This window comes from Streptomyces sp. NPDC085481, from assembly GCF_044541845.1.
Taxonomy (GTDB): domain Bacteria; phylum Actinomycetota; class Actinomycetes; order Streptomycetales; family Streptomycetaceae; genus Streptomyces.
The window spans coordinates 616,164-845,450 of record NZ_JBITTJ010000001.1 but is presented as its reverse complement, the minus strand read 5'-3'; the positions used below and the strand labels follow the sequence as shown (position 1 = coordinate 845,450).

The following is a 229,287-nucleotide window of genomic DNA, read 5'->3' as shown; positions in this document are numbered from 1 at the left end:
GACCGCGTTCGCCGGGGGAGGGCTGACGCTCGCGTTCGTGCTCGTGTGCCGCCCGGATCCGAGCGTGCTGCGGGCGGCGGCCTGCGGGCTCGTCACGTTGCTGGCCATCGCGACCGGCCGGCGCCGGTCACTCATCCCGGCGCTGGCGGCCGCGGTCCTGATCCTGGTGCTCTACGACCCGTGGCTGGCGCGGAGTTACGGCTTCCTGCTCTCGGTCCTGGCCACCGGGGCGCTGCTCACGGTCGCCCCGCGCTGGAGCGAGGCCCTGCGGCGGCGCCGGGTGCCGGGCAGGATCGCCGAGGCGCTGGGCGCCACGCTGGCGGCGCAGGTGGTGTGCGCGCCTGTCGTGGCGGTGTTCGCGGCCAGGGTGAGCCTGGTGGCGGTCCCCGCCAACCTGCTCGCGGAGGCGGCGGTGGCGCCCGCCACGGTGCTCGGGTTCGCCGCGCTGGGGCTCGCGCCCGTGTGGCCGTGGGCCGCCGAGGCCGTGGCCGGGGTCGCGGGCTGGCCCGTCGGCTGGATCGCCGGGGTGGCCAGGGCAGGGGCGGGGCTGCCGGGGGCGGAGACGGGCTGGCCGGACGGCTGGTGGGGCGGGCTGCTGCTCGCGCTGCTGACCGGTCTGGTGCTTCTCGCGGCGTGGCGTCTGCCGTACCGGCGGTGGGTCGGGGCGGGCTGCGCCGTTCTGCTGTTCCTGGCGGTGGTGCGGCCTCCGCCGGTGGCCAGGCTGGCCACCGGATGGCCGCCGCCGGGCTGGGTGTTCGCGATGTGCCAGGTCGGCCAGGGGGACGCGACCGTGCTCGCCGCCGGCGGGGACACCGCCGTCGTGGTCGACGCCGGGCCCGAACCGGCACCGGTCGACCGGTGCCTGCGGGAGCTCGGGGTCCGCCGGATCCCGCTCCTCGTGCTCACCCACTTCCACGCGGACCATGTGGCAGGGCTGGCCGGGGTGCTGCGCGGGCGGGCGGTGGGCGCGATCCAGACGACCGGCCTTGAAGAGCCCCGGGGGCAGGCGGAGTTCGTGCGGCGGACGGCCGCGGCGGCGGGGGTGCCCCTGGTGCGGGCCGGGGCCGGCGAGCGGCGCAGGCTCGGCCTGCTGGAGTGGCGGGTGCTGTGGCCGCGGGCCGATCCAGGTGCGGCGGGTGCGGGGGAGAGTGGGGAATCGGCGGAGTCGGGGCCGAACGACGCCAGCGTCACGCTGTTCGTCCGCACCGCGGGCGGGGTGACCCTGCTGCTGCTCGGGGACCTGGAACCCCCGGCCCAGCAGGCCCTGTTGCGGGCCCACCCCGCGCTGCCGCCGGTGGACGTGCTCAAGGTGGCCCACCACGGCTCGGCCTACCAGGACCCCGGCCTGATACGGGCGGCCCGGCCGCGGCTCGCGCTGGTGTCGGCCGGGCGGGACAACCCGTACGGGCACCCCTCGCCGCTGACCGTCGGGGCGCTGCGCGACGGCGGGGCGCGGGTGCTGAGCACCGACCGGGACGGAGCGATCGTCGTGACCGGCGCCGGAGGGGAGCTCGCGGCGCACACCAAGCCGTCGTGACCGGTGCAGGCCCTGCTCTGGAAACGCTTGTAAAGGAGTGCTTGTAAAGGAGTCTTTCTAAAGATATGTTTACATCATGTCCGAGCAGTCTCGCAGCATTCGTCTCACCGACCCCCGCGCCCTGCGGGCCTACGCTCATCCGACGCGGATGACGCTCGTGGGTCTGCTGCGCAGCAGCGGGCCCTTCACCGCCACCCGGGCGGCCGAGCTGACCGGCGAGTCCGTCGCCAGCTGCTCGTACCACCTGCGGATACTCGCCAAGTACGGGCTGGTGGAGCAGGCCCCCGGCGGCAAGGGGCGGGAAAAGCCCTGGCGGGCGACGGCCCAGTTCACCGAGTGGCCGGACCACAGCGAGGACGCCGCGGTCGCCCAGGCGGCGGACGCGCTCAGCGCGGCGGCGATCGAGTTGTACTTCCAGCGGGTCCTACGGGCCGTCGGGAGCCGGCACACCCTGCCGCGGGAGTGGCGGGAGGCCGAGCAGTTCGGCGACTCGCTGCTCCATCTGACCCCCGAGGAGCTGACCGGCCTCGGGCGGCGGATCGAGGAACTGCTGCGGCCCTATGAGGACCGTGAGGCCGATCCGGCCCTGCGGCCCGAGGGCGCCCGGCCCGTGGGCATCCTGCGCATCGCCTTCGTGGACCGCGAGGTCCCCGGCAACGAGGAGGACTGACCGATGGCGGTCGCCGAACGCATACCCGAGCTGCTGCGCGAGCGGTCCTTCCGGCGCTACTGGACCGGGCAGACCGTCTCCCTCGTCGGCGACCAGATCTCCCTGATGGCGCTCCCGCTCGCCGCCGTGCTCGTCCTGGGGGCCGACGCCGCCGAGATGGGCTGGCTCAAGACGGCCGAGCTGCTGCCCGCGCTGCTGCTCAACCTGCCGCTCGGCGCCTGGTCAGACCGGCAGGCCCGGCGGCGGCGCGCCATGATCGCGGCCGACCTCGCCCGGGCGGCGCTGCTCCTGACCCTGCCCGTCGCGTACCTGCTCGACATGCTGACGCTCGGGCAGCTGTACGCGGTGGCCTTCGGGGTCGGAGCGCTCAGCGTGCTGTTCGAGGCCTGCAACACCACGCTGTTCGTGGCCCTGGTCCCCACCGAGCGCTATGTGCAGGCGAACTCGCTGGTCAACGGGAGCCGTTCGATGGCCTGGCTGGCCGGTCCCGGGATCGGCGGCGTGCTGGTGCAGCTGCTCACGGCGCCCTTCGCGCTGCTCGCGGACGCGCTCACGTATCTGGTCTCGGCCGGATACCTGGCCCGTATCAGTCCCGTCGAGCCCGCTCCCGCCCCGGTCGAGAAGGGGCACTTCACCGAGGGGCTGCGCTGGGTGGTGCGGGACGCCTCGATGCGCGCGCTGTTCGCCGCGTCGGGCACGGTCCAGTTCTTCAACTACATGTTCCACACCCTCTTCGTGCTCTACGCCACGACCGAACTCGGCCTGAGCGCTGGCGTGCTGGGCGCGGTGCTCGCGGCGGGGGCCGTGGGCGGACTGATCGGTGCCGCGTGCAGCGGGGCGGTGGTCCGGCGGATCGGCATCGGGCCGTCCCTCGTGGCCGGCTTCATCGGCTTCACCCTGCCGCTGATCCTGATACCCCTCGCCGACGGGCCGCTGCCGATGGTCGTCGGGCTGCTGTTCACCGCCGAATTCCTGTCCTGCACCGGGGTGATGGTGGCGGACGTCGCCGCGGGATCGTTCCAGATGGCGCTGATTCCGGACGCCATCCGGGCCCGCGTGACGGGTGCGTACCGGACGCTCAACCACGGCTTCCGCCCGCTCGGCGCACTCGCCGGCGGACTGCTGGGCACGGCACTCGGGCTGCGGCCCACGCTCTGGCTCGCGACCGCCGGGGCCGTCCTCGCCGTGCTGTGGGTGCTGCCCTCGCCGCTGCCCCGCCTTCGCGAGCTGCCGGAGCAGCAGCCCGCCCCGTCCCACGCGTGAGCGGGGGCCGGAACGAGGCCTAAGGGGCCTCCAGCCAGCCCTCGTACGCGGCGGCCAGCTCGTCCAGGGCCGCCGGGTCGAGCCGGCCCTCCGGGTCCTCGACCACCACGAGCCACTGGGCGTCCTCGGCGTCGTCCTCACCGGCCAGCGCGTCCCGGAACAGCTGCGGCTCCTCGGTGACCGCGAACTGCTGGGGAAGGGCTTCGGCGACCTCCTCGGCCGCGTCGCGGTCGGGGAGTACCAGTACGTGTCTCACATCGCTCACGTGCACATTCTCGACGATGGTCCGGCTGTCGGTGCCCCGTGGGATGCTGGATCGCGATGGCCACCAGAAAGTCTTCCCCCGACGACCTCCTCGCCCCCGTCACGCTCGCCGTGGGCCAGGAGGACCTGCTGCTCGACCGCGCGGTCCGGGAGGTGGTCGCGGCGGCCCGCGCCGCCGACGCCGACACCGACGTCCGCGACCTCGCCCCCGAGCAGCTCCAGCCCGGCGCCCTCGCGGAGCTGACCAGCCCCTCGCTCTTTTCCGAGCGGAAGGTCCTGGTGATGCGGAACGCGCAGGACCTGCCGGCGGACACGATCAAGGAGATAAGGGCGTACCTCGACGCGCCAGCCGATGAGATCACCCTCGTGGTGCTGCACGCGGGCGGCGCCAAGGGCAAGGGACTCCTCGACGCGGCACGCAAGGCGGGAGCGCGGGAGGTGGCCTGCCCGAAGACGACGAAGCCGGCGGAGCGGCTGACCTTCGTGCGACAGGAGTTCCGGACGCTCGGGCGCTCGGCCACGCCCGAGGCGTGCCAGGCGCTGGTCGACGCCATCGGCAGTGACCTGCGCGAGCTGGCCTCCGCGGTGGCACAGCTGACCTCGGACGTCGACGGGACCATCGACGAGGCGGTCGTCGGGCGCTACTACAAGGGCCGCGCCGAGGCCTCCTCCTTCACCGTCGCCGACCGTGCCGTCGAGGGGCGCGCGGCGGAGGCCCTGGAGGCCCTGCGCTGGTCCCTGTCGACGGGCGTCGCACCCGTCCTGATCACCAGCGCGCTCGCCCAGGGCGTCCGCGCGATCGGCAAGCTCTCCTCCGCCCGCGGCGGCCGGCCCGCCGACCTCGCGCGCGAGCTGGGCATGCCGCCGTGGAAGATCGACCGCGTCCGCCAGCAGATGCGCGGCTGGACCCCCGACGGCGTCTCCCTCGCCCTGCAGGCGATCGCGGAGGCCGACGCGGGCGTGAAGGGCGGCGGCGACGACCCGGAGTACGCCCTGGAGAAGGCCGTCGTGGCCATCGCCCGCGCCGCCCGCCTGCGCCGCGCCTGAGACCGGGGCCTCAGGACGCCGCGCGGTCAGACGTCGTGGGGCCCTCGGCCGCCGCGCCGGCCACTGCGGCCCGTGAGTCCCGCGAGTCCCGTGCGTCGCGCCACACGGGTGAGGAGGCGCGGCCGTCGTGGCCGGGGCGGAAGCGGGGCGCGCTTCCTCCAGGGGCCGTCTGGTGACAGGAGGGGGGCCTTGCGCTCGGCCTGGGCCTGGACCTCCACGTACGACTCGTGCGCCGTGATCCGGAACGCCTCGTCGTGCGCGGCCATCGCCGCCGTGATCGCGGCGCCCGCCGTGCCCCGGCGGCGCACCACGACGGCCAGGCGGGTCAGCAGGCCCAGCACTCCGGCGAGCGCCGCGGCGGTCACGAGGAGCGGCAGGAAGTCGGTCACGCGCCGAGCCTACGCAGAGGACGACGTACGACGAAGGCCCCGTCGCCTCCTGGGGAAGGAGGCGACGGGGCCTTCGTCGTACAAGCTGGTGGTCTCGTACCCGCGTGGCGAACGCGTCTCGCGTACGAGGCCGGGGTGGCCGGGCGGGAGCGGAAGAGAGGGCCCGCTGGGTCCCGTGCGGCCGTTCACATCAGAGCTCAGCCCTGGAGGGAGGCAACCTTGGTGGCCAGCGCCGACTTCTTGTTGGCGGCGGCGTTCTTGTGGATGACACCCTTCGAGACAGCCTTGTCGAGCTGACGCGAGGCGGCACGAGCGGCCACAGTGGCCTTCTCGAGGTCGCCGGCGGCGACAGCCTCGCGGGCCTTGCGGATCGCGGTCTTGAGCGACGACTTGACGGCCTTGTTACGCAGGCGCGCCTTCTCGTTGGTCTTGTTCCGCTTGATCTGGGACTTGATGTTCGCCACGAAAAGAGCCTTTACAGGTTCGATGTTCCTTCAGGATGTGCCGCGCAGGCTGAGAGGGCGCACGAGACACAGCTGTCCACGATATCAGCCGCTCTCCACACCGCCCAAACCGAGCACCGGACCGCAGTCATGGGACGATGGAGCCTACGTATCCGTTCTGAACATCGCCCGAGACGAGAACCCTGCGTGCCCGCGACTCCTACCAACGTGCCCGAGCCGAGCCGAACCGACCCGGCTCTGATCCGCAACTTCTGCATCATCGCGCACATCGACCACGGCAAGTCCACGCTTGCCGACCGGATGCTTCAGCTGACCGGTGTGGTCGACCAGCGGCAGATGCGCGCCCAGTATCTCGACCGGATGGACATCGAGCGTGAGCGCGGCATCACGATCAAGTCCCAGGCGGTCCGTCTGCCGTGGGCGCCGACCGAGGGGCCGGCTCAGGGCGACACGCACATCCTGAACATGATCGACACCCCCGGACACGTCGACTTCACCTATGAGGTCTCGCGTTCGCTGGCGGCCTGTGAGGGCACGATCCTGCTGGTCGACGCGGCCCAGGGCATCGAGGCGCAGACCCTCGCCAACCTCTACCTGGCGATGGAGAACGACCTCACCATCGTTCCCGTGCTGAACAAGATCGACCTGCCGGCCGCCCAGCCGGAGAAGTTCTCCGAGGAGCTGGCCAACCTCATCGGCTGCCAGCCGGAGGACGTCCTCAAGGTCTCCGCGAAGACCGGCATGGGCGTCGAGGCGCTCCTCGACCGCGTGGTCCGTGACGTTCCGGCCCCGGTCGGGGTCGCCGACGCCCCCGCCCGCGCGATGATCTTCGACTCCGTGTACGACTCGTACCGGGGTGTCGTCACGTACGTACGTGTCGTCGACGGTCAGCTCAACAAGCGCGAGCGCATCAAGATGATGTCGACCGGCGCCACCCACGAGCTCCTGGAGATCGGTGTCTCCTCCCCGGAGATGACGCCGTCCGACGGTCTCGGCGTCGGCGAGGTGGGCTACCTCATCACCGGTGTGAAGGACGTCCGCCAGTCCAAGGTCGGTGACACGATCACCTCCCTGAACAAGGGCGCCACCGAGGCCCTCGGCGGCTACAAGGACCCGAAGCCGATGGTGTTCTCGGGCCTCTACCCGCTGGACGGCTCGGAGTACCCGGACCTCCGCGAGGCCCTCGACAAGCTCCAGCTCAACGACGCCGCGCTGGTCTACGAGCCGGAGACCTCCGCCGCGCTCGGCTTCGGCTTCCGCGTCGGCTTCCTGGGGCTGCTCCACCTCGACGTCATCCGTGAGCGGCTGGAGCGCGAGTTCGGTCTCGACCTGATCGCCACCGCCCCGAACGTGGTCTACCGCGTGGTCATGGAGGACGGCAGCGAGCACACGGTCACCAACCCGAGCGAGTTCCCCGAGGGCAAGATCAGCGACGTGTACGAGCCCGTCGTACGCGCCACGATCCTCGCCCCCAGCGAGTTCATCGGCGCGATCATGGAGCTGTGCCAGACCCGCCGCGGCACGCTGATCGGCATGGACTACCTCTCCGAGGACCGGGTCGAGATCCGCTACACCCTGCCCCTGGCCGAGATCGTCTTCGACTTCTTCGACCAGCTGAAGTCCAAGACGCGCGGTTACGCCTCGCTCGACTACGAGCCCACCGGCGAGCAGGCCTCCAGCCTGGTCAAGGTCGACATCCTGCTGCACGGCGACAAGGTCGACGCGTTCTCCGCCGTCACCCACAAGGACGCCGCCTACGCCTATGGCGTGCGGCTCGTCGCCAAGCTGCGCGAGCTCATCCCGCGGCAGGCCTTCGAGGTGCCGATCCAGGCTGCGATCGGCTCCCGGGTCATCGCCCGCGAGACGATCCGCGCCATCCGCAAGGACGTCCTCGCCAAGTGCTACGGCGGTGACATCTCCCGTAAGCGGAAGCTGCTGGAGAAGCAGAAGGAAGGCAAGAAGCGGATGAAGATGGTCGGCTCCGTGGAGGTCCCGCAGGAGGCCTTCATCGCTGTCCTGTCGAGCGACGAATCCGCAGGCAAGAAGAAGTAGCCCGGAGCGCGCACGCGTGGCAGGCCCCCGTACCGTCGGTGCGGGGGCCTGTTCGTTATGAAGCGGGAACCAAGCCTCGGGCCGCAGCCTCTTACGCGTCGCTCTTCGGCCATCTACTCTGATCCCGCTCGAAGGTTACTCGCCAGTTAGTTACGCAAACTCCTGATCGCACCGCCAGAAGGCACCGCCGCCGCCCGGAGGACGTCGTGAGCGACACACAGACCCTGATCGAGAATCGGCCGCCGTCCGTAGCGACTCTCTTCCTTGAGCGCGTCGAGCGGACCCCGGACGCGGAGGCCTACCGATACCCGGTCGTCGCCGCCTCCGGCCAGGGCCCCGACGACTGGAAGTCGCTCAGCTGGGCGCAGGCCGCCGAGCGGGTCTACGGGATCGCCGCCGGCCTCATCGACCTGGGCGTCCAGCCGGAGGAGCGGGTCGCCCTCGCCTCCTCGACCCGGGTCGAGTGGATCCTCGCCGACCTCGGCGTGATGTGCGCCGGTGCCGCCGTCACCACGATCTACCCGCAGACCAACGCCGAGGAGTCGGCGTTCATCCTCTCCGACTCCGACTCCCGCGTGCTGATCGCCGAGAACGCCGACCAGCTCGCCAAGGCCGTCGAACGCCGGGCCGACCTGCCCCAGCTCCACCACGTCGTCGTGATCGACCCCGAGGGCGCGGACACGGACGACGAGTGGGTGCTCACCCTCGCCGACCTGGAGGCGCGCGGAAGGGCGTACCTGGAGAAGCACCCGGAGGCCGTCAAGGAGCGGGTCGCCGCGATCGCCCCCGAGCAGCTGGCCACCCTCATCTACACCTCGGGCACCACCGGCCGCCCCAAGGGCGTCCGCCTCCCGCACGACAACTGGTCGTACATGGCGAAGGCCATCGCCGCCACCGGGCTCGTCACCAAGGACGACGTCCAGTACCTGTGGCTGCCGCTCGCCCACGTCTTCGGCAAGGTGCTCACCTCCGGTCAGATCGAGGTCGGGCACGTCACCGCCGTCGACGGCCGCATCGACAAGATCATCGTGAACCTGCCGATCGTCCAGCCCACCTACATGGCGGCCGTCCCGCGCATCTTCGAGAAGGTCTACAACGGCGTCGCCGCCAAGGCCCGCGAGGGCGGCGGTGCCAAGTACAAGATCTTCCAGTGGGCGGCCGGCATCGCCCGCGAGTACGCCAAGGTCACCCAGGACAACTTCCGCCGCACCGGCACCGCCTCCGCGCCCTTCGGCCTCGCCGCCAAGCACAAGGTCGCCGACGCGCTCGTCTACAAGAAGCTCCGGGACGCCTTCGGCGGCCGGCTGCGCGCCGCCGTCTCCGGCTCGGTCGCCCTCGCCCCCGACATCGGCTACTTCTTCTCCGGCGCCGGCATCCACATCCTGGAGGGCTACGGCCTGACGGAGTCCTCCGCCGCCTCCTTCGTCAACCCGGGCGAGGCCTACCGCACCGGCACCGTCGGCAAGCCGCTGCCCGGCACCGAGGTCCGCATCGCCGACGACGGCGAGGTCCTGCTGCGCAGCCCCGGCATCATGGAGGGCTACCACGGCCTGCCGGAGAAGACCGCCGAGGTCCTGGAGCCGGACGGCTGGTTCCACACCGGCGACATCGGCGAGCTGTCCGCCGACGGCTATCTGCGGATCACCGACCGCAAGAAGGACCTGTTCAAGACCTCGGGCGGCAAGTACGTCGCCCCGTCGGAGGTCGAGGGCCGGTTCAAGGCCGTCTGCCCGTTCGTCTCCAACATCGTGGTCCTCGGCGCCGACCGGAACTACTGCACCGCGCTCATCGCCCTCGACGAGCCCGCGATCCTCGGCTGGGCCGCCGAGCAGGGGCTCGGCGGGAAGTCCTACGCGGAGGTCGTGGCCTCCCCGCAGGCCGAGAAGCTCGTCGAGGGCTACGTCGCCCGCCTCAACGAGGGCCTGCAGCGCTGGCAGACGATCAAGAAGTTCCGGCTGCTGCCGCGCGACCTCGACGTCGAGCACGGCGAGCTCACGCCCAGCCTGAAGATGAAGCGGCCGGTCGTGGAGCGGACCTACCAGCACCTCATCGAGGAGATGTACCAGGGCGCGCGGGAGGCCTGACCCGCTGGCCGGCCGCGGGCCGAGAGGTTATCCACAGGCTCGGCGGTTACCTCGGGCGGTACGGGACAATGGCTTCATGCCTTCCGTACTGCCCGATGGTGAGCCCATGCCCGAGGACGGGTCATTGCCCGCCCACGCCCTGCAAGGGGCCGGCGAGCGGCCCCTCGGGTTCTATCTGCACGTGCCGTACTGCGCCACCCGGTGCGGCTACTGCGACTTCAACACCTACACCGCGAGCGAGCTGCGCGGTGCCGGCGGCGTGCTCGCCTCCCGGGACAACTACGCGGGTCAGGTCGTCGAGGAGATACGGCTCGCCCGCAAGGTCCTCGGCGACGACCCGCGGCCGGTGCGGACCGTCTTCGTCGGCGGCGGCACCCCCACGCTGCTCGACGCGGGCGATCTCGTACGGATGCTGGGCGCGATCCGCGACGAGTTCGGGCTCGCCGACGACGCCGAGGTGACGACCGAGGCGAACCCGGAGTCGGTGAACCCCGCGTATCTGGCCGAGCTGCGCGAGGGCGGCTTCAACCGGATCTCCTTCGGCATGCAGAGCGCCCGGCAGCACGTCCTGAAGATCCTCGACCGCACGCACACCCCCGGCCGGCCCGAGGCGTGCGTCGGCGAGGCGCGGGCGGCCGGCTTCGAGCACGTCAACCTCGACCTGATCTACGGCACGCCGGGAGAGTCCGACGACGACTGGCAGGCCTCCCTCGACGCGGCGATCGGCGCCGGACCCGACCATGTCAGCGCCTATGCGCTCATCGTGGAGGAGGGCACCCAGCTGGCCCGGCGCATCCGGCGCGGCGAGATACCCATGACCGACGACGACGTCCACGCCGACCGGTACCTGATGGCAGAGGAGGCGCTGTCCGGGGCGGGCTTCCACTGGTACGAGGTGTCCAACTGGGCCACCTCCGATGCCGGCCGCTGCCTGCACAACGAGCTGTACTGGCGCGGCGCCGACTGGTGGGGCGCCGGTCCGGGCGCCCACAGCCATGTGGGCGGTGTGCGGTGGTGGAACGTCAAGCATCCGGGTGCGTATGCGGCGGCCCTGGGCGAGGGGCGGTCGCCCGGGGCGGGCCGGGAGGTGCTGTCCGAGGAGGACCGGCGGGTGGAGCGGGTGCTGCTCGAGCTGCGGCTGCGCGAGGGGGTCGAGCTGGGATTGCTGAAGCCGGCGGGTCTGGGCGCGGCCGAGCGGGCCCTGGGCGACGGGCTGCTGGACCCGGTCCCGTACGCCGAGGGGCGAGCCGTGCTGACGCTGCGCGGGCGCTTGCTCGCGGACGCGGTGGTGCGGGACCTGGTCGACTAGGCGCCGCGGGTCCTGGGGCACAAAGGGACGGCGGAGCGCGCGGCGGAGCGCCGGCGGCCGCTACGGCGCCGTCACGAAGTCGATCAGTTCCTCGACTCGGCCCAGGAGCTCCGGCTCCAGGTCCTTGTACGAGGTCACTCTCGCCAGGATGTGCTGCCAGGCCGCGCCGGTGTTCTCGGGCCAGCCCAGGGCTCGGCAGACGCCGGTCTTCCACTCCTGGCCCCGGGGGACGGTGGGCCAGGCTCGGATGCCCAGGGAGGAGGGCTTCACGGCCTGCCAGATGTCGATGTACGGGTGGCCGACGACCAGGACGTCGGGGGAGGTGACCTGGGCGGCGATGCGGGACTCCTTGGAGCCGGCCACCAGGTGGTCGACCAGGACGCCGAGGCGGGCGTCCGGGGCCGGGGCGAAGCCGGCGACGATGGCCGGGAGGTCGTCGACGCCCTCCAGGTACTCCACGACGACGCCCTCGATCCGCAGGTCGTCGCCCCAGACCCGCTCCACCAGCTCGGCGTCGTGCCGCCCCTCGACGTAGATCCGGCCCGCCCGGGCGACCCGCGCCCGCGCGGCCGGGACCGCGATCGAGCCGGAGGCCGTGCGGCTGGGCCGGGAGGGCGCGGGGCCCGAGGGCCGGACCAGGGTGACGACCCGGCCCTCCAGGAGGAAGCCGCGCGGTTCCAGCGGGAAGACCCGGTGCTTGCCGAAGCGGTCCTCCAGGGTGACCGTGCCCGCCTCGCAGCGGATCACCGCCCCGCAGAAGCCCGTCGCGACCTCCTCGACGACGAGATCGCGGTCCGCCGGGACCTCGGGCACGGGCGCCGAGCGCTTCCAGGGCGGGGTGAGGTCCGGGTCGTAGCTGCGCATGGGACCGATTCTGTCGCAGACGGCGTCCTGGCGGCATGTCAGGTCCCCACTGGCGGGGGAGCGTTCGGGGGTCGGCCGGACACGGCCTAGGAGACCTCGAAGCGCCGAGCCAGTTCCTCGCGCTGGGTGCGCACGAACGTGGCGTCCACCACCGCGCCGTGGCCCGGCACGTACACCGCGTCCTCGCCGCCCAGGGCCAGGAGGCGGTCCAGGGCGTCCGGCCAGCGGGCGACGATCGCGTCCGGGCCCGCCTGGGGCTCGCCCGACTCCTCGACCAGGTCGCCGCAGAAGACGATCTCGCGTTCGCCCGGGACGAGCAGCACCAGGTCGTGGCCCGTGTGCCCCGGGCCGACGTTGGCCAGCAGGACCTGGCGGCCCCCCAGGTCCAGGGTCCACTCGCCCGAGACCGTGTGGCGCGGGGCCACCAGCACCTCGGCCGCCTCCGCCGCGGCCCGCCCGTCCACCCCGTGCCGTACCGCGTCGGCCCGCAGCGCCTCGCGCTCCCGCAGCAGCAGCGCGTCCACGCCCACCGCCCCGAAGACCTCGGCGCCCGCGAAGACGGCCGTGCCCAGCACATGGTCGAAATGCGGGTGGCTCAGTGCGACATGCGTCACTCTCCGGGACCCTGTCAGGGCCGCCACCTGGGCGCGCAGCTCGGCGCCCTGTGCGAGCGTGGCGCCCGTGTCGTACAGGAGCACGGCGTCCCGGCCGATCACCAGGCCCACCGTGGCGTCCCAGCCCGGCAGCCGGCGCCTGCCGACACCCTCCCCGAGCCGCTCCCAGCCCTGCTCTTCCCAATCGACGTCCATACGGCGACGCTATCGGGCACGACCCGGCCGACCCCGCCTCCTTGCCAGGAGCGATGTCCGCCGCCGTACACTGGCCGGGGGATTCCTGGCACTCGGACAGGGCGAGTGCCAAAAGCGGAGCAACCGGAACCGGATCGACAGCTGGAGGTGCGCGATGCTCAGCGAACGCAGGCTCGAGGTGCTGCGCGCCATCGTCCAGGATTACGTCGGGACGGAGGAGCCGGTCGGCTCCAAGGCGCTGACCGAGCGCCACAAGCTCGGCGTGTCGCCCGCCACCGTGCGCAACGACATGGCGGTCCTGGAGGAGGAGGGGTTCATCGCCCAGCCTCACACCAGCGCCGGGCGCATCCCCACCGACAAGGGCTACCGCCTGTTCGTGGACCGGCTGGCCGGCGTCAAGCCGCTGTCGACCCCCGAGCGGCGCGCGATCCACAACTTCCTCGACGGGGCCGTCGACCTCGACGACGTCGTCGGCCGCACGGTCCGGCTGCTCGCGCAGCTGACCCGGCAGGTCGCGATCGTGCAGTACCCCTCGCTGACCCGTTCGACGGTCCGGCACGTGGAGCTGCTGTCGCTGGCTCCCGCCCGGCTGATGCTGGTGCTGATCACCGACACCGGCCGGGTCGAGCAGCGGGTGATCGACTGCCCGGCGCCGTTCGGCGAGACCTCCCTGGCCGATCTGCGGGCCCGGCTCAACAGCCGGGTCGTCGGCCGCCGTTTCGCGGACGTGCCGCAGTTGGTGCAGGATCTGCCGGAGTCCTTCGAGGAGATCGAGGACCGCGGCACCGTCTCGACGGTGCTCGCGACCCTCCTCGAGACCCTGGTGGAGGAGCAGGAGGAGCGGCTCATGATCGGCGGCACCGCCAATCTGACCCGCTTCGGTCACGACTTCCCCCTGACGATCAGGCCCGTCCTGGAAGCCCTTGAGGAGCAGGTCGTGCTCCTCAAGCTGCTCGGCGAGGCCAAGGAATCGGGCATGACCGTACGGATCGGGCACGAGAACCCCCATGAGGGCCTCACGTCCACGTCCGTCGTCTCGGTCGGCTACGGTTCCGGCGGCGAGGCAGTCGCCAAACTCGGCGTGGTCGGACCGACCCGCATGGACTACCCCGGAACGATGGGAGCGGTACGCGCAGTGGCACGTTACGTCGGACAGATCCTGGCGGAGTCGTAAGTGGCCACCGACTACTACGCCGTACTCGGCGTACGCCGCGACGCGTCGCAGGACGAGATCAAGAAGGCCTTCCGCCGGCTCGCCCGCGAGCTTCACCCGGACGTGAATCCGGATCCGAAGACCCAGGAGCGGTTCAAGGAGATCAACGCCGCTTACGAGGTGCTCTCGGACCCGCAGAAGAAGCAGGTCTACGACCTCGGCGGCGACCCGCTCTCCGCCTCGGGCGGCGGCGGTGCCGGCGGCTTCGGCGCGGGCGGCTTCGGGAACTTCTCGGACATCATGGACGCGTTCTTCGGTACGGCGTCCCAGCGCGGCCCGCGCTCGCGCACCCGGCGCGGCCAGGACGCGATGATCCGGTTGGAGATCGACCTCAACGAGGCGGCCTTCGGCACCACCAAGGACATCCAGGTCGACACGGCCGTGGTCTGCACCACCTGCTCGGGTGAGGGCGCCGCGCCCGGTACCTCCGCCCAGACCTGTGACATGTGCCGCGGCCGCGGCGAGGTGTCCCAGGTGACCCGGTCCTTCCTGGGCCAGGTCATGACGTCGCGCCCGTGCCCCCAGTGCCAGGGCTTCGGCACCGTCGTCCTGACCCCGTGCCCCGAGTGCGCGGGCGACGGCCGGGTCCGTTCCCGTCGCACGCTCACGGTCAAGATCCCGGCCGGTGTCGACAACGGCACCCGGATCCAGCTGGCCGGCGAGGGCGAGGTCGGTCCCGGCGGCGGCCCCGCCGGTGACCTGTACGTGGAGATCCACGAGATCCCGCACGAGACCTTCCAGCGGCGCGGCGACGACCTGCACTGCACGGTGACCATCCCGATGACGGCGGGCGCGCTCGGCACGAAGGTGCCGCTGCAGACACTCGACGGGATCGAGGAGGTCGACATCCGCCCGGGCACCCAGTCCGGTCAGTCGATCCCGCTGCACGGCCGTGGCGTCACGCACCTCCGTGGCAACGGCCGCGGCGACCTGATCGTCCACGTCGAGGTGACGACCCCGTCGAAGCTGGACCCGGAGCAGGAACGGCTGCTGCGCGAGCTGGCCAAGCTGCGCGGCGAGGAGCGCCCGCAGGGGCAGTTCCAGCCGGGACAGCAGGGCCTGTTCTCGCGTCTGAAGGACGCGTTCAACGGGCGCTGAGCCCCGGCCCCTCAGCGGCGTCGAGCCACCCTTTCGACGGGCGCTGAGCCCATCCCGTACCGGCCGAGGGCGGTCCCGCAGCACGCGGGGCCGCCCTCTTCCGTGCGGATTCGGTGGGGCTCCGTGCGGATTCGGTGCGGCCGTGCGGTCATGGCACGATGCCTGCATGTCCACCGCACTGAACGATCTCTCTCGGCATCCGATCGTGCAGGCCCCCATGGCGGGTGGCGCCTCCTGTCCCGAGCTCGTCGGTGCCGTCTGCGAGGCGGGGGCCCTCGGGTTCCTGGCCGGCGGGTACAAGACCGCGGGCGGGCTCTACCAGGAGATCAAACAGGTCCGCGGACTCACCGGACAGCCCTTCGGGGTCAACCTCTTCATGCCGCAGAGCGGCCAGCCCACCGACTCCGCCGCCGTCGAGGTCTACCGTCACCAGCTGGCCGGCGAGGCCACCTGGTACGAGACGCAGCTCGGCGACCCCGACCAGGGCCGCGACGACGGGTACGAGGCCAAGCTGGCCATCCTCCTCGACGACCCGGTGCCGGTGGTCTCCTTCACCTTCGGCTGCCCCGACCGCGACACGCTGAACGCCTTCGCCCGGGCCGGTACGTTCACGATCGTCACGGTCACGTCCGTCGAGGAGGCCCGCGCCGCCGAGCGCGCCGGGGCGTCCGCCCTGTGCGTCCAGGGCACCGAGGCCGGCGGACACCAGGGCACCCACCGCGACGACCCGGCCGACGGGCCCTCCGCCGGAAGCGGCAGCGGGCTGCTCTCCCTGCTCACCGAGGTGAGCGAGAGCGTCCTGGTGCCGATCGTCGCCACCGGCGGCATCATGCGCGGCCGGCAGATCGCCGCCGTCCTCGCCGCGGGCGCCGACGCCGCCCAGCTCGGCACGGCCTTCCTCGTCTGCCCCGAGTCCGGCGCGCACCCGCTGCACAAGCGGGCCCTGACCGACCCCCTCTTCACCCGCACCGAGCTCACCCGGGCCTTCTCCGGGCGCCCGGCCCGCGGCCTGGTCAACCGGTTCATGCGCGAGCACGGGCCGTACGCCCCCGCCGCCTACCCCGAGATCCACCACCTCACCACCCCGCTGCGCAAGGCCGCCGCGACCGCCGGGGACCCGCAGGGCATGGCCCTGTGGGCCGGGCAGGGCCACCGGCTCGCCCGCGAACTCCCGGCCGGCCGGCTCGTCGAGGTCCTTGCCGCCGAACTCGACACCGCACTCGCGAGCATCAGGAGCGCCCCGTGACCGCACCCGTCTTCGTCGTCGACACCGTCCCCGCCACCACCGGCGGGTTCCTCCTCGACGGGCCCGAGGGCCGCCACGCCGTCTCCGTGAAGCGGCTGCGTGCCGGGGAGGACCTGGTGCTCACCGACGGGCAGGGCACCTGGGCCGAGTGCGTCGTGGCCGCCGCCGAGGGCAAGGACCAGCTGACCGTCGAGGTCACCGCCGTCCACGAGGAACCCGCGCCCGCGCCCCGCATCACCGTGGTCCAGGCCCTGCCCAAGGGCGACCGCGGCGAACTGGCCGTCGAGATCATGACGGAGACCGGCGTGGACGCGATCGTGCCGTGGGCCGCGTCCCGCTGCATCACGCAGTGGAAGGGCGAGCGCGGCCTCAAGGCCCTCGCCAAGTGGCGGGCGACCGCCCGCGAGGCCGGCAAGCAGTCCCGCCGCACCCGGTTCCCCGAGGTCTCCGACGCGATGACGACCAAGCAGGTCGCCGCGCTCCTCGCGGGCGCCGACCTGGCGGCCGTGCTGCACGAGGACCGCGACCACCCGAGCGGGGCGCTCGCCACCGCCGAGCTCCCCGAGAAGGGCGAGATCGTGCTGGTCGTGGGGCCCGAAGGGGGCGTGTCCCCGGAGGAGTTGGCGCTCTTCGAGGAGGCCGGAGCGAAGCCGTACCGCCTCGGGCACAGCGTGCTGCGCACCTCCACGGCGGGGACGGCGGCCGCGGCCCTCGTCCTCGGGCGTACGGGGCGCTGGTCGTAGGCGGCTCCCGGGCGCTGCGGGCGTGACTCCCCGGCGCGGGCCGTGGGCACCGGTCGAAGGCGCCGTTCGCGGCCGCCGGCCGCGGGCGGCTTGTCGGTGCGCCCCGATAGCATGCGCGTAGACGGATGATCGACTAGGGCGAGGAGGCCCGGGCCATGGCCGGAGAGCCGCAGAGCGACTGCCTGTTCTGCAAGATCGCGGAGGGGGAGGTCCCGGCGACGATCGTGCGCGAGACGGAGACGACCCTCGCGTTCCGCGACATCAACCCCCAGGCGCCCACGCACATCCTGGTCATCCCGCGCCTCCACTACCCGGACGCGGCCTCGCTCGCCGCCGCCGCGCCGACCGTCGCCGCGGACCTGCTGCGCGAGGCCGGCGAGGTCGCCGCGCAGGAGAAGGTCGACGGCAGCGGCTTCCGCATCGTCTTCAACACCGGTGCGGGCGCGGGCCAGACCGTCTTCCACGCCCACGCGCACGTCCTCGGCGGGCGCGGCCTCAACTGGCCCCCCGGATAGGGCCGGATCCCCCCGTGTCCGTACGCGAACTCGTCGTCCTCGGCACCGCAAGCCAGGTGCCGACCCGGCACCGCAACCACAACGGCTATCTGCTGCGCTGGGACGGGCAGGGCATCCTGTTCGACCCCGGCGAGGGCACCCAGCGGCAGATGCTCAGGGCCGGGGTCGCGGCGCACGACCTGAACCGGATCTGCGTCACGCACTTCCACGGCGACCACTCGCTGGGCCTGGCCGGGGTGATCCAGCGGATCAACCTCGACCAGGTCCCGCACCAGGTCACCGCGCACTACCCGGCGAGCGGGCAGAAGTTCTTCGAGCGGCTGCGGTACGCGACGGCCTACCGCGAGACCGTGCGCCTGACCGAGGCGCCGGTCGCCGACGACGGGCCGCTCGCGGTCACCGACGCGTTCACGCTCGACGCCCGCCTACTCTCCCACCCCGTCGAGTCCTACGGCTACCGGCTCACCGAGCCGGACGGCCGCCGCATCCTGCCCGGACGGCTCGCCGCGCACGGCATCAAGGGCCCCGACGTGGGCCGGATCCAGCGCGAGGGCGTGCTGGACGGCGTGACCCTCGACGAGGTGAGCGAGGTCCGGCGCGGGCAGCGTTTCGCCTTCGTGATGGACACCCGGCTGTGCGACGGGGTGTACGCGCTCGCCGAGGGCGCCGACATGCTCGTCATCGAGTCGACCTTCCTCGACGAGGACGTCCGGCTCGCCACCGATCACGGCCACCTGACGGCCGGCCAGGCGGCGGCGGTCGCGCGGGAGGCGGGCGTGCGGCACCTCGTGCTGACCCACTTCTCGCAGCGGTACGCCGATCCGGGAGAGTTCGAGCGGCAGGCGCGGGGGGCCGGGTTCGAGGGGGAGCTGAGCATTGCCCAGGACCTGATGAGGGTCCCCGTACCGAAGAGATAGCCCGAGACAGCCCTATGCCACTGCCCAAGGCCGAACTGCACCTCCACATCGAAGGCACGCTCGAACCCGAGCTGGCCTTCGCGCTCGCCGCGCGCAACGGCGTCACGCTGCCGTACGCGGACACGGAGGCCCTCCGCGAGGCGTACCGCTTCAGTGACCTGCAGTCCTTCCTCGACCTGTACTACGGCCTGATGGCCGTGCTGCGCACCGCCGAGGACTTCACCGAGCTGGCCGACGGCTATCTGGAGCGGGCCGCCGCCCAGGGGGTGCGGCACGCCGAGATCTTCTTCGACCCGCAGGCGCACATGGCGCGGGGCGTCGCGATCGGGACGGTGATCGAGGGCCTGGCGGCCGCCCTGGACCGGGCCGAGGAGCGGTACGGGGTCTCCACCCGGCTCATCATGTGCTTCCTGCGCGACGAGTCGGCCGAGTCCGCGCTCGCGACGCTCGACGCGGCGAAGCCGTATCTGGACCGGATCACCGGTGTCGGCCTCGACTCCGCGGAGGTCGGGCACCCGCCGGCGAAGTTCCGTGCCGTGTACGAGGAGGCCGCCCGGCTCGGCCTGCGCCGCGTCGCCCACGCGGGGGAGGAGGGCCCCGCCTCGTACATCCGCGAGGCCCTCGACGTCCTCGGCGTCGAGCGCATCGACCACGGCCTGCGCTGCCTGGAGGACCCGGACCTGGTGTCCCGACTGGTCCGGGACCGGGTCCCGCTCACCCTGTGCCCGCTCTCCAACGTCCGGCTGCGGGCGATCGACGTGCTCGAGGACCATCCGCTGCGGACGATGCTCGGCGTCGGGCTGATGGCGACGGTCAACTCCGATGATCCGGCGTACTTCGGCGGATACGTGGGGGACAACTTCGGGGCGGTGCGGGATGCGCTGGGGCTGGGGCCGGACGAACTGCGGACCCTTGCCCGGAACTCGTTCCTGGCGTCCTTCCTGGAGGACGACGAGGCGCGGCGGGAGCGGTATCTGGCGGAGGTGGAGGCGTACGAGTTCGGGGCGGGCGGGGCGTAGCGACCGCGGGGGCACCGGGGGCTCGTCCCCGGTGCCCATCGGCCAGGGGCTCGCCCCGGGCCCCCGTCAGCCCCGGTCCGACGGCCTGGCCAGCCCGAACGCCGCCTTCGCCGTCCGCCGCCCCGTCGGCACCGGGATCGGTGTGATCTCCTGCTCGGGCGCGCCCAGCTGAGGGAGCAGGGCCGTCGACGGCGCCGAGGTCGCGGCCAGGACGGCCGCCGGCGCGCCGCCGCGGCGGCGGATGGAGCCGGGGACCAGGGGGCGGCCCGCGGCATGGCGGGCCACCGCGGTCATCGGGACGGCCACGAGCAGGAGCAGGGCGCACAGCACCAGGCCCATGCCCCGGTAGCCCGTCGCCTCCGACAGGACGCTGCCCGTCACCGGGCCGCAGGCCACGCCCAGCGAGGACGCCGAGCCGACCAGGACCGCCCAGCGGCCTCGGGGGTCGAGGGAGGCGGCGAGGCCCAGGAGGTACGAGAGGACGACCGGGTACAGGGCGTTCCAGAGGATCTCGCCGGCCGCGAACGAGGCCGGGCCGCTCGCCGCCGAGCTGAGCAGCACACAGGCGGCGATGAGCGCCGTGCCGGCGCCGATCGGCACCGCCCGGCCCAGGCGTGAGCCCAGTGCCCCGGCCGCCGTGACGCCGGCCAGGCCCGCGCCCAGCGCCACCGCGAAGACCATGCCGAGGGTGACTTCGGAGAGGCCGGCCTGCGTCAGACCGATGCGGCCGCTCACGCCCCACAGCGCGTTCTGCGCCATCGACCAGCACAGGATGGACGCTGCCAGGACCGTTCCCGCCCGGCGGTACGGGACGGGGCCCGTCGGTCCCGTCTCGCGTACCGTCCGCGTGCCCTCCGGCAGCCACACCGTCACCGGGGCCACCAGCACCGCCGCACCCGCGATCGCCGCGAACGGCAGCGCATGGCCCCCGCCCAGGTGCGGCAGCGTCAGATACAGCGCGCCCGCCGCCGCCGAGACCGACAGCAGGCCGAGCGTCGAGGCCCGGTGCGGGTCGGGGCGGCCCGCGATGCCCGCCGCGGCCACCGCCGTCGCCGTACCGGAGCCGAAGCCGCCCAGGACCGCGCCCGCGACGACCAGGGGGACGAGGTGCGTCGAGGCGGCCGTTCCGTAGCCGACGGCCATGGCCGCGAGGCCCAGCCTCGCCGCTCGGCGCGGGCCGATCCGGTCCACCTGCGCGGCGAGGGTGAAGCCCGCGCCCGCCGAGCCGAGCAGCAGGATCGAGCCGACCAGTCCGGCTTGTGCGGGACTCAGGCCGAGGCCGGCGGAGAGTCTGCCGACGACCGTCGGCAGCAGGTACGGGGCGAGATAACCGGCCGTGAACAGGGAGACGAGGGCTCCCAGGGCACGCGGGCGCGACGGCATGGGCGTTCCAGGAACTGAACAGGGAAATGAGATGGCGCCCGGTGAGCCACGGGGTCGCGGCACCATGTGTATCAAGCATCCGAGTGGGCGCAGAAGGTGGTATCCCCCGATTCAGTCTGTGATCTGGGTCACTATGGGTTTGGGGGTTGGGGAGGGTGGGTACGAGAGGCCGGTCGCGTTGCGTCGGCCCCTGTCTCCTCGTCCTCTTCGGGCACACTGTCCGGACCAGCACCACGGGTGCCGATCCGCCGCACCACGACCGGGGAGCCTGCCGTGACCGAACGCGACAACGACATCGACCCGCTGGTGTGCCTGCGCGAGCCCACCGACCCCGAGTGCGACGTCTTCCTCACCGGCACGGTCTTCCTCGACATCATCTTCACCGGCCTCGACTGCGCCCCCGTCCGCGGCACCGAGTCCTGGGCCCGTGGCATGGGCTCCAGCCCCGGCGGCGTCGCCAACATGGCCACCGCGCTCGCCCGGCTCGGGCTTCGCACCTCGCTGGCCGCCGCGTTCGGCGACGACCACTACGGCGAGTACTGCTGGGACGCCCTGGAGCAGGGCGAGGGGATCGACCTCTCGCTGTCCCGGACCGTCCCCGGCTGGCACTCGCCCGTCACCGTCTCCATGGCGTACGAGGGCGAGCGCACCATGGTGTCCCACGGCCACGCCGCCCCGCCGCCCGAGCGCGCCCTGCCCGCCTTCCCGCCGCACGCCCGCGCCGCCGTCGCCTCCCTGGTGCCCGGCCGCGGCGAGGAGTGGGTGGCCACGGCCGCCCGCGGCGGCGCCAAGGTCTTCGCCGACGTCGGCTGGGACGACACCGGCCGCTGGGACCTGGCCGCTCTCGCCGACCTCGAGCACTGCGAGGCCTTCCTGCCCAACGCGCAGGAGGCGATGCGCTACACCCGCACCGACTGTCCGCGGGCCGCCGCCCGCGCCCTGGCCGACAAGGTGCGCTACGCGGTCGTCACCCTCGGTTCCGAGGGTGCGTACGCCGTGGACGGAGCCACCGGCGAGACCGCCGAGGTGCCCGCCATCCAGGTCTCCGCGCTCGACCCGACCGGCGCCGGGGACGTCTTCGTCGCCGGTTTCGTCACCGGCACCCTGGCCGGCTGGCCGCTCGCCGACCGGCTCGCCTTCGCCGGTCTCACGGCCGCGCTGTCCGTGCAGGAGTTCGGCGGTTCGCTCTCCGCGCCGACCTGGGGAGAGATCGCCGCCTGGTGGCAGCAGGTCCAGGGCCACGCGGGCCAGGATCCGGAGGCCCTGCGCAGCCGGTACGCCTTCCTGGAGCGGCTCCTCCCCGCCCCGGCTCGGCCCTGGCCGCTGCGGCGGGCGGTCCCCACCATCGGCTTCCGGGCGGCCGCCTCGTAGGGCGGCCCGGCGCCCACCCCCGTAAACCCCTTCGGCGTTGTCCGTACCGAGTCGTAGGCTTGGTACCCGAGAGGTTGTCGAGCAGCGAGAACCCTGCAACGGGAGGTATGTGCAGGCCACAGTGCCGGCCCATGACTCAGACACCCACAGCCCACAACGGAGCGCCCCTCGACGGGACGCCGGGACAGGCCAGCGCGCACTTCACCGTCCCCGCCAAGCACCCCATGGTGACCGTCCTCGGTTCCGGTGACGCGCTGCTGCGCGTGATCGAGAAGTCCTTCCCGCATGCGGACATCCATGTCCGGGGCAACCAGGTCACCGCGGTCGGCGATGCTGCGGAAGTCGCGCTGATCCAGCGCCTGTTCGACGAGATGATGCTGGTGCTCCGCACCGGTCAGCCGATGACGGAGGACGCAGTGGAACGCTCGATCGCCATGCTCAGGGCGAGCGAGAACGGTCAGGGGGAGGGCGGTCACGAGACCCCGGCAGAGGTGCTCACCCAGAACATCCTCTCCAGCCGCGGTCGCACGATCCGCCCCAAGACCCTCAATCAGAAGCGCTATGTCGACGCCATCGACAAGCACACGATCGTCTTCGGCATCGGCCCCGCCGGCACCGGAAAGACGTATCTGGCCATGGCCAAGGCGGTCCAGGCCCTGCAGTCCAAGCAGGTCACCCGGATCATCCTGACCCGGCCGGCCGTCGAGGCGGGCGAGCGGCTCGGCTTCCTGCCCGGCACGCTGTACGAGAAGATCGACCCGTATCTGCGGCCGCTCTACGACGCGCTGCACGACATGCTCGACCCCGACTCGATCCCCAAGCTGATGGCGAACGGGACGATCGAGGTCGCGCCGCTGGCGTACATGCGAGGCCGGACGCTCAACGACGCGTTCATCATCCTCGACGAGGCGCAGAACACGAACCCCGAGCAGATGAAGATGTTCCTCACCCGCCTCGGCTTCGACTCCAAGATCGTCATCACCGGTGACATCACCCAGGTCGACCTGCCCGGCGGTACGAAGAGCGGTCTGCGACAGGTCAGGGACATCCTGGACGGAGTCCCGGACGTGCACTTCTCGACGCTCACGTCGCAGGATGTCGTACGGCACAAGCTCGTCGGCCGTATCGTCGACGCGTACGAGCTGTACGACAACCGCAACGAGGGTCGCGGCGACAGCCGCAACGGCCGCAACGGGAAGTAGAAGCAACCGCACATGTCGATCGACGTCAACAACGAGTCCGGAACCGAGGTCGACGAGCAGGCGATCCTCGACATCGCCCGCTACGCGCTGGGTCGCATGCGGATCCACCCGCTCTCCGAGCTTTCGGTGATCGTCGTGGACGCCGGGGCGATGGAGCAGCTCCACATCCAGTGGATGGACCTGCCGGGCCCGACGGACGTCATGTCCTTCCCGATGGACGAGCTGCGCCCGCCCTCGAAGGACGACGAGGAGCCCCCGCAGGGGCTCCTCGGTGACATCGTGCTCTGCCCCGAGGTCGCCACCCAGCAGGGCAAGGACGCCCCGACGCAGCACTCCATGGACGAGGAGCTCCAGCTCCTCACCGTCCACGGAGTGCTGCACCTGCTGGGCTACGACCACGAGGAGCCGGACGAGAAGGCCGAGATGTTCGGCCTCCAGGCCGCCATCGTGGACGGCTGGCGTGCGGAGCAGGGCCTGACCGGCCCGTCCCCGGCGCCGACCGTCTCCTGACCCGGGCCGGTCGGTCCCGTCATGAACGCACAACTCATCCTGGGCGCGGTCGCGCTGGTCGTCGTCGCATGGCTGGCCGCCTGCGCCGAGGCCGGTATCGCCCGCGTCTCCAGCTTCCGCGCCGCCGAGGCCGTACGGTCGGGGCGGCGCGGTGCCGAGAAGCTGGCACAGGTCGCCTCCGACCCCACCCGCTATCTCAACGTGGCGCTGCTCGTCCGGGTCTCCTGCGAGATGGCGGCCGGCGTCGTCGTCACGTACGCCTGCCTGGAGGAGTTCGAGGAGACCTGGCAGGCGCTGCTCGTCGCCATCGCCGTGATGGTGCTCGTGTCGTACGTCGCCGTCGGCGTCTCCCCTCGCACCATCGGCCGCCAGCACCCGCTGAACACGGCGACCGCCGCCGCGTACGTGCTGCTGCCGCTGGCCCGGATCATGGGCCCGATCCCGCAGCTGCTCATCCTCATCGGCAACGCGCTCACGCCCGGCAAGGGCTTCCGCAAGGGCCCGTTCGCCTCCGAGGCCGAGCTGCGGGCGATGGTCGACCTCGCCGAGCAGGAGTCCCTGATCGAGGACGAGGAGCGCCGCATGGTGCACTCGGTCTTCGAGCTCGGCGACACCCTGGTGCGCGAGCTGATGGTGCCGCGCACCGACCTCGTCTGCATCGAGCGCTACAAGACCGTCCGCCAGGCACTCACGCTCGCGCTGCGCTCCGGTTTCTCGCGCATCCCGGTGACCGGGGAGAACGAGGACGACGTCGTCGGCATCGTGTATCTGAAGGACCTGGTCCGCAAGACGCACATCAACCGGGAGGCCGAGGCGGACCTGGTGTCCACGGCCATGCGCCCGGCCGCCTTCGTCCCCGACACCAAGAACGCCGGCGACCTGCTGCGCGAGATGCAGCAGGAGCGCAACCACGTCGCCGTCGTCATCGACGAGTACGGCGGCACGGCCGGGATCGTCACCATCGAGGACATCCTGGAGGAGATCGTCGGCGAGATCACCGACGAGTACGACCGGGAGCTGCCGCCCGTCGAGGAGCTCGGCGAGGACCGCTACCGGGTCACCGCCCGCCTCGACATCGGCGACCTCGGCGAGCTCTACGGTTTCGGTCCGGACGAGTACGACGACGAGGACGTGGAGACGGTCGGCGGACTGCTCGCCAAGGCCCTCGGCCGGGTGCCGATCGCCGGCGCCAACGCCGTCGTGCGGCTGCCCGACGGGCGCACCCTGCGGCTCACCGCGGAGTCACCGGCCGGCCGCCGGAACAAGATCGTGACCGTGCTCGTCGAACCGGTCGTGACGGCCGGAGCGGAGGGGGACCGCGAGTGATGACGCCCGACCGGCTGCGTGCCTTCTGCCTGGACTTCAACGACGCGACGGAGGAGTTCCCGTTCACCCCGGAGACCTCGGTCTTCAAGGTCGCCGGGAAGATGTTCGCGCTGGCGGCGCTCGACTCCGAGCCGCTGCGGATCAACCTCAAGTGCGATCCGGACGACGCCGTACGGCTCCGCGAGGAGTACCCGGCGATCGCGCCCGGCTACCACATGAACAAGCGGCACTGGAACACCGTGACCGTGGGCGAGCTCCCGGACCGGATGGTCCGGGAGCTGATCGAGGACTCGTACGACCTGGTGGTCGCCGGCCTGCCGAAGGCGGTACGGCTCCGCCTCGACCGCCCGTAACGCTCAGGCACGCTTGCGCAGTCCGAAGGCGACCAGGACCGCCGTCGCGAGCACGATCGCCGTGTCCAGGACGAGGACCGTGCGGACGCCGCCGTACAGGCTGTCACCCGTGGTGGCGAGCACACCGAGCAGCGGGATGCCGATCGTGAGGCCGACCTGCTGGGTCGTGGTCACCAGACCGGTCGCCAGGCCCTGCTCCTCGTCCGGGACGCCCGAGGTGACGGTCACGCCGTACGAGATGATCGCGCCGAGGTGGCACATGGAGGCCAGCGAGACGGCGACCGTCGCCAGGATCGCGCCCGACCCCTCACCGATGCCCAGGAGCGCGCCGGTGAGCAGGCCCTGGCCGGCCAGCGAGAGGACCAGGGTGCGGCGGGCGCCGAACCGGCCGATCACCTTCGGGGCGAGGGAGCCGGCGAAGACCGACATCACACCCTGCGCACCGAAGACCAGACCCGTGGCGAAGCTGGAAAGGCCCAGCGTCTCCTGCAGGTACAGGGTCAGCGCGAAGATGACCGTCGACATCATCGCGAAGGTGACGATCCCGCCCAGGTTGCCGAAGGCGACCGTCCGTCGCTTCAGCATCGGCAGCGACACCAGCGGGGACGCGCTGCGGGACTCCACGACCACGAAGGCCACCAGGAGCGCCACGCCGGCGACCAGGGTGACCTGGACGTCCGCGCCGCCGAAGCCGCGCTCGGCCGCCGTCGACAGGGCGTAGATCAGCGAGAGCAGGCCGCCGGTGACGGTCACCGCGCCCGGCACGTCGAGCCGGGGCCGCTCCGGGGTGCGCGACTCGGGCAGCAGGCTCGGTGCGAGCGGCAGCACGATCGCGCTGAACAGCGCGAGCAGGCCCATGGTGGAGCGCCAGCCCAGGGTGTCGGTCATGACGCCGCCGAGGACCATGCCGATGGTGAAGCCGAGCGACAGCAGGGTGCCGGAGATGCCGAGCGCCCGGTCGCGCTGCGGGCCCTCCGGGAAGGTGGTGGTCAGCAGCGACATGCCGGTCGGCACGATCGCGGCCGCACCCATGCCCTGGAGGGCGCGCCCGGCGAGGAAGGAGGCCGGGTTCCAGGCGAAGGTGGCGAGCAGCGAGGCCGCGCCGAACAGCGCGAGGCCCACGATGAACAGCTTCTTGCGCCCGTACAGGTCGCCGATCCGGCCCGAGAGCAGCAGGAAGCCGCCGGACGGCAGGGCGAAGGCGGTGACCGCCCACTGGAGGCCGGAGTTGCCGAGGCCGAGGTCGGCGCCGAGTGCGGGCAGCGCCACGTTCAGGACGGAGAAGTCGAGCGCCACCATGAACTGGGCGGCGCACAGCACGACGAGGATGAGCCGGGCCCGGCCGGTGAGCGCCGGGGAGGCGGCCTCGGCCGGGGGAGTCGTCTGGGGAGTCGGGGGAGAGGTGACGGTTGCCATGCCCACGACTCTCGTGGCACGGGAACAACCGTGGGGAGCGGGAACTTATCCTGTTGGTCCAACCACCAGGCATCCAGGGGGAGGAAGCGCACGTGGCCACGGCATTGGAGACCACCACCGCCAAGACGCACCGACTGGCCGAACTCCGCGAGTTCCTGATGAGCCGTCGGGCCAGGGTGAGCCCGGGCGAGGCCGGTCTGCCGGACGGCGGCGCACGCCGCCGCACGCCGGGGCTGCGCCGTGAGGAGGTCGCCGTCCTCGCCGGGGTCGGCGTGTCCTGGTACCAGTGGCTCGAACAGGGCCGCGACATCACCGTCTCCCCGCAGGTGATCGACTCCGTGGCGCGGGTCCTGCGGCTCAGTCCGGCCGAGCGGCGCCACCTCTACGCGCTCGCGGGCCTCAACCCGCCCGCGCCGGAGCTGGCCCCGGAGGACCGGGACATGTGCGACGGGCTGCGGCGGCTGATCGACGCGTGGATGCCGTTCCCCGCGCACATCATGGACGTGTACTGGAACACGGTCCTGTACAACGACGCGGCGGCGATCGTGCTGGGCATGCGCCCCGACATCGCGCAGAACTGCCTCATCGCCTTCTTCACCGATCCGCTCTACCGCTCGCGGATGGGCAGCTGGGAGCAGCTCGCGCCGAAGGTCGTCGCGCAGTTCCGGGCCGCCTGCTCCGAGGGCCCGGAGGACGAGGGCTTCCGCAGCGTGGTCGAGGAGGCCAAGGAGGCGAGCGAGGAGTTCGCCGAGCTGTGGGAGAGGCGGGACATCCTGCCGGGCGGCCAGAACCGCAAGGAGATGGAGCACCCGCTGGTCGGCACGCTGGTCGTCGAGGCGACCCAGCTCAGGGTCCCGGCCCGGCCCGACCTGGTGATCGTGCTGCACACCCCGCTCCAGGAGGCCGACACGGCGGCGAAGCTGGAGTGGCTGGTCTCCCCGGAGGGGCGGCGCGGGGCGATGTATCCGGTGGCGGGCTGAGCGTGCGGCCCACGGGGCCGTAGCCCGCGGGTCGTGGCCCACGCGGGTCGTGGTCCACGAGGTCGCCCAGGGGGCAGCCGGGCGGTCCTCGCGAGGGGTGTCGTTCACCGGCGCGTTCACCGGCCCGTATATCCTCCGGCCGTCCGGTCGCCGCACCGTCGCGACCGGCGCGATCCGCTCGACTCCACCATCTCAAGAGGCACTTCACCATGCGCACTCGCATACGCCACGGCCTGGCCGCCGCCCTCGCCGTCTCCGCGCTCTCGCTGACCGCCGCGTGCGGTGGCGGCGCGAAGGACACGCCCGGGGACGGCGCCACGAAGCCGGCCGACAAGCCGGCCGCCGGGCAGACCACCTCCGCCGCCCCGGCGCCCGCCGCACCGCTGACGGACGCCCAGATGAAGGCGGCCGTGCTGGAGCTGAAGGACCTGCCCTCGGGCTGGAAGGCCAGCAAGAACCCGTCGTCGGACTTCAGCATGAAGGCCGACAAGGCCGAGTGCGAGCCGCTCGCGGCCGCGGCGGGGTCCACGGTCGCCGGTGCCACCAAGGGCCCGACCGTCGACTTCGCGCTCGGCAACAACGCGTCCGAGCTCAGCGAGGGGGTGCTGGCCTTCTCCGGCACCGGCGCCGCGGACTTCATGAAGCAGGTCGCCACCTCCCTGGGCAGCTGCACCGCGTTCACCGCCGACACCAGCGGCACCAAGATGAAGATCACGGTCGAGAAGCTCACCGCCCCGCAGACGGCCGAGGAGGCGCTCGCCTTCAAGCTGAAGCTGAACGTCGCGCAGGGCATCACCGTCGAGCCGACGCTCCTGATCGCCCGCCAGGGCACGGGGGTGGTCCGGCTCCTGCACCTCGCGGACACCCCGGCGGCCAAGAAGGACTTCGCCACGTTCGCCGGGCTCGCCGGTGACAAGCTGGCCAAGGCCGCTCAGGGCTGAGCGGCCGCCCGGCCTATCCTCGGATCATGACACTCAACCGCGAGCACGACGACCTCGGCGCAGAGGACCTCAAGATCATCACGCTGGCGCGCAGCGCCCGCGCCCGCAACGGGGTGCCGGAGGGTGCGGCGGTACGCGACGAGACCGGGCGGACCTATGTCGCCGGGACCGTGGAGCTGGAGTCGCTCAAGCTGAGCGCGCTGCAGACCGCGGTCGCCATGGCCGTGGCCAGCGGCGCCCAGTCGCTGGAGGCCGCGGCCGTCGTCTCCACCGCGGAGGCGGCCTCCGACGCGGACCGCGCGGCGGTACGGGACCTGGGCGGGCCGGCGACCCCGGTGCTGCTCGCCGGCCCCGACGGGAAGCTGCGGGCAGCGGTCACGGCGGGCTGAATCCCCGCCATCGAGTCGAGGGGGCCCGGCGCGGGCGAGGAAGCGCCGGGCCCTCGGTCGTGTCCTGCGGATCGGCCGGACACGCCCTGGCCGCATGGCCCTTGTGCTCTTGTGAAGAATGCGCATCAATAGCAGCGGCCCCGTCCGACGGGCCGTCAGAAACGCGCCATTCACGCAGTGTCCGCACCCCTGCGTCTCCATCGAAAGGGGTACGACCTCGCCATGAGAAGCAGCAGCAGCTTAGGGACCGTCGCGGTGCTCGCAGGGGCGCTCGCCGCCGCCGGTCTCGCCTTCGCGCCGAGTGCCGCCGCCGTGTCACCGGGCACCGCCACGGCGACGTACGACTGCGGGACGTGGGGCGGTGGAGGCGCCACCCTGACCGCCACACAGAGCGGCACCGCCGCGACCATCACCCTCACCTCCGCCGTGAAGACGCCGATCGCGGTCGGCGCCGACCAGATCAACGCCACCCTGACCCTGGCCAAGGCGGGTGGTGGCACCCGGGTGTTCAGCGGCAAGAAGAACCCGGCGCTCGCCGCGAACCAGTCGGTCACCATCGGCCCGCTGAGTGGGACCGTCGCCTCCGGCGACAGCCTCAACTCGTACTTCGCGGGCACCGCTCTCAAGATGGTGATCTTCGGTGTCACGGTGAACTGCGACGCGCTCACCTCGCAGTCGCCCGGCCCCTTCGTGTTCAGCTGAGCTCCTCCCGCACGGTCGACCGGTGCCGCCGAGGCGGTACCGGTCGTTGCTGTGCTCGGGCGTCTCTGACCTGCGCAAACATCCCACCGGGTGCTGATCTTGACATTATCTGATGGGTCATCAGACGGTGCATTTCGATTCCATTGACTTCTCTCGGCCCGCAGCTGTCAATGGCGCCCTCTCATCCCTCAGGAGGGGGCCCACATGGCACTCGCACAAAGTCGCGCGGCGGCCCGAAGACGGCGTCGCTGGACCGCCGCCCTCGGCGCCACCGCGCTCGCGCTCACCGCAGGCGGGGCGCTCGCCGCCCCGGCCGGCGCGGTCACCACGGCCTCCCAGGCCGTGGAGTTCCCCACCCACTGCGTGCCGCCGCCGATCGCCGGCATCCCGCCCATCGACGGCACCACCACCGCCGAGATCACGGTCGACAACACCGCGCCCAAGGTCGGCGACACGGTCAAGGTCACCTACACGGTCACCAAGCCCGCCGCCTCCAACCCGGTGGACCTCGCCCTCCCGGCCGACATCATGACGCCGAGCGGCAAGGTCACCCTCGGCGGCGCCCAGCCCGGCGCCGTCACCGTCACCGGCCTGAAGAAGAACCCGCCCGTGCCCGGCAAGGGCGCCTTCCCGGCGTTCTCGATGACCGGCACCTTCACGGTCACCTCACCCGGCGCGATCACCCTCTCGCCCGGCGACTACAACATCCACACCAGCTACATCATGGAGCTGGACACGCCCTGCACCGTCACCAACCCGCCCGCACCCGTCTCCGAGACGATCACGGCGACCGCACAGCCCGGCGCCAACGAGCGCGCGCTCCAGCTCGACAACGCCTCCGGCGCGCCCGGCGTACGCGTCACCGTCAGCGGCACCAAGTTCACCCCGCTCACCGAGGTCACCGTCGTCGGCCGGGCCGGAGCGGCGGAGACCGCCGACCGGATGACCGTCACGACCGACAGCGAGGGCGGCTTCGCCGCTCGCCTGAAGGTCAACGACAAGGCGACCACCGGGATCGTGGCGTACGAGGGCGCGGCCTGGGACCCCGACAAGGGCGCGGGCCCCGTCGCGTACCAGGTCATCGACGACACCCCGACACCGCCGAACAGCCAGAAGATCACGGCCGCGGTCACCCCCGGCCAGCTGTCGATGACCCAGGCCGGCGACGCCGTCCAGCTCACGGCCGTCGACTTCGGGCAGGGCGGGGCGGCCACCGGAGCCCTGCAGACGGTGACGGTCAAGGACTTCCGCGGCGGCCCCGCGGGCTGGTCCCTGACCGGCAAGGTCACCGACTTCACCGGACCCGGCGGTGCCATCGGCGCCGGGAAGCTCAGCTGGACCCCTGCCTGCGTCACCAAGGCCGGCAGCCCCAGCACCTGCGTCCCCGGCACGGCGGGATCCGTCGGCAGCGGCGGCGCGACCCTCGCCTCCACGCCCAACGGCACGCTCACCGGCGGCGAGTTCACCGTCGACGCGGGGCTCTCCCTCGACGTCCCGGCGTTCACGGCGCCCGGCAGTTACGCGGGCGTGCTCACGCTGACCCTTTCCTGACCGGCACGTCCCGCAGCACCTGACCGCTCCGGCGGGCCGGCCGCGCACCCGGCCGGCCCGCCGCTCCACACCCTGGGGGTCCGCACCCGTGCGCAAGCCGTACGTTCTCCTCCTGAGCGTCCTGGGTCTCCTCGGCGCCGCCCTCGTCCTCCTGGGCCCGGCGCCCGCCGCCTCCGCCGCCGAGAACGGCGAGTGGGCCGTGTACCCGGCCGCCTCCCGGCTCGGCAGCCGCCCGTACTTCTACCTCTCGGCCGACCCCGGCACCACGATCACCGACCGGGTCACCGTCGCCAACAAGACCGCCGCCCCGCTCACCTTCCTCCTCTACGGCGCCGACGCGTACAACACCGACCGCGACGGCGGCTTCGCCGTCCGCACCCGCCAGGAGAAGCAGACCGGGGCCGGTGCCTGGATCAGGCCGGAGCGGGACAAGGTCACCGTCCCGCCGCGCTCCGCCGTGACCGTCCCGTACACCCTCACCGTCCCCGCCGACGCCGATCCCGGCGACCACCCCGGGGCCGTCGTCGCCCTCGACGAGCGGGTCGCGCGGGGCGCCGCCGGCTCGGTCGCGCTCGGGGTGCAGCGCGCCGTCGGCGCGCGGGTCTATCTGCGGGTCGGCGGCCCCACCGTCCCCGCCCTCGCCGTCGAGGACGTCACCCTCGACCAGGACCGGCCGCTCGTCCCCGGCACCCGCACGAGCAGCGCCGTCGTCTCGTACACGCTGCACAACCGCGGAAACGTCACCCTCAACCCCAAGGTCGCCCTCAAGGCCCAGGGCCTCTTCGGCCGCACCCTGCTCGCCCGCGACCTGGACCGGCTGCCCGCCGAGCTGCTGCCCCGGCAGAAGATCCGGCTCACCGAACGGTGGACGGGCTCGCCGCAGCTCGACTGGGGCGAGGTGACCCTGACGGCCAGCGCGAAGGACGTCCGCGAGTCCGGGCAGGTCTCCTTCCTCGCGCTGCCCTGGCTGCCGGCCGCGGTCCTGGTGACCGGGGGAATCGCGGGTCTCGTCGGCGTGCGCACACGGCGCCGCCGGGAGGCCGCGCGGGCGCCGGCCGAGGGCGGGCAGAGGGCCTGAGCGGGCACGGTCAGAGCGCCCAGAGCGGGCGGGGCCGGCGCGCCGGAGTGGGCCGGGACACGGCGCGTGAGCGGGCAAGGCCGGAGCGCCCGAGCGGGCACGGTCGGGGCCCGGAGCGCGCCCTGACCGCGCCCCGAGAGCGCACGGAGTACGTACGGGGGGCGCTCATCGGGGACAATGGCCCCCATGAGCGCTCGCACCCAAGAAACCGAAGCCGTCCACCGGGCCGGCTTCGCCTGCTTCGTCGGCCGCCCCAACGCGGGCAAGTCCACCCTCACGAACGCTCTGGTCGGCCAGAAGGTGGCCATCACCTCCAACCGGCCGCAGACCACCCGGCACACCGTCCGCGGCATCGTGCACCGCCCCGACGCCCAGCTGATCCTGGTCGACACCCCGGGCCTCCACAAGCCGCGCACCCTGCTCGGCGAGCGCCTCAACGACGTCGTGCGCACGACCTGGGCCGAGGTCGACGTGATCGGCTTCTGCCTGCCGGCCAACGAGAAGCTCGGCCCCGGCGACCGCTTCATCGCCAAGGAGCTCGCCGAGATCCGCAAGACCCCCAAGGTCGCGATCATCACCAAGACCGACCTGGTCGACTCCAAGACCCTCGCCGAACAGCTCATCGCCATCGACCAGCTCGGCAAGGAGCTGGGCTTCGAGTGGCAGGAGATCGTCCCGGTCTCGGCCGTCGGCGACAAGCAGGTCCAGCTCGTCGCCGACCTGCTGATCCCGCTGCTCCCGGAGTCGCCGCCGCTCTACCCCGAGGGCGACCTCACCGACGAGCCCGAGATGGTCATGGTCGCCGAGCTCATCCGAGAGGCCGCGCTCGAAGGCGTACGGGACGAGCTGCCGCACTCCATCGCGGTGGTCGTCGAGGAGATGATCCCGCGCGAGAACCGCCCCGCGGACCGGCCGCTGCTCGACATCCACGCCAACGTCTACATCGAGCGCCCCAGCCAGAAGGGCATCATCATCGGCCCCAAGGGCTCGCGCCTGAAGGAGGTCGGCGTCAAGTCCCGCAAGCACATCGAGGCCCTCCTCGGGACCCCGGTCTTCCTGGACCTCCACGTGAAGGTGGCGAAGGACTGGCAGCGCGACCCGAAGCAGCTGCGGAAGCTGGGCTTCTAGCCGAGCGGGCCCGCACCACCGCCCAGGGACGGTGTGGGACTGCCCAGCAGGCCCACACCCCCTACGCGCCTTCCTTCAGCACCCGCGACACCAGTGCCCGCTGCGCCTCCGTGAGGTGCGGGTCGCCGCAGCGGACCGTACGGCCGTCGACGGTGATCTCGTAACTGAAGCCGTCCGGCACGCCCCGGTCGCCGTCGTCGTCGCCGTCCGCGAGGACCGCGACCGCCAGGGTGTGCCAGTCGCCCGCGTCCGGGCGGTCCGCGGTGTCCACCTCCGCCGACCGCTCGATGCCCGCGAAACCGCCCGTGCGCCGCACTCGAATCCGCATGGGCCCAGCCTCTCACTCGGTGGGCACGCCCACCGAGTCCCAGGCCTTCAGGACCGCCCGGATCTCCTCGCCGTCGCCGTAGCGGGCCTTCGCCGCCTCCGTCGTCGCGCGGGCGAACTCCGCGAAGCGGGTCTCGGGCGTGAGCGTGCCGCCCGTCATCACGTCGTACCAGATCTGCCCGGCCCGCTCCCACGCGTTGCCGCCGAGCTCCGTCGCCGCCAGGTAGAAGGCGTGGTTCGGGATGCCGGAGTTGATGTGGACGCCGCCGTTGTCCCGGCCCGTGCGGACGTAGTCGTCCATGTGGCCGGGCTGCGGGTCCTTGCCGAGGACGTCGTCGTCGTACGCCGTGCCCGGGGCCTTCATCGAGCGCAGCGCGGCGCCCTGGACGTTCGGGTGGAACAGGCCCTCGCCGATCAGCCAGTCGGCCTGCTCGGCGGAGTGACCGAGCGCGTACTGCTTCACCAGGGAGCCGAAGACGTCGGAGACGGACTCGTTCAGGGCGCCGGACTGGCTGAAGTACTCGAGGTTGGCCGTGTACTGGGTGAAGCCGTGCGTCAGCTCGTGTCCGATCACGTCCAGCGGGAGGGTGAAGTCGAGGAAGATCTCGTCGTCCCCGTCACCGAACACCATCTGCTCGCCGTTCCAGAACGCGTTGCCGTAATCCTCGTCGTAGTGGACCGAGGCGAGCAGCGGCAGGCCCGAGCCGTCGATCGAGTCGCGACCGAAGGCGTTCAGGAAGAGCTCGAAGGTGGCGCCGAGACCCGTGTACGCGCGGTTGACGGTCGCGTCGCCGGACGGCTCCTCCCCCTCGGCACGGACCTGCACACCGGGCAGGTCGGTGCGGCGCTGCGCGTCGTACAGGGTGCGCCGCGGCTTGGCGGTCCCGCCCGGCTCGGCCGGCGCGACGGCCACGGCGGTCTGGGGCAGGACGCGCGCGGTGCGGGCCCCGGCGTCGGCGATCAGCGTGCGGCGGGCGGCCGCGGCGATCGCCGGGTTCCCGGAGTTCGCCAGGTGCTCCAGGAGGTGGGGCGGCACGATCGTGCAGAAGTGGGGAGTCATACCGGCAATGTGGCACTGCGTGATGCCGGTGTCACGAGGTGAGACCATGATTGGCGAAATGGAGTGATGGGTCACCTTTCGGCCTTGACGTGGAGGCTGTCCCGCATACTGAAACGGGACGTCCGCCTCCGCCGGGCCTGGGCTATGGTGACGCACATCATGCGTTTCGGGCTGCTTCTCCTTAGCTGCCGCGGCGAGGGCCTGTAGTCGTAGGCCGACCCCCTCCCCGCGGGTTTCGGTGTTGCGTTCGACAGTCGGCCTCCCCCGAGCTCTCGGCTTCGCTCGAGCAGGGGGGACCCCACTCCCGCAGGACCCGAGGAGCCCTACGCAATGTCTCAGCAGCAGTCGCCCCAGCAGTCGTCCGCGTCGTCGTCCGAGCGCCGGTCGCAGTCGCCCTTCGTCGACCGTCCGACGCCCGTCACCAACGCGACGCACACCCAGAAGCCGTCCGGGATGCCCGTCCACAAGTACGGGCAGTACGAGGCCGTCGACATCCCCGACCGCACCTGGCCCGACCGCCGCATCACCAAGGCCCCCCGCTGGCTCTCCACGGACCTGCGCGACGGCAACCAGGCCCTGATCGACCCGATGAGCCCGGCCCGCAAGCGCGAGATGTTCGACCTGCTGGTACGCCTGGGCTACAAGGAGATCGAGGTCGGCTTCCCGTCCTCCGGCGAGACCGACTTCGCGTTCGTCCGCTCCATCATCGAAGAGGGCGCGATCCCGGACGACGTCACCATCTCCGTACTGACCCAGGCCCGCGAGGACCTGATCGAGCGGACCGTGGAGTCCCTGGTCGGCGCCAAGCGCGCCACCGTCCACCTGTACAACGCCACCGCGCCCACCTTCCGCCGGGTCGTCTTCCGCGGCTCGAAGGAGGACATCAAGCAGATCGCGGTGGACGGCACCCGTCTGGTGATGGAGTACGCCGAGAAGCTGCTGGGCCCGGAGACGACCTTCGGCTACCAGTACAGCCCGGAGATCTTCACCGACACCGAGCTGGACTTCGCCCTGGAGGTCTGCGAGGCCGTCTGTGACGTCTGGCAGCCCGGCCCCGGCCGCGAGATCATCCTCAACCTGCCCGCCACCGTGGAGCGTTCGACGCCCTCCACCCACGCGGACCGCTTCGAGTGGATGTCCCGCAACCTGACCCGCCGCGAGCACATCTGCATCTCCGTGCACCCGCACAACGACCGCGGTACGGCCGTCGCGGCGGCCGAGCTGGCCGTCATGGCCGGCGCCGACCGCATCGAGGGCTGCCTGTTCGGCCAGGGCGAGCGCACCGGCAACGTCGACCTGGTGACCCTGGGCATGAACCTGTTCAGCCAGGGCATCGACCCGCAGATCGACTTCTCGCAGATCGACGAGATCCGCCGGACCTCCGAGTACTGCAACCAGATGGAGGTCCACCCCCGTCACCCGTACGCGGGCGACCTGGTCTACACCGCCTTCTCCGGCTCCCACCAGGACGCCATCAAGAAGGGCTTCGACGCGATGGAGGCCGACGCGGCGGCTCGCGGGGTCACCGTCGACGACATCGAGTGGGCCGTGCCGTACCTGCCGATCGACCCGAAGGACGTCGGCCGCTCGTACGAGGCCGTCATCCGGGTCAACTCGCAGTCCGGCAAGGGCGGCATCGCGTACGTCCTGAAGAACGACCACAAGCTGGACCTGCCCCGCCGGATGCAGATCGAGTTCTCGAAGATCATCCAGGCGAAGACCGACGCCGAGGGCGGCGAGGTCACCCCGACGCAGATCTGGTCCGTCTTCCAGGACGAGTACCTGCCCAACCCGGGCAACGCCTGGGGCCGCATCCAGCTGCGCTCCGGCCAGTCCACCTCCGACACCGACGGCACCGACACCCTGAAGGTCGAGGCGGTCGTCGACGGTGTCGACACGGTCCTGACCGGCTCCGGCAACGGCCCGATCTCCGCCTTCTTCGCCGCGCTGCAGGCCGTCGGCGTGGACGCCCGCCTGCTGGACTACCAGGAGCACACGATGAGCGAGGGTGCCTCCGCGCAGGCCGCCTCGTACATCGAGTGCGCCATCGACGGCCAGGTCCTGTGGGGCATCGGCATCGACGCCAACACCACCCGCGCCTCCCTGAAGGCGGTCGTCTCGGCGGTCAACCGCTCCGCCCGCTGACGCCCGCCGGCCCCCGGGGCCGCCAGGGGCGCCAGGGGCCACCCCGGAGGGTGATCTCGCCGCCATCGGTCCGGCCCCCGGGCCCGGTCCGACGGCGGCCACCGGAGCCGTCGCCCTGAGGGGCGGCGGCTCCCTGGCCTTCACGAAGGCATCCGGACGGGCCTCCCGGCCATCCTCTACACCCGCCGGAACGGCGCCCGATCGGTCCGGCGGGTCTCGGCCATCTCCCGGGCGTTCTGCTGACGAGGTGCTGACGCCACATCATCGATGTGGCTAACATCACGCCAACGCCGGCAGTGTTGCCGGGACGTGAAGGAGGTGCGGCGTGCGGTCAGCGCGGAAGTCACGGGACCGGAACAGGGTTCTCTGCGGGATTCGCACCTCCTGGAACACGATCGGCGACGGCGAGTTCTTCTGCGAGGAGTGCGGCGGTGACCGCAACTACCGCCGTCGCACCGGCCGCCGCAGGTTCGCCCTGCTGGGCGTGCCGCTGCTGCCGCGGGGATACGCGGGACCGGTCGTCGAGTGCGCCGCCTGCCACACCCACTTCGGTACGGACGTGCTGACCCACCCGACGACCAGCCGGTTCTCCGGCATGCTGCGGGACGCGGTGCACACCGTCGCCCTCGCCGTACTCGCCGCCGGCGGCACCACCTCACGGGCCGCGGTCGACACCGCCGTCACCGGGGTTCGGGCGGCCGGCTTCGCGGACTGCACCGCGCTGCAGCTCGTCGACCTGGTCGACGCGCTCGCCGCCGACACCGGCCGCTTCCTGCCGGACGTCAGCAGCGGGGGAGCGGCGCTCGCCATCGAACTCCACGAGGCCCTCGAACCGCTCTCCCCCCACCTCTCCGCGGCCGGCCGCGAATCGATCCTGCTCCAGGGCGCCCGCATCGCCCTCGCCGACGGGCCCTACAGCCCGGCGGAGCGGGAGGTGCTGGGAACGGTGGGCAACGCGCTGGCGCTGCGGGCGGACGACACGGCGCGGCTGCTGGCTACGGCGCGGAAGTCGACGCTCTAGACACCCCCAGGGGGCGGGGCGTGGCGCGGTGGGCGTCGGGAGTGGCGCCGAGCCGTTCGAAGACCGTGCGGGCGGCGGCCAGTTCTCGCCGGGCCGCGTCGGTGTCGCCCGCCGCGCGGGCGGCTGCCGCGAGCAGCATCCGCGCCCGCGCCGCCTCGTACGGGATCCGCAGCTCCAGCCAGAGCGCGAGCGCGCGTCGTAGCACCCCCTGAGCCTCCTCGCCCCTGGCGAGGGCCAGCGCCCCGCGGGCCGTGGCGGCCATGGCGGCGAGCAGGGGCACGTCCTGGGCGGGCGCCAGCCGCTCCAGTTCCGCGACCGCCTCGGCCGCCGCGCCCGTCTCGCCGATCGCGAGGGTCACCTCGGTGAGCGCGGCGAGCAGCCGGGCGCGGCCCAGGAGGTCGTGCCGGGGGTCGGTCTGGCAGTCCAGCGCCAGGCGCAGCCCCGCCGGAGCGGTGTCGGCGCGGCCCTGGGCGAGACGGAGCAGGGCGAGGCCGGGCTGGGGGACCCGGCCGAGCTCATGGGCGCGGGCGTACGAGCGGGCCGCCGCGTCCACGCGCCCTTGCCGGCGCTGGATCTCGCCGACCGCGTACTCGGCCGCGGCGGCGACGTCCAGGCAGTCGGCCATCACCTCACGGCGTACGAGTCGCGCCTCGTCCTCGGCCCGGGGCCAGTCACCGAGGAGGTCGAGCACCTCGACGTGGTGGAGGCGGCAGGGGGCGCGGAAGGGGTTGTCGGTGAGGGGGAGGGGGGTGGCGGTGTCGGTGGCGGTGGCGGTGGGGTCTGTGGGGGTGGCGGCTGTGGGGGTGGTCGGTGTGGTGGGGGTGCGTGTGGGGGTGGCGGAGGTGGTGGGGGCGCGTGTGGGGGTGGCGGAGGTGGTCGGCGTGGTGGCGGCCCGTTGGGGCCGGGGGGCGGTGCACCAGGCCATGGCCGCGTCCGTCCACTCCACCGCGCGGGCGAAGTCCGCGGCGCCCATGCACTGGGTGAGGGCCAGGCAGAGGAGCCTGCCCGTGGAGAGACCGCTCAGCTCGCCGGCGGTCGCCGCGCGCATCGCGTCGTCGAGCAGGGCGAGCCCTTCGGCGCGACGCCCCTCGGCCAGGAGGACCGACGCCTCGGCCTGGTGGCTCAGGGCGACGAGGCCGGCATCGCGGGACCGGACGGCGAGGCGGGTCATGCGGCGGGCTGCGGCCAGCGCCGCGGCCGGGTCGTGGTGCTCCTGGGCCTCCGCCGTGTCGGCCATGGCGAGGAGGGACTGCTCGGGGCAGTCGGGCCGGCCCTCCAGATGGTGCCGGGCCCGGTGCAGCCAGCCCGCGGCGGCCGCGGGTCGGCCGAGGCGGCGGTATTCGTACGAGAGCCACCAGGCGGTGGCACCGGCGCCCCGCCAGTCGCCCGCAGCCACGTGGGCGGCATGGGCCCGCAGCCGCGCCGCGACCGACTCGTCGACGTGGCCGGACCACCAGGCGGCGTCGGCGAGCGTGTCCAGGTCCCCGGGGGCGAGGGGCTCGGTGGGATGCCGGTCGGCCTCGTGCAGGAGGGCGTACGCACCGGCCCAGTCCTCACGGGCAGCCGCGTCCCTGGCCTGCTCGACGACGGCGACGACGACGGCCATGGCGGCTCACTTCCCTAGCCCCCTCGCCGGCCTCCCGGCCCTATCAGAATAGGGCCGGGAGGCCGGCGAGGTCGGCGGGAGGAGCGAGGCCCGGCGAGGCCCGGAGAGGCCCGGCGAGGTGGGCGGGAGACGCGCGGCCGGCGGGAGAAGCGCGGCCGGCCCAGGTCGCGGTCAGCCCAGGTCGACGCCGCTCGCGCGGAGCATGTCGTCGCGCTCGACGATCTTCACGCGCTCGCGGCCCTGCGGCTCGCCGAGCGCCTTCTCGGCGGCGTCGAGCGCGTACCAGCCCTCCCACGTGGTGTACGTGAGGCCCTTGCTCTCCAGGAAGGACACGACCGCGCCCTCCTCCGGGGACTCGGGGGCGAGGAGCCGGCCGTTCGCGTGGTCGTCGAGCAGGTTGGCCACGGTCTCGTTGGCGTCGCCCTTGGTGTGGCCGATGAGGCCGACGGGGCCGCGCCGGATCCAGCCGGTGACGTAGGTGGAGGCCATGTGCTCGCCGGTCTCCTCGACCACCCGGCCGCCCTCGTCCGGGACGGTGCCGCTGGCCGTGTCCCAGGGCAGCTTGGGCAGCTCGTCGGAGAGGTAGCCGACGGCGCGGTAGACGGCCTGGACGTCCCAGTCGGTGGTCTGGCCGGTGCTCTTGACGTTGCCGGTGCCGTCCAGCTCGGTGCGCTCGGTGCGCAGGCCGACGACCTGGCCGTCCTCGCCGAGGATCTCGACGGGGGACTCGAAGAAGTGCAGGAAGAGCTTGTGCGGGCGGTCGCCGATGTCGCGGATCGCCCAGTTCTCCAGGGTCTTGGCGACCATGTCGGTCTGCTTGTTCTTGCGGCGCTCGGCGATCGAGCCCTCGTCGTAGTCGATGTCCTCGGGGTTGACGATGACCTCGATGTTGGGGGAGTGGTCCAGCTCGCGCAGCTCCATGGGGCTGAACTTGGCCTGGGCCGGCCCGCGACGGCCGAAGACGTGGATCTCCACGGCCTTGTTGACCTTGAGACCGTCGTAGACGTTCGGCGGGATCTCGGTCGGCAGCAGCTCGTCCGCGGTCTTGGCGAGGATGCGGGAGATGTCGAGGGCGACGTTGCCGACGCCGAGGACGGCGACCTTCTCGGCCTCCAGGGGCCAGGTGCGCGGGACGTCCGGGTGGCCGTCGTACCAGGAGGCGAAGTCGGCGGCGCCGTAGGAGCCTTCGAGCTCGACGCCCGGTATCCGCAGCTCGCGGTCGGCCATGGCGCCGGTGGAGAAGATCACGGCGTCGTAGAAGGCGCGCAGGTCGTCGAGGTGGACGTCGGTGCCGTAGTCGACGTTGCCGAAGAGTCGGACCTGCGGCTTGTCGAGGACCTGGTGGAGGGCGGTGATGATGCCCTTGATGCGGGGGTGGTCGGGCGCGACGCCGTAGCGGATGAGGCCGAAGGGGGCCGGCATCCGCTCGAAGAGGTCGATGGACACACCCGGCTCGGCGGCGGCCTCGGACTTCAGCAGCGCATCAGCGGCGTAGATCCCGGCGGGGCCGGCGCCGACGATCGCGACCCGGAGGGGGCGGGGCATGACGGGGTTCCCTTCGCAAACGACGAGACGGCGGAAGCCCGCCGCACTTAGGTCACCCTAAATAACGCTGCAAGTGATCCGGTACCCGCCCCCGGTCTATGGGCTCATAAGGCGGACTTATGGGTTCCATAAGGGGGTGGTTGGGGGGTGGATAAGGGGAGCGTGAGGGGTGTGATTTGGGGCGGCTTGATGCATTTAGGGTGGGTTTCCATGCGGAATTGGATGTTCGGTGGGGTTTACGGCACGGTCCTGGCCAGCGCGCTGCTGGCGGCGTTGCAGAGCGAGGGCGAGCAGTTCACGCCCGTCTACGACGCGCTGTGGATCCTGGTCACGGCGGTGGCCTCGGGCCTCGTGCACGGATATGCCCACCACATGGCGACCCACCACACCGGCAGCGCCACGGTCCGCTGGCGGCGTCTGGTCACCGCGCTGGGCGAGGAGTGGCCGGTGGTGGTCGCCAGCCTGCCCACCGTCGCCCTGCTCCTGCTGGCAGGCGCGGCCAACTGGGACGAGCCCCCGGTCACGACCGCCGGCCTGGCGCTCAACACGCTGCTACTGGGGGCGTGGGGCACCGTCGCCGCCCTCAAGTCCGGGTACCGGCGGCGGTCGGCGGTCCTGGTGGGGGCGGCGGACGCGACGATCGGGCTCGCTATCGCGGTGGCGAACGCGCTCATCAAGTAGGGGTGGTGGCGAACGCGCTCATCAAGGAGGGGTGGGGGCCGTGTTCGTCGGGGTCTTGGGCCCTTGTGGTGGGCGTTCCTGGTGGGCTTCTGGTGCGGCCGCCCTCTTTCCGAGAGTCGCGCCTTCCGCCACCGCGTCAAGGGCGCTCCCTGCGGTCGCGTCGCTGCGCGATGGCCTTCGGCCACCCTTGACCCGGTGGCTCCAGGCGCGAAGAACCTCTCGGAGGGCGGCCGGGGGGCGGGGCCGCGCGGCGAGGCCGGGTGGTGGCGGGGCGCCGTGGGCGGCCGTCGGTCCGGTGGGTGGTGAGGCCGGGTAGTGGTCGGGGTGTGCGAGCCGGTGCGGCGGGTGGGTGGTGAGGCCGGGTAGTGGCTGGGGTGCGTGAGTGGGTGCGGCGGGGTGGGTGGGGGCTTGGCTAGTGGTGGGGGTGGGCGGGTCCCTTCCGGCCGGTTGGTGGTGCGCGGCAGTGGAGTGGGGTGCACCGTCCCGGCTTGGCGGCGGACGGCCGTCGTCCGGCGGGGCTTCAGGCCCCGCTGGTCACCCCCGGCGGTGCATTCTCCGACCTCGCGCGCCGGGATGGGACGGCAGTGCGCTCGTGTGACGTGTGAGGCGACTTCGGGCCGTCCGGGGGCGTGGAGAACGGGGTTTGCATCATCCGCCGCCGCCGGATGGGACGGGGGATCACTCGTGTGACGCGAGGGGCAGCCCCAGCCGACCCGGGGACGTGGGGAACGGAGTTTGCACCACCCGCGACCACCCGACGGGACGGGGGATCACTCGTGTGACGGGAGAGGCAGCCCCAGCCGACCCGGGGGCTTGGGGAACGGAGTTTGCACCACCCGCGACCACCCGACGGGACGGGAGATCACTCGTGTGACGCGAGGGGCAGCCCCAGCCGACCCGGAGGTGTGGGGAACGGGGTTTGCACCGCCCGCGACCACCCGACGGGACGGGGGATCCCTCGTGTGACGGGAGTGACTTGGCTCCCTGCTGGCCCCTCCACCCACCGGCGGTGATCAGCGGGGCTTGAAGCCCGGCCGGGCGACGGCCGTCGGTCGCTGAGCCGGGTCGGTGCACCCCATGCCACTGCCGCGCGCCACCAACCGGCCGGAAGGGCCCCCACCCGCCCCCGCCACAAGCCGAGCCCCCACCCCACCGAGCCGCACGCGCCACTCCCACCCCGGCCGCTACCCGGGCTCACCACCCACCGGGCCGCACATGGGAACCGCACCCCCACCACTACCCGGGCTCACCACCCACCGGCCTGCTCGCCGCCCTGCCACCCCGACCGCTACCCGGCCTGGTCGCGCGGCCCCGCCCCCCGGCCGCCCTCCGAGTGTGAAAGGGCCCCCGGAGCCGCCGGGTCAAGGGTGGCCGTAGGCCATCGCGGAGCGACGCGACCAACGGGAGCGCCCTTGACGCGGTGGTGGAGGGGGCCACACTCGGAAAGAGGGCGGCCGCACCAGAAGCCCGCAAGGAACGGACACCCCTGGGGCCTACAGTCGTCACGACGACGTGGTCGATCCCGCCCGGAGGCTTCCCATCCCAGCCGTTCGTCAGGTCGAAGACGTGGCGGCCGACGACCGTCACCCCGATCTGGTCCCAGTACGGCCGGGTGTAGGGGTAGGACGTCTGCGACACCTTCAGCTGACCGCTCTCGTCCGACGGGACGTCACCGCTGGTCAACCAGTCGAAGAGTGGTCCGGGCTGGTCGTTCTCGTCCGCGACGAAGCCGTCCACCGACACCGAGCTGTACATGACCACCTTGCCCACGGAGCTCTCCTCTGCCTTGGGGGCCCCAAAGCAGTGTGCCGTGAGCTGTCGCTCTTGGCGGTAGGTGAGGGCGCGAGTGTTGCGTCACGCGGTGAACGCGATGACGCAGAGCAGCCCGAACAGGCCGAGGGTCGCTCCGCAGAGGAGCAGGGCGAGCAGGGCCACCCACAGCCGTGCGACGACGGAGAAGTTGCCGATGACGGTGGCCGGCTTGCGCGGGTGGTAGCTGACCTCGGCCCGGCTGCCGCCGTACTGCTTGCGGTACCTGTGGGTCTCGCCGTTCAGGTCCGTGTACTCGTACACCCTCGTCGAAGGGATGCGGAACGCGAACTCCGCCATCACCGTGACACCGTGCCTGGGCAGCCACCACATCATGAAGGCCCGCTCCGCCGTGTACGCGCTCACCGCAGTCAGGACCCAGCCGATGACCCCCAGGATCCAGATGAGCACGAGGAGGGCGGGCTCGCCGGCGACGACGACGGCCACGGACTGGGCCAGGAGCAGAGTGAGCACGGGGGCCGTCAGCCAGAAGGCCCAGCTTTTGAGGAGCGGCTGCTTGGGGGGCTGGGACTCGGCCAGGTTGCGGGTCGTGACGAGCGTGGCGCCGTCCGTCGACGGGTCCGGCTCCGGTAGTTCGAGCAGCGCCAGGTTCACCGCCTCCGCGAACGCCTCCACCGCGGCCTCACTGACGCCGTCCACCCGGTGTACGACGGGCTGGGCACCGCCCGGTGCGCGGAGCTGCACGCTGACCGACCGCCCGTCGGGCAGGACGCCCCGGACGGCCTGCAGGGGGATGCGGTGCTCCTCGTCACCCCTGCGCAAGGTCAGCGCGCCGTCCGTCTCGTGACGGAGGACCGTTCCGCCGCTGCCGCGCAGGACCAGGGCCGAGGGTGAGATCGCCATGCGCATGATCGTATGGCGCTGTTGAAGGTTTTGTGGAGAGGGGCGGGAACGTGAGCCGTTGGACGCTTGACGAGAGAAACCACCACCAGTGGTGGTGGATACCCCTTGCCGTCGTGGTCATGGCGGTGGCGACCTGGGGGGTTCTCGGGATGGTCGAGGGGAGTTGTGTGCGCGGGCCCAGCGGTGGCTGCTCGCCCGCGGACGGCCACGAGCTGCGCTGGTGGCTGATGTTCCTCTCGTACCTGCCGACGTTCTTCGTCGTCGGCACCGGAGCCACCACGCACCGCTGGCCACCCGCCGTCGGCGTCGCCCTCGGGGGCGCGGGCGGCGCGGTGTACGCGCTGACGCAGGGGCGCACGACGGCGTACGTGGTCACCGCGAGCATCCTCCTCGCGCTCGCGGTGCTCGCGCCGGTGCAGACCTGGCGCCGTCAGCGGAGGACTGCCGTCAGCCCTTGAGGCCGCTGACGAAGTCCGCCCAGGCGGTGGCGGGGACTACGAGGGCCGGGCCGGCGGGGTTCTTGCTGTCACGGACCGGGACGACGCCGGGGACGTCGTCCAGGACCTCGACGCAGTTGCCACCTTCGCCGTTGCTGTAGCTGCTCTTGCGCCAGGCGGCGCCGGCGAAGTCGTACGAGACTTCGACGCAGTCGCCGCCCTGGCTGTTGCTGTAGGAGTTCTTGAACCAGTGGGCGTTGTTCAGGTCGTACTCGCGCATCGTCTGAAGTCCTCCGCCGCCGACTCGATCAGGGCCAGGGACGCCTCCGGCGACAGCGCGGCGACCCTCAGCAGATCGTAGGCGCGCTGTGCTCGCTTCACCACAGCCGGATCGTCGAGGAGCGTCCCCGAAAACGACGTCTCCGTATAAGCCGTTGGGGGCTGGTCCTCGAACTCCATGAGCCGTAGTGAACCGTCCATGGAGGCGTGTGCACCAGCCGTGCGTGGCACTAGCGCCACCAGCACCGCCCGCTCACGCATCAGCCTCGCGATGTGCTCCACCTGTGCGGCCATGACCGCCGGACCGCCCACGGGGGCGCGTACTGCGTTCTCGTGCAACACGACCCAATACTCCGGCCTTGTAGCGTCCTTGAGAATGGCTGCTCGCTCTATACGCGAGCTGACCTTCTCCTCGACGTACTCCTCCGTGGCGAACGGGTTCGCCGCGATCGTCACCGCCCGCGCGTACTCCTCCGTCTGTAACAACCCCGGCACCACCGTCGGCGCGTACTCGCAGATCTTCGTCGCCAGCTTCTCCAACTCGGCCACCTCGTGGAAATAATCCGCGTACGGCGACTTGTTGATGAGCGAGCGACACGTCCGTTCGAAAATACCGCCGGTTTGTAGCACCTCGTCGATTCTCTTCGCCACATCCAGCTGCGGCTTCCGAATCCCCTGCTCGAACAGGCCGATGTACGCCCCGGACACGAACACCCGTGCGCCCAGCTCGGTCTGCGAGAGGGCCGCGGATTCCCGTCGTTCCTTCAGAAGCCCGCCGAAGAACTCCCACGCTTCTTGTTGCCTGGCTTTGGCCATTGATTAACTCCTGACCCCCACACCGCGGTTGTAGACCCAGCGCATCTGCCGATTCTACGGATCTGCCGTCACGCTCGTCGGAGTAAGCGGGAAATGGATTCGGAAAGGGATGCGTTGGCGATGAAGAACGAAGGAACCGAAGGAACCAATGGAACCGAAGGAACCGTGGAAGCAGCGGCGGAGGCGGTGGCGGCATTGCGCGACGCGCTCGTACGGGCGGGAATCACGCTCCCTTCCCTCGGGCTCGACGCGCTCACCCTCGCTGCCGAGCCGCCCCGGCCGCTGATCGAATTGGGGCGCTGCACGGTGGCGACGGCGCGACTGCTCGCCGCCGCGCTGGCGCGGTAAGGAGGTCGGTCATGGAACCGCCCATCGGGGCGTACGTCGTCGACACGCGTACGGGGAAGGTCGGCACCGTGATGGGCCACGAGGGGCCCTACCTCCAGGTGCGGCCCATCGGCGGCGGGCGCGAGTGGGACTGCGAGCCGGACGGTGTCCGGGTCGCGACGGCGGCGGAGCGGCTGCGCGCGGCGACGGCGCATGCGAACGCGCGCAGCCGGGGGGAGGTGCCCTGAGGGCCAGAGGGTCCGAGGGTCCGAGGGAGTGCAGGCTCCGAGGCGGTGCAGGCCCCGAGGGTCTGCGGGCGCCCCCGAAGGAGTGCGCGGCCCGAGGGGTGCGTCTCCGGCCCGGCCGCAGGCTCCTCGCGGCCTTCCTCGCCGCCGCCCCCCCCGCACGTGGTGAACGCCGCCCCCGAGCCGTGCCCGCCCCGCCCCCCTCGTACGCGAGAATGGGGCCATGAGTCTGTTCCGCGACGACGGCATCGTGCTGCGCACCCAGAAGCTGGGTGAAGCGGACCGCATCATCACGCTCCTCACACGCGGTCACGGACGCGTACGCGCCGTCGCGCGCGGGGTGCGCCGGACCAAGTCGAAGTTCGGGGCGCGGCTCGAACCGTTCTCCCACGTGGACGTGCAGTTCTTCGCCCGGGGGAGTGAGCTCATCGGGCGCGGGCTGCCGCTGTGCACGCAGAGCGAGACCATCGCCGCGTACGGCGGCGGGATCGTCACCGACTACGCCCGTTACACCGCCGGCACCGCCATGCTCGAGACGGCGGAACGGTTCACCGACCACGAGGGCGAGCCGGCCGTCCAGCAGTACCTTCTGCTCGTCGGCGGGTTGCGCACCCTCGCGCGGGGCGAGCACGCGCCGCACCTCATCCTCGACGCCTTCCTGCTGCGCTCGCTCGCGGTCAACGGCTACGCGCCCAGTTTCGACGACTGTGCGCGATGCGGACTTCCCGGGCCGAACCGGTTCTTTTCGGTCGCAGCGGGCGGAGTCATATGCGCGGACTGCCGGGTGCCCGGAAGCGTCGTACCCTCTGCTGAGGCCGTAGGGCTGCTCAGCGCGCTGCTCACCGGCGACTGGGACACGGCGGACGCGTGCGAGCCGCGTCACGTCAGGGAGGGCAGCGGCCTTGTGTCCGCCTATCTGCACTGGCACCTGGAACGCGGGCTGCGCTCGCTGCGGTACGTAGAGAAGAGCTAGGAGATCCATCGCCATGGCCATCGCACGACGCGGAATCCTCGGACGGCAGCGCCGGGAGTACAAGGTTCCCGAGCCGCACCCGTCCGGCGCGCACCCGCCGAAGCTCCCCTCGGAGCTCGTGCCGAACCACGTCGCCTGCGTGATGGACGGCAACGGCCGCTGGGCCAAGGAGCGCGGCCTGCCCCGCACCGAGGGGCACAAGGTCGGCGAGGGCGTCGTCCTCGACGTGCTCAAGGGCTGCCTGGAGCTCGGCGTGAAGAACCTCTCCCTCTACGCCTTCTCTACGGAGAACTGGAAGCGGTCGCCCGAGGAGGTCCGCTTCCTCATGAACTTCAACCGCGACGTCATCCGCCGCCGCCGCGACGAGATGGACGAGCTGGGCATCCGGATCCGCTGGGTCGGCCGCATGCCCAAGATGTGGAAGTCGGTCGTCCAGGAGCTCCAGATCGCCCAGGAGCAGACCAAGAACAACGACGCCATGACGCTCTACTTCTGTGTCAACTACGGCGGCCGCGCCGAGGTCGCCGACGCGGCCCAGGCCATCGCCCGGGACGTCGCGGCGGGCCGGCTCGACCCGTCGAAGGTCAACGAGAAGACCTTCCAGAAGTACCTGTACTACCCGGACATGCCGGATGTCGACCTGTTCCTGCGCCCCAGCGGCGAGCAGCGCACCTCCAACTACCTGATCTGGCAGAGCAGCTACGCGGAGATGGTCTTCCAGGACGTCCTGTGGCCCGACTTCGACCGCCGTGACCTGTGGCGCGCCTGCGTCGAGTACGCCTCGCGCGACCGCCGCTTCGGCGGCGTGGACGCGGCGGACCTGGCCGTGCTCGACAAGGCCTGACCGACGATGACGGGGATTCCTGAGAACGGCCGGCGAGCGCGGCGTGCTCGTCGGCCGGGGCCGCCAGCTCGTGGAGTGTGAGGGCCGGGTAACACGCCTGAGGCCGTGACCGTTTGCGGTGTCCCCGCGCGACGACGTTGGGGGCGCGCCTACCATGAAGTTATGGCGACGGTGCAGGTCAACGGGCTAGAGGTCGCTTACGACCGCGTGGGCGAGGGGCCGCCCGTGGTGTTCCTGCACGGTGCGGCAGAGGACGCCCGCGTCTGGCGGCCGCAACTCGAGGCACTGGCAGATGCATTCACGGTCGTGGCCTGGGACGAGCCCGGAGCGGGCCGCTCTTCCGACGTCCCCGAGTCCTTCGTCCTCGCGGACTATGCCCACTGTCTGGCTGCGGTCGTGGAGTCGCTGCGGCTTGGTCCGGCGCACATCGCCGGTATCTCCTGGGGCGGCACCCTCGCCCTGGAGTTCTACCGCCACCACGCGGACCTCGTGAGCACGCTGATCCTCGTCGACACCTACGCGGGCTGGAAGGGCTCCTTGCCGGCGGAGGAGGTGCGGGCCCGGGTCGAGGGCGCGCGCCGGATGCTGGCCGCGCCGCGCGGTGCGTTCGATCCGACCCTGCCCGGACTGTTCGCCGGCGAGCCGCCCGCCGCGTACGTACCGCTGTTGGACGCGATCGCGGCCGTCGTACGCCCGGAGACCATGCGGACGCAGCTATCCCTCATGGCCGAGACGGATCAGCGGGATCTTCTGCCCACCGTCTCGGTGCCCACCCTGTTGCTCTGGGGAGAGCAGGACGTGCGCTCGCCACTGGGCGTCGCGCGACAGTTCCAGGAAGCGATCCCGGATGCCGAGCTGGTCGTGATCCCGGGCGCGGGGCACGTCAGCCACTTGGAACGGCCCGAGGAGTTCAACCGGGCCGTGCGCGGCTTCTGCCACACCCACTCGTGAGCCGGCGCCGGGTCCTCACCGCGTGGCGGACGGTGGCGCAGGCAGGCGTGACGCGACGAGCCGTGAGGCGCCGAGGCGTGAGGCGATGACGCGACGGGCCCGCACCGGAATCCTCCGGTGCGGGCCCGTCGCGTACGTCTCGTGGCCTGTCGGTACGGCTACTTCGCCGCGCACTCCGCGCAGGTGCCGAAGATCTCCACCGTGTGCGCCACGTTCACGAAGCCGTGCTCGGACGCGATCGTCTCGGCCCACTGCTCCACGGCCGGGCCCTCCACCTCGACGGCCTTGCCGCAGACGCGGCAGACCAGATGGTGGTGGTGGTCGCCGGTGGAACAGCGGCGGTAGACCGTCTCGCCGTCGCTGGTGCGCAGCGCGTCCACCTCGCCCGCGTCCGCGAGGGACTGCAGCGTCCGGTAGACGGTGGTGAGGCCGACGGAGTCGCCGCGGTGCTTGAGCATGTCGTGCAGCTCCTGGGCGCTGCGGAACTCGTCCACCTCGTTCAGCGCCGCCGAGACGGCGGCCCGCTGTTTGGTCGAGCGGCCTCGTACGGGGGGTCCTGCCGTCACCACGGGGGCCTCCTTGAATCCTTGTCTGCCCCCGCCATTCTGCCAGTCCCCCGTTCCCCGGTCGGTCCGCCGAGCCTTCCCCGGGTCAGACCTTCACGTCGTCCGCCGGGCGGCGGGTCGCCGGAAGGGGCGCGTCGCAGGCGTGCGCGGCGGCCTCGGCGGCCCGGGCGCGGCGCCGGGCGAGCGGGGTCGCGAGGAGCGTCAGGGCGATGAAGACGCCGATCGCGAGGAGCACGATCGTCGCGCCGGGCGGCACGTCCTGGTAGTACGAGGTGACGGTGCCGGCCAGGGTGACGCCGGTGCCGATCACGACGGCGAGCACGAAGGTCGTACGGAAGGACCGGGACAGCTGCTGGGCGGCGGCCACCGGGACCACCATCAGCGCGCTGACCAGGAGCAGGCCGACCACGCGCATGGCGACCGTGACGGTCACGGCGGCGGTGACCGCGATCAGCAGGTTCAGGAAGCGCACCGGCAGGCCGGTGACGCGGGCGAACTCCTCGTCCTGGCTGACCGCGAACAGCTGGCGGCGCAGGCCGACCGTGACCAGGACCACGAAGGCGGCGAGGATGCCGATCGCCGTGACGTCCTCGGCGGAGACCGTCGACAGGGAGCCGAACAGGAACGAGTTGAGGTTCGCGTTGGAGCCGGTCGGCGAGAGGTTGATCAGCAGGACGCCGCCGGCCATGCCGCCGTAGAAGAGCAGCGCGAGGGCGAGGTCGCCGCGGGTCTTGCCGTACGCCCGGATCAGCTCCATCGCGACCGCGCCCGCGACGGCGACGGCGGTGGCCATCCAGACGGGGCTGGCGTTCAGCAGGAAGCCCAGGCCGACGCCGGTCATGGCGACATGGCCGATGCCGTCGCCCATGAGTGCCTGGCGGCGCTGGACGAGGTAGATGCCGACGGCGGGCGCGGTGATGCCGACGAGGACGGCCGCGATGAGCGCCCGCTGCATGAAGGCGAGCTGGAGGAATTCCATGATCAGGTCAGCTTCCTCAGGTCAGCAGACCCGTGCGGAGCGGCTCGTCGGCCGCGTGCGGATGGACGTGGTCGTGGCCGGGCAGCGCGTGCTGGCCGACGGCCTGCGGCGGCGGGCCGTCGTGGACGACGCAGCCGTCGCGCAGGACGACCGCGCGGTCGATCAGGGGCTCCAGCGGGCCGAGCTCGTGCAGGACGAGGAGGACGGAGGTGCCGCCGGCGACCTGCTCGCGCAGGGTGCCGGCGAGGATCTCCTGGCTGGCCAGGTCGACGCCGGCCATCGGCTCGTCCATGATCAGCAGCTCCGGCTCGGAGGCGAGCGCGCGGGCGATCAGCACGCGCTGGTGCTGGCCGCCGGAGAGGGCGGCGACGGAATCGCGCGCGCGGTCGGTCAGGCCGACCAGCTCGATGGCGCGGTCGACGGCGGCCCGGTCGGCCTTCGTCGGCCAGCCGAACCGCTTGCGGGAGAGCCGGCCGGACGTGACGACCTCGCGGATGGTGGCGGGAACCCCGCTCGCGGCGGTGGTCCGCTGCGGTACGTAGCCGATCCGGGCCCAGTCGCGGAACCGCTTCTGCGCGGTGCCGAAGAGCTCGATCGTGCCGCCGGTCAGCGGCACCTGGCCGATGACGGAGCGGACGGCGGTCGACTTGCCGGAGCCGTTGGCGCCGAGCAGCGCGACGACCTCACCGCGCCGGACGGTGAGGTCGACGCCGCGCAGGACGGGGCGCGAGCCGAGGGCCGCGGTGGCTCCGCGGACGGAGATGACGGGCTCGTCGCTCACAGCTCGCTCCTTGGTCACTTGGCGCCGAGTGCGGTCTTCAGCGCGGCGAGGTTGGACTGCATGACCTCGATGTAGTCATCGCCCTTGGACGCGTCCGTGATTCCCTCCAGCGGGTCGAGCACGTCGGTCTTGAGGCCGGTGTCGCGCGCGAGGGTCTTGGCGGTCTTGTCGCTGGCCAGGGTCTCGAAGAAGACGGTGGTGACCTTGTCCTTCCTCGCGATGTCCTGGAGCTCCTTGACGCGGGCGGGGCTCGGCTCGGCCTCGGGGGCCATGCCGGAGATGCCCTCCTGCTCCAGGCCGTAGCGCTCCGCGAGGTAGCCGAAGGCGGAGTGGGTGGTGATGAAGGTCTTGGAGGCGGTGTTCTTCAGACCGGTCTCGAACGCCGTGTTCAGGTCGCCGAGCTGCTTCACCAGGGTGGCGGTGTTCTTCTTGTAGTCGGCGGCGTGGGCCGGGTCGGCCTTCTCGAAGGCGGCTCCGACGCCCTTGGCGACCTCCGCGTACTTCACGGGGTCGAGCCAGATGTGCGGGTCGGCGCCGGCCTCGGAGGAGTGGTCGTGGCCTTCGTGGCTGTCGTGCCCGGCCTCGGAGCCGTGATCCGCCTCGGCGCCGTGCTCGTGGCCGCCTGCCTCGGCGCCGTGCCTTTCGAGCGTCGTGAGGGTGGCGGCGTCGACGGTGTTCTCGACGCCGGCCTGCTGGATGGCGGCGTCGACGGCGGGCTGGACGCCCTTGAGGTAGACGACGAGGTCCGCGTCGGCGAGGTCGCCGATCTGGCGCGGCTTGAGCTCCAGGTCGTGCGGCTCGACGCCCGGCTTGGTGAGGGTGTCGACGGCCACGTGGCCGCCGCCTATCCGCTCGGCCAGGAACTGCATGGGGTAGAACGACGCGACGACGTCAAGCTTCCCGCCGTTTCCGCTGCCGCCCTTGTCGGCGGCGTCGGAGGTACCGGAGCACGCGGAGAGGGTCACGAGACCGAGGGCGACTGCTCCGGCGACGGCGGTGGTGGGTATCAGACGGCGTACGTTCATGACACTCATTTTCAACAAAACTGGAAACGGTTGTCAATTGCCGTACCTGTGTCCCGCCCCACTCCGGGCCGCGCCCCGGGCCGTGGGCGAACCGATTTGATACGGGGGGTGCGGGCGCCGGTAACCTGAGGCATTCGCACTTCGTCGTCGTAATGAAGAGAGCACCGTGGCCGCCGACAAGATCGACACCATCGTCAGCCTGAGCAAGCGCCGTGGCTTCGTCTACCCGTGCAGTGAGATCTACGGCGGTCAGAAGGCCGCCTGGGACTACGGGCCGCTGGGCGTCGAACTCAAGGAGAACCTGAAGCGCCAGTGGTGGCGTTACATGGTCACCGCGCGCGAGGACGTCGTCGGCATCGACTCGTCGGTGATCCTGGCCACCGAGGTCTGGGAGGCCTCCGGCCACGTCGCCACGTTCACCGACCCGCTGACCGAGTGCACCTCCTGCCACAAGCGCTACCGCGCCGACCACCTGGAGGAGGCGTACGAGGAGAAGCACGGCCGCCTCCCCGAGAACGGCCTCGTCGACCTCAACTGCCCCAACTGCGGCAACAAGGGCACCTTCACCGAGCCCAAGCAGTTCTCCGGCCTGCTCTCCACCCACCTCGGCCCGACCCAGGACACCGGCTCCGTCGCCTACCTGCGTCCCGAGACCGCGCAGGGCATCTTCACCAACTTCGGTCAGGTGCAGCAGACCTCGCGCAAGAAGCCGCCGTTCGGCATCGCGCAGATGGGCAAGTCCTTCCGGAACGAGATCACTCCGGGCAACTTCATCTTCCGCACCCGCGAGTTCGAGCAGATGGAGATGGAGTTCTTCGTCAAGCCGGGCGAGGACGAGCAGTGGCACGAGTACTGGATGGAGCAGCGCTGGAACTGGTACACCGGCCTGGGTCTCCGTGAGGAGAACATGCGCTGGTTCGAGCACCCGAAGGAGAAGCTCTCCCACTACTCGAAGCGCACCGCCGACATCGAGTACCGCTTCTCGTTCGGCGGCAGCGAGTGGGGCGAGCTCGAGGGTGTCGCCAACCGCACCGACTACGACCTGAACGCGCACTCCAAGGCCTCCGGCGCCAACCTGACGTACCACGACCAGGAGTCCGGCGAGCGCTGGACGCCGTACGTCATCGAGCCCGCCGCCGGTGTCGGCCGCGCGATGCTGGCCTTCCTGCTCGACGCCTACACCGAGGACGAGGCCCCCAACGCCAAGGGCGTCATGGAGAAGCGCGTCGTCCTGCGTCTGGACCCGCGCCTGGCCCCGATCAAGGTCGCCGTCCTGCCGCTGTCCCGCAACCCGCAGCTCTCCCCGAAGGCCAAGGGCCTGGCGGCGGACCTGCGGCAGAACTGGAACATCGAGTTCGACGACGCCGGCGCCATCGGCCGCCGCTACCGCCGTCAGGACGAGATCGGTACCCCGTTCTGCGTCACCGTCGACTTCGACACCCTCGAGGACAACGCGGTGACCGTGCGCGAGCGCGACACCATGAAGCAGGAGCGCGTCTCCCTCGACCAGATCCAGGGCTACCTGGCGACCCGCCTGGTGGGTTGCTGATCACCCTGGTCCCGTAGGGATCCCGTACGGCGAAGCCCCCGGTTCCGTTCCCGGAACCGGGGGCTTCGCCGTACGTCGTCAGGGGCGCAGACCGCGCAGCAGCAGATCGACCACCGACTCGAACTCGGCCTCGATCGCCGGGCGCTGCCACTCGGGGGCGTAGGCCGGGTCGTGGAAGCGGGCGGTCGCGTAGAAGAGCGCGCGAGCCGTGGTGCCCGGGTCGGGGGCGGTGAACTCGGCCTCCCGGGTGCCCTCCTCGACGATCGAGCGGACCTGGCCGACGAGCACGTCGAGGTGCCGGTCGACCACACCGCTGTTCTCGTCGATCAGCACGCTGTACGTGGCGAACAGCTCGGGGTCGTCGCCCGCCTTGTGGCGCTTGGCCTCGAAGAGGGTGGCGAACCAGGCGTGCAGCTTCTCCGGCGCCGGCCGCCCGGGGGCTTCGGTCAGCTCGGCGAGGGCCACCTCGGTGCGGGAGAGCCAGCGCTCGGTGACCGCCTCGCGCAGCGCGGCCTTGGTGCGGAAGTGGCGGTAGACGCTGCCGTGGCTGACGCCGAGCACCCGGGCCACGTCCACGACCGTCGCCTTCGCCGGGCCGTAGCGCCGGAGCACCTCCTCGGTCGCTTCGAGGATGCGCTCGGCGGTCAGGGTCTCGGTGGCGGCCATGGAATGACACTACCTGTCATCTCGGACGCTCAGTGCTCGCTGTCGAGGTGGGCCATCTGCGCCTCCGGGTAGCGCTCGCCGGCCGCCGCGCCCGCCGGGACGGCCGCCTCGATGGCCGCCAGGTCGGCCCGGTCCAGCGTCACGTCCAGGGCGCCGAGCGCCTCCGCGAGCCGGTCCCGGCGGCGGGCGCCGACCAGCGGGACGATGTCCGCGCCCTGCCGGGGCCCCTGGGCGAGCACCCAGGCGATGGCGGTCTGGGCGACCGTCACGCCCTTCGCCTCGGCGACCGCGCGCAGCCGGTCCACCAGGTCCAGGTTCCGGTCGAGGTTGTCGCCCTGGAAACGGGGGGACATCCCGCGGAAGTCGCCCGGGGCGAGCGCGCGGTCGCGGGTGAAGTGGCCGCTGATCAGGCCGCGGGAGAGGACTCCGTAGGCCGTGATGCCGATGCCCAGTTCGCGGGCGGTGGGCAGGATCTTGTCCTCGATGCCCCGGGAGATCAGCGAGTACTCGATCTGGAGATCCGCTATCGGGGCGACGGCGGCGGCCCGGCGCAGGGTGTCGGCACCGACCTCGGAGAGGCCGATGTGCCGGACGTGCCCCGCCTCGACCAGCTCGGCGATGGCGCCGACGGTCTCCTCGACCGGCACGTCCGGGTCGACGCGGGCGATCCGGTAGATGTCGATGTGGTCGGTGCCGAGCCGCTGCAGCGAGTAGGCCGCGAAGTTCTTCACCGCCGCCGGGCGGCCGTCGTACCCGGTGAAGCCGCCCTCGACCGTCCGCAGGGCACCGAACTTCACACTGGTCAGGGCCTGTTCGCGGGCGGCCGCCGGGGCAGTGCGCAGGGCCTCGTTGATCAGCAGCTCGTTGTGCCCCATCCCGTAGAAGTCGCCGGTGTCCAGGAGGGTGACGCCGGCGTCCAGGGCGGCGTGGATGGTCGCGATCGACTCGGCGCGGTCGCTCTCGCCGTACAGCGCGGACATGCCCATGCAGCCGAGGCCGAGGGCGGAGACCTGGGGGCCGGTGGTGCCGAGGGGGCGGGTGGGGAGGGAGGTCATGGCTGGCTCCTCGAAGGGATCGGAACGGCGCCGGACCGGAAGAGCGGCGCGCGACAACCATGACATGACCGATGACAGATTTCAATATCTGTCACTCCATGGTTCACCCGATCGAGCGAGGGAGGCGCAGGCTCAGTAGCAGCGTCAGCACCACCACACCCAGCTGGACCAGCAGCGTCGTCGTCAGCGCGGAGCCCATGTCCGCCGGCGAGGAGCCGAGCGAGAGGAAGAGCGAGCCGAGCGTCGCCACGCCGAGCGCCAGCGCCGACTGCTGCGTGGTCACCATGACCCCGCTGCCCACGCCCGCCCGCTCCGCCGGAACCTCCGACAGCACCACGCGGAACAGCACCGGCAGCTGAAGCCCCTGGCCGAAGCCCGCGATCGCCATGCCCGGCAGCAGGCTCCCCACCGACAGGCCCTCCCAGCCGCGCCACACCGTCCAGGCGAGCAGGGCGATGCCGAGCGCCTGGAACAGGGCGCCCGCCACCACGATCCGGGTGCCCCAGCGCCGTACCAGCCGCGGACCCGCGAGCGAGGCCGCGAAGAAGGCCACCGCCATCGGCACGAGCGCCAGGCCCGAGGCCACCGCGCCCATCGCCAGGCCCTGCTGCAGCGCCACCGCCATCACGAACATGAAGCCGCCGAAGCCGCCGGAGAGCGGCAGCACCACCGCGAGCCCCCGGCGCAGCGACACCAGGTCCAGCAGGCTCGGCGGCACCAGCGGCGTACCGCCCCTGCGGTCCGCGCGCAGCTCCACCCACCAGAAGGCGCCCGCCGCGAACGGGAAGACGGCCAGCGACACCCACGTCCACAGCGGCCAGCCCGCCGCCCGGCCCTCGGTCAGCGGCGCGAGCAGGGTGATCAGGGTCAGCGCCAGCAGCAGCGTGCCCGGCACGTCCACCGGCGCGGGCCGGTCCGAGCGGGTCTCGGGGACCGAGCGGGCCGCGAGCGCGAGGCCGACGAGCGCCACCGGCACGTTGACCAGGAAGATCGACCGCCAGCCGCTGCCCGCCACGTCGGCGGCGACGAGCACGCCGCCGAGGATCTGGCCGGCCACCATCGCGAGGCCGGCGGTCGCCCCGTACAGGCTCAGCGCCTTCGCGTGCCGGGCGCCCGACGTCGAGGAGTGGATCGTCGCGAGGACCTGGGGCAGCATCAGCGCCGCCGCGGCGCCCTGAGCCACCCGGGCGCCGACCAGCGTCCAGGCGTCCGGGGCGAGCCCGCAGGCGAGCGAGGTGACGCCGAAGGCGGCCATGCCCGCGAGGAAGAGCCGGCGACGGCCGAAGAGGTCGCCGAGCCGTCCGCCGAGCACGAGCAGCACGGCGTACGACAGGCCGTATCCGGCGACGACCAGCTCCAGGAGGGCCGGTCCTGCCGCCAGGTCGTGGTCGATGGTCGGGAGGGCGACGTTGACGATGAAGAAGTCGATGAGCGGCAGTGCCGCCCCGAGCAGCACGGTGAACAGGCCGAGGGAGCCGAGGGCCGGCCGGTCGTGGTCGACGACCGCGGCGGTACGGGCAGGGGTGGATGTCGTAGTCACGCATCCGACCCTGCGCCCCGGCCCAGCCTGGTACCAGAGTGTCTTTATCCTGGTACAAGCACTACCTGGAAACGGGCTGAGCGCCCCGGCACCCTGGGAGTATGACCGTCATGGTGGCTGAACCCGACATCCGGCGACACGAGCTGGCCGGATTCCTGCGCAGTCGGCGCGAACGCATCACCCCCGAGGAAGTGGGGCTCCCGCGCGGCCGGCGCCGCCGCACCCCGGGGCTGCGTCGCGAGGAGGTCGCCCAGCTCTCCGCCGTCGGCGTCACCTGGTACACCTGGCTGGAACAGGCCAGGCCCATCCAGGTCTCCCCGCAGGTCCTCGACGCCCTCGCGGGCGCCCTGCTGCTCGACCCCACCGAGCGGTCCCACCTCTTCGCCCTCGCAGGTCAGGCCGACCCGCATCCCGAGACGGCCTGCCCGACGGTCACCCCCGCGCTGCGCGGACTGCTCGAACAGCTGGAGCCCGTCCCGGCCTGCGTCCAGAACAGCCGCTACGACTTCCTGGCCTACAACCGCACCTTCGGGCGGCTCTACTGCGACCTGGACGCGTTGCCCCGCGAGGACCGCAACACGCTCTGGCTGGCCTTCACGAACGACGAATTCCGCGCCGCCGTCACGGACCTGCCGGACATCCTGCGCGCGATGGCCGGAAAGTTCCGCGCCTCCATGGCCGAGCACCTGGCCGAACCCGCCTGGAAGGCGATGCTGAACCGGCTCCAGGCGGCCTCCCCGGAGTTCCGCGAGATCTGGGCCCGGCACGACGTCGTCGACCAGGCGAGCCGCGCCAAGGTCGTCCGCAACGCCGACGTCGGCACGCTGCGCCTGGAGCACACCAACCTGTGGCTCGGCCCCGCCGCCGGACCCCGCCTCGTCACGTACGTACCGCTCGACGAGGAGTCACTGGCCGGGCTCGAACGGCTCCAGGCCCTGGTCGTCGCTCAGGAGGCGGCTCGGACCGCTCAGGAGGCGGCGGAGGCCGCCGGTGTCCGGGCCGTTCAGGAGAAGGCCGCCGCGCGGACCGCTCACGACGAGGCCGCCCTCGCCGTCGCCTGAAGCCCGCCCTCCCCCTCGAGCCGCCGCGCCGTCCGCTCCGCCGTGCCCCGCGCCCATGCACCGCTGGTCAGGGCGCCGGCGACCAGCACGCACAGGCCGCAGCCGGTGATGATCCAGTAGGCGGGCCCGCTCGCCTCGCCGAAACCCTTCAGCCCGTTCTCGTACGAGGTGGTGCCGAGCCCCGCCGTGAGCACGGCGCCCACCACCGCGACGCCCAGCGTCTGGCCGATCTGGCGGCTGGTGGAGGCCACGGCCGCCGCCACCCCGGCCTGCTCGCGGGGCATGCCGGACACCGCCGTGTTGGTGATCGGCGCGTTCACCAGGCCGAAGCCGATGCCGAAGACCACGTATCCGGTGAACAGCAGCGGCGTGCTCGTCTCCGCCTCGAAGGCGGCGAACATCAGCGGGCCCGCCGCCATCGCCGTCCCCGCGATCAGCAGGGACGGCCGCGGCCCGCGCGCACCCACCAGGCGGCCGGACAGGGGAGCGAAGACGAAGGTCATCGCCGCCATCGGCAGCATGGAGAGCCCCGCCTGGAGGGCGGAGAGCCCCCGCACGTCCTGGAGGTAGAGCGTGTTCACGAAGAGGAAGCCGCCGAGCGCGGCGAAGGCGCAGACCGCGATCACGGTCGCCCCGCTGAACGGCGCGCTGCGGAAGAACCGCAGGTCGATCAGCGGCTCCCGGCGCCTCGGCTCGTAGAACAGCAGCCCGGCCAGGGCGAGGACCGCCACCCCCAGGAAGAGCGGGCTGCTCTCGATGATCGCGTACGTGAGCGAGCCGAGCAGGACCGTCACCAGGACCTGGCCCACGGGGTCGGGGCGCCGGGGGCGGGGCGCGCGGGACTCGGGGACGTAACGGAGGGTGAGGGCCAGCGCGGCCAGCCCGACCGGCAGGTTCACCCAGAAGATCGCCCGCCAGCCGACCGACTCGACGAGGAGCCCGCCCACCAGCGGACCCGCCGCCATGGAGACGCCCACGACCCCGCCCCAGACGCCGATGGCACGCGCGCGTGCCGCCGGATCCGTGAAGGTGTTGGTGATGATCGACATGGCGACCGGGTTGAGCATCGAGCCGCCCACCGCCTGCACCATGCGGAACGCGACCAGCGCCCCCAGGGTGGGCGCGAGCGAGCAGAGCAGCGAGCCGACCACGAAGAGCACGAGCCCGGTCGTGAACACCTTGCGGCGGCCGATCCGGTCGGCCGTGGAGCCCGAGAACATCAGCAGCGAGGCCAGCACCAGGGTGTAGGCGTCGATGGTCCACTGCAGGCCCGGGACGGACGCGTCCAGCTCGCGCTGCATGGAGGGGAGCGCCACGTTGAGCGCGGTGTTGTCCAGGCTGACGATCAGCAGGCTCATGCAGCAGATCGCGAGGACGAGCAGCCGGCGGCGCCGGGTCAGGGGTGCCGGAGTGAGCTGCCGTGATGTGAGCTCGGACATGTGCGGATAGTACGGCTGTCTAAAGACCTTCGCAGTACGCGACAATGGGCGAATGACCGCGTTCTCCCCCCTCGCCATCGGGCCGCACATCGTGCAGCCGCCGGTGGTGCTCGCGCCGATGGCCGGCATCACCAACGCACCCTTCCGCACCCTCTGCCGTGAGTTCTCCGGAGGGAAGGGCCTGTTCGTCAGCGAGATGATCACGACGCGGGCGCTGGTCGAGCGCAACGACAAGACCATGCAGCTCATCCGCTTCGACGAGACCGAGAAGCCCCGGTCGATCCAGCTGTACGGCGTCGACCCGGTGACCGTCGGCAAGGCCGTCCGGATGATCGTGGACGAGGACCTGGCCGACCACATCGACCTGAACTTCGGCTGCCCCGTCCCCAAGGTGACCCGCAAGGGCGGCGGCTCGGCCCTCCCGTACAAGCGGCCGCTGCTGCGGGCGATCCTGAACGAGGCCGTGACCAACGCGGGCGACCTGCCGGTCACCATGAAGATGCGCAAGGGCATCGACGACGACCACATCACCTACCTCGACGCCGGCCGGATCGCCGTCGAGGAGGGCGTCACCGCCATCGCCCTGCACGGCAGGACCGCCGCCCAGCACTACGGCGGCACGGCCGACTGGGACGCCATCGCGCGCCTCAAGGAGCACGTGCCGGAGATCCCGGTGCTCGGCAACGGCGACATCTGGTCAGCGGACGACGCGCTGCGGATGATGCGCGAGACCGGCTGCGACGGCGTCGTCGTGGGCCGCGGCTGCCTCGGCCGCCCCTGGCTGTTCGCCGACCTCGTGGCCGGCTTCGAGGGCACGGGCGGGTACGCGCAGCCCGGGCTGCGGGTGGTCGCGGACACGATGGTGCGGCACGCGGGGCTGCTCGGCGAGTGGCTGGGCGACGAGTCGCGCGGTGTCGTCGACTTCCGCAAGCACGTGGCCTGGTACCTCAAGGGCTTCTCGGTCGGCTCCGAGATGCGCAAGAGGCTCGCCGTCACCTCGTCGCTGGACGAGCTGCGCGCCGGGCTCGACGAGCTCGACCTGGACCAGCCCTGGCCGGTCGGCGCGGACGGGCCGCGCGGCCGGACCTCCGGCAACAACCGGGTCGTCCTGCCGGACGGCTGGCTCAAGGACCCGTACGACTGCGCGGGCGTGAGCGAGGACGCGGAGCTGGACACCTCGGGCGGCTGACCCCGCCGCGTCGGCGACGCCGGGCGCGGGCGTCGGGCGTCGGGCGTCGCGTGTCGCCCCCGGAGGGTCGGACGTCGGGCGTCGGACGTGGGACGTGGGACGTGGGACGTCGGGCGTCGGACGTGGGACGTCGGGCGTCGGACGTGGGACGTCGGGCGGCGAACCCCCGGATCGTCGGACGTCGGGCGGCCGGCCGGGCGGTCCACAGGACTGCCGGCCGGGCCGCGTCGCGGGTGGCCGGTTATCGACGGAGTCGGACGGAACGGCCCGGGAAGCGACCGGGTGCGCCCTAGGATGGGCGGCTGCGAGACAGCTGGCCGGACTCAGGTGGGGGGCCGCGTTGGTCAACGTCGTCTTCGTGCACGGCACGGGGGTACGCGAGGAGTCGTACCGGAAGTCCTGGCGCAGGGTCGCCCGCGGCCTCGGCCGGGTCCGGCCGGACGCCCGGCTGGTGCCCTGCTTCTGGGGCGAGCGCCTCGGCGCGCGGCTCGCCCTCGGCGGCGCGTCGGTGCCGCGGCCCGACCAGAACCGCTCGGCACCCGTGCCGTCCGGCGACACTTCCGACGACGGGCTCGGCCCCTGGGCCGCGCTCGACGCCGACCCGCTCGCCGAGATCCGGGCGCTCGCCGCCATCGGCGGGGAGGGCGGCCGCCGGGGGTACGTCCCCGGGCGCCGCGACCCCTGGGACGACCTGGCCGACAAGGTCCGCGCCCTCGACGGCGGCGACCTGCCCGAGGACGTCTGGCTGACCGAGGACCTCGCGCCGCACCTGGCCGCCGCCGCGCGGACCGTGGCCGCCGAGATCGCCCTGCGGCTCGCGGGCGGCGACGCCCCCTCCGACGGCGAGTCGCTGGCCGCCCGCGCCGTGGTCGCCGCCGCGGTCGCGGCCGCCGACGAGGAGTCCGACGCCGACGAGCCGCTGCCCGTCGACGGCACCGAGCGCGACCGGCTCGTCCAGGCGCTCACCGACCGCCTCGGCGGCAAGGACCGCGGCGTCGTCGGCCATGCCCTCGACCCGCTCCTGTGGGCGGGCGCCGGCCTCGTCCGCGCCCACGGACGGGACCGCACCACCCAGGGCGTGGTGCCCGCGGGCGGCGACATCCTGCGCTACCAGGCCCGCGGCGAGGAGCTGCGCGACCGGATCGCCGAGACCGTCGCCCTCACCCGCGAACAGGAACCCGGCCGGCCCGTCGTCCTGCTCGCCCACAGCCTCGGCGGCATCGCCTGCGTCGACCTGCTCGCCACCCGCGCGGTGCCCGGCGTGGACCTGCTCGTCACGGTCGGCTCCCAGGCGCCCTTCCTCTACGAGATCGACGCGCTCGCCGGACTGCGCCGCGGCGAGGAGCTGCCCGGGCACTTCCCGCGCTGGCTCAACCTCTACGACCAGCGCGACCTGCTGGGCTTCGTCGGCGAGGGCGTCTTCCCCGGCCGGGTCACCGACGTCCGGGTCAACCTGCGCCAGCCCTTCCCGCGCTCCCACACCGGCTACTTCGCCCACGCGCCCCTCTACGACCGGCTGGCCACGGAGCTGCCGTGATGCGCGAGGAACGGGCCGCTCACCCCACCGACCTGTCCGACGCCCATGCCGTCGTCGTCGCCATCGAGGAGTACGCCGACGGCGGCGACTGGCAGCTCGACGGGCCCGCCGCCGACGCGGCCAGGATGATGGGCTGGCTGGTCAGACGCGGGATGCCGGAGGAGAACATCGTCCTCCTGGCCTCGCCGCTGGCGCGGAACGCGCTGAACTTCGCCGAGTTCACCCGCGTCGACCAGCGGACCGCCGACCGCGCGACCATCCGCCAGGTGTTCCGGGAGGAGCTGCGCGAGCTGCCCGGCGACTGGCTCTGGGTCTACTGGGCCGGGCACGGCCTGATCATGGGCGAGAACAAGTGGGGCCTGCTCTACCCGGAGTCCCGCGCCAACGACCTCGACGCCGTCGACGCCGAGAACCTGCTGTCCCTGCTCAACACCGCACACCTGCCCGCCCGCAGGGTCCGCCGCGCCACCGTCATCATCGACGCCTGCCGCAGCGCCCTGCCGCCCCGCATGCACGTCCACGCCCGCAGACCCGAACCGATCGCCGAGGAGTCGCTGACCGACGTCGAGCGCAAGGTGTTCCTGATGCGGGCCGCACAGCTCGGCTCCGTCGCCAAGAACCCGGGCGGAGCGGGCCTGTTCACCTCCAACCTGCTCGGCGTGCTCGAAGAGCACGGCCGCGCCGACGCGCCCATCGACCTCGACGCCGCCTGGCTGGCGCTGCGGGCGCGGTTCGAGGAGCTGCGGGACGCGGGCGACACCCCGCAGCTACCCACCCTCTACGCCCGGAACTGGGACGAGAAGGAGGACCACCTCGACCTCGTCCCGCGCGAGACCGGGGAACGGCGGCGCGGCCGGCGCCTGCTGGCCCGCGCCGTCCGTACCGTCCTGGACGGCGGCACCGTCTCCGCCGCCCGCATCGCCCAGGGTCTCGAGGAGCAGCTCGGCACCGAACCGCCCGCCGGTGAGGACGCCGAAGGCCTCGCCGACTGGGCCCTCACCAGCGCGCACGGCCCCGCCACCCTCCTGCACCTGCTGGCCGAGGCCGCCCCGGCCGCCATGGGCGCGTACGAGTGGCAGGAGCTCGCCGTGACGGTGAGCCTCGACCACTGGATGCTCTGCCGCGAGTACGACGAACTCGTGCGCCTGCTCGTCGACGAACCGGCACCCGTCCACAAGGTGTTCGCCGACACCGCGCGGCACGTCGTCGGCCTCGTCCTGGACAGCGACCGGCCCGTACACGTCATGGACGAACTGGAGGCCCGCCGGGTCGGCCCCCAGCAACTGCCGCCCCTGCTGCGCACCGTGGAGCACACCGCCGCCGCGCTGCGCCCCGCCCCGCTCGCGGAGCGGCTGCGGGACTGGTCGCTGCGCTGCGCCCGCCGCCTCGGCGTGGAGCAGGCCCTCGTCGAACGGCGCGTCGAGGCCGAGAAGTCCGTGGCGCCGCAGGGCGACGGCGGCAGGGGGCCGGAGGCCGACGACTGCGTCCAGATCCGGCTCTCCCGCGTTGCCGGCGAGCGCTGGACCTACCGGATGTGGACCCGCGGCCCGGACGGCACAGCCGACCTCCTCGCGGCCGGCGACACGTCCCAGGACCTCGACGCCGTCGAACGGCACGTGGACGCCCTCCTCGTGCGCTACGCCCGGCCGGGCCGGACCCGGGTCGAGTTCTTCCTCGACGCCAAGGACCTCGAACTGGCCGTGCACCGCTGGCACATCGGTGCCGGGCAACCGGTCCGGCGCGCCATCGGCATCGAGTTCGACGTGGTCGTCCGCTGCGCCGACCAGCGCTTCGAGAGCCACGACCACCTCTGGCGCGACCGCTGGACCCGGGTGGGTGCCGCGGACACGGGCGACCTCCACTGGCCCTCCGCCGCGGCCGACCCCGCCAAGGTCTACGCCGAGCTGCTCAACCGCGACGACGCGCCCGGCATCGTCCTCACCACGCCCGCCGGCGCCCGCGGTGCCGTCCTGACGGTCTGCGTGTTCGGCGGGGCGCCCGTGGTCTTCTGGCACGGCGGCCGGGAAGAAGACGGCGGGCGCGAGCAGTTGAGGAGACTGCTCGCCGCCGGCGCGCTGGCCGACCTGCCCGCGGCCCTGCGCAGACTGCGGGCGCACGACGCGGCCCAGGACGACCACCCCGGCAGCCACCTGGCGCTGCTCTGGGACGACCCGGACCGCCGCCTGCCCCCGTCCCTGCCCCTGTCGGCCCCCTGACCCCGAGGAGAAACGGAACATGACTGACGACTGGCGGCTGTTCAGGGGCGAAGGCGAGCCCCACGCGGTCGACCGCTGGCCGGCCCCCCCGCCGTGGCGGGCCTTCGGGACCGCCAGGGAAGGCGGCGAGCAGCGTCCCGTACGCCATGTCATCGCGCCCGAGGACCGCGACACCGTCAACGCCGCCCTGCACCTGCACCGGCCGCTCCTGGTCACCGGCCGTCCCGGCACCGGCAAGTCCACCCTGGCCCGCGCCATCGCCGAGGAGCTCGTCCTGGGCGAGGTGCTGCACTGGCCGGTCAACAGCCGGTCCACCCTCACCGAGGGGCTCTACCACTACGACGCCGTCGGACGGCTGCGCGACGCCTCCCTCGCCCGGCACGGCGGCGACTCCGAACCGGCCATCGGGGACTACCTGCGGCTCGGCCCGCTCGGCACCGCCCTGTTGCCCCGCGACACGCCCCGGGTGCTGCTGATCGACGAGCTCGACAAGGGCGACGTCGACCTGCCCAACGACCTGCTGACCGTCTTCGAGGACGGCACCTACGAGATCCCCGAGCTGTCCCGGCTCAGCCAGACCCGGGTCGACGTCCGCACCGCCGACCCCGGCGCCGAGACCGCCACCGTCGAGCACGGCCGGGTCACCTGCCGGGTCTTCCCCGTCGTCGTCATCACCAGCAACGGCGAACGCGACTTCCCGCCCGCCTTCCTGCGCCGTTGTGTCCGGCTCGACCTCAGGCAGCCCGACGAGGAGCAGCTGCGCGAGATCGTCCGCATGCACCTCGGCGACGACAAGGACGCGGTCGCCCGCGAGCTGATCGCGGACTTCCTCGAACTGCGCGAGTCCCAGTCCCACGACCTCGCCACCGACCAGCTGCTCAACGCCGTCCACCTGCGGACCTCGGGCATCGCCATCGACTTCGAGGGACTGCGTGCCTCCGTGCTGCGCTCCCTGGTCGAAGTGGACGAGTGAGCGGCCCATGACCATCCACCGGCTGTGCGGGTTACTGGAGGACGCGGGCGTCGAGCTCTCCACCGAGGAGCTGCTCGACATCCTGTGGCTCGCCGTGACCACCCGCCCCGGGACGGCGGAGCCCGGCGACCAGCCGTCCGCCGCCGCACAGCCGGCCGCGCCCGAACCCACCCCGACGGCCCCGCCGGACGGCCACGACGGCACCGGCGAGGACCCCGACGCCGAAGGCGACCGGGACGGCGACCGGCCCGAGGACCGCGACCGGCGCGCCGCCGAGGCCATCGCCGCGGGCCTCTACGCACCGGGCGGCGGCAGGCCGGGCGGCCGGCTGCCCGCGAGACCCGTCGACGTCCGCGGGGTGCGCGCCCTCCCGGCCGCCCGCGGGCTGCACCGCGCGCTGCGCCCGCTGCGCCGCCCGGTCCCGTCCCGTACCGCCGTCGTGCTCGACGAGAAGGCGACCGCCGACCTGATGGCCGAGGCCGCCGTGCCGGACGTGGTGCTGCGGCCCGCGTCCGAACGATGGCTGGAGGCCGTGCTCGTCATCGACGACGGACCGTCGATGGTGCTGTGGCGGCAGTACGCGGCCGAGGCCCGCGCCCTGCTCGAACGGCAGGGCCTCTTCCACCGGGTCCGCACCTACGGCCTGGACAGCGGCGACCCGCTCCGGCCGGTGCTGCGCAGCCGCCCCTTCCAGCCGTCCAGCTCCCGCACCCTCGCCCGTCGCCTCGCCGACCCCGTGCGGCCCACCGTCGTCCTGGTCCTCTCCGACGGCGTCGGCCCCGGCTGGGCGAGCGGCGCGATCCCTCGGCTCCTCGACCGCTGGGCCGGCCACTCGCCGGTCGCCGTCGTCCAGCCCCTGCCCGAGCGGCTCTGGCCCGTGCCCGGCATGCCCGTCGAGCACCTGCTCGTCACCGCCGACCGGCCGGCCGCCCCCGGCCGTTCGCTGCGGGTACGGCACCCGGTGCTGCCGAAGGAGCTGGTCCGCTACGAGGGGACCGCGATCCCCGTCCTCGAACTGGAGGAGGCCCGCCTTTCGGCCTGGGCCGGGCTGCTCCTCGGTCGCGCCACGACGGGCCCGCTGCCGGTCCTGATGCTGCCCGACCCGCCGGCGGGCGCCGACGCGCCCGAGGGGCCCCGCGGCTCCCGGGACCCGCGGGAGCAGGACCCGGGGGACCAGGACCCGCGGGACCGGGACCAGGGGCCGGCCGGCCCGGCGACCCTCTCCCCCGAGGAGCGGCTGCGCCGCTTCCGCGGCTCCGCCTCGCCCGAGAGCCGCCGGCTCGCCGGCGCCCTCGCCTCCGTACGGCCGCTGACCCTGCCCGTGATGCGGCTCGTCCACCGGGCGCAGCCGCCGGGGCCGGGCCGGTTCCACCCGGCGCAGCTAGCGGAGGTGTTCCTCGGCGGGTTGCTGCGCCGCGCCGGCGAACCGGATCTCCGCACCGAAGGCCGGCCCGCCGACCGTCGTCATCCGGACAACGTGGAGTACGAGTTCCTGCCCGGGGTCGCCGATCTGCTCCTCGACACGGTGCGGACCTCGCACGCCGTGGAGACGGCCGAGCGGGTCGGGGCGTTCCTGATGAGCCGGCGCGGGGTGGGGCCGGAGTTCCGGGCCAGGCTCTCGGGCGGGACGGGCGCCTCGGTGGTGGACGCGGAGGCGGGGCCGTTCGCCGCCGCGTCGCCGCAGCTGCTGCGCCGTCTCGGGCTGTCCGCGCAGCCGCCACGGCCGCAGCCGGTCGGGCAGACCGGGACCGCCGTGCCGGCCGAGAAGGAGGACGTGCAGCTGGGCCACGTATGGCCCCGGCTCGCCGCGCTGGTGCGGCTGCTGCGGGACGACCCCACGTCGCCGGGTCTGGTGGGCCGGGCGGCCCGGCGGTTCAACGAGTGGCTGGGCGTCGACGAGCCCGGTTCCGATCCCGTCTACGTGGTCGACCAGCTCGCGAGCACCCTGGTCTCCGCCCGCTACGAGACGGCGGCCGAGGAGCTGCGGACGCTGCTCAGGGACGGGATCGCGCCCTACGTCGCGGACTCGCGGCTGGCGGCCCGCAACGTACGCGGCCATCTCGCGATCGCCCTGTCCACGCTCGGCGAGACGGACGAGGCGCGGGCGCATCTGCAGGACATCATCGCGATCTCGGAGCGGGAGCACGGCCCCGAGCACCACTACACGCTCAACGCCCGGCGCTACCTGCACGAGATGCTCTGGGACGCCGACCGGCTGGAGGAGGGCGAGGCGGCGGGCAGGAGCCTGATCGAGGCGCTGGCCCGGCTCCCGTACGCGCCAGAGCAGCCCGACCGCGGCCGGGTGTTCATGACCCAGGGCTACATCCTGCGCGACCTGGGCAGGCTGCGGCCGGCGCAGGCCGCCTTCCTCTCGGCCTCCGCCGCCTTCGCCGACGAGTCCGGCTTCGACCACGACACCACGCTGCACGCGCGGGGCTGGGTCGCGAGCACGCTGTTCCGGCTGGGGCGCGTCGGGGACGCGGAGGAGGAGGTGCGCGACGTCCTGCGCCGGATCGACGACCTGCAGGAAGGCGGGGAGGAGAGCGGGGCGGCGGCACAGAGCGGGGCGGAGGACGGGACGCGGTACGGCACCGGGCGGCTGCTCGCGCTGAGCCTGCTCGGCGACATCCTCAAGCGGACCCAGCGCACCGAGGAGCTGGTGACCGTCCGCCAGGCGGAGCTGGAGACCTCGGAGGGCCGCAGCGGCGCCGAGTCCCGGCGTTCGATCAGCGCCCGGCGCTACTGGGCGGACGCGCTGCGGGAGGCCGGCGACTTCGAGGCGGCGCTGCGGGAGGCGGAGGCGGCGGTCGCGCTGGCCGAGCGCTCGCTGGGGGAGCGCCACGTGGAGACGCTGCTCTGCCGGGAGCTTGTCGCGCTCGTGCTGACCGGCCTGAGCCGCTACGAAGAGGCGGAGCTGCTGCTGCGCCGGGTCCTCGCGCAGGGGCGTGACGTGCTGGGCGACGACGCCCCGCAGACGCTGAGCTTCCATCACAACGTGGGCTGGGTCCTGTGGCACGCGGACCGCCAGGCGGAGGCCGCGGCGGTGCTGGAGCCGGCGCTCGCGGACCATGTGCGGGTGCTCGGCGAGGACCACGCCAACACCCGGGTGACCCGCCGGGTCTACGCACGGGTGCTTCAGGAGTTGGAGCGGACCGAGGAGGCGGAGGCCCTTCTGCGCGCGCTTCTCGACGCCGAGCAACGGCTGCTCGGCCCGGACGAGCCGTCGGTGGCACGGACCCGCCGCGATCTGGGGGACCTGCTGCGGGACACCGGCCGGTTCGAGGAGGCGCGGGAGCAGTACGTCAAGGTGCGGCGGATCCGCGAGGCCCTGTACGGGCCGGAGGCGTCCAGCACGCTGGCGGTCGCGCACAGTCTCGGCTACGTCCTGATCGAGGCCGGGCGGCACGCGGAGGCGGCCGGGGTCCTGCAGGAGGTGGCCCGCTCACGTGAGCGGGTCCTGGGAGCGGAGCACGTGGCCACGCTGTGGTCGAAGGAACGCCTGGCCAGGGCCCTGGAGGGGCTGGGGCGCCGGTCGGAGGCGACCCTGCTGTGGTCGGCGGCGCGCGACACGGCCGTACGGCTGTGGGGCGAGGACCACGCCGTCGCGGTGGCGGCACGGGAGGGGCTCGCCCGGCTCGGCGAGTAGTGCGCACCCCGTGCCGGCCCTGGGCCGGCCGCGGTCCGCGCCCTGCCCGGCCCGCTCCGCCCCGCCGCCCCGGTCCGGATCCTGGGAATCGCACCGTCCCGGGGGAGTGATTCTCGCCACCCTTGATAGGGGTAGTGCTCAGATGAGCATGTTACGGACCCCTGTGGCGCTTGAAGGATGGCACGGAGTGCCATCCATTTTGCGTTCAAGAGTTGAACGCATATGCCATTCAGGGCGCTCATCTGAGCGAAGAAGCCCAGGTTTGAGTCAAAGGGTCTTCGGGGCCTGAAAGCGGAAGCTACCGCTCAGTTACTTTCGATGTGCTGGCGGACGGGTGGTTAAGACCGGGTGACCGGTAGGCGTACCTCCCCAGACGCCTTCGATCTGGGTATGTTCCTCGCCGTCAGGGCAGCCAACCGAGTCGTCGAGGAGTCGGGACCCGTGTCGGAAAACAATGATCAGAAGTTCGTGTACGACTTCACCGAGGGCAACAAGGACCTCAAGGACCTCCTTGGTGGCAAGGGCGCGAACCTCGCCGAGATGACCAATCTCGGCCTCCCGGTTCCCCCCGGCTTCACGATCACCACCGAGGCGTGCAAGGTCTACCTCGACAGCGGCTCCGAGCCGGCCGAGCTCCGCGACGAGGTCAGCGCGCACCTCGACGCCCTCGAGCGCAAGATGGGCAAGAAGCTCGGCCAGGCCGACAACCCGCTGCTCGTCTCGGTCCGTTCCGGGGCCAAGTTCTCGATGCCGGGCATGATGGACACGGTCCTCAACATCGGCCTCTCCGACGCCTCGGTCGAGGGCCTCGCCGCCCAGGCCGACAACGAGCGCTTCGCCTGGGACTCGTACCGCCGTCTGATCCAGATGTTCGGCAAGACCGTCCTCGGCGTGGACGGCGAGCACTTCGAGGACGCGCTCGACGAGGCCAAGGCCGCCAAGAAGGTCGCCAGCGACACCGACCTGGACGCCGGCGACCTGAAGAAGCTCGTCAAGCAGTTCAAGAAGATCGTCAAGACCGAGACCGGCCGCGACTTCCCGCAGGACCCGCGCGAGCAGATGGACCTCGCCATCGAGGCCGTCTTCAACTCCTGGAACACCGACCGCGCCAAGCTCTACCGTCGCCAGGAGCGCATCCCGCACGACCTCGGCACCGCCGTCAACGTGTGCTCCATGGTCTTCGGCAACCTCGGCCCCGACTCCGGCACCGGCGTCGCCTTCACCCGCGACCCCGCCTCCGGCCACGCGGGCGTCTACGGCGACTACCTGCAGAACGCGCAGGGCGAGGACGTCGTCGCCGGTATCCGCAACACCGTGCCGCTCGCCGAGCTCGAGTCCATCGACAAGGCGTCGTACGACCAGCTGATGCAGATCATGGAGACCCTCGAGACGCACTACAAGGACCTGTGCGACATCGAGTTCACCATCGAGCGCGGCCAGCTCTGGATGCTCCAGACCCGCGTCGGCAAGCGCACCGCCGGTGCCGCCTTCCGCATCGCCACCCAGCTCGTGGACCAGGGCCTCATCGACGAGGCCGAGGCGCTGCAGCGGGTCAACGGTGCCCAGCTCGCCCAGCTGATGTTCCCCAAGTTCGACGAGAACGCCAAGGTCGAGCAGATCGGCCGCGGCATCGCCGCCTCCCCGGGCGCGGCCGTCGGCAAGGCCGTCTTCGACTCGTACACGGCCGTCAAGTGGTCCCGTTCCGGCGAGAAGGTCATCCTGATCCGCCGTGAGACCAACCCGGACGACCTGGACGGCATGATCGCCGCCGAGGGCATCCTGACCTCCCGTGGCGGCAAGACCTCGCACGCCGCCGTCGTCGCCCGCGGCATGGGCAAGACCTGTGTCTGCGGCGCCGAGGAGCTCGAGGTCGACACCAAGCGCCGCCGGATGACCACCTCTTCGGGCGTGGTCGTCGAAGAGGGCGACGTCGTCTCCATCGACGGCTCCACCGGCAAGGTCTACATCGGTGAGGTACCCGTCGTACCGTCCCCGGTCGTCGAGTACTTCGAGGGCCGCATGCACGCCGGCGCCGACGACGCCGACGAGCTGGTCCAGGCGGTCCACCGGATCATGGCCTACGCCGACCGCGTCCGCCGGCTGCGGGTCCGCGCCAACGCCGACAACGCCGAGGACGCCTCGCGCGCCCGCCGCTTCGGCGCCCAGGGCATCGGCCTGTGCCGCACCGAGCACATGTTCCTCGGTGAGCGCCGCACGTTCGTCGAGCGGCTGATCCTGGCCGACACGGACGAGGAGCGCGAGGAGGCCCTCAAGGCCCTCCTCCCGCTGCAGAAGCAGGACTTCGTCGAGCTCTTCGAGGCGATGGACGGCCTGCCCGTCACCGTCCGGCTGCTCGACCCGCCGCTGCACGAGTTCCTGCCCGACATCACCGAGCTTTCGGTGCGCGTCGCCCTCGCCGAGGCCCGCAAGGAGCCGCACGAGAACGACCTGCGCCTGCTGCAGGCCGTGCACCGCCTGCACGAGCAGAACCCGATGCTGGGTCTGCGCGGCGTGCGCCTCGGCCTGGTCATCCCCGGCCTGTTCACCATGCAGGTCCGCGCCATCGCCGAGGCGGCCGCCCAGCGCATCGACGCCAAGGGCGACCCGCGCGCCGAGATCATGATCCCGCTCGTCGGCACCGTCCAGGAGCTGGAGCTGGTCCGCGAGGAGGCCGAGGAGGTCATCGCCGAGGTCCAGGCGAAGACCGGCGTCGAGCTGAAGCTGGCGCTCGGCACCATGATCGAGCTGCCGCGCGCCGCCGTGACCGCCGGTCAGATCGCCGAGGCCGCCGAGTTCTTCTCCTTCGGCACCAACGACCTGACGCAGACGGTCTGGGGCTTCTCCCGCGACGACGTGGAGGCCAGCTTCTTCACCGCGTACCTGGAGAAGGGCATCTTCGGCGTCAGCCCGTTCGAGACCATCGACAAGGACGGTGTCGGCGCCCTGGTGCGCAGCGCCGTCGAGGCCGGCCGCGCCACCCGCCCCGACATCAAGCTCGGTGTCTGCGGCGAGCACGGCGGCGACCCGGAGTCGGTGCACTTCTTCCACGAGGTGGGCCTCGACTACGTCTCCTGCTCGCCGTTCCGGATCCCGGTGGCGCGCCTGGAGGCCGGCCGCGCGGCCGCCGAGTCGAAGGGCAGCGACAGCCGCTGAACCGCGGTTCAGTAGCAAAGACCACCGGAGCCGTCGCTCGTCCCCGACCCTCAACACCGATGGGCGGCGGCTCCGGTTCGCAAGAGAGACGGGGCGGACACCTTGTGCGGAGGTGTCCGCCCCGTCGTATTTCGTCCCGATCGACTGTTGCATGATCGTTGGGTAAATGTGAGTTCCTGTTCAATCGGCCCTGGTTTTGTTCCTCGTTGAATTCTGGGCCTTTGAACTTTCACGCGTCCGGCAACGTTCAGCATCGACTGACAACGTTTCCGTACCGCAAACACGAGGCGGGCGCGACCCCCGGATCCCCACCCGGAGGCCGCGCCCATTACCCTCGTCGGGCAGGTGAGCCGCAACCTCGCCGACCGCCGCCGGACGCAGCAAAGCCCCCCACGGTCTTCGCCACGTCACCTCGGTCCTGAAGGTTTCCTGCCCGACACGCACAGCTTTTCGGTTGACCCCTGTTCGCCGCGATGCTTTTCAAGTGTGGCTGAAACACCCTGGTAACGTGCAGTGATGCTGTGCATACTCGTCGTCGGGGGTGGTTGCGAGTGCACAGGTGGGGGTTCCATGCTGCGGATTCATTTCAGCGGAAACGACTTGGCCGGGGTCCGGATGGCCGCCCGGCCGGATGTTCTGTGGGAAACGATTCTCAGTTTTCACCGTTTAAGGGACCGGCGCGGCTCGGTGGTCTACGGGGAATGGCGGTCGGAAGCACGGATACGGCTGGGCGCCGAGACGCGGCTGCTCGCCGCGCTCGTGCCGGGCCGCGGCTATTTCCCCGACTTCCTGACCCCGCCCCAGGGGATTCTCGGCCTCGATGAGGCCCTGGACGCGATCCGCGGCACCCGGCCCGCCCGGCTGCACACCGAACTGTCCCTGATCGGCGCCGCCCGCGCCGGGCGCCCCGCCGTGCCGTCCGCACTGCGCGCCCTCGCCGACGGGGGCTCCGAGCCCCTCGGCCGGCTCCTCGCGGCGCTGCGCAGCTACCACCGGGCCGCCATCGAGCCGTACTGGGCGCACATCCAGGCCCGCGTCGAGGCCGACCGGGCACTGCGCGGACGGGCCCTGCTCGACGGGGGCGCGGACGAGCTGCTCGCCTCGCTGCCACCGATGTTCCGCTGGCAGAGCCCCGTCCTGGAGGCCGACTACCCGGTCGACCGGGACGTCCACCTCGACGGGCGCGGACTGCTGCTCCAGCCCTCGTACTTCTGCCGCGGCACCCCGGTCGTGCTGCGCGACCCCGGGCTTCCGCCGGTCCTGGTCTATCCGATCACCCACTGCGAGGCGCCGACCGTGCGCGAGCCGGGCCTGCCCTCGCTCGCCAAGCTCGTGGGCCACACCCGCTCCGCGGTCCTGAGCGCCATCGGCGACGGGGGCACCACGAGCGAACTGGCCCGCAGGGCGGGGGTGTCCCTCGCCTCCGCGAGCCAGCACGCGGGTGTGCTGCGCGAGGCCGGCCTGGTCGCCACGCTGCGCCACGGCAACGCGGTCCTGCACACCCTCACGCCGCTGGGCGCCGCCCTGCTGGGCGGCCCCCAGCGCCACCGGGAGTCGAGCGGCGCCCAACGCCGCAGGGAGACCCGGTGTTACGCGCGGAACGGGCCGGTCACCTCGTAGGTGATGCCGCCCGAGGAGCTGCCGCTGGTGCCACGCTGACTGGAGAAGTACAGGCGGCGGCCGTCGGGGGAGAAGGCCGGTCCGGTGATCTCGGAGCCGGACTGGCCGGTGATCCGCAGGAACGGCGCGACGACGTCGTCCGGGGTGATGATGCAGATCTCCATGTTGCCGCCGTCCTCGGCGACGAACAGGTCACCGGAGGAGGATCCGGTGACATTGTCGACGCCGGTCAGCGGCGGGGTCCCGCTCACCAGCGAGTCGTCGTAGGCCAGTTCGTACGTGCCGGCGGCCAGGTCGACCTGCCACACCCGGTTGTCGCCCTTGGTGGTGAACCAGACGGTGTCGTTCGCGTAGTAGCAGCCCTCGCCGCCGTTGAAGCGCTTGGCGCCGGAGACCTGGTTGCGGGTGACGGTCGGCGAGCCGTCCGGGTCCGGCACGTTCTGCCAGGTGAAGGTGCCGGAGGTCGCGGTGCCGGCCTTGAAGACCTGCAGGGTGCCGGAGGAGAGGTTGCCCCAGGTGGTGGGCAGGAAGCGGTAGAAGCAGCCGTCCGTCTCGTCCTCGGTGAGGTAGATCGCGTGGCGCACGGGGTCGGCCGCGGCGGCCTCGTGCTTGAACCTGCCCAGGGCGTCCCGGCGGACGGCCGCGTTCACCCCGTACGGGTCGGTCTCGTAGACGTAGCCGAGGGAGACCTCCTCGCAGGACAGCCAGGTGTTCCACGGGGTCTTGCCGCCCGCGCAGTTCTGCCGGGTGTTGGAGAGGATGCGGTAGGCGCCGGTGACGGTGCCGGAGGAGCCGAACCTCACCGCGCTCGCGCCGCCGCTCGGGTTGATCTCCGAGTTGGAGACGTAGATCCAGCCCGTTCCGTCGGCGAAGCAGGCGCCGCCGTCGGGGGCGTTGTGCCAGGCGTACGAGGTGCCCGGGACCGTCTGGCCCGAGCGGGCGATGACCCGGCTGGTGAAGCCGCTGGGCAGCTGGATGCCGTTGGCGTCCGCCGCGCCGAGCGCCCCGTACGGGCCGGCGCCGGGCTGGGCGGGCGCGGCGAAGGCCGCCCCGCCCCACAAGGTGCCGCCGAAGGCGGCGGCCGACGTGCCGATGACCGCTCCACGCAGGAAACTGCGTCGCTCCACGTCTCACTCCTGTCGAGGGTGTGAACCGCCCCGCCGCACCGGTCGGCCGCGGGGTCGCGCGTCCCGGAACCTAGGCGGACGCAATTGCCGGTGCGTCAACAAGCGGTGAAGGGGAGGCGGCGGACGGCGGGCGGGGCGGTCCCGCAGGTCAGCGCCGGTCCCGCGCGGCCCCTGACGTACGCTCCTCCCGAAAGCGAGACCGGGGAGGGACACATGGAACGACGTGCGTTGATGCTGGCCATGGGGGGATTCGTGGGGGCCTGGGGCGGCAGCGCCGTCCTGGGGGCGGCACCCGCCGAGGCCGCCACCGGGGGCGGGACCGTCGTGGACGTCACCGCCCACGGGGCCAAGGGGGACGGGGCGACCGACGACACGGCCGCGTTCCAGAGCGCTCTCGCGGCGGTGAAGGCCGTGCCGGGCGGGGCGACCCTCCTGATACCGCCGGGCACCTATCCGATCGGTACCAGCCTCGTCCTCGGCGCCGGCACCACCGTCTCCGCGTACGGCGCCCGCATCGTCCGGACCAAGGACAGCGGAGCCCTGCTGAAGAACTTCGACTCCGTCACGCCCGTGTACGGCTACCAGGGCGCGGGTTCGATCGCCGTCCTCGGCGGTACGTGGGACATGCGCGGCGGTCAGTTCACCAAGCAGAGCGACGCCATCGGCTTCGCCCACTGCGAGGGCGTCCTGGTGAAGGACTGCACCTTCGTCGACACGCCCTCCGCGCACGCCGTCGAGCTCAACGCGGTCAGGAACGCGGCCCTCGTGAACTGCGTCTTCGACGGCCACCACCCCGGCGACGGGGCGAGCCTCACCACCAAGGAGGCCGTCCAGATCACCTGCGCCACCGAGGGCAACCTGCCCGCGCCCGCCTACGACGCCACCCCGTGCCAGGACATCCTCATCACCGGCTGCACCCTGCGCGCCGGCACCACCACCGGGCCGTTCGGCGCGCTGTGCGGGGACCACTGGGGCGCCAAGGGCGTGTTCCACCAGCGGATCCGGGTCATCGGCAACACGGTCGAGAAGAGCGGCGCGTACGGCGTGCGGGCCGCCGACTGGCGGGACTCCGTGATCGCCGACAACACCATCACCGGCATCGCCGCCCACGGCATCTACCTCAACTCGCCCCAGGGCAACGGCCTCAGCGGCATCACCGTCTCCGGCAACACCGTGCGCGGCGTCGACGGCAGCGGCGGCATCTCGGTCACCGTCCCGGCGGGCGGTGCCCGCCACAGCGGCATCGTCATCACCGGCAACACCGTCGAGTCGGTCAAGGGCGAGGCCGCGATCTACGCCGTCCAGACCGACGGCCTCACCCTCACCCGCAACACCGTCACCACCACCCTGCGCCTGACCCCCACCGGCAACTGCCAGGGCATCCACGTCCAGAGCTCGCCCAACGCGATCATCGCCGGCAACGCCGTCTCGGACGTCCAGGGCGACGGCATCGGCGTCGACAGCGCCGCCACCGGCACCCTGATCGCCGACAACACGGTTCTCACCACGACGGGGCCCGGCATCAACGCGGGCGTGAACGGTGCCACCCTGCGCGGCAACCGCGTCACCGGAGCCACCACCTACGCGCTCCGCATCGGCGGCAACGCGGCCGGCGCCTTCCTCCAGGGCAACACCGTCGGCGCGGTCACCGGCGGGGCCTCGGGCGGGGCCATCGGAGTGATGGCGGGTTCCAGCGGCACCTGGCTGATCGGCAACGACCTCACCGCACGCGGCGCCGGAGTCCCCGCGATCACGGACAACGGCAGCGGCACCACCGCCGCCCAGAACCTGATCTGAGGAAAGCTCCGGCGCGGCGATGAGTTTCGCGGCCGGGCCCCGTCTTAACTCTCGTAAGCGCCACACGAGAGATGAGACAGAGGAAAGAGCGACACCATGCCGCAGATGATCTTCGTGAACCTGCCCGCCAAGGACCTCGACGTCACCAAGGCCTTCTGGAACAAGCTCGGCTTCTCCTTCAACCCGCAGTTCTCGGACGAGACCTCGGGCTGTCTGGTGATCAGCGACACGATCTTCGCGATGCTGCTCACCGAGGAGAAGTTCCGGACGTTCACCGCGCCCGGCAAGGAGATCTCCGACGCGACGAAGAACACCGAGGTGCTGATCACCCTGAGCCGCGACACCCGCGAGGGCGTCGACGAGCTGGCCGACGCGGCCCTCGCCGCCGGTGGCAGCGCGGCGAAGGAGCCGCTGGACCACGGCTTCATGTACGGCCGCTCCTTCACCGACCCGGACGGCCACCACTGGGAGGTCTTCTGGATGGACCCGGCCGCGGTCCAGGGCTGAGGGTTTCGTTTCGCGGACCTGTCGTGCGGATCAGGCGGAGACCCCGCCGTCCACGACCAGGTCCGCACCCACGGTGGAACCGGCGGCGTCGGATGCCAGATGGAGCACCGCCGCGGCCACCTCCGCCGCCGAGGAGATCCGCCCCAGCGGCGACTGCTCCTTCATCCGCACCTCCCGCTCGGCCTCCGTCTCGCCCGGCCGCAGCGACATCGAGGACTCCGAGGCCCCCGGGCTGACCGCGTTGATCCGGATGCCGTCGGCGATGTGGTCGCGGGCGGCGGCCCGGGTCATCGCGGAGACGGCGGCCTTGGACACCTGGTAGCCGAAGACGCCCGGGATGCGGACATGGGCGCCCAGGTTGGAGGAGATGTTGACGATCGCCCCGCCGCCGTGGGCGCGCATGTGGGCGATCTCCGCCTGGAGCGCGTGCAGGACGCCGGTGACGTTGATGTCGAGCAGCGTCTGCCAGTCCGCCAGCGGGAAGTCGGCGGCGCTGTGGCCGCCGCGGAAGACGCCGGCGTTGTTGACGGCGACGTCCAGCCCGCCGAAGGCCTCGACCGTGTCGCCCACCAGTCGGCGGGTGTCCTCGGCACTGGCCACGTCGGCGGTGAACGCGCGGGCGGTGCCGCCCGCGGCCCCTATCAGCGCCACCGTCTCGTCGAGGGTCGCGGCGCTGCGGCCGGCGACGGCGACCTTCGCGCCCTCGGCGGCGAAGGCGAGCGCGATGGCCCGGCCGAGGCCGGTCCCGGCACCCGTGACGAGGACGGTGCGGTCGGTGAAGCGAGCAGACATGTCGGCTCTCCTGTGATGACGGATCAGGTCGTTCGGATCAGTTCGTACGGGTCGGTTCGTACGGGTCGGTTCGTACGGGTCAGGTCGTGCCGGATCGTTCGTACGGGACGACAGCGCGGCGAGCGCGGCCAGGGGCCGCGAAGCCCACGGTGGACGGCCAAGGACCCCTTGTAATTGACCGTACATTCCAATATCAGACCCGAAAAGAAGGGCGCCTCTCGACGCCCTTCTCTCGCGGGACCGTCAGTCGAGCAGGGCCAGCGCCTGCTCCGCCGCGTCGCGCACGCGCCCCGGGTCGCTCGACGCCTTGCCGACGATCCGCAGCCCCTGCATCAGGACGAGCAGCATGCGCGCGAGCGCCCGCGGGTCGCGCCCGGGGGGCAGCTCGCCCTGCGCCGCGGCCCGCGCGAGGGCCGCGTGCAGCAGGGTCTCCAGGTGCTCCCAGCTGAGCTCGACCCGGCGTGCCACGCTCTCGTCGTGCGCCCCCAGCTCGGCCGCCGAGTTGGTCACCAGGCAGCCGCGCAGCCGGGTGGCGTCCGCGCCCGCCTCCGCGGCGAAGCGGCGCACCAGCGACCGCACGGCCGGCAGTGCGGGACCCGGCGCGGACAACTCCTCGACCAGGAACGGGTTCTGCGTCTCCGCGTAACGCTCCATCGCCTTCAGGTACAGCTCGTGCTTGCTCCCGAAGGTCGCGTACAGGCTCTGCCGGCCGATGCCGAGGCGCTCGACCAGGTCGGCCATCGTCGTCGCCTCGTAACCCCGCTCCCAGAACAGGTCGAGGGCCGAGTGGAGTGCCGCCTCCGGGTCGAATTCCTTGGTCCGTGCCACGTGCCGGACGCTACGCCTTTCTGGAACGTTCAGTCAAGTGTGGTGGTGCGGACCGGATAGACCGTCACCGCCACCTCGTCGTCGTCCAGGCATTGCCCGGTCTCCAGGTCGAAGCGCTGCTTGAGCAGCGGCGAGGCCACGAACGGCCGCCCGCCCGCCGAGCCGATCAGGCCCCGGGAGAGCACCTGCGCCCCCGTGAACGGATCGCGGTTGTCGATCGCGTACGTCCGTCCCGCCCGGTCCCGGAACACCGCGGCCTGCCGGCCGTCCGGGAGCAGCGCCGCCACCCCCCGGCCCGGGGTGAGCCGGGACTCCTCGCAGACCGTCGTCCATCCGTTGTCGCCGTGGGAGAGTTCGAGCATCATCAGGCCAGGGCCCCTTCACGCGTGCCGATGGTCAGGATCGTCAGGTCCGGCTTGATCTGGTCGCGCTCGGGCACGAACTTCACCGACGGGTCCGGCGCGTCCGGCGCGTTGACGAAGGAGACGAACCGCCGCAGCCGGTCCGGGTCGTCCAGGGTCTCGGCCCACTCGTCCTTGTACTCCGCGACGTGCGCCGCCATCAGCGCCTCCAGCTCGTCGCACAGCCCGAGCGAGTCGCGCACGACCACGTCCTTGAGGTGGTCGAGACCGCCCTCCAGGCGCTCCAGCCAGGTCGAGGTGCGCTCCAGGCGGTCGGCGGTGCGGATGTAGAACATCAGGAACCGGTCGATCAGGCGGATCAGCTCGGCGTCCGACAGGTCCTGGGCGAGCAGGTCCGCGTGGCGCGGGGTCGCGCCTCCGTTGCCGCCCACGTACAGGTTCCAGCCGCTCGCCGTCGCGATGATCCCGAAGTCCTTCGACTGGGCCTCCGCGCACTCCCGGGCGCAGCCCGAGACCGCCGACTTCAGCTTGTGCGGGGCGCGCAGGCCCCGGTAGCGCAGCTCCAGCCGGATCGCCATCCGCACCGAGTCCTGCACCCCGTAGCGGCACCAGGTCTGCCCCACGCAGGACTTCACCGTGCGCAGCGCCTTGCCGTACGCGTGCCCCGACTCGAAGCCCGCGTCGACCAGGCGGGTCCAGATCGAGGGGAGCTGGTCCACCCGGGCGCCGAAGAGGTCGATCCGCTGACCGCCGGTGATCTTCGTGTAGAGGCCGAAGTCGCGGGCCACCTCGCCGATCACGATCAGCTTCTCCGGGGTGATCTCGCCGCCCGGGATGCGCGGCACCACCGAATACGAGCCGTTGCGCTGCATGTTGGCCAGGAAGTGGTCGTTGGTGTCCTGGAGCGCGGCCTGCTCGCCGTCGAGGATGTAGCCGCCCACGCCGATCGTCGGGGCGAGGCTCGCCAGGATCGAGCCGACCGTCGGCTTGCAGACCTCGCAGCCCTCGCCGCCCTTCGCCTCCTCCCGCCCGTGCGAGTCGAGCAGCGCGGCGAAGGAGGTCACGCGCAGGGTGCGGGCGATCTCGAAGAGCTCGCTGCGGGTGTAGGAGAAGCAGCCGCACAGTCCCTTGTCCGCCGGCTCCGGCAGCAGCTGCCCGATGAGCTTCACGCAACTGCCGCAGCCCGTGCCGGCCTTGGTGCACTTCTTCACCTCGGGCAGCGAGGTGCACTGGCTGATCGCGTGCTTGGTGACGTTGTGGCAGGAGCAGATGACGGCGTCGTCCGGCAGCGCGGACGGGCCCAGCGCGACCGGGGCGCCCGCGCCCGCCGGAAGGACCAGCTGCTCGGGGGAGACGGGCGGCTTGGTGCCGGTGAGCGGGCGCAGCATGCCGTACGACTCGGCGTCGCCGACCAGGACACCGCCCAGCAGACGACCCTCGGTGTCGACGACGAGCTTCTTGTAGACGCCGGAGCGGGAGTCCGAGTAGACGACGTCCAGGCAGCCTTCCGTGGTGCCGTGCGCGTCTCCGAAGGACGCCACGTCCACGCCCAGCAGCTTCAGCTTCGTCGACAGGTCGGCGCCCGTGAAGGAGCGCTCCTCGGCCTCGTCGGCGATCGCCGCGGCCACCGTCAGCGCCATCTCGTAGCCGGGCGCCACCAGGCCGTACACCCGGCCGTCCGAGGCGAGCGCGCACTCGCCGATCGCGTACACGGACGGGTCCGACGTCCGGCACGTGTCGTCGACCGCGATGCCGCCGCGTTCGCCGACCGCAAGGCCGCAGTCCCGCGCCAGCTGGTCCCGGGGCCGTACGCCCGCCGAGAAGACCACCATCTGCGTGGCCAGTTCGGAACCGTCCGACAGGCGCATGCCGGTGACCGCGCCGTCCTCGGTCACGACCTCCTGCGTGCCCGTGCCCGTGTGCACGGTCAGGCCCATCTGCTCGATCGTGCGCAGCAGGGCCGCGCCGCCGCCCTCGTCGACCTGCACCGGCATCAGCCGGGGCGCGAACTCCACGACGTGGGTGTCGAGCCCGAGGCCCTTCAGCGCGCCGGCCGCCTCCAGGCCGAGCAGCCCGCCGCCGACGACCGCGCCGGTGGTGCGGCCCTTGGCGTACTCCTCGATCGCCAGCAGGTCCTCGATCGTGCGGTAGACGAAGCAGCCCTGGGCGTCCTTGCCGGGTACGGGCGGGACGAAGGGGTACGAGCCGGTGGCGAGGACGAGCGTGTCGTACGCGAGGACCCGGCCGGAGCGGGCGGTGACCGTGCGGGCCGCCCGGTCGACCGCCACCGCCGGGTCGTCCGTGTACAGCTCTATGCCGTGCCGCTCCATGAAGCCGTCCTCGACCATCGACAGCTCGTCCGGCGTACGGCCGGAGAAGTACGAGGTCAGCTGGACGCGGTCGTACGCGGGGCGGGGCTCCTCGCAGAGCACCACGACACGGGCGCGCGTGGTGACGCCCCGGTCCGCGAGCGCCTCCAGGAACCGCTGGCCGACCATGCCGTGGCCGACCAGGACGATGGTGGGGGTGTGCATCTCAGGAGCCTCCGTCATGGGTGAGCAGATGAAGCAGGGGGGCGTCGGGCAGGGCCTCGTCGCCCTCCCAGGCCCGGGCGAGCGTGCCGACCGCGGCCAGATCGCCGAGCAGGACGCCGCCGACCAGGCGGTCGCCACGGACGACGACCTTCCGGTAGGCCCGCTGGGTCGCGTCGGTGAGCTGGACCACGTCGTCGCCGGGGGCGGGGGTGGTCTCCCCGAACGCGGCGAGATCCAGCGACTCGGTCCCGGGGAGGGTGAGGCGGGTCAGCGCGCGGGTGCCGGTGTAGCGGGTGCGGGGTGGGGTGCGGTGGGGGGCGCGGGGGCCGTGGAGCAGGTCCGCCAGCACGTCCGCCAGCACGTCCGCCTGGTCGAGCGCCGGGCCGGCCAGGCCGTAGACCTGGCCGTCGTGTTCCGCGCAGTCGCCGATCGCGTGGATGTACGGGTCCGAGGTGCGCAGTTCGTCGTCGACGACGACGCCCGTGCGGATGTCCAGGCCGGCCTCGCGGGCCAGGGCCACGCGCGGGCGGACCCCGCACGCCAGGACCACGACCTGGGCGTCCAGGACGAAGCCGTCGGCCAGTTCGACCGCCGTGACCGCGTTGTCGTGCTGTCGCAGCCCACTGACCCGGCACTCCGTGTGCACCTCGACGCCGAGCGCCGACAGGTGCTCGCGCAGCAGCGCGGAGGACTGCTCGTCCAGCTGGCGTTCCATCAGTCGCTCGCCCTGCTGGGTGAGGACGACCTCGGCGCCGAGCTGCGCCAGCGCCCGGGCCGCGGAGACGCCCAGCAGGCCGCCGCCGACGACCACCGCCCGCACCCCGGGACGGACGAGTTCGCGCAGCGCCAGGCAGTCTTCGAGGGTGCGGAACGGATGCACGCCCGAAGGGAGCCGCGCCCCGCGCAGGCCGCGCAGCGGCGGCAGCACCGGGGCCGAACCGGTCGCCAGGACCAGGCGGTCGTACGCCACCAGGGAGCCGTCCGCGCACTCCACCGTGCGGGCCACGCGGTCGATGCGCACCGCCCGCACGCCGAGCCGGGCCGGCTCGCGCGGCTCGGGCAGCGCGATGACCTCGGGGGCGTACCGGCCGGCGAGGACGTCCGCGAGCAGCACCCTGTTGTACGGTGCGTGCGACTCCTCGCCGAGGAGGGTGACGGGCAGGCGCTGGGCGAGCCGGGCGCCCGCCGTTCCGCCCCCGACCACCACGATCCGTGTACTCATACCGGGAAGCGTGCGCGGCGGGTGTTTCCCGACGGCATCCCGACTGTTTCCCGTACGGAACGCTGATCTCACCGCGGCCGGGGCGGGCTGTGAGGCGGGGCAGGACCTGATCCGCGGTGATGGCCTGCTCAAGGGCGCCTCAAGGATCGCCGGGGCGGGCGCGAACGGGCGGTCCGCGCATCAGCCAGGTGCGGCAACCTCTGACGTAGCTCAACTCTCCCGGGACTGATGGCCGGCGCACGCATGCGCCCTCTAGGCTCGCCGTCATGCCTGACATATCCCTGACCACACTCGTCCTGTTGTGCCTCGCCGCGCTCCTGGCCGGCTGGATCGACGCCGTGGTCGGGGGCGGCGGACTGCTCCTGCTGCCGGCCCTGCTGCTCGGCCTGCCCCACCTGCCGGCCGCCCAGATCCTGGGCACCAACAAGGCCGTCGCGATCGTCGGCACCTCCGGCGCGGCCGTCACCTACGTCCGCCGGGCGCCGGTCCAGGTGGGCACGGCGGTACGGATCGGGCTCACGGCCCTCGCCGGGTCGATGGGCGGGGCGTTCTTCGCGGCCGGGATCAGCAGCGCCGTGCTGCGCCCCGTGATCATGGTGGTGCTGCTCGGCGTGGCCGCCTTCGTGATGCTCCGGCCCTCCTTCGGTACGCGCCCGGACGGCGCGGATCGCCCGCCGCTCACCCGGGCCAGGATCGTGACCGCGATCGTCGTGGTCGGCGGCGGCATCGGCTTCTACGACGGCCTCTTCGGCCCCGGCACCGGCACCTTCCTCGTCCTCGCCCTGACCGCCGTGCTCCACCTGGACCTGGTCACGGCCTCCGCCACCGCCAAGATCGTCAACGTGTGCACCAACGCGGGCGCGCTCGCCATGTTCGCCTACCAGGGCAGCGTCCTGTGGCAGCTGGCGGCCGTGATGGCACTCTTCAACCTGGCGGGGGGCATGCTCGGCGCCCGCATGGCCCTGAAGAAGGGCTCCGAGTTCGTCCGCGGCGTCCTGCTCGTCGTCGTCTTCTCCCTGGTCGCGAAGCTCGCCTTCGACCAGTGGAGCTGACCGTCAGCGCACGCCGATCAGGTGCCCGAAGGCGACCACGTTGCCCTGGTAGCCGCCGGACTTCTTCGAGAAGCCGCCGCCGCAGGTGATGACGCGGAGTTCGGCCCGGTCCGTCTCGCCGTAGACCTTGCCGTCGGGGAAGCGGGCCTTGTCGTAGACCTCGACCGCGTCGACGGTGAAGACGGCGGTCCGGCCGTCCTTGCGGTCCACCTCGATGCGGTGGCCCTTCTTCAGGGCGCCGAGCGCGTAGAAGACGGCCGGGCCCCGGGCGTTGTCGACGTGGCCGGCGACGATCGCGGTGCCCTTCGCGCCGGGGCTGGTGCCGTCCTCGTACCAGCCGGCCAGGTTGCGGTCGCCGGCCGGCGGGACCTCCAGGGCGCCGGTGGAGTCGAGCCCGAGGCCCGTCATGGGCGTGTCCACGTCGATCTCGGGGATGCGGAGCCGGACCGGCGGCGAGGGCGGCAGCGGGTCGGCGGCGGCGTCGGTGTGGACGCTCGGACCGGCCGCGAAGGCCTGCGCGGCGGACGGCACCGGCGGGGTGATGTCGCCCGAGCCGTTCTGGATCAGCCAGAGGCCGGCGCAGGCGGCGACGGCTATGCCCCAGCCCTTGCTGCGGTTGCTCACGGGCGTGCGTCCCTCCGTGACGATGTGGTCCTGCCCCCGCCGGGCCGTCAGCGGGCGCGCGGCGGGGGCAGGACGATGGCGGTACGGTCAGTCGCCCTGCGCACCGCTCGCCCGGCGGCGCAGGAGCCACGTACCACCCACGGCAGCCGCGGCCAGCACCGCCACGCCTGCCGTGACCTGGGCGGTGTCGGGGCCCACACTGCCGCCGACACCGGTCTGCACATGGCCGCTCGGGCTCTTGTGCCTGACGACGAGCTCGCCGCGGGCCGTCCTGCCGTTGTCGCAGGCCACGCTGATGCCGTAGGTCCCGGCCTTGGCGTGGTGCGGCACGGTGAACTGGCCGACCACGACCTCCTTGTGCGTGCTCGGGCCGAGCTGGAACTCGCCCGCCCCGAGCGCGTTCGCGTCGCCCACGCCGTGACCGTGCTTGCCGCAGGCGAGGGTGTTCACGGTGACCGTGGTCCCCGGGTCGGCGGACGAGGGGAAGATCTCCAGCGATTCCCAGTCGCTGTTGCTCGCGTAGGCCAGGGGGGCGCCGAAGGCGCCGAGGGCGACGAAGGTCAGCGCGGTACCGGTGAGCAGTCGGGCAGGAGTGCGGCGCATGAGGTCCTCCGGGGCGCGCGAGCGGTCTTCCGTAGGACCGAGGTAAACGTCCGCCCGCGTCCGGCGCCTGCTGATGTCGCATCAGAATTGCTCCGTCCGATGCGGCGCGTCGCCTGGATTCCGGACGTTTATGCAGGTCAGAGAGGGTTACGTGGCGTCATCTGACGATCCGTGCCGAACGGGTGACGGGGCCGCACCGTGCCCTCGCCTACAGCGACTCCCACGGCGCCGCCTCGTACGCCGCGTACACCCGGTCCATCAGCTCCTCGTCGACCGTCAGCTCCACTCCGTCGATGCGCGACACCGGCGCGATGCCCCGCGAGTTCGTCACGAAGGCCGCGCGGTAGGACGGCACGTCCGCGAGGGTCACCCGGCGGTGTATGGACGGCAGGCGCGGGGCGATCAGCGCCATGGTGATGCCGGTGAGGCAGGGGGCCGACGGCCAGACGACCGACGTGCCGTCCCAGAACGCGATGTTGGTGACCGCGCCCTCGGCGATCTCGCCGCCCGGGCCGGTCAGCAGGGCCTCGTCGAAGCCCGCCCGGCGCGCCGCGTCCCCGTGGTAGCTCTGCCCGAAGCCGCCCAGGTGCTTGATGTGCGCGGCCGGCCGCCAGTACGCGACCGACTGCAGCGCCTGCGGGCTGCGGTCCTCCGGGAAGGGGGCCCGTACGGTCACGACGGTGCGGGCGCCCTCGTACACGTACACCCGCGCCGAGGCGTCCCGCCGCCCCGCGGTCTCCAGGGCGCCGGCGATCAGCGCACGCACCCTGCCCCCGTCGAGGGCGCGGCCGAAGAGCTCGCGGGTGGCGCCGTCGAGCCGCTCGAGGTGGCGGCCGAGGCCCTGCACCCGGCCGTCGCGCACCTGCATCGCCGTGAAGTGGCCGTAACCGCTCATGAGGGTCGCGAGCAACTCCGGGTCGGCGGCGGGGGCACCGTCGATCTCGATGTGCAGCGGGTGGGGTCCGGAGGGGGTGGCAGGCTTCGTCATGGGGTCCACCGTATGCCCGTGTCGTACGCGCTTGACCTCAACCAAAGTCGAGGTATCAGGATCTCCGGCATGGACCTCACGAACTCCACGCCCCTGAAGCTCGCCCTCATCGTCGCCAGCAACCGCGAAGGCCGCTTCGGCCCCGTCGTCGCCGACTGGTTCACCGCCCGCACCGCCGAGCGCGACGACTTCACCACCGACGTCGTCGACCTCGTCGAGGTCGACCTGCCCACCGCGCTCTCGCACAGCCCCGGCCCCGCCGTCCGCGCCGAACTCGACAAGGTCTCCCCGGTCCTCGCCGGCGCCGACGCGTTCGTCGTCCTCACCCCCGAGTACAACCACTCCTTCCCCGCCTCCCTCAAGTCCCTGATCGACTGGCACTACGGCGAGTGGCAGGCCAAGCCCGTCGGCTTCGTCTCCTACGGCGGGATCTCCGGCGGCCTGCGCGCCGTCGAGCAACTCCGGCAGGTCTACGCCGAGATGCACGCCGTCACCGTCCGCGACACCGTCTCCTTCCACCAGGCCCACGGCCGTTTCGACGAGGACGGCAACCCCACCGACCCCACCGGCCCCGACGCCGCCGCCAAGACCATGCTCGACCAGCTCGCCTGGTGGGCGCACGCCCTCCGGGACGCCAAGTCCGTGCGCCCGTACGCCGGTTGACCGGGACATCCGCGGCAGGGGCGCGCCGCCTCGACGCGCCCGGTTCGCCCGGGGCGGCACCAGGAGACGTACGGTGAGGGGGTGACCCAAGCCCCCACCCTGCTCACCGTCCTCACCACCACCGACGCGCGCGCCAAGGCCGAGGCCCTGGCGCGCGGTGCCGTCGAGGCCCGCGTCGCCGCCTGCGCGCAGATCTCCGCGCCGATCACCTCCGTCTACCACTGGCAGGGGGCGATCGAGACCGCCGAGGAGTGGCAGGTGGTGTTCAAGACCACCGAGGCCCGGTACGCCGCCCTGCAGGCCCATCTCCTCGCGGCGCACGACTACGACACCCCGGAGATCCTCGCGACCCCGGTGGCGCGGGTGAGCGCGGACTACGCGGCCTGGGTCGAGCGGGAGACCACCGCCCTGTGACGAGCGAGGAGCTGTCGTTCTTCGTGTACGGGACGCTGCGCCCCGGCGCGTACAACCACGACCGGTTCCTCCTCGGCCGCACCGCCGCCGAGGAGGACGCCGTGCTGCCGGGCGCCCTGCTCCACGACGGTCCCGGCTACCCGTTCGTGGTGCCGGGGGACGGCCGGGTCACCGGGACCCTGCTGACCGCCGCCCCCGGCGCGTACGGCGAACTGCTCGGCGTACTCGACCGTCTCGAGCTCCCCGCGGACTACGAGCGGACCGCGCGCGAGGTGCTGCGGGTACGGGACGGGGCGGCCGTGCGCGCCTGGGTGTACCTGGCCGCGCCCGGCGCGCCGCTCGGGCCGCCGATCCCGGGCGGCGACTGGTTCAGGCGGCGTCCCCGGCCGGCTCGAGGCGGACCGCGCACACCTTGAACTCGGGCATCCGCGAGACCGGGTCGAGCGCCGGATTGGTGAGCGTGTTGGCGCGGCCCTCGCCCGGCCAGTGGAAGGGCATGAAGACCGTGTCCGGCCGGATCGCCGCCGTGATCCTGGCGGGCGCGACCGCCTTCCCGCGTCGCGAGTGCACCGCGACCGGCTGGCCATCGGCGACCCCGATCCGCTCGGCGAGCCGCGGGTGCAGTTCCACGAAGGGGCCGGGCGCGGCCGCGTTCAGCTCGTCGACCCGCCGGGTCTGGGCGCCCGACTGGTACTGGGCGACCACCCGGCCGGTCGTCAGGACCACCGGGTACTCGGCGTCGGTCTCCTCCGCGGCCGCCCGGTGCACGACCGGCACGAACCGGGCCCGCCCGTCGGAGGTGGCGAAGCGGTCGAGGAAGAGCCGCGGGGTGCCCGCGTGCTCCGGCTCGCCCGGTGCCGGCTCCGGGCAGGGCCAGAAGACGCCCTGCTCCTCCTCGATCCGCCGGTAGCTGATCCCCGCGTAGTCGGCGGGGCCGCCCGCCGAGGCGCGCCGCAGCTCCTCGAAGACCTCCTCCGGGTCGGTCGGGAAGCCCTTCTCCCAGCCGAGCAGCGCGGCGAGCCCGTGCAGCACCTCCAGGTCGCTGCGGACGCCCGGCGGCGGGGTGAGGGCGCGGCGGCGCAGCAGCACCCTGCCCTCCAGGTTGGTGGTGGTGCCGGTCTCCTCGGCCCACTGGGTCACCGGCAGGACCACGTCGGCGAGTTCGGCCGTCTCGGACAGCACCACATCGGCGACGGCCAGGAAGTCCAGGGACCGCAGCCGCTCCTCGACATGGCCGGCGCGGGGCGCGGAGACGACCGGGTTGGAGCCCATGAGCAGCAGGGCCCGCACCTCGCCGCCGAGGGCGTCGAGCAGTTCGTACGCGCTGCGCCCCGGACCCGGCAGCGACTCCGGCGCGACGCCCCACACGCCGGCGACGTGCGCGCGGGCGGCCGGGTCGTCGAGCTTGCGGTAGCCGGGCAGCTGGTCGGCCTTCTGGCCGTGCTCGCGGCCGCCCTGGCCGTTGCCCTGGCCGGTGAGGCAGCCGTAGCCGCTCAGCGGGCGGCCGGCCTTGCCGGTGGCCAGGCACAGGTTGATCCAGGCCCCGACCGTGTCGGTGCCCTTGGACTGCTGCTCGGGGCCGCGCGCGGTCAGCACCATGCCGCTGTCGGCCTCGCAGAACATCCGTACCGCCTCGCGCAGCTGCGGCACGGCCACCCCGGTGAGGCGCTCCACGTGTTCGGGCCAGTGCGACATCGCCCCGGCCCGGGCGGCGGCCCAGCCGGCGGTGCGCCCGGCGACGAACTCCTCGTCCACCCGTCCCTCGGCGACGACCAGGTGGAGCATGCCGAGGGCGAGCGCCAGGTCGGTGCCGGGGCGCGGCGCGAGGTGGAGGTCGGCCTGCTCGGCGGTGCGGGTGCGGCGCGGGTCGACGACGATGAGCCTGCCGCCGTTCTGCTTCAGCTCGGTGAGGTAGCGCAGCGCGGGCGGCATGGTCTCGGCGAGGTTGGAGCCGACGAGGATCACACAGCCGGTCTTCGGGATGTCGTCCAGCGGGAAGGGCATCCCCCGGTCGAGGCCGAAGGCCCGCTGGTGGGCGGCCGCTGCCGACGACATGCAGAAGCGGCCGTTGTAGTCGATCTGCGAGGTGGCGAGGACGAGCCGGGCGAACTTCCCGAGCGTGTACGCCTTCTCGTTGGTGAGACCGCCGCCGCCGAAGACCCCCACGGCGTCCGGGCCGTGGTCGGCGCGGGTCCGGCGCAGCCCGTCGGCGACGGCGGCGAGTGCCTCCTCCCAGGTGGCGGGCACCAGCGCGCCTGTGTCAGGGCGGCGGACCAGGGGCTCGGTGAGCCTGACCCGGGAGGAGAGTACGGCGGGGGCGGTGCGGCCCTTGCCGCACAGCGCGCCCCGGTTGACCGGGAAGTCGGGCCGGTCGACCACCTCCACGGGCAGCTCCGTGCCCGTTCCGGCGCGCAGGTTCATGCCGCACTGGAGGGCGCAGTAGGGGCAGTGCGTGGGAACGGTGGTGACCTCTGACATGACCCGAGCTTGCGTCGTCCGTGTTACGGGCGGGGTCGCGCCGGATTACGGGCAGGGTGCCATGCCCTCAGGTCACGGGGCCTTCACGGGTGAGGCGAGGGCCTTCGTCACGCCGTCCTCGCGCGCGCCGAGGAAGTGCGGGTCGGGGCGCAGGGCCGCGTCCAGGGCCGCCTTCCCTGCGGCGGCCAGCTCGCGGGTGGTGCCGTAGTACCAGGTGGCGTCGTGCGGTTCGCCGACCCCGACGCCGTACGACTCCACACCGGCCGCCCCGCACAGCGCGACGGCCCGTTTGATGTGGAAGTCCTGGGTGACGAGGACGGCCCGGTCCACGCCGAAGATCTTCTTGGCGCGGACGCAGGAGTCCCAGGTGTCGAAGCCCGCGTAGTCGCTGACGACCCTGCCGTCGGGCACCCCGCGCGCGGCGAGGTACTTCCGCATGGCGCTGGGCTCGTCGTACTCCGTGCGGCTGTTGTCGCCGGTGACGAGCAGGACCTTGACCTTGCCGGTGCGGTAGAGCTCGGCCGCGGCGTCGAGGCGGTGCGCCAGGTAGGGGGTGGGGCGCCCCTTCCACAGGCCGGCGCCGAAGACGACGGCCACGTCCTGCGCGGGCACGTCGGCGGTGGTGCGCAGCCGGTCCTCGGTGCCGACGTGCATCCAGGTGGCCGGGGCGAGCGCGAGCACGGCCCCGAGCATGACGGCCTGGACGGTGCGGCGGCGGGCCCGGACGGTGCGGGGGAGCCGGGGCAGCCGGACGGTCCGGGGCAGCCGGGGACGCCACCGGAACCGGGTGAGCCGTGCCGGCATGCGGGAACCTCCGTGGATCAGGGTGGTCGGACGTCCGTCCCACCGTCCGACGGGCGTCGGACGGTCTGTCACACCGTCCGACGCGAATCCGCCGGGTTCGGTTCGCCCGTGGCCCGCTCTGTTCCGTACAGCACACCGGCCAGGCCCATGCCGAGCAGCATGCCGAGCAACTGGGCGGCGGCGAAGGCGGGCACGGAGCCGGGGGCGATGCCGGTGAACGAGTCGGAGAAGGCCCGGCCGACGGTGGCCGCCGGGTTGGCGAAGGAGCCGGAGGAGGTGAACCAGATCGCCGCGCCGATGTAGCCCGCGACGGCGACCGGGGCGCGGGAGAGCCGGCCGATGCGGCGCAGCCCCTGGACGACCAGGACGAGTCCGGCGGTGGCGACGGCCTCGCCGAGCAGCAGGTGGAGCTCCGCCCGCTGTTCGGTGGCCAGGGCGCCGGGCGCCCGCCCGAACATCGCCTCGGCGAGCAGCGCGCCCGCGACGGCGCCCGCGAGCTGGGCGGTGATGTAGGCGAGGGCCTCGCGCCCGCCGCCCTCGGGGCGCCGCGACCACCACTCGGAGAGGGTGACGACGGGGTTGAAGTGGGCGCCGGAGAGCGGGCCGATGAGGGCGATGAGCAGCCCGAGGCCGATGGCGGAGGCCAGGGCGTTGGCGAGCAGCCGGACGCCGATGTCCTGGCTGAGGGAGTCCGCGCGCAGGCCGGAGCCGACGACGACGGCGACGAGCGCGGCGGTGCCGGTGAACTCGGCGAGGGCGCGTCGGGGGAGCGACGCGGGGGACATTCTCATAGTGGAAAAGATATTCCGTGATTCGGAAGGAAAAAAGGGGGGAGGGGAGGGGTGTGCGCTCCGTACGATCCGGTGGTGATCACTGAGCCTGCCGTCCTCCGGGACGCCGTCCGCAACAACGCCGCCTGGTGCGACACCATGTGCCGCGCCCACGGCCTCCCCGGCGCCTTCGGCCCGCGCGCCTGGACCAGCCCGCGCCGCACCCCGCTCTACTACCCGGACGCCGTCACCCTGACCGGGGACGCCGGGACACCGGACGTCCTGGACGGCATCGACCGCGCCGCCCCCGGCGCCTCCGTGAAGGACAGCCACGCCCGCCTCGACCTGGCCGCCGAGGGCTTCCGGCTGCTGTTCGAGGCCGAGTGGATCCACCGCCCCGCGGGCCTCGCCGTCCCGTCGGCCCCCGGCGACTGGCGCCCCGTCCGCACCCCCGACGCCCTCGCCGCCTGGGCCCTCGCCTGGAGCGGCGGTGACACCGAGGACGCCGCGCTCTTCCGCCCCGAGCTCCTCGCCGACCCGGCGACCACGATCGCCGCGGGGTACGACTCCGAGGGACGGATCCTCGGCGGCGCCGTCCTCAGCGACAGCGGCGCCGTCACCGGCGTGTCCAACCTCTTCGCCGCCGACGGCACGGACCCGGCCGATGCCTGGGCCGGCTGCCTCGCCCTCGTCGCCCCCGAACGCCACGCCGTCGGCTACGAGTCGGGCGACGACCTGCCGCCCGCCCTGGAGACCGGGTTCACGACGGTCGGCGGACTGCGGGTCTGGCTCGACGCCTGACACCGCGGGTCCGGCTCGAGCCTGACGGCGCGGGTCCGGCCCGGCGTCACGACACCGCGGGTCCGGCTCAGCGTCACGACACACCGCGGGTCCGGCTCGGCGCCCGGCGGCCTGACAGCCGTCCGCGCCGTGCGGTGAGCCCGCGGAAACCCGGCCGTGAGCCCGCCGAAACCCGACCGTGCGCCGGCGGAGAACAGTCGTGACGCCGGCGCAACGGGCCGGCAATACGCCCCGGCAAGGATCGGTCCATGACGACGCAGGAGCCGGAGACCACGTTCGACACCAGCGCAGCCGGCCTGCTCGGCCGCATCGGCAGCCGGGCCGGCGACCGGCTCGGGCGGATCCGGCCGTACGGGCCCCGCACCGCCGGGCGCGAGGCGGCGTCCCCCACCCTGATAGCCGTCGGCCACGGCAGCCGCGACCCCCGGGCCGCCGCCACCCTCCGGCTCCTCCTCGACCGGGTGCGCGAGCTGCGGCCCGGACTCGACGTGCGGCTCGCCCACATCGAGATCGACGCGCCACTGCTCACCGACACCCTGGCCGGACTGTCTGGCGACGCCGTCCTCGTACCGCTGCTCTTCGCCCGCGGCCACCACGTCAAGCACGACCTGCCCGCCGCGGCCGCCGCCGCACCCGGCATACGGGCCCGGATCGCCGCCCCGCTCGGCCCGCACCCGCTCCTCGTCGAGGCCCTCGCCGACCGGCTCGCCGAAGCCGGCTGGACGGCCGAGGACGGCGCCTCCCCCTCCACCGGCGTGGTCCTCGCCTCGGCCGGCTCCCGCGACCCCCAGTCCGGCGCCGACACCCGCCGCCTCGCCGCCCTGCTCGGCGAACGGCTCGGGGGAGTGCCCGTCGTCGCCGCCTACGCCTCCGCCGCCGCGCCCACAGTCCCCGAGGCGATCCGCGCCCTCGCCGCCCGCGGCCGGCACCGGATCGCCGTCGCCTCCTGCTTCACCGCCCCCGGCCTCTTCGCCACCCGCAGCGCCGCCCACGCCCCCTGGATCGCCGCCACCCCGCTCGGCGCCCACCCGGCCCTCGCCCGCCTCGTCCTGCACCGCTACGACCAGGCCCGCACCCGCACTCCCCAGCGAGAACTCGCCGCCATCTGACCTCTTCTGTCCGTCCCGCCCGTTACCTTCGGTGCATGGAAGGCATCGCAGACCTCAACGGCACCGACACCCCCGGCTACGACGCCGCCGCCACCGAACGCTGGGCCGCCGAGCCCGACAAACGCCCGGGCCGCACCGCCTTCCAGCGCGACCGGGCCCGCGTCCTGCACTCCGCCGCGCTGCGCAGACTCGCCGGCAAGACCCAGGTCGTCACCCCCGGCTCGCTCACCCACGCCTGGGACGCCAGCCCCCGCACCCGGCTCACCCACTCCCTCGAATGCGCCCAGGTCGGCCGCGAGCTCGGCGCCGCGCTCGGCTGCGACCCCGACCTCGTCGAGGCGGCCTGCCTCGCCCACGACATGGGCCACCCGCCCTTCGGGCACAACGGGGAGCAGGCCCTCAACGACTTCGCCAAGGACTGCGGCGGCTTCGAGGGCAACGCCCAGTCGCTGCGCCTGCTCACCCGTATCGAACCCAAACGGTTCATCGCCGACCCCGTCACCGGCGAGCCCCTCAGCGTCGGCCTCAACCTCACCCGCGCCGTACTCGACGCCGCCACCAAGTACCCCTGGACCCGCGGCGCCCACCCCACCGACCCCGGCTCGAACAAGTTCGGCGTCTACGAGGACGACCTGCCCGTCTTCGCCTGGGTCCGGGCCGGCGCGCCCGCCCACCGCAAGTGCTTCGAGGCCCAGGTCATGGACTGGTCCGACGACGTGGCCTACTCCGTGCACGACTTCGAGGACGGCCTGCACGCCGGGCACCTCGACCCCAACATGCTGCTCGCCGAGCCCGAGCGCACCGAGATCTGGGCCGTCGCCCGCGGCCGCTACGTCCCCGAGGACACCGACCCGCAGGAGCTCGCCGACGCCCTCGACCGGCTCGTCGACCAGGACTGGTGGCCGCACGGCTACGACGGATCCGCCGTCGCCCAGGCCCGCCTCAAGGACGCCACCAGCCAGCTCATCGGCCGCTTCTGCCTCGCCGCCGAGGGCGCCACCCGCCAGGCCTGGGGTTCCGGTCGCCTCACCCGCTACGAGGCCGAGCTCGTCGTCCCCCGCGAGACCCGCAACGAATGCGCCGTCCTCAAGGCCGTCGCCGACCGGTACGTGATGCAGCGCGCCGAACAGGAGGCGCTCCGCGCCGACCAGCGCATCGTCATCGCCGAACTCGCCGAGGCGCTCACCGCCCGCGCCCCCGAAGGGCTCGACCCGCAGTTCCGCGCCCTGTTCGCCGCCGCGTCCGACGACCGTTCCCGCAAACGGGTGATCGTCGACCAGATCGCCTCCTTCACCGACGCCTCCGCCCGCAGCCTCCACGCCCGCCTGCGCACCCCCCGGCACTGACGGGATGTACGCCCTCTTTCGCCGTCACCGCCGGTGCGGGACCCTCGCATGCACGCCCCGGCGAGGCAGGGCCCGGGCCGGGCTCGGGGGCGTAGCGTAGAGAACCGGTCGCAACGAGGAGGAATCAACGTGGTCGACGCAGATCAGACCTTTGTCATCGTCGGCGGGGGCCTGGCCGGGGCCAAGGCGGCGGAGACCCTGCGCTCCGAGGGGTTCAACGGGCGGGTGATCCTCATCGGCGACGAACGCGAACACCCCTACGAGCGCCCGCCCCTCTCCAAGGGCTACCTCCTCGGCAAGGAGGAACGCGACTCCGTCTTCGTCCACGAGCCCGCCTGGTACGCCCGGCACGACGTCGAGCTCCACCTCGGCCAGCCCGTCACCGCCATCGACCGCGAGGCCCGCACGGTCCGCCTCGGCGACGGCACCGTCATCCGCTACGACAAGCTCCTCCTCGCCACCGGAGCCGAGCCGCGCCGCCTCGACATCCCCGGCACCGACCTCGCCGGCGTCCACCACCTGCGCCGGCTCGCCCACTCCGAGCGGCTCCGCGACGAGCTCAAGGCCCTCGGCCGCGACAACGGCCACCTGGTGATCGCCGGCGCCGGCTGGATCGGCCTCGAGGTCGCCGCCGCGGCCCGTACCTACGGCGCCGAGGTCACCGTCGTCGAATACGCGCCCAGCCCCCTCCACCAGGTCCTCGGCCCCGAACTCGGCCAGCTCTTCGCCGACGTGCACACCGAGCACGGCGTCCGCTTCCACTTCGGCGTCAAGCTCACCGAGATCGCCGGCCAGGACGGCATGGTCCTCGCCGCCCGCACCGACGACGGCGAGGAGTACCCCGCCCACGCCGTCCTCGTCGCCATCGGCGCGGCCCCCCGCACCGCCCTCGCCGAGAACGCCGGCCTCGCCCTCGTCGACCGCGCCGACGGCGGCGGCGTCGCCGTCGACGAGTCGCTGCGCACCTCCGACCCCGACGTCTACGCCGCCGGCGACATCGCCGCCGCCCACCACCCGCTGCTGCACCGGCGCATCCGCGTCGAGCACTGGGCCAACGCCCTGAACGGCGGCCCGGCCGCCGCCCGCGCCATGCTGGGCAAGCACGTCTCGTACGACCGCGTCCCGTACTTCTTCTCCGACCAGTACGACCTCGGCATGGAGTACTCGGGCTGGGCGCCGCCCGGCTCGTACGACCAGGTCGTGCTGCGCGGGGACGCCGGGAAGCGCGAGTTCATCGCCTTCTGGCTCAAGGACCGCAAGGTGCTCGCGGGCATGAACGTGAATGTGTGGGACGTCACAGACGCCATCCAGAACCTGATCCGCTCCCGTGCCCAGGTGGACACGGAGGCCCTCGCCGACCCCTCCGTCCCGCTGGAGAGCCTGGCACCGTGAGTCGGCCCCGCGGGCCGCAGCTCCCGAGGGGGACGACCCCCGGACCCCCGTAGAATCATTGCGTGGCAGGCAGGATCAACGATGACGACGTGAAGGCGGTACGGGACGCGGTCCCGATCGACGCCGTCGTTTCCGAATACCTCCAGCTGCGCAACGCGGGCGGCGGGAACCTCAAGGGGCTCTGCCCCTTCCACGACGAGAAGTCGCCCTCCTTCCAGGTCAGCCCGAGCAAGGGACTCTTCCACTGCTTCGGCTGCCAGGAGGGCGGCGACACCATCGCCTTCGTGATGAAGATCGACCACCTCTCCTTCTCGGAGACGGTCGAACGCCTCGCCGCCAAGGCGGGCATCACCCTGCGCTACGAAGAAGGCGGCTACAACCCCGGCCACCAGCGCGGCGAACGCACCCGCCTCGTCGAGGCCCACCAGATCGCCGCCCGCTACTACGCCGACCAACTCGGCTCCGCCGAGGCCGAGATCGGCCGGAAGTTCCTCGCCGAGCGCGGCTTCGACCAGGCCGCCGCCGAGCACTTCGGCGTCGGCTACTCCCCGGCCGGCTGGGACCACCTCACCCGCTTCCTGCGCGGCAAGGGCTTCACCGACCGCGAGCTGCTCCTGTCCGGCCTCTCCCAGGACGGCCGCCGCGGCCCCATCGACCGCTTCCGCGGCCGCCTCATGTGGCCGATCAAGGACGTCGGCGGCGACGTCGTCGGCTTCGGCGCCCGCAAGCTGCGCGACGACGACAACGGCCCCAAGTACCTCAACACGCCCGAGACGCCGATCTACAAGAAGTCCCAGGTGCTCTACGGCATCGACCTGGCCAAGAAGGACATCGCCAAGGTCAGCCGCGCCGTCGTCGTCGAGGGCTACACCGACGTCATGGCCTGCCACCTCGCCGGCGTCACCACCGCCATCGCCACCTGCGGCACCGCATTCGGCGGCGACCACATCAAGATCCTGCGCCGGCTCCTGATGGACAACGGCTCGGCCCGCGTGATCTTCACCTTCGACGGCGACGCCGCCGGCCAGAAGGCCGCCCTGCGCGCCTTCGAGGACGACCAGAAGTTCGCCGCCGAGACCTACATCGCCATCGCCCCCGACGGCATGGACCCCTGCGAGCTCCGCCTCGCCAAGGGCGACGAGGCCGTCGCCGACCTCGTCCAGCCGCGCACCCCGCTCTTCGAGTTCGCGCTGCGCCAGATCGTCGCCCGCTACGACCTGGAGATCCCCTCCGGCCGCGCCGCCGCCCTCGACGAGGCCGCGCCGATCGTCGCCCGGATCAAGAACGTCGCCTCGCAGCACGAGGTCGCCGTCCAGCTCGCCGGCATGCTCGGCATCCTCGACACCCAGTTCGTCGTCCGCCGGGTCGCCCAGATCGCCCGCTGGCAGCGCGGCGGCGGCAAGGGCCCCGCCCAGGAGGCCCCGCGGCAGCGCCGCGACATGAACGGCATCCAGGCGCCCACCACCCCCGCCGGGCCCGCTCTCAACCTGCGCAGCCCCGCCCACCGCACCGAGCGCGAGCTCCTCAAGCTCGCCCTCCAGCGCCCCGAACTGGTCTCCCCGGCCTTCGACGCGTACGGGACCGACGAGTTCACCGCCCCGCCCTACGCGGCCGTCCGCCAGTGCGTCCAGGACGCGGGCGGCGCCACCGACGCCCCCTCCGACTACCTGGACGCGGTCCGCGAGGCCGCACCCGACGACACCGTCCGCGCCCTCGTCACCGAACTCGCCGTCGAGGCCATCTTCGCCAAGACCGTCGACGAGGCCTACGCGGGCGACCAGCTCGTCACCGTCCGGCTGCGCGCCGTCGACCGCCGCATCCGCGACGTCCAGGGCACCCTCGCCCGCCTCGGCGCCCACGGCGACCCGGCCCAGGTGGCGGCCGTGCAGAACGAGCTGTGGGTGCTCACCCAGTACGGGCAGTCGCTGCGCAACCACGGCGCCGCGGCGCTCTGACGGCGCCCCGGCATACGGTCGGTCACGTACCGGACTCAAAAAGTCACCGCACGCCCCTCGTGGCGGCGATGTGTCGTACCCCACACTGGGTGACGGTGCCGTCCCGCTGCCCGTAACGCCCCCGAACCGGCAGCGATCACCCACCCTGGAGGTCGCCCCCCGTGCAGACCCAGACCGTACCCGTGTCCCAGGAACCCCCGCCGGTGGAGTCCGGGTTGCCGGACCTCCCCGAGGTGCCGGCCCAGCGCCGCCGCCCCGACCCGGGCGGCAACGGCCCGTCCTCCGACCTGTTCCGGCAGTACCTGCGCGAGATAGGCCGGGTCCCGCTGCTCACCGCGGAGGAGGAGGTCGAACTCGCCCGCCGGGTCGAGGCCGGACTCTTCGCCGAGGAGAAACTCGCCAACGCCCCCGACCTGGACTCGCAGTTGGCGCTCGACCTGGACCGGCTCGTGGTCCTCGGCCGGATCGCCAAACGCAGGCTCATCGAGGCCAATCTGCGCCTGGTCGTCTCCGTCGCCAAGCGGTACGTCGGCCGCGGCCTGACCATGCTGGACCTGGTCCAGGAGGGCAACCTCGGCCTCATCAGAGCCGTGGAGAAGTTCGACTACGCGCGCGGCTACAAGTTCTCGACGTACGCGACCTGGTGGATCCGCCAGGCGATGTCCCGGGCCCTCGCCGACCAGGCCCGGACCATCCGCGTCCCCGTGCACGTCGTCGAACTCATCAACCGGGTGATCCGGGTCCAGCGCCGGATGCTCCAGGAACGCGGCTACGAACCCACCGCCGACGAGGTCGCCGCCCAGCTGGACCTCGCCCCCGAACGGGTCGGCGAGGTCCTCCGCCTCGCCCAGGAACCCGTCTCCCTGCACGCCCCCGTCGGCGAGGAGGAGGACGTCGCCCTCGGCGACCTCATCGAGGACGGCGACGCCGCCTCCCCCGTAGAGTCCGCCGCCTTCCTGCTGCTGCGCGAACACCTGGAGGCCGTGCTCTCCACCCTCGGCGAACGCGAACGCAAGGTCGTCCAGCTGCGCTACGGCCTCGACGACGGCAGGCCCCGCACCCTGGAGGAGATCGGACAGCTCTTCGGCGTGACACGCGAACGCATCCGCCAGATCGAGTCCAAGACCCTCAACAAGCTGCGGGACCACGCCTACGCCGACCAGCTGCGCGGCTACCTCGACTGAGCCGGCCCCATCGGCCTCAGAGCAGGCCCAGCCGAAGCCGAACCCGAACCGGCTCAGTCGACCTCGGCCACCGCCTGCGCGAACTGGGCCGCGTAGAGCCGAGCGTACGCGCCGCCCGAGGCCAGCAGCTCCTCGTGCGTGCCCTGTTCGACGATCGAGCCGTTCTCCATCACCAGGATCACGTCCGCGTCCCGGATGGTGGAGAGCCGGTGCGCGATGACGAAACTCGTCCGGCCGTGGGCCAGACGGGCCATCGCCTTCTGGATCAGCACCTCGGTACGGGTGTCGACCGAGCTGGTCGCCTCGTCGAGGACCAGGATCACCGGGTCGGACAGGAACGCCCGCGCGATGGTGATCAGCTGCTTCTCGCCGGCGCTGACGCCGGCGCCCTCGTCGTCGATGACCGTGTCGTAGCCCTCGGGCAGGGTGCGGATGAACCGGTCCGCGTGCGCGGCCCGCGCCGCCTCCTCGATCTCCGCCCGGCTCACCTCGCGCGTGGCGCCGTACGCGATGTTCTCGGCGATGGTGCCGCCGAAGAGCCAGGTGTCCTGGAGGACCATGCCGATACCGGCGCGCAGCTCCTCCCGCGACATCCTCGCCACGTCGACGCCGTCGAGGGTGATCCGGCCGCCGGTCACCTCGTAGAACCGCATCAGCAGGTTCACGAGGGTGGTCTTCCCGGCGCCCGTCGGGCCCACGATCGCGACCGTCTGGCCCGGCTCGACCGCGAGCGACAGGTCCTCGATCAGCGGCTTGTCCGCCTCGTAACGGAAGGCCACCTGCTCCAGGGCCACCTTGCCCTTGAAGTCGACGGGCTTCTCGCTCACCGGCGCGTCCGGCTCCTGCTCCCCGGCGTCGAGCAGCTCGAAGATCCGCTCGGCCGAGGCGACGCCCGACTGCACCAGGTTCGCCATCGAGGCGACCTGCGTCAGCGGCATCGAGAACTGCCGGGAGTACTGGATGAAGGCCTGCACGTCACCGATGGACAGGCTGCCGCTCGCCACCCGCAGACCGCCGACCACGGCCACCAGGACGTAGTTCAGGTTCGAGACGAAGAACATGACCGGCTGCATGACGCCGCTGTTGAACTGGGCCTTGAACCCGGCGTCGTACAGCGCCTCGTTCTGCTCGTGGAAGTCCTTCGCGGACTCCTCCTGCCGGCCGAAGACCTTCACCAGGGTGTGACCGCTGTACATCTCCTCCACATGGGCGTTGAGCTTGCCCGTGGACTTCCACTGCTGCACGAAGTGCGGCTGCGAGCGCTTGCCGATCCGCGTCGCCACGACCACCGAAAGCGGCACCGTGACCAGTGCCACCAGGGCGAGCAGCGGCGAGATCCAGAACATCATCGCGAGCACGCCGACGATCGTGAGCAGCGAGTTGATCAGCTGGCCCATCGACTGCTGGAGGGTCTGCGAGATGTTGTCGATGTCGTTGGTCGCACGGGACAGCACCTCGCCGCGCTTGGCCTTGTCGAAGTACGACAGGGGAAGCCGCGCCAGCTTCGCCTGGACGTCCTCGCGCATCCGGTAGACCGTCCGGTTGATCACCTTGATCGACATCCGGGTGGAGACCAGCATCAGCAGGCCCGCGAGCACGTACACGGCGAGCGCGAGGCCGAGGACCTCGCCGACCGCCGAGAAGTCGATGCCCTGCCCCGGGGTGAAGTCCACCCCGGCCAGCATGTCCGCCATCCCGCCGTCGCCCCGGGCGCGCAGCCCCGCGAGCACCTGCTCCTTCGTGCCGCCCTCGGACTGCCGTCCGATCACCCCCGCGAAGACCAGGTCGGTCGCCCGGCCGAGGATCTTCGGCCCGACCACCGAGGCCGCCACCGACAGCACACCGGCGACCAGCATCAGCCACAGCGCGCCGCGCTCCGGCGCCAGCTGCCTCAGCAGCCGCTTGCCCGAGCCCTTGAAGTCCATCGACTTCGAGTCGGGGCCGCCGCCGGCCATCATTCGTCCGCCAGGACCGGCCATCAGGCTGCCTCCGCCTCGGTCAGCTGGGAGAGCACGATCTCCCGGTACGTCTCGTTCTCCGCCATCAGCTCGTGGTGCCGCCCGGTGCCCACGACCCGGCCCTCGTCGAGGACCACGATCCGGTCGGCGTCCCGAATGGTCGACACCCGCTGGGCGACGATGACCACCGTCGAGTCGGCCGTCTCCTCGGAGAGCGCGGCCCGCAGCAGCGCGTCCGTCTCGTAGTCGAGCGCGGAGAACGAGTCGTCGAAGAGATAGATCTCCGGTCGCTGCACCAGCGTGCGGGCGATCGCGAGCCGCTGCCGCTGACCGCCGGAGACGTTGGTGCCGCCCTGCGCGATCGGCGCGTTGAGCCCGCCCTCGAGCTTCGCGACGAAGTCCTTGGCCTGCGCCACCTCGAGCGCGTGCCACAGCTCCTCGTCGGTCGCGTCCGGCTTCCCGTACCGCAGGTTGGTCGCGACCGTCCCGGAGAACAGGTACGGCTTCTGCGGGACGAGCCCGACCGTCCGCGCCATCAGCTCCGGGTCGACCGTGCGGACGTCCACGCCGTCCACCAGCACCTCGCCGCCCGTCACGTCGAACAGCCGCGGCACGAGCCCCAGCAGGGTCGACTTGCCGCTGCCCGTCGAGCCGATGATCGCGGTGGTCTCGCCCGGCCGGGCGACCAGCTCGACGTCCCTCAGCACCGACTCCTCGGCGCCCGGGTACCGGAAGTCCGCGCTCCTGACCTCCAGATGACCGCGCCGCCCCAGCGTGCGTACGGGCTCCGCCGGCGGCACCACGCTGGACTCCGTCGCCAGGACCTCCTCGATGCGCTCGGCGCACACCTCGGCCCGCGGCACCATCATGAACATGAAGGTGGCCATCATCACGGCCATCACGATCTGCATCAGATACGCGAGGAACGCGGTCAGCGCACCGATCTCCATGGCCCCGCTGTCGATGCGGTGCGCGCCGAACCAGACGACGGCGATCGACGACACGTTCACCACCGTCATCACGGTCGGGAACATCAGCGCCATCAGCCGGCCGGTGGCCATCGACACGTCGGTCAGCTCGGTGTTCGACCCCTTGAACCGCTCGCGCTCGTAACCGTCCTTCACGAAGGCCCGGATGACCCGGTTGCCGGTGATCTGCTCGCGCAGCACCCGGTTCACCGTGTCGAGCCGCTCCTGCATGGTCCGGAACAGCGGCCGCATCCTCCGCACGATCAGCGAGACCGCGATGCCGAGCACCGGCACCACCGCGATCAGCACCGCCGACAGCGGCACGTCCAGGCTGAGGGCCATGATGATGCCGCCGACACACATGATCGGCGCGGAGACCATCAGCGTGAACGCCATCAGGACCAGCATCTGGACCTGCTGGACGTCGTTGGTCGTCCGGGTGATCAGCGACGGCGCGCCGAAGTGCCCGACCTCGCGGGCGGAGAAGGACTGCACGCGCCCGAAGACCGCGGCCCGGACGTCCCGCCCGAGGGCGGAGGCGGTCCGCGCCCCGTAGTAGACGGCCCCGATGTTGCAGACGACCTGGATCACGGAGACGCCGATCATCAGCGCGCCGAACCGCAGGATGTAGCCGGTGTCCCCGTTCACGACACCGTTGTCGATGATGTCCGCGTTCAGGGTCGGCAGGTAGAGGGTGGCGCTGGTCTGCAGCAGCTGGAGCAGCACCAGGAGGCCGATGGGTTTTCTGTACGGGCGCAGGAAGGTACGGAGAAGTCTTATGAGCACGGGTTCTACTATCGCCCGCGCTCTGAAGACGTTACGAATGGTTTTGCCGTCGCCGCTCGACCCCTGGTGAAGTCTTTACGAACAGGGCAGCGGGGAGGGCCGAGCGGGCCGGTCCGCCGGGCCCGGCCGGCTCAGACGCTGAACGCGCCCGGGTGGATCTGCTCGCGGGTCGCGGTGTACTGCTGCCGTACGGCCTGCCCGACGGCGAGCTCCTCGCCCGGCTCGAAGACCTGCGCGGCGGCGCCCTGCCAGGCCGGGGGAGCGGCCGGGGACAGCGTGCCCCGGGCGGCCCCGAGCGCCCAGGCGGCCTGCCGGGCCGCGCCGAGCGCCGCGTAGTCGGCCGGCTGGGGGACGACGACCTGGGCGCCGAACAGCGCCGGCGCGATCGCCTGGACGGCCGGCAGGCCGGCGGCCGCGCCGAGCAGGAAGATCCGGCGCACCTCGACACCGCGCCCGCGCAGGACGTCCATGGCGTCGGCGAGCGAGCAGAGCATGCCCTCGAAGGAGGCGCGGGCCAGGTGCTCGGGCTTCATCGACTCGCGGCGCAGCCCGCTGAGGGTGCCGGCGGTGTGCGGCAGGTGCGGGGTGCGCTCGCCCTCCAGGTAGGGGAGCAGCACGAGCCCGGAGGAACCGGGGGTGGACTTCAGGGCGAGCGCCGAGAGCTCCTCGAGGGACTCCGCGCCCAGCATCTCGGCTGTGCCGCGCAGGGCCCGTACCGCGTTGGAGGTGTGGACGACCGGCAGGTGCATGCCGGTGGCGTCGGCGAAGGAGGTGATCATGCCGGCGGGGTCGGTCAGGGCCTCGTGGTGGACGGCCATGACGGAGCCGGAGGCGCCGAGGGAGACGACGGCGTCGCCGGCGCCGAGCCCGAGCCCGAAGGCGGCGGCCATGGTCTCGCCGGTACCGGCGGAGATGAGCAGTCCTTCGGGCGTGGTGCCGGCGGCCTCGGCCGGGCCCAGCACCTCGGGAAGCACGGCCTGATGGCCAAGGGCCAACTCGACGAGATCAGGCCGATAGGCCCCGCTCCGCGCGGACCAGTAGCCGGTGGTGGAGGCGGCGCCGCGGTCGGTGGTGCGCCGGGCGGGCCGGCCGAGCAGCTGCCAGACCAGCCAGTCGTGCGGCTGGAGGACCATGGCGACCCGCTGGGCGTGCTCGGGCTCGCTCCGGGCCAGCCAGCGCAGCTTGGCGATGGGCAGCCCGGCCTGCGGAACGGTGCCGACGGCGTCGGCCCAGGCCTGCCGGCCGCCGAAGGCCTCCACGAGGTCCGCCGCGGCGACCTGGGCCCGCCTGTCGTTGCCGACCATCGCGGGCCGTACGAGACCGCCCTGCGGGTCGAGCGGCACGAGCCCGTGCTGCTGGGCGGAGACGCCGATGGCCTCCACGCCTTCGAGCAGCCCGCCGGTCGCGGCCTCGCCGAGCGAGAGCAGCCAGGCCTGAGGGTCGACGTCGGAGGCCTTGGGGTCGACCGGGTGCGGGGCATGGCCGTGCCGCAGCACGGCGCCCGTGTCCGCGTCGCAGACGACGATCCGCGTGGCGTCAGAAGAGCTGTCGAGTCCGGCGACTATCCCCATGGCACATGATTCTGCCGTACTTCCGGACTTGCCGGGGCCGCGAGCTCAGGTGTTGCTGGTGCCCCAGTCGTCTTCCTCGTACACGGCGAACTGTCCGTCGTGATCCCGCCGCGAACGGATCTTCTGCGCCTGGTCCCCGACGACGTGCAGCGCCTTGCCGGCCGCCTGCCGCCCGGTCTGCGCGGCGGACTCGGCCGCGTTGCGCACGGCGGGGTTCTGGGCCAGGTCCTTGGCGGACTTCTTCATCCGCTCGTACTGCTCACGACCGGCCCGCGTCCCGATGACGTAACCGAGGGCCAGTCCTGCGACGAACATCAGCTTGTACCGCACGGCTGCGATCCTTCCCTGGAGCGCCCTGGGGATACCGATTGGCGGAGCACCCCCCTGCTTGCGCTAATCTATGTCTCGCAGCGAGCGCCCGCCCCCCGGCAAGGCCGGAGGTGGATCCGTTCGTCGCAACGCAGCAATCCCCTGTAGCTCAATTGGCAGAGCAGCCGGCTGTTAACCGGCAGGTTACTGGTTCGAGTCCAGTCGGGGGAGCGCGATCCCCTGTAGCTCAATTGGCAGAGCATTCGGCTGTTAACCGGAGGGTTGCTGGTTCGAGTCCAGCCGGGGGAGCAGAGCGGAAGAGGACCCTTCGGGGTCCTTTTTCGTTTCCCGGGGAACCGTCCGTGAGCTGCGGGAGTCCTCTTGGTTGAGCATGGCCGACCATCCGGAGCAGGAGATCGTATGAGCGGCTATGCTGCGGCAGACGGCGCGCACACTTGTACGCGCCGTGGTGTTCGGGGCGGTAGCTCAGCCGGTTAGAGCAGCGGACTCATAATCCGTCGGCCGTGGGTTCGAGTCCCACCCGCCCCACCACGCCATCGCGGCAGGAGAAACGTTCTGACCAGCAGCTTTGCTGGTCAGGCAGCCCGCCTCCAAGGCGGTGACGGCCTTCGCCGACGCCTTCATCCTCAGTTTGCGTCCCCAATCTGGACAGATCGGGGACGAGCGTTCCGCGACACGCCCAAGTCACCCGGATGGCCTGCGTGCCGGCTCGGCATCCGGCGCCCGCACGGCACTCGCCAGTGCAATGCCCTGCGCTGTCTCTTCACTGGTAGCCCGCAAGTGGTCGTTCATGCTCCGGTTATGCCCCGCCAGCGTGAATTGGGTTGATTCGTGACGGGGGCAGGTTCCTGGCCTGCGCGTTTTGTGTCAGGTCGCTCTTGATCGGCTCCGCCCTACTTCCTATGGTTCGCGAACGGCCAGCCCTTGGCTTGGCGTTCGAACATTTGTATGGGTCTGGGGAGGCCCTGGAGGGGTGGGGGAGCTGTGCCTTCTGGCATGCGACAAAGACTGTGCCGTGCGGTGGGAGCCGCACTGGGCGCAGCCCTGGTGACGGGCGTCAGTCCCGGCATCGCGTTCGGTGCGGGGAACCTGCCGGCGACGGCTCCATCGTCCGTCGCCGGGTCACCGTCCCAGCAGGCGGCGGCATCCGGCGAGCCGGTCGAGGTGGTCGCAGAACGCACCGAGTACACGACGACGATGGCGAACCCGGACGGCACGTTCACTCTGACGCAGTCGACGGCGCCTCAGCGCGCCAAGGGCGCCGACGGCGTATGGCGTGATGTGGATGCGATGCTCGAGCGCGGTGCGGACGGCAGCATCGGACCCAAGTCCGCCGTCGTCGATCTCCGATTCGCGGGCGGTGGCAACGGTGACGCCGCGATCCGTCTCGGCGGCAAGAGGGGTGCGCTCACCTTCGACTGGCCGACCGCCCTGCCGGCGCCGTTCCTCTCGGGCGACACCGCCACGTATCCCGAGGTCTTCGAAGGCGTGGATCTGCGCCTGACAGCGACGGCAGAGGGATTCCGCGAGGTACTCGTCGTCAAGAACGCCGAGGCCGCTGCCAACCCGCAGTTGGAGCAGATCAAGCTCGATGTGCACGCCGACGGCCTGCGAGTCGTGCCGGGCGCCGGCGGCGGTATCAGTGCACTGGACGAGAACGGCAACGCGGTCTTCAAGGGGCCCGCCGGCATGATGTGGGACTCCGCCGGCACGACGCCGATCGGGCCCCAGGCAGCGACTGCCAAGACCACACAGCGGTCGTTCTCCCTGCAATCCGCGGCGCTCGCGGCCGAGGACGAGCTGCCGGCCGACGAGGCGGACGCCCCGTCCAAGGGCGACGCCAGCGAGGCCCTGCCGGTCCAGGTGCAGAACGGCGCGGTCGCGGTCACGCCCGATCTGCACCTGCTCCGCGGTGAGGACACGGTCTACCCGGTCTACATCGACCCGCCGATGGGCCTCGGCTACTCCGAGCGCACGGTGTTGTCCTCCGACGGTGACCGGTTCTGGCAGTTCACCGGTGACTACGGAGTCGGGTACTGCGGCAGCGCGGAGGGCTACACCTGCGGCAACGGCTACACGAACCGTATGTACTACGAGTTCGCCCCCGCCAAGCTCGCGGGCAAGAAGATCCTCGACGCCACCTTCCGTGCGTACGAGACCTGGTCGTTCAACTGCAATCCGTGGACCGTGGACCTCGTACGCACCGACAACATCTCCGAGGCGACTCGGTGGCCGGGTCCTGCGCAGCGGGACTGGCTGGGTGACCGATACGCCTCCTACGGCCGCGGTGACCTGTGCAGCCCGTCGCAGCCGGACTCCTGGGTCGAGTTCAACGACAACCCGGCCGAGCCGAACGAGAACCTGACACCCACGGTGCAGTCTTTCGCGGACGGCAAGATCGCCCGACTGACGCTGATGCTCCGCGCGAACAACGAGAGCGACACCAGGGCCTGGAAGCGGTTCAACCAGAACGCAGAGCTTCAGATCCAGTACGTGCCGAAGCCCGGCGTACCCACCAACGTCGGTGTGATTCCGGGCGACGGGACGATCGCTTACTGCGAAGCGGAGTCCAAGCCCACCATCGTCACCCGGGCCGACCCGATCGCGCAGGCCATGGTGCAGACGCAGGTGACGCCTGCCTCCGGCGAGTACCTGGGCTCGTTGCGCGCCTACATGGCGGTGGAGAAGAAGAACGGGGACGGAACATGGAGCACTTCGTGGTCCACGACGTCACCCTCCACCGGGTACCACGTGGACAACACGCTGGAGAAGGTACGGATGCCGTCCCGAGCGGACGGGGCTCTGTACCGGATGAGGGCGCTCACGCAGTCGCACTGGACGTATGCCGGCGTGACCTCGAGTGCGTCCTCGGCGTACTCGCCATGGTGCTACTTCACAATGGACACGACGCTTCCGAACCCGCCTCAGATCGCTCCGGAGATCGGCAACCCGTACACCTGCGTCGCCTCGGCGACCTGCGAGGGGACGGGTGGCCCCGGTGTCGCGGGCAAGTTCAAGCTGACGCCCAATGCCAAGGACAAGGACATCGAGGGCTATCGCTGGTACCTCCAAGACCCCCGCACGGTCCGTGAGACGGACCCGAACCAGACCGTCTCCCAAACGACCGTGGACGTCGCCCCGAATACGGGGGGCACGCTCGTCCTCGTCGTCGAGGCACGTGATGTGAGGAAGCGGTGGGGTCCCAAGGCCGAGTACTCCTTCAAGGTGGCACTCCCTGCCGGGCCCACCGGTGAATGGAGGTTCTCGGAAGGAGCCGGGGCGACGGCGGCCAACGCCAACCCGGACGGCGCGCGCCAGCCAGTCACGCTGTTCCCGCAGGCCGGCGCCGCAGCGACGTGGTCCGAGCAGGGCCGCCGCGGCGAGAGCGACTTCTCCCTGCGTCTCAACGACGATGTCACGGATCCCGCGAAGCGCTTCGGTTACGCGACGACGCCGATGCCAGTGGACACGGCCAACAGCTTCACCGTGTCGACCTGGGTCATGCTCACCGACGCTTCCACCACCCGGGCGGTGCTCGCATCCCCTGGCGCCTATGGGGCCGGTTTCACCATCTACTACTCCTCCGGCGACAAGAAGTGGGTGATCAACCGGTCCAACCACGATGGGTCCACCGGTGTGGTCGCGATCCGTTCCGTAGCGGACAACCCCAACCCACCCTTGAACGTCTGGACCCACTTGGCCGGCGTGTTCAACGCCGGTTGCATCAAGGCTCCTTGCGACAACGGTTTGCCGGCCGAGGCCGATGACACCCTGCAGTTGTTCGTCAACGGGCGACCCCAGGGTGCCCCGGTCAACCTGAAGGCAGCCTCTGCCACTTACACGCCGTGGACGGTCGTGGGCGACATGCAGATCGGCCGCTCGAAGATCGGCGCCAACTACACCGGCTACCTCATGGGCCGTATCGACGAGACGAAGACCTGGCAGCGTGCGCTGAACGAGGAGGAACTGCGCTGGGAGAGCACCCTGAGGACCGACAACGTGTCAGCCACTGCGTTGGTGGGTCAGTGGAAGATCGACAGTGCGACGCCAGGTTCGGCAGTGATCGGCGAGTCGAGCCCGTACGCGGTGGGTGACCTCCAGGTCAAGAACACCACGGTAGGAGCCGAGGGCGGGGTGGAGCTGGACGGAACATCCTCGTACCTGAGCACGACCGGCCCCGTCATGGACGAGAACACGTCGTTCACGGTCACCGCGCTCGTGAAGCTCGACAGCGCCAAGCTCGCGGGGAAGCCGAGTGGTTACCGTGCCCAGGTCTTCGGCCAGGCCACCCCGAGTGGGGGCGAGTCCTCGTGGTCGCTGTGGGCGGAGAAGCTGCCCTCGGGCGACTACGTGTGGCGGTTCGGCCGCACGGCGGTCGACGGCACGGGCAAGGTCATCGGCTTCGTGACAAGCAATCTCGCGGCGCCCCTGGACGAAGCGGTTCAGCTGACCGCTGTCTTCGACGCGGCTGAACCGGATCCGGACACCGGCGCCTACGGCAGGCTGCATCTCTTCGAGAGCGCGAACGAGCAGGCCGACGACATGTCTCACGCGGCCTTCTCCGCCTACAGCCAGGGAAGCGGTGAACTGGCCGTCGGCCGAGGAGCGGCCGGCGGCGAGACCGGCCACTACCTGCCCGGATCGGTGAGCGAGATCCGGGTCTGGGCGGGTGCGATGTCTGCCGACCAGGTCCAGTGCAAGATCACGTCGCCTGGCGGCTGTCAGGCTTAGCGACCCTCACGTGGGCGGCAGTGGTTCCGCTGCCGCCCACGCATTCCCACCGGCCTCTTGAGCAGGCCACCCATGACGACGCGCCACCCGACGATGAGGCACGCAGCGGTTCGTGCTGCCTCAGCGGTGGCGCCAGAAGAGTGGAAGAGGATGAACAGACACGGATTGCTGCCCACCGGTGGCACGAGATCGAGGAAGCGTGCCCGGACACGGCGGATCGCCGCCGTCGCGGGCTTCATGCTGTTGCCGGAACTACTGACCCCGATCGCAGTGGCCGGAGCGACCGCCCCCTTGGGCCGGCCCGATCTTCCCGCCCATCGAGCGGACAAGGTCGCCCCGCTGACCTGGACGGTCGACAAGAAGACTGCAGCCGAGATGACGAGGGCCACGGCGGAGACGGCCAAGGCCACCGGGCGGGCACGAGCCGACCAGGCGAAGAAGCCGGTCTGGCCGAAGGCCGGCAAGGCCACCCTGACCATGCTGCCCTCCGGTACGGCTTCCGCCACTCCCGGATCCCTCCCCGTCACCCTGTCGCCCTTGCTCAAGGGGGCGCAGGGCGGGAAAGCCACTGCGGCCTCCGGGCCCGTCACAGTGGAGGTACTCGACCGCGGCCGGGCCGCGAAGCTGGGTGTCGACGGACTCGTCATCAAGGTGACCGGCCCGGCGGCCGGCGGGTCGGCTTCCCTCGGCATCGACTACAGTGCCTTCGCCTCGGCGTACGGCGGTGACTGGGCGGGCCGTCTGCAGGCATCCCGCCTGCCGGACTGCGCTCTGAGCTCTCCGGCGTCGGCCGAATGCCGCTCGCTGACGCCGCTCACGTACACCAACGACCGGGACGATCAGCGGCTGACGGCCAAGGTGGACTTCAAGGCGGCCGTCACCGCTCGGCAGGGCGCGTCTGCCCCGGCCTCCGGTCAGACGATGTTGGTGGCCCTCACAGCCGGCGCAGCGTCCGCCCGAGGCGACTATTCGGCGACTCCGCTCTCGGCGTCCTCCTCGTGGGAGGCCGGCGGTTCTTCGGGCTCGTTCACCTGGTCGTACCCGATCAAGACGCCGCCCGCGGCGGCCGGTCCCAGCCCGAGCCTGTCGATCTCGTACGACTCCGGCAGCGTGGACGGGCGTACCGCGTCCTCCAACAACCAGGGCACCACGATCGGCGAGGGCTTCGACCTCACGTCCTCGTACATCGAGCGGAAGTACGGCTCCTGCGACGACGACGGCCAGACCGACAAGTTCGACCAGTGCTGGAAGTACGAGAACGCCTCCCTCGTCCTGAACGGCAAGGCCAGCGAGCTCGTCAAGGACGACACCTCGGGCGTCTGGCGGCTGAAGAACGACGACGCCTCCACCGTCACGCACTCACTCGGCGCCGCCAACGGCGATGAAGGCGATGCTCTCGACACTGGCGAATACTGGACCGTCACCACGGGCGACGGGACGAAGTACGTCTTCGGCCTGAACAAGCTGGCCGGCGCCGGCTCCAACGACCGCACCAACTCGGTCTGGACCGTCCCGGTCTTCGGCGACGACGCCGGAGAGCCGGGATTCACCGCCGGTGACACCATTGCGGAGCGTGCGAAGAAGCAGGCCTGGCGCTGGAACCTCGACTACGTCGAGGACACCCACGGCAACGCCATGTCGTATTGGTACGAGGCAGAGTCCAACAACTACGACCAGCTCGGCGATGACAACACCGGCACGTCGTACACCCGTGGCGGCTACCTCAAGGAGATCCGCTACGGTCAGCGCAAAGGCGAGCTCTTCACCACCACCGACCCCAAGACGCCCACGGCGTCCGACAAGGTCGTCTTCGGGTACGACGAGCGCTGCATCCGCGAGATGGGCTCGGCGTGCAACGAGCTGACCGAGAGCAGCAAGGACGAATGGCCGGACGTCCCGTTCGACCGGATCTGCAAGGGCGGCGAGAAGTGCACGGGCGACGTGAGCCCGTCGTTCTTCACCCGTAAGCGGCTGACGACCATCACCACCTACGCATGGAACGCCGCCGCGTCCACCGCGGCCTTCGAGCCGGTCGACGAGTGGAAGCTGAAGCAGACCTACCTCGACCCCGGTGACACCGGCGACTCCGCCGACCAGTCACTGTGGCTGCAGGAGATCCGCCGTACCGGCAAGCACGGCGCGCCGATCACTCCCGCTCTCGAGCCGGTGACCTTCACCCACGAGTTCCTGTCCAACCGCGTCGACGGCCCCACCGACGACATCCTGCCTTTCTTCAAGCCCCGCCTGAAGACGGTCACTTCGGAGAGCGGCGCGCAGACCATCGTCAGCTACCTCCCCGAAGACTGCGTCGCGGGCCAGACGATGCCGGCGGTCGACAAGAACACCCGCCGCTGCTACCCGGTCTATTGGGCGCCGAACGGCGGAAAGACCCCGATCCTCGACTGGTTCCAGAAGTACCCGGTCCAGGCGGTGTCCACCACCGCCCCGAAAGGCGGCCTGGAGGCGGTCCAGCACACCTACGTCTACGGCTCGAACGGTGGTGCCTGGCACTACAACGAGGACCCGTTCACGAAGGAGAAGGAGCGCACCTGGTCGAACTGGCGCGGCTACGACCAGGTCACCCACCTCACCGGCAAGGAAGGCGGCACCCAGTCCAAGACAGTCACCTACTACATGCGCGGCATGAACGGCGACCGAGTCCTGGACGCCGAGGGCAAACTCGACCCTGACAAGCGGAAGAGCGTTTCCGTCACCGGATACAAGGCGACGGCGCTCTCCGACAAGGACGAGATCGCCGGCTTCACCCGCGAGTCCGTCGTATACAACGGCACGACCCCGGTCACCAGCACGGTGACCACGCCCTGGTCCAGGCGCACGTCCATCCAGCACAAGTCGTACGCGGACACTGAGGCGTACTTCATACGCACCGGTGCCACGACCACGCACACCTACCTCACGTCCGCGGGCACGCCGTCTTGGCGCACCCGCACGGTGAACACCGCTTACGACAACACGTACGGCATGATCTCCACGGTCTCGGACCGTGGCGACGACAGCAAGCTGGGCGACGAGACATGCTCTCGCACGTGGTACGCCCGCAACGACGAGGTCGGCATCAACAGCCTGGTTTCCCGCACGCGAGTCGTGGCGAACGCACGGCCCAACCCCGTCGCTGACCCTTGCACGATCAAGGACGACGTGCTCGATCTGCCGACCGACTCGAGCCAGCCCGGGCAGGTCATCTCCGACTCCGCCACGAGTTACGACACCACCGCCGAATGGTCCGAGACGCAGACGCCCACCGTGGGCGAAATCCGCTGGACCGGCCGCGCCAAGGGCTACAAGAGCGACGACCAGCCCGAGTGGCAGAAGATCACCACCGTCGCTTACGACAGCCTGGGGCGTGTTGTTCAGGCCAACGACACGAATGATCTCCCTACTTCGTCGACGACGTACGAGCCCCCCACGTCAGGCCCGTTGACCTCGACGGTCGTCAAAAACGCGCTGGACCACGGGACCACGACACTGGTCGACTTCGCAACCGGTGTGACGACCAAGGTGACCGATCCGAACAACAAGATCACCGAGAAGGAGTACGACGCTCTCGGGCGCGTCACCAAGGTGTGGCTGCCCAATCAGCCGAGGTCTCTCGGACGCTCCCCGAACTACGTCTACACCTACAGCATCACCAGCACGGCCATGCCCTGGGTGTCCACAGCCAGCATCAAGGGCGACGGCTCCGGCTACAACACCAGCTACGCGCTGTACGACTCCATGCTGCGCCCGCGGCAGGCACAGAGCCCGTCTCCGGGTGGCGGCTCCGTCATTTCGCAGACGCTGTACGACTCACGAGGTCTCACCGTCTCTTCCCAGGCGGACATCTGGGCCAACGGCCGGCAGCCGTCTGGCAACCCGGTCGAGATCGACGGAGGTCAGCCGCCCATTCAGACCGACACCGTCTACGACGGCGCCGGTCGTCCGGTGAAGGCGATCACCAAGACCCGCAACATCGTCCGCTGGACCATCGACACGGCCTACCTCGGCGATACCGTGACGACGTCCGTCCCGGCAGGCGGCCAGGCCACCGCCGTGGTCACGAACTCCCAAGGCCAAGTCACAGAGCGCCGCGAGTACGGTGGGCCGCAGCCGACCGGCAACGACTACACGGTCACGGCCTACACCTACACCCCCGCCGGCAAGCAGGAGACGGTCACTGGTCCGGACAAGGCCGCCTGGTCGTACACCTACGACTTGTTCGGTCGCCAGAAGTCGGCGAGCGACCCGGACAAGGGCATCTCCACCACCGAGTACAACGAGCTCGACCAAGCGGTCGGCAGCACCAATGCCGGCCTGGGTAAGACCCTTGTCAGCGAGTACGACCGGCTCGGGCGCAAGACCGGCCTGTGGGACGGCGTCAAGGACGCCGACCACAAGCTCGCTGCGTGGGGGTTCGACAGCCTTCTGAAGGGCCAGCAGGACACCGCGATTCGATACGACGGCGGATCCGGCACGAAGGGCAAGGCCTACACGCAGAAGGTCACCGCACGCGACAACCTGTACCAGGTCACTGGTAGCAGCATCGTCCTGCCGGCCGACGACCCGCTCGTTGTAGCCGGTGTGCCCAGCACCCTTGCTTTCAGCACCGTCTACGGGCTCGACGGCAGCGTCAAGCAGGCCGGCAACCCCGCGGTCGCCGGCTTGGCTTCTGAGATCGTTTCCTACAAGTACAACTACACAGGCGTCGGACTCCAGACAGAAGCCACTGGGACCACCGGCTACCAACTCGGTGCCACGTACGATCCGCTCGGTGACCTCACTCAGCTCACCCTGGGGACCGACAAGACCAGTTCTGCCAAGAAGGCGTACCTCAAGTACAGCTACGAGGACGGTACGCGTCGCCTCAAGCAGTCCTACGTCACCACCGATGCCCACAACTACGCGCCGCAGGACCTGAGCTTCACCCACGACGACGCGGGCAACGTCACTTCGATCTTCGACAACACCACGCTGGGCGGCACGGCCAAGGCCGACTATCAGTGCTTCGCCTACGACGGCCACCGCCGCCTCAAGGAGGCTTGGACCCCCAAGACCGCCGACTGCCGTGCCACTCCGACAACCGCGAATGTCGACGGGGTTGCTCCCTACTGGACCAGCTACACCTACAACGCAGCCGGCCAGCGTGACACCGAAACCGAGCACGCTGCCAGCGGTGACACCACCACTCAGTACACCTACGGCAACGCGGACGGCAGCCAGCCCCACACCCTGACCAAGACGACCACCGGCTCGCAGGCCAAGAGCTACGTGTTCGACAAGGCGGGTAACACGACGAACCGACCTGGCCCCCAGGCGACCCAAACCCTTACCTGGAACAGCGAAGGCAAGCTCGCGTCCCTCACGGAACCTGCTGCAGGCGGCAAGCCCGAGCAGGGCACCAGCTACCTCTACGACGCCGGCGGCGAACTCCTGATCCGCCGTCCTACCACCAAAGATGGCGAAACTGTCCTCTACCTCGGTGCGAACGAGGTCCGTCTCACGGTCGAGGGCACTACCAAGACGCTGGCCGGAACTCGGTATTACACCGCCGGCGACAAGACCATCGCTCTGCGCACCGCGACGAAGGGCGCTACTGGCACCAAGCTTCACTTTCTCGCCGCGGATCACCACGGCACTACCGGCCTCGTTCTCGAAGCGGGAACTTGGGCCATCACCAGGCGGCACACCGCGCCCTTCGGCGCCCCTCGCGGCACGCCACCTACTACCTGGCCCGACGACAAGGGCTTCCTCGGCAAGCCCACGGATGATGTCACCGGCCTCACCCACATCGGGGCCCGCGAGTACGACCCCGCCACAGGGCAGTTCCTCAGTGTCGACCCCTTGCTGTCGCTTGATCAGCACCAGTCGGTCAACGGGTACAGCTACGCCAATCAGCACCCGGCCACGGCCTCAGACCCCAGCGGACTGAGAGAAACGTGCCGCGCCTACGGCAACTCCTGCTATGGGAGCGGAGAGCTCACGGGCACTGTTCCGCCGGACGTACAGCATCCGTCGCAGGGGGGCAACTACAGCGGTAAGTCCTCCGGTGGCCACCCTGGCGAAGCTGGTGGCACGCACAACAGCGGTAACCAGGGCAGTGGCGGCGGGTCGGACGACGGTGGCAATTGGTTCTCGGACTACACAAGTGCCCTGCTGGACGAACCTGGAAAATTCTTGGGCTCCCTGAAGGACGGCGTCGTTACTGAGCTGTCCAACATCAAGAATTGCGTCACCTGGAATGGAACGTGTGAGGAAGCGCTCGTAGACCTTGTCAACCGAGTCAACCCTGGTGCCGCGATGGCCCAGGGGCTGGTTGGGGAAGGCATCGAGATCTACGGGCAGTTCAGAAACGGCAAGAGTGCCGAGGCATCTGCCAAGATCACCTTCGATGTAATCCTCGCCCTGGCGACGCGCAAGCTGGGTCCGGCAGGTCGTGCGTGCAAGACCAGTAACAGCTTCGCCCCCGGCACCCTGGTTGTGGGGGAGGGCGGCAAGGCGATATCGATCGAGGACCTGAAGATCGGCGACAAGGTCCTTGCCACCGATCCGCAGACAGGGCTGACGGTTGAGAAGGACGTAACCGACGTCATCACCGGAGAGGGGGAGAAGAACCTCGTCAAGGTCACCGTCGACACCGATGGACAGCTTGGAGACGAGGAAGCGACCGTCACGGCTACGGACGGCCACCCCTTCTGGGTTTCCAGTTCGGGGAAGTGGGTCAAGGCAACCGCCCTGACCCCCGGTGTGTGGCTCCGCACCAGCGCCGGTACCCACGTCCAGGTAACTGCGATCAGCCGCTGGACCCAGCGAGCCACCGTCCATAACCTCACCGTCGCAGACATCCACACGTACTATGTGCTGGCAGGCGCCACACCGGTCCTGGTTCACAATTGCGGCGGCGGCACGACTGTCTATCGCGGAGTTCCGGAAGGACATCCGGGGTTCGACGCGGCAGTTGACGGATCAGTTGTTCCTCGTGGAGGCCCGGCTTCGGCGGAAGCGCACCAGCTTGGTAATACTGAAAGCCCTTACACGAGTTGGTCCACAAGTGAAGCCGCGGCTCGTCGTGCGGCCACCCGTGGAGAAACTGGAGTGGGCGTCGTCCTAAAGGCTAGAATTCCGGCCGGGCGTCCACATGTTCACGTGAATGATGAGCCCTGGGCAGACCCTGACCTGAGGGGTGAGTTCGAAGTGCTGATTGAAGGGCCTATGCAAGGCGCCCCGTATCCGGTTTGGAGACAGCAATGACCGTGCAGTCGATCGCCAGGCGAAGGGTTGCGCAGCTCATTGAGCAGGCTGATGTGGGTGGCCCTGCACAGGTTGTCAAACAAATGACGCAGGCGCTCCTCAGTGATCCGGATACCGATATCGAGGTTACGTTTCCTCGTGCAAGCGAGCTGCTGGAAATCTATACGCACAGGTTCGAATCACTGCCAGAGTTTCGGGAATCGCGAATTGGGTGGGATTCCCTGTTCTCTGCTCTGAGACGAACTGAAGGGCGAGTCGGCCTGCTGTCGGTGATTTCCGAACCGTGGCGCGCGATAGTAATTCTGAACGAGTCGGCAGAGTCCGTCCTGGCGTGCCTGATCAGAGTTCCAGGCAATAGTCCGCGATCAGCCGTATAGGCGACCTCGCGACCCAATTCCAGCCCCGTAGAGCTGGCGTGTAAGAACGGGAAGCGGCCCCGTCGGATTTGATTCCGGCGGGGCCGCTTGGATGTCTGACGGCAGTAGTTGACGGCAACGTCAGCGGACGGGGACGGCGCAACGTGGCGGTTCGTTGCCTTCGTCCACGGCTGCATGGCTGCTCGCTGGGCCACGGAGCGCCGTGCTGAGGGTGTCGATGGCGTCTCGCTGGAGGCGGTTCGAAGGTGGGCGTAGACGGTGGCGGTGACGCCGATGTGGGCGTGGCCGAGGAGTTCCTTGATTACGACGAGGTCGATGCCCTGTTCCAGGAGGAGGGTGGCGGTGGAGTGCAGGAGGTCGTGGAAGCGGATGCGGCGGAGGCCGGCCTTGCGGAGGAGCGTGGTGAAGGCGCGGCTGAGGTTGGTCGGGTCGATCGGCTTGCACCGTGGTGAACACGTGCCCGTCGTGCTGCCACGCCGTGCCTGCGGTCGCACGTTTGCGCTGCTGCTGTTCGTGGTGGACCTTCAGGGACTGGACACAGAGGGTGGGGAGGGAGATGCGGCGCTCGGAGGTTCGGGTCTTGGTGTGCAACGTGGTGTGCCGTGCGCTGGTGCGCTGGTGCGCTGCAACGTTCGGCGGATTGCGGCGGTGCCCGCGTCGAGGTCGAGGTCTTCCCAGCGGAGGCCGAGGAGTTCGCCCTTGCGGAGTCCGGTGTGGAGGGCGAGTTCGAACAGCGCGTGCAGCCGGTGGCCGTGCGTGGCCGCGAGGAACCGGCGGGCTTCGTCGGCGGTGAGGGGTTCGAAGCGCCGGGGCCGTGGGGTACCGGTGCGGACGTCGCGAGTGACGTTGCGCGTGATCTCCTCCTCGCGGACGGCATGCTCCAGTGCGGACTTGAGCACGGAGTGGACGTAGGCGAGCGTCAGCGGGGAGAGCAGCTTGTGGCAGCACGCGCCGGCGGCGCAGCAGCGGGGCTGGTCGCGCCGGGCGTCGAGGCGGCGGGTGCAGCACTGGCAAGTGGTGCGGAGCTGGTTGAGCCAAGTGCGGGCGTCCTTGGCGGTGAGCTTGGTGAGCTTCTTCTTGCCGAGGCCGGGGGATGAGGTACCGGTTGACGCAGGCGGTGTAGCGGGTGTGGGTGTTCTCGCGGAGGTGGTGAACGGCGACGTTCTCCAGCCAGTACGTCAGGTACGCGGCCACGCCGCCCTGCGCGGAGGGCACGGGAAGGCCGCGGTTGCTGGCGGCGATCTTCGCTGGGTGGTCGAGAGAACGGTGTCCTGGCTGGCCGGTTGTCGACGACTTCACCGCCGGTACGAACGCAATGCCGACTATTTCCTCGCCTTCGTCTGCATAGCCGCAGCCCTTATTGGATACCGGCGCCTTACCAGCCGATAACTTGCCACGAGCGGATCAGCTTGGGAGGACGTCCAGGTCGGACATCATCTTGTCGACGGGGAGGTCCGTGTGCTCGCCGTTGTCGTCCAGATAGGGGTCCATCTGTCGGGCCGCGTCGACCAGCTCCATCGCGTACGCGCCCTCCGTGATGCCCAGCATCTTCGCGCGGGTGGCCCACTCCTGGAACCCCGGATCCTCTGCGTCGTACAGATCTGATCCGTTGTCCGGGGCGATCTGCTTCACGGATGGGCTGAGCAGCCCGGCCGCCAGCAGGTTGTCCTTCTGGTTCGCCTACAGCTCGGCCCTGGCCTCCGGGCTCAGCGAGCGCCACAGACGCCAGTTCGGCCCGCTGCTTGTCGTCCGCGTCCTTGCCGAGCGATGCGAGCTTCGTCGCGCGGGGCAGCTGGTTCTCGTCGAGCGAGGTGTACGTGGCGTGGCCGGCGTTGTGCACGTCACTGCCATGGTTCCGCTTCAGTGCCCGGGTGGCGGCGGCGTCGATCTCCGCGGCATGGGAGACGAGGCCGGTGATGGTGTCGGCGTACCACTGCATGAGGTCCTTGGTGCGCTGTCTCGTCCCTTCCGGCGGCGCATCGCCTCCTTCTTCGTCCCCTTGGCGGCTTCCTCGGTGAGGCTCTTCTCCGGCTTCTGGATGCTGACGAGCTCCGTGTGGGCGTCCGCCATGACGGCGTGGATGCTGGTGGCCTCGGCCTTGAGGTCCGCGAACTCGTTCACCGCGGCAGCCAGCATTGCATTCGTAATGAGATGCCGTTGACGAGGTGCGAGGCCCCGCTACACCACCGTCAGGTGGTAGGTGGTGTCGACCCAGAAGCCTGTTGTCGTGGTGACCTTGATCTCGAGGACGTACTGGCCGGGCAGGAGTGGGGCGATTCCTGACCAGATGCCCCAGGCGAGGTGCATGCGCAGGCCTACGCGGAAGGGGGGTGCGGTGAACTCGTGGGTGGGGAGGGGGACGCCGTTGAGGTAGGTCTTGGCCTCGGAGACGTCGAGGGTCAGGGGCTTTCGCGAGTAGTGCTTCGTGTGCTGGACGTTGAGCACCGGGAAGAAGATGCGGCGGTCCGCGGGGATCTCGCAGTGGCGGACGACCTGGCCGCCGTAGGTGCCGGCGAGGAACCAGACGTCGTCGGGCTGCTGCCACGCCGCGTGTTCGCCGGCCCTGTCGGCGACCGGGCTCACCTCGTCGGGGCCGAGAGTGCCCACTGCCACCAGCGGGCCGCGAGGGCGCCGCCTTCCTGGTCGCTGATCTGCCAGAAGTTGTCGTTTGACGTCATCTCGCTCCGGCCCCGCACCGATACTCGCGCCATCGAACCACAGCCGGATCAGGGCCAGTCGACGAGGGCGGCGAAGACCAGCCACGACAGGAGGATCGTGAGCGGGGCGGCCAGCGCGAAGCCGACGCGGCGCGGCGTGTGGCGGACGCGGCGGGGGAGGAACCAGGCCGTGAGCAGGGCGGCCAGAGACAGCGCGAGGCCGCCCGTGAAGGTCCAGAAGGCCGGCAGGAAGCTCTCGGTGAAGCGGCGGCTCTCCTCCGACCCGCAGGAGTCGCACGCCATCGGGGAGAGGGTCGCGTAGACCAGGGCCAGGAAGCCCAGGGGGAGCGTGACCAGGGTCGAGAGGAACGCGGGGACCCAGGTGCGCGTCGCCCGGGTCTCGCGGGCGTCCTCCGTGGCCGGGGTGTTCGTCTGCATGCGGACAGTTCAGCCCGGGGTGGGGCCGGGGCGCGTGAGTGTCGGTACTCATTCGCCCCGGCCCCTGTGCTCAGTACGTTCGGTGCCCCGGTGCCCCGGTGCCCCGGTGCCCCGGTGCTTCGGTGGGTTCGGTGCGGTCAGTACGTCAGGATGGCCGGGTCCGTCGTGCCCGACGCGCCCGTTTCCACGTGGCCCGCCAGGCGGCGGAGGTAGTCCGCGTTCGACGAGGTCGTGATCGACACGTCGTACCAGCGGGAGGACGACGTCAGGTTCACCGTGTGGGTGACCGTCGCGCCCGTGGCGACCGACACCGTCTGCGGGGTGCCCGCGTAGGTGTTCGTGATCGTCACCGTCGTGGACGTGCCCGTGTTGGTGAAGGTCAGGTCCAGGTTCCCCGTGCTCGCGTTGTGGCGGGCCTTGACCTCCGGGACCGCCGTCTTGCCCGGGGAGCGGAAGCGGCGGAGGAAGCCGTTGGGGCCGTGGACCGTGAGGTCGGTGAGGGTCTTGCTGTACTTGGTGTTCCAGGTGTCCGAGATCGACTTCGCGGCCTCGGTCGTGTACGTCCACGGGGCGTCCGTGCGGTTCGCCGAGGTCACGTAGAACTGGGCGCCCGCCGACGCGCCGCCGCTGAAGGTGAGGCGGTACGTGCCGGCCGTGACGTCCGCCGCGCCGTCCACGTACGGGGCGTACTTCAGCGGGCGGGTCGGCTTCGTGCCCGGTTCCTGGCGGGGCATGGTGCCGACGGCCGGGGCCGTGGCCAGGAAGTCGGGGTGGCGGTTCTTGTCCGGCGGGTAGTAGCCGGCGGTCGCCGGGAGCGGGGCGGGCTGCGTGTTCGTGCGCGTGAAGTCGAATGCCGAGGTCAGGTCGCCGCAGACCGCGCGGCGCCAGGGGGTGATCTGGGGCTCCCGCACTCCGAAGCGGGCCTCCATGAAGCGGATGACCGACGTGTGGTCGAAGGTCTCCGAGCAGGTGTAGCCGCCGGTCGACCAGGGGGACACGACCAGCATCGGGACGCGGGGGCCGAGGCCGTACGGGCCCGCCACGTAGCCCGTCTTGCCCGGGAAGTAGTCCAGGGTGGTGGCCGCCGTCGACAGGCCCTGCGACGCCGAGCCCGGCGCGTACGGCGGGACCACGTGGTCGAAGAAGCCGTCGTTCTCGTCGTACGTGATGAACAGCGCCGTACGGGCCCACACGTCGGGGTTCGAGGTCAGCGCGTCCAGGACCTGCGCGATGTACCAGGCGCCGTAGTTCGACGGCCAGTTGGCGTGCTCCGAGAAGGCCTCGGGGGCGGCGATCCAGGAGATCTGGGGGAGGCTGCCGGACTGGACGTCGGCGCGCAGCCGGTCGAAGAAGCCCTCGCCCGCCTTCGCGTTCGTGCCCGTGCGGGCCTTGTCGTAGAGCGGGTTGCCCGGCTGGGCGTTGCGGTAGTTGTTGAAGTAGAGCAGGGAGTTGTCGCCGTAGTTGCCGCGGAAGGCGTCGTTGATCCAGCCCCACGAGCCGGCGGCGTTCAGGCCGTCGCCGATGTCCTGGTAGATCTTCCAGGAGACCCCGGCCGCCTCCAGGCGCTCGGGGTAGGTGGTCCAGCCGTAGCCCGCCTCGGCGTTGTTGAGGACGGGGCCGCCGCCCGTGCCGTCGTTGCCGACGTAACCGGTCCACATGTAGTAGCGGTTGGGGTCGGTCGCCCCGATGAACGAGCAGTGGTACGCGTCGCAGATGGTGAAGGCGTCGGCGAGCGCGTAGTGGAACGGGATGTCCTCACGGGTGAGGTGCGCCATCGTGGCCTTGGTCTTGGCCGGGATCCAGTTGTCGTACTTGCCCTTGTTGAAGGCGCTCTGGCCGCCCTGCCAGTCGTGGTTGAGGCCCTGGAGGTACTCCATGCCCAGCTTGTCGCTGGTCGGCCGGAAGGGCAGGGTCACCTTGCTGCCGTCCGACTGGTTCCAGACGGACTTGCCGCTGGGCAGCGTGACCGGGCGCGGGTCGCCGAAGCCGCGTACGCCCTTCATCGCGCCGAAATAGTGATCGAAGGAACGATTCTCCTGCATCAGGACGACGATGTGCTCGATGTCCTGGATGGTGCCGGTCGATCCCTGCGCCGGTATGGACGCGGCGCGGGCGATGCTGTCGGACAGCATGGTGAACGCGGCGGTGCCGCCCGCCAGTTGAAGGAACCGGCGGCGATTGAGTTCGGCCATGGGGGAGTTGCCCTCCGAGGATGGGAGCGGACGGGGGTGCGGGTGCGGAGCCGGCGGGCCGGCTCACGGGCGCCCCAAGGAGAGCGCCCCCGAACCACCACCCGGCGGCCGTCCCATGGCTGCCCGCCGTACGGCAGGCGAATCCCCCGTGTCCCCACATGAACCACCACATGCGAACGCCCCCTGTGCGCGAAAAGCACACAGGGGGCGTTCGGTTACGAACAGGACTACTCGACGACCAGGTCCACCTTGATGTTGCCGCGCGTCGCCTTCGAGTACGGGCAGAAGGCGTGGGTCTTCTCCAGGAGGGTCCGGCCCGCCTCGCCCTGCAGGTGGTCCGGGAACTCGGCGCGCATCACGACCTCCAGGCCGAAGCCGCCGTCGGTGGCGTCCTTGCCGATCGAGACCTCGGCGGTGATGGACGCGTCGGAGATGTCGATCTTCTCCTGGCGGGCCACCACGCCCATGGCGCTGGCGAAGCAGGCCGCGTAACCGGCGGCGAAGAGCTGCTCCGGGTTGGTGCCCTGGCCGTTGCCGCCGAGGGCCACCGGGTGGGCGAGGGGGAGGTCGAGGTGGCCGTCGGAGCTGACGGCGCGGCCCTCGCGGCCGTTGGCGGTGGCGACTGCGGTGTAGATCGCGTCCATGGGTGTCTTCCGATCCTCTCGGTGGGCCAGTCGTGCGGTGCTGTCCTCATTTGTAGCGCGCTATTCAGTTGTGCACAACTCAATCGCGTGTGACGGTCGTCTCCCGTACCCTGGAACCCATGGACGGACCCACCACCGAGGACTTCCTCAAGCTCGACAACCAGATCTGCTTCTCGCTGCACGCCGCCACCCGCGCCTTCAACGGCGTCTACCGCGGTGCCCTCAAGGAGCTCGGGCTCACCTACCCCCAGTACCTGGTGATGCTCGTCCTCTGGGAGCACGGCGAGCTGCCCGTCAAGGGCATCGGCGAGCGGGTCCGCCTCGACTCCGGCACCCTGTCCCCGCTGCTCAAGCGGCTGGAGGCGGCCGGATACGTCGAGCGGCGGCGCAGCGCGGAGGACGAGCGGTCGGTCACCGTGCGGCTCACCGACGCCGGGGTAGGGCTGCGTGAGAAGGCGCTCGGCGTGCCCCGGGGCATCGCCGCCGCCACCGGTCTCGACCTGGCCGAGATCGTCGAGCTGCGGGACCGGCTCAACGCGCTGGCCGTCCGGCTCGACAGCGTCGATCCGGACGACCTGAACGTCTGCTCGTAGGGCTAGCCGGTGCGCGGGACCTCGCGCAGCAGGAGCACGATCACCGCGTACCGGGCCGGCGAGACGAGCGAGCGGGTAGCGCCGGCGCCGTGACCAGCGCGATCGGCATCACCGGCAGGTCCGTCAGGGACATCGACTGGGCTTCGCGGCGCTCGCGCGCGGCGCCACGCGGCGACCGCTCCTCGGTGCGGCGACCGCGCTGCTCGCCGCGTCGACGGGCGCGCCGCCGGCCCTCGCGGAGCGCGGTGACCTCGACCGCGCGGAGTCGACGGCCCGCACGTCCCTCGGCGCCGGGGCCGACGCGGCGGCCTTCCGCCGCGGCATGGCCGTTCCCGCGCGCACCCCGCTCCCCACCGTCCCCGGCCTCCAATAAATGTAAGGAGCCGAATCCCCTCCCGTCCCTATACTCGCGTCATGCCCGAAGACATCACCATCCGGCGTGCCACCGCCGACGACTCCCCACGGCTCACCCGGCTCGTCCGGAAGTCCGGTGCCTACCGGGGCGACTACGCCGCCATGGTCGACGGGTACCAGGTGGGCGGTCCGTACATCGAGCACCACCCCGTTCACGTCGCCGTCGACGCGCAGGACCGCGTTCTCGGCTTCTACGCGCTGCTCGTCGACGAGGCAGAGCTCGACCTCGCGTTCGTCGCCGACGACGCGCAGGGGCTCGGCATCGGCCGGATGCTCATCGAGCACATGCTCGGCGAGGGGCGCGCCGCCGGGCTCGACTCCATACGGGTCGTGGCCCACCCGCCCGCCGAGGAGTTCTACCTGCGCACCGGCGCCCGCCGCACGGGGACCGTCCGGCCCGCCGGACAGATCCACTGGGCCCGCCCCGAGCTGCGTTACGACATCACGGCCGACGCCGCGTGAGCGCCGGCCAGGACACCGAGGACACGCAGGACACCCCGGGGGCGCCACCGCACCCCGGCACCCCGCACACCCCCGCCGCCCGCGAGACCGACGAGGCGGCCGGCGCCGGCCCCGACGGCCGCAGGGTCTTCGCCGACCTCACCCCGCTGCGGACCTCCGTCCACTACCGCCGCCTCTGGTTCGGCAACACCGTCACCTGGGTGGGCCAGGGCATGACCACCCTCGCCATCTCCCTCCAGGTCTACGACATCACCCGCTCGCCGTTCTCCGTCGGCCTCGTCGGGTTCTTCTCCCTCGTCCCGCTGATCGTCTTCGGGCTGTACGGCGGCGCCATCGCCGACACCGTCGACCGCCGCAAGCTCGGCCTCGCGAGTGCCAGCGGCTCCGCCGTGCTGTCCGCGGCCCTCGCCGCCGCCGCGTTCGCCGGCTTCCACCAGGTCTGGTTCCTGTACGGGATCGTCTCCCTGCAGTCCGTCTGCGCCGCGCTCAACGCGCCCGCCCGCAGCTCGATGATCCCCCGGCTGCTGCCCGCCGAGCAGCTGCACGCCGCCAACGCGCTCAACTCGATGACCACCACCTTCGGCACGCTCGTCGGGCCCAGCCTCGGCGGCGTCATCGTCGGTCTGGCCGGCTACCAGACCGCGTACCTCATCGACGCGATCGCCTTCTCCGCCTCCCTCTACGCGATGTGGCGGCTGCCGTCGATGCTGCCCGAGCGCACCGGCGCCAAGCGGGCCTCCGTCCTCGACGGGCTGCGCTTCCTCGCCACCCGCCCCAACCTGCGCATGACCTTCTTCTCCGACTTCTGCGCGATGATCCTCGCCCACCCCCGCGCACTGTTCCCGGCCGTCGCCGTCCTCTGGTACGGCGGGGACGCCCGTACCACCGGACTCCTCGTCGCCGCACCGGCGTTCGGCGCGCTCCTCGGCGGGGTGCTGTCCGGCTGGCAGGGGCGGATCCGCCACCACGGGCAGGCGATCCTCCTGTCCGTCGCCACCTGGGGTACCGCCATCGCCGCCTTCGGCCTCACCCGCAACCTGTGGCTCGGGCTGCTGCTGCTCGCCGTGGCCGGCTACTCCGACACCGTCTCGATGATCTTCCGCAACACGATGATGCAGGTCGCGGCGCCGGACGACATGCGAGGGCGGCTCCAGGGGGTCTTCATCGTGGTCGTCGCCGGCGGGCCCCGGCTCGGTGACTTCCTCGCCGGATCGGTCGCCGATCTCACCTCGCCTGCCGTGGCCATCACCGGCGGCGGCCTGGCCTGTGTCCTCGCGATCGCCCTCCTCACCCTGTACGCCAAGGGCTTCCGCCGCTACGACGCCCACCACCCCACCGCCTGAGGCCCGCGGAGGTCCCGGCCCCCGGCTGATCACCCGAACGTCACCCGGCCAACCACTGACCCTCACCTGGCGGTTGCCCGCCACGGCACATAGCCGCCAGCTCCGACGAGGGTCAACTCCCGCCCCGCGGCCCAGACTCTTCGCGACGCCCGGAACCACCCCTTCCCCCGGGCGCCGAGGAGTGTGTCGTGATCAGACCTTCCGTAGGAGGAAGGGCAGTCGGCCTGCTCGCCGCCGGTCTCTCCCTGGTGCTGCTCTCGACGGGGCAGGCGGCGGCGGCAACCCCCACCGCCGCCCCCGTTCCCGCCACCTTCACGGGAGCCCAGGCCGGGGCCGGTACCAGCACCGGTACCAGCACCACCGTCACCCTCGTCACCGGTGACCGCGTCACCCTCACCGACCTGGGCGGCGGCGCCCGGACCGTCACCGTCGAGCGGGCCAAGGGCGCCACCGGCGCCGTCCGTACCGAGACCGTGAACGGCAGGGTCACCGTCATACCCGACGAGGCCCGCCCCTACCTGGAGTCCGGCGCCCTCGACCGGCGGCTCTTCGACGTGACGGGCCTCGTCGAGCAGGGCATCACCGGCGCGCTGCCGCTGATCGTCACCCACGGCAAGGGTACCCGCGCCGCCGCCACCCCGCGCGGCACCGAGACCGTCCGCGCCCTGCCGAGCATCGGCGGCGCGGCCGTCACCGCCACCGAACCGGCCGCCTTCTGGCGGGAGTTCACCGCCACCCAGCGGGCCAGGTCGGCCGGTGGCACCAAGGTCTGGCTCGACGCACGGGTCACGGCCGCCATGGCCGACTCCAACGCCCAGATCGGCAGCCCCGAGGCCTGGGAGGCCGGCCTCACCGGCAAGGGCGTCAAGGTCGCCGTCCTCGACACGGGCGTCGACGCCGGACACCCCGATCTCGCCGGTCGGGTCACCGAATCCAGGTCCTTCATCGAGGGCCAGGAGGTCGCCGACCGCAACGGCCACGGCACCCACGTCACCTCCACCGTCGGCGGGTCCGGCGCCGCGAGCGACGGCAAGGAGCAGGGCGTCGCCCCCGGCGCCACCCTCGCCGTCGGCAAGGTCCTCAGCGACCAGGGCTCCGGCAGCGAGTCGCAGATCATCGCCGGCATGGAGTGGGCCGCCCGCGACATCGACGCGAAGATCGTCTCCATGAGCCTCGGCTCCCAGGAGCCCAGCGACGGCACCGACCCCATGGCACAGGCCGTGAACAGCCTGTCCGCCGAGACCGGTGCGCTCTTCGTGATCGCCGCCGGCAACTCCGGCGCCCCCGGCTCCATCGGCTCGCCCGGCGCCGCCGACTCCGCGCTCACCGTCGGCGCCGTCGACTCCGCCGACGAGGCCGCGTACTTCACCAGCAAGGGCCCCCGCTACCTCGACCAGGCGCTCAAGCCCGACGTGTCCGCGCCGGGCGTCGGCATCCTCGCCGCCCGCTCCCAACTGGTGGCCGGCAGCGGCCTCTACACCTCCATGAACGGTACGTCGATGGCGACCCCGCACGTCGCCGGCGCCGCCGCGCTCCTCGCCGAGCGGCACCCCGACTGGACGGGGGCCCAGCTCAAGAACGCCCTCATGTCCAGCTCCAAGACGCTCGACGCCTCCGCCTACGACCTCGGCGCAGGCCGCCTCGACGTGGCCGCCGCCGTCACCGCGAACGTCACCGCCACCGGCTCCGCCGACCTGGGCTTCTACGCCTGGCCGTACGAGGCGAACAAGCCCGTGACGAAGACGGTCACCTATACCAACGCCTCCGACGCGGCCGTCGAGCTGAAGCTCGCCGTCCAGGGCATGCCCGACGGCACCACCACCCTCGCCGACCCCACCCTCACCGTGCCCGCCCACGGCACCGCGAGCACCACCGTCACCGGCGACGGCGCCAAGGCCCCCGTCGGCACCAGCTCCGGCCGCCTCACCGCCACCGCCAAAGCCGGCGGCACGGCCGTCGCGCACACCGCGCTCGGCCTGGTGAAGGAGGAGGAGCGCTACACCCTCACCGTCCACGTCAAGGACCGTGCCGGCGCCCCGAGCGCCGCCTTCCTCGGCGTGCAGAAGCTGGCCGCCGGCGAGGACCCCTTCCCCGCCACCGTCGGGGAGTCGGGCACCGTCCAGCTGCGCCTGAAGCCCGGCACGTACACCGTCGACACCTTCCTCGACGTGCACGGCTCGCACGGCGCCGACTCCCTCGGCCTCGGCTTCCTCACCGCGCCGGAGGTCGTCCTCGACCGTGACCGCGAGGTCACCCTCGACGGGCGGCGGCTGCGCGAGATCCGCGCCGAGGTCGAGCGGCGCACCGAGACCCGCCAGCTCCTGATGGAGTTCGACCGCGACGCCAACGGCGCCTCGTACGGCGGCGCCGTGCAGGTCCCGGCGAAGTACGACTCGGTCTTCGCCGCGCCCACCGCGAAGCCGGCCACCGGCACCTTCGAGTACCGGACGGTCTGGCGGCTGGGCAAGCCGCTCCTTGAAGCGAAGGCCGGCGGCGTACGGCTCTCCGACGCCACCCCGCAGGCCGGCTCCGCCCTCCTGGAGGGCGACCACCGCCTCGGCGTCGTCGACGCGGGCACCGGCACCGCCGCCGAGTACGCGGGCCGGAACGTGACCGGCAAGGCCGTGCTCGTCCGCCGCACCGGGGACGCCGACCCCAAGCAGCTCGCCCAGACCGCCCAGGACGCCGGCGCCAGGGCACTGTTCGTCACCGACGACCAGCCCGGGCGGCTGATGGCCTGGTTCGGCACCGCCGACTACGAGGACCGGCCGCTCGCCGTCGCCACCGTGAACGCGGCCGACGCCGCACGCCTCGCGGCCGCCGCGGCCCGCCGTGGCGCCGTCGACCTGACGGGCACGCGCTACACCCCGTACACCTACGACCTCTCCGAGGGGCACCCCGGCGCCATCGGCACGGACCTGGTCTTCCGCCCGAAGAAGAACGAACTGGCCACGATCCGCTCGGCGTTCCACATGCCGACGGCCAAGAAGGAGACCGGCGGCGAGTTCCGCTACTCGCTCACCGACACCTTCCGGATCGGCGTCGGCTTCAAGGAGCGGATCGCCTTCCCGGCCGAGCGCACCGAGTACGTCTCCACCGGCACCGGCCAGCGCTGGCACGAGTCCGTCGACCTCGGCGACTCCCTGGAGCAGCGCGGCGGCCGGTCCGTCTACCGCGGCGGCAGCACGAACGAACTGGAGTGGTTCAAGCCGGTCTGGCACCCGTGGCTCGGCACCGGCCTCGGCTGGGGCCAGGAGCGCTCCGGCAACGACCTGCGCTTCAACACGCCCGGCTGGGGCGACTCGGGCCCCGACCACACGGGCTTCGGCAACGTGTGGAGCGACGACACGATGACCCAGTTCACCGAGGTGTACGTCAACGGGACCCGCGTCGACCGCAAGATGAGCTCGGGCGCCTACGCCTGGGACGCGCCCGCCGATGAGGCGACCTACAAGGTCGTCACCGACACCGCGCTCGACCCGGCCCGCTGGCGGCTCGGCACCAAGGGCCACGCGGAGTGGACCTTCCGCTCCAAGGAGACCCCGGACGACCGCACCACCTACCTGCCGCTGATCAACCTCGGCTTCGACCTCGACACCGACCTCGCCGGCGACGTCCGGGCCGGCGGCCGGGTGCCCGTACGGGTCTACGCCGAGTACGTGGCGGGCGCCGCCGGCACCGGTGTCCTCGGCGGCGGCACCCTGGAGGTCTCGTACGACGAGGGCGCGACCTGGAGCAAGGTCGCTCTCAAGTCCTCCTGGCACGGCGCCTCCTGGAGCGGCGACCTGCGCGTCCCGAAGGGCGCGAAGTCCGTGTCTTTCCGGGCCGGGGCGAGCGACGACAAGGGTGGCGCGGTGAAGCAGGAGCTCATCCGCGCGGTGGGCGTCCGCTAGCCGCGCCCGGGGCCGTCCGCGGATCGGGGCCGTCCGCGGATCGGGACCGTCCGCGGATCGGGCCCGTCCGGCGGATCGGGCCCGAGACACCCCCAAGGGGCTCCCTGATCCGGCCGGATCGACGAGACACCTCTAGGCCCGCCCGGGCGCGCTCGGCACCACCCCGCGTACGACACCCAGCGAGACCAGGTCCTGGGGGCGCAGCCGGAGCTGTCCGGCCGTCTCCGGGACCTGGTCCCGTGTGCGTTTGAGGATCTGCGCGGCGAGCTCGGGGGCGATGACGGAGAAGTAACCGCCGGGTGCGGCCCAGGTGTTGCCGGGAGCGGCGAGTGCCAGGGCGCCGCCCGAGCCGCCCTCGCCGACGAGCAGGGAGGTGACCGGGGTCCTGGCCTCGGCGATCGCGGTGAACGCCTCGGCGATGGCCGGGCCCGCGCCCGCCCGTTCGGCCTCGGCGTCGTTGGCCGCGCCCGGGGTGTCGATCAGGGTGAGGACGGGGATGCCGAGCCGGTCCGCGAGCCGCAGCAGCCGGGCGACGGTACGGAATCCGGCCGGGCGGGTCGCGCCGCCGTCCTGGGCCGCGTACGCCACGGGCCGGCCCTCGTGGACGCCGAAGCCGCACTCCACGCCGGGGTCGGCCCCGCCGGCCCGGTCGCCGCTGATGGCCGCCCGGGTCTCGAAGTACGCGTCCAGGTACGCCCCCGCGCGCGGCCGGTCCGCGGCCCTGGCCCCCCGGACCGCGTCCCAGCCGGTGGCGGGCGGGACCGGGTCGCCCAGGGCGTACGGCGCGGGCGCGGGCAGGATGTCGAGCCCGGGCGGCGGGGTGAGCAGCCGCAGCCACAGCGCGAGGGTCTCCCGCAGCCGCTCGGGCGGCACGATCGCGTCGACGTGCCCGTGGGCGTACTGCTCCTCGGCCGTGTACGCGGCGGGGTCGGCGTCCGGCGGGCGCACCCGGGACCCGGCGAAGGCGACCTGCGCCGAGGGCAGGGCGAGCACGATGTCCGCGCCCGCGCCGACGGTGGCCCAGCCGCCGCCGGTGGCCGGGTCCCGGAGCACGGTCACGTGCGGCACGCCGGCGGCGCGCAGCCGGACCGCGGCGGCGGCCACCCGCTGGAGCTGGGTGAGGGCGACCATGCCCTCCTGCATCCGGCTGCCGCCGGTCGCCACGAGCGAGACCAGCGGAAGCCGCCGTTCGGCCGCGGCCCGGTACGCGGCGACGAGCCGGTCCCCGGCGGCCTGCCCGAGCGAGCCGCCGAGGAAGCCGAACTCGAAGACCACGAGCACGCAGGCCCGCCCGCCGACGGTCGCCGTGCCGTAGTGCACCGACTCGTCCGAGCCGGTCCGGCCGGCGGCCCGGGTGCGGGACTCGTCGTAGCCCGCCCAGCCGATCGGGCCGTCCGGCGGCTGGGCGGCCGGGGGAGCGTCGTCGGGGGCGAAGTCGTCGGCGACCAGCGCGACGGCCTCCCGCGCGGTGAACCGCTCAGCCACGGAGGGCCTCGGGGAGGGCCTTCTTCAGGATCTTGCCCATGTCGTTGCGGGGCAGCGCCGTCAGGTAGCGGACCTCGCGGGGGCGCTTGTGCGGGGCGAGCTGTGCGGCGACATGGGCGGCGAGCGCGTCGGCCGCCGGCGGGCTCGCCGGGTCCACGGGGACCACCCAGGCCACGATCCGCTCGCCCAGGTCCCGGTCGGGCTCGCCGGTCACGGCCGCCTCGCTGACCTCGGGGTGGTCGAGGAGGGCGTTTTCGATCTCGCCCGCGCCGATCTTGTAGCCGCCGCTCTTGATGAGGTCGGTGGCCTTGCGTCCGACGATCCGTACGGAGCCGTCGGCCTCGCGGACGGCCATGTCGCCGGTGCGGAACCAGCCGCCGTCGGCGAAGGCCGCCGCGGTCGCGTCGGGGCGGTTGAGGTACGCGGTGAACAGGTTCGGGCCCTTGACCTGGATCTCCCCGACCGTCTCGCCGTCGTACGCGTCGAGGACCGAGCCGTCCTCCTCGACCAGGCGCAGCTCGACCCCGCGCAGCGGAAGCCCCACCGAGCCGGGGCGGGCGCCCGAGCCGACCAGGACCGAGGTGTTCATGAGCGTCTCGGTCATGCCGTACCGCTCGATCACCGTCCGCCCGGTCGCCGCCGTGATGAGCGCGTGGTCGTGGACGGGAAGCGCCGCCGAGCCGGAGACGAGCAGCCGCGCCCCGGCCAGCGCGCGGACGAGTGCCGGGTGGTGGGGGAGCGCCTCGGCGAGCCGGTGGTACATGGTCGGCACCCCGAACAGCATCGTCCCGCCGCCCTCCCCGAGCTCCCTGGCGACGCCCTCGACGGAGAACGCGCCCAGGTGCCGTACCTCGCCGCCGCGGCGCAGCGGGCCGAGGACGCCGAGGATCAGGCCGTGGACGTGGAAGAGCGGCAGCGCGTGCACGAGGACGTCCTCGGCGGTCCACGCCCAGGCGTCCTCCAGGGCGTCGAGCGAGGCGGCGATCGCGCGCCGGGAGAGCACGACGCCCTTCGGGGGGCCGGTGGTGCCGGAGGTGTAGACGATCAGGGCGGGGGACTCGGCGTCGTCGGGCTCCTCGACGGCGGGTCCCGTGGCGCGTGCGTCGCCCGACCCGGCGCCGCGCACGTCGGCGGACCCGGCGCCCCGCACGTCGGCCGCCGCCGCGGCCCGCACCTCGACGTCGATCCGCGGCACCGCGGCGAGCGCCTCGGGAAGCTCGTCCGCACGGCCGGCGAGGACGGCGCCCGGGGTGCTGTCGCCGAGGATGTGGGCGAGCTCCCGCTGCCCGGTCCGCGGGTTCAGGGGGACCGCCGGCACGCCCGCGAGCAGCGCGGCGAGCACCGCGACGGCCGTCTCCGCGGTGGATGTGGCCCACACGGCGACGCGGCCGGTGTCCCGGATCCGCACCGCCAAGGCACCGGCCGCACCGGCCAGTTCGGCGTACGAGAGGGGGTCTGCGGCACCGAAACGCAGGGCCGGCCGGTCGGAGCCGGCCACCAGGGCCGGAAAGAGCGCGCTCAACGGTCGTCCTCCTCGCACGGGGGAATGCCTGAGGGGCATTCTGCCCGTGCGTCAGGGACGACGCGCTGCGACCTTGCTCACCTCCGGGCTCGGTTCGTCACCCTCGGGGCGGACGTTGCGCATCCGCCCGTACGCGTAGACGCTGCCGGCCAGCGCCAGGTCGGACAGGAGCATGAACCCGATCGAGTAGGAGTCCTTGGCGCTGAAGATCGCGCCCATCACGAGCGGCGGCACGAAGCCGCCGAGGCCGCCCATCGCGCCGACGATGCCGGTCACGCTGCCGACCTGCGGTTGCGGGGTCACCTGGGAGACGAGGGCGAAGACGGAGCCGCTCGCGGTGCCGAGACCCGCGGCCATGATGAGCAGCGCGGTCGTGCCGCCGGGGTTCAGCGGCGGGTCGAAGGCCTGGACGATCGCGAGGAGGGCGACGACGGCGAGCGCGACGGCCGTCACCAGGGCGGGGTGGACCCGGTCGGACAGCCAGCCGCCGATCGGCCGGAACACGACCGTCACCAGGGCGAATCCGGCGGCCTTGGTGCCCGCGTCGGTCGGGTCGAGCGCGTACCAGGTCTTCAGATACGTCGGCAGGTACACACCGAAGGCGACGATGCCGCCGAAGCCGATCGCGTAGAGCGCCGACAGCTCCCAGGTGACCCGCAGCCGCCCGGCCTGGCCGAGGCGGTGACCGAGGGAGGCGGACGGGACGGTCCGGTCGGGCCGGTCGGTGATGAGCAGCACGGCGAGGACGGCGTACGCGGCGAGGGCGACGGCCACCACGACGAACGGCAGGTTCTCGCCGTGCTCGGCGATACGCGGGGTGAAGTAGCCGGAGAGCGCCACACCGCCCATGCCCATGCCGAAGACACCGAGCGCGAAGCCGCGCTTGGCGGGCGGGAACCAGGAGTTGACCAGCGGGATGCCGATGGCGAACGTGGTGCCGCCGAGGCCGAGCAGGAAGCCGACGACCAGCATCAGGCCGTAGGAGTCCTTGACGACGGTCAGCAGCAGGACGGGCACGATCGTCAGCGCCGACGCGAGCGGGAACATCAGCTTCGCGCCGTACCGGTCGGTGAGCGCCCCGGCCGGGATCCGGCCGAGCGAGCCCACCAGGACGGGGACGGCGACCAGCAGCGACTGCTGGAAGGAGCTGAGCGAGAGCCGGTCCCCGTACCAGCTCGCGAGCGGCGCGATCAGGTCCCACGCCCAGAAGGTGAGCGTGAAGCCGAGGGTGGCCATGGCGAGGTTGCGGTATGCGGCCGCGGGAATCTTGGCTTCGGTGTCCACGCCACCAGTCAAGATCGGCACCGGGTGCCGGGCGCGGGCTGCTGGGCCGGACGGGCGTCCTCCGTACGGGTCAGGGCCAGGTCACCGTCGTCGGCGGGTCACCGTCGTCCTCGACCCGCAGCCGCAGCCCGGTGTCGTCCGCCGTGACCTCGACCGTGACGGCCCCGATGCCGGGCCGCCGGTGGGCGGCGGCGAGTGCGCCGCGGAGGGTGGCGAGGAGCCGGTCGGCGGAGGCGTCGTCGGCGAGGGTGTCGACCGCGCCGGAGAAGTGCACGGCGGGCTGGAAGCCGAGCAGTGCGCCCGCGCCGCCGGTCTCGCGCAGCACCCGGCCACGGAAGGAGGTCGGGGCGTCCGCCGGCGGCTGCTGGAGCGCGAAGATCGTCGTACGGACCTCCTGGATCGTCGAGTCCAGCTCGTCGACGGCCCGGCCGAGCAGGGTGTCCACGTCGTGCGCGGCGGCCCTGCGCCGGGTCGACTCCAGCATCATCTCGGTGGCGAACAGCCGCTGGACGACCAGGTCGTGCAGGTCGCGGGCGATCCGGTCGCGGTCCTCGTAGACGGCGAGCTGCTCCCGGTTGTGCTGGGCGTCGGCGAGGACCAGGGCGAGGGCGGCCTGGGAGGCGAACTGGGCGGCGAGCAGCCGGTCCACCGCCGTGTACGGGGGGCCGCCCCGGCGCCGGGGCAGGGCGAGGGTGCCGATGAGCTTCCCGCCGCTCTGCAACGGCAGCATCATCGAGGGGCCGAAGCGGCTGCGTACGTGGGTGGTCATGCGGGGATCGGTCGCCGAGTCCTCGACGAACACGGGCTCGCCGCCGAGCAGCTGGACCAGGACGGGGGAGCCGGGGGCGATCGTGGTGCCGACGAGGTCGCCGGGGTCGTCGGTGGTGGAGGCGGCGACGATCTCCATGCCGCCCTCCTCGGTGGGCTGGAGCACCACGCCGGCCGAGGCGCCGGCGAGCAGCCTGGCCCGTTCGGCGACGGTCATCAGGGCGTCCTCGGCCGGCTTCCCGGCGAGCAGCGCCGTCGTCACCGCCGCGGCCCCCTCGATCCACCGCTCGCGCTGCCGGGCCGTCTCGTAGAGCCGGGCGTTGCCGATGGCGATGCCGGCCTGGGAGGCGAGCACGCGCAGCAGGGCCAGGTCCTCCTCGGTGAAGGGGCCGCCGCGTTTCTCGGTGAGGTAGAGGTTGCCGAACACCTCGGTGTGGACGCGGATGGGCACCCCGAGGAAGGAGCGCATCTCCGGGTGGCCCTCGGGCACGCCGGAGGAGCGCGGGTCGGCGGCCAGGTCGTCGAGGCGCAGCGGCTGCGGGTCCTGGACGAGCACGCCGATCAGTCCGGTGTGGCCGTCGGGGAGCCGGCCGATCCGCTGCCGTTCCTCCTCGGTCATGCCGGAGGTGAAGAGCTCGGTGATGCGCGGGCGCTCGGGGTCGACCACCCCGAGCGCTCCGTAGCGCGCACCGGTCAGCTCGGTCGCGGTCTCCACGAGGTGCTGGAGGGTGGCGCGCAGTTCGAGCTCGCTGCCGACGCCGAGGACGGCGTCGAGGAGCACGGGCAGGCGGGGCGCGAGGGCGTCGTCGTCGCCCTCGCCGCCCGCGCTGCCCTCGTCCATGATCGGCACGGGTTCATTGTCGTACAAAACGCACGGCTCCGGAGGGTCATTCCGACCCGGACCGGTCGCTTTCGGTCAGCGGGGCGAGGACCAGGGGCTGGATCTTCCCCTCCAGCATCGCGCCCAGACCGAGCACGGCGCAGATGTCGGGCCGCTCGGCGATGTGCACGGGCATCCCGGTCGCCTCGCGCAGCATCTGGTCGAGGCCGGGCAGCAGGGCGCTGCCGCCGACCATCATGATGCCCCGCTCGGCCAGGTCCGCCACGAGATCGGGCGGGCAGTCGCGGAGCACCTTGCCGATGCCGTCGAGGACGGCGGTGAGCGGGGTCTGGATGGCCTCCCGTACGGCGGCGGTGTCGACGGTCACCGAACGGGCGAGGCCGGTGGCCACGTCGCGGCCGTGGATCTCGGTGAAGGTCGGCCCCTGGAGCGTCAGGCCGTTGCCGCTGAGGGCGAGTTGCAGCGGGCGGACCGACTGGCTGGGCAGCATCAGCTCGTGCTCGTGGCGCAGGTGCTGGATGACCGCGTGGTCGATGGCGTTGCCGCCGACCGGCATCCGCTCGGCGGTGACGATCGCGCCGAGCGAGAGCACCGCGACCTGGGTGGTGGCCGCGCCGCACACCAGGATCATGGTCGCGGTGGGCTGCTCGACCGGGAGCCCGCAGCCCACCGCCGCCGCGATCAGGGTGTCGACCAGCTCGACCCGGCGGGCGCCCAGGCCGACCAGCGTCTCCACGGTGGCGCGCTGGGCGAGCGGGTCGCTGTCGTGCGGGGTGCAGGCGGCGGCGCGCAGCCGGGGCTTGCGGCGCAGCTGCCGGCGCAGCTTGTCGCCCAGCAGGTGACGGAGCATCCGCTGGGCCATCTCGATGTCGACGACGGTGCCGCCGGAGACCGGGCGGACCACCCGGATGTAGTCGGGGGTGCGGCCGGTCATCTTCTCGGCCAGGGCGCCGACGGCGATGAGCGCGCCGGTGCGGGTGTTCACGGCGGCGACGGACGGCTCGTCGACGACGAGTCCGGCGCCCTTGACGAAGACCCGGGTGCGGGCGGCTCCCAGGTCGACGGCGACATGGCAGCGGCGCAGCTGCTCAAGGCTGACGGTCACGGCGGTCCTCCGGAGTGCGGTGCTGGCACGTTCTTGGCGAGGGGGTGCGCGGTGCGCGGTCCTGTTCGCATCGTGCTCGCGCCCGGGCCCGTGCGCGCGCTGAGCTGAGCCGCCCGGGGGCCGCCGGCTCGCTGACGGCCGGTCAGCACGGGCCACCGTTCAGCGCAGCTCCTGGAGGAGTCCCCAGGTGAAGTCGGCGGTACGGGCGACCCCGCCGGGCAGCACCAGGTCGAGCCGGGCGCGGGTGGGTGCGTCGCCCTCACGGGGCACCGCGTCCGGGAAGGCCCGCCGGACCTCAGCGAACGTGCAGCTCCACGGCAGCAGCTCGGCCTCCGAGCGCGGCGCGGCCACGGGCGCCCCCGGCCGCCGGGTCAGATGCCGGGCCCACACCTGCCGGGACCTGCCCTGACCGCCGACGACCACCTCCCAGCGCAGGTCGGGCCAGAGCGGCAGGTCCCACTGGAGGACCTCGGAGGCGAACTCCGGGGCCGCCTGCCGGGCCACCGGCTCGCCGAGCACCTGGCGGTAGCGGTCGTACTCGCCCGGGCCGCGGCGGGCGTGCGCCCATGACTGCCAGACGCGGTTGGCCTCCCTCATCTCGCCGCGGGTCCTCCCCAGTTCGCGCAGGGCGTCCTCGACGAGCCCGGGCTGGTGGTCGGCCATCCGGCGGAGCAGGACGAGCTGGAACTCGTACGGCCCAAAGGGGGCGGCAGGGGTCATGCGCCCATCCTGCCCGAAGGGGGAGAATCGCGACGGCACGCCGACGACCTGTGGATTCCTCACAGGATCCTCACGTTCCCGGCTACCTGCGGTGTCCGCAGGCCGCATAGCCTGCGGGCGCCATGGACTACTGCCACCAGTGCCGACGGCATCTCAACGGCGCCCTGGCCTGTGCCGGCTGCGGGACCCCCGTCGAGGAGATGCGGTACGTCTCCCCCCACCCGATCGCCCAGCAGGTGCAGGCGGTCCGGCCCGTCGCGCCCGTGCCGCCTGCCGGGTCCGGTCCGTTCGGTGGGTACGCGCCGCCTGCCGGGTCCGGTCCGTACGGCGCGTCCGTACCGCCCGTCGGGTCCGGTCCGTACGGCGCGTCCGTACCGCCCGTCGAGTCCGTCGAGCCGGACTTCGACTACGCGTTCGAGCTCGACGTCCTCGAACCGCCGCGCCCGGCCCAGGGGCGGGCCGCATCGCGCCGCGACGGCAAGGGCGGCAAGGCGGCCGACGGCGGTGGACGGAGCGGCAGGAGTGGCAGGAGCGGCCGCCGGGCGCGGTCCCGGCGCGGCCGCTCGGTCCTGGTCGGCACCCTCGGTCTGGTGCTCGCCGCCGGTTCGCTGAGCCTGGCGAAGCTGGCCCTGGAACCGCCCCACGACGGCGGCGCCGCCACCGCCGTACAGGAGGAGGACGTCACGGAGACGCCCCTCGACCCGGAGCAACCGCCGCCCACCGAACCCACCGGGCAGCCCGACGGCACCGCGACGGTCGAGCAGCCCGACCCCGCGAGCCCCACCGCCACCCACCCCTCGCGCGGCTCCGGCAGGGGCGGCGGAACCGGCTCCGGTACGAGCACGGGTACGGGCACGGGCACGGGTTCCGGCACCGGCACCGGTACGGGCTCCGGCGGCGGCCCCTCGCCCCGCGCGACCGTCGGCGACCCCGACCAGCCCTCCGCCACCCCGTCAGGCACCGCCACGCCCACCGCGACCGGCAGCGCCACCGCACCACTCGGCGGCTCCGCCCCGACCACCGGCACGCCCACGCCGAGCACCAGCCCGAGTCCTACACCGACCTGCACTCGTTTCCTCTGGTGGTGCGTGTAGGGCGGATTCCCGGGAACCACCAGAGGGGCGGACGGCGTGTGCGTCGGCAAGGGAACGGGGGAAGCCACCGTGGAACTGACCGAGGAGATCGCCGCCTTCCGGGGCGGAGGGGGCCGGCCGGCCCGCATGCTGGGCGAGTTCCGGCGGGCCACCGTCCTCGCCCCGCTCGCCGGCGGCGAGCTGATGTCGGGCGCCTGGGGCGGGGTGCGGTGGATCTACGTCTTCACCGGCGAGGAGGCCCTCGCCCGCTTCGCCCTCGCCCGCGGCGACGCCGGCCGTGAGTGGGAGTACGCCGCGATCCTGGGGGCCCGGCTGCTCGACACCGTGATCCCCCGCGTCGACGGGCCCACCGGGATCGCCGTCGACGTGGCCGACGGCGAACGGGCCATGCTCCTGCCGCCCGTCGTGGGCATCGTCCCCGACGAGGCAGCGGTCGACGCCGACTCCACCTCCACCTCCGGCGCCGACTCCACCTCCGGCGCCGACTCCACCTCCGACGCCGCCGACTCCGTCGACGCCGGCCGGGAGACCGACCGGTGACCGGCAAGGACCTGGAGATCTCGCCCGAGGTCGTCCAGCGGGTCCAGAACGGGCTGCGCGCCGCCGTCGGCGAGCTGCGCGAGTCGGGCGCCGACACCGGCGGCGCCTCCATGGGAGCCGGGTTCAGCGAACTGTCCATGACCGGCATGGAGGCCGGACACATGGGCCTCGCCGGGGACTTCGAGGACTTCTGCGAGCGCTGGGAGTGGGGCGTACGCGCGCTGATCCAGGATGCGAGCACCATCGCCCAGGCCCTCGGCATCGCCGCCGGCACGGTCTGGGAGGAGGACCAGTACATCCAGGGCGCGCTCAAGGTCGGGGCGAACTCCCTCTACGGCAACCCGCACGCCGACGAGGACGAGATCGAGAACAAGGAGTGGGGCGACATCTTCCGCGGCGACGTCTACAAGCCCGACTACAGCCTCGAGTCCTTCGAGAAGGGCGCCAGGGACATGGGGCAGACCTGGAAGGACACCGGCGAGCAGCTCAAGAACAACGGGAGGATCGGCTCGCTGAGGGACCTCGTCGACCGGGCCGACGGGGAGGGCTGATGCGGGACGGCGCAGGCATGAGGGGGAACGGCTGATGGGCATCGGCGACTTCATCCCGGACCCGGTAGAGGACTGGGTCGAGGACCGCGTCAAGGACGTCGGCGACGCCGTCGAGTGGACCGGTGACAAGGTCGCCGGGCTCGCCGAGAAGGTCGGCCTCGACGAGGCCGGCGACTGGATCAGGGACAAGAGCCGCTCGGCGGCCAACTACCTCGGCGCCGACACCGCCGAACTGGAACTCGGCCAGACCGAAGACCCGAAGCGGCTGGTCTACGGCAGCGCGTCCAAGATCCGCGCCCAGGCCTCCCACCTGACCGACTTCGCCCGCGCCTTCGGCAAGGTGGGCAACGGCCTGAAGGGCATGGACGCCGACGGCCTGAAGGGCGAGGGCGCGGACGCCTTCCGGCTGAAGGTCGCCGACGAGCCGCCCCGCTGGTTCAAGGCCGCCAAGGCCTTCGCGGACGCCGCCGACGCCCTGAACCGCTTCGCCGAGACCGTCGAATGGGCCCAGGGCCGGGCCAAGGAGGCGCTGGAGGAGTACGAGAAGGCCAAGAAGGCATCCAGCGACGCCCGCGACGCGCACAACAAGCAGGTCGACACCTACAACGACGCCGTCAAGGCCAAGCAGGAACACCTGCCGCCGAAGCCCGGCGCCTTCAGCGACCCGGGCCCCGCGCTCGCCGAGGCCGCCCAGGACAAGCTCGACGACGCCCGCACCCAGCGCAACGAGGTGGCCGAGTCCGTCCGTTCGGCCATCCGCACCGCCCGGGACGCGGCCCCGCCGAAACCCTCGTACGGCGAACAGGTCTCCGACGGTCTGCAGGGCCTGGAGATCGCCAGGATGCACCTGGCCGGCGGACTCGTGAAGGGCACGGCGGGACTGCTCACCTTCGTCCGCTCGGTCAACCCCACCGACCCGTACAACCTCACCCACCCCGCCGAGTACGCCACCAGCCTCAACTCGACCGTCGCCGGGCTCGTCACCATGGCCAACGACCCGCTCGGCACCGGCAAGGCGATGCTCGACGAGTTCATGAAGGACCCGGCCGAGGGCGTGGGCAAGATGCTTCCGGAGCTCGTCGGCTCCAAGGGGCTCGGCTCGGTGAAGAAGGTGGGCTCCGTCGCCAAGCACGTCGACGAGCTGCCCGGACGCAAGGAGATCGACGAGCACGGCAACGAGAAGAGCGACAAGCCCGACAAGCACAAGACCAAGGACGGCACCGACCCGGTCGACCTCGCCACCGGCCGGATGTTCCTGCCGCTCACCGACGTCGCCCTGCCCGGCGCCCTCCCGCTGGTCTTCCGGCGGCGAGCCGAGTCCGGTTACACCGGCGGCCGCTGGTTCGGCCCGTCCTGGTCGAGCACCGTCGACCAGCACCTGGAGGTCGACGCCGAGGGCGTCGTCGTGGTCACCGAGGACGGGCTGCGGCTCGCCTGCCCGCACCCGGCACCCGGACTCGCCGTGCGTCCGCTCACCGGCCCGCGGTTCGCCCTCGAACGCACTCCCGACGGCGATTACACCCTCACCGACCCGGTCACCGGGCACGTCCGGCGCTTCACCGCGCCCCCCGGCGACACCGGCGACGGCCTGGCCGTCATCGACAGCCTCACCGACCGCAACGGCAACACCCTCACCTTCGACTACGACGAGACCGGCGCCCCCGCCGGCCTCCGGCACAGCGGCGGCTACCGGCTCCGTTTCGAGACCGGGGACGGCCGGATCACCGCCCTGCACCTCGACGGCGGCCCGCGCCTCCTCGCGTACGGCTACACCGACGGCCACCTCACCGAGACCGTCGGCTCCTCGGGCCTGCCGCTGCGGTTCACGTACGACGAGCGCGGCCGGATCACCTCCTGGACCGACACCAACGGGCGCTCCTACGCCTACGCGTACGACGAGCAGGACCGCTGTGTCGCCGAGGGCGGCCCCGACGGCGAGATGGCGCTCACCTTCTCCTACGACGACCGTGACCCCGCGACCGGCCTCCGGGTCACCACCGCCACCACCGGCGACGGGCACGTCCGCCGCTATCTGGTCGACGAGCACCACCGGGTGGTCGCCCGGATCGACGAGCTGGGCGCGGTGACCCGCTTCGTCCACGACCGCTACGGCCGGCTGCTCACCGAGACCGACCCGCTCGGCCACGAGACCCGCTTCGGCTACGACGAGCGGGGCCTGGTCACCTCGCTGACCCGCCCCGACGGGCGCACCGGCACCATGGAGCGCGACGAGCTGCTCGGCCTGCCGGTGAAGGTGGTCGACCCGGACGGGCGGGTCTACCGCCAGACCTTCGACGAGCGCGGCAACCGCACGTCGATGACCTCGCCGACCGGTTCGACCACGCTCATGGAGCACGACGAGCGCGGCCGTCTGGTCGCCCGCACCGACCCGACCGGCGCGGTGACGCGGATCGAGAACGACGCCGCCGGGCTCCCGGTGCGGATCACCGACCCGCTGGGCGCCGTGACCCGCTTCGTACGGGACGCGTTCGGCCGGGTGGTCCGCTTCACCGACCCGACCGGCGCCGTGACCCGGGTCGAGTGGAACGTCGAGGGCCGGCCCGTGCGGCGGGTCCTGCCGGACGGCACCGAGGAGCGCTGGAGCTACGACGGCGAGGGCAACGTCCTCGCGCACACCGACGCGACCGGGGCGACCACCGCGTACGCGTACACCCACTTCGACCTGCTGGCCGCCCGCACCACGCCGGACGGGGTGCGGCACACCTTCGCCTACGACGCCGAGCTGCGGGTGACCTCGGTGACCGGGCCGCACGGGCGGCAGTGGCGCTACCGCTACGACCCGGCGGGCCGGCTCGTCGAGGAGACGGACTTCGACGGGCGCACGGTGACCTACGGCCATGACGCCGCCGGGCGGCTCGCGGAGCGCTGCGAAGCAGGCGGGGAGCCGGTGCGCTACACCCGCAACGCGCTGGGCCAGGTGGTCCGCAAGGAGTCCGCCGACGGCGTCACGAGCTACGAGTTCGACGTGTTCGACGAGCTGGCCGCCGCGACCTCACCGGACGGCGTCACGCTGAGCCGGCTGCGCGACCGGCACGGGCGGCTGCGCTCCGAGACGGTCGACGGCCGGGTGCTGCGCTGGGAGTACGACGAGCTGGGCCGCCGCACCGGCCGCACCACCCCGGTCGGGGTGACCAGCCACTGGACCCACGCGGCCGACGGCCGCAGGGCCGAGCTGACCACCGCGGGCCGCACGATCGGCTTCACCCGTGACGCGGCGGGCCGGGAGACCGCCCGGACGCTCGCCGGGGCCGTCACGGTCTCGCAGGAGTTCGACGCGGCCGGCCGGGTCACCGGACAGTGGGTACGGGACGTGGGCGGCGGTCTGCTCCAGCAGCGCGGCTACTCCTACCGCGCGGACGGCCATCTGACCGGTGTCGACGACGCCCTGGACGGGGCCCGCACCTTCACCCTCGACCGGGCGGGCCGGGTCACCGCGGTGGACGCGGCCGGCTGGTCGGAGCGGTACGCCTACGACGAGAGCGGCGACCAGACCGAGGCGGTGTGGCCCGACCGCCACCCGGGAGGGGAGGCGCGCGGGGCCCGCGAGTACCGGGGGACGCGGATCGTGCGCGCGGGGGCGGTGCGCTACGAGCACGACGAGCGCGGCCGGGTGGTGGTCAAGCGGCGCGCCAGACTCTCCCGGAAGCCCGAGGTCTGGCGCTACGCGTGGGACGCCGAGAACCGGCTCGCGGGGGTGGTCACCCCGGACGGGACGACGTGGCGGTACGTGTACGACGCGCTGGGGCGGCGGGTCGCGAAGCGGCGGCTCGGCCCGTCGGGGGAGGTCGCCGAGGAGACCCTCTTCACCTGGGACGGCACGACGCTGTGCGAGCAGACGACGGCGGGTGGGGCCGCCGCGCTGTCGCTCACCTGGGACCACGACGGGCACCGGCCGCTGACCCAGACCGAGCGGCTCGGCGACGCGGACCAGGGGGTGGTGGACGAGCGGTTCTTCGCGATCGTCACCGACCTGATCGGCACCCCGCGGGAGCTGGTCGGCGAGGACGGCCGGATCGCCTGGCGGGCCCGCTCCACCGTGTGGGGCACCACCGTGTGGAACCGGGACGCGACCGCGTACACCCCGCTGCGCTTCCCCGGCCAGTACGCGGACCCGGAGACCGGGCTCCACCACAACGTCTTCCGGGTGTACGACCCCGAGTCGGCCCGCTTCCTGTCCCCGGACCCGCTGGGCCTCGGGCCGGCGCCGAACCCCGTGGCGTACGTCCACAACCCGTACACCTGGTTCGACCTGCTCGGCCTCACGCCCGGGTACGAGGACGACGCGGCGGACATCCAGAAGGCCAAGGACGGCTGGACCAGCCCCGCGAGCCTGTCCCGGCACTACGACGACCACGGCCGTGACCTGAACATCTACGACGAGGACGACTACGCTGTGGAGGCGGACCGCTTCGCCAACGGCACGAAGCCGCCGGGCGTGCGGGAGAAGGACAGCATGATCGAGAACAAGGTCTACCGCTGGGACCCGAGCACGAACGAGTTCTCCGTGCGGGACCGGACGACCGGCAAGATCATCTCCTACTTCGACAGCTCGATCGACCGCAACGGCGACCGCTCGGACGCCTGGGCCCGCAAGTACTGGGACAAGCAGCCCGGAGAGGAGAACTGACGGGCATGGTCCCCTGCATCTGCTGCGGCTACCTGACCCTGACCGCACGGGGGTACTTCGAGATCTGCCCGGTCTGCGGCTGGGAGGACGACGGGCTCGACTACAGCGACCCCGACGAGTACATCGGCGGCCCGAACCACGTCACCCTGCGCGAGGCGCGGGAGAACTTCGCCGCCTTCGGGGCCTCCGAGCAGCGCCGGGCCGGGCGGGTGCGGCCGCCGCTGCCGGAGGAGGAGCCGGGCGCGTAGCGGGACACGCCCCCGGGGCGTGTCCCGGACGCCTATGCGGCGCCTCCGCCCAGCATCCGCTTCAGCAGGTCGCGCAGGAGGGTGCGCTCGGCCTCGGTGAGCTCGCCCAGCGGCTCGCGGGCGAAGCCGAGGGAGTCGCGCAGCCGGCGGGCGGTGTCGTGGCCCTCCTCCGTGGGGGCGGCGACCTTGACCCGGCGGTCGGCGGGGTCCGGTCGGCGCTCCACCAGGCCACGGGACTCCAGGCGGTCGATGATCCCCGTCACGTTCGACGGCTCGCACTTCAGCTTCTCGGCGATCTTCCGCATGGGCGTCGGCTCCAGCGCGAGCAGGCCGAGGACGCGGGCCTGCGCGCCGGTCAGGGCGTGCCGGGCGGCGGCCTCCTCGTACTCGTCGTGGTAGCGCGCCACGACCGAGCCGATGAGTTCCACGACTTCCAGCGTCAGGGGGTCCGTGCGTGAGATGGGCATGCCCTCATCCTACCCCGATACTTGACAACCTTAAATATTCAGGAGCATGGTTGTTTCAGTTCATGAAGCATTTCTAGGAGGCACCGCCGATGTCCGCACTTCCCGCGTCCAGCCGTGAGTGGCACCTCGTCACCCGCCCGCACGGATGGCCCGTCCCCTCGGACTTCGCCCTGCGCGAGACCCCGGTCACCGAACCCGCGGAGGGCCGCATCCTGGTGCGCAACCTGCACTTCTCGGTCGACCCGTACATGCGCGGCCGGATGAACGACGTGAAGTCGTACATCCCGCCGTTCAAGCTCGACCACCCGATGGACGGCGGCGCGGTCGGCGAGGTCATCGCCTCCAACGCCGAGGGCTTCGCCGCCGGCGACCACGTGCTGCACGGCCTCGGCTGGCGCGAGTACGCCGACGTGCCCGCCCAGCACGCCACCAAGGTCGACCCGGAGCTCGCCCCGCTCTCCAGCTACCTCGGCGTGCTCGGCATGACCGGCCTCACCGCCTACGCCGGCCTCTTCGAGGTGGCCTCCTTCAAGGAGGGCGACACCGTCTTCGTCTCCGGCGCGGCCGGCGCCGTCGGCAGCCAGGTCGGCCAGATGGCCCGCCTCAAGGGTGCCTCCCGGGTCATCGGCTCGGCCGGCTCCGACGAGAAGGTCAAGTGGCTGGTCGAGGAGCTCGGCTTCGACGCCGCCTTCAACTACAAGAACGGCCCGGTCAAGGACCAGCTGCGCGAGGCCGCCCCGGACGGCATCGACGTCTACTTCGACAACGTCGGCGGCGACCACCTCGAGGCCGCGATCTCCTCGCTCAACGTGCACGGCCGCGCCACCATCTGCGGCATGATCGCCCAGTACAACGACACCGAACCGGTCCCGGGCCCGCGCAACATGGCCATGATCATCGGCAAGCGGCTGCGCCTCCAGGGCATCCTCGTCGGCGACCACTACGGCCTGCAGCCGCAGCTGGTCCAGGAGGTCGGCGGCTGGCTGCGCGCCGGCGAGCTGAAGTACGGCGAGACCTTCGTCGAGGGCATCGAGAACGGCGTGGAGGCCTTCCTCGGCATGCTCCGCGGCGAGAACACCGGAAAGATGATCGTCTCGCCGACCCGTTAGTCTTCCCTCAGCCGTCGCGATCGTGGGCGCGAGTCGCGGCGAACGAAGAAGGAAGACATCTCCATGTCCATCCAGCACTCCGACGTCCTCTACACCGCCGTCGCCACCGCCGAGAACGGCCGCGACGGCCGGGTCGCCACCGACGACGGTCAGCTCGACGTCGTCGTCAACCCGCCCAAGGTCATGGGCGGCTCCGGCGCCGGCACCAACCCCGAGCAGCTCTTCGCCGCCGGGTACAGCGCCTGCTTCCAGGGCGCCCTCGGTGTCGTGGCCCGCAACGAGAACGCGGACGTCTCCGGCTCGACGGTCACCGCCGAGGTCGGCATCGGCAAGAACGACGACGGCTTCGGCATCATCGTCAAGATCTCGGCGACCATCCCCAACGTGGACGCCGAGACCGCCAAGAGCCTGATCGAGAAGGCCCACCAGGTCTGCCCGTACTCCAAGGCGACCCGCGGCAACATCACGGTCGAGCTGGCCGTCTGAGCCACCGGCGCGCACACTGAATGAGGGCCGCACCCCGACCGACCGGGGTGCGGCCCTCATGCGTGCGAGCCGTCAGTGCGCCGCGTCCCGCGCGCTCAGCGGGCCAGCAGCGCCCGCCCGACCAGCGCGAACGAGCCCTTCGGGTGATCACGGAAGAGCGGCTCCGTGCCGATCAGCACCACCGGGGCGCCGTACGCCGCCCGGCCGCTGACCACCGCCGCCTGCCCGGCCGCGTCCGCCGGACCGCCCCGGCCGTCGTCCAAGGCCCGCCAGTGGCCGGAGACCAGCAGCACGCCCGGCGCGTACGAGAGATCCGTCCGCACCCCCGCCCCGAGCCCGGTGAACCACAGCGGCGAGTAGACGAACGCGTGCGCCGGGGCGCCCCCCGTCAGCGGGCCGCCCGCGGCGCGGACCGCCACCACCCCGTTCGCGTCCCCGTTGCCCGCCACGGCCGTCACCGCGAGCAGCCCCGCCGCCGCGTTGAAGGCCGCGCCGACCGCGCCGACCCCGATCACACCCACCCGGCCCGACCGCAGCGCCGCCCGGGCCGCCGGGGTCAGCTCCGCGTAGTCCAGACCGGTCGAGACGAACAGCACGTCCGCCCGCGACCAGTCGAAGCCCGCGTTCAGGCTCGCCGCCGAGACCGGCACCACCTCGAAGCCCATCTCCCGCAACGCGAACAGCTCGCCCGCCGACGCCGAGGCCGTCACCCGGGTACGGGCCAGCGGCGCCGAGCCCCGCTCCTTCGTGGCCCGGAACACCACCCCGTACCGCTCCGCGAGCACCCGGGCCGCGGCCCGCGCCGAGCCGGGCACGACGGCCGCCCCGCTCTCCGTCCGGCGCACCACGACCCCCCGCGCGAGCAGCGCGTTCACAGCGACCAGCTCCTTGGGGTCGTCGAGCCGGAGCAGCAGATCCCCGGACGGCGCGACCCAGCCGGTCGGCGCGGCCGCGTGGACCGTGCGCACCACCGGCGGGACCGGGCCGCGCTCCACCTTCCGTACCGTCGCGCCCCACAGCAGCCCGAGGCTCCACCCCGAGATGTCGTACATCGCCGACACGTCCGCGCTGATGTCCCGGCCCTCCGCCAGGATCACGTTCGCGATGCCCCGCTTGGGCTGGCGCAGGTCCACGACGTACGAGCCGTCGGCCGCCTGCCCCACCCGGACGTCGTTGGCGACGAGGTGGTCCACCAGCCGGGCCGCGGCGACCGCCGAGCGCTGGGAGCGCCCCGCCGGGATCACGTACGCCCGCGGGAAGGTCGTCGTGTAGACGTCCTCGGGGCCGATGCCGGGCACCCCGGGCACGGTCTCCTCCGACACCGGCCGCTGCGGTTCGCCCGCCGCGCCCCGCCGGAAGGTCTCGATCTGGTCCGCGAGGACCGAGGCGCGGTGGGCGGACGTGTAGGCGAGCGTGGCCCGCATCGCCGCACCCGCGATGTCGGTGTTGATCGCCGCGCGGCGGCGCAGCTCCGCCACCGGCAGGGAGTCGTACTCCCTGTTGTTCACCGTCATCGGGAACTCGACGGTGTGCGCCGCCACCGCGCCCTGGAACGGCATGTACTGCGGGGTGAAGATCGGCGGCCAGTCGTCCCAGCCCTCCGCCATGTCGCGGAACGGGATGATCGCGGGCTCCACGCCGTCCTTCTGCGGGGTGTAGCCGAGGCCGTTGACGGCCTTCTCCATGCCGAGCGCGTTGGCGTAGGCGTTCTTCAGGAAGAGGTCGTACTCGTAGTTCTCGCCGTGCGGCGGGGTGGTCGGCTCGATCAGGGTGCCGTTGACGTAGCCGTGCAGGTCGAGCATCACGGCAGGCTGCTTGTCGATGGCGATCCGGCGGATCGCGCGGGCCTCCGGCTGCGAGGCCGTGACGAAGTCGCGGTTCAGGTCGAAGCCGTCCGCGTTGGCGCGGGTGCCGGCGATCCGGCCGTCCGGGTTGGCCGTCACGTTGAGGTAGAGACGGGTCGTGGAGAGCAGCCCGGCGGTCTTGCGGTCGGTGGCGGTGGCCAGCTCCTCGATGAGCTTCAGGGCCGCGTCCGTGCCCTCCCACTCGTTGCCGTGGATGTTGTTGTTGATGAACACCGGCGTCTTGTAAGCGGCCTTGATGCGCCGGTCCTTGGCGGCCGCGGCGGGCGCGTTCTCGATCCGCTCGCGCATCCGCTCCTGTTCGCGCGCCTGGGCGGCGGACTCCGGGGCGGTGACGGTCACCAGATAGAGCTCGTGCCCGCCGGCCGAGTGCCCGGCGACCTCGACGCTCACCCGGTCGCCCAGCTTCTGCAGGGCGTTCAGGCGTGGTGCGAGCGCGTGGTAAGGGGCGAGGCCCAGCTTGATCGACTTGTCGGCCGGGTTCGCGGGCGGCACGGTCAGGGCCGTGCGGCGGGGATAGCCGCCGTCCTTGCGCAGTGGAGCGGGGGAGTCGGGGACGCCGAGCGCCCGGGGCGCACGCGTGGCCGCGGTCTCGTCGGACGCGGCCCTCTCCCGTACGGGGTGGGGCCTCGGTCGCGGCGCCGGCGGCGCGGCGCTCGCCGGCAGCGCGGTCAGGACCAGCGCGCCGAGCGCGGCGCAGGCCGTGGTGATCAGAACGGAACGGGGTCGTGCCATGCGTGCGAACCTCCGTAAGGAGCCCGGTGATCATTACGGAGCGGTCTACCGTCTCAGGTCGGGAACAACAAGAGGGCCTCGCCGCAACCGCGGTTAGGGTGATCACCATGCGCGATTTCGGGGCGGGATTCGGTTACCTGCTGCAAGGTCAGAAATGGGTCGGCCGGCACGGACGGTGGTTCGGGTTCGGGCTGCTGCCCGGGCTCGTCACGTTCGTGCTCTACGTGGGGGCGCTCATCGGCCTGTTCTACGGCGCCGACGACCTGACCTCCTGGGCCACCCCGTTCGCCGACGACTGGGGCTCGCCGTGGCAGGGCCTGTTCCGGGGCGCCCTGACCTTCCTGGTCTTCGGGCTCGGCCTGTTCCTCGCCGTGATCACCTTCACCGCCGTCACCCTCCTCGTCGGCCAGCCCTTCTACGAGTCGCTGTCGGAGGAGGTCGACCGCAGCGAGGGCGGCGAGGCCCCCGAGTCGGGCCTTCCGCTCTGGCGCGACCTGTGGATCTCCGCCCGCGACAGCCTGCGGGTCCTGCTGCGCGTCGCGTTCTACGGCATCCTGCTCTTCGCCGCCGGATTCATCCCGGTCGTCGGCCAGACCGTCGTCCCGGCCATCGGTTTCTGCGTCTCGGGCTTCTTCCTCACCGAGGAGCTGACCGCGGTCGCGCTCCAGCGCCGTGGCGTCGAGCTCAAGGAGCGGCTGGGACTGCTGCGCGGCCGCCGGATGGCCGTGCTCGGCTTCGGCGTCCCCCTCACCCTCGCCTTCCTGGTGCCGTTCGTCGCCGTGCTGCTCATGCCCGGCGCGGTCGCCGGAGCCACCCTGATGGCCCGTGAACTGACCGGCGAGGCAGGCGAGGAGAGCCCCACCGAAGAGGCCAGCGCCGGCGCCTGAGGGAAACTCCCGGATCCGCGGCAACCTTCCGGCCACCGGCGGCGACCAGGAGACGCACGATCTCCCCCACGGAAGGAACGAGGGTCCATGGCTCGACGAGCTCCCCGGCCCACCCGCCACAGACGCAAGGTCGGCGTACGCCGCGCCGTCCTGGCCGGTCTGGCCGCGTTCGGCCTCACCGGCTCGGCCGTCGTCGTCTCCGGCCTGCTCGCCCCGGCGGGCGCGGCCACCGGCGCCTGGCCCGAGGCGAAGGGCGACGACATCCCCGTAGCCAGGACCATCGAGGTCACCGGGACCTACGACGGCGGGCTGCGGCGCTTCCACGGCACCGGAGCCCTCGGCTCCGCAGGTCAGGACGAGGACCAGGACCCGGTCTTCGTGCTCAAGGACGGCGCCGTCCTGAAGAACGTGGTCCTCGGCTCCCCGGCCGCCGACGGCGTCCACTGCCTGGGCAGCTGCACGATCCAGAACGTGTGGTGGGAGGACGTCGGCGAGGACGCCGCCACCTTCAAGGGCACCTCGCCGCAGGCCGTCTACACGGTGTACGGCGGCGGCGCCCGCAAGGCCTCCGACAAGGTCTTCCAGTTCAACGGCGCCGGCAAGCTGGTGGTGACCAGGTTCCAGGCCGCCGGGATCGGCAAGCTGGTCCGCACCTGCGGCAACTGCAAGAAGCAGTACCAGCGCACGGTCATCGTCAACGACGTGGACATCACCGCGCCCGCCCAGTCGATCGTCGGCGTCAACGCCGACTACGGCGACACCGCGGCCCTGCGCGAGATCCGCATCCACGGCGACCCCCGGCAGAAGATCAAGCCCTGCACGCGCTTCCAGGGCAACACCACGGGCGAGGAGCCGACCGAGCTCGGCACCGGACCCGACGGCACGACCTGCCGCTACACGGACGCCGACCTCTTCTACGAGTGAGCGGCGGTCAGTCCAGCACCGGGTGCAGCTCCGGGCGGGCCTCCCACCAGGCCTGGTGGAAGGCGTTGTTGGGGACGTTGTCCAGGTAGGCGAGTCCCGCCGCGCGGTACAGGAGCCCCGCCCGGCGCTCCGAGACCGCGGCCCGGTTCCAGGCGAGCCGGATGCGGCCGGTGACCGGGTCGCCGGTCAGCGGACGCAGGACGGTGCCCTCGGCGGAGGGCGCCGTCGGCTGGCTCACGGAGACCGCGCGGCCGGCCGCGATCAGGTCGTAGTGCATCTTGCGGTCGGCGATCCGGTAGCGCAGCGTCGGGGTGAAGCCGGCCCGCCGGCACGCCTCGACCAGGGCCTCCGGGCCGCCGTCGTCGTCCTCGACCATGGTCATCCAGGTCTCGCCTGCCAGGTCCGCGAGGTCGACCCGCTCCCGGGTGGCCAGCGGGTGCGCCGCCGACATGCGCACGCAGAAGGGTTCCTTGGGGATCAGGGTGCGGGCGGCGGTGCCCTCGGGGAGCGGGACCTCGTGGTCGTCGACCTCCCCGTACACGATGGCGTCGTACTGGCCCGCGCCGAGCATGCGGCTGAGCGTGGTCACCGAGTGCTCGATGCTGACCGCGATCTCCTGGCCCGCCATCTCCTGCTCGAGCCGCCCGAGCAGTCCGTCCACCAGGACCAGCAGGATGCAGCCGAGCCGCAGCGTCGGGTGGGGTGCGGCGGCCCGCGCGCCGGCCGCGAGCGCGTCCATCTCGCCGAGCACCCGGCGCGCCTTGGACAGCACGAACTCGCCCAGGGGCGTGGGGTCCACACCGTGCCGCCCGCGCACGAACAGCTCCCCGCCCGCGGCCCGTTCGATCCGCCGCAACTGCGCGGAGAGCGCGGGCTGCGAGACCCCGAGCCGCGCCGCGGCGCGCCCCAGACTACCCGCCTCCGCTATCCGGCAGACGGCCTCCAGATGCCTCAACTCCAGCTGCATTTCAGCAGCGTAGGCAGCGCCCGGGGGTGGAGGACGGGGTTCCGGAGGTCCGGGGCATAACGCCGGTCTTATGCCATGTGGGAGGTCCCCGGGTGGGCATGTCCACGCCCATACTCGGCCGCGACCCACCGTCTCCCCCCACCCGAACGGAGCAGACGTGCAACCCATCAGACTCACGGCGGTCCTGGCAGCGCTCGCGCTGACGGCCAGCCTCGCCGGCACCCTCGCGGGCACCGCCACCGCCGCCAACGCGCAGGCCCCGCAGGCGCAGCCCGTACCGCCCGGGCACGGCAGGTCCCTCGCGCTCCAGGCCGCCGACAAGGCCGCCGACAGCGGACTCGACGGGCTGCGCCACGGCGCCGACGAGGAACTCGTCCGCACCGCCGTCACCCCCTGGGCGGGCGGCCTCTACTACGCCGCCTACCAGCGCACGTACAAGGGCCTCCCGGTCGCCGGCGGCGACGCCGTGGTCCTGTCGGACAGCGCCGGCAAGGTCCGCGACATCGCCTCCGCGCCCGCCCCGGCCCTCGCGCTCTCCACCAGGGCCACGGTCGGCTCCGCCGCCGCCCTCGCCACCGCCCGGGCCCAGCTCGCCGGGGCGGAGAGCGCGAGCACCCCCGAACTGACCGTGCTGCTCAAGGGGAACAAGCCCGTCCTCGCCTGGCACACCCTGGTCGTCGGCCGCACCGCCAAGGGCCTGCCGAGCTCGCTCGACACCTACGTCGACGCCCGCACCGGGACCATCGCCCGCGCCACCGACAAGATCCTGCACGCCGAGGGCCGCGGCTACCACAACGGCAACGTCACCATCGACACCGCCGCGAGCTCCATGACCGACCCGAACCGCTCCGGCTTCAAGTGCGGCGGCCAGAACGGCAGCGCCTACACCGGCTCCTCGCCCTGGGGCAACGGCACCGCCAACGACCTCGTGACCGCCTGCGTCGACATCATGTACGCCGCCCAGCGCGAGTTCGACATGCTCAAGCAGTGGTTCGGCTACAACGGCCAGAACGGCCAGGGCGGCATGGTCCCGGCCCGCGCCGGACTGAGCGAGGTCAACGCGTACTACGACGGTACGAAGACCACCTACGGCCGCAACCAGAACCGCACCATGCAGCTCACCGGCATCGACGTGGTGGCCCACGAGTACGGTCACGAGATCTTCGACCGCACTCCGGGCGGCTCCGGCTCGTCCAACGAGAACGGCGGGATGAACGAGTCCACCGGTGACATCTTCGGGGCGCTCACCGAGCACTTCGCGAACAACCCCAACGACACCCCGGACTACACCGTCGGCGAGAAGCTGGACTTCCTCGGCGACAACAAGCCGATCCGCTACATGTACAACCCCTCGCTCGCCGGTGACCCCAACTGCTACCCGCAGCTGAACTCCGGCACCGAGGTGCACGCGGCGGCCGGCCCGCAGAACCACTGGTTCTACCTGCTCGCCGAGGGCTCCAACCCCGGCGGCGGCAAGCCCGCCAGCCCGATATGTTCCGGCGGCCCTTCCTCGGTGACCGGCATCGGCGTCCAGAAGGCCGGCAAGATCTTCATGGGCGCGCTGCTGATGAAGACCTCGTCCTGGAACCACCTCGCCGCCCGCAAGGCGACCCTGTCCAGCGCCAAGAACACCTACGGCAGCGCCGAGTGCAACGCGGTGAAGGCGGCCTGGAACGCGATCGGCGTCCCGGCCCAGTCCGGTGAGACCGACTGCGGCGGAACCACCACGCCGGACTTCTCACTCGCCCTGAACCCGGCCTCCGGCTCGGTCCAGCCCGGCGCCTCGGTCACGGCCACGGTCAACACGACCACCACCGGCGGCAGCGCGCAGACCGTGCAGCTCTCCGCGAGCGGTGCCCCGAGCGGGGTCACCGTCTCCTTCAGCCCGTCCTCGGTGACCTCCGGCGGCTCCTCGACGATGACCGTCCAGGCCGCGGCCGGCGCGGCCGACGGCACCTACCCGATCACCGTCACCGGCACCGGCTCGGCCACCCACAACGTGACCTACCAGCTGACGGTCGGCACCACGACCCCGCCGCCCACCGGCTGCGACGACACCGAGTACACCTACCAGGGCGAGCTCGCCGACGGCCAGGCCGAGGCCCAGCCGGACGGCTCGTACTACTACTCGGCGACCTCCGGCACCCACGTGGGCTGCCTGCGTGGTCCGGCCGGCACCGACTTCGACCTCTACCTGCAGAAGTGGAACGGCTCCGGCTGGGTGGACGTGGCGGTCGGAGGCACGTCGGGCGCCGACGAGGACACCCGCTACAACGGGACCGCCGGCTACTACCGCTATGTGGTCCACGCCTACAGCGGCTCCGGCGCGTACACGCTGGGCCTGAGCGCCCCGTAAGGGGGACGGGGCACCGTCACGGACAGGGGGTTCCGTGCCGGCCGCCCCGCCGGACGGCCGGTGCGATCACCGGCCGTCCGGCACGTCCACCAGGACGTACCCGGGCTTCTCGCCGCCCGCGTCCGCGAGCCGCTGCCCGTCCGGCCCCCAGGCCCCGGCCAGACCGGCGCCGACCCCGTCCTCGTTCGGGCCGAGCACATTGCCGAGGACCACGTAGAGACCGAAGTCGCGGGCCCGCGCCGGATACACCGTCTCGAACGAGTCGTTGTCCGCGGCGAGCACCGAACTCGCCAGATAGACCGTGCAGTCGTCGGCCGCCGCGCGCTCGGCGAGCTCCGGGAAGCGGTTGTCGTAGCAGGTGGCGGTCGCGAAGCGGACCCCGTCGAGCGTGAAGCGGCCGTCGGCCGGGCCGGGCGCGAAGACCTCCGCCTCGACCCCGTACAGGTGCTGCTTGTCGTAGCGGGTGAGGAGCGAGCCGTCCGGGCCGATCACCAGCGTGGTGATCCCGGGCCGGCCGCCTGCCGTGCGCACCGGGCCGTTGACGACGGCCGCGGCCGACGCCTCCCGGCAGGCCTCCCGTACCGGCTCGAGCCGCGGGTCGTCCTCGGTCAGGACCAGCTCGGGGTCGTCCCGGATCAGGCTCGGCTCGTAGCCGGTGAGGGAGAGCTCGCAGAAGACCACCAGGCGGGCCCCCTCGGCCCCGGCGGCGCGGATCAGCCCGGCGGTGGCACGGACGTTGGCGGCGATGTCCCCGGCGACCGGGGCGAACTGCGTGGCGGCGACGATCATGGCCGCCATCATCGCACTCCGCCCGAAGCCGGGGTGGCCCGCTAGGAACCGGCGGCGACGGCCACGATCGCTCGTACCTGCGCGATGATGTCGAGCCGGTTGCGGACGAACTCCGGGTCGCTGACCGCGCCCGTCGCCGGGTCCGCGTTGCCGGCGCCGAACTGCAGCACCGGGGTGTGCACATGGCCGCCGGGCAGGTCCGGCAGGCCGAGCCGGTCGCGCAGCAGGGTCGCGCGGTAGGCGATCTCGTTGGAGAGGTAGTCCCCGCCGCCGCCCGCCCGTGCGACGGAGCCGGGGGTCGGGCCGCCGGGGCGGACCACAGGGGTGTCCGAGCCGGCCGGGAGTTCGGTGACCGAGGTGTTGTCGTAGACGGGGAAGCGGCCGGTGTGCGCCGCCGTGATCGCCGGGTACGGGAGGGTCGTCGAGGTCCACTGGGGCTGCGCGGCCGGATCGGCCACCGGCACGGTCCCGGTGCTCGACAGGTTCTCGTTGTCGGGGAAGCCGCCGCGCCAGGCCCCGTTGGTCCGCTCGATGTCGAAGCGGCCGGGCCGGCCCTGGCTCACCGTGGTGAACAGGTCCACCTTCGGGAGGTGCGGGCTCAGGGTCCGTTCGACCGTGCCGTCGGCGAAGTCCTCCCAGCGGACCGGGAAGACGGCCGTCTCGATCCGGGCGAGGGAGCCGTCGGCGGTGCGCAGCCAGGTGCCGTCCAGGGCGAGCGCGGTGGCCCCGGAGGGGTTGCTGATCCGGGTGTCGCGGTCGAGCGTGAACGGGTCGAAGCCGGTGAGCAGGATCCGCTTGACGCCCTTGCCGGCCGGGTAGCGGATCGAGTCCTGGCCGCGTGAGGAGCGCTCCAGCCGGTCGAGCAGCCGGGCCCTCGCCTCGTCGGTGAGGCCAAACCCGGGCTGCCAGGAACGCAGTTCGCGGGCGAGCGCGAGCCGGGTCCAGTACAGCGGCCGGTCGTCGTCCCGCGAGAGGTCGCCGCCCGCGTGGCCGCGGCCCTGTGCCCGGTCGACCGCCCGCTGCCAGAGCCGCGATCCGTACCGTACGACCGTCCGCTCGGCCTGCGCGGTGCCGCGGGCTTCCGCGAGGGCGTCGGCGAACTCCGGTGCCAGGGAGGCGAATCCACTGCGCCGCAGGATCTCCTGGGGCGCCGCCCGGTCGAGTCTGGCCTCCTCGGCCGTCACGGTGGGGGCGGTGGCCGCCGCGGGCACCAGGGGTGTCGCGGCGGTCAGGGCGAGCGCGAGGGCGAGCGTGCTGCGTATCGGGGGCACGGGTGTCCTTCCGTACGGCGGTGACGGGCCGTCCGGAAGTATCCCGGCACAGGGGCCGCTCCCGCTACGGCGCCCTCACGCGCCCCTCCTTGAGCAGCGCCAGGAAGTCCCGGAAGGACCCCGGCATGTCCACCGCGTCCGGGTCGAGCAGCCACTGGAACTGCAGGCCGTCCATCACCGCCGTGAGCAGTGGCGCCACCCGCTCGGGGGTGAGGCCGCCGGGCAGCTCGTCGCCGAACTCCGCGCGCAGTACGTCGGCCATGTTCTCCCGCACCTGGAGGTAGCGCTCGGTGAAGAAGGCGCGGGCCGGGTGGCCCTCGGTGACGCTCTCGCCGAGCAGTGCGGAGAAGGTCTGCACGATGCCGGGCCGCATCGCGTTGTACTCCACCAGTGACTCCATGAGGTCGAGCCGCCAGTGCTCGCGGTCCCGGCCGCCGCTGGTGTCCCAGCGGTCGCGCTCCTCCAGGACGGCGACGAGCAGCGCCTCCTTGGTCGGGAAGTAGTGCAGCAGCCCCTGCTGGGTGAGCCCGACGCGCTCGGCGACGGCGCCGAGGGACGCGCCCCGGTAGCCGCGTTCGGCGATCACCTCGAGGGCGGCGCGGACGATCTCCGTCCGCCGCTCCTCGCTCCTGGCCCGTGCCATCGGCCCCGTCCCCCTTCCGGAATTCCCTGTCCCCAGGACCGTACGGCATCCCCGTGCATAACGAAATGCTAACGAAACCTACCGATCACCAGGTAGGCGAGTCACCATGGGCGGCACCCAGAACTTCAACGAGGAGGTACGGCCGTGCCGGAGACGACCGAGGACACCGTGCGCGAAGAGGCCGTCGAGGCGGCCCTCGCCAAGCTCGACCTGGACACCAAGGCCCGGCTGCTCGGCGGCCAGGACATGTGGTCGCTCCCGGCCCTGCCCGAGATCGGCCTGGCCTCCCTGGTCATGTCCGACGGCCCGATCGGCGTCCGCGGCGTCCGCTGGACCGCCGACGACCCCTCCGTCGCCCTGCCCTCCCCGACCGCGCTCGCCGCCACCTGGGACCCGGCCCTCGCCCGCCGCGCCGGCCGGCTGCTCGCCCAGGAGGCCCGCCGCAAGGGCGTCCACGTCCTCCTCGCCCCCACCGTCAACCTGCACCGCACCCCGCTCGGCGGCCGCCACTTCGAGGCCTACAGCGAGGACCCGTACCTCACCGGCGCCATCGGCACCGGCTACGTCCAGGGCGTCCAGGACGGCGGCGTCGGCACCACCGTCAAGCACTTCGTCGCCAACGACGCCGAGACCGACCGCTTCACCGTCGACAACAAGGTCGCCGCCCGCCCGCTGCGCGAGCTCTACCTCGCCCCCTTCGAGGCCATCGTCAAGAACGCCCACCCCTGGGGCATCATGACCGCCTACAACCAGGTCAACGGCACGACCATGACCGAGCACCGCCACCTCGTGAACGAGGTGCTGCGCGGCGAGTGGGGCTTCGACGGCTACAACGTCTCCGACTGGATGGCCGCCCGCTCCACCAAGGGCGACATCGAGGGCGGTCTCGACGTCGCCATGCCGGGACCGCGGACCGTGTACGGCGAGGCGCTCGCCGCCGCCGTCCGGGTCGGCGAGGTCGACGAGTCCGCCGTCGACGCCGCCGTACGCAACGTCCTCAGGCTCGCAGCCCGTGTCGGCGCCCTCGAAGGCGCCCCGCCGGTCGTCGCCGAACCCCCCGCCACGATCGACGGCGACGCCCTCGCCCGCGAGATCGCCCACCGCGGCTTCGTCCTCGTGCGCAACGAGTCCCCGGAGGGCAGGGCCGCGCTGCCCCTCGCCGCCGGAACCTCCGTCGCCCTGTCCGGCGCCGCCGCCCGCGACGCCCGCGTCCTCGGCGGCGGCTCCGCCCAGGTCTTCCCCGAGCACACCGTCTCCCCGCTCGACGGCCTCACCGCCGCCCTCCCCGAAGGCGCCCTGACCTTCACCGTCGGCGCCGACCCCAGCGACGAACTCGCCCCCGCCGACCAGGGCTTCACTCTCCACGCCGTCTGCCGCGACGCCACGGGCGGCGTGCTCGGCGAGGGCACCCTGCCCAACGGCCAGGTCCAGTGGATCGGCGACGACCTCCCGGCCGGCGTCACCCACGACGCCCTCGCCTCCATCGAGGTCACCGGCACCTTCACCCCGCGCGAGAGCGGCGAGCACTCCTTCGGCACCCGCGGCCTCGGCGCCTTCAGGCTCACCGTCGCCGGGCGCACCCTCTTCGAGGGCGTCCAGGCCATGGGCTCCGAGTCCGACCCCTTCGAGGCATTCTTCGGCTCGCCCGTCGAGCGCGGCCGGGTCGCCCTCACGGCCGGCGAGACCGTCCGGATCTCCCTGCACCACACCCTGGCCAAGGAGTTCGCGGCCCCGATGCCGGCCGTCATGTTCTCCTTCGTCCACCGCGGGCCGCGCCGCGACCCCGACGAACTGATCGCCGAAGCCGTCGAGGCGGCCCGCGCCGCCGACACCGCCGTCGTGGTCGTCGCCACGACCGAGCGCGTCGAGTCCGAGGGCTTCGACCGCAAGGACCTCGCCCTGCCCGGCCGCCAGGACGACCTCGTCCGCGCCGTCGCCGCCGCCAACCCGCGCACCGTGGTCGTCGTCAACGCCGGTTCCCCGGTCGAGATGCCCTGGCGCGAGGACGTCGCAGCCGTCCTGCTCAGCTGGTTCCCCGGCCAGGAGGGCGGCGCCGCGCTCGCCGACGTCCTCACCGGCGCCGAGGAGCCCGGCGGCCGGCTCCCCACCACCTGGCCGGTAGCCCTCGCCGACGTCCCCGTCACCGAGGTCACCCCGACCGGCGGGGAACTCGCCTACGACGAGGGCGTGTTCATCGGCTACCGCGCCTGGGACAAGGCCGGCGCCGTCCCCGCGTACCCCTTCGGCCACGGTCTCGGCTACACCACCTGGTCGTACGACTCCCTCGTCGTCACCCCGGAGACCGCCACCGTCCGCCTCACCAACACCGGCGAGCGCACCGGCCGCGAGACCGTCCAGATCTACCTCGCCCCCCTGGAGGACACCGTCGAGCGCCCGGCCCGCTGGCTGGCCGCCTTCGCGAGCGTCGAGGCCGGCGCGGGCGAGAGCGTCGAGACGGTGATCGAACTGCCCCGCCGCGCCTTCGAGATCTGGGACGAGGCGAAGAACGACTGGACCTTCGTCACCGGCGGGTACGAGGTCCTGGCCGCCCGCTCCCTGGCCGACGCCCGCCTGACCGCCCCCCTGGACCTCTGACCCGGAGGCCCCCACGACCGGCCCCGGAGCGGAACCTGACGACCGCTCCGGGGCTCGGGGCCTGGAGCGGACCTGACGACCGCTCCGGGGCCCCATGGCCTGGAGAGCGGACCTGACAACCGCTCGGACAGGCCTCGGGGCCCGTCCGGCGGATCAGGGGCGCCGGACGGGCCCTACTCCCGCGTGACCTGCCGGTACGCGAGCTCCGCGAGCCGTGCCTGGCCGTCCCTGCTCGGGTGGAAGAAGTCCCACGGGCTCAGCTGCTCGCCCTCGAACCGGAAGCCGAAGACCGCGCCGCCGTCGTAGCGGCAGCGCGTGTCCTTCGCGCACACCTCCCGCAGCACCCGGTTGTACGCCACCACCCGGTCCCGCACCCTCGTCCGGCGCTCCTCGGCCGCCGCGCCCAGGTCCTCCGGGTCCGCCAGCATCGAGCCGCAGACACCCAGCTTCCACACCTGACGGCCCATCGGACTGACCCGGCCGGTCGACCAGAGCCGTCGCAGATCCGGCAGACTCGACACGTACACCTGTGCCTTCGGCGCCCCCGCCCGCAGCTTCGCGAGCGCCGCGGCGAAGGAGGCGCGGAACTCCTCGACCGGGGTCATCTGCTCCGCACGGTCCCGGCAGGCGTCGTTCGCGCCCATCATGACCGTCACCAACTCCGGCCGCTCGGCCGCCGCCGCGGCCATCTGCTCCGGCAGTTCCGCCATCCGCGCCCCGGAGCGCGCCAGGTTCCAGCTGTTGCCGGGCAGGCGGCCGGGGCCGAGGAGCCGCAGCGCCAGGCTGTTGACGGCCGCGTCCGTGCCCGTCGCCCAGGACACCTCGGGGCAGTCCGACAGGACCGTACAGGCGTCGAAGGCGCGGGTGATGGAGTCGCCGACGGCCGCGACCGAGGCGGGCGAGGGATTCCACACCGGCTTCGGCCGGGGCTTCGGCTTCGCCGCGGCGGACGGGCGCGCCGCGGCGGGGGAGCCGTCGGCCGAACAGCCGGGCAGCGCGGCCACGCAGAGCAGCGCGGCCGCGGCCGCGGTCGTACGGAACGTCGTACGCAAACGTCGTCGCCCGCGCATCCCCGGGGCCCCTCCTCGGCGTCCTGGCGAGTGAAAGCTTGGTGTCCACCCGCCTCTGACCGACCGTACGTCACCCTGATGTGGGCGCGGCACGGTAGTTTTTCCCCCGTCGAACCAGAGGCGCCTCAGCCGATCGGCTCCGGTAAATTACATCACGTCACATGCTGTCCCCATTTTGGGGGTTTGTGAAGATCTGCTCCTGATGCTGTTTACTGAGGCCGCTGGGAAAAGGCGAACCTCGTCCCACACTGGAGGTCCCGGTGACGACACGTGGAGTCCTGTACGTACACTCCGCACCGCGCGCGCTCTGCCCGCACGTCGAATGGGCGGTCGCGGGCGTCCTCGGTGCGAGGGTCCAGCTCGACTGGATCCGGCAGCCGGCGTCCCCCGGGACCTGGAGAGCCGAGTTCTCCTGGAAGGGCCAGACCGGCACCGCCTCCAGACTCGCCTCCGCGCTGCGCGGCTGGCAGATGCTCCGCTTCGAGGTGACCGCGGAGCCCTGCCCCACCGCCGAGGGCGAGCGCTACAGCGCCACCCCCGAACTGGGGATCTTCCACGCGGTCACCGGCATCCACGGCGACATCCTGATCCCCGAGGACCGGCTGCGCGCCGCCCTCGCCCGCGCGGCCCAGGGCGAGACGGTCCTGGAGGCCGAGATCGCCAAGCTCCTCGGCAAGCCCTGGGACGACGAACTGGAACCCTTCCGCTACGCGGGCGAGGGAGCCCCGGTCCGCTGGCTCCACCAGGTGGTCTAACCCCCCCGCGGGAGCCCGCCATGGGGGTATGTGATGCGCACGCGTACGGCGGCCGCGACGGCCGCCGTTCCGCTGTCCGGGCCATGTTTTCGGCGCGGGGAGGCGAACCGTCCGTCTTCGCGGCCCGCTGACTGCCCCGCAGCAGCACGACGGCCCCTGCCGGAACGTCCCGGCAGGGGCCTTCGAGGCGGTATGACGACGAATCAGACCGTCCGGAACGCCAGCACCACGTTGTGGCCACCGAATCCGAACGAGTTGACCCCTCCCCCGTGCGCCCCTCGCACCGCTTCGCGGGCTTCGGGGCGCTGTGCCGGACTCCGCCCGGCGGGCCTGCGGAGGCCCGGTCGGGTCAAGCGGCTGGTCAGACCGTCCGGAACGCCAGCACCACGTTGTGGCCACCGAATCCGAACGAGTTGTTGATCGCGGCGATCGTGCCCTGCGGCAGCTCGCGGGGCGCGTCGCGGACGATGTCCGCGTCGACGTCCGGGTCCAGGTCGTCGATGTTGATGGTCGGCGGGGCCAGGCGGTGGTGGAGCGCCAGGACCGTCGCGACGGTCTCGATGCCGCCGGCGCCGCCGAGGAGGTGGCCGGTCATCGACTTGGTCGCGGAGACCGCGACGTGGTCCAGGTCGTCGCCCAGGACCTTGCGCAGCGCCTTGATCTCGGCGACGTCGCCCTGCGGGGTCGACGTGGCGTGGGCGTTGAGGTGGACGACCTCGGACGGCTTCAGGTCCGTCGCGTCGAGCAGGTTCTGCAGCGCCGCCGCGATGCCCCGGCCGGTCGGCTCGGGCTGCGCGATGTGGTGGCTGTCGGCCGACAGGCCCTGGCCCAGCACCTCGCAGTAGATCTTCGCGCCGCGCGCCTTCGCGTGCTCCTCGGACTCGAGGATGACCACGCCCGCGCCCTCGCCCAGGACGAAGCCGTCACGGCCCTTGTCGTAGGGGCGCGAGGCCTGCTCGGGCCGGTCGTTGTTCTTGGACATCGCCATCATGTTGGCGAAGGCCGCGATCGGCAGCGGGTGGATCGCCGCCTCGGTGCCGCCCGCGACGACCACGTCGGCACGGCCGGTACGGATCATCTCGACGGCGTAGCCGATCGCCTCGGCGCCCGACGCACACGCGGAGACCGGGGTGTGCACGCCCGCCCGGGCGTTCACCTCCAGGCCCACGTTGGCGGAGGGGCTGTTGGGCATCAGCATCGGCACGGTGTGCGGGGAGACGCGGCGCACGCCGGACTCCTTCAGCACGTCGTACTGGTCGAGCAGGGTGGTGACACCGCCGATGCCGGAGGCGATGACGGAACCGAGCCGCTCGGGCACGATCTTCTCGTCCTCGCCGGCCGGGGCGGTGTAGCCGGCGTCGGCCCACGCCTCGCGGGCCGCGATCAGCGCGAACTGCGCCGAGCGGTCCAGCTTGCGGGCCAGCGGCCGGGGCAGCACCTCGGAGGGGTCCACCGCGGCGCGCGCCGCGATCCGTACGGGCAGCTCCTCGAAGCGCTCGCCCTCCAGGGGCCGGACGCCGGAGCGGCCCGCGAGCAGACCCTCCCAGGTCGATGCGGAGTCGCCACCCAGCGGAGTGGTTGCGCCGATACCGGTGACGACCACGGTGCGATTGGTCGGGCTCACAGGAATTCTTTCTCCATGTGTGTGATGGTCGAAAAACGGCGCCACCGCTGGGTGGCGGACCGGGTCAGCAAGGACCGAATCAGCCCTGGTGCTTCAGGATGTACGAGGTCGCGTCGCCGACCGTCTTGAGGTTCTTGACGTCCTCGTCGGGGATCTTGACGTCGAAGCGCTCTTCGGCGGCCACGACGACCTCGACCATGGACAGGGAGTCGACGTCCAGGTCGTCGGTGAAGGACTTGTCGGTCTCGACGTCCTCGACCGGGATGCCGGCGATCTCGTTCACGATCTCGGCGAGACCCTTGACGATCTCTTCCTGGGTGGCGGCCATGGTGGCGCTCCTTCTTGTGTGTGCTGAGGAAAAGTGGCTTCCGGGAGATCCGGAGTGCCTAGGGGAGAGTAACGACCGTCGCGGCGTAGACGAGACCCGCCCCGAAGCCGATGACGAGCGCGGTGTCGCCGCTCTTCGCCTTCCCGGTCGCCAGGAGCCGCTCCATCGCGAGCGGGATCGAGGCGGCCGAGGTGTTGCCGGTGGTCTCCACGTCACGGGCGACGGTGACATGCTCCGGCAGCTTCAGCGTCTTCACCATCGAGTCGATGATCCGCATGTTCGCCTGGTGCGGGATGAAGACGTCCAGGTCATCCGCCGTGATACCGGCGGCGTCCAGCGCCTGCTGGGCGACCTTCGCCATCTCGAAGACGGCCCAGCGGAAGACCGCCTGGCCCTCCTGCGTGATGGCCGGGAACTTGATCTCGCCCTGCTCGTTGAGGGGGAGCTTCGACACGTCGCCGATGTGGAACTCGTTCCACGGCACGGTCTGCTTGATGGTCTCGGACTTGTCGCCCTCCGAACCCCACACGGTGGGGCCGATGTGCGGCTCGTCCGAGGGGCCGACGACCACGGCGCCCGCGCCGTCGCCGAACAGGAAGGCCGTCGCGCGGTCCTCCAGGTCGGTCAGGTCGCTGAGCCGCTCCACGCCGATCACCAGGACGTACTCAGCCGAACCCTCGACGATCATGCCCTTGGCGAGGGTGAGGCCGTAGCCGAAGCCCGCGCAGCCGGCGGAGATGTCGAACGCGGCCGGCTTGCCGGCGCCGATCTTGTCGGCGATCTCGGTGGCCACCGCCGGGGTCTGCTTGAAGTGCGAGACCGTGGAGACGACGACCGCGCCGATCTGGTCCGGGTCGATCCCGGCGTCGGCGATGGCCTTGCCCGAGGCCTCCACCGACATCGCGGTGACGGTCTCCTCGGGGGACGCCCAGTGGCGGGTGGAGATGCCGGAGCGCGAGCGGATCCACTCGTCGGAGGAGTCGATCTTCTCGAGGATCACCTCGTTGGGCACCACACGGGTCGGGCGGTAGCCGCCGACCCCGAGGATGCGCGCGTACGGGGCGCCCTTACTGGGCTTGATCTTCGCCATGCTTGTCGACACTCCTTGTCAGGCGGATGCGTGCTCGGCGACGAGCGTGCGGGCCGCGTCGAGGTCGTCGGGGGTCTTCAGGGCCACGGTGGCGACACCGGGCAGGGCGCGCTTGGCGAGGCCGGTCAGGGTGCCGCCGGGGCACACCTCGACCAGGGCGGTGACGCCGAGCTCCTTGAACGTCTCCATGCACAGGTCCCAGCGGACCGGGTTGGCGACCTGGCCGACGAGGCGGGACACCACCTCGGCGCCGGTGGCCACGGTCCGGCCGTCCTTGTTCGAGACGTAGGCGACCGACGGGTCGGCCGGGGACAGCTCCTTGGCCGCCGCCTCCAGCTTCGCCACCGCGGGGGCCATGTGGTGCGTGTGGAACGCGCCCGCGACCTGCAGCGCGACCACCCGGCGGACGCCCTCGGGCTTGTCCTCGGCCAGGGCGGCCAGCTGCTCCAGGGTGCCGGCGGCCACGATCTGGCCGGCGCCGTTCACGTTCGCCGGGGTCAGGCCCAGCTTCTCCAGATGCGGGACGGTCACCTCGGGGTCGCCGCCGAGCAGCGCCGACATGCCGGTCTCGGTGATCGCGGCGGCCTCGGCCATCGCCAGACCACGGGTGCGTACGAGACGCAGCGCGGCGGTGTCGTCGAGGACGCCCGCGAAGGCGGCCGCGGTGAACTCGCCGACGCTGTGACCGGCGACCGCGCCGGGCGCGATGCCGGCGACGTCACCGAGGGCGGCGGCGGACAGCAGGCCGGCCGCGACGAGCAGCGGCTGGGCCACGGCGGTGTCGCGGATCTCGTCCGCGTCGGCCTTCGTGCCGTAGTGGGCGAGATCGAGCCCGATGGCGTCGGACCAGGCCGCGACACGGTCGGCGGCACCGGGGAGTTCGAGCCAGGGAGTCAGGAAGCCGGGCGTCTGGGCGCCTTGGCCGGGAGCGACGAGTACGAGCACCCTCACACTCTCTCTTGGGGACGGTCCCGGGCGCCCGTGGGGACAGGGACGAAGAACCGTCGGGGGAATTGTTGGTGTTCGACAAAAGTCTAGGACTGCGTATCCGCCTCGGCCAAGCGCCCGAGAATCAGGGCGATCCGCAGGGTGAAGGCCGAGCGGACATCGGAGGGTGACCAGCCGGTGACGTCGGTCACACGTCGGAGCCGGTAGCGCACGGTGTTGGGGTGCACGAACAGCATTCGGGCAGCGCCTTCGAGGCTGCTCGCCTGCTCCAGGTAGACACTCAGTGTTTCCAGCAGAGCCGAGCCCGCTTCCTCCAGCGGTCTGTAGATCTCCTCCACCAGCTGCTCTCGGGCGGAAGGGTCGGAGGCGATGGCGCGCTCCGGCAGGAGATCGTCCGCGAGTACGGGGCGCGGGGCGTCCTGCCACGCCGAGCAGGCCTTGAGACCGGCCGCGGCGGCCTGCGCCGAGCGGGTCGCGGCCAGCAGGTCGGGGACGACGGGGCCGGCCACCACCGGACCGGCCGCATACGGGCCGATCAGCGACTTCGCCACGGCGAGCGGGTTGTCGTTGCCGCCCGCGATCACCACGAGCCGGTCGCCGAGCACACCGGTGAGGACCTGGAGCTTGGCGTGCCGGGCGGCCCGGCGGATCGCCTCCACGGTCAGCTCGCTGTCGCCGTCCGGGGCGGTGCCGAGCACCACGCAGACGTTGTCCGGCGAGTTCCAGCCGAGCGCGGCGGCCCGCGAGACGGCGCCCTCGTCGGCCTCGCCGGACAGGACCGCGTTGACCACCAGCGACTCGAGCCGGGCGTCCCAGGCGCCGCGGGCCTCGGCGGCCTGCGCGTACACCTGGGCGGTGGCGAAGGCGATCTCGCGGGCGTACACCAGCAGAGCCTCGCGCAGCACGCTCTCGTCGCCCGGTGCGGCGACCTCCTCGATCGCCGTCTCCATGACCTCGATGGTCGTCCGGACCATCTCCACGGTCTGGCGCAGGGTGATCGCCCGGGTCAGCTCGCGCGGCGCGGTGCCGAAGACGTCGGTGGAGATCGCCTGGGGCGTCTCCGGGTGCCGGAACCACTCGGTGAACGCGGCGATACCGGCCTGCGCGACCAGACCGATCCACGACCGGTTCTCGGGCGGCATCGCCCGGTACCACGGCAGCGTCTCGTCCATCCGGGCAATGGCGTTGGCGGCCAGCCGACCGGAGGACTGTTCGAGGCGCTTCAGCGTCGCGGAATGCGGGTGAGGGGCGTTCACGGGTTCAGGCACGGGGACAAGACTGCCTTATCGGGACGGTCACGTGCGGGGGCGGGGCGGCGTCGGTCCCGTTTCGCCGCTCCCGCGGCCCTCGCCGCGGCTACCGTGAACCCGTGATACGCATCCAGCGCGGCGGGGAGCGGTACCCCGGAGGCGACCCGGAGGCCGGGATCGACACCCGGCACGCCCTGTCCTTCGGCCGGTTCTACGACCCCGACAACCTCCGCTTCGGCGCGCTGCTCGCCTGCAACGAGGAGCGCCTGGCACCCGGCGCGGGCTTCGACGAGCACCCGCACAGCCACACCGAGATCGTCACCTGGGTCGTCGAGGGCGAGCTGACCCACCACGACACGGCCGGCCACACCACGGTCGTCCGCCCCGGCGACGTACAGCGCCTCAGCTCGGCCGGCGGCGTCCGGCACGTGGAGCGCAACGACGGCGCCGTGCCGCTGACCTTCGTCCAGATGTGGCTCGCCCCGCTGGACCCGGGCGGCGATCCCTCGTACGAGGTGGTGCGCGGGATCGCCGACTCGACCCCGTACGCCCTTCCAGAGGCGGGCGCGATGCTGCACGTCCGGCGCCTGGAGACGGGCGAGCGGACGGCGGTGCCGGACGCCGACTTCGGGTACGTCCACGTGGTGCGCGGGACGGTACGGCTCGACGGCGCGGAACTCGCGGCCGGCGACGCGGCCCGCCTGGCGGACGAGAAGGACCTGGCGCTGCTCGCGACGAGCGACGCCGAGGTCCTGATCTGGGAGATGCGGCGCTGATGCCTGCCCGGCCCTGATGCGCCGGACACCCCCTAGAGCGCGCTCTTCGCCTTCCACTGCTGCCAGCTGAGGTTCCACGCCCCGTAGCCGTTGCCCTCGGCGACCGTGCCCTTGGTGTCGGCGCCGGTGATCTCGAAGGGGTCGCCGACGCGGACCGAGGCGTAGAAGGAGGCGGCCTGCTCGGTGCTCATGCCGATGCAGCCCGAGCTGTGGTTGGCCCGGCCGAAGTACTGGGCGTTCCACGGTGCCGCGTGCGCGTACATGCCCGACCAGGTCAGGCGCATCGAGTAGTCGACCATCTTGTTGTAGGCGTCGCCGAGGCCGACCGTCTCGGAGTTCATGTTGATGGTGCCCTCCTTCGCCATGACGACCGCCGTCCCGCGCCACGAGCGCTTGTCGCCGCCCGGTGTGCCGCCGGAGACGGGGATCGTCCGGACGGTGCGGCCGTCGCGGAGGACGGACAGCCGCTTGCGGTCCAGGTCGACCTTGATCACCTGGTCCTGGTCGGAGACGGTGAAGCGGGTGCTGTAGTCGCGCACGAACCAGCCGCCGCCCGAGTCCGTCCCGTCGAGCGTGGCGTCCAGGGTGACCTCGGTGCCCGGCTTCCAGTACTCCTTGGGCCGCCAGTCCACCCGGTCCCTGCCCGAGTAGTCCGTCAGCCAGCCCCACGAGCCCTCGGTGCCGTTGGAGGTGGTGACCTTCAGCTGGCGCTCCACGTCCGCCTTGTTCTTCACGGGGTGGTCGAACACGATCGACAGCGGCTGGGCGACGCCCACGGTCGTGTTCTTGCCGGGTGCCAGGGTCAGTTTGTTGACGTCGTCCGCCTCGGGAATCGAGAACGTGGAGCGGGAGGTCGTCTCCTTGCCGCCGGCGGTACGGGAGGTCGCCTCCACCGTGTACGAGGTGCCCGGCGCGGCCTTGCGGTCCGAGGCCCACGAGGCGCCGTTCGCGCCGGTGCGGCCGACCAGCACGATGCCTTCCGCGTCGACCACCTTCACCCGCGCGAGGGTGCCGCCGCTCGCCGTCACGGTCACCGGCCGGCCGGCCGCCGGGGGTGCCACGGTCACCTTCGCCGGGGTCTCGTTCGCGGCGGAGGCGGCCGCCCGGGGCGGGGCCTCGCCCGCCGTCGCCGCCGAACAGGCGGTGAGCGAGACGGCGGTGAGGAGGAACAGGGGTATGCGTATCCGCGTCACGGGACAGACCTCCGCGGGAGGAGTGGAAAAGGTGGGATGAGCTGGACTGTAGGCCGCCGACCGGGCCCCCGCCGGTGCCCGCGGCCATGTGACGACGGCTGCAGGGAAACGGTCATCGTCCGGTCACATTCCTCGCGCGGACCCGTCAATACCGGCTGTGAGCCTGCTGTGCGCCCCACCACCGAACGGGGCGGAACAAGGAGGCTCCCGTTGTGTCAGCCCTGCTCGTGACGGCCGCACCCGCCCGGGCGCTGCGGCTCGGACCCGTCACCCCCGAGACGTACCGCGCCTTCCTCGCCGCCCGCTCCACCGGTCCTGACGGGCCGAGCTTCCTCCAGCTCCCCGCCTGGGCGCAGGTGAAGGAGGGCTGGGCGCACCAACTCATCGGCTGGGGCCCCGAGTCGGGCGAGCTCACCGGTGTCGCCATGGTGCTGCTGCGACCCTTCCCCGGCACCCGCAAGTACTTCGCCTACCTGCCCGAAGGCCCCGTCGCCGACTGGGCCGACCCCGACCTCGACGGCTGGCTCGACCCCCTGCTGCGGCACCTGCGGGCCTCCGGCGCCTTCGCCGTACGCATCGGCCCCGGGCCCGACTACCGGCGCTGGAGCGCCGCCACCCTCAAGGCGAACACCGGGCCAGGCCGGCGCCTCGCCGACGTCCTCGCCAGCGAGGTCGACCCGCTGGGCTCCGCCGTCGCCGAACGGCTGCGGGCCCGCGGCTGGCGCCGCTGTGGCGGGGACTCCCAGGACGGTGGCGACGCCCAGCCCCGCCACGTCTACCAGGTGCCCCTCACCGGCCGTACGGCCGACGACCTGTGGACCGGCCTCAACCAGGAATGGCGCCGCAACATCCGCAAGGCCCGCAAGTCCGGCGTCGAGGTCGTCGTCGGCTCCGCCGCCGACCTGCCCGAGTTCCACCGGCTGTTGCGCGTCACCGAGGAGCGCGACGGTTTCCGGCTCGGCCGCTCCCTCGCGTACTACGAGCGTCAGTACGCCGTCCTCAACGCCGAGCACCCCGGCCGGATGAGGCTCTACCTCGCCCGCCACGAAGGCGAGGTGCTCGCCGCCCACACCATGATCACGGTCGGCCGGCGGGTCTGGTACCAGACCGGCGCCTCCGCCGACCACCGCCGCGAGGTCCGCCCGTCCAACGCCCTGCAGTGGCGGATGATGCTCGACGCACACGCGCTCGGCGCCCACGTCTACGACCTGCGCGGGGTACCCTCCACCCTTGATCCGGACGACCGGGCCCACGGGCTGCTGCGCTGGAAGCTCGGCACCGGCGGACGGGTCGTCGAGACCTTGGGGGAGTGGGAGATTCCGTTGCAGGGCACGACCAACCACACGCTGTACCGCGCCTTCCAGGCGTACCTGGCCCGTCGATGACGGCGACGGTCACCGAGCCCAGGGCGGCCGGCGCCCCGTCCGTGCTGCGCAGCGGCGCGCTCATGGCCGCCGGCTCGCTGGTCTCCCGCGCCACCGGTTTCGTACGCTCCGCGGTCGTCGCCGCGGCCCTCGGCTCCGGCCTCGTCGGCGACGGCTACGCGATGGGCAACTCCGTCCCCACGATCGTCTACATGCTGCTGCTCGGCGGCGCGCTCAACGCCGTCTTCGTGCCCGAGCTGGTCAAGGCGGCCAAGGAGCACGCGGACGGCGGGGTCGCCTACACCGACCGGCTGCTCACCGTGTGCGTGTTCGCCCTCACCGTCCTGACCGCCGCCGCCGTCCTCGCGGCGCCCGCGATCGTCGACGGCTACACCGACTACAGCGGGAACCAGCGCGCGATGACCGTCGCCTTCGCCCGCTCCTGCCTGCCGCAGATCTTCTTCCTCGGCCTGTTCACCCTGCTCGGCCAGGTGCTCAACGCGCGCGGCCGGTTCGGCGCGATGATGTGGACCCCGGTCCTCAACAACCTCGTGACCATCGCCGTCTTCGCCCTCTTCCTGACCGTCTCCGACGGCGGCGAGCTCACCGCGGGCGAGACCGCGCTGCTCGGCTGGGGCACCACCGCCGGCATCGCCGTGCAGGCCCTCGCCCTGCTGCCCTCCCTCAAGGCGGCGGGCTTCCGCTGGCGCCCCCGCTTCGACTGGCGCGGCAGCGGCCTCACCGCGCCGCTGCGCTCGGCGGGCTGGCTGGTCCTGCTGGTCCTCACCAACCAGGCCGCGTACTGGGTCACCACCAGGATCGCGACGGCCGCGGGGCAGCGTGCCGAGGGCGCCGGGCTCAGCGCGTACAACAACGCCTACCAGCTGTGGATGGTCCCGCACGGCATCATCACCGTCGCCCTCGTCACCGCCCTGATGCCGCGGATGAGCGGCGCCGCGGCCGAGGACGACCTCGCCCGGGTGCGCCGCGACGTCGGCTACGCCCAGCGCACCAGCGCGGCGGCCGTCGTCCCGGCCGCCTGCGCCCTCTTCGCCCTTGCGGTGCCGGTGATGAGCACCGTCTTCCAGCACGGCAGGACCGACGGATCCGCCGTCCGCTCCATGGCCTGGATCCTGATGGCCCTCGCCCCGGGCCTCGTCGCCCTCTCGGGCCAGTACGTGTGCACCCGCGCCTTCTACGCCCTGCGCGACACCCGCACCCCCTTCTTCCTGAACCTGGTCATCGCGGGCCTCAACGCCCTGCTCGCCGTCTGCGCCTACGCGCTCCTGCCGGCCCACTGGGCGGTCGCGGGCATGGCCGCGGGCTACTCGCTGGCCCTGTGGGCGGGCTGGGGCCTGACGGCGTACGTGCTCGGCCGCCGCCTCAAGGGCGCGGAAGGCACCGGAGCCGGGGGCATGCTCGTACGCCTGCTGCTCGCCGCGGCCCCCGCCACGGGCCTCGGGCTCCTGACCGCCGACCTGACCGCCCCCTCGGGACCGGTCCCCTCCGGCCTGGCCGGCGCGTTCGTCGTCGTCGCCGTCTTCGCGGGCCTGGCCCGCCCCCTGCGCCTCACGGAGGTGCAGGCGCTGATCGGCGGCGCCACCGGCCGCGCCCGTCGCCTCGCCCGGAGGCCCCGGTGACGAACGGGCCCCGACCACATTCGGCCGATCTCGACCTTGGGATACTCCACCCATGCCACGCGTGCTGCTGATCGAAGACGACCCCTCCGTCCGCGAAGGCGTCGAGCTCGGGCTCCGGCGCCGCGGGCACGAGGTGCGCACCGCCGCGACCGGCGAGGCCGGGCTCGCCGCGCTCGCGGAGTTCCGGCCCGACCTGGTGCTGCTCGACCTGATGCTGCCGGGGATGAACGGCGTGCAGGTCTGCCGCCGGGTCCGCGAGACCAGCCAGCTGCCCATCATCATGCTCACCGCCCGCGGCGACGACTTCGACGTCGTCGTCGGCCTGGAGGCCGGCGCCGACGACTACATCGTCAAGCCCGCCCGCACCGAGGTCATCGAGGCCCGCATCCGCGCCGTGCTGCGCCGAATAGAGGAGCCGGGCGCCGGCAGGCCGGCCGTGGAGTTCCACGGCGAGCTGGCCGTCGACCGGGTCGGGCTCACCGTCGCCAAGAACGGCGAACGGATCGCCCTCGCGCCATCCGAGCTCAAGCTCCTGCTGCACCTCACCGCCGCCCCCGAGCAGGTCTTCAGCCGCCAGCAGCTCCTCGAACACGTCTGGGAGCACAGCTTCCACGGCGACGCCCGCCTGGTCGACGCCTGCGTGCGCCGCCTCCGCAACAAGATCGAGGACACCCCGGGCGAGCCCCGCTACATCCAGACCCTGCGCGGCTTCGGCTACCGCTTCGGACCGCTGTGAGAGCCCACGTGCCGGGCGGCGCCCGCCCCGCCGGGAAGCGCCGGCGCCGCCTGCGCGCCTTCGGCCTGCGCACCCGCCTCGTCCTCGCCTTCCTCCTCGTCGCCGCCGTCGGCTGCGGCACCACCGCCGCGCTCACCTACCGGGCCGCCCGCAACGCCATCCTGGAACAGACCCAGGACACCGCCGTCACGGCCTTCCGCCAGCAGGTCGAGAGCCTGAACACCATGCTGCCCATCGACACCGAAGGGCTGCGCAACGAGCTGCAGCGCATCGCCCGGCAGGGCAAGCCCCGGCCCTGGCGGGTGTACGCGGAGTACGGCGACCTGCGCGTGTCGTCCACCGACCGGCCCGAGTCCACCGTCCTGACCCCCGAACTGCGCACCCGCGCCCGCGCGCTCGGCACCACCCACGGCAGCTTCCAGCGGGTGGTCAAGGACGGCACCCCGTACCTCACCATCGCGGTCCCCGCCGTCTTCGGCACGTACTACCGGGGCTTCCCGGAGGGCAGCCCCACCGGCCTCGTCCTGTACGCGGTGATGGACCTCGGCGAGGAGGAGGCCAACATCCAGGCCATGGTCTTCGCCGCCCGCGACGGCGCCCTGCCCGCGCTGCTCGTCGCCCTGATCCCGGCGCTGCTGGCCGCCCGGGGCGTGCTCCGCCCCGTACGCGAGCTGCGGCAGGCGGCCCACAGCATGGGCCAGGGCCGCCTGGACACCCGTATCCACGCCAAGGGCAGCGACGAACTCTCCGACCTCGCCCGCACCTTCAACGAGTCCGCCGCCGGGCTCGAACGTTCCGTCACCGAGCTGCGGCGCGCCGAGGCCCGAGCCCGCCGCTTCGCCTCCGACGTCTCCCACGAACTGCGCACCCCGCTCGCCGGGATGCTCGCGGTGACCGAGGTGCTCGACGAGGACGCCGGGCAGCTGGACTCGGACACCGCCCGCGCGGTCCGCCTGATCAGCGCGGAGACCGGCAAGCTGGCCGTCCTCGTCGAGGACCTGATGGAGATCTCCCGCTTCGACGCCCGCGCGGCAGAACTCCACACGGACGAGGTGGACGCGGCCGAACTGGTACGCAAGACCCTGCAGAACCGGCACTGGACCGACCCCGCGCAGGACCCCGCCCCCGTCGTCACCGAGCTCACCGACGGCATCCGCGCCCGGCTCGACCCGCGCCGCTTCGACGTGGTCGTGGCCAACCTGGTCGGCAACGCGCTGCGGCACGGCGGCCCGCCGGTGACGGTCCGGGTGTACGCGGAAGGGGACTGGTTCCTCACGGAGGTCGCCGACCGGGGTCCCGGCATCCCGGAGGACGTCCTGCCGCACGTCTTCGACCGCTTCTACAAGGGCGACCCGGCCCGTACCCGCTCGGCCGGCAGCGGACTCGGCCTCGCCATCACGCTGGAGAACGTGCGGCTGCACGGCGGTACCGTCGTCGCCGCCAACCGGCCCGACGGCGGCGCCGTCTTCACCGTCAGGATCCCGCTGTGAGCCGGCGTCCGCGCCGCGGTGCGGCGGCCGCCCTGCTCGCCCTGCTGTCGCTCGCGGGCTGCGGCATACAGAAGAGCGACGTCGTCGAGGCGGGCGCCGCCGCGCCGGTCACCGTGCACCCGACCAGCAACCCGAGGCTGCTGCTGTTCTTCGTGGGAAGGGACGGCCGGCTGATGCCGGTCGTCCGCGACATCGGCTTCGGCCCCGACAGCGAGACCCGCTCCGGAGCGTTCGACTACCGGGTCGCCACCGACAAGGTGCTCGGCACGCTCTTCGACGGACCGGACGACAAGGAGCGCACCGCCGGTCTCACCACCCGGATCGCCTTCCACGGGGCGGGCAACCCCCACACGACGAAGCAACCGGGCGCCGACGGCCGCACGGAACTGCGCGTCCGGCTCAGCGTCCGGGTGCGGGACCTCGACCCCATCGCCGTACGCCAGTTGGTGTGCACGGCCTCCTACGCCGAGGACCTCGGCAGCACGGCCCAGGTCGTCGTCTCCGGCCTGGACGGCGCCCTGCCCGCGACCCGCTGCACGACCGACTAGACACCCCTGGGGTGTCAGGCCCTGGGAACGCGCGTCCTCACCCGGCGCGGAGTTCGGCGAGCACCGCGTCCGTGAACGCCGGCCACGCCTCGACGGCCCACGGCCCGAAGGGCCGGTCGGTCAGCGCCACGCACGCGGCGCGCGCGTCGGGGTCGATCCACAGGAAGGTGCCGGACTGGCCGAAGTGGCCGAAGGTGCGCGGCGAGGACGTGGCGCCCGTCCAGTGCGGCGACTTGCCGTCGCGGATCTCGAAGCCGAGCCCCCAGTCGTTCGGCCGCTGGTGCCCGTAGCCGGGCAGGATGCCGGTCAGACCCGGGTACGTGACCGTCATCGCGTCCAGGACCGTGCGCGCGTCGAGCAGCCGCGGCGCCTGCACCTCGGCGGCGAAGCGCACCAGGTCGTCGACGGTCGACACGCCGGCCTTGGCGGGCGAGCCCTCCAGGGTGGTGGAGGTCATGCCGAGCGGCTCGAGGACCGCCTGGTGCAGATACTCGGCGAACGGGATGTCGGTGGCCTTGGCGACATGGTCGCCGAGCGCCTCGAAGCCGGTGTTGGAATAGATCCGCCGGGTGCCGGGCGGGGCCGTGACCCGGTTCTCGTCGAAGGCGAGCCCGGAGGTGTGGGCGAGCAGATGCCGTACGGTCGCGCCCTCGGGCCCGGCCGGCTCGTCGAGGTCGATCGCCCCCTCCTCGTACGCGACGAGGACCGCGTACGCGGCGAGCGGCTTGGTGACGGAGGCGAGCGGGAACGGCTGTCCGGTGGGGCCGTGGGACCCGGCCAGGGTGCCGTCCGCGCGGACGACGGCGGCGGCCGCGGTGGGAACGGGCCAGTTCTCGATCGACGCCAGGCTCGGCAGGCTGCTCAGCATGGTGCCGAGCCTACTTGCTTCGAGTGCACTCCAAGGCCCTAGCGTGGTGGCCATGAGCGTGATCGAGAGCACGAGCACGACGGCGACCGGCGTGTCCGGGGAGCGGTTCACCATCAGCGAGGTGGCGGCCCTGACCGGCCTTTCGGCGCACACCCTGCGCTGGTACGAGCGGATCGGGCTGATGCCGCACGTGGACCGCTCGCACACCGGACAGCGCCGCTTCAGCCGGCGCGACCTGGACTGGCTGGCCTTCGTCGGCAAGCTGCGCCTGACCGGTATGGCGGTGGCCGACATGGTGCGGTACGCGGAACTGGTGCGGGAGGGCGAGCACACCGGCGACGAACGGCGGGCGATCCTCGAGGCCACCCGGAGCGACGTCGTCTCCCGGATCGCCGAGCTCCAGGACGCCCTGACCGTGCTGGACCTCAAGATCGGCTACTACGGCAACCAGACGAGCACCTGCGGAGAGGCCGGCTCATGACCGGCACCACCGGCAGGATTGGCACACGGCCCCGTCACGCGATGCCCAGGGCGAAGACCGCGAAGCCCGCCGCCAGGACGCCCGCCGCGGCCCGCCGGGCGGTGCCGGTCCTCGCCCACGGGGACTCGAAGCCCCGCGCGTACCGGCCGATCAGGACGAGCAGCCCGGCGAAGACCGGCATCCAGGCCAGCCGGGCCAGGATCCAGCCGACCGAGTCGGGCGCGCCGACCAGTCCGGTGATCTCCCCGGCGTACGAGGCGGGGATCGCCGCGGCCAGCATCGCCGTCTGGTGCCAGCACAGGATCGTCATCGCCGACAGGTTGACCACGACCACCGGGGCCCACAGCGCGGGCCGCTTCAGGAGCCTGCCGAGCCGTTCGCGCAGCAGGATCGCGGCGCCGCTCTGCGCGGCGGCCAGGGCCAGGACGAGCAGCGACGGCGGGTGCGAGTTGGTGCGTGCCTCGCCCGGGACGCCCACCATGGAGGCCGGGTAGCCGAAGTACAGCAGCAGGGCGGCGAAGAGCGCGCCGCCGCCGATCAGCAGCCCCCAGGCGTGGCGGCGGGTGACCCTGCCCTCGCCCCAGGAGACGCCCAGCTGATAGGCGAAGAGCCAGCCGGGCAGGATGTTGAGCAGGCTCAGCCAGGAGGGCATGGCGTCGGCCCACGGCCCGTAGCGCAGCAGGTCGACGACGGCGACCGTGCCGAGCAGCGGGGCCGCCGCCCACGCGCCGAGCCGGCGGGCGGCGCGGACGCAGAACGGGGTGAGAGCGGTGACGACCGTGTAGACGCCCACGAACCACAGCGGCTGGATCACCAGAGTGGACGCCGTGCGCAGGGTGTCGCCCGGCACCCCGAAGCCGTAGTGCAGCAGAGGGAGCAGCGCGGCCCACACGGCGGTCACGCCGAGCACGGGCCGGCCGAGGCGGGCGAGCCGCCCCTTGAGCCAGTCGCCCGTCGAGCCCCGGTGGCGGCGGAAGGACAGCACCGAGGCGTAGCCTCCGACCAGGAAGAAGATCCCCAGCATCTGCAGGATCCAGCTGACCGGCGCGAGGCCGCCGAAGGCGGACAGCGGGCTGGCGTTGTGGATCGCGCCGTCGGAGGACAGCGTGAAGCCGCCGAGCAGCCAGTGCCCGGTGGGCACCGCGAGCAGCGCGAGGGCGCGCAGCCCGTCGATCGCGCGGTCGCGGTGGGCGGGGGTGCCGGCCTCGATCTTCTCGACGGTCCTGTGCAGCGTCCGCCTGGTCCTCGTCGGATTCCTCAGGTTCGCCGGATTCATCGGACGTCCCCCTGGGCGATCGCGGCGAAGGCACGGAGGGAATCGGTGCCGGGCGCGAAGTAGCCGTCGTGGCCGTCGGCGTCACCGGCGGGGACCGGGCGGGCGCCGAACTCCGGGGCGGTGGGGTCGGCGCCGTGGCCGAGGCCGGCGAACCGGATGTTGGGGACCCGGTCGATCCAGTCGGTCGGGTCCTTGGCGGCCCAGACGCGGGCGGTGGTGTTCAGAGCGGCCGCGTTGGCGGCGCGCATGCCGGGGGAGCCGAGGACGACCAGGTCCTTGGCCTTCAGCTGCTCGGCCGCGAGCCCGCAGACCACGGAGCCGTAGCTGTGGCAGAACAGGGACGGCTCGGCGGCACCGACGGTGTCCAGGCCCTCGGTGAACCGGATCAGCCGCTCGGCCCCCGCCTCGGCGAGGTCGCCGGTGGCGGCGTCCAGGCCGACGCCGACCGGAGTGGTGTAGCCCGCCCAGGCGACGACGGCGGTGCGGCCGCCGGCGGCCTCGCGCAGCGCGGTCGCCTTGCGGGTGAGCGGCGCCAGGTTGCCGGCGTCGACGTCGGAGCCCGGCACGATCACCGCCACGTGCTCGGCCCTGGCCAGGTCCCCGTAGACGAGGACCGCCTGGCCGCGCCCCCGGGGGTCGTAGGCGAGGACCTGCTGCCCGGCGAACCGGTCGCCCGCGGTACGGGCGTTGGCGGCGTAGCGCAGGGCGAGCGGGGCGCCGTCCAGGTTGCCGACCACGCTCGGGTGGGTGCCGAGGAGCCGCTGCTGCCGGTCCTGGCCCAAGGCGGCGAAGTACGCGCCGATCTGACCGGGCGTCATGGCCTGCGGGTCCGGCAGGCCGTCGGCCCGCCACGCGTCGGTGCCGACCGGTGCCCCGGTCACGGCCTGCTGTGCGCTCCCGGAAGCCCAGCCCGCGGTCCCGGCGACCACGGTGGCGGTGAGTGCGGCGGCGACCAGGGTCCTTGTGAACCGGCGCATAGGGCGGCCCTCCGTTCCTGTCTCTCTCGTCGTTGGCGAGAGGAAGGTAGGAAGGAGGTGGGGGACGGCACGTCACCCTGCGGCGCCAACCGCGAACTGCTACCGGGGTAGGGGTCGGACGAGCAGCCCGCACCAGGCCGGGGGTGGGGTTTTCCCCCGGGGGTTCTCCCCGGGTGCCTCCCCCGGGAAGCTACCGGCCGCCCGGGGTGACCAGGCCCGATTCGTAGGCGAAGACGACCGCCTGCGCCCGGTCGCGCAGGTCCAGCTTGGCGAGCACCCGGCCGATGTGGGTCTTCACCGTCTGCTCGGCCAGTACCAGGTGGTCGGCGATCTCCTGGTTCGACAGGCCCCGGGCGATCAGCTCCAGGACCTCCGTCTCACGCGGCGTCAGACCGTTGAGGCGCAGCGCCGCCCGGTCGGCGCGCGGCGCGGGCTTCGAGGCGGCGAAGTCGGCGATCAGGCGGCGGGTCACGGAGGGCGCGAGCAGCGCCTCGCCGGCCGCCACGATCCGCACGGCGGCGATCAGGTCGGCGGGCGGCGCGTCCTTGAGGAGGAAGCCGGAGGCGCCGGCGCGCAGCGCCTCGTACACGTAGTCGTCCACGTCGAAGGTGGTGAGCATCAGCACCTTGGGGCGGTGGACCACGCCCGGCGGGGGGTTCAGGATCTCCCGCGCCGCCGAGAGCCCGTCCAGCTCCGGCATCCGTACGTCCATGAGCACCACGTCCGGGTGGGTGGAGCGGGCCACGTCCACGCCCTGCCGGCCGTCCGGCGCCTCGCCCACCACGTCGATGTCGGGCTGTGCGGCGAGCAGGGCGGCGAAGCCGGCCCGCACCATGGCCTGGTCGTCGACGATGATCACGCGGATGGTCACGGGCTTCCTCAGCTGTCGGTGGTACGCGTCGGCAGCCGGGCGGCGACCCGGAAGCCGCCGTCCGGCAGCGGCCCGGTGTCCAGCGAGCCGCCGGTCAACCGTACGCGCTCGCGCATGCCGACGAGCCCGTGCCCGGTGCCCGTGCCGGGCTCCAGCGGGGAAGTGCGCTCCGCGGCGGGCCCGTTGACGACCAGGATGTTCAGCCAGCCCTCGCCGTCGCCCCGTACCGACACCCGGGTCGTGGCGCCCGGCGCGTGCCGTACGACGTTGGCAAGGGCCTCCTGCACGATCCGGTAGGCCGACAGGTCCACCGCCGGCGGCAGCTCGCCGAGGTCGGCAGCCAGGGACAGTTCGGCCGGTACCCCGGCCCGCACCGTCGCCTCGACCAGCTGCTGCACCCGGTCGAGGCCCGGCTGCGGGGCCCGCTCGCCCTCGGTGCCGTCACTGCGCAGCACCACGAGCAGCCGGCGCATCTCGGCCAGCGACTCGCGGGCGCCGGACGCGATGGAGGCGAACTCCTCGCGGGCCGCGTCCGGGAGTTCCGGGATCCGGTACGGGGCCGAGTCCGCCTGCACGGTGATCACCGACATGTGGTGCGCGACCACGTCGTGCAGCTCGCGGGCGATCCTGGTCCGCTCCTCCAGGAGGGTGCGCCGGGCCCGTTCGGCCTCGCTGATGGTCTCCTGCTCGACGAGGCGTCTCTCGGCCTCGCCCCGGCCGCGCAGGGTCGAGGTCAGCAGCAGCACCACGCCGCTGAGCACGAAGAGCAGCACCGTGATGCCGCCCGCCCGGTGCGGCGAGACGATCTCGAAGACGGCCCCGGCGGCGCCGGTCACCAGCCACACGCCGAGCAGGGCACGCCGGGACTCGCGCAGCCCGAGCGCGAGCATCAGCGCGAGATAGCCGACCACGACCATGGCCGTCCACGGCCAGGGCCGCCCGTCCACGGAATCGGCGCCCAGCAGCACGAAGCCGCCGAAGACATCCGCCGCGAAGATCACCCACCAGGCCTGAAGGGGCCGGGTGACGGCGAGCAGCAGGGGCGCCGTCTGGGCGGTGGCGAGGGCACCCGCGAGTGCCCCGTTCACCTGGTAGTCGTTGACGAACACGGTGATGGTGACGGGCAGCAGCGTCGCGACCAGCGCGAGGGCGACCCCGTACGGCAGCAGCCGCACCCACGGCGACGCGGCCCGCCCGAGCAACGCCTCCCCCGGCCCGGTGGGCGTGGCGAGGGCGACCCCGAAGCTCCGGACCTGCTCCTGTGCCCGGAGCCCCACCTGTGGCATGTGCGGCAGCCGCCGCTTCTTCTCAGTCATGGCCCGCCCAGGGTAGGCAGCGGCCGGGGGCGGGGACGTCATACCGGGGGGCGGCCCGCGGGGTCATACCGGGGTACGAGGGCTGCGCGGATCGTTGCCGCTCCGGCTGCCTGGCCGGCAGCCGGCTGCACGGGCTGTCCAGTTGCCGGCTGCTCCGGCTGCCCGGCTGCTACAGCTCCGCGAGCAGCTCCGCCTTCTTCGCGGAGAACTCCTCGTCGGTCACCAGGCCCGCCTCGTGCAGCTCCCCGAGGTGGCGAATCCTTTCCGCTACGCCCGCCGGGTCGTGCGGCGCGGCCGCGCCCGGGAGGGCCGGGACGCGCGGGGAGGAGCCGCGGATCGCGGCCAGGACGGCGGCGGCGAAGGGCAGGGACTCGTGGACGGTGCCGTAGCCGAGGCCGAACACGACCGACGCCGGGTCCCGGTCCGGCTGTGCCGGGCGGGACTCGTGGCCGCCCCGCGGCACCAGGCGCAGATACCCGTCCAGGACGTCGGGCGAGCGCCACTCGACCCCGCTGAGCTCCCGTATCGGAAAGCTCTGGTCACCGGCCTTCCACTTCTCCGAGGACGCCCCCGTCCAGGACCAGCGGAAGACCACCTCCGACGTCCCGTCGAAGCTCGCCTTCCCGTCGTACGCCTTGAAGGACTGCGGCCCCCGCGGCGCCGCCACCAGGTAGCCCTCCGCGGGCAGCGCCGCGTCCGGGGCGAGCGCGGAGCTCAGCTCGTCGCGGTAGTACTCCGCCAGCGTCTCCCGGTCGGCGGGCAGCACGAGGCGGTACGGATCGCACCCCTCCTTCAGCTGCCCCGCCGCCGCCTCCATCAGCGGATCGGCCCCGGCTCTCGGCTCGGCGTGCAGCACGACGGTGCCCCGCTTGCCCGGGGCGAGCGTCACCGACGCCAGCGCCTCGTGCGGGATGCGCCGTTCGCGCAGCGCCTGGAAGAGCTTCGGTGTGCGGATCCCCCGTTCGAAGCGGATGACGACGGCGTCGCTTTCGAACGCCCAGGTGGCATGAATTCCGGCCAGCACATCACCCATGCGCCTCATCGTATGCGGCGTATGCCCCGGCGTCGCCCCTGTGGGAAAGCCCGAAATCCGCCGTGATCTACGCGCGTCGGCCCGCTCAGGCACCGGAGATTCCCCTGCGGCAAGCGCTGTCCGTGCTCGCGCAGGTCAGGCCGTCGTACGCGCCGACGCCTATGGCGGCGAAGTTCTCCAGGCTCTGCGTCCCCGGCTCGAAGTAGCCCGCGTGGCCGACCGCACCGGCGGCCGAGAGCCGCCGCGCGCCGAACTCCGGCGCCACCGGGTCGGTCCCGTGCCCGACCCCGCCCAGCTCCATGTGGGGTACGCCGGCGATCCAGTCGTCGGCGTCCCGCATCGCCCAGATCCGGGCCGGGGTGGCGAGGTCGGCGGCGCGTTCGGCGCGCATGCCGGGGCTGCCTGCGACCACGACGTCGGTGACCCGCGCGGGCAGCCGGGGCGCGGCGACCCCGCACAGCACGGAGCCGTAGCTGTGGCAGAAGAGGCTGACCTCCGCGTCGCCGGGCAGCGCCGCGGTCAGGTCGACGAGCCGTACGGCGCCGCTCTCGGCGAGCCGCCCGATGGCGGCGTCGATGCCGACGCCGACGGGCGCGGTGTAGTCGGCCCAGGCGATGACGGCGGTACGGGAGTGGGGCGCCGACCGGTGCTCGGCGGCGTACAGCGAGGCGGCCATGCCGGCGGGCGCCGAGTAGCGGCGGGCGGTCTTCTGGAAGGTGAGCAGATTGGTGTCGACGCCCGGCACGATCACCGACACCCGCGAGGCCCGGTCCAGGTCGCCCAGGACCTCGGCCGTGCGCCCCGTACCGCTCGGGTCGAAGGCGAGGATCTGCCGGCTCCTCCGCATCAGCGAGGCGAAGCGGTGGACGCGGCGCAGCGCCTCGTGGCGGCCGTCGGCGGTCAGCCGCGGGTCGTCGACCCTGCCCCGCTCGGCGTCGAGCGAGCGGGCGAGGGAGACCCGGTTGGCGCGGTAGCGGAGGGTGACGGGGGCGCCGTTGAGGTTGCCGACGACGAGCGGGTGGGTGTCGGCGAGCCGGGCGCCCTGCGAGGGCCCGATCGCGGCGAAGAAGGCGGCGATGGTCCGGGCGGGCGCCGTCGGGTCGGGCAGCGGGCGGTGGCCCGCCCTGCCGTGCGCCCAGGCGGCGAGCGCGGTCTCCCGCGACTCCCCTGGCGTGCGCTGATGCCGGAGCGTGGTCCATCCCGTGGTCGCGAGGAGCACGAACACCACGGCCAGCGCGAGCAGCATGCGCCAGGCGGTGAGGGTGGGGGAGGTGTCGAAGGAAGACATTGCGGGACACCCTAGGGGGCCGGGCCGTGGGCCCGGGCGGGCGAGTGACGCGGATCACTCGCGGGGCGGGGCGCGGTGACGTTGGGTGTGCGCGGTCGTACGCGGAGCTCGCCGGTCCGGCGCCCGTTACGCCCCGGTCCGCCAGTGGGGTTCGAGCGCCGGCCCGAGGTGGTCCAGATAGCGCTCGGTGAGCGCGCGAATCGCCTCCAGGGTGGGGTCCTCGCTCCGGCCCCACAGCTGGCCGGTCACCCGCATCACGCCGCTGAACGCCGCCACGGCGATCCGCGGGCGGGGGTCCTCGTCCACGTCGAGCCCCTCGCGCCCGGCGATGAGGCGGGCGATGGACTCCTCCATCTCGGTGGAGCGGCGCAGATGGACGGCGAGGAGCGCGGGCGTCGACTCGATGACCTGGAAGGAGCGGAGATACAGCTCGACGGGGACGACCTCGGCGATCGCCTCGCCGATGGTGTCCCAGGCGCTGAGGACCGCGTTGCGCATCGCCTCCAGCGGACCCTCCTCGGCCGGCCGTTCGGTCAACGCGTCCAGGAATCGTTCCTCCACCATCTGCTGGACGGCGAAGGCCACGTCCTCCTTGGTGGCGAAATAGCGGAAGAAGGTGCGCTGGGAGACGTCGACGGCGTCGGCGATCTCGTCGACCGTGGTCCCCTCGTACCCCTGGGTGGTGAAGAGCTCCAGGGCCACCCGGATCAGCGTGTCGCGGGTGCGCTGCTTCTTCCGCTCGCGCAGGCCGGGAACAACGGTCACTTGACGGTCCTCATTCCGCTACTTCGTCGAGCTCAGCGTACCTGTGAGCAACGTGACAGTTACCGGCGCATTAAACGCTTTGTCAATTGTCAGTGACTGACACTAGCCTCGTTCGTATGACTAGTCAGACCACCGTGGAAAAGGCTCCGCAAGGTCGGGGCCCGCAGGGTCAGGGGGGTGGCCGGGCGCCCGTGACGGCCCCGGCGAAGGGGCTGCGCGGTCACCCGTGGCTGACGCTGTTCGCGGTCGCCGTCGGCGTGATGATGGTCGCCCTCGACGGCACGATCGTCGCCATCGCCAACCCCGCCATCAAGGACGACCTCCAGGCCTCGCTCGCCGAGGTCCAGTGGATCACCAACGGCTATCTGCTGGCGCTCGCCGTCGCCCTGATCACCGCCGGAAAGCTCGGCGACCGCTTCGGCCACCGGCAGACCTTCCTCATCGGCATCGCCGGCTTCGCCGCCTCGTCCGGTGCCATCGGCCTGTCGGGCTCGATCGGGCTCGTCGTCGCCTTCCGCGTGCTGCAGGGCCTCTTCGGCGCCCTGCTCATGCCGGCCGCGCTCGGCCTGCTGCGCGCCACCTTCCCGGCCGAGAAGCTCAACATGGCCATCGGCATCTGGGGCATGGTCATCGGTGCCTCGACCGCCGGCGGCCCGATCGTCGGCGGACTGCTCGTCGAGCACGTCAGCTGGCAGTCCGTCTTCTTCGTCAACGTGCCGGTCGGCGTCCTCGCGCTCCTCCTCGGCCTGGTGATCCTCAAGGACCACCGCGCCGAGAACGCCCCGCGCTCCTTCGACATCCCCGGCATCCTGCTGCTCTCCGGCGCCATGGCCGCCCTCATCTGGGGCATCATCAAGGCCGGTGAGTCCTGGGGCTGGGGCAGCGGCAGGACCTGGGGCTGCCTGATCGGCGCGGTCCTGCTCTTCGTCGTCTTCGCCTTCTGGGAGGGCCGGGTCGAGGAACCGCTCATCCCGCTGGGGATGTTCCGCTCCGTGCCGCTCTCGGCCGGTGTGGTGCTGATGGTCCTGATGGCCTTCGCCTTCATGGGCGGCCTGTTCTTCGTCACCTTCTACCTCCAGGGCGTGAAGGGGCTCAGCCCGGTCGACAGCGGCACGCACCTGCTGCCGCTGACCGGCATGATGATCGTCTCCTCGCCGCTGGCGGGTGCGCTGATCACCAGGTTCGGGCCGCGCGTGCCGCTCGTCGGCGGCATGGTCTGCACGGCCGTGGCGATGTTCGGCATGATCACCCTCTCCGCCGGTACGGGCACGCCGGCGATGTCCCTGTGGTTCGCCCTGCTCGGCCTGGGCCTCGCCCCGGTCATGGTCGGCGCCACCGAGGTCATCGTCGGCAACGCGCCGCTGGAGCTGTCCGGCGTGGCCGGCGGACTGCAGCAGGCGGCGATGCAGGTCGGCGGCGCGCTCGGTACGGCGGTGCTCGGCGCGGTGATGTCCTCCAAGGTGTCCGGTGCCTTCGCCGAGAACTGGAAGGACGCCGGCATCCCGGTGCCCGCCGACCCCCGCCTGGAGCAGGCCGCCGAGTTCGGCATGGTGCCGCCGGACCTGGCCAAGGCGCCGGGGATGACGCCCGAGATGGCCGACACCATCGGCAAGGTCATCCACGACACCTTCATGGACGGCATGGGGCTCGCCTTCTCCGTCGCCGGTGTCGTCGCCGTCGTCGCGGCGCTGGTCGCCACACTGACCAAGCGGGGCGCGAACGCGGAGGCGGGGGCGGGCGCGGCCCACATCTGAGATCCCTCGGGGTTCCCGTAGGGGGCCGTCACCCGTTCGATGGAACGGGGGCGGCCCCTCTTCCCTTTCCCGGGTGTCCTCCTTCATGCTCTTGATTACAGAGAGTGACGAAATGGGGGTTCACCTGCATGTACACGAAGACTTTCCTCGCCGCGGCCGCGGTCGCGACCGCCCTCCTGGCCGCACCGGCGAGCGCCGCACCTGCCGGCCCGGCGAGCGCCGCATCCCCTGGCGTGGCGAGGGCCGCACCTGCCGGTGCCACCCTGGGCTCCTGTGGCCCGGGTCAGCTGTGCCTGTGGCCCAAGGCCGACTTCAGGGGACGGGCGCAGACCCATGAGCTGGCCTCGGTCGACATCGAGAGCTGCATCGCCCTGCCGCCAGGGACCAGCGCCCAGTCCCTGGCCAACCGGACCGGGCGGCCGGTCACCACGTACCAGTCCGCCGTATGCGCGGAGACCGGCGACTTCGAGACCTACCCGGGACGGGGCACCGGGACCTGGGTGCCCCAGGCCCCGTACCAGGTGCGGGCCTTCAAGATCTGGGAGAGATAGGGGCGGGCGGCACGGGGGCGGGGACCTCCGGGGCGTCCGGTGGCGGCGGGACGGAGAGGCGCGCGACCTCGGCCCGCAGCTCCCGCACCTCCACGGTCAGCGCCTCCAGGAGCTCGACCTGCCGGCGCTCTACCTCGTCGTCCCGGTCGAAGCGGGCGATGAACCAGGCGGCGATGTTGGCGGTCACCACACCGAGCAGGGCGATCCCGGACAGCATCAGGCCCACCGCGAGGACCCGGCCGAGACCCGTGGTCGGGGCATGGTCGCCGTAGCCGACGGTGGTCATCGTGGTGAAGGACCACCAGACCGCGTCACCGAGCGTCTTGATGTTGCCGTTCGGCGCGTCCCGCTCCACATGGAGCACGGCCAGCGAGCCGAACATCATCAGCCCGACCACCGCGCCCGCCACATAGGTGGTGAGCGTTATCTGCGGGGCCATCCGGGCCCGCCGGCCCACCAGGAGGAGCGTGGACACCACCCGCAGCAGCCGCAGCGGCTGCACCATCGGCAGTATCACCGCGAGCAGATCCAGCGGATGGCCGCGCACGAAGGCCCAGCGGGCCGGGGCGAACGCGAGCCGTACGAGGTAGTCCAGGGCGAACGCCGCCCACACCGTCCACTCCACATGGGTGCACAGCCGGTGCACCCAGGGAGCGGCGTCCGGGGCCACGATCGGTACGGCGTAGGCGAGAGCGAACGCCACGGCCAGCACCAGCAGCGGTGTCTGGGTGCGCCCTTCCCAGCGATCCTTCATGCCCGGCATCGTAAGGAACGCCGAAGGGCGGCAGGACCACCGGTCCCACCGCCCTCACCAGGCACGATGCGTTGTGCCGGTGGCGTCAGGCGTCGCCGCCCGCGGGGCCCGGGTCGGCGGCCGCCACGTCGAGCAGCTGGTAGCGGTCCACGGCCTGCTTCAGGGCGGACCGGTCGACCTTGCCCTCGCGGGCCAGCTCCGTCAGGACCGCAAGCACGATCGACTGGGCGTCGATGTGGAAGAAGCGGCGGGCCGCGCCCCGCGTGTCCGCGAAGCCGAAGCCGTCCGCGCCCAGCGAGTTGTACGGGCCCGGCACCCAGCGCGAGATCTGGTCCGGCACCGCACGCATCCAGTCCGAGACCGCCACGAACGGGCCCTGGGCGCCCTGGAGCTTGCGCGTCACGTACGGGACGCGCTGCTCCTCGTCCGGGTGGAGCAGGTTGTGCTGCTCGACGGCCACGGCCTCGCGGCGCAGCTCGTTCCAGGACGTCGCGGACCAGACGTCGGCGCGGACGTTCCACTCCTCGGCGAGGATCCGCTGGGCCTCCAGCGCCCACGGCACCGCGACGCCAGAGGCCATGATCTGCGCCGGGATCGCTCCGGCGTCGCCGGCCCGGTAGCGGTAGATGCCCTTGAGGATGCCGTCGGCGTCCACGTTCTCGGGCTCGGCCGGGTGCTGGATCGGCTCGTTGTAGACCGTCAGGTAGTAGAAGACGTCCTCGGCGGCGGGGCCGTACATCCGGCGCAGACCGTCCTGGACGATGTGCGCGATCTCGAAGCCGAAGGCCGGGTCGTAGGCGACACAGGCCGGGTTGGTCGAGGCGAGCAGGTGCGAGTGGCCGTCCGCGTGCTGGAGTCCCTCGCCGGTCAGCGTCGTCCGGCCCGCGGTGGCACCGAGCACGAAGCCGCGCGCCAGCTGGTCGGCCATCTGCCAGAACTGGTCGCCGGTGCGCTGGAAACCGAACATCGAGTAGAAGACGTAGACCGGGATGAGCGGCTCGCCGTGCGTCGCGTACGCCGAACCGGCGGCGATCAGCGAGGCGGTGCACCCGGCCTCCGAGATGCCGTCGTGCAGCATCTGGCCGGTCGGGGACTCCTTGTAGGCGAGGAGCAGCTCGCGGTCCACGGCCTCGTACTGCTGGCCGAGCGGGTTGTAGATCTTGGCGCTCGGGAAGAACGAGTCCATGCCGAAGGTGCGGTACTCGTCCGGCGCGATCAGCACGAAGCGCTTGCCGATCTCCTTGTCCCGCATCAGGTCCTTCAGGAGCCGGACGAAGGCCATGGTGGTGGCGATCGACTGCTGGCCCGAGCCCTTCTTCACCGCCGCGTAGGTCTTGTCCCCGGGCAGGACCAGCGGCTTGGAGCGCACCACCCGGGTCGGCACGTACCCGCCGAGCGCCTTGCGGCGGTCGTGCATGTACTGGATCTCCTCGGAGTCCCGGCCGGGGTGGTAGTACGGCGGCAGGCCCTCCTCCAGCTGCCGGTCCGTGATCGGGATGTGCAGCCGGTCGCGGAAGCCCTTGAGGTCGTCCACCGTCAGCTTCTTCATCTGGTGGGTGGCGTTGCGGCCCTCGAAGTTGGGGCCCAGCGTCCAGCCCTTGACCGTCTTGGCCAGGATCACCGTCGGCTGGCCCTTGTGGGCCTTGGCGGCGGAGAACGCGGCGAAGATCTTCTTGTGGTCGTGGCCGCCGCGGCCCAGGTGCAGGACCTGGTCGTCGGTCATGTTCTGGACCATGGCCCGCAGCCGCTGGTCGTCGCCGAAGAAGTGGTCCCGGATGTAGGCGCCGGTCTCCGTCGCGTACGTCTGGAATTGGCCGTCGGGCGTGGTGTTCATCTTGTTGACGAGCAGGCCGTCACGGTCCTGGGCGAGCAGCGGGTCCCAGGAGCGGTCCCAGATCAGCTTGATGACGTTCCAGCCGGCACCGCGGAAGACCGATTCCAGCTCCTGGATGATCTTGCCGTTGCCGCGCACCGGGCCGTCGAGCCGCTGGAGGTTGCAGTTGACCACGAAGGTCAGGTTGTCCAGGCCCTCACGGGCGGCGAGGGTCAGCTGGCCCAGCGACTCCGGCTCGTCCATCTCGCCGTCGCCGAGGAAGGCCCACACGTGCGACTTGGAGGTGTCGGCGATGCCGCGCGCCTCCATGTAGCGGTTCATCCGGGCCTGGTAGATCGCGCCGAGCGGGCCGAGGCCCATCGACACGGTCGGGAACTCCCAGAAGTCCGGCATCAGCCGCGGGTGCGGGTAGGAGGAGAGGCCGTCGGGGTACTTCGACTTCTCCTGGCGGAAGGCGTCGAGCTGCGTCTCGTTCAGCCGGTCGAGCAGGAAGGCGCGGGCGTAGATGCCGGGGGAGGCGTGCCCCTGGAAGAAGATCTGGTCGCCGCCGTCGCCCTCGTCCTTGCCCCGGAAGAAGTGGTTGAAGCCGACGTCGTAGAGCGAGGCCGAGGAGGCGAAGGTCGCGATGTGGCCGCCGACGCCGATGCCGGGGCGCTGGGCGCGCGAGACCATCACGGCCGCGTTCCAGCGGGTGGCGTTGAGGACCTTCCGCTCGATCTCCTCGTTGCCCGGGAAGAAGGGCTCGTCCCGCGTGGCGATGGTGTTGACGTAGTCCGTGCTGCGCATCTCGGGCACCGCGACGCGCTTCTCGCGGGCCCGCTCGATCAGCCGCAGCATGAGGTAGCGGGCGCGCTCCCGGCCCCGCTCGTCGACGGCGGCGTCCAGGGAGTCGAGCCATTCCTGGGTCTCGTCGGGATCGAAATCCGGGACCTGGCTGGGAAGGCCGCCAATGATGATCGGGTTGCGATCGGATGCGGAAGCCACGCTGTTCCTTCGCTGGTCGGTGGAGCCCACGGGGAGGGGAGCCCCCCCGAGGCCGGGATGTTCATCGTCTACCCCGCCGACGGCAAACGTCATCTTTACCGAGGGGTAACCCTCCGGGAGCGCCTTGTTCGGTCAAATCGCAACCTTACGCCCATCCCGCGCATGCGTTTCGTCAGCACGTTCGGCAGACTGAAGCCGCAGAGCCATGCAAAACGGTGCGAAGAGTGTGTGCCTCGTCACGGAACGCGACGGGCGCTCGCCGGAAGTTGCGGCGAGACGGCCCCAAACGTCACCGTTTCGGCGGTCTCCACGGCCGGGTACTTGCGCGATCCGCCCCGGCCCGTGTGGACTACGGCCAGCGCCGCGCGTACGCGCGCGGCCGAAGCATTTTTCCGATACACGATCAGGAGGCAAGCCGTGAGCGCGACCGCGGACCACGCGGAGGAGCGGACCAACCCGGCAGCGAGGCTGGGGTTCGAGCCCGGACAGGTGGTCCAGGAGATCGGCTACGACGACGACGTCGATCACGATCTCCGAGAAGGCATCGAGTCCATCATCGGCCAGGAACTCGTGGACGAGGACTACGACGACGTCGCCGACGTCGTGCTGCTGTGGTTCCGTGACGAGGACGGTGACCTCACCGACGGCCTGGTGGACACCATCGGTCTTCTGGAGGACGGCGGCATGATCTGGCTGCTGACGCCGAAGACCGGCCGCGACGGCTACATCGAGCCGAGCGACATCAACGATGCCGCGCAGACCGCTGGTCTCTCCCAGACCAAGAGCATCAGCGTTGCCAAGGACTGGGTCGGAACCCGACTCGCCACCCCGAAGCGCTGATCCACCGAACCCTGCGCAGAGCCCCCGCCGGCCGACACCCGGCGGGGGCTCTGCGCATACCGGGCCGCCCCTTAGGGTGGGTTTCACCGTTTCGGCCCAAGAGCTGGGCCGCCGCGTGAAGGGATGCGTACGCGATGGCGATCGAGATCGGCGCCGAGGCCCCGGACTTCGAGCTGAAGGACAACCACGGCCGCACCGTGCGGCTCTCCGCCCTCCGCGGCGAGAAGAACGTGCTCCTCTTCTTCTACCCCTTCGCCTTCACCGGCGTGTGCACCGGCGAGCTGCGCGCGCTGCGCGACCACCTGGACGCGTTCGTCAACGACGACACCCAGCTGCTCGCCGTGTCCAACGACTCCATCCACACCCTGCGCGTCTTCGGCGAGCAGGAGGGCCTGGAGTTCCCGCTGCTCTCCGACTTCTGGAAGCACGGCGAGGCCTCCCGCGCCTACGGCGTCTTCGACGAGGAGAAGGGTTGCGCGGTGCGCGGTACGTTCGTCATCGACAAGGCGGGCGTGGTCCGCTGGTCGGTCGTCAACGCACTCCCGGACGCCCGTGACGTGGAGGACTACCTCAAGGCGCTCTCGGCGCTCTGAGGGCTCCGGGTCCAACACTCGGACGAAACGTCTGTTTCGACTGGGAACCCGTCACTAGGATCCAGACGTTGATCCGATGCCAACGCACGACGGGGGCGCTGCCCCTGGAAACCAATGGAGGGACTCGTGGGAGTCAGCCTCAGCAAGGGCGGCAACGTCTCGCTGACCAAGGAGGCCCCTGGCCTGACCGCCGTCACCGTCGGTCTGGGCTGGGACGTCCGCACCACCACCGGTACGGACTTCGACCTCGACGCAAGCGCCATCCTGGTGAGCGCGGAGGGTAAGGTCCGCAACGACCAGGACTTCGTGTTCTTCAACAACCTGAAGAGCGCCGACGGCTCCGTCGAGCACACCGGTGACAACCTCACCGGCGAGGGCGAGGGCGACGACGAGCAGGTCAAGGTGAACCTGGCCGGCGTCCCCGCCGACGTAGCCAAGATCGTCTTCCCGGTGTCGATCTACGACGCCGACAACCGCCAGCAGTCCTTCGGCCAGGTCCGCAACGCCTTCATCCGCGTGGTGAACCAGGCCGGCGGCGCCGAGATCGCGCGGTACGACCTCTCCGAGGACGCCTCGACCGAGACCGCCATGGTCTTCGGCGAGCTGTACCGCAACGGGGCGGAGTGGAAGTTCCGCGCCGTCGGCCAGGGCTACGCCTCCGGCCTGCGCGGCATCGCGCAGGACTTCGGCGTCAACGTCTGAGCCGAGCCGCCACACCCCGTCCGGCGCCGCACCTTCCGTGCGGCGCCGGACGCACTCGTAGGAACCACCGGGGAGGAACCACGACATGGGCGTCACGCTCGCCAAGGGAGGCAATGTCTCCCTCTCCAAGGCCGCACCCAACCTCACCCAGGTGCTCGTCGGGCTCGGCTGGGACGCGCGCTCCACCACCGGAGCCCCCTTCGACCTCGACGCCAGCGCCCTGCTGTGCCAGTCGGGGCGGGTGCTCGGTGACGAGTACTTCGTCTTCTACAACAACCTCAGGAGCCCCGAGGGCTCCGTCGAACACACCGGTGACAACCTCACCGGCGAGGGCGAAGGCGACGACGAGTCGCTCATCGTGGACCTGACCAAGGTGCCGGCCCAGTGCGACAAGATCATCTTCCCGGTCTCGATCCACGAGGCCGACAACCGCGGCCAGTCCTTCGGACAGGTGAGCAACGCCTTCATCCGGGTCGTGAACCAGACGGACGGCCAGGAACTCGCCCGCTACGACCTCTCCGAGGACGCCTCCACCGAGACCGCGATGATCTTCGGCGAGCTCTACCGCTACAACGGCGAATGGAAGTTCCGGGCGGTGGGGCAGGGGTACGCGTCCGGCCTCCGGGGCATCGCTCTAGACTTCGGGGTCAACGTTTCGTAAAGCCGCGTAAAAACACGATGGGGTAGACAGTGGTTCTGAAAACCTTCGGCTGGTCGTTCGCGATCACTGCGCTCGGCCTGGTCGCAGCGGTGCTCTACGGGGGGTGGGAAGCGTTCGGGATCGTCGCGATCCTCTGCGTCCTCGAGATCTCGCTCTCCTTCGACAATGCGGTGGTCAACGCCGGAATCCTGAAGAAGATGAATGCCTTCTGGCAGAAGATCTTCCTCACGGTCGGTGTGCTCATCGCCGTCTTCGGCATGCGGCTGGTCTTCCCCGTCGTGATCGTCGCCATCAGCGCCAAGATCGGCCCGATCGAGGCCGTCGACCTGGCGCTCAACGATGCCGACAGGTACCAGGAGCTGGTGACCGACGCTCACCCGTCGATCGCCGCCTTCGGTGGCATGTTCCTGCTGATGATCTTCCTCGACTTCATCTTCGAGGACCGTGACATCCAGTGGCTGCGCTGGATCGAGCGCCCGCTGGCCAAGCTCGGCAAGGTCGACATGCTGTCGGTCTGCATCGCCCTCGTCGTCCTGCTGATCAGCGCGATGACCTTCGCGACCCACGCCCACCAGCACGGCGGCATGCACGTCGACAAGGCGCAGACGGTCCTGATCTCCGGCATCGCCGGCCTCATCACGTACCTCGTCGTCGGCGGTCTCTCCGGCTACTTCGAGAACAAGCTGGAGGAGGAAGAGGAGCGCGAGCACGAGGCCGAGGAAGAGGCCAAGCGCAGCGGCAAGAAGCCCTCCGTGGTCCAGCTGGCCGGCAAGGCCGCCTTCTTCATGTTCCTCTACCTGGAGGTCCTCGACGCCTCCTTCTCCTTCGACGGAGTCATCGGCGCCTTCGCCGTCACCAACGACATCGTCCTGATGGCGCTCGGACTCGGTGTCGGCGCCATGTACGTCCGTTCGCTGACGGTCTACCTGGTCCGCCAGGGCACCCTCGACGACTACGTCTACCTGGAGCACGGCGCCCACTACGCCATCGGCGCCCTCGCGGTGCTCCTCCTGGTCACCATCCAGTACGAGATCCCCGAGGTCATCACCGGCTCCATCGGCGTCATCCTGATCGCCTGGTCCTTCTGGTCCTCCGTCCGGCGCAACCGGGCCATCGCGGCGGCCGAGGGAAAAGCTGACTCCTCTGACAAGACCGAGGTCTCATCCGGGGTGTGACACCCCCGACATTGAGGAACGCTTCACTGCGGGGCGGCCGGTGCACCCGGCCGCCCCGCGCTGTGTGACAGGGGTGGCGACGAGTGGGGGGTGAGGGCCGATGGCCTTCTGGGACAACCTGTTTCCTGGCAGGACGGAGGAGTTCGACTCGGGCAGCCCCGCGTCCAACTCCATCGATCTGACCCGACGCCGCCCCTCGGTCTCCCTCACCAAGCAGGGCGCCGCCACCGGCAACCTCCGGGTCAACCTCTCCTGGCGCATGCGCACCTCCGACATCGAGGCCCGCCCCCGGCAGTCCAGCCTGCTGCGCCACCCCTCGAAGCTCTTCAAGCCCGATGTCGTCCAGGCCCACACCCAGGGCGTGGTCAACGTCGACCTCGACCTCGGCTGCCTCTACGAGCTGGCCGACGGCAGCAAGGGCGTGATCCAGCCGCTCGGCGGCTTCTTCGGCGACCTGAACGATCCGCCGTACGTGAAACTGAGCGGCGACGACCGGTTCGGGGCGCCCTCCGGCGAGACGATCTTCGTCAACCTGGACCACCGGGACGAGATCAAGCGGCTGCTGTTCTTCGTCTACATCTACGACCAGACCCCGGCCTTCGACCGCACCCACGCCAAGGTCACGCTCTACCCGAGCAACGGCCCGCGGATCGAGATCGAGCTCGACGAGCGCGCCCCACAGGCCCGCTCCTGCGCCGTGTTCACCGTGGAGAACGTCAAGGGCGAGCTCACCGTCCGCCGCGAGGTGCGCTTCGTGTACGGCTTCCAGGCCGAACTGGACCGGCTGTACGGCTGGGGCCTGCAGTGGGGCCGCGGCTACAAGTCGAAAACCTAGGGCACGTCCGCCCCGGGCCGGCCCCGTCAGCGCACGAACTGCGGGCCCATCGGAGGCATCCGGAACTCGCGGATCGGCTGGGGATAGCCGTACGCGGGAGCGGACGTCGGAGCCGGGACCGGGGCGGGTACGGGTGCCGGAGCCGGAGCGGTCGCCGGGGGAGTGGTCGGCTGCGGCGGTACGGCCGGGACCGGCGAGGCCGTCGCCGCGGCCGCGGCCTCCACCGGCTGGACCATCGTCGCGTCCGGGTCGTGGGCCGGCGCCCCCGCCCCCGCCCCCGCGGCCGCGTCCGCGGGCTCCACGAGGCCGCCCTCGGCCGCGTCGTCGACCGACACCCCGAAGTCCGTGGCAAGCCCGACCAGGCCCGTCGGATAGCCCTGGCCCACCGCCCGGAACTTCCAGCCCTCCCCACGCCGGTACAGCTCGCCGCAGATGATCGCCGTCTCCTCACCGGTCTCCGGCGACACGTCGAAGACCGCGAGCGGACCGGCGTCCCCGGCGCCCGCAGCAGCGTCGTACAGCAGAATCCGCAGGTCGGAGACCGAACGGAAGGTGTCACCGTCCGATGAGACAGCGATCACCACCTGGTCGACCGAGGCGTCGAGGCCGCCCAGATCGGCCTCCACCGTGTCGGTGAGACCCTCCGGCACCCGCTTCTTGGCCAGCCGGCGCACCAGGCCCGACGGATGCCGGGGCTGGTTGTAGAAGACGAAGTCCTCGTCCGACCGCACGCGCCGGTCCACGCCGAGCAGCAGAGCCGAGGCGTCCACGTCGGGCACACCGGGGCCCGGAGTCCAGCGGAGCACGGCCCGTACGGCCGCGGTGTCGAGAGGGACGTTGGAGCCCTTCAGCATCGCGTGCGTCATGACCGTCATCATTCCTGCCCGGCCACCTTCCGGACAACGTGGGGGTCCGGATGCGGACGAGTTACCTGAACTTCACGCACGTGGGGAACTACGGACACCCTCATCTACGTACTATTACCGGCCACCTGTCGTCCCGGCCTGAAAGGCCAGTCGGGGGAGATACATGCGTCATTTCGGGCACATCCCGGCCGCCGCGCGGACCGGGCTGTTCCACCAGGAGCCGGTCGAGTTCACGGCCGACTCGCCTGCGCGCACGCTCGCCGTGGCTCTCGGAGCCACCCTCTACAGCCCGGCCACCAGGCCGCGGCTCGCCGATGACGTGCGCAAACAGGCCGCGCGGGGAGTCGCCTCCATGGTGCTGTGCCTGGAGGACTCCATCAGCGACGCCGACGTGGAGGCGGGCGAGGCGAACCTCGTCCGTCAGTTCGCCGACCTCGCCGCCACCAGTGGCGCGAACGGCACCGACGTGCCCCTGCTCTTCATCCGGGTCCGCGAGCCCCGCCAGATCACCGACCTGGTCGCCCGGCTGGGCGAAACCGTCCGCCTGCTGTCCGGATTCGTCTTCCCCAAGTTCACCGAGGCCCGCGGCCGCGCCTTCCTCGAAGCGCTCACCCTCGCGGAGCAGAGCTGCGGCCGCCGGCTCTTCGCCATGCCCGTCCTCGAGTCCCCCGAACTGCTCCACCTGGAGACCCGGGCCGAGACCCTGGCCGGCATCGCCTCGATCACCGACAAGTACCGCGACCGGGTCCTCGCCCTGCGCCTCGGCGTCACCGACTTCTGCTCGCACTACGGGCTGCGCCGCTCGCCCGACATGACCGCGTACGACGTCAAGATCGTCGCCCACGTCATCTCCGACGTCGTCAACGTCCTCGGCCGCTCCGACGGCACCGGCTTCACCATCACCGGACCCGTCTGGGAGTACTTCCGACCCGGCGAGCGCATGTTCAAGCCACAATTGCGCCGCAGCCCCTTCCTGGAGGGCCGCGCCGAGGACCTGCGGACCGCGCTCATCGAGCACGACCTCGACGGGCTGCTGCGCGAGATCGAACTCGACCGCGCCAACGGCCTGCTCGGCAAGACCTGCATCCACCCCACGCACGTGGTGCCGGTGCACGCACTCTCCGTGGTCAGCCACGAGGAGTTCAGCGACGCCCAGGACATCCTGCGGCCGGAACAGGGCGGTGGCGGGGTGCTCCGCTCCGCGTACACGAACAAGATGAACGAAGTGAAGCCGCATCGCGCGTGGGCCGAGCGGACCCTGCTGCGCGCCGAGGTCTTCGGCGTCGCGCGCGAGGACGTCGGCTTCGTGGATCTGCTGACCGCCGGACTCTCCGGCTGACGAAGGGACGTCGACGACGTGGTGTGGACCGGAACCTGGGTCGCGGAGCGACTGGGCGTCGAACTGATCGGCGACGAGACGCTACCCGGCCTGCTCGGCCTCGCACTGCGCCGCAACCCCAAACGGGCGCACCTGCTGGTCTCCAACGTGCTCGGCAAGCACGTGCCCCAGCGACCCTCGGTGGTCCGGGACGCGGGCCACGACCTGGGCGTACGGGTACGGCGCCTGCTCGGCGACGAGGAGGCGGCCCGGGCCGTGGTCCTCGGGTACGCCGAGACCGCCACCGGGCTCGGGCACAGCGTCGCCGACGGCCTCGCCCTCGCCCCGTACCTGCACTCCACCCGGCGGCCCGTCGCCGGCGTGGCCACGGCCGGCGGCTTCGAGGAGTCCCACTCCCACGCCACCTCCCACCTGCTGTTGCCCGAGGACCCGAAGCTGCTCGCGGGCGACGGGCCGCTGGTCCTGGTCGACGACGAGTTCTCCACCGGCAACACGGTCCTCAACACCATCCGTGACCTGCACGAACGCCACCCCCGTGAGCGGTACGTCGTCGTCGCCCTGGTCGACATGCGCACCCCCGCCGACCGCGCCCGCCTCACCGCCTTCGCCGACGAGCTCGGTGCCCGCGTCGACCTGGTCACCCTGGCGGCGGGCACGGTGGGGCTGCCGGACGGGGTCCTGGCGAAGGGCCAGGAGCTGGTGGCGCGGCACGAGGGCGCGGCGGGTCCGGCGGCTCCGGTCGCCCCGGCGGCTCCGGTCGCTCCGTCGGCTCCGTCGGCTCCGTCGGCTCCGTCGGCTCCGTCGGGTCCGGGGCGCCCCGCGGACACCCGCCCGGCGGCCGGCCCGGTGCGGGTGGACCTGGCCTGGCCGACCGGGGTCCCCGACGGCGGCCGCCACGGCTTCACCCCCGACCACCGCGACCGCCTGGAGGCGGCCCTGCCGGGGATGGCGGACCGAATAGCCCAGGCCCTCGGCGCGGCCCGCGCGGGAGCCCCGTCCGTCGCCGATGCCACCCCGGGTGCCGGGACACAGGCCCGCGCAGGGGCGCGGCCCCGCGTCCTCGTCCTCGGCTTCGAGGAGCTCATGTACGCGCCGCTGCGGCTCGCCGGCGAGCTGGAGCGGGCGGGCTCCGACGTCCGCTACTCCACGACCACCCGCTCGCCCGTCCTCGCCGTCGACGACCCCGGCTACGCCATAAGGACCCGGCTCGTCTTCCCCGCCCACGACGCCCCCGCCGACGGCCCCGGCGAGCGCTACGCGTACAACGTGGCGGGCGGCGGCTTCGACGCGGTCGTCGCCGTCGTCGACTCGGTCGCCGACACACCGGAGCTGCACGCCCCGGACGGACTGCTCGCCCAGCTCGCCGCGCACATACCGCACGTCGTCCTGGCCGTCGTCCCCTCGTACGTCCCCCAGCTCTCCGAAGCTCCCGAAAGGAGCTCCATGCTGCCCGAGCCCCTCCGCGGCCCCGCCTTCTCCTCGTACGCACCCGAAGAGGTCGGCTGGCTCCTCCAGGACCTGTCGGACGTGGAGCTCGAGGCCCCGACCGAGGAGCGCGAAGAGGCGATACAGAGCGGCGGCGCGCACTACGCGGAGTCGCTGCCGGTCGAGTACCAGCCCAGCGAGGACTACCAGGAGCTGTTCCGCACCGCCCTGGACGCCTCCGCCGCCCGGATCGCCCGGGCCGTCGGCACCGTCACCGAGACCGTCCTCGCGGAGCGGTCCGCCCGGCCCGTGCTCGTCTCCCTCGCCCGCGCCGGCACCCCCGTCGGCGTCCTGATGCGCCGCTGGGCGCAGCACCGGCACGGCCTGGAGCTTCCGCACTACGCCGTCTCCATCGTGCGCGGCCGCGGCATCGACGCCAACGCACTGCGCTGGCTCGCCGAGCACCACGACCCGGCCGACGTCGTCTTCGTCGACGGCTGGACCGGCAAGGGCGCCATCACCCGCGAGCTCGCCGAGGCCCTGAAGGCCTTCCCGGGCTTCGTGCCGGAGATCGCCGTCCTCGCCGACCCGGGCTCCTGCGTACGCACCTACGGCACCCGCGAGGACTTCCTCATCCCCTCCGCCTGCCTCAACTCCACCGTCTCCGGCCTGATCTCACGCACCGTCCTGCGCTCCGACCTGGTCGGCCCGCACGACTTCCACGGCGCCAAGTTCTACCGCGAACTGGCCGGCGCCGACGTCTCCGGCGCCTTCCTCGACGCCGTCGCCGCCCGCTTCGACGAGGTCGCCGAGACCGTCGACGCGGACGTCAAGGAGCTCCTCGCCGCCGACCGCACGCCCACCTGGGAGGGCTGGGCGGCCGTCGAGCGGATCAGCGAGGAGTACGGCATCCACGACGTCAACCTGGTCAAGCCGGGCGTCGGCGAGACCACCCGGGTGCTGCTGCGCCGCGTCCCCTGGAAGATCCTGGCCAAGCGGGGCGCGGGTGCCGACCTGGCGCACGTACGGCTGCTGGCCGAACAGCGCGGCGTACCCGTCGAGGAGGTCGACGAACTCCCGTACACCTGCGTCGGACTGATACACCCTCAGTTCACGCGTGGGGCGACCGGCGCCGACGGCAAGGCGGTGGTGTCCCAGTGAGCACCACTCCCCAGCCCACGGTCGCCGTCGAGCCCACGGTCTCGGCCCAGGCCACGGTCGCCGTCGAGCCCACGGTCTCGGCCCAGCCCACGGTCGCCGTCGAGCCCGCCGTCCCGGTCCCGGTCCGGCCCACGGTCCTCGTCGCCAGCGACCTCGACCGCACGCTCATCTACTCCAGCGCGGCCCTCGCCCTCGGCATGCCCGACGCGCAGGCGCCCCGGCTGCTGTGCGTCGAGGTCCACGAGTCCAAGCCGCTCTCGTACCTGACCGAGGAGGCCGCCGCCGAGCTGCGGCTGCTCGCCGCCGAGACGGTCTTCGTGCCGACCACCACCCGCACCCGCAAGCAGTACCAGCGGATCCGGCTGCCCGGCGACACCGCCCCGAAGTACGCGATCTGCGCCAACGGCGGCCACCTCCTCGTCGACGGCGTCTCCGACCCCGACTGGCACGCCGAGGTGCTGCGCCGGGTGGCCGACGCCTGCGCCCCGCTCGCCGAGATCCGCGCCTACTTCACCGCCACCACCGACCTGTCCTGGGTGCGCAAGCACAGGGTCGCCGAGGACCTGTTCGCCTACCTCGTCGTCGAGCGGGAGCGGATGCCCGAGGAGTGGCTCGCGCGGTTCACCGAGTGGGCGGACCAGCGCGGCTGGACCGTATCGCTGCAAGGCCGCAAGGTGTACGCCGTACCGAAGCCGCTGACCAAGAGCGCTGCCATGCGCGAGCTGGCCCGCCGCACCGGCGCCACCCTGACGCTCGCCGCGGGCGACTCGCTGCTCGACGCGGACCTGCTGCTCGCCGCCGACCGGGCCTGGCGTCCCGGCCACGGCGAACTGGCCGACACCGACTTCACGGCGCCGCACGTGGAGGCGCTGGCCGAGCGGGGCGTGTCGGCGGGCGAGGAGATCCTGCGCCGCTTCCGGACCGCGGCGCGGGCCCACCGGCCCGGCGTCAACGGCGTGCCCGTACCCCTTCCCGCGACCGAGACCGCGCCCGTTCCCGCCGCCGCGCCCGGCGTCCTCCCGGACCCGGCCTGACCGCCCGTACTGGCCGGGTCAGCCGCAGCAGCCGCCACCGCAGCAGCCTCCGCCGCCGCCCCCGCCACCGGGCGCGGGGGACGACGTGCCGCCCACCGCGACGGCGGAGAGCAGCTTGACGGTGTCGTCGTGCCCGGCGGGGCAGGAGGCGGGGTCGGAGGACTCGGCCATGGGACGGCTGAGCTCGAAGGTGTCGCCGCAGGTCCGGCAGCGGTACTCGTAACGAGGCATGAGCACAGGCTAACCGGCCTGGCGCCCGGTGCCCCGCTCCTCGCGGATCTGCTCCACGACGTGGGCGGCGGCCGCGCGGATCGACTCCAGCTCGGTGAGGAAGGCCCAGTAGTCGGGGTGGCGCCCGCTGTCGAGCGCGGCGACCGCGCGGTCGAGCCGGGCGACGGCCTCGTCGAGGGGCCGGGCGTGCCGGGGGTCGGGAGTGGTGCGGCCGGTCATCGCGAGCCGCTGGGCGTCCCGTACCGCGAAACGCGCGCGGTCGATGTCGGCCTGCGGGTCCTTGGCGACGGCGTTCAGCCGGCGCAGCCGCTCACCGGCGGCCGAGACGCCCTCGTCGGCCGTGTTGAGCAGGGCGCGGGCCGTGGCGAGCAGCGAGGTGGCGTCGGGCCAGCGCTGCTCGGCGCGTGCCCTGGTCGCCTCGGCGAGCCGCTCCTCGGCCTGCCGGGCCGCGGTGGCGGCCTGCTCGGGCACGTGCTGGAGGTCCTGCCAGCAGGCGGCCGAGAACCGGCGGCGCAGCTCGGACAGGACGGGCTCGACGCCGGCGGCGCGGGTGCCGAGAGCCTGGGCGCGGGTACGGAGCGAGACGAGCCGCTTGTCGATCTCCGCGGCCCGCTCGGGCACGCGGGCGGCCTCGCTCCGTACCGCCTCGGCCTCGCGCAGCACCTTGTCGGCACGCTGCAGCGTCTCCGTGACGCCGTGCCGCCCGGCCCCCTCGTTGAGCCGGGTCAGCTCGGGCCCGAGCGCGGCGAGCCGCCCGGCGAGATCGTCCGCGCGGAACCCGGCCTCCCGCGTCCCGTCGAGAGCGGTGCTCGCACCGCGGAGCGCCTGTCGCGCCCGCTCGACGGCGGGGGCGAGCCGGGCGAGCTGGGTCTCGGCCCGGTCGAGCAGGGGAGCGAGCCCGTCCTCGAACCGGTCGAGCTCACCCTTGACCCGTACGAGCTCCTGCCTGGCCTGCTCGAGCTGGCTGCGGGCGCGGCCGGCGGTGGCCGCGTCCAGCTCGACGCGGTCGAGGTCGTGGGCGTCGACGGCGGTGATGTACGTGTTGCTGACCTCGTCGATCCGCCGCCCGAGCGCGGCGAACCCGTCGAGGGCGCGGCGGGCGTCGGCGGAGTCGTCGACGGCGGAGATCGTCTCGATGGAGATCCGCAGACCGCGCTGAGCCGTGTCCAGCTCGTAGAAGGCGGCGGCAGCGGCGTCCTTGGCCGCCTGCGCCTCGGCCCGCCGGCTCTCGTCCCGCCCGCCGAACCAGCGCCGGGTCCCGCCCCCGGCGAAGGCCTGCGGCAGCAGGGCCACGGTCAGGAGCGGCAGCGCGAGGGCGAGCCGGAGCGTGGTGGTGATCCCGGGCGTCGCCCTACCCCTTTTGTCGGTCGCCGCCACGTTCCCTCTCCCGTGCTGTGTCCGCCCTGCCCGGTCCGGTTCATTCTCCCACCCGGTAAGGACGAAGACACGGGCCTGTCAGTTCACTGCGCGGACGACGACTTCGCCGTTGTCGCTGCGCGCGGAGACGGAGTGCCCGCTGGCCTGGTCGACGGGCACGTCGATCCGGACGTCACCGTTGTCGCTGGACCCGTCGACGGCGTAGGAGACGGAACCGGGCAGCCCGACCTCCACATCCCCGTTGTCGCTGTAGGCACTGACCTGCCGGGGAACGGACCCGAGCGAGAGCCGGATGTCCCCGTTGTCCGTGCGGGCGCGCACGACGGAGGGCCGGGACTCGGCGTCGACGCTGACGCCCCCGTTCCCGCTCTGCAGATCCAGCTCTCCGCCCGCCCGCCGCACGATCACGTCCCCGTTGTCGGACCGAGCCGAGAAGGCGGTGGCGAAGCCGTCGGCGAGGACCCGCCCGTTGTCGTTCTCGACGCTGACGGCGACGGAACGCGGCACCTCGATCCGGTGCCGCGCCGCACAGCTGGCGGCCACGGCGTCACACTCCACCCGCAGGGTGAGCCGCCCGTCCGCGAGCCTCCACGAGGCCTCGGGCCCGTTCCCCATGAACACCCAGCCGTCGACCTGCCGGGTGACCCGTACCTCGCGGACGTCGGCGGGCACGATCTCGAGGTCCGAATGATCGGAGTCGACGGTGAGCGACCCCCCGGAGAACCCGAACGCCTTCGTCTCCACGGGCGCGTCGTCGGCCCTGGCCCCGCCACACCCACTGAGCACGGCGATCCCGAGGGCGACGACAAGCGGAACACACACGCGACGAAGACCGGCCATGACGAACAAACCCCCAGGTGAACCGCTGACTGTCCCCCCAAGCTAGCCACCCCCACCCCCACCCACGATCCGGCAGCCCCGCCACCCTTTGGTAGGGCTGCCCCCCGTATCCGGTTTGCGAGACCCACCCGTACGCCATGTACGCTGTTGCCTCATTCCACGGGTGCGTAGCTCAGGGGTAGAGCGCTGCTCTTACAAAGCAGATGTCGGCGGTTCGAAACCGTCCGCGCCCACCAGGGAAAAGGCCCCCAGCCGATCATGGCTGGGGGCCTTTGACATCCACTTCTGACATCAACGCGGGTGGTCACTCACGACCGGGGACGGCTCCTGAGCAGCCGGTCGATGTGACTCACTGCCTCGCGCTGCGTGTCCTGGACGACGTGGGTGTACACGTTCATCGTCACTGCGATCTGGCTGTGTCCGAGGATCTCCATTACGACGCGGGGCGGGACACCGGCGGCGGTGAGAAGCGTCGCCGTACCGTGCCGGGCGTCATGAAGCCGGACGACGCGGAGATCGGCGTTCTTCGCGACGCGGGTGAACGAGCGGTAGAGGTTCCGCGGCTCGATGGGCTGCCCGGTGCGAGTGGTGAAGACATACCCGGTCTCCGTCCACTTCTCCCCGGCACGCTTGCGGGCAGCGGCCTGCTTGAGACGCTGCCACCGGAGAGGCGCGACACAGATCGCGGGGAGCGGAAGCGTCTGCTTGCGCCGGCGCCCCTTGGGGTCGTCCTCGTACACCTCACCGCCGACCCTCTGCCGCTGCGTCCTGACTCGGATCTCCCGCTTGTCGAGGTCGACGTTTTCCCAGCGGAGGCCGACGACCTCACCGCGGCGGAAGCCGAGGGCGATGGCGAGCACGAAGGCGGCGTACAGCGGGTCCTTCCGGGCGGCGGCGAGGAAGTCGAGCGTCTCGTCGAGCGACCAGGGCGAGAGCTCCCGGGCGGCGACGGTCGGCGGCTCGACGAGCGTCGCGACGTTCCGGCTCACCAGCTCCTCACGGCAGGCTGCGGTGAGGGCGGTGCGCAGCACGCGGTGCGACTCCTTGGCCGTGGCGGCGCTGGTCTTCTTCTCCAGCTGGACGAGGAAGCGCCGGACGTCGGCGACGCCCAGGGATTCCAGCCGCTTGGACCCGATCATCGGGACGAGGTAGAGCCGGACGTGCACCTCGTACTTGGCCGCGGTGGTCTTCTTGCGGCGCGGCTTGACGATGTTTTCCAGCCAGTACGGCAGCCACTCGGCGAGCTTCATCGAACGGGTCGGGACGGGAACGCCGTTGTCGACCTTGTCGAGGAGAGCGCGGCGCTTGGCGTCGCACTCGGCCCAGGTCTTGCCGTAGGCGAACTTCCGGGCCGTCGTGCCGTCGGGCTGGAGAACATAGACGGCGGCCTGATAACGGCCGTCCTTCCGCTGGGTGATGGTGCCGGCCCCGTTGGGATTGCGCTTGCGCTGGGCGGCCATTAGGCGGCCTCCTCGATCTGGTTGTCGATGAAGTCCCGGACGGCGTCGGCGGGGACGCGGCGCGACCGGCCGATCGTGAGGGAGACCAGGCGGCGGGACCGGATGAGGTCGTAGACGGTCGAGCGACCGAGCTTGAGGCGTGCCATGACCTCCGGCACGGTCAGCAGCTCAGGGGTGGCGGTGGTCATGTCGCAGCTCCTTCCAGGGCGATTTGGTCGCGCAGGGCTTCGCGGGCGGTCTCACGGTTGAGCTGGATGTCCCGGGCGATGGAGGCGGCGAGGGCGGCCTCGCCGGGGGAGTGGCCTTGGCCGACGTACGCCCAGGAGGTGAGGACGAGGACGGTGTCAGGGGCGACGTCGCCGAGGCCGCGGGCGGTGCGTTCCTGGGCGGCGCGGTACTCGGCTCGGGTCTCGCGCAGTTCGGTGAGGGTGGTCGAGTACTGGCGGGACTTGGTGGAGAAGTGGCCCCGGAAGCCGAGCATGTGGGCCCAGGCGAGGAGGCGGCGGTCCGGGTACAGGGGGTCGAGGTCGAAGCAGGCTTCGACGAGGTGGCGGGTGTGGTCGGGGACGCCGAGGAGGACGAGGGCCTCACGGTTGCCGACACGGCGGTCGAGACTGCCAGTGGTCTCCGCGGCTTTGGTGGCGTACTTGGCGATGTAGGAGGCGACGGCCTGTTCGGTGATGTCAGAGCCGTCGCCGAAGGCTTTGACGGGCCGGATGTCGAGCTGGGTGCCCCACCGGAGGCGGCGTAACGGCTGATCGCCGACGGCGGTGACGGTGATGGTCGTGTACGCGTGGGCAGCGGCCGCCTGGATGGTTCGGGTGAGGAGTTCGGTCGTGGCCCAGGACGGGGGAGGTGCGTCGGGCCCGTCGGGTCCGTCGAGGCGGATCACCGCGTGGAAGTGGACGGCGCCCCGCTTCTGGAACTCGGCCACCTTCCCGTAGGAGAGCCGGGCGACCTCCTTCAACTCCCGCTGGGAGAGCCCTGCCGCGGCGGCGATCTCACGACGGAGTCGGGTGGTGAAGCGCTGCCACAGCTGTCCGGCGTGGTTGTTGAAGAGCACGGCGGCGGCGTAGTCGTACGAGTCAGGGTTGAGCGGGGTGCCCAGTACGGCAGCGTCCTCGGGGTGGCGGGTGCCGCAGCGGCAGGGCCGGGTGCCGGGCCGGTTGTGGACGGGACCGAACGACGGCGCCGTAAGGGTCAGGAACACGCGGGGGTGATCGCGAACTGTGCCGGGGATGTCTCGGCGGTCGTCTCCGGCGAGGCCGGCACGGATGAGGTGGTAGGTGTCGCCCGCGTAGGCCCAGGCGCAGGCGGGGCAGCGGGAGGCACGGCGGTTGCCGCAGGCGATCCGGAGGCGCCCGTCAGGCTCGGCTTCGGTGGAGTAGCGGTGCAGGGTCTCGCCGGTGATCTTGTCCCGGGTGAGGGTCCAGCCCTGGAGGTGGATGGGCTGGGAGCAGCCACCGGTGCGGTGGATCTGCTCCGTCCAGCGGTCGAAGCCGGGGGAAGCGGCGGTCCGGAGTGCGTCGGCGAGGGTGGCCGGGTCCAGGTTGCCGAGGGGCGGGGGAGAGGTGGAGCGGGTGGAGCGGGTGGCGTTGACCGGGCCCGTTTCGGGGCGGTCGTCGGTCATCATGGGCGGTGCCTTCCGGTTCTCTTGGGCTGGAAAGGGAGGGCGCCCGGGCGGCGGAGACTTGGCGGTTGAGCCGCCCGGGAGCCCGGCTAACGGCGCTTCTGCTGGCTGTTGAGGAGCGAGCGCAGGACGACGGCGCAGACGGCGACCGAGGCGGCGCTGACGGCGACGGCCAGGAGCATCGAGACGAGGACCGTCCCGACGATCAGGACGAGCCCGACGCCGCCGGCGACGACGGTGACGAGCCCGGCCGGGGTGAGGCGGACGGCCGGGGCCTGCGGCTGAGGCGCGACCGGCGTCACCGGACCGTGGCGGTGGGTGCAGGCGGAGTGCTCGACGTCCGTCTTGGGCGCGGCCTGGACGAGCGGGATGACGGTGCCGGTCGGGATCGGGTTGACCGGGATGCGCGGTCGGAGCATGGCCGTTCTCCCTACTTGGCGATCGGGTCGATGAGCGGGGCGAGGACGCTGTCGGCGAGGAGGTAGCCGCCGAGGAGGATCACGGCGACGAGCCACCAGGGCGGGCGGATGAGCTTGATTCCGAGGCCGCCGACGACGATCAGGGCGAGCCAGAGCGGGACGTCCATGGGCGTGTCCGTTCAGTCGGTGAGGCGGCAGCGGTGGGTACGGGCCGCGAGCTGGGCGGCGGAGGAACTGGCGTAGTCGGAGGACCAGCCGCAGCGGTCGGCGGTGCAGACGGCGGCGTACTTGGTGCGACCGCGGCGGTCACGATGGGTGCCGATCTGCACCGGGCCGATCCGCATCACGGAGTGGAAGTGGTCACGAGCGGCCATGGCTCAGACCTCCCGGGTGAAGTCGTCGACGTGGTCCGCGAGCCACTGTCTGATCTCGGCCGACTCGTACTCGTCGGCGGCGAGGATCACCGGTTCGGCGGTGGCCATGGCTTCCACGAGGTGGTTGTTCCGGGTGAGTTCGGCAGCGCGTTCCAGGGCACGCCGGGTCGAGTCGCGCATGATCTGAACTCCTTCTCAGGCGAGTTGGGCAGCGATGGCATCAGCCATCGGGGGCGGGACACCGAGGCGGGCACGCAGGGTGTCGGTGTCGATCGGGTGGCCGGTGCGGGCGCGGTGGTCGTCGGCGACCTTCCGGGCATGGGCGACGAGCGCCGGAGGAACCGCGACGGCAGCGGGTACGGGCTCAGGCTCCGGATCGACGGCAGGCAACTCCGGAGGCGGTGCGGGTGCGATCGCGGGACTGGCATCCGGCTCGTACGAGTCGCTGCGCTCGATGACCGCGTCCGTGGCCGTGGGCTCCGTGAAGTGATCCGTCGGCGCAGGCACGGCCGGTGTGTGGACGAGCAGAGTGCCGCCGAGGAAGGCGAGCGCGGGCCACCCGGCGACGAGGATGCGCAGCCAGTCGGGCACGTCGGTGAGGTCGAGCAGGCCGGCCGTGGCGATGTTCGCGCCGAGGGACGCTGCCAAGGAGACGGCGAACCACGTCCAGGCCGAGCGGGCGGACTCGCCGGCGGCTCGCAGCGCACGCAGCCGACGCCAGGCGGCGACGAGCAGGAGATCGACCGAAACGGGGTAGGCCCACGCCTTCCATCCGCTTTGGCCAGCCGCTTCGGCGAGGTCGTGCAGGTGGGCGAAAGACAGGGCACCGGCGATCACGGCCTGTACGAGGACGGCGTCCGGCCGCAGCGTCGTGCGGTTCATGAGGGACCTCCTTTCGGGTTCAGGCATGGGAGGGGTAGGGACTTGGCGCGAGACGGTCGCACTGGCCGTGAGACGGGGTGTGTCAGGCGGTGACGGGAACCGTGCTGGTCGCGGCCGCTGGCGTCTTGGCCAGGCTCGGCAGGACGGGACGGAAGGCATCCAGCGCGGGGATCTCAGGGGTGCGGGAGGCGTGGGCGTTGCAGAGGTTCACGGCTCGCCGCAGGGTGAGGTGCGGGGTACGGATGCGGACCCAGCCGCCGGAGGAGTCGCCGACGACGGCGGTGCCGGGTCGGTCGGTGGGGATCTGGACGGTGGCGAGCACGGCGTCCGGCGCGATGTCGCCGAAGGCCATGTTGGCGCTGGTCTCGTCGTTCACGCGGTGGGCGGTACGGCCGGCGAGCTGGGCGCGGAGCATCGTGATCCCCTTGCCGAGTTCGGAGCCGAAGCGCTGTCCGCAGATCTCCAGGTAGATGCCGGCGGCGCGGCCGAGCTGGGCGAGGCGGACGAGGGCGGTGATGATCCGGTCCCGCCGCTTCTCCTCGTCCTTCGTTGCGAACAGGGCGAGTTCGGCGACCTCGTCGACCATGAGAACGATCGGCGTCGGCCGGAGACCGTCAGGGAGGTCCCAGATGTCCGCGGTGATCTCCGCATCCGGGGTGTCGGCGCTCAGCCTCTGCTCGCGCCGGATGAGCTGATAGACGTCGTGCATGTGCTCGACGAGCGAGTCGAGCAGGTCGGCAGCGCTGTCGGGGTTGTCGGCGAGCGCACTGAACCGACGTGCGAGCGGCGCGAGTTCAACTCCCTGCTTGCAGTCGATCCCGACCAAGGCCACGTTGAGCCCAGCGAGGGCGGCGACAAGGTTGCGCTGATAGACGGACTTACCGGACTGCGTGGCGCCGACGTTCAGCGCGTGCGGGACCTGCCGGTAGTCGCGATAGTAGACCTCTCCGTCCTCCCGCATGGCGACCGGCACCCGCATCACTCCGCCACCAGGCCGAGCGGGCATTTGAACTCGCTTGAGCACGTCGTATCCGGTCATCCGAAGCTCGACGACACCGGAGCGGATCTCGCGAGTGGTGACGTTCCGCATGACGAAGGAGTGCCGAAGCCGGTCCGACGCGGCCGAGAAGTCGAAGGCGTCCTGACCGGGGCGGAGCTTCACCCGAAGCACCAGGCCGGTCCGCGTGGGCCGCAGCCGAAGAATCCGCGGTGCCTTTGAGTCAGGGACCGGGCGCCCGGTCATACGGGCCAGAGCAAGCCGCCAGCGCGGGGGAGGGACGGTCAGTCCGCACGCGTCCATGACGGACGAGTACCGGACCAGGACCCGCACGACGGCGAAGAGGACGCCGAAGGACATCCAGTACCAGGCAGGCCGCTGCCACCGAAGCAGCAGCGCGACCGTGGCGACCAGGGCGAGCGTGACTCATAAGGCGGTCATGGTCAGGCCGCCTGTGCGGCGGAGGCCGCGAGCGAGGTGACGGCGACGGCGCGGAAGCTGATGCCATGGCGCTTCTGGCCGTTGAACTCGTTCTCCCAGGGCCGGGCGACGACGCCGGTCAGGGCGACCGGGGTACCCATGGCCAGTTCGCCGGAGACGCCGGTCTGCGGGACGGTCAGGTTCAGGATCTCGGCGTTGCCGTCCATCACGAACATGACGTCGACGGTCATCAGCGTCGCGCCGGTCTCGCGGTCGGTGGCGATCTCGCCGGTCTGGCGGTTCGCGATCTTGGGGGTCGGGGGCTGGGCCACCATCACGAGGGCGGCGGAGGTGTCGACGGGGATCTGACGCACAGCAGAACACTCCTCTAGAGATGTTGAACTCCTACACTCATGTATATGAGTGACATGAAGAAGAGTGCCCCACTCCTGTATATGAGTCAACCCGCTACGGAGAACAAACCGCAGCGGGCTGTGAGGAGTTGAGCGGGCGTCAGTCGGTCGCGGGGATCCGGTACTGGAAGACGAACTGGTCAGCGGCCATGAGGGTGTCGCACACCTCCACGACACGGCCCTCCTCGGATACCGCGTCGCGCAGCAGGCGAATCACCGGGGCACTGGGACTCAAGGCCAGCTCGGATGCCTCCGCCTTCGAGGCCGGCCGGGCCTGGAGCGTCTCGACGAACTCGGTGAAGGCGTGGCCGTGGTCTTCGAGGCGGGCGTAGATGCCACCGGGCCCAGGGTTCTCGGCGAACAACTCGGGGATGTCCTTCACCACGTCCCACGGCAGGTACGACGAAGCGGTCTCGACGGGAGTCCCGTTCCGGAAGTACAGCCGCCGCCGCGCGAGCACCTGCGTGCCTTCGTCGACCCCAAGCCGCTCAGCGATATCTGCCGGCGCCTCCATGGGACCGATGTAGAGGACACTCACCTTCGCGGTTGCGCCAGACTGCTCGGACTCGGCGAGGTAAGCAGCCTTACCGCCCCGCCGATGAGAAGCGCGGAATCGATCCGAGGACCGAAGCCGTACGGGAGGCCGATCCTTCACGATCGAACCCTTGCCATGCCGAGTCTCTACGAGCCCACTGGCCCGCACCTCGACCATGGCCTTACGGATCGTCCCCCCAGCAACCCCGTATCGCTCGACGAGCTCCGACTCACTCGGAACCATGTCGCCGGCCTTGAGGACGCCCGCCCGGATCTGCTGGACGATCTCGTCCGCGATCTGCACGTACCGAGGTACGGCTCTGCCAGCTCCTGCTGGAGTTCCCACAGTCCTACCCACTCTCATATGCTCCTGTACATGAGTAATGGGAGCGCCGGAGCAAAGTCAACGCCACTCCACTCGGTGTCGGTGGCGGGAGCCGTCGTGCGCGAAGACGGCCGACTCCTGGCAATCCGCCGAGCGGACAACGGCACTTGGGAACTCCCGGGCGGCATCCTCGAACTCACCGAGACCCCGGAGGCAGGCGTAGCCCGCGAGGTCCTGGAGGAGACAGGCATCCACGTCGAGGTCGACGAACTGACGGGCGTCTACAAGAACACGACCCGAGGCATCGTCGCCCTGGTCTTCCGCTGCAAGCCCTCAGGCGGCACCGAGCGCACTTCGGACGAGTCCACCGCGGTCGACTGGCTCACGCCGGCGGAGATCAAGGAGCGCATGGCCGAGGTCTACGCGATCCGCCTCCTGGACGCCCTGGACGACAACGGCCCTCACGTCCGCAGCCACGACGGCCGCCACCTGATCACCCAGCAATGATCCGGCACCCTGCACCGAGGATGACCCGAGACGAGGCCATCACGCTCGTAAGTCGCCTGATGAACGCCGAGCCCTCCGACGAAGAGTCGACGAAGATCTTGGATGCCCTCCACCAAGGCTTGGGCTGCCCCACATCAGCGACTACATCTACTGACCGTCCACCCCTGACCCGACAGCAGAGTAGATCGTCGACAGAGCCCTGTCCTACAAGCCGATAGCCCTCTGAAGGCCCAGAGACCACAGCGCGATAAGACTTTCTCTACTTCATCAAGCACCCGGCTGCGCTCCGCTCCGCCGGGCGGGCTTCCCGGCTCCGCTCGGGGCGCCGCTCCTGCCTTCGGCCCGCTCCGCCCCCGCTGCGCCGACGCCCGCCCCTGGAAGACGGGATAGGCCCGAAGGCATGAGTCCGAGCCCCGACGGCCGCCGGGTCCTCAGGTCACGGACATGCCTCCGGCGGGGGCGCTCAGGCTCCGGGATGGGAGGGGCCCGCGGGCGGGTGCCGGCCGGTGGGGTGTAGCGGTGGGGAACTCCCATCCCGTCCGCCGTCGACCCAGGCAGAGCCGAGCAGACACGGCACCGGGCGTCCAGGTCGTTCGTCCAGTTGGGCGCTCCACCTGGACGCCCGGCACCGCGCCTGCTCCACGGTGTGTGGGTCGACGGCGGACGGGATGGGAGTTGGGGTAGGTGGTGCTTGCGCCGCGAAGACTCTGCACGTCTGTCGGCTACTGGATATTGGCGACGAACTCGTCGTAGACCTCTCGGCAGTCCTCTGCAACCTGGCGATATAGCTCAGCAGAGACGGGCTCAACGGCGTTCAGCTGGGCCGGTGTCCGATCCTTGCTCAGATGCATAACGTGCCGACTTGCAGTCACCCAAGCTTCCGAGAGTCGTGTTCTTGCTTCTGCGTTCGTCGCAGTCCAGCCGGGAGCAAAGTCACGAGCTTGCCAGTCACGGGAGCCCGTCCCCTTAACCAAGAACTCGGCCAGTAGTCGCACGTTCACCCAGAACGACTCGATGACAGCCACACGAACAGCGCCACTGAGACCTGCACCTTCTGGCAAGAGCGGTGCAAGGTATTCGGTCTGCTCTACGGCGAAGGCAACGAACGCCAAAGCTCTTTTTTCAGCGGTAAATTGCGTATCCAGCCGGTCAAGCGGCGGTTCCGTAGTCATAGCCGCAGCATAGGTGCGGCAGCTCGGACTGGAGCCTTGTCGGTCCTTCTCAGTCCCCGTCTCGTTCAGCTGCGTCCGGCGACGCTCAGCACGGGCCACAAGTCCACCAGCTGCACGCAAGCGGACGCCCATGGACGCGGGGACACCCCACACGTCGCCTCTACCAGCACCAACAGAGTGACGGGTTGGCCTATCCCGCAGATCACAGTCCCCGCGTAGAAGCCGCCCGAAGCAAGGACAGGCAATCTCTTCCGAAGTCCGTAAGGATCCATGTCTCGGGCGCGCCTTCGTCAGCGTCAAAGACTCTGACGATGCCGTCATCCTTGACAATTCCCTCCCTTATAAGGCGAGCGATGGATGCATCCAAGACGTCTACGAAGCCTGGGAGTTCAGTAAGAATCTCCGGGCGCCTCCATCCGGGCCAACGCTGCTCAAAGGCGCCTTCTGGAGCCACGTAATTCTCCCGGGCAAAAACTTCGAGGAGCTTGACCTCAGGCTCCTCGATACCTGCGAGACCACGCACGCGGAGTCGTTCCGCGTCGACCCGAGTTTCGTCGCGTACCCCTCGCCCCAAACACCGCCCGAGTGCAATGATCTTTCCTGCGAGGGGTGTCTCCATGGCAGCTTGAACCGTCTCCGACATCAAGGCCAGCAGTTCTGGGCTGGTCTCAATCGTGTGAACGAGTCTATCCAGAGGCTGCTGCGCTTCTTCGGAGCCGGCTTCCAGTGCTTGGACGGCCCGCTCTTCGCGACGCCTGCGCACACTCTCCATGAGCCGCAAGATCGGGGCGTCGGCATATTCTTTCGCAACCCCAGCTGCGAGGCCGGCAACTGGAGAGAACGCCGCAATCGTCGCAACGAGGACGCCGGTTGTTGCCTTCACACCAGCTTCAGTCAATGATCCTGGCTTCGCTTCACGTGGCTCGCGGCTCATGCGAGCAATGCTAGCGAGCAGCTTCCCACTAGAGGTACAGGCCAGACCTGGGCCGAGGAGCGTGCCACATCCGTGCCAGATCGTGCGGGGAGCCACGGGGAACGAGGGGCGCGGTCGGGCTCTGGGGTGTCGATCACCTCCCGCCGCATCCGCGCAGGTCAGGTACAGCTCTGCTCTCCCGCTCTTGCAAAGAGGGGTCGTCGGTTAGAACCGGACAGGGGGCTCAAGGACGAAGACCCCCAACCGATCACGGTTGGGGGTCTTCGGCATCTACGGCTGGCATCTACGGCTGCGGTCAGGGACAGCCGGGCCGCTTCGGTGGAGCAGCTGGTCCGTGTGGGGCGCCCCATCGCGCCCCGCAACGTGTACCGCTCCCCGCCCTGGCCGCCGGCCGCACGCCTGACAGTTCGGGTTGATGGGTGGTGAACCCCTCTGGGGCTGGGCGGTCGGCTCCACGGCTGTAGCCACCTCCCCGGTCTGAGACCCGTGTCGGGCATGATCGGGGGCCACTCGATCACATTGCGGTCAGGCACAAAGCCTCACCGAGTTGCCAACCAGCGTACGGCCCCCTGCTCATGCTCGACCCCAGCCCGGGCAGGCCACCGGCCAAACCCGCTCCGCCTACTGTCGGTACAGGTCGGTTGGAGTGCTAACCCCGACCATTGCCGAGCGCAGTGTTTTCAGCGAAAAGGTCCACACCCTGCAGCCCATTCATTGGACCCAAGTTTGTGTACTGCCTTGCGAAATCGCTCTTGAGTTTGTCGATGGACTTCGCTATTTCTGCAGCCCTTCGAGCCTCGTCCAAGTCTACTGCCTCAGTCACTGAATCCATGATTTCATTGAACGTGTCAATCTTCATGCGTCGAGCAAGCTTGATCCCCAATAGGCTAGGGAATACAGATTTGAAAGTCTGGCGTGCCACTGCGGCGCTTGGCGCTAGAGTTAGAAAGTTCAGGAGGAAGTCCGGACGCATCACGTAGCGTGCCCGATTCTCCTTTACGACGCCCCGCGTGTACTTCAGGATGGCGGTCTCGGAGGTCAACCACCAGGTGGCGTACCCGAACTCCGAGATGCTGGAAACCTCCTTTCGGGTCTTGCGGTGGCCGTACACGGCAAGCGCGAGCAGGGCGTCGTTGCGTGCCAGTCGAAAATCCCGTTTTGCTTCTTCGAGCTGCGCTGCCAACGACTCCACCTGACTCAAGTCCACCAGCGATTCCAAGTCGCTAACAGATTCGAAGGTGAAAGAAAACTTACCTTGCAAGTATCGACGAATATCATCGAAGGCCGCATCTCTGTGCAAGTCACTGTATGTGCAAAACTGGTTCACGAATGATTGCCAGCTCTTAGGGCGTCTCCATCCGAGGTCCTGATTTATTCTGGCGTAGAGATAGGCTCTCAGCACAATATGTGGGGCATTTCTGGCGATCTCGTAGTTCATGAACTCGTCGACGCTGGCCAGATGGTTCTTGTACTCGAAATCACATACGCGCAGGTGATGGACGACCTCGTCCAGGACGGGTTCGGTTAGGACTAGTCGCGCTCCCAACTTGCTCGCCATTAGAAGTGTGTTCGCGGTCATTCGGTCGGGCTCTTCGAGGTAGTGCTCACTCAGAGCGCGAACGATCTGGTCTGCCCCCACAAACAAATGGAACTCTCCAGTCATTTCCTGGAAGAAATCCATAAGTCGAGGTTCGGTGTTCAAAGTGAAGAGAAGGGCATAAGTTCGCGAAAGGCGCTGAAGATACCTCCTTTCCGCGTCTGTCGAATGGTAGAGAACGCCTCTGAGTACGGAGAATGCTCCGTCGCCGACGATCGCGGAGTCTCTGCCCGTCAATCCGTGCTCCCTGAGGGCGGATGCGAGGCAATCCGTTATCGTTGTGTAGTCAGACTTCTCATTAGCGTGCAAGAAGGCTGAGAATTCCAGGCCATTTCGCTCAAATGCCAGTTGAAGTGTGCGCAGTGCGACTTCAACCGCTTGTCGTGTGCGGACCTTCCCAAGCCCCTTGATGTTTTCGTCCCGCAAGCGATCTTCAAAGCTGGCAATTACGTCAAGGCGGAGCTTTTCGTCAGCAGTATTTTCCTCCTCGATTCGCACCCGCGTTTCATAGGGCAGGCAAAAGCCATCCTCCTTCTTGTGCCAGTTCACGGCACGGCCGCCCCTGTATTGTTTGTTAGACATGGCCTCAAGGCGGTTTCGAAGCCGCGGCTTAACGAGACCTTGGACGCTTGGGAGGGAGCTTTCAATCACGCCAAGGACTTTGTCGCTCCCATATAGAATTCCTTTGTCAGAATCAGTGCCTTCCAGGGCCCAAAGGGCCAAAGCGTCAACAACGGAGTCCACTAGTTTTTCGTTTCCGGAGCGACGCTCAAGCTCTTGCGACAGAAATACAAATGCGGCTGGGTTCTTGACGTGTTGTGATGCCGAGATGAGTCGGGATGAGCCGATACGCTTGAGGAAATCCGTATAGCTTCTCAGGTGCTCGTCGAATGCTGTCCTTGTGGCCGCGTCATCATTCACGTGGGCGACGATGTAGCTACCGTCGCGGATGATGATTGTGACGTCGAGGTCGTTTGTTAGATCTCGCTCTACCCGGTCGGAATATTTGACCGTTCTTGAGGTGAGGTAAAAGAGTACCTTCGGCGTTCGGCCAAATTCTCGCAGTCGTTCAATTGTCCGCCTGATTTTCCCCTCTGTGTCGATTTCGACACTTGCCTGATAGTACGTCTCAGGCCTTTGTGATTCCTCGAACAAGTTCCCATCGCGTGCATCGGCCCCGCCATCTTTTACGCCGCCGAGGGGTACGAAGTCGACTCCCATGAGGGAAGAATAGAAGGAGATGGCGAACCGCTCGAAGGGGAATCCTTCGGCCTTGTCTAGGGCGATGCGTACGACGTCTTCGGGAATTCTGTCGGCCACTACGTCTCCTCCTGTTGCCCGCTCAGATGAGGATCAAGGTACTCCCCGGGGCGCGCTTCGGGTACTAAAAACGTTGAAAACGCCCCCAGAGTGGAGTACTGCAAGCCGGTCGCATCGAAGGTTGAAGGGCTGCACGTTCGTCTGACCAACGATGGGCGCGCAGGGCACTCGCCGAGGTTCCGTGAAGGAGGGTGCGATGCCGGATCCTTTGACGGCGGCCCAGTGGGCTCCTGAGCGTGTTCATGCTGAGACGCCCCAGGCTCCGCCTGGGGCGTCTCAGCAACGCTGGGCTGCTCGCTAGCCGAAGGCCGCTGCTGGCAGGATCGGGCCCTCGCTGCTGTCGGGGCGGGTTTCCGGGTCTGTGGTTAGCAAGCGGCGACCGCGGCTTTCCGCTACGCGCAACGTGTCACGCAAGGCTCCCATGAGATCTGTCGCCAGGGGGCGCAGTGATTCAGGGGCTGTTTGTGCGTCGTCGAGTAGCCCGGACACGTAGTCCAAGAGCTTGGTCGCCAGCTCCAGCTGTGCCGCTTCGGTTTCGTCGGCCAGGCGGGACAGGCGGCCGTTGGTGTCGTCGGTGCTCAGGAAGCAGGGCTTGCCGTCGAGGCCTGACCAGGGGAGGAGTCGCATTTCGTTGTGGGGCGTCATCCTTCCGTCTCCCTTTCTTCGGTCATGGGGTGGGTGGTGAAGACTGCGTCTGCGCGGTCGCCGGGGAGGACCAGGATTGCGGCCTGCAGGACACGGCCGGTGGCGTCGGCGGCCACGCTGGTGATCGAGAGGACAGCCAGGGTGGAGCTGATTCGGAGGGTCGTTGCTTCCTCGGGGGTGGGGAGGCGGGCGGTGACCGTCTCCCGGAACTTCGTCGATATCGCCTCCACTCCCGGGAGCCGCGGCGGCAAGCCGAGTTGGACGGCTGGCGCCAGGTCGCGGGGGACGTAGATGCGGGCCAGGCTGTGAGGTGACTGTCCCTCGTGGGTGATGCAGAGGAACTCGGTCAGAGGGCTGTTCGACGAGACCCTCAGCAGGGCTCTGAGGTGTCCGCGCGCCCCGAGGTTGGTCGTGCGGATGCTGACCTGCAGTGCGGGATCGAAAGGCGTGCGGCCGCCGCCGGCGTACGTGATGCGCCGGAGTGGGGGACGGATGAAGTTCCCCTTGCCATGGACCTTTTCGATGACTCCCTCGGCTTGGAGGAGCGCGAGCGCGTTTCGCAGTGTCGGCGTGCTGACTTTGTAGTGGGTGGCGAGCTGGGTTTCCGAGGGGAGGCGTTCGCCGGCCTTGAGGTTGCCCGTCGAGATCTGGGCTCGCAGTTCAGCGGCGATGGCGTGGCGGCGCGAAGGCACGGCGGGAGTCACCGCCCCTCAGCATGCGGAGGGCGATGAGTCGAGTCCGGGAGTGCATCGTCAGAAGCTCGCCCGATTCGAAGAGGAGGCGTTTGGCGCCGCCGGGGAGTTGGAAAAGGTCGGCCACCCGGCACGGTTGACCGCCGATCTGAATGACGTCTCCGAGCTGCACGGTGGCCGAGGTGATCTCGACGTTGCAGGCAAGGGCACCGCTGGGTGCCCATCCCCTCACTGGGTTACCTCCCGCCGCGTGTTTCCGTCGTCGTTCGGGTGGCAGGTGCACTCGCACGCTTCGTAGACCACCGGGATCCCGACCGGTGCCGCGGAGGGGGAGGAGTGGGCGCAGTCGTGATGGGTGCCGATGTGGCAGGCGCTCGATCGGTAGGAGGCGGCGGAGCGTGTCACGCGCGGCTGAGGGGGGCCCGCCATTAGAGGGCCTCCGCCGGTGCGGACGCCGAGCGCTGCAACTCGTGCTCCTCGCTGGCCAGTACGTACGGGCGGACGAGCGCGTTCTCCTCGCCTGCGAGCACGTCGGTACGGATTCCACGCGGAGTCTTGAGCACCGTCGGCCAGTTGCAGAGGTCGTGATGAACGATCGGCGGTCGGACGGGCGCTAAGAGGCGGCAGTGCCGGCGCGACGGGAGGTGTCGCGCTCTGGTACGTGTGAGGGCGCGGCGGATACGGTTGAGCATGCTGATCAGCTCCTATCGCTGATGGCCGGGTCCCCGGACGTCGCCTGTCGCGGGGACCGCTTGTTCACGGCGGCCCAGAGGGTGCGGCCGCCCAGGCTGGTGGCGAGGAGACCGAAGCGGTCTGCCTGTGCCACGACTTCCAGGACCTCCCGCCATGTCTCGGCGGGGAGGGGTTCCGGCACCTCCACTTCGATCGACGTGTGTCTGGCGCGTTTCAGCACGCGTGTGGTGAGTCCGATGGCGGACAGTCGGGCAGCGAGGGCCTCCGCGCTTACTTCTGGAGCAGGCACAGGGCAGCCTCCGTCACCGGCGATCACTTTGAGTGAAGCTAGTTAACTAGATTAGAGCTAGTGGACTAGATTTTCCATATGCCTGAGCAGCCGCCATACCTTCGCATCGCCGACGAACTGCGGCGGCGGATCGCGGAGCGCGAGTGGACTCCTGGAGACCGGCTGCCCTCGCGGGCCCAGATCGGCCAGGAGTGCGGGGTGGGCGAGAACGTCGTTCGCCGTGCCCAAGAGTTGTTGATCTCCCAGGGCGTGCTGGAGGGGCGGGCCGGGTCCGGGACCTACGTGGCCGAGCCCCGGCAGCGGGTGCGGATGGTGCGGTCCGCGGCGCGCGAGCAGCCTGACGGGTCGCCGTTCCGGTCCGATATGAAGGCCGTCGGGCGGAACGGTGGCTGGGAAAGTCGGACCGATGCCAAGGTGCCCGCGCCGGCCGAGATCGCTGCGCGGCTTGGGATCGGCGAGGGCGAGCTGTGTGTCCGGACCGTGTACGAGTTCCTTGCCGACGGGCGGCCCGTGCAGCTGTCGACGAGCTGGGAGCCGTACGACCTCACTGGCGGGACCCTCGTTGTTCTTCCCGAGGGCGGGCCGCACGCCGGGACCGGCGTCGTGAACCGGATGGCCGAGATCGGGGTCACGGTCAGCCATGCCGTCGAGCAGCCGGAGCCGCGGCAGGCGACCGCCGAGGAAGCATCGCTCCTCGGGATCCAGAAGGCCGCACTCGTCACCCATATCCGGCGCACCTACTACAGCGACCAGGGGCAGCCCGTCGAGACGGCCGACATCGTCGTCCCTGCTGCGCTGTGCGAGATCGTTTACGAGATCCCGATCAACCGGCACTGACATCCGCAGCTTGAATCACCGTTGGCGCAGGCGGACGCCTTGGCAGATCCCGCTCAAGTTCGCTCCCCAATCCTGCGCTGTAGCGTGACCGCGTGGACGAAGAACCGGTGATCATCAAACTCACGCGTGACCAGGCATTCGTCCTGTCTGACTGGCTCTACGAAGTCATGATGGAGTCGGACAAGCTGGACGCGATCGTGCCGGACAAGGCGGTCTGGGCAGGCATCTACGCGATCTCCGGGACCCTGGAGACGACTCTTGCCGAGGTATTCATGCCCGACTACGCCGGCCGCCTGGAGCAGGCGAGACAGCGATTGCTGGAGGCTGCGGGTGGCAACGAAGACGATGAAGAGCTGGGGTGAGGGACCTGGAGGCGTGTCCGCTGGCCCGCCGAGAAGGTCCTGCAGTCCGTGTGGGTGGTCGAGTCCTGTCCAAGGTGCCGGACCCGTATCACTGACAACGCCGAGGTAGGTTGCGTGGCATGACCAGTGGCCCTCCTCTCTGCCCCGAGTGCGATCAACCCATGACATCGCGCGGGCTGCTCCTCTCCCGGCGCGAGGAGGATGACAAGCGCGTCTGCCGTGGTATCTGGCGGTGTCCCGATCGGCATCTCTGGTGGCACTGGGCCGACCGGCCGGACGATCCCATGGAGCCCTGCCCCGTCCCGCAGTTCGGCAAGTGACATCCACAGCTGACATCAACGAGGGCGGACGAAGGCGGTGTCAGGCGGTTGTTGGCGTAGGTCCGTCCCTGGGAATTGAGCCTCGCAGGGCGTGTCCGCACGAGCTTACAAAGCAGATGTCGGCGGTTCGAAACCGTCCGCGCCCACCAGTGCCGAGGCCCCCGCAGCATGAGCTGCGGGGGCCTCGGCGGTAGTAAAGGCGAGTGCCCGGTTCGGGGTGGTTCTCCCTGGTCGGACATGGCGGGCTGGAGTCGTGGCCATGGGGGAACGGAACGCGCGTGTGAAGCGGTGCAAGCAGTGTCGTCGGCCGCTTGATACGCCCAGGTGGCGGCGCCCGAAGCGGTTCTGTCGCCGGTGGCACCAGGTGCGGTACTGGCTGGAAGAGCTGGGAGAGCTCGTGTTCGGTTAGCTGTCCGCTCAGCCCCTCACGGCCTCCCCGGCGCCTTGACGGGCGGGCGGGGGCGGGGATGTACTCCGTCGCATGGACGAGGTGGGGGACGCGCCCGAAGTCGGGGCGCAGAGTGCCGAGATGACGCCGCAGAGGTATCTGGACGGGCGGCTCGCGCAGTATCAGGCGTGGTACGACCGCAAGGCCACCAAGATGAAGGCGATGCATCTGCGGATGCGGACCGTGTCGGTGGTCGGGGGTGCGCTCGTGCCCGTGCTGGTGAATCTGGATCTCGGGTTCGCGCGGATCACCGCGACCGTGCTCAGTCTGGTCGTCGTCGCGTCCGTGTCCCTGGAGAGCGTGTACCGCTACCGGGAGCAGTGGAAGAACTACCGCTCGACCGAACAGCTGCTCGGTCACGAGCGGGTGTACTTCGCCGCGCGCGTCGGGCCGTACCACCGTCTCTCCGAACGCGACTCGTTCACGACGCTCGTCGCGCGTGTCGAGAAGGCGATCGCCAGCGAGAACTCCGCCACGCTCAACGTCATGACCCTCGGCGGGCAGGTCAACGCCGAGTTGCAGCAGTACGGGCTCCCCGCGCCCCGCCAGGAAGGCGAGGGGAGCGGCACGGCGGCGACCGTCAGCACATGACGGAGTCGACCCGCGTCGAGTTGTACGAGCACGTGTCGATGCGCGTGCCGTTGGACTTGCGGAGCGTCGCCGTGTCCTTGTCGTTGTTCCAGACGTACGCGCCGCGGCCCTGGTAGAGGTTCGCGGCGGTGTTGGTGCCGCGGCCGGTGCGGACGGTGACCGTCTTGCCCTTGCCGAGGGTGTAGTTGCCGAAGGTGTACTTGTGGTTCGCGGCGTCCGTCAGCGTCCAGCCCCGCAGGTTGACCGCGGCACCGGTGGTGTTGCGTATCTGGACGTACTCGGCGTTGAGGCTGGCGCTGGAACGGGTGTCCGTCCCGGGGCTGTCGTAGTAGATCTTGTACAGGTGGACGGAACCGGCCGCCTGCGCGGGCGAGGGCAGCAGGAGCAGGCCGGCCACGGCTGCCGTGGCGGCGGCCGCGACGGTGCGCGTACGAAGCATGGATGTCCCTTGGTGACGGGGGCCGGGCTACCCCCACGGCGGCCCGGCCTGCACAGAGAATACGCATCTCCTTCACAACTTCCGCATCGAATCGAGGAAATGGAGGGAGCCGGGCCTAGAGTGACCGCATGGACGGCGCTTTGCGGATCACCGTGCTCGGGTCCGCCACCCCCTACCCGCGGCCCGGCAACGCCTGCTCCGGATACCTCCTCCGGGGCGGCGGCGTCCGCGTCTGGGTCGACGCCGGCACCGGCACCCTCGCCGAGTTGCAGCGGTACGTGGGGCCCGGCGAGCTCGACGCCGTCTGGATCTCGCATCTGCACGCCGACCACTGCGCCGATCTCCTCACCGCGTACTACGCGTTGCTCCACGCCGACATCGAGCTCGCCGCTCCGATTCCGCTGTACGGGCCGCCGGGCATCGCCGATCGGCTGGCCGGGTTCCTCACCAACGGCCCGAGCCGCAGCCCCGTCGAAAGCGCCTTCGCCGTCGAGGAGTTGTACGACGGGCATGTCGGGCGGGTCGGCTCGCTCTCGCTCCTCAGTCGGGCCGTTCGGCACGGTGGGCTCGACGCCTTCGGTCTGCGCGTGGAGGGGGAGGGCGGGGGCGGGGGTGTTCTCGCGTACTCCGGGGACAGCGAGCCCTGTGCCGCGCTCACCGAACTCGCCCGCGACAGTGACCTGTTCCTCTGCGAGGCCGACGGTCCCGTGCCCGGGCACCATTCCCCCGAGCAGGCCGGGCGGACCGCCGCCGAGGCGGGCGCCGCGCGGCTGCTCGTGACCCATGTCGGGCCCGCCATCGCGCCCGAGGAGGCGGTGGAACGGGCGGCCGGGCCGTTCGGCGGGCCCGTCTCGTACGCCGAGGCCGGGCGGACGTACGAGGTCACGCGTCGAAGTCGTACTCCAGGACGTACGACGCCGAGTCCAGCGTCATCTCGTTGAGCTCGACCGGGACTCCCGCCTCCGTGAGCGCCGTCCGGCTGACCAGGATCACCGGCGTGCCGAGCTCGAGCGCCAGGCGGTCGGCCTCGTCGGCCGTGGGCATCCGGCAGCGGATCTCCTCGCGGAAGCGGACCGGCCGGTGGTCCCGTTCCGCGAGTCGTGCGTAGGTGCCGCCCGGGCCGGTGTCCGGCTCGGTGATCGGGGTGCCCTCGGCGAGACCGGCGGGCAGGTACGAGACGGAGAGCAGCACCGGCTTCTCGTCCAGGACGAAGCGGCGGCTGCGTACGCACACCGGGGCCTCGGGCGAGGCCAGGCCGAGCGCCCGGGCCACCCGTGGGCCCGCCGGGACGGTGGCGGTCACCTCCAGCTGGTCCACGACGAGGGCGCGGCCCTCGATGTCCGCGGACCAGACCGAGCGGCCGCCGCCCCAGTGCTCCCCGGCGAGCCGCGGGATGCCCCGGCGGCGCAGCGGGCGGAAGGTGCGGACGAACACCCCGGCACCCTTGCGGGCCTCGGCAAGGCCCTCGTTGCGCAGGACGGACAGGGCCTGGCGGGCGGTCATCCGGGCCACGTCGTAGGTGGACATGAGGTCGTTCTCGCCGGGGAGCCGGTCGCCCGGCTCGAAGGCGCCCGACTGGATCGCGGTTCTCAACTCGTCGGCGATGCGCTGGTACTTGGGCCGACGACCGCTTTCCTGGTCAGTCATGGGTGGACCACTCCCTTCCGTCTGCGGGACACCCTAAGGCCCGGTTCTCGGGGGTGGTGTACACCTGTGCGCCGTCGCGTGCGGCCTGTCCGCCCTTCGGGGGACATCTCTAGAGATGCGTTGACAGAGGGGGGTCTCAGGGCTTCTCTGGGTGTATCTGTGATCTCTGATCCCCGAATCGGTGGTCGGTGATCGGTGATCGCCGATGCGGGATCTCCGCGCGTTCGCCAGCGGAACGGAGGGATGCGTGCAGCCAGTGCCCGAGGTCGGTGACCTCGTCCGTGATACCGCCACCGGGCGGGTCGGCTTCTACGTCGACAGCGTCGCCGGCCGCTTCCTCATCCGGCCGGTCAACGGCGGCTGCGAATGGGAGGCAGAGCCGGGTGACGTCCAGCTCGCCACGCCCATGCGGGAGCTGCGCGCCCGCGCCGCCGAGATCAACGCCCGCAGCAGACGCAGTCTCGGGAACTGACGTCCTCACCGGCGGTTGTCAGTGGGGCGCGTCACACTGGAGACATGTGCCGCAGTATCAAGACGCTCCGACCGCCCGCCCTGCCCCATGAGGCCACCGAGGACGACGTCCGCGCCGCCGCCCTGCAGTTCGTACGGAAGGTCTCCGGCTTCCGCGCGCCCGCCGCGCACAACCGTGAGGTCTTCGACCGCGCCGTGGACGAGATAGCGGAGGCCACGGCCCGGCTGCTCGCCGACCTGGAGATCCGCGGGGCCCGCCCGGCCACCAGGCCGCAACAGGATCCCGCCGGGGCCCCGCGGCGTGAGCCCGCCGGGACCCCGCAGCGCGAGACCGTCAGGACGCCGCGGCGGGAGCCGCAGCCGGACGCCGTATGACATAGGCCGCCAGCGCCCCCGCCAGGAACAGCGCCAGGACCGGGACGCAGGCGCCCAGCCAGGTCGCGCCCAGCCAGCGGCCGCTCAGCCAGCCGAGCCCGACGCTGTACGTCGCCCAGACCGCGGCCGCCAGCGCCGACCACGGCAGGAAGTCCTGGAGCCCGCGCCCGGTCGCGCCCGCGCCCAGGGAGACCACGGAGCGGCCGGCCGGGGCGAAGCGGGCCAGGACCACGAGCAGGCCGCCCCCTCGGGCCAGCGTCTCGCCGAGACGTTCCTGCGCCGTGCTCAGGCGCCGGGAGCGGGCCAGGGCACGCGCAAGCCGGGTCCCGCCGCGCCGGGCGATGCGGTACGCGGCGAGGTCGCCCAGCACCGAGGCGCTGGCCGCGCAGAGGAGCAGGGGGAGCAGTGAGGGGACGTACGGGGCCGACGCGCCGGCCGTCGCCGAGGCGGAGGCCGCTGAGGCCGCGGTGGCGGCGGTCACCACCAGGATGCCGCTCGGCAGCACCGGCAGCAGGACGTCGAGCAGGATCGACGTCGTCACCGCCGCGTAGATCCACGGGCCCGCGGTCAGCGACTGCAGTGACCACCCCGTGCTGTCGAGCACGTTCACAGCGCCAGAGCCTACGCGGGGGCGGGGGTCCGTACGCCGACCGGGGCCGGAATCCGCGGCAGACAGCGGATTCCGGCCCCGGGCGGAAGCGAACGGCGAGAGGGCGAGGCGTGCTTACGCGGCGACCGTCGCCCGCTTCTCCTCACTCGGCTGCCCGGCCTCCGCGCCACGCGCCCCGAAGAGGCGGTCGAGGGCCAGCGCGCCCGGGCCGGTGAAGACGAGGAGCAGGAAGGCCCAGCAGAAGAGGGCCGCGCCGTCGCCGCCGTTCTGCAGCGGGAACAGCCCCTCCGGCTGGTGGACCTTGAAGTACGCGTACGCCATCGAGCCCGAGGCTATGAGGGCCGCGGTGCGCGTACCGAGGCCCGCCAGGACCAGGACGCCCGCGACGAGCTGGATGACGGCCGCGTACCAGCCGGGCCAGGTGCCGGTCGGCACCGTGCCGCCGCCCATGGCGCCGCCGAGCACTCCGAAGAGCGAGGCGGCGCCATGGCAGGCGAAGAGCAGACCGATGACGATCCGGAAGAGGCCGAGGGCGTACGGCCGGGCCTGATCGAGGCGACTTGCAAGCGTGTTCATGGGGGAAGGAACTCCTTCGGTCTGGCCTGCGCATGACACAGGCCGTGGGGGACGGGAACCGATGAGGTCCTTAGGTTAGGCACCCCTCACTATTGCTTGCAAGTTCAACATTCAGTTGCGTCCGCCTCGTGAGACCGGCAGCCGATCCCGCCGGATCAGCAGCCGTTGAGGACGGACTGGAGGGCGCTCTTCTCCGCCGAGTCGACGCTGAGGCCCCAGTAGTACTTCACGTGCACCCACATCCGGGCGTACGTGCAGCGGTACGCCGTGCGCGAGGGCATCCACTCGGCCGGGTCCTGGTCGCCCTTGGCCTGGTTGACGTTGTCGGTGACCGCGATCAGCTGCGGGCGGGTCAGGTCGTTGGCGAAGGACTGGCGCGTGCTGGTCGTCCAGGAGTTGGCGCCCGAGCGCCAGGCCTCGGCGAGCGGGACGACGTGGTCGATGTCGAGGTCGGAGGCGGCGGTCCAGGTGGCGCCGTCGTACTCGGAGTACCAACTGCCGCTGACCGCCGCACAGCTGGAGTCCTGGACGACGTTCACGCCGTCGCGCTTGAGGACCACCTCGCGGGTGTTGCAGGCGCCGGACTGGGTGATCCAGTGGGGGAAGAGGTCCCGGCTGTAGCCGGAGGAGGAACCTTCCGCCTTGACCGTGAGGGCGGCGAGGTAGGTGCGGGCGGTGGCGGCGCTCACCGGGGTGGGCGGGGCGGCCTGGGCGGCCGGCGCGGTGGCGAGCAGGCCGGTGAGGGTCAGGGCGGCGGAGGCGGCGAGGACGGCTATTCGACGCGCGTAGACATTGATGCTGGAACCGGGAAGGGTTGCGGCGGACATGCGAACTCCCTTGATGTGGGGGGACCTTGACCGTTCGCCGACCCGCGGGGTGCCGGACGGCCCGGTCATCGTGGCGGCGCGAGGTTTCCTCGGGGGGTGCGCCAGGTAACAGAGTGGCGACATGGACACGTCACATCAAGGGTCGTGCGTGGCCGAAAGTGAGGGAATGGGGTGACGGAACGACAGTTCCGCCTCGGAGTCCTGATCCGCCGGACGGCGCCCTAGTGTTGGCGCGTGCTTCTGGACGTGAATGTGACCTTCGGGGCGGTTCTCGCCGTTCTGCTCGCCCTCGCCGCCGGAGTGGTCGCGCTCGCCCGGCTCGGCCGCGCCCGCGACACCCTGGTCGCCGGAGGCCGCGCCGCCGTCCAGCTCGTCGCCGTCTCCCTGGTGATCGGCTGGGTCGTCCGCTCGCTGCCGCTGCTGCTCTGCTTCCTGCTCCTGATGTACGCGGTGGCCGTACGCACCGCGGGCCGGCGCATCGTCCCATCGCCTGGCCGCGCCTGGCGGTGGGCCGCGGCCCCCATCGCCGCGGCCGTCGTCCCGGTCGTGGCGGCGCTCGTGCTCACCGGTCTGGTCCCGCTGCGCGGCATCACGCTCATCCCCGTGACGGGCATCCTCATCGGCGGCGCGCTCACCGCCACCGTCCTCGGCGGCCGGCGCGCCCTCGACGAGCTCGAGAGCCGGAAGGGCGAGGTGGAGGCGGGGCTCGCGATCGGGCTGCTCGAACGGGAGGCCCGCCTGGAGGTCGCGCGCGAGGCCGCCTCGGACGCGCTGCTGCCGGGCATGGACCAGACCCGGACGGTCGGCCTCGTCACCCTGCCGGGCGCGTTCGTCGGCATGCTCCTCGGCGGCGCCTCGCCGCTGCGCGCGGGCGCGGTGCAGCTCTTCGTGCTGGTCGCGCTGCTTCTCGTGCAGGCGGTGGCGGTCGCCGTGACCCTGGAGCTGGCGGCGCGCGGGAGGCTCGTCCGTCCCGGGCGCGGGGAGCGGGAGGCTAGGCCGAGAAGGTCGGCGTGATCGTGCCCTCGGCGTCCGGCTCGGCCCGGAGCCGGTCAGGTGGCCGAGAAGGTCAGCGTGATCGTGCCCTCGGTGCCCGGCTCGACCCGGAGCCGGGTCAGGTCCTCGACATGGACGTCCGGGCCGAAGGCCGCGGCCCGCGGGCCCACGCCCACCACGCGCATGCCGGCCGCGCGGCCCGCCTCGATGCCCGCCTCGGAGTCCTCGAAGACCACGCAGTCGGCGGGGGTGAAGCCCAGCTCGGCCGCACCCTTCAGGAAGCCCTCCGGGTCCGGCTTGCTCGCGCCCACGCTCTCGGCGGTCACCCGGGTCGCCGGCATCGGCAGCTCCGCCGCGCCCATCCGGGCCCGGGCGAGCGCCATGTCGGCGGAGGTCACCAGGGCGTGCGGCAGTCCGGCCAGGGCGGCCAGGAACGCGGGCGCGCCCGGCACCGGGACGACCCCGTCGAGGTCGGCGGTCTCCTCGGCGAGCATGACCCGGTTGTCGGCGAGGTTCTGCTCCATCGGCCGGTCCGGCAGCAGGACCGCCATCGTGGCGTACCCCTGGCGGCCGTGCACCACCTTCATGACCTCGTCCGGGTCGAGTCCCTGGCCCTCCGCCCAGCGCCGCCAGCAGCGCTCCACGACGGCGTCGGAGTTGACGAGCGTGCCGTCCATGTCGAGCAGGAGGGCACGGGCGGTGAGCGACGCCGGGGTGGTGGCAGTCATCAGGGATCTCCAGGAGGGGTGGTCGGAGACGAGATGAGACGTGGGAGGCAAAGCAGTACGAAGCGGACCCGCCCACCGGTCAGGGAGTGCGGGCGGGGCCACTTTGTTTCTCCACGATACAAAACAAGGGGCCGTCACCGCCACTCCGTCCGCATCCCGGGATCACCGCGGGATCCCCAGGCGTCGCCTCAGCCGGCCGTCTCGGCCTCCAGGGCGCGGCGCGTGCTCGGCCCGTAGACGCCCTCGGGGTCGTCGTAGATGCCGTTGTCCCACTGGTACTCCTCGACCGCGCGCTCGACCTTCCGCGAGTACGAGCCGTTCACCGGGCCCTCGTAGCGCCCCAGCTCCCTCAGGCGCCGCTGCAGCTCCTCTACCTCGGGTCCCGAGGAGCCGAGCCTCAGGGTCGGCTCCTGCCGGCTCTGGGTGGCGCTCGGGGCCAGCCCGCTCCCGCTCGACGGCGCGGCGGTGGTCGTCGTGGCCGACGGGACCGGCGCGGCCGGCGCGACCGGGGTGGTGGCCGGTGCCGAGGCGGTACGGGTGGCCGACGGGGGCGCGGAGGCGGACGGGGACGCCGTGGTGGTGCGGGCGGAGGGTGAGGCCGTCGCCGACGAGGAGGGCGTGGTGCTCGGCTGCTCCGACACGGCGACGTTCTCGGACGCGCTGGTGGTCACCTCGGGGACGGCCGCCCGGTCCTCGGTGTCGTTCCCGCCGATCAGTGCGGCGGCCAGCACGGCGGTGCCCACGACGGCGGCCGCGACCACACCCGCGACGACCACCGCCCGGCCCCGGCCCCCGCCTTCGTCCCGCCCCTTCCGGCCACCGTGCGCCCCGGGGGCGTACGCCAGGGTGTGCGTGGGCTCGAAGGAGGGCGCGGGCTCGTAGGAGGGCGCGGGCTCGTAGGAGGGCGCGGGCTCGTAGGGCGAGGCTGCGGCCGGCGGGGGCTCATGGAACGCGCCCCCGTGCCCGTACGCCACCCGGGGTTCGGTCCCGTACGCCGCCAGCGGCATCGTCTCCGCTGCATCACCCGCCACCTGTGGTGCAGAAGCCCCCTGCACCGCAGGAGCCCCCTGCGCCACGGGAGCCCCCTGCACCGCAGGAGGCGCCGACGCCACGGGAGGCAGCGCCGGAAGGACCGTCGTCTCCTCCTCCACCGCCCCCAGCGTCACGTACGGCCGGATGCGCAGCGGGTCGAAGTCCTCCGCGGCGGCGATCTCCGCCGCGGCCCGTTCGGCCCTCCCCGCGCCCCCCGCATCCCCCGCGCTCCCCACGCCCCCTGTGTCCCGCGCCCGCGGGCACGCGCACTCAGGTCTCTGTACACCGCATTCAGGACACACGTGTCCGGACATCGTTGGGTCCCCTCCCCGGTCAACTGCGAGCGATTATGCAGCCGGCCCCTCGCACCGGGGTGAACAGCCGTCCCCCTCTGCCCCCGCTCCGCAGGCCATAACCGCACAAACACCCCAGGATGGGAGGGTGCGGCCCCAGCGGCCGCTCAGCGCCGTTCAGCG

At 71.6% G+C, this 229,287-nt stretch carries 200 protein-coding genes, 4 tRNA genes and 6 pseudogenes (1 of these 210 cut by a window edge); 106 read left to right on the top strand and 104 right to left on the bottom strand.

From position 1 onward, the window contains the following. From ACIGEZ_RS03935 to ACIGEZ_RS03925, 3 genes are all read left to right on the top strand, one after another. Positions 1-1,537, top strand: the 3' portion of a protein-coding gene (locus ACIGEZ_RS03935; protein WP_399825297.1) for a ComEC/Rec2 family competence protein. 935 nt of this gene lie to the left of the window's left edge; only the last 1,537 of its 2,472 coding nucleotides appear in the window; its start codon lies off the left edge, out of view; the stop codon is at positions 1,535-1,537. Between the two features lie 76 nt (positions 1,538-1,613). After that, positions 1,614-2,207, top strand: a complete 594-nt coding sequence (locus tag ACIGEZ_RS03930; protein ID WP_399825294.1) for a winged helix-turn-helix domain-containing protein — start codon at positions 1,614-1,616, stop codon at positions 2,205-2,207. A 3-nt stretch (positions 2,208-2,210) separates the two neighbouring features. Further along, positions 2,211-3,470: an MFS transporter gene (locus ACIGEZ_RS03925; protein ID WP_399825292.1), complete on the top strand. Its 1,260-nt coding sequence runs from the start codon at positions 2,211-2,213 to the stop codon at positions 3,468-3,470. Between the two features lie 19 nt (positions 3,471-3,489). Here ACIGEZ_RS03925 and ACIGEZ_RS03920 read toward each other — a convergent pair whose 3' ends face one another. Next, positions 3,490-3,735 (bottom strand): hypothetical protein, encoded by a 246-nt coding sequence (locus tag ACIGEZ_RS03920; protein WP_399825289.1) that lies wholly within the window; start codon positions 3,733-3,735, stop codon positions 3,490-3,492. Positions 3,736-3,791: 56 nt separating this feature from the next. Between ACIGEZ_RS03920 and holA the strand changes: the two genes are divergently transcribed. Next, positions 3,792-4,781: a DNA polymerase III subunit delta gene (gene holA / locus ACIGEZ_RS03915; RefSeq protein WP_399825287.1), complete on the top strand. Its 990-nt coding sequence runs from the start codon at positions 3,792-3,794 to the stop codon at positions 4,779-4,781. Positions 4,782-4,807: 26 nt separating this feature from the next. On the opposite strand, the gene ACIGEZ_RS03910 is transcribed toward holA, so the two are convergent. Further along, the gene (locus ACIGEZ_RS03910; RefSeq protein WP_399825285.1) at positions 4,808-5,170 is read right to left on the bottom strand and encodes a hypothetical protein; all 363 of its coding nucleotides are present in this window, start codon (positions 5,168-5,170) and stop codon (positions 4,808-4,810) included. A 197-nt stretch (positions 5,171-5,367) separates the two neighbouring features. Beyond that, positions 5,368-5,634 (bottom strand): 30S ribosomal protein S20, encoded by a 267-nt coding sequence (gene rpsT / locus ACIGEZ_RS03905; protein WP_030211082.1) that lies wholly within the window; start codon positions 5,632-5,634, stop codon positions 5,368-5,370. 186 nt (positions 5,635-5,820) lie between these two features. Here rpsT and lepA point away from each other — a divergent pair, with 186 nt between their 5' ends. The 3 genes from lepA to hemW all read left to right on the top strand — a co-directional run bounded on the left by lepA (position 5,821) and on the right by hemW (position 11,079). Next, positions 5,821-7,686, top strand: coding sequence for a translation elongation factor 4 (lepA, locus tag ACIGEZ_RS03900; RefSeq protein WP_399825283.1), 1,866 nt, complete (start codon positions 5,821-5,823; stop codon positions 7,684-7,686). Between the two features lie 206 nt (positions 7,687-7,892). Further along, complete coding sequence (locus tag ACIGEZ_RS03895; RefSeq protein ID WP_399825280.1) at positions 7,893-9,770, top strand: AMP-dependent synthetase/ligase; 1,878 nt, start codon at positions 7,893-7,895, stop codon at positions 9,768-9,770. Positions 9,771-9,846: 76 nt separating this feature from the next. Then, entirely contained in the window at positions 9,847-11,079 is a 1,233-nt protein-coding gene (hemW, locus tag ACIGEZ_RS03890; protein ID WP_399825277.1) for a radical SAM family heme chaperone HemW, read from the top strand. 60 nt (positions 11,080-11,139) lie between these two features. Here the strand turns inward: hemW and ACIGEZ_RS03885 are convergent, their stop codons facing one another. Next, on the bottom strand, positions 11,140-11,943 hold the full coding sequence (locus ACIGEZ_RS03885) for a DUF3097 domain-containing protein (protein ID WP_399825275.1): 804 nt from the start codon (positions 11,941-11,943) through the stop codon (positions 11,140-11,142). A gap of 86 nt (positions 11,944-12,029) precedes the next feature. Next, positions 12,030-12,752 (bottom strand): MBL fold metallo-hydrolase, encoded by a 723-nt coding sequence (locus tag ACIGEZ_RS03880; RefSeq protein WP_399825272.1) that lies wholly within the window; start codon positions 12,750-12,752, stop codon positions 12,030-12,032. Positions 12,753-12,906: 154 nt separating this feature from the next. Between ACIGEZ_RS03880 and hrcA the strand changes: the two genes are divergently transcribed. From hrcA to ACIGEZ_RS03845, 7 genes are all read left to right on the top strand, one after another. Next, on the top strand, positions 12,907-13,926 hold the full coding sequence (gene hrcA / locus ACIGEZ_RS03875) for a heat-inducible transcriptional repressor HrcA (protein ID WP_399825270.1): 1,020 nt from the start codon (positions 12,907-12,909) through the stop codon (positions 13,924-13,926). After that, complete coding sequence (gene dnaJ / locus ACIGEZ_RS03870; RefSeq protein ID WP_399825268.1) at positions 13,927-15,063, top strand: molecular chaperone DnaJ; 1,137 nt, start codon at positions 13,927-13,929, stop codon at positions 15,061-15,063. Positions 15,064-15,229: 166 nt separating this feature from the next. Next, positions 15,230-16,309 (top strand): nitronate monooxygenase, encoded by a 1,080-nt coding sequence (locus tag ACIGEZ_RS03865; RefSeq protein WP_399825265.1) that lies wholly within the window; start codon positions 15,230-15,232, stop codon positions 16,307-16,309. Beyond that, the gene (locus ACIGEZ_RS03860; RefSeq protein WP_399825262.1) at positions 16,306-17,052 is read left to right on the top strand and encodes a 16S rRNA (uracil(1498)-N(3))-methyltransferase; all 747 of its coding nucleotides are present in this window, start codon (positions 16,306-16,308) and stop codon (positions 17,050-17,052) included. The genes ACIGEZ_RS03865 and ACIGEZ_RS03860 overlap by 4 nt, the downstream gene beginning before the upstream one ends. A gap of 155 nt (positions 17,053-17,207) precedes the next feature. After that, the gene (locus ACIGEZ_RS03855) at positions 17,208-17,567 is read left to right on the top strand and encodes a histidine triad nucleotide-binding protein (RefSeq protein ID WP_399825260.1); all 360 of its coding nucleotides are present in this window, start codon (positions 17,208-17,210) and stop codon (positions 17,565-17,567) included. Positions 17,568-17,581: 14 nt separating this feature from the next. Then, complete coding sequence (locus ACIGEZ_RS03850) at positions 17,582-18,484, top strand: ribonuclease Z (protein WP_399825257.1); 903 nt, start codon at positions 17,582-17,584, stop codon at positions 18,482-18,484. 14 nt (positions 18,485-18,498) lie between these two features. Next, positions 18,499-19,503 (top strand): adenosine deaminase, encoded by a 1,005-nt coding sequence (locus ACIGEZ_RS03845; RefSeq protein WP_399825254.1) that lies wholly within the window; start codon positions 18,499-18,501, stop codon positions 19,501-19,503. A gap of 66 nt (positions 19,504-19,569) precedes the next feature. Here the strand turns inward: ACIGEZ_RS03845 and ACIGEZ_RS03840 are convergent, their stop codons facing one another. Beyond that, positions 19,570-20,886: an MFS transporter gene (locus ACIGEZ_RS03840; protein WP_399825252.1), complete on the bottom strand. Its 1,317-nt coding sequence runs from the start codon at positions 20,884-20,886 to the stop codon at positions 19,570-19,572. A gap of 237 nt (positions 20,887-21,123) precedes the next feature. Between ACIGEZ_RS03840 and ACIGEZ_RS03835 the strand changes: the two genes are divergently transcribed. From ACIGEZ_RS03835 to ACIGEZ_RS03815, 5 genes are all read left to right on the top strand, one after another. After that, positions 21,124-22,257 (top strand): carbohydrate kinase family protein, encoded by a 1,134-nt coding sequence (locus tag ACIGEZ_RS03835; protein WP_399825249.1) that lies wholly within the window; start codon positions 21,124-21,126, stop codon positions 22,255-22,257. A 131-nt stretch (positions 22,258-22,388) separates the two neighbouring features. After that, on the top strand, positions 22,389-23,459 hold the full coding sequence (locus ACIGEZ_RS03830; protein ID WP_399825247.1) for a PhoH family protein: 1,071 nt from the start codon (positions 22,389-22,391) through the stop codon (positions 23,457-23,459). A gap of 12 nt (positions 23,460-23,471) precedes the next feature. Further along, complete coding sequence (gene ybeY, locus ACIGEZ_RS03825; protein WP_399825244.1) at positions 23,472-23,969, top strand: rRNA maturation RNase YbeY; 498 nt, start codon at positions 23,472-23,474, stop codon at positions 23,967-23,969. 21 nt (positions 23,970-23,990) lie between these two features. After that, the gene (locus tag ACIGEZ_RS03820; protein ID WP_399825241.1) at positions 23,991-25,295 is read left to right on the top strand and encodes a hemolysin family protein; all 1,305 of its coding nucleotides are present in this window, start codon (positions 23,991-23,993) and stop codon (positions 25,293-25,295) included. After that, the gene (locus tag ACIGEZ_RS03815) at positions 25,295-25,648 is read left to right on the top strand and encodes an MmcQ/YjbR family DNA-binding protein (protein ID WP_399825238.1); all 354 of its coding nucleotides are present in this window, start codon (positions 25,295-25,297) and stop codon (positions 25,646-25,648) included. The genes ACIGEZ_RS03820 and ACIGEZ_RS03815 overlap by 1 nt, the downstream gene beginning before the upstream one ends. Positions 25,649-25,651: 3 nt before the next feature. Here the strand turns inward: ACIGEZ_RS03815 and ACIGEZ_RS03810 are convergent, their stop codons facing one another. Next, positions 25,652-27,064, bottom strand: coding sequence for an MFS transporter (locus tag ACIGEZ_RS03810; RefSeq protein ID WP_399825237.1), 1,413 nt, complete (start codon positions 27,062-27,064; stop codon positions 25,652-25,654). Positions 27,065-27,156: 92 nt separating this feature from the next. Between ACIGEZ_RS03810 and ACIGEZ_RS03805 the strand changes: the two genes are divergently transcribed. The 7 genes from ACIGEZ_RS03805 to era all read left to right on the top strand — a co-directional run bounded on the left by ACIGEZ_RS03805 (position 27,157) and on the right by era (position 33,833). After that, positions 27,157-28,044 carry a helix-turn-helix transcriptional regulator gene (locus ACIGEZ_RS03805; RefSeq protein ID WP_399825234.1) on the top strand — a complete coding sequence of 296 codons (888 nt, stop codon included), beginning with the start codon at positions 27,157-27,159 and terminating at the stop codon, positions 28,042-28,044. A gap of 209 nt (positions 28,045-28,253) precedes the next feature. Further along, positions 28,254-28,985 carry a hypothetical protein gene (locus ACIGEZ_RS03800; protein WP_399825232.1) on the top strand — a complete coding sequence of 244 codons (732 nt, stop codon included), beginning with the start codon at positions 28,254-28,256 and terminating at the stop codon, positions 28,983-28,985. A gap of 26 nt (positions 28,986-29,011) precedes the next feature. After that, positions 29,012-29,374: a cytidine deaminase gene (locus ACIGEZ_RS03795; protein WP_399825230.1), complete on the top strand. Its 363-nt coding sequence runs from the start codon at positions 29,012-29,014 to the stop codon at positions 29,372-29,374. A 222-nt stretch (positions 29,375-29,596) separates the two neighbouring features. After that, on the top strand, positions 29,597-30,076 hold the full coding sequence (locus ACIGEZ_RS03790) for a hypothetical protein (RefSeq protein WP_399825227.1): 480 nt from the start codon (positions 29,597-29,599) through the stop codon (positions 30,074-30,076). A gap of 204 nt (positions 30,077-30,280) precedes the next feature. Then, a complete protein-coding gene (locus ACIGEZ_RS03785) occupies positions 30,281-31,627 on the top strand; it encodes a beta-xylosidase (RefSeq protein WP_399825225.1) in 1,347 nt (448 codons plus the stop codon). 88 nt (positions 31,628-31,715) lie between these two features. Beyond that, positions 31,716-32,705 (top strand): WxL protein peptidoglycan domain-containing protein, encoded by a 990-nt coding sequence (locus ACIGEZ_RS03780; protein WP_399825222.1) that lies wholly within the window; start codon positions 31,716-31,718, stop codon positions 32,703-32,705. A gap of 186 nt (positions 32,706-32,891) precedes the next feature. After that, positions 32,892-33,833, top strand: a complete 942-nt coding sequence (gene era / locus ACIGEZ_RS03775; protein ID WP_399825219.1) for a GTPase Era — start codon at positions 32,892-32,894, stop codon at positions 33,831-33,833. Positions 33,834-33,894: 61 nt separating this feature from the next. Here era and ACIGEZ_RS03770 read toward each other — a convergent pair whose 3' ends face one another. Next, positions 33,895-34,161 (bottom strand): protealysin inhibitor emfourin, encoded by a 267-nt coding sequence (locus tag ACIGEZ_RS03770; RefSeq protein WP_399825216.1) that lies wholly within the window; start codon positions 34,159-34,161, stop codon positions 33,895-33,897. Between the two features lie 12 nt (positions 34,162-34,173). Next, positions 34,174-35,220, bottom strand: coding sequence for a M4 family metallopeptidase (locus tag ACIGEZ_RS03765; RefSeq protein ID WP_399825213.1), 1,047 nt, complete (start codon positions 35,218-35,220; stop codon positions 34,174-34,176). Between the two features lie 330 nt (positions 35,221-35,550). Between ACIGEZ_RS03765 and leuA the strand changes: the two genes are divergently transcribed. Together leuA and ACIGEZ_RS03755 are read left to right on the top strand one after the other, a co-directional pair. Further along, on the top strand, positions 35,551-37,365 hold the full coding sequence (gene leuA / locus ACIGEZ_RS03760; protein ID WP_399825210.1) for a 2-isopropylmalate synthase: 1,815 nt from the start codon (positions 35,551-35,553) through the stop codon (positions 37,363-37,365). Positions 37,366-37,690: 325 nt separating this feature from the next. Then, entirely contained in the window at positions 37,691-38,386 is a 696-nt protein-coding gene (locus ACIGEZ_RS03755) for a TerB family tellurite resistance protein (protein WP_399825207.1), read from the top strand. Here the strand turns inward: ACIGEZ_RS03755 and ACIGEZ_RS03750 are convergent. Both ACIGEZ_RS03750 and ACIGEZ_RS03745 read right to left on the bottom strand, forming a co-directional pair. Beyond that, positions 38,361-39,992 (bottom strand): LuxR family transcriptional regulator, encoded by a 1,632-nt coding sequence (locus ACIGEZ_RS03750; protein ID WP_399825204.1) that lies wholly within the window; start codon positions 39,990-39,992, stop codon positions 38,361-38,363. The genes ACIGEZ_RS03755 and ACIGEZ_RS03750 overlap by 26 nt on opposite strands. Positions 39,993-40,163: 171 nt before the next feature. Beyond that, the gene (locus ACIGEZ_RS03745; RefSeq protein WP_399825200.1) at positions 40,164-41,537 is read right to left on the bottom strand and encodes an FAD-dependent oxidoreductase; all 1,374 of its coding nucleotides are present in this window, start codon (positions 41,535-41,537) and stop codon (positions 40,164-40,166) included. A gap of 210 nt (positions 41,538-41,747) precedes the next feature. Here ACIGEZ_RS03745 and ACIGEZ_RS03740 point away from each other — a divergent pair, with 210 nt between their 5' ends. Beyond that, entirely contained in the window at positions 41,748-42,218 is a 471-nt protein-coding gene (locus ACIGEZ_RS03740; RefSeq protein WP_399825197.1) for a hypothetical protein, read from the top strand. 1,488 nt (positions 42,219-43,706) lie between these two features. On the opposite strand, the pseudogene ACIGEZ_RS03735 reads toward ACIGEZ_RS03740, so the two are convergent. Then, a pseudogene (locus tag ACIGEZ_RS03735) lies at positions 43,707-43,988 on the bottom strand (dihydrofolate reductase); the annotation flags it as partial. 84 nt (positions 43,989-44,072) lie between these two features. Continuing rightward, positions 44,073-44,891: a hypothetical protein gene (locus ACIGEZ_RS03730; protein ID WP_399825195.1), complete on the bottom strand. Its 819-nt coding sequence runs from the start codon at positions 44,889-44,891 to the stop codon at positions 44,073-44,075. 50 nt (positions 44,892-44,941) lie between these two features. On the opposite strand from ACIGEZ_RS03730, the gene ACIGEZ_RS03725 reads away from it, so the two are divergent. Continuing rightward, positions 44,942-45,349: a hypothetical protein gene (locus tag ACIGEZ_RS03725; protein WP_399825193.1), complete on the top strand. Its 408-nt coding sequence runs from the start codon at positions 44,942-44,944 to the stop codon at positions 45,347-45,349. Here ACIGEZ_RS03725 and ACIGEZ_RS03720 read toward each other — a convergent pair. Both ACIGEZ_RS03720 and ACIGEZ_RS03715 read right to left on the bottom strand, forming a co-directional pair. Further along, entirely contained in the window at positions 45,339-45,608 is a 270-nt protein-coding gene (locus ACIGEZ_RS03720; RefSeq protein WP_399825191.1) for a DUF397 domain-containing protein, read from the bottom strand. The genes ACIGEZ_RS03725 and ACIGEZ_RS03720 overlap by 11 nt on opposite strands. Next, positions 45,590-46,423: a Scr1 family TA system antitoxin-like transcriptional regulator gene (locus ACIGEZ_RS03715; protein WP_399825189.1), complete on the bottom strand. Its 834-nt coding sequence runs from the start codon at positions 46,421-46,423 to the stop codon at positions 45,590-45,592. The genes ACIGEZ_RS03720 and ACIGEZ_RS03715 overlap by 19 nt, the downstream gene beginning before the upstream one ends. A gap of 120 nt (positions 46,424-46,543) precedes the next feature. Here ACIGEZ_RS03715 and ACIGEZ_RS03710 point away from each other — a divergent pair, with 120 nt between their 5' ends. The 5 genes from ACIGEZ_RS03710 to ACIGEZ_RS03690 all read left to right on the top strand — a co-directional run bounded on the left by ACIGEZ_RS03710 (position 46,544) and on the right by ACIGEZ_RS03690 (position 49,763). Continuing rightward, entirely contained in the window at positions 46,544-46,771 is a 228-nt protein-coding gene (locus tag ACIGEZ_RS03710; protein WP_399825187.1) for a hypothetical protein, read from the top strand. An 11-nt stretch (positions 46,772-46,782) separates the two neighbouring features. Further along, positions 46,783-46,998, top strand: coding sequence for a hypothetical protein (locus ACIGEZ_RS03705; protein ID WP_399825184.1), 216 nt, complete (start codon positions 46,783-46,785; stop codon positions 46,996-46,998). 220 nt (positions 46,999-47,218) lie between these two features. Further along, positions 47,219-47,968: a DNA repair protein RecO gene (gene recO, locus ACIGEZ_RS03700; protein WP_399825182.1), complete on the top strand. Its 750-nt coding sequence runs from the start codon at positions 47,219-47,221 to the stop codon at positions 47,966-47,968. A 19-nt stretch (positions 47,969-47,987) separates the two neighbouring features. Further along, positions 47,988-48,812: an isoprenyl transferase gene (locus ACIGEZ_RS03695; protein WP_399826207.1), complete on the top strand. Its 825-nt coding sequence runs from the start codon at positions 47,988-47,990 to the stop codon at positions 48,810-48,812. A gap of 162 nt (positions 48,813-48,974) precedes the next feature. Next, on the top strand, positions 48,975-49,763 hold the full coding sequence (locus ACIGEZ_RS03690) for an alpha/beta fold hydrolase (protein ID WP_399825180.1): 789 nt from the start codon (positions 48,975-48,977) through the stop codon (positions 49,761-49,763). A 158-nt stretch (positions 49,764-49,921) separates the two neighbouring features. Here the strand turns inward: ACIGEZ_RS03690 and ACIGEZ_RS03685 are convergent, their stop codons facing one another. The 4 genes from ACIGEZ_RS03685 to ACIGEZ_RS03670 form a co-directional block, all read right to left on the bottom strand. Next, positions 49,922-50,332 (bottom strand): Fur family transcriptional regulator, encoded by a 411-nt coding sequence (locus ACIGEZ_RS03685; RefSeq protein ID WP_399825178.1) that lies wholly within the window; start codon positions 50,330-50,332, stop codon positions 49,922-49,924. 82 nt (positions 50,333-50,414) lie between these two features. Next, positions 50,415-51,308 carry a metal ABC transporter permease gene (locus tag ACIGEZ_RS03680; RefSeq protein ID WP_399825176.1) on the bottom strand — a complete coding sequence of 298 codons (894 nt, stop codon included), beginning with the start codon at positions 51,306-51,308 and terminating at the stop codon, positions 50,415-50,417. Between the two features lie 16 nt (positions 51,309-51,324). Next, a complete protein-coding gene (locus ACIGEZ_RS03675; RefSeq protein WP_399825174.1) occupies positions 51,325-52,089 on the bottom strand; it encodes a metal ABC transporter ATP-binding protein in 765 nt (254 codons plus the stop codon). 14 nt (positions 52,090-52,103) lie between these two features. Continuing rightward, positions 52,104-53,114: a metal ABC transporter substrate-binding protein gene (locus ACIGEZ_RS03670; protein WP_399825172.1), complete on the bottom strand. Its 1,011-nt coding sequence runs from the start codon at positions 53,112-53,114 to the stop codon at positions 52,104-52,106. Positions 53,115-53,280: 166 nt separating this feature from the next. Between ACIGEZ_RS03670 and ACIGEZ_RS03665 the strand changes: the two genes are divergently transcribed. Then, positions 53,281-54,663, top strand: a complete 1,383-nt coding sequence (locus ACIGEZ_RS03665; RefSeq protein WP_399825170.1) for a glycine--tRNA ligase — start codon at positions 53,281-53,283, stop codon at positions 54,661-54,663. Between the two features lie 78 nt (positions 54,664-54,741). On the opposite strand, the gene ACIGEZ_RS03660 is transcribed toward ACIGEZ_RS03665, so the two are convergent. The 3 genes from ACIGEZ_RS03660 to ACIGEZ_RS03650 form a co-directional block, all read right to left on the bottom strand. Beyond that, the gene (locus ACIGEZ_RS03660) at positions 54,742-55,329 is read right to left on the bottom strand and encodes a TetR family transcriptional regulator (RefSeq protein WP_399825168.1); all 588 of its coding nucleotides are present in this window, start codon (positions 55,327-55,329) and stop codon (positions 54,742-54,744) included. 29 nt (positions 55,330-55,358) lie between these two features. Beyond that, positions 55,359-56,384, bottom strand: coding sequence for an aldo/keto reductase (locus tag ACIGEZ_RS03655; RefSeq protein ID WP_399825166.1), 1,026 nt, complete (start codon positions 56,382-56,384; stop codon positions 55,359-55,361). A 103-nt stretch (positions 56,385-56,487) separates the two neighbouring features. Continuing rightward, positions 56,488-57,924, bottom strand: coding sequence for an MFS transporter (locus ACIGEZ_RS03650; protein WP_399825164.1), 1,437 nt, complete (start codon positions 57,922-57,924; stop codon positions 56,488-56,490). 110 nt (positions 57,925-58,034) lie between these two features. Between ACIGEZ_RS03650 and ACIGEZ_RS03645 the strand changes: the two genes are divergently transcribed. Next, positions 58,035-58,985 carry a helix-turn-helix domain-containing protein gene (locus ACIGEZ_RS03645; protein WP_399825162.1) on the top strand — a complete coding sequence of 317 codons (951 nt, stop codon included), beginning with the start codon at positions 58,035-58,037 and terminating at the stop codon, positions 58,983-58,985. Here ACIGEZ_RS03645 and ACIGEZ_RS03640 read toward each other — a convergent pair. Further along, positions 58,955-60,424: an MFS transporter gene (locus tag ACIGEZ_RS03640; RefSeq protein ID WP_399825160.1), complete on the bottom strand. Its 1,470-nt coding sequence runs from the start codon at positions 60,422-60,424 to the stop codon at positions 58,955-58,957. The two genes, ACIGEZ_RS03645 and ACIGEZ_RS03640, sit on opposite strands and share 31 nt — an antisense overlap. Before the next feature lie 52 nt (positions 60,425-60,476). On the opposite strand from ACIGEZ_RS03640, the gene dusB reads away from it, so the two are divergent. The 7 genes from dusB to ACIGEZ_RS03605 all read left to right on the top strand — a co-directional run bounded on the left by dusB (position 60,477) and on the right by ACIGEZ_RS03605 (position 74,758). Then, positions 60,477-61,613, top strand: a complete 1,137-nt coding sequence (gene dusB / locus ACIGEZ_RS03635) for a tRNA dihydrouridine synthase DusB (RefSeq protein WP_399825158.1) — start codon at positions 60,477-60,479, stop codon at positions 61,611-61,613. 340 nt (positions 61,614-61,953) lie between these two features. Continuing rightward, complete coding sequence (locus ACIGEZ_RS03630; RefSeq protein ID WP_399825156.1) at positions 61,954-63,150, top strand: hypothetical protein; 1,197 nt, start codon at positions 61,954-61,956, stop codon at positions 63,148-63,150. Continuing rightward, positions 63,150-65,366: a caspase family protein gene (locus ACIGEZ_RS03625; RefSeq protein ID WP_399825154.1), complete on the top strand. Its 2,217-nt coding sequence runs from the start codon at positions 63,150-63,152 to the stop codon at positions 65,364-65,366. Before ACIGEZ_RS03630 ends, ACIGEZ_RS03625 begins: the two co-directional genes overlap by 1 nt. Positions 65,367-65,385: 19 nt before the next feature. Further along, on the top strand, positions 65,386-66,339 hold the full coding sequence (locus ACIGEZ_RS03620; protein WP_399825152.1) for an AAA family ATPase: 954 nt from the start codon (positions 65,386-65,388) through the stop codon (positions 66,337-66,339). A gap of 7 nt (positions 66,340-66,346) precedes the next feature. Next, a complete protein-coding gene (locus ACIGEZ_RS03615; protein ID WP_399825150.1) occupies positions 66,347-69,985 on the top strand; it encodes an SAV_2336 N-terminal domain-related protein in 3,639 nt (1,212 codons plus the stop codon). Between the two features lie 441 nt (positions 69,986-70,426). Next, positions 70,427-73,138, top strand: coding sequence for a pyruvate, phosphate dikinase (gene ppdK, locus ACIGEZ_RS03610; protein WP_399825148.1), 2,712 nt, complete (start codon positions 70,427-70,429; stop codon positions 73,136-73,138). A 570-nt stretch (positions 73,139-73,708) separates the two neighbouring features. Beyond that, positions 73,709-74,758 (top strand): ArsR/SmtB family transcription factor, encoded by a 1,050-nt coding sequence (locus tag ACIGEZ_RS03605; RefSeq protein WP_399825146.1) that lies wholly within the window; start codon positions 73,709-73,711, stop codon positions 74,756-74,758. Here the strand turns inward: ACIGEZ_RS03605 and ACIGEZ_RS03600 are convergent. After that, on the bottom strand, positions 74,728-75,885 hold the full coding sequence (locus tag ACIGEZ_RS03600; protein WP_399825144.1) for an alkaline phosphatase PhoX: 1,158 nt from the start codon (positions 75,883-75,885) through the stop codon (positions 74,728-74,730). The two genes, ACIGEZ_RS03605 and ACIGEZ_RS03600, sit on opposite strands and share 31 nt — an antisense overlap. 213 nt (positions 75,886-76,098) lie before the next feature. Here ACIGEZ_RS03600 and ACIGEZ_RS03595 point away from each other — a divergent pair, with 213 nt between their 5' ends. Continuing rightward, positions 76,099-77,682, top strand: a complete 1,584-nt coding sequence (locus ACIGEZ_RS03595; RefSeq protein WP_399825142.1) for a right-handed parallel beta-helix repeat-containing protein — start codon at positions 76,099-76,101, stop codon at positions 77,680-77,682. A gap of 96 nt (positions 77,683-77,778) precedes the next feature. Further along, positions 77,779-78,189, top strand: a complete 411-nt coding sequence (locus ACIGEZ_RS03590; RefSeq protein WP_399825140.1) for a VOC family protein — start codon at positions 77,779-77,781, stop codon at positions 78,187-78,189. 30 nt (positions 78,190-78,219) lie between these two features. On the opposite strand, the gene ACIGEZ_RS03585 is transcribed toward ACIGEZ_RS03590, so the two are convergent. From ACIGEZ_RS03585 to ACIGEZ_RS03565, 5 genes are all read right to left on the bottom strand, one after another. After that, positions 78,220-78,981, bottom strand: coding sequence for an SDR family NAD(P)-dependent oxidoreductase (locus tag ACIGEZ_RS03585; protein ID WP_399825138.1), 762 nt, complete (start codon positions 78,979-78,981; stop codon positions 78,220-78,222). A 243-nt stretch (positions 78,982-79,224) separates the two neighbouring features. Continuing rightward, a complete protein-coding gene (locus ACIGEZ_RS03580; RefSeq protein ID WP_399825135.1) occupies positions 79,225-79,809 on the bottom strand; it encodes a TetR/AcrR family transcriptional regulator in 585 nt (194 codons plus the stop codon). 29 nt (positions 79,810-79,838) lie between these two features. Next, positions 79,839-80,174, bottom strand: a complete 336-nt coding sequence (nirD, locus tag ACIGEZ_RS03575; protein ID WP_399825133.1) for a nitrite reductase small subunit NirD — start codon at positions 80,172-80,174, stop codon at positions 79,839-79,841. Continuing rightward, positions 80,174-82,705 (bottom strand): nitrite reductase large subunit NirB, encoded by a 2,532-nt coding sequence (gene nirB, locus ACIGEZ_RS03570; protein ID WP_399825131.1) that lies wholly within the window; start codon positions 82,703-82,705, stop codon positions 80,174-80,176. Before nirB ends, nirD begins: the two co-directional genes overlap by 1 nt. Before the next feature lies 1 nt (position 82,706). Then, positions 82,707-83,927, bottom strand: a complete 1,221-nt coding sequence (locus ACIGEZ_RS03565; RefSeq protein ID WP_399825129.1) for an NAD(P)/FAD-dependent oxidoreductase — start codon at positions 83,925-83,927, stop codon at positions 82,707-82,709. Between the two features lie 266 nt (positions 83,928-84,193). Here ACIGEZ_RS03565 and ACIGEZ_RS03560 point away from each other — a divergent pair, with 266 nt between their 5' ends. After that, on the top strand, positions 84,194-84,979 hold the full coding sequence (locus ACIGEZ_RS03560; RefSeq protein ID WP_399825127.1) for a sulfite exporter TauE/SafE family protein: 786 nt from the start codon (positions 84,194-84,196) through the stop codon (positions 84,977-84,979). A gap of 3 nt (positions 84,980-84,982) precedes the next feature. Here ACIGEZ_RS03560 and ACIGEZ_RS03555 read toward each other — a convergent pair whose 3' ends face one another. From ACIGEZ_RS03555 to ACIGEZ_RS03545, 3 genes are all read right to left on the bottom strand, one after another. After that, the gene (locus ACIGEZ_RS03555) at positions 84,983-85,603 is read right to left on the bottom strand and encodes a class F sortase (RefSeq protein WP_399825125.1); all 621 of its coding nucleotides are present in this window, start codon (positions 85,601-85,603) and stop codon (positions 84,983-84,985) included. An 87-nt stretch (positions 85,604-85,690) separates the two neighbouring features. Then, a complete protein-coding gene (locus tag ACIGEZ_RS03550; RefSeq protein ID WP_399825123.1) occupies positions 85,691-86,206 on the bottom strand; it encodes a hypothetical protein in 516 nt (171 codons plus the stop codon). Between the two features lie 208 nt (positions 86,207-86,414). Further along, positions 86,415-87,194: an aminotransferase class IV gene (locus ACIGEZ_RS03545; protein WP_399825121.1), complete on the bottom strand. Its 780-nt coding sequence runs from the start codon at positions 87,192-87,194 to the stop codon at positions 86,415-86,417. A 69-nt stretch (positions 87,195-87,263) separates the two neighbouring features. On the opposite strand from ACIGEZ_RS03545, the gene ACIGEZ_RS03540 reads away from it, so the two are divergent. The 3 genes from ACIGEZ_RS03540 to ACIGEZ_RS03530 all read left to right on the top strand — a co-directional run bounded on the left by ACIGEZ_RS03540 (position 87,264) and on the right by ACIGEZ_RS03530 (position 88,687). Then, positions 87,264-87,857, top strand: coding sequence for an NADPH-dependent FMN reductase (locus ACIGEZ_RS03540; protein WP_399825119.1), 594 nt, complete (start codon positions 87,264-87,266; stop codon positions 87,855-87,857). Between the two features lie 81 nt (positions 87,858-87,938). Further along, the gene (gene cutA, locus ACIGEZ_RS03535; protein WP_399825118.1) at positions 87,939-88,271 is read left to right on the top strand and encodes a divalent-cation tolerance protein CutA; all 333 of its coding nucleotides are present in this window, start codon (positions 87,939-87,941) and stop codon (positions 88,269-88,271) included. After that, complete coding sequence (locus tag ACIGEZ_RS03530) at positions 88,268-88,687, top strand: gamma-glutamylcyclotransferase family protein (protein WP_399825117.1); 420 nt, start codon at positions 88,268-88,270, stop codon at positions 88,685-88,687. The genes cutA and ACIGEZ_RS03530 overlap by 4 nt, the downstream gene beginning before the upstream one ends. On the opposite strand, the gene ACIGEZ_RS03525 is transcribed toward ACIGEZ_RS03530, so the two are convergent. The 3 genes from ACIGEZ_RS03525 to ACIGEZ_RS03515 form a co-directional block, all read right to left on the bottom strand. Beyond that, positions 88,641-90,749 (bottom strand): molybdopterin oxidoreductase family protein, encoded by a 2,109-nt coding sequence (locus tag ACIGEZ_RS03525; RefSeq protein WP_399825115.1) that lies wholly within the window; start codon positions 90,747-90,749, stop codon positions 88,641-88,643. The genes ACIGEZ_RS03530 and ACIGEZ_RS03525 overlap by 47 nt on opposite strands. A gap of 72 nt (positions 90,750-90,821) precedes the next feature. Next, the gene (locus tag ACIGEZ_RS03520; RefSeq protein ID WP_399825114.1) at positions 90,822-91,553 is read right to left on the bottom strand and encodes a vancomycin high temperature exclusion protein; all 732 of its coding nucleotides are present in this window, start codon (positions 91,551-91,553) and stop codon (positions 90,822-90,824) included. A gap of 68 nt (positions 91,554-91,621) precedes the next feature. Further along, complete coding sequence (locus ACIGEZ_RS03515) at positions 91,622-92,344, bottom strand: aquaporin (protein ID WP_399825112.1); 723 nt, start codon at positions 92,342-92,344, stop codon at positions 91,622-91,624. Positions 92,345-92,419: 75 nt separating this feature from the next. Between ACIGEZ_RS03515 and ACIGEZ_RS03510 the strand changes: the two genes are divergently transcribed. From ACIGEZ_RS03510 to ACIGEZ_RS03485, 6 genes and pseudogenes are all read left to right on the top strand, one after another. Further along, complete coding sequence (locus ACIGEZ_RS03510; protein WP_399825111.1) at positions 92,420-93,124, top strand: hypothetical protein; 705 nt, start codon at positions 92,420-92,422, stop codon at positions 93,122-93,124. 248 nt (positions 93,125-93,372) lie between these two features. Further along, complete coding sequence (locus ACIGEZ_RS03505; RefSeq protein WP_399825110.1) at positions 93,373-94,233, top strand: sirohydrochlorin chelatase; 861 nt, start codon at positions 93,373-93,375, stop codon at positions 94,231-94,233. Between the two features lie 35 nt (positions 94,234-94,268). After that, a complete protein-coding gene (locus tag ACIGEZ_RS03500) occupies positions 94,269-95,579 on the top strand; it encodes a deoxyguanosinetriphosphate triphosphohydrolase (RefSeq protein WP_399825108.1) in 1,311 nt (436 codons plus the stop codon). A gap of 129 nt (positions 95,580-95,708) precedes the next feature. Continuing rightward, a complete protein-coding gene (locus ACIGEZ_RS03495; RefSeq protein WP_399825106.1) occupies positions 95,709-96,971 on the top strand; it encodes an NAD(P)/FAD-dependent oxidoreductase in 1,263 nt (420 codons plus the stop codon). A gap of 62 nt (positions 96,972-97,033) precedes the next feature. Next, positions 97,034-98,926: a DNA primase gene (gene dnaG / locus ACIGEZ_RS03490; RefSeq protein WP_399825104.1), complete on the top strand. Its 1,893-nt coding sequence runs from the start codon at positions 97,034-97,036 to the stop codon at positions 98,924-98,926. A gap of 140 nt (positions 98,927-99,066) precedes the next feature. After that, a pseudogene (locus ACIGEZ_RS03485) lies at positions 99,067-100,110 on the top strand (RNA polymerase sigma factor); the annotation flags it as partial. A gap of 53 nt (positions 100,111-100,163) precedes the next feature. On the opposite strand, the gene ACIGEZ_RS03480 reads toward ACIGEZ_RS03485, so the two are convergent. From ACIGEZ_RS03480 to ACIGEZ_RS03465, 4 genes are all read right to left on the bottom strand, one after another. Beyond that, positions 100,164-102,089, bottom strand: a complete 1,926-nt coding sequence (locus ACIGEZ_RS03480; RefSeq protein WP_399825103.1) for an ABC transporter ATP-binding protein — start codon at positions 102,087-102,089, stop codon at positions 100,164-100,166. Next, entirely contained in the window at positions 102,089-103,822 is a 1,734-nt protein-coding gene (locus ACIGEZ_RS03475) for an ABC transporter ATP-binding protein (RefSeq protein ID WP_399825102.1), read from the bottom strand. The genes ACIGEZ_RS03480 and ACIGEZ_RS03475 overlap by 1 nt, the downstream gene beginning before the upstream one ends. A gap of 131 nt (positions 103,823-103,953) precedes the next feature. Next, positions 103,954-105,393 carry an FGGY family carbohydrate kinase gene (locus ACIGEZ_RS03470; RefSeq protein WP_399825101.1) on the bottom strand — a complete coding sequence of 480 codons (1,440 nt, stop codon included), beginning with the start codon at positions 105,391-105,393 and terminating at the stop codon, positions 103,954-103,956. 45 nt (positions 105,394-105,438) lie between these two features. Next, a complete protein-coding gene (locus tag ACIGEZ_RS03465) occupies positions 105,439-105,723 on the bottom strand; it encodes a YtxH domain-containing protein (RefSeq protein WP_399825099.1) in 285 nt (94 codons plus the stop codon). A 137-nt stretch (positions 105,724-105,860) separates the two neighbouring features. On the opposite strand from ACIGEZ_RS03465, the gene ACIGEZ_RS03460 reads away from it, so the two are divergent. The 6 genes from ACIGEZ_RS03460 to ACIGEZ_RS03435 all read left to right on the top strand — a co-directional run bounded on the left by ACIGEZ_RS03460 (position 105,861) and on the right by ACIGEZ_RS03435 (position 118,076). Next, positions 105,861-105,933: transfer RNA gene (locus tag ACIGEZ_RS03460), tRNA-Asn, on the top strand. A gap of 5 nt (positions 105,934-105,938) precedes the next feature. Beyond that, positions 105,939-106,011 (top strand) — tRNA-Asn (locus ACIGEZ_RS03455). 166 nt (positions 106,012-106,177) lie between these two features. Then, positions 106,178-106,254, top strand: a tRNA-Ile gene (locus ACIGEZ_RS03450). A gap of 489 nt (positions 106,255-106,743) precedes the next feature. Next, positions 106,744-110,454, top strand: coding sequence for a LamG-like jellyroll fold domain-containing protein (locus ACIGEZ_RS03445; RefSeq protein ID WP_399825097.1), 3,711 nt, complete (start codon positions 106,744-106,746; stop codon positions 110,452-110,454). A gap of 150 nt (positions 110,455-110,604) precedes the next feature. Continuing rightward, entirely contained in the window at positions 110,605-117,699 is a 7,095-nt protein-coding gene (locus ACIGEZ_RS03440) for a polymorphic toxin-type HINT domain-containing protein (RefSeq protein ID WP_399825096.1), read from the top strand. After that, positions 117,696-118,076 carry a hypothetical protein gene (locus ACIGEZ_RS03435; RefSeq protein ID WP_399825094.1) on the top strand — a complete coding sequence of 127 codons (381 nt, stop codon included), beginning with the start codon at positions 117,696-117,698 and terminating at the stop codon, positions 118,074-118,076. Before ACIGEZ_RS03440 ends, ACIGEZ_RS03435 begins: the two co-directional genes overlap by 4 nt. 120 nt (positions 118,077-118,196) lie before the next feature. Here ACIGEZ_RS03435 and ACIGEZ_RS03430 read toward each other — a convergent pair. Then, a pseudogene (locus ACIGEZ_RS03430) lies at positions 118,197-119,321 on the bottom strand (tyrosine-type recombinase/integrase); the annotation flags it as partial. Here ACIGEZ_RS03430 and ACIGEZ_RS03425 point away from each other — a divergent pair. Continuing rightward, positions 119,313-119,465 (top strand): annotated as a pseudogene (locus tag ACIGEZ_RS03425) (IS5/IS1182 family transposase); the annotation flags it as partial. The pseudogenes ACIGEZ_RS03430 and ACIGEZ_RS03425 overlap by 9 nt on opposite strands. Positions 119,466-119,480: 15 nt before the next feature. Here ACIGEZ_RS03425 and ACIGEZ_RS03420 read toward each other — a convergent pair. From ACIGEZ_RS03420 to ACIGEZ_RS03395, 6 genes are all read right to left on the bottom strand, one after another. Then, on the bottom strand, positions 119,481-119,708 hold the full coding sequence (locus ACIGEZ_RS03420; RefSeq protein ID WP_399825093.1) for a hypothetical protein: 228 nt from the start codon (positions 119,706-119,708) through the stop codon (positions 119,481-119,483). 228 nt (positions 119,709-119,936) lie between these two features. Beyond that, a complete protein-coding gene (locus ACIGEZ_RS03415) occupies positions 119,937-120,212 on the bottom strand; it encodes a hypothetical protein (RefSeq protein WP_399825091.1) in 276 nt (91 codons plus the stop codon). Positions 120,213-120,254: 42 nt separating this feature from the next. Further along, positions 120,255-120,683: a hypothetical protein gene (locus ACIGEZ_RS03410; RefSeq protein ID WP_399825090.1), complete on the bottom strand. Its 429-nt coding sequence runs from the start codon at positions 120,681-120,683 to the stop codon at positions 120,255-120,257. A gap of 119 nt (positions 120,684-120,802) precedes the next feature. Next, on the bottom strand, positions 120,803-121,171 hold the full coding sequence (locus ACIGEZ_RS03405) for a hypothetical protein (protein ID WP_399825089.1): 369 nt from the start codon (positions 121,169-121,171) through the stop codon (positions 120,803-120,805). Between the two features lie 137 nt (positions 121,172-121,308). After that, positions 121,309-123,363: a phosphocholine-specific phospholipase C gene (locus tag ACIGEZ_RS03400; RefSeq protein ID WP_399825088.1), complete on the bottom strand. Its 2,055-nt coding sequence runs from the start codon at positions 123,361-123,363 to the stop codon at positions 121,309-121,311. Between the two features lie 227 nt (positions 123,364-123,590). Beyond that, positions 123,591-124,007 carry an organic hydroperoxide resistance protein gene (locus tag ACIGEZ_RS03395; protein ID WP_399825087.1) on the bottom strand — a complete coding sequence of 139 codons (417 nt, stop codon included), beginning with the start codon at positions 124,005-124,007 and terminating at the stop codon, positions 123,591-123,593. A 119-nt stretch (positions 124,008-124,126) separates the two neighbouring features. Here ACIGEZ_RS03395 and ACIGEZ_RS03390 point away from each other — a divergent pair, with 119 nt between their 5' ends. From ACIGEZ_RS03390 to ACIGEZ_RS03375, 4 genes are all read left to right on the top strand, one after another. Next, a complete protein-coding gene (locus tag ACIGEZ_RS03390; protein WP_399825086.1) occupies positions 124,127-124,600 on the top strand; it encodes a MarR family winged helix-turn-helix transcriptional regulator in 474 nt (157 codons plus the stop codon). Positions 124,601-125,014: 414 nt separating this feature from the next. Next, positions 125,015-125,476: a GNAT family N-acetyltransferase gene (locus ACIGEZ_RS03385; RefSeq protein ID WP_399825084.1), complete on the top strand. Its 462-nt coding sequence runs from the start codon at positions 125,015-125,017 to the stop codon at positions 125,474-125,476. Between the two features lie 146 nt (positions 125,477-125,622). Next, entirely contained in the window at positions 125,623-126,819 is a 1,197-nt protein-coding gene (locus tag ACIGEZ_RS03380) for an MFS transporter (RefSeq protein ID WP_399826205.1), read from the top strand. Between the two features lie 188 nt (positions 126,820-127,007). Further along, a complete protein-coding gene (locus ACIGEZ_RS03375) occupies positions 127,008-130,712 on the top strand; it encodes a S8 family serine peptidase (protein ID WP_399825083.1) in 3,705 nt (1,234 codons plus the stop codon). A gap of 132 nt (positions 130,713-130,844) precedes the next feature. Here the strand turns inward: ACIGEZ_RS03375 and ACIGEZ_RS03370 are convergent, their stop codons facing one another. From ACIGEZ_RS03370 to ACIGEZ_RS03345, 6 genes are all read right to left on the bottom strand, one after another. Continuing rightward, complete coding sequence (locus ACIGEZ_RS03370) at positions 130,845-132,197, bottom strand: carboxyl transferase domain-containing protein (RefSeq protein ID WP_399825082.1); 1,353 nt, start codon at positions 132,195-132,197, stop codon at positions 130,845-130,847. Then, entirely contained in the window at positions 132,190-133,719 is a 1,530-nt protein-coding gene (locus ACIGEZ_RS03365; protein WP_399825080.1) for an acyl-CoA synthetase, read from the bottom strand. Before ACIGEZ_RS03365 ends, ACIGEZ_RS03370 begins: the two co-directional genes overlap by 8 nt. A 51-nt stretch (positions 133,720-133,770) precedes the next feature. Continuing rightward, entirely contained in the window at positions 133,771-134,955 is a 1,185-nt protein-coding gene (locus tag ACIGEZ_RS03360) for an MFS transporter (protein ID WP_399826203.1), read from the bottom strand. Positions 134,956-135,073: 118 nt separating this feature from the next. Beyond that, positions 135,074-136,612 (bottom strand): GAF domain-containing protein, encoded by a 1,539-nt coding sequence (locus tag ACIGEZ_RS03355; protein WP_399826201.1) that lies wholly within the window; start codon positions 136,610-136,612, stop codon positions 135,074-135,076. A 46-nt stretch (positions 136,613-136,658) separates the two neighbouring features. Then, entirely contained in the window at positions 136,659-137,717 is a 1,059-nt protein-coding gene (locus ACIGEZ_RS03350; RefSeq protein ID WP_399825079.1) for a rod shape-determining protein, read from the bottom strand. Between the two features lie 159 nt (positions 137,718-137,876). After that, positions 137,877-138,437: a hypothetical protein gene (locus ACIGEZ_RS03345; protein ID WP_399825077.1), complete on the bottom strand. Its 561-nt coding sequence runs from the start codon at positions 138,435-138,437 to the stop codon at positions 137,877-137,879. Positions 138,438-138,559: 122 nt separating this feature from the next. Here ACIGEZ_RS03345 and ACIGEZ_RS03340 point away from each other — a divergent pair, with 122 nt between their 5' ends. From ACIGEZ_RS03340 to ACIGEZ_RS03320, 5 genes are all read left to right on the top strand, one after another. Continuing rightward, a complete protein-coding gene (locus ACIGEZ_RS03340; protein WP_399825075.1) occupies positions 138,560-139,531 on the top strand; it encodes a hypothetical protein in 972 nt (323 codons plus the stop codon). Between the two features lie 69 nt (positions 139,532-139,600). Continuing rightward, positions 139,601-140,071 carry an SseB family protein gene (locus ACIGEZ_RS03335; protein WP_399825073.1) on the top strand — a complete coding sequence of 157 codons (471 nt, stop codon included), beginning with the start codon at positions 139,601-139,603 and terminating at the stop codon, positions 140,069-140,071. Further along, positions 140,068-140,622 (top strand): hypothetical protein, encoded by a 555-nt coding sequence (locus ACIGEZ_RS03330; RefSeq protein ID WP_399825071.1) that lies wholly within the window; start codon positions 140,068-140,070, stop codon positions 140,620-140,622. Before ACIGEZ_RS03335 ends, ACIGEZ_RS03330 begins: the two co-directional genes overlap by 4 nt. Before the next feature lie 34 nt (positions 140,623-140,656). After that, positions 140,657-145,270 (top strand): putative T7SS-secreted protein, encoded by a 4,614-nt coding sequence (locus ACIGEZ_RS03325; RefSeq protein WP_399825070.1) that lies wholly within the window; start codon positions 140,657-140,659, stop codon positions 145,268-145,270. 5 nt (positions 145,271-145,275) lie between these two features. Then, on the top strand, positions 145,276-145,518 hold the full coding sequence (locus tag ACIGEZ_RS03320; protein WP_399825068.1) for a CPCC family cysteine-rich protein: 243 nt from the start codon (positions 145,276-145,278) through the stop codon (positions 145,516-145,518). A gap of 32 nt (positions 145,519-145,550) precedes the next feature. Here ACIGEZ_RS03320 and ACIGEZ_RS03315 read toward each other — a convergent pair whose 3' ends face one another. Further along, complete coding sequence (locus ACIGEZ_RS03315) at positions 145,551-145,985, bottom strand: MarR family winged helix-turn-helix transcriptional regulator (RefSeq protein ID WP_399825066.1); 435 nt, start codon at positions 145,983-145,985, stop codon at positions 145,551-145,553. 89 nt (positions 145,986-146,074) lie between these two features. Between ACIGEZ_RS03315 and ACIGEZ_RS03310 the strand changes: the two genes are divergently transcribed. Beyond that, the gene (locus tag ACIGEZ_RS03310; protein WP_399825064.1) at positions 146,075-147,094 is read left to right on the top strand and encodes an NADP-dependent oxidoreductase; all 1,020 of its coding nucleotides are present in this window, start codon (positions 146,075-146,077) and stop codon (positions 147,092-147,094) included. Positions 147,095-147,157: 63 nt separating this feature from the next. Beyond that, complete coding sequence (locus ACIGEZ_RS03305; RefSeq protein ID WP_150270601.1) at positions 147,158-147,580, top strand: organic hydroperoxide resistance protein; 423 nt, start codon at positions 147,158-147,160, stop codon at positions 147,578-147,580. A 95-nt stretch (positions 147,581-147,675) separates the two neighbouring features. On the opposite strand, the gene ACIGEZ_RS03300 is transcribed toward ACIGEZ_RS03305, so the two are convergent. Continuing rightward, on the bottom strand, positions 147,676-150,177 hold the full coding sequence (locus tag ACIGEZ_RS03300) for a M14 family zinc carboxypeptidase (protein WP_399825062.1): 2,502 nt from the start codon (positions 150,175-150,177) through the stop codon (positions 147,676-147,678). Positions 150,178-150,284: 107 nt separating this feature from the next. Between ACIGEZ_RS03300 and ACIGEZ_RS03295 the strand changes: the two genes are divergently transcribed. Both ACIGEZ_RS03295 and ACIGEZ_RS03290 read left to right on the top strand, forming a co-directional pair. Continuing rightward, positions 150,285-151,064 carry an EI24 domain-containing protein gene (locus ACIGEZ_RS03295; RefSeq protein ID WP_399825061.1) on the top strand — a complete coding sequence of 260 codons (780 nt, stop codon included), beginning with the start codon at positions 150,285-150,287 and terminating at the stop codon, positions 151,062-151,064. 87 nt (positions 151,065-151,151) lie between these two features. After that, on the top strand, positions 151,152-151,988 hold the full coding sequence (locus ACIGEZ_RS03290) for a pectate lyase (protein ID WP_399825059.1): 837 nt from the start codon (positions 151,152-151,154) through the stop codon (positions 151,986-151,988). Positions 151,989-151,995: 7 nt separating this feature from the next. On the opposite strand, the gene ACIGEZ_RS03285 is transcribed toward ACIGEZ_RS03290, so the two are convergent. Further along, the gene (locus ACIGEZ_RS03285) at positions 151,996-152,955 is read right to left on the bottom strand and encodes a LysR family transcriptional regulator (protein ID WP_399825058.1); all 960 of its coding nucleotides are present in this window, start codon (positions 152,953-152,955) and stop codon (positions 151,996-151,998) included. A 157-nt stretch (positions 152,956-153,112) separates the two neighbouring features. Here ACIGEZ_RS03285 and ACIGEZ_RS03280 point away from each other — a divergent pair, with 157 nt between their 5' ends. Next, positions 153,113-155,311, top strand: coding sequence for a M4 family metallopeptidase (locus tag ACIGEZ_RS03280; protein WP_399825056.1), 2,199 nt, complete (start codon positions 153,113-153,115; stop codon positions 155,309-155,311). 66 nt (positions 155,312-155,377) lie between these two features. On the opposite strand, the gene ACIGEZ_RS03275 is transcribed toward ACIGEZ_RS03280, so the two are convergent. The 3 genes from ACIGEZ_RS03275 to ACIGEZ_RS03265 form a co-directional block, all read right to left on the bottom strand. Continuing rightward, on the bottom strand, positions 155,378-156,100 hold the full coding sequence (locus tag ACIGEZ_RS03275; RefSeq protein WP_399825054.1) for a carbon-nitrogen hydrolase family protein: 723 nt from the start codon (positions 156,098-156,100) through the stop codon (positions 155,378-155,380). Positions 156,101-156,141: 41 nt separating this feature from the next. Further along, the gene (locus ACIGEZ_RS03270) at positions 156,142-157,371 is read right to left on the bottom strand and encodes a pyroglutamyl peptidase (protein WP_399825053.1); all 1,230 of its coding nucleotides are present in this window, start codon (positions 157,369-157,371) and stop codon (positions 156,142-156,144) included. Between the two features lie 64 nt (positions 157,372-157,435). Continuing rightward, the gene (locus tag ACIGEZ_RS03265; RefSeq protein WP_399825052.1) at positions 157,436-158,014 is read right to left on the bottom strand and encodes a TetR/AcrR family transcriptional regulator; all 579 of its coding nucleotides are present in this window, start codon (positions 158,012-158,014) and stop codon (positions 157,436-157,438) included. A gap of 144 nt (positions 158,015-158,158) precedes the next feature. Between ACIGEZ_RS03265 and ACIGEZ_RS03260 the strand changes: the two genes are divergently transcribed. Next, positions 158,159-160,609, top strand: coding sequence for a glycoside hydrolase family 3 protein (locus ACIGEZ_RS03260; RefSeq protein WP_399825050.1), 2,451 nt, complete (start codon positions 158,159-158,161; stop codon positions 160,607-160,609). Positions 160,610-160,782: 173 nt separating this feature from the next. On the opposite strand, the gene ACIGEZ_RS03255 is transcribed toward ACIGEZ_RS03260, so the two are convergent. Further along, positions 160,783-161,679: an SGNH/GDSL hydrolase family protein gene (locus tag ACIGEZ_RS03255; protein WP_399825048.1), complete on the bottom strand. Its 897-nt coding sequence runs from the start codon at positions 161,677-161,679 to the stop codon at positions 160,783-160,785. 260 nt (positions 161,680-161,939) lie between these two features. On the opposite strand from ACIGEZ_RS03255, the gene ACIGEZ_RS03250 reads away from it, so the two are divergent. Continuing rightward, positions 161,940-162,434, top strand: a complete 495-nt coding sequence (locus tag ACIGEZ_RS03250; RefSeq protein ID WP_399825047.1) for a DUF3145 domain-containing protein — start codon at positions 161,940-161,942, stop codon at positions 162,432-162,434. A gap of 361 nt (positions 162,435-162,795) precedes the next feature. Here the strand turns inward: ACIGEZ_RS03250 and fabF are convergent, their stop codons facing one another. The 5 genes from fabF to ACIGEZ_RS03225 form a co-directional block, all read right to left on the bottom strand. Continuing rightward, on the bottom strand, positions 162,796-164,058 hold the full coding sequence (fabF, locus tag ACIGEZ_RS03245) for a beta-ketoacyl-ACP synthase II (protein WP_399825045.1): 1,263 nt from the start codon (positions 164,056-164,058) through the stop codon (positions 162,796-162,798). A 79-nt stretch (positions 164,059-164,137) separates the two neighbouring features. Next, on the bottom strand, positions 164,138-164,386 hold the full coding sequence (locus ACIGEZ_RS03240) for an acyl carrier protein (RefSeq protein ID WP_399825044.1): 249 nt from the start codon (positions 164,384-164,386) through the stop codon (positions 164,138-164,140). 58 nt (positions 164,387-164,444) lie between these two features. Beyond that, positions 164,445-165,476, bottom strand: coding sequence for a ketoacyl-ACP synthase III (locus tag ACIGEZ_RS03235; protein WP_399825043.1), 1,032 nt, complete (start codon positions 165,474-165,476; stop codon positions 164,445-164,447). 18 nt (positions 165,477-165,494) lie between these two features. Further along, entirely contained in the window at positions 165,495-166,421 is a 927-nt protein-coding gene (locus tag ACIGEZ_RS03230) for an ACP S-malonyltransferase (RefSeq protein ID WP_399825041.1), read from the bottom strand. Between the two features lie 89 nt (positions 166,422-166,510). Further along, positions 166,511-167,692, bottom strand: a complete 1,182-nt coding sequence (locus ACIGEZ_RS03225) for a PucR family transcriptional regulator (RefSeq protein ID WP_399825039.1) — start codon at positions 167,690-167,692, stop codon at positions 166,511-166,513. Positions 167,693-167,796: 104 nt separating this feature from the next. Between ACIGEZ_RS03225 and ACIGEZ_RS03220 the strand changes: the two genes are divergently transcribed. Then, positions 167,797-168,450: a pirin family protein gene (locus ACIGEZ_RS03220; protein ID WP_399826199.1), complete on the top strand. Its 654-nt coding sequence runs from the start codon at positions 167,797-167,799 to the stop codon at positions 168,448-168,450. A 32-nt stretch (positions 168,451-168,482) separates the two neighbouring features. Here ACIGEZ_RS03220 and ACIGEZ_RS03215 read toward each other — a convergent pair whose 3' ends face one another. Then, positions 168,483-169,643, bottom strand: a complete 1,161-nt coding sequence (locus ACIGEZ_RS03215) for an Ig-like domain-containing protein (RefSeq protein WP_399825038.1) — start codon at positions 169,641-169,643, stop codon at positions 168,483-168,485. Positions 169,644-169,855: 212 nt separating this feature from the next. Here ACIGEZ_RS03215 and ACIGEZ_RS03210 point away from each other — a divergent pair, with 212 nt between their 5' ends. The 5 genes from ACIGEZ_RS03210 to ACIGEZ_RS03190 are packed head-to-tail and all read left to right on the top strand — an operon-like array spanning position 169,856 to position 175,421. After that, positions 169,856-171,028 (top strand): lipid II:glycine glycyltransferase FemX, encoded by a 1,173-nt coding sequence (locus ACIGEZ_RS03210; RefSeq protein ID WP_399825036.1) that lies wholly within the window; start codon positions 169,856-169,858, stop codon positions 171,026-171,028. Continuing rightward, positions 171,025-172,647, top strand: a complete 1,623-nt coding sequence (gene murJ / locus ACIGEZ_RS03205) for a murein biosynthesis integral membrane protein MurJ (RefSeq protein WP_399825035.1) — start codon at positions 171,025-171,027, stop codon at positions 172,645-172,647. Before ACIGEZ_RS03210 ends, murJ begins: the two co-directional genes overlap by 4 nt. A 52-nt stretch (positions 172,648-172,699) precedes the next feature. Then, positions 172,700-173,383, top strand: a complete 684-nt coding sequence (locus ACIGEZ_RS03200; protein WP_399825034.1) for a response regulator — start codon at positions 172,700-172,702, stop codon at positions 173,381-173,383. Then, positions 173,380-174,873 (top strand): ATP-binding protein, encoded by a 1,494-nt coding sequence (locus ACIGEZ_RS03195; protein ID WP_399825033.1) that lies wholly within the window; start codon positions 173,380-173,382, stop codon positions 174,871-174,873. Before ACIGEZ_RS03200 ends, ACIGEZ_RS03195 begins: the two co-directional genes overlap by 4 nt. Continuing rightward, positions 174,870-175,421 (top strand): hypothetical protein, encoded by a 552-nt coding sequence (locus tag ACIGEZ_RS03190; protein WP_399825032.1) that lies wholly within the window; start codon positions 174,870-174,872, stop codon positions 175,419-175,421. Before ACIGEZ_RS03195 ends, ACIGEZ_RS03190 begins: the two co-directional genes overlap by 4 nt. Before the next feature lie 37 nt (positions 175,422-175,458). Here ACIGEZ_RS03190 and ACIGEZ_RS03185 read toward each other — a convergent pair whose 3' ends face one another. Further along, on the bottom strand, positions 175,459-176,289 hold the full coding sequence (locus ACIGEZ_RS03185) for a serine hydrolase domain-containing protein (protein ID WP_399825030.1): 831 nt from the start codon (positions 176,287-176,289) through the stop codon (positions 175,459-175,461). Positions 176,290-176,341: 52 nt separating this feature from the next. On the opposite strand from ACIGEZ_RS03185, the gene ACIGEZ_RS03180 reads away from it, so the two are divergent. Beyond that, positions 176,342-176,770 carry a MerR family transcriptional regulator gene (locus tag ACIGEZ_RS03180; RefSeq protein ID WP_399825028.1) on the top strand — a complete coding sequence of 143 codons (429 nt, stop codon included), beginning with the start codon at positions 176,342-176,344 and terminating at the stop codon, positions 176,768-176,770. A gap of 34 nt (positions 176,771-176,804) precedes the next feature. On the opposite strand, the gene ACIGEZ_RS03175 is transcribed toward ACIGEZ_RS03180, so the two are convergent. The 7 genes from ACIGEZ_RS03175 to ACIGEZ_RS03145 all read right to left on the bottom strand — a co-directional run bounded on the left by ACIGEZ_RS03175 (position 176,805) and on the right by ACIGEZ_RS03145 (position 184,296). After that, entirely contained in the window at positions 176,805-178,046 is a 1,242-nt protein-coding gene (locus ACIGEZ_RS03175) for an acyltransferase (RefSeq protein WP_399825027.1), read from the bottom strand. Further along, positions 178,043-179,023 carry an alpha/beta hydrolase gene (locus tag ACIGEZ_RS03170; protein ID WP_399825026.1) on the bottom strand — a complete coding sequence of 327 codons (981 nt, stop codon included), beginning with the start codon at positions 179,021-179,023 and terminating at the stop codon, positions 178,043-178,045. The genes ACIGEZ_RS03175 and ACIGEZ_RS03170 overlap by 4 nt, the downstream gene beginning before the upstream one ends. Positions 179,024-179,213: 190 nt before the next feature. Continuing rightward, positions 179,214-179,894, bottom strand: coding sequence for a response regulator (locus ACIGEZ_RS03165; RefSeq protein ID WP_399825024.1), 681 nt, complete (start codon positions 179,892-179,894; stop codon positions 179,214-179,216). A gap of 8 nt (positions 179,895-179,902) precedes the next feature. Then, complete coding sequence (locus ACIGEZ_RS03160; protein WP_399825023.1) at positions 179,903-181,210, bottom strand: sensor histidine kinase; 1,308 nt, start codon at positions 181,208-181,210, stop codon at positions 179,903-179,905. Positions 181,211-181,379: 169 nt separating this feature from the next. Further along, positions 181,380-182,252: a DUF4429 domain-containing protein gene (locus ACIGEZ_RS03155; RefSeq protein WP_399825021.1), complete on the bottom strand. Its 873-nt coding sequence runs from the start codon at positions 182,250-182,252 to the stop codon at positions 181,380-181,382. Between the two features lie 76 nt (positions 182,253-182,328). After that, positions 182,329-183,531, bottom strand: coding sequence for an alpha/beta hydrolase (locus tag ACIGEZ_RS03150; RefSeq protein WP_399825019.1), 1,203 nt, complete (start codon positions 183,529-183,531; stop codon positions 182,329-182,331). A 126-nt stretch (positions 183,532-183,657) separates the two neighbouring features. Beyond that, positions 183,658-184,296, bottom strand: a complete 639-nt coding sequence (locus ACIGEZ_RS03145; RefSeq protein WP_399825018.1) for a TetR/AcrR family transcriptional regulator — start codon at positions 184,294-184,296, stop codon at positions 183,658-183,660. A gap of 116 nt (positions 184,297-184,412) precedes the next feature. On the opposite strand from ACIGEZ_RS03145, the gene ACIGEZ_RS03140 reads away from it, so the two are divergent. Together ACIGEZ_RS03140 and ACIGEZ_RS03135 are read left to right on the top strand one after the other, a co-directional pair. Then, positions 184,413-186,050 (top strand): MFS transporter, encoded by a 1,638-nt coding sequence (locus tag ACIGEZ_RS03140; RefSeq protein WP_399825016.1) that lies wholly within the window; start codon positions 184,413-184,415, stop codon positions 186,048-186,050. A 128-nt stretch (positions 186,051-186,178) separates the two neighbouring features. Continuing rightward, a complete protein-coding gene (locus tag ACIGEZ_RS03135; protein WP_399825015.1) occupies positions 186,179-186,601 on the top strand; it encodes a peptidase inhibitor family I36 protein in 423 nt (140 codons plus the stop codon). Here ACIGEZ_RS03135 and ACIGEZ_RS03130 read toward each other — a convergent pair. Together ACIGEZ_RS03130 and aceE are read right to left on the bottom strand one after the other, a co-directional pair. Then, positions 186,582-187,355 (bottom strand): potassium channel family protein, encoded by a 774-nt coding sequence (locus tag ACIGEZ_RS03130; RefSeq protein WP_399825013.1) that lies wholly within the window; start codon positions 187,353-187,355, stop codon positions 186,582-186,584. The two genes, ACIGEZ_RS03135 and ACIGEZ_RS03130, sit on opposite strands and share 20 nt — an antisense overlap. A gap of 85 nt (positions 187,356-187,440) precedes the next feature. Beyond that, a complete protein-coding gene (aceE, locus tag ACIGEZ_RS03125) occupies positions 187,441-190,173 on the bottom strand; it encodes a pyruvate dehydrogenase (acetyl-transferring), homodimeric type (protein ID WP_399825011.1) in 2,733 nt (910 codons plus the stop codon). 417 nt (positions 190,174-190,590) lie between these two features. Here aceE and ACIGEZ_RS03120 point away from each other — a divergent pair, with 417 nt between their 5' ends. The 6 genes from ACIGEZ_RS03120 to ACIGEZ_RS03095 all read left to right on the top strand — a co-directional run bounded on the left by ACIGEZ_RS03120 (position 190,591) and on the right by ACIGEZ_RS03095 (position 194,979). Next, the gene (locus ACIGEZ_RS03120) at positions 190,591-191,013 is read left to right on the top strand and encodes a DUF3052 domain-containing protein (RefSeq protein ID WP_399825009.1); all 423 of its coding nucleotides are present in this window, start codon (positions 190,591-190,593) and stop codon (positions 191,011-191,013) included. A 134-nt stretch (positions 191,014-191,147) separates the two neighbouring features. Next, positions 191,148-191,606, top strand: coding sequence for a peroxiredoxin (locus tag ACIGEZ_RS03115; RefSeq protein ID WP_399825008.1), 459 nt, complete (start codon positions 191,148-191,150; stop codon positions 191,604-191,606). A gap of 126 nt (positions 191,607-191,732) precedes the next feature. Beyond that, the gene (locus ACIGEZ_RS03110) at positions 191,733-192,308 is read left to right on the top strand and encodes a TerD family protein (protein ID WP_399825006.1); all 576 of its coding nucleotides are present in this window, start codon (positions 191,733-191,735) and stop codon (positions 192,306-192,308) included. 85 nt (positions 192,309-192,393) lie between these two features. Then, on the top strand, positions 192,394-192,969 hold the full coding sequence (locus ACIGEZ_RS03105) for a TerD family protein (RefSeq protein WP_399825005.1): 576 nt from the start codon (positions 192,394-192,396) through the stop codon (positions 192,967-192,969). A gap of 29 nt (positions 192,970-192,998) precedes the next feature. Continuing rightward, positions 192,999-194,144, top strand: coding sequence for a DUF475 domain-containing protein (locus ACIGEZ_RS03100; RefSeq protein WP_399825003.1), 1,146 nt, complete (start codon positions 192,999-193,001; stop codon positions 194,142-194,144). Positions 194,145-194,244: 100 nt separating this feature from the next. Then, positions 194,245-194,979, top strand: a complete 735-nt coding sequence (locus ACIGEZ_RS03095) for a Tellurium resistance (RefSeq protein WP_399825001.1) — start codon at positions 194,245-194,247, stop codon at positions 194,977-194,979. A 26-nt stretch (positions 194,980-195,005) separates the two neighbouring features. Here the strand turns inward: ACIGEZ_RS03095 and ACIGEZ_RS03090 are convergent, their stop codons facing one another. Then, complete coding sequence (locus ACIGEZ_RS03090) at positions 195,006-195,854, bottom strand: TerD family protein (protein WP_399826197.1); 849 nt, start codon at positions 195,852-195,854, stop codon at positions 195,006-195,008. A 154-nt stretch (positions 195,855-196,008) separates the two neighbouring features. Here ACIGEZ_RS03090 and ACIGEZ_RS03085 point away from each other — a divergent pair, with 154 nt between their 5' ends. The 3 genes from ACIGEZ_RS03085 (at position 196,009) to ACIGEZ_RS03075 (ending at position 200,804) form a co-directional block, all read left to right on the top strand. Then, positions 196,009-197,184 (top strand): HpcH/HpaI aldolase/citrate lyase family protein, encoded by a 1,176-nt coding sequence (locus ACIGEZ_RS03085; RefSeq protein WP_399824999.1) that lies wholly within the window; start codon positions 196,009-196,011, stop codon positions 197,182-197,184. Between the two features lie 18 nt (positions 197,185-197,202). Beyond that, on the top strand, positions 197,203-199,770 hold the full coding sequence (locus tag ACIGEZ_RS03080) for a phosphoribosyltransferase (RefSeq protein WP_399824998.1): 2,568 nt from the start codon (positions 197,203-197,205) through the stop codon (positions 199,768-199,770). Positions 199,771-199,937: 167 nt separating this feature from the next. Beyond that, positions 199,938-200,804, top strand: coding sequence for an HAD family hydrolase (locus tag ACIGEZ_RS03075; RefSeq protein WP_399826195.1), 867 nt, complete (start codon positions 199,938-199,940; stop codon positions 200,802-200,804). 18 nt (positions 200,805-200,822) lie between these two features. Here ACIGEZ_RS03075 and ACIGEZ_RS03070 read toward each other — a convergent pair whose 3' ends face one another. From ACIGEZ_RS03070 to ACIGEZ_RS03060, 3 genes are all read right to left on the bottom strand, one after another. Beyond that, complete coding sequence (locus ACIGEZ_RS03070) at positions 200,823-201,035, bottom strand: zinc ribbon domain-containing protein (protein WP_399824996.1); 213 nt, start codon at positions 201,033-201,035, stop codon at positions 200,823-200,825. Positions 201,036-201,044: 9 nt separating this feature from the next. Next, on the bottom strand, positions 201,045-202,412 hold the full coding sequence (locus tag ACIGEZ_RS03065) for a hypothetical protein (protein ID WP_399824994.1): 1,368 nt from the start codon (positions 202,410-202,412) through the stop codon (positions 201,045-201,047). 78 nt (positions 202,413-202,490) lie between these two features. Next, positions 202,491-203,234 (bottom strand): DUF4097 family beta strand repeat-containing protein, encoded by a 744-nt coding sequence (locus ACIGEZ_RS03060; protein ID WP_399824992.1) that lies wholly within the window; start codon positions 203,232-203,234, stop codon positions 202,491-202,493. A 179-nt stretch (positions 203,235-203,413) separates the two neighbouring features. Here ACIGEZ_RS03060 and ACIGEZ_RS03055 point away from each other — a divergent pair. Beyond that, positions 203,414-203,488 (top strand) — tRNA-Val (locus ACIGEZ_RS03055). Positions 203,489-203,560: 72 nt separating this feature from the next. Here the strand turns inward: ACIGEZ_RS03055 and ACIGEZ_RS03050 are convergent. The 11 genes from ACIGEZ_RS03050 to ACIGEZ_RS03000 form a co-directional block, all read right to left on the bottom strand. Then, complete coding sequence (locus tag ACIGEZ_RS03050; protein WP_399824991.1) at positions 203,561-204,712, bottom strand: tyrosine-type recombinase/integrase; 1,152 nt, start codon at positions 204,710-204,712, stop codon at positions 203,561-203,563. Next, positions 204,712-204,900, bottom strand: a complete 189-nt coding sequence (locus ACIGEZ_RS03045; RefSeq protein WP_030688058.1) for an AlpA family transcriptional regulator — start codon at positions 204,898-204,900, stop codon at positions 204,712-204,714. The genes ACIGEZ_RS03050 and ACIGEZ_RS03045 overlap by 1 nt, the downstream gene beginning before the upstream one ends. Then, positions 204,897-206,345, bottom strand: a complete 1,449-nt coding sequence (gene repSA, locus ACIGEZ_RS03040; protein WP_399824989.1) for a replication initiator protein RepSA — start codon at positions 206,343-206,345, stop codon at positions 204,897-204,899. The genes ACIGEZ_RS03045 and repSA overlap by 4 nt, the downstream gene beginning before the upstream one ends. Before the next feature lie 86 nt (positions 206,346-206,431). Further along, a complete protein-coding gene (locus ACIGEZ_RS03035; protein WP_399824988.1) occupies positions 206,432-206,761 on the bottom strand; it encodes a SpdD-like protein in 330 nt (109 codons plus the stop codon). An 11-nt stretch (positions 206,762-206,772) separates the two neighbouring features. After that, positions 206,773-206,928: a hypothetical protein gene (locus ACIGEZ_RS03030; RefSeq protein ID WP_329278351.1), complete on the bottom strand. Its 156-nt coding sequence runs from the start codon at positions 206,926-206,928 to the stop codon at positions 206,773-206,775. Between the two features lie 12 nt (positions 206,929-206,940). Continuing rightward, the gene (locus ACIGEZ_RS03025) at positions 206,941-207,135 is read right to left on the bottom strand and encodes a mobile element transfer protein (protein ID WP_399824986.1); all 195 of its coding nucleotides are present in this window, start codon (positions 207,133-207,135) and stop codon (positions 206,941-206,943) included. A 3-nt stretch (positions 207,136-207,138) separates the two neighbouring features. After that, the gene (locus tag ACIGEZ_RS03020; protein WP_329855390.1) at positions 207,139-207,315 is read right to left on the bottom strand and encodes a hypothetical protein; all 177 of its coding nucleotides are present in this window, start codon (positions 207,313-207,315) and stop codon (positions 207,139-207,141) included. A gap of 15 nt (positions 207,316-207,330) precedes the next feature. Next, entirely contained in the window at positions 207,331-208,017 is a 687-nt protein-coding gene (locus tag ACIGEZ_RS03015) for a DUF2637 domain-containing protein (RefSeq protein ID WP_399824984.1), read from the bottom strand. 82 nt (positions 208,018-208,099) lie between these two features. Beyond that, positions 208,100-209,428: an FtsK/SpoIIIE domain-containing protein gene (locus tag ACIGEZ_RS03010; RefSeq protein ID WP_399826193.1), complete on the bottom strand. Its 1,329-nt coding sequence runs from the start codon at positions 209,426-209,428 to the stop codon at positions 208,100-208,102. 29 nt (positions 209,429-209,457) lie between these two features. Next, entirely contained in the window at positions 209,458-209,808 is a 351-nt protein-coding gene (locus tag ACIGEZ_RS03005; protein WP_329855396.1) for a hypothetical protein, read from the bottom strand. 139 nt (positions 209,809-209,947) lie between these two features. Beyond that, positions 209,948-210,745, bottom strand: coding sequence for a GntR family transcriptional regulator (locus ACIGEZ_RS03000; RefSeq protein ID WP_399824982.1), 798 nt, complete (start codon positions 210,743-210,745; stop codon positions 209,948-209,950). Here ACIGEZ_RS03000 and ACIGEZ_RS02995 point away from each other — a divergent pair, their 5' ends adjacent. After that, a complete protein-coding gene (locus ACIGEZ_RS02995; RefSeq protein WP_399824980.1) occupies positions 210,746-211,213 on the top strand; it encodes an NUDIX hydrolase in 468 nt (155 codons plus the stop codon). Positions 211,214-211,935: 722 nt separating this feature from the next. Here ACIGEZ_RS02995 and ACIGEZ_RS02990 read toward each other — a convergent pair. The 7 genes and pseudogenes from ACIGEZ_RS02990 to ACIGEZ_RS02960 form a co-directional block, all read right to left on the bottom strand. Next, positions 211,936-212,385 carry a hypothetical protein gene (locus tag ACIGEZ_RS02990; protein ID WP_399824978.1) on the bottom strand — a complete coding sequence of 150 codons (450 nt, stop codon included), beginning with the start codon at positions 212,383-212,385 and terminating at the stop codon, positions 211,936-211,938. Positions 212,386-212,587: 202 nt separating this feature from the next. Continuing rightward, complete coding sequence (locus ACIGEZ_RS02985) at positions 212,588-213,319, bottom strand: hypothetical protein (RefSeq protein WP_399824976.1); 732 nt, start codon at positions 213,317-213,319, stop codon at positions 212,588-212,590. Positions 213,320-213,968: 649 nt separating this feature from the next. Then, entirely contained in the window at positions 213,969-216,236 is a 2,268-nt protein-coding gene (locus tag ACIGEZ_RS02980; RefSeq protein WP_399824974.1) for a hypothetical protein, read from the bottom strand. A gap of 297 nt (positions 216,237-216,533) precedes the next feature. Beyond that, a complete protein-coding gene (locus ACIGEZ_RS02975) occupies positions 216,534-216,881 on the bottom strand; it encodes a hypothetical protein (protein WP_399824973.1) in 348 nt (115 codons plus the stop codon). Beyond that, positions 216,878-217,585: a GntR family transcriptional regulator gene (locus ACIGEZ_RS02970; RefSeq protein WP_399824972.1), complete on the bottom strand. Its 708-nt coding sequence runs from the start codon at positions 217,583-217,585 to the stop codon at positions 216,878-216,880. Before ACIGEZ_RS02970 ends, ACIGEZ_RS02975 begins: the two co-directional genes overlap by 4 nt. Further along, positions 217,542-217,805, bottom strand: coding sequence for a hypothetical protein (locus ACIGEZ_RS02965; RefSeq protein WP_399824971.1), 264 nt, complete (start codon positions 217,803-217,805; stop codon positions 217,542-217,544). The genes ACIGEZ_RS02970 and ACIGEZ_RS02965 overlap by 44 nt, the downstream gene beginning before the upstream one ends. 472 nt (positions 217,806-218,277) lie before the next feature. Beyond that, a pseudogene (locus ACIGEZ_RS02960) lies at positions 218,278-218,555 on the bottom strand (hypothetical protein). Positions 218,556-218,633: 78 nt separating this feature from the next. On the opposite strand from ACIGEZ_RS02960, the gene ACIGEZ_RS02955 reads away from it, so the two are divergent. The 3 genes from ACIGEZ_RS02955 (at position 218,634) to ACIGEZ_RS02945 (ending at position 221,113) form a co-directional block, all read left to right on the top strand. Continuing rightward, positions 218,634-219,392 (top strand): GntR family transcriptional regulator, encoded by a 759-nt coding sequence (locus tag ACIGEZ_RS02955; RefSeq protein WP_399824969.1) that lies wholly within the window; start codon positions 218,634-218,636, stop codon positions 219,390-219,392. A gap of 92 nt (positions 219,393-219,484) precedes the next feature. After that, the gene (locus tag ACIGEZ_RS02950; protein WP_399824968.1) at positions 219,485-219,754 is read left to right on the top strand and encodes a hypothetical protein; all 270 of its coding nucleotides are present in this window, start codon (positions 219,485-219,487) and stop codon (positions 219,752-219,754) included. An 801-nt stretch (positions 219,755-220,555) separates the two neighbouring features. After that, the gene (locus ACIGEZ_RS02945; protein WP_399824966.1) at positions 220,556-221,113 is read left to right on the top strand and encodes a DUF4231 domain-containing protein; all 558 of its coding nucleotides are present in this window, start codon (positions 220,556-220,558) and stop codon (positions 221,111-221,113) included. On the opposite strand, the gene ACIGEZ_RS02940 is transcribed toward ACIGEZ_RS02945, so the two are convergent. After that, complete coding sequence (locus tag ACIGEZ_RS02940) at positions 221,103-221,552, bottom strand: lamin tail domain-containing protein (protein WP_399824964.1); 450 nt, start codon at positions 221,550-221,552, stop codon at positions 221,103-221,105. The two genes, ACIGEZ_RS02945 and ACIGEZ_RS02940, sit on opposite strands and share 11 nt — an antisense overlap. A 128-nt stretch (positions 221,553-221,680) precedes the next feature. Between ACIGEZ_RS02940 and ACIGEZ_RS02935 the strand changes: the two genes are divergently transcribed. Continuing rightward, positions 221,681-222,493 carry an MBL fold metallo-hydrolase gene (locus ACIGEZ_RS02935; protein WP_399824963.1) on the top strand — a complete coding sequence of 271 codons (813 nt, stop codon included), beginning with the start codon at positions 221,681-221,683 and terminating at the stop codon, positions 222,491-222,493. Here the strand turns inward: ACIGEZ_RS02935 and ACIGEZ_RS02930 are convergent. Next, complete coding sequence (locus ACIGEZ_RS02930) at positions 222,435-223,199, bottom strand: GntR family transcriptional regulator (protein ID WP_399824962.1); 765 nt, start codon at positions 223,197-223,199, stop codon at positions 222,435-222,437. The two genes, ACIGEZ_RS02935 and ACIGEZ_RS02930, sit on opposite strands and share 59 nt — an antisense overlap. A gap of 247 nt (positions 223,200-223,446) precedes the next feature. Here ACIGEZ_RS02930 and ACIGEZ_RS02925 point away from each other — a divergent pair, with 247 nt between their 5' ends. Both ACIGEZ_RS02925 and ACIGEZ_RS02920 read left to right on the top strand, forming a co-directional pair. After that, positions 223,447-223,671 (top strand): hypothetical protein, encoded by a 225-nt coding sequence (locus tag ACIGEZ_RS02925; protein ID WP_399824961.1) that lies wholly within the window; start codon positions 223,447-223,449, stop codon positions 223,669-223,671. A 44-nt stretch (positions 223,672-223,715) separates the two neighbouring features. Then, a pseudogene (locus ACIGEZ_RS02920) lies at positions 223,716-223,934 on the top strand (DUF2277 domain-containing protein); the annotation flags it as partial. Between the two features lie 70 nt (positions 223,935-224,004). Here ACIGEZ_RS02920 and ACIGEZ_RS02915 read toward each other — a convergent pair. From ACIGEZ_RS02915 to ACIGEZ_RS02905, 3 genes are all read right to left on the bottom strand, one after another. After that, complete coding sequence (locus ACIGEZ_RS02915) at positions 224,005-224,649, bottom strand: DedA family protein (RefSeq protein WP_399826191.1); 645 nt, start codon at positions 224,647-224,649, stop codon at positions 224,005-224,007. A 120-nt stretch (positions 224,650-224,769) separates the two neighbouring features. Further along, a complete protein-coding gene (locus tag ACIGEZ_RS02910) occupies positions 224,770-225,231 on the bottom strand; it encodes a DoxX family protein (RefSeq protein WP_399824959.1) in 462 nt (153 codons plus the stop codon). Between the two features lie 155 nt (positions 225,232-225,386). After that, positions 225,387-226,058: an HNH endonuclease family protein gene (locus tag ACIGEZ_RS02905; protein WP_399824957.1), complete on the bottom strand. Its 672-nt coding sequence runs from the start codon at positions 226,056-226,058 to the stop codon at positions 225,387-225,389. Positions 226,059-226,292: 234 nt separating this feature from the next. Here ACIGEZ_RS02905 and ACIGEZ_RS02900 point away from each other — a divergent pair, with 234 nt between their 5' ends. Then, a complete protein-coding gene (locus ACIGEZ_RS02900; protein ID WP_399824955.1) occupies positions 226,293-227,072 on the top strand; it encodes an ABC transporter permease in 780 nt (259 codons plus the stop codon). A 35-nt stretch (positions 227,073-227,107) separates the two neighbouring features. On the opposite strand, the gene ACIGEZ_RS02895 is transcribed toward ACIGEZ_RS02900, so the two are convergent. Beyond that, positions 227,108-227,779 carry an HAD family hydrolase gene (locus ACIGEZ_RS02895; protein WP_399824954.1) on the bottom strand — a complete coding sequence of 224 codons (672 nt, stop codon included), beginning with the start codon at positions 227,777-227,779 and terminating at the stop codon, positions 227,108-227,110. Positions 227,780-227,967: 188 nt separating this feature from the next. Continuing rightward, complete coding sequence (locus ACIGEZ_RS02890) at positions 227,968-229,047, bottom strand: peptidoglycan-binding protein (protein WP_399824952.1); 1,080 nt, start codon at positions 229,045-229,047, stop codon at positions 227,968-227,970. Positions 229,048-229,287: the final 240 nt, after the last annotated feature.

Coding starts and splice junctions, on each gene's coding strand:
- ACIGEZ_RS03930 (WP_399825294.1), top strand. CDS start 1,614: ATGTCCGAGCAGTCTCGCAGCATTCGTCTCACCGACCCCCGCGCCCTG.
- ACIGEZ_RS03925 (WP_399825292.1), top strand. CDS start 2,211: ATGGCGGTCGCCGAACGCATACCCGAGCTGCTGCGCGAGCGGTCCTTC.
- holA (WP_399825287.1), top strand. CDS start 3,792: ATGGCCACCAGAAAGTCTTCCCCCGACGACCTCCTCGCCCCCGTCACG.
- hemW (WP_399825277.1), top strand. CDS start 9,847: ATGCCTTCCGTACTGCCCGATGGTGAGCCCATGCCCGAGGACGGGTCA.
- ACIGEZ_RS03885 (WP_399825275.1), bottom strand. CDS start 11,943: ATGCGCAGCTACGACCCGGACCTCACCCCGCCCTGGAAGCGCTCGGCG.
- ACIGEZ_RS03880 (WP_399825272.1), bottom strand. CDS start 12,752: ATGGACGTCGATTGGGAAGAGCAGGGCTGGGAGCGGCTCGGGGAGGGT.
- hrcA (WP_399825270.1), top strand. CDS start 12,907: ATGCTCAGCGAACGCAGGCTCGAGGTGCTGCGCGCCATCGTCCAGGAT.
- ACIGEZ_RS03865 (WP_399825265.1), top strand. CDS start 15,230: ATGTCCACCGCACTGAACGATCTCTCTCGGCATCCGATCGTGCAGGCC.
- ACIGEZ_RS03855 (WP_399825260.1), top strand. CDS start 17,208: ATGGCCGGAGAGCCGCAGAGCGACTGCCTGTTCTGCAAGATCGCGGAG.
- ACIGEZ_RS03845 (WP_399825254.1), top strand. CDS start 18,499: ATGCCACTGCCCAAGGCCGAACTGCACCTCCACATCGAAGGCACGCTC.
- ACIGEZ_RS03840 (WP_399825252.1), bottom strand. CDS start 20,886: ATGCCGTCGCGCCCGCGTGCCCTGGGAGCCCTCGTCTCCCTGTTCACG.
- ACIGEZ_RS03830 (WP_399825247.1), top strand. CDS start 22,389: ATGACTCAGACACCCACAGCCCACAACGGAGCGCCCCTCGACGGGACG.
- ybeY (WP_399825244.1), top strand. CDS start 23,472: ATGTCGATCGACGTCAACAACGAGTCCGGAACCGAGGTCGACGAGCAG.
- ACIGEZ_RS03820 (WP_399825241.1), top strand. CDS start 23,991: ATGAACGCACAACTCATCCTGGGCGCGGTCGCGCTGGTCGTCGTCGCA.
- ACIGEZ_RS03815 (WP_399825238.1), top strand. CDS start 25,295: ATGACGCCCGACCGGCTGCGTGCCTTCTGCCTGGACTTCAACGACGCG.
- ACIGEZ_RS03810 (WP_399825237.1), bottom strand. CDS start 27,064: ATGGCAACCGTCACCTCTCCCCCGACTCCCCAGACGACTCCCCCGGCC.
- ACIGEZ_RS03800 (WP_399825232.1), top strand. CDS start 28,254: ATGCGCACTCGCATACGCCACGGCCTGGCCGCCGCCCTCGCCGTCTCC.
- ACIGEZ_RS03795 (WP_399825230.1), top strand. CDS start 29,012: ATGACACTCAACCGCGAGCACGACGACCTCGGCGCAGAGGACCTCAAG.
- ACIGEZ_RS03790 (WP_399825227.1), top strand. CDS start 29,597: ATGAGAAGCAGCAGCAGCTTAGGGACCGTCGCGGTGCTCGCAGGGGCG.
- ACIGEZ_RS03785 (WP_399825225.1), top strand. CDS start 30,281: ATGGCACTCGCACAAAGTCGCGCGGCGGCCCGAAGACGGCGTCGCTGG.
- era (WP_399825219.1), top strand. CDS start 32,892: ATGAGCGCTCGCACCCAAGAAACCGAAGCCGTCCACCGGGCCGGCTTC.
- ACIGEZ_RS03770 (WP_399825216.1), bottom strand. CDS start 34,161: ATGCGGATTCGAGTGCGGCGCACGGGCGGTTTCGCGGGCATCGAGCGG.
- ACIGEZ_RS03765 (WP_399825213.1), bottom strand. CDS start 35,220: ATGACTCCCCACTTCTGCACGATCGTGCCGCCCCACCTCCTGGAGCAC.
- leuA (WP_399825210.1), top strand. CDS start 35,551: ATGTCTCAGCAGCAGTCGCCCCAGCAGTCGTCCGCGTCGTCGTCCGAG.
- ACIGEZ_RS03750 (WP_399825204.1), bottom strand. CDS start 39,992: ATGGCCGTCGTCGTCGCCGTCGTCGAGCAGGCCAGGGACGCGGCTGCC.
- ACIGEZ_RS03745 (WP_399825200.1), bottom strand. CDS start 41,537: ATGCCCCGCCCCCTCCGGGTCGCGATCGTCGGCGCCGGCCCCGCCGGG.
- ACIGEZ_RS03740 (WP_399825197.1), top strand. CDS start 41,748: ATGCGGAATTGGATGTTCGGTGGGGTTTACGGCACGGTCCTGGCCAGC.
- ACIGEZ_RS03730 (WP_399825195.1), bottom strand. CDS start 44,891: ATGGCGATCTCACCCTCGGCCCTGGTCCTGCGCGGCAGCGGCGGAACG.
- ACIGEZ_RS03720 (WP_399825191.1), bottom strand. CDS start 45,608: ATGCGCGAGTACGACCTGAACAACGCCCACTGGTTCAAGAACTCCTAC.
- ACIGEZ_RS03715 (WP_399825189.1), bottom strand. CDS start 46,423: ATGGCCAAAGCCAGGCAACAAGAAGCGTGGGAGTTCTTCGGCGGGCTT.
- ACIGEZ_RS03710 (WP_399825187.1), top strand. CDS start 46,544: ATGAAGAACGAAGGAACCGAAGGAACCAATGGAACCGAAGGAACCGTG.
- ACIGEZ_RS03705 (WP_399825184.1), top strand. CDS start 46,783: ATGGAACCGCCCATCGGGGCGTACGTCGTCGACACGCGTACGGGGAAG.
- recO (WP_399825182.1), top strand. CDS start 47,219: ATGAGTCTGTTCCGCGACGACGGCATCGTGCTGCGCACCCAGAAGCTG.
- ACIGEZ_RS03690 (WP_399825180.1), top strand. CDS start 48,975: ATGGCGACGGTGCAGGTCAACGGGCTAGAGGTCGCTTACGACCGCGTG.
- ACIGEZ_RS03680 (WP_399825176.1), bottom strand. CDS start 51,308: ATGGAATTCCTCCAGCTCGCCTTCATGCAGCGGGCGCTCATCGCGGCC.
- ACIGEZ_RS03670 (WP_399825172.1), bottom strand. CDS start 53,114: ATGAACGTACGCCGTCTGATACCCACCACCGCCGTCGCCGGAGCAGTC.
- ACIGEZ_RS03660 (WP_399825168.1), bottom strand. CDS start 55,329: ATGGCCGCCACCGAGACCCTGACCGCCGAGCGCATCCTCGAAGCGACC.
- ACIGEZ_RS03655 (WP_399825166.1), bottom strand. CDS start 56,384: ATGACCTCCCTCCCCACCCGCCCCCTCGGCACCACCGGCCCCCAGGTC.
- ACIGEZ_RS03645 (WP_399825162.1), top strand. CDS start 58,035: ATGGTGGCTGAACCCGACATCCGGCGACACGAGCTGGCCGGATTCCTG.
- ACIGEZ_RS03640 (WP_399825160.1), bottom strand. CDS start 60,424: ATGTCCGAGCTCACATCACGGCAGCTCACTCCGGCACCCCTGACCCGG.
- dusB (WP_399825158.1), top strand. CDS start 60,477: ATGACCGCGTTCTCCCCCCTCGCCATCGGGCCGCACATCGTGCAGCCG.
- ACIGEZ_RS03625 (WP_399825154.1), top strand. CDS start 63,150: ATGCGCGAGGAACGGGCCGCTCACCCCACCGACCTGTCCGACGCCCAT.
- ACIGEZ_RS03620 (WP_399825152.1), top strand. CDS start 65,386: ATGACTGACGACTGGCGGCTGTTCAGGGGCGAAGGCGAGCCCCACGCG.
- ACIGEZ_RS03615 (WP_399825150.1), top strand. CDS start 66,347: ATGACCATCCACCGGCTGTGCGGGTTACTGGAGGACGCGGGCGTCGAG.
- ACIGEZ_RS03605 (WP_399825146.1), top strand. CDS start 73,709: ATGCTGCGGATTCATTTCAGCGGAAACGACTTGGCCGGGGTCCGGATG.
- ACIGEZ_RS03595 (WP_399825142.1), top strand. CDS start 76,099: ATGGAACGACGTGCGTTGATGCTGGCCATGGGGGGATTCGTGGGGGCC.
- ACIGEZ_RS03590 (WP_399825140.1), top strand. CDS start 77,779: ATGCCGCAGATGATCTTCGTGAACCTGCCCGCCAAGGACCTCGACGTC.
- ACIGEZ_RS03585 (WP_399825138.1), bottom strand. CDS start 78,981: ATGTCTGCTCGCTTCACCGACCGCACCGTCCTCGTCACGGGTGCCGGG.
- nirD (WP_399825133.1), bottom strand. CDS start 80,174: ATGATGCTCGAACTCTCCCACGGCGACAACGGATGGACGACGGTCTGC.
- nirB (WP_399825131.1), bottom strand. CDS start 82,705: ATGCACACCCCCACCATCGTCCTGGTCGGCCACGGCATGGTCGGCCAG.
- ACIGEZ_RS03565 (WP_399825129.1), bottom strand. CDS start 83,927: ATGAGTACACGGATCGTGGTGGTCGGGGGCGGAACGGCGGGCGCCCGG.
- ACIGEZ_RS03560 (WP_399825127.1), top strand. CDS start 84,194: ATGCCTGACATATCCCTGACCACACTCGTCCTGTTGTGCCTCGCCGCG.
- ACIGEZ_RS03550 (WP_399825123.1), bottom strand. CDS start 86,206: ATGCGCCGCACTCCTGCCCGACTGCTCACCGGTACCGCGCTGACCTTC.
- ACIGEZ_RS03545 (WP_399825121.1), bottom strand. CDS start 87,194: ATGACGAAGCCTGCCACCCCCTCCGGACCCCACCCGCTGCACATCGAG.
- ACIGEZ_RS03540 (WP_399825119.1), top strand. CDS start 87,264: ATGGACCTCACGAACTCCACGCCCCTGAAGCTCGCCCTCATCGTCGCC.
- ACIGEZ_RS03525 (WP_399825115.1), bottom strand. CDS start 90,749: ATGTCAGAGGTCACCACCGTTCCCACGCACTGCCCCTACTGCGCCCTC.
- ACIGEZ_RS03520 (WP_399825114.1), bottom strand. CDS start 91,553: ATGCCGGCACGGCTCACCCGGTTCCGGTGGCGTCCCCGGCTGCCCCGG.
- ACIGEZ_RS03515 (WP_399825112.1), bottom strand. CDS start 92,344: ATGAGAATGTCCCCCGCGTCGCTCCCCCGACGCGCCCTCGCCGAGTTC.
- ACIGEZ_RS03505 (WP_399825110.1), top strand. CDS start 93,373: ATGACGACGCAGGAGCCGGAGACCACGTTCGACACCAGCGCAGCCGGC.
- ACIGEZ_RS03500 (WP_399825108.1), top strand. CDS start 94,269: ATGGAAGGCATCGCAGACCTCAACGGCACCGACACCCCCGGCTACGAC.
- ACIGEZ_RS03480 (WP_399825103.1), bottom strand. CDS start 102,089: ATGGCCGGTCCTGGCGGACGAATGATGGCCGGCGGCGGCCCCGACTCG.
- ACIGEZ_RS03470 (WP_399825101.1), bottom strand. CDS start 105,393: ATGGGGATAGTCGCCGGACTCGACAGCTCTTCTGACGCCACGCGGATC.
- ACIGEZ_RS03440 (WP_399825096.1), top strand. CDS start 110,605: ATGAACAGACACGGATTGCTGCCCACCGGTGGCACGAGATCGAGGAAG.
- ACIGEZ_RS03435 (WP_399825094.1), top strand. CDS start 117,696: ATGACCGTGCAGTCGATCGCCAGGCGAAGGGTTGCGCAGCTCATTGAG.
- ACIGEZ_RS03415 (WP_399825091.1), bottom strand. CDS start 120,212: ATGCTGGCTGCCGCGGTGAACGAGTTCGCGGACCTCAAGGCCGAGGCC.
- ACIGEZ_RS03405 (WP_399825089.1), bottom strand. CDS start 121,171: ATGCAGACGAACACCCCGGCCACGGAGGACGCCCGCGAGACCCGGGCG.
- ACIGEZ_RS03400 (WP_399825088.1), bottom strand. CDS start 123,363: ATGGCCGAACTCAATCGCCGCCGGTTCCTTCAACTGGCGGGCGGCACC.
- ACIGEZ_RS03395 (WP_399825087.1), bottom strand. CDS start 124,007: ATGGACGCGATCTACACCGCAGTCGCCACCGCCAACGGCCGCGAGGGC.
- ACIGEZ_RS03390 (WP_399825086.1), top strand. CDS start 124,127: ATGGACGGACCCACCACCGAGGACTTCCTCAAGCTCGACAACCAGATC.
- ACIGEZ_RS03385 (WP_399825084.1), top strand. CDS start 125,015: ATGCCCGAAGACATCACCATCCGGCGTGCCACCGCCGACGACTCCCCA.
- ACIGEZ_RS03360 (WP_399826203.1), bottom strand. CDS start 134,955: ATGGCCACCCTCGGCTTCACGCTCACCTTCTGGGCGTGGGACCTGATC.
- ACIGEZ_RS03355 (WP_399826201.1), bottom strand. CDS start 136,612: ATGGACGAGGGCAGCGCGGGCGGCGAGGGCGACGACGACGCCCTCGCG.
- ACIGEZ_RS03345 (WP_399825077.1), bottom strand. CDS start 138,437: ATGACCCCTGCCGCCCCCTTTGGGCCGTACGAGTTCCAGCTCGTCCTG.
- ACIGEZ_RS03340 (WP_399825075.1), top strand. CDS start 138,560: ATGGACTACTGCCACCAGTGCCGACGGCATCTCAACGGCGCCCTGGCC.
- ACIGEZ_RS03325 (WP_399825070.1), top strand. CDS start 140,657: ATGGGCATCGGCGACTTCATCCCGGACCCGGTAGAGGACTGGGTCGAG.
- ACIGEZ_RS03320 (WP_399825068.1), top strand. CDS start 145,276: ATGGTCCCCTGCATCTGCTGCGGCTACCTGACCCTGACCGCACGGGGG.
- ACIGEZ_RS03315 (WP_399825066.1), bottom strand. CDS start 145,985: ATGCCCATCTCACGCACGGACCCCCTGACGCTGGAAGTCGTGGAACTC.
- ACIGEZ_RS03310 (WP_399825064.1), top strand. CDS start 146,075: ATGTCCGCACTTCCCGCGTCCAGCCGTGAGTGGCACCTCGTCACCCGC.
- ACIGEZ_RS03305 (WP_150270601.1), top strand. CDS start 147,158: ATGTCCATCCAGCACTCCGACGTCCTCTACACCGCCGTCGCCACCGCC.
- ACIGEZ_RS03300 (WP_399825062.1), bottom strand. CDS start 150,177: ATGGCACGACCCCGTTCCGTTCTGATCACCACGGCCTGCGCCGCGCTC.
- ACIGEZ_RS03295 (WP_399825061.1), top strand. CDS start 150,285: ATGCGCGATTTCGGGGCGGGATTCGGTTACCTGCTGCAAGGTCAGAAA.
- ACIGEZ_RS03290 (WP_399825059.1), top strand. CDS start 151,152: ATGGCTCGACGAGCTCCCCGGCCCACCCGCCACAGACGCAAGGTCGGC.
- ACIGEZ_RS03285 (WP_399825058.1), bottom strand. CDS start 152,955: ATGCAGCTGGAGTTGAGGCATCTGGAGGCCGTCTGCCGGATAGCGGAG.
- ACIGEZ_RS03275 (WP_399825054.1), bottom strand. CDS start 156,100: ATGATCGTCGCCGCCACGCAGTTCGCCCCGGTCGCCGGGGACATCGCC.
- ACIGEZ_RS03265 (WP_399825052.1), bottom strand. CDS start 158,014: ATGGCACGGGCCAGGAGCGAGGAGCGGCGGACGGAGATCGTCCGCGCC.
- ACIGEZ_RS03255 (WP_399825048.1), bottom strand. CDS start 161,679: ATGCGCGGGCGACGACGTTTGCGTACGACGTTCCGTACGACCGCGGCC.
- ACIGEZ_RS03240 (WP_399825044.1), bottom strand. CDS start 164,386: ATGGCCGCCACCCAGGAAGAGATCGTCAAGGGTCTCGCCGAGATCGTG.
- ACIGEZ_RS03235 (WP_399825043.1), bottom strand. CDS start 165,476: ATGGCGAAGATCAAGCCCAGTAAGGGCGCCCCGTACGCGCGCATCCTC.
- murJ (WP_399825035.1), top strand. CDS start 171,025: ATGACGGCGACGGTCACCGAGCCCAGGGCGGCCGGCGCCCCGTCCGTG.
- ACIGEZ_RS03200 (WP_399825034.1), top strand. CDS start 172,700: ATGCCACGCGTGCTGCTGATCGAAGACGACCCCTCCGTCCGCGAAGGC.
- ACIGEZ_RS03185 (WP_399825030.1), bottom strand. CDS start 176,289: ATGCTGAGCAGCCTGCCGAGCCTGGCGTCGATCGAGAACTGGCCCGTT.
- ACIGEZ_RS03180 (WP_399825028.1), top strand. CDS start 176,342: ATGAGCGTGATCGAGAGCACGAGCACGACGGCGACCGGCGTGTCCGGG.
- ACIGEZ_RS03175 (WP_399825027.1), bottom strand. CDS start 178,046: ATGAATCCGGCGAACCTGAGGAATCCGACGAGGACCAGGCGGACGCTG.
- ACIGEZ_RS03170 (WP_399825026.1), bottom strand. CDS start 179,023: ATGCGCCGGTTCACAAGGACCCTGGTCGCCGCCGCACTCACCGCCACC.
- ACIGEZ_RS03160 (WP_399825023.1), bottom strand. CDS start 181,210: ATGACTGAGAAGAAGCGGCGGCTGCCGCACATGCCACAGGTGGGGCTC.
- ACIGEZ_RS03155 (WP_399825021.1), bottom strand. CDS start 182,252: ATGAGGCGCATGGGTGATGTGCTGGCCGGAATTCATGCCACCTGGGCG.
- ACIGEZ_RS03150 (WP_399825019.1), bottom strand. CDS start 183,531: ATGTCTTCCTTCGACACCTCCCCCACCCTCACCGCCTGGCGCATGCTG.
- ACIGEZ_RS03140 (WP_399825016.1), top strand. CDS start 184,413: ATGACTAGTCAGACCACCGTGGAAAAGGCTCCGCAAGGTCGGGGCCCG.
- ACIGEZ_RS03135 (WP_399825015.1), top strand. CDS start 186,179: ATGTACACGAAGACTTTCCTCGCCGCGGCCGCGGTCGCGACCGCCCTC.
- ACIGEZ_RS03130 (WP_399825013.1), bottom strand. CDS start 187,355: ATGAAGGATCGCTGGGAAGGGCGCACCCAGACACCGCTGCTGGTGCTG.
- ACIGEZ_RS03115 (WP_399825008.1), top strand. CDS start 191,148: ATGGCGATCGAGATCGGCGCCGAGGCCCCGGACTTCGAGCTGAAGGAC.
- ACIGEZ_RS03105 (WP_399825005.1), top strand. CDS start 192,394: ATGGGCGTCACGCTCGCCAAGGGAGGCAATGTCTCCCTCTCCAAGGCC.
- ACIGEZ_RS03095 (WP_399825001.1), top strand. CDS start 194,245: ATGGCCTTCTGGGACAACCTGTTTCCTGGCAGGACGGAGGAGTTCGAC.
- ACIGEZ_RS03090 (WP_399826197.1), bottom strand. CDS start 195,854: ATGACGGTCATGACGCACGCGATGCTGAAGGGCTCCAACGTCCCTCTC.
- ACIGEZ_RS03085 (WP_399824999.1), top strand. CDS start 196,009: ATGCGTCATTTCGGGCACATCCCGGCCGCCGCGCGGACCGGGCTGTTC.
- ACIGEZ_RS03070 (WP_399824996.1), bottom strand. CDS start 201,035: ATGCCTCGTTACGAGTACCGCTGCCGGACCTGCGGCGACACCTTCGAG.
- ACIGEZ_RS03050 (WP_399824991.1), bottom strand. CDS start 204,712: ATGGCCGCCCAGCGCAAGCGCAATCCCAACGGGGCCGGCACCATCACC.
- ACIGEZ_RS03045 (WP_030688058.1), bottom strand. CDS start 204,900: ATGACCACCGCCACCCCTGAGCTGCTGACCGTGCCGGAGGTCATGGCA.
- repSA (WP_399824989.1), bottom strand. CDS start 206,345: ATGATGACCGACGACCGCCCCGAAACGGGCCCGGTCAACGCCACCCGC.
- ACIGEZ_RS03035 (WP_399824988.1), bottom strand. CDS start 206,761: ATGCTCCGACCGCGCATCCCGGTCAACCCGATCCCGACCGGCACCGTC.
- ACIGEZ_RS03030 (WP_329278351.1), bottom strand. CDS start 206,928: ATGGACGTCCCGCTCTGGCTCGCCCTGATCGTCGTCGGCGGCCTCGGA.
- ACIGEZ_RS03025 (WP_399824986.1), bottom strand. CDS start 207,135: ATGGCCGCTCGTGACCACTTCCACTCCGTGATGCGGATCGGCCCGGTG.
- ACIGEZ_RS03020 (WP_329855390.1), bottom strand. CDS start 207,315: ATGCGCGACTCGACCCGGCGTGCCCTGGAACGCGCTGCCGAACTCACC.
- ACIGEZ_RS03015 (WP_399824984.1), bottom strand. CDS start 208,017: ATGAACCGCACGACGCTGCGGCCGGACGCCGTCCTCGTACAGGCCGTG.
- ACIGEZ_RS03000 (WP_399824982.1), bottom strand. CDS start 210,745: ATGAGAGTGGGTAGGACTGTGGGAACTCCAGCAGGAGCTGGCAGAGCC.
- ACIGEZ_RS02995 (WP_399824980.1), top strand. CDS start 210,746: ATGCTCCTGTACATGAGTAATGGGAGCGCCGGAGCAAAGTCAACGCCA.
- ACIGEZ_RS02990 (WP_399824978.1), bottom strand. CDS start 212,385: ATGACTACGGAACCGCCGCTTGACCGGCTGGATACGCAATTTACCGCT.
- ACIGEZ_RS02985 (WP_399824976.1), bottom strand. CDS start 213,319: ATGAGCCGCGAGCCACGTGAAGCGAAGCCAGGATCATTGACTGAAGCT.
- ACIGEZ_RS02975 (WP_399824973.1), bottom strand. CDS start 216,881: ATGACGCCCCACAACGAAATGCGACTCCTCCCCTGGTCAGGCCTCGAC.
- ACIGEZ_RS02955 (WP_399824969.1), top strand. CDS start 218,634: ATGCCTGAGCAGCCGCCATACCTTCGCATCGCCGACGAACTGCGGCGG.
- ACIGEZ_RS02945 (WP_399824966.1), top strand. CDS start 220,556: ATGGACGAGGTGGGGGACGCGCCCGAAGTCGGGGCGCAGAGTGCCGAG.
- ACIGEZ_RS02940 (WP_399824964.1), bottom strand. CDS start 221,552: ATGCTTCGTACGCGCACCGTCGCGGCCGCCGCCACGGCAGCCGTGGCC.
- ACIGEZ_RS02935 (WP_399824963.1), top strand. CDS start 221,681: ATGGACGGCGCTTTGCGGATCACCGTGCTCGGGTCCGCCACCCCCTAC.
- ACIGEZ_RS02930 (WP_399824962.1), bottom strand. CDS start 223,199: ATGACTGACCAGGAAAGCGGTCGTCGGCCCAAGTACCAGCGCATCGCC.
- ACIGEZ_RS02910 (WP_399824959.1), bottom strand. CDS start 225,231: ATGAACACGCTTGCAAGTCGCCTCGATCAGGCCCGGCCGTACGCCCTC.
- ACIGEZ_RS02905 (WP_399824957.1), bottom strand. CDS start 226,058: ATGTCCGCCGCAACCCTTCCCGGTTCCAGCATCAATGTCTACGCGCGT.
- ACIGEZ_RS02895 (WP_399824954.1), bottom strand. CDS start 227,779: ATGACTGCCACCACCCCGGCGTCGCTCACCGCCCGTGCCCTCCTGCTC.